The sequence below is a fragment of the Gelidimonas diazotrophica genome (assembly GCF_055694025.1).
In genome coordinates, this window is the sequence record NZ_CM146349.1 from 631,067 (window position 1) to 861,752 (window position 230,686).

Genomic DNA, 230,686 nt, shown 5'->3' on the forward strand with positions numbered 1-230,686 from the left:
ATGCGGGTACGTGGATTCACACAGGACGATGGCCATATTTTTTGTACAGAAGACCAGATTTTGGACGAGTGTGTTGCTTATACTGCTCTTTTGCAAAAGGTATACGCCGACTTCGGATTTGGTGAAATAATTTATAAAGTTGCGACAAGACCCGAAAAACGTGTTGGTTCTGATGAGTTGTGGGATAAGTCTGAGCGTGCGTTGATTGAATCTCTTGATCGATCAGGATGTCATTATGAAATATCTCCTGGGGAGGGTGCTTTTTACGGCCCGAAAATAGAATACACATTGAAAGACGCAATCGGTAGGGCTTGGCAATGTGGGACGATGCAAGTCGATTTTTCCATGCCAGTTCGCTTAGGGGCTGAGTATGTGGCAGAGGACAATACCCGTAAAATACCTGTGATGTTGCATCGGGCTATCCTGGGCTCTCTAGAACGCTTCATAGGTATGTTGCTAGAAAACCATGCTGGTGCCTTGCCATTGTGGTTGGCTCCTGAGCAGCTGGTTGTACTTAATATTTCTGAGGCACAAGCAGAATATGCACAAAGTGTCGCACAAGAGCTGAAAAAACAAGGGTTTAGAGTGCGCACTGATTTGCGTAATGAGAAGATTACCTATAAAATACGCGAGCATTCCGTTCAGAAAGTGCCGTATATAGTTGTGGTGGGTGACAAAGAGCGTGAAGGCAATACGGTGGCTGTGCGTGCGCGTGGCAACCTCGATCAAGGTGTAATGTCCATCAGTGAGTTGGTAAATCGGTTGAATAATGCGATCGGTTCCAAAGCCTGAGTTATCACTTTGCAGCGTACTTGAAGGCTGGATTAATTGATATTTAAAGGAAACTGCAATAGCTACTGATAAGTCGCATCGCATAAATGGCGAAATTACCGCACTTGAAGTGCGTTTAAGTGGAGTTGAAAACGAACCCATTGGTATCGTTACTTTGACTGAGGCTTTTCGTATGGCTGAGGAGGCAAATGTGGATTTGGTGGAGATCGCACCTACTGCTCAGCCTCCTGTCTGCCGCCTAATGGACTATGGCAAGTTCAAATATCAGGAGCAGAAGAAAGCCCATGAGGCAAAGCAAAAACAAAAAGTTATTCTGATCAAAGAGGTAAAGTTTCGACCAGGCACAGATGATGGTGACTACAACATCAAGCTAAAAAATCTTATTAAGTTTCTTGATGATGGCGATAAGACAAAGATTACTTTGCGTTTTCGAGGTCGTGAGATGGCGCATCAAGACATCGGTTTTCGTATGTTGGAGCGATTAAAGGCTGACTTGGAACCGTATGGTCAGGTCGAACAGTTTCCTAAGATGGAAGGGCGCCAGATGATTATGGTGCTGGCACCAAAGAAGAAAAAATAAGTTTCTATCAGGCGCTTTTTAAGAGCGTTTGGAGCAGAGGCTGTGAATCATAGTTCACAGCAAAACAAGTGTGAGCAGGCATCCAAGCGTAACGAAATTGTTGCCACCTGCAATCATGTTAAAAATGGAGCTGTCCAAAGGACAGATGTAGCTATGCCTAAAATGAAAACGAAGAGTGCCGCGAAAAAGCGCTTTCGTGTACGTCCAGGTGGAACGATTAAATGCGGTCACGCATTCAAGCGTCATATTTTGACCAAAAAAACCACAAAAATTAAACGCCATTTGCGCGGTGTTACAAATGTTCATGCTCATGACGTAGTTTCCGTTATGCGCATGCTGCCGAACGCTTAACCTCACACTTAATTTAAGGAGTTACTATGCCTAGAGTAAAACGTGGGGTCACAGCGCGAGCCCGTCATAAGAAAGTCCTCGATCAAGCTAAAGGCTATCGTGGTCGTCGCAGCAAAGTCTATCGTGTAGCCAAGCAAGCTGTCATGAAAGCGGGGCAATATGCCTACCGCGATCGTCGCAACAAGAAACGTGTTTTCCGTGCTCTATGGATCGCACGTATCAATGCGGCCTCCCGTGAGCATGGTGTAACGTATAGCGTATTCATGAACGGACTGAAGAAAGCATCGATTGAGTTGGATCGTAAAGTGCTGGCTGATATGGCTGTAATGGATAAGGCAGCGTTTGCTGCTATCGTGAATCAAGTGAAGGCCAACCTCGCCGCATAACTGTTGTGAGGCGCAGACATCACTTAATGGTGATGCTGCAATAATTAGCGGGGCAGAGGTATGTTACCTGTGCCCCGTTTCATTTTCAGCTTCTTTTTTTTGGAGCGGGAAAACCGCATGAATTCCATAGAGCAACTTGTAGGTCAGGCGCAGGCAGATTTTTCTAACGCAGCAGACGCTGCGGCCCTGGAAAACGCAAAAGCGAGATATCTCGGTAAAGCGGGGCAAATTACTGAGCTGATGAAGGGCTTGGGCAAGCTTGTGCCGGACGAACGTAAGATGCAAGGCGCTGTCATTAATGCTGCCAAAACACGAATAGAAAAAGAACTCAATGCACGGCGCGATGCCCTTGCCGATGCGCAGATGCAGGAACGGTTAAATGCCGAGGCAATCGATGTGTCTTTGCCAGGTCGCGGGCGTGGGATGGGTGGAATTCATCCCATTATGCGTTCCTGGGAGCGGGTAGAGGAAATTTTTCGCTCGATTGGTTTCGACGTTGCTGATGGGCCGGAAATAGAGACCGACTGGACCAATTTCACAGCACTGAATAGTCCTGAAAATCATCCTGCTCGTTCGATGCAGGATACATTCTATATCGAGGGCAATGACACGCAAGGCAAGTCGCTGCTGTTGCGTACGCATACGAGCCCAATGCAAGTGCGTTACGCACGCATGCACACGCCGCCGATTAAGGTTATTGCCCCCGGCCGCACCTACCGCGTTGATAGCGACGCGACGCATTCGCCTATGTTTCATCAGGTCGAGGGGTTATGGATTGCAGAAGACATCAGCTTTGCCGACCTGAAAGGTGTGTATCTGAACTTTGTCAAAGCTTTTTTCGAAACCGATGATTTGCAGGTGCGTTTTCGTCCGTCTTACTTTCCATTTACTGAACCTTCGGCTGAAATCGATATAGCCTTCGGTAGCGGCCCATTAAAGGGCCGTTGGCTAGAGGTTTCGGGCTCGGGCCAAGTACATCCGACTGTAGTGCGAAATATGGGACTTGACCCTGAAAAATTCATTGGTTTTGCGTTTGGCTCCGGTTTGGAGCGGCTAACCATGTTGCGTTACGGCATAAACGATTTACGCCTGTTTTATGAAGGCGACTTACGTTTTCTTAAGCAATTTAATTAAATACGTGGGACGAATTAGGTTCCGATTTTTCTATGGAATCGTCCTTGTATCGTACATTTCACGGTCGAACTATGCAATTCTCCGAAAGCTGGCTCCGCACAATGGTAAATCCGAATATGACTTCGGATGAATTGGCGCATTTACTTACGATGTCTGGTCTAGAAGTGGAAGAGGTTGAAGCTGTCGCCCCTCCATTTTCACACGTAGTTGTCGGAGAAGTCCTCGATATTGTCAAACATCCGAATGCAGATCGACTGAATGTTTGTCAAGTTGATGTTGGAACTGGAACGATTCTAAATATCGTGTGTGGAGCGCCGAATGTGTATGTAGGACTGAAGGTGCCCTGCGCAATGGCAGGAGCCATACTACCTCCAGGCGTTGATGGCAAACCGTTCGAAATTAAAATCGGTCAATTGCGCGGAATTGAATCGCAGGGCATGTTGTGCTCTGCGCGTGAACTGAAACTTTCTGAAGATCATGGCGGGCTGCTGGAATTGCCGCAAAATGCACCTGTCGGGCAGAATTTCCGTGATTATTACGATCTTAATGATCTTAAATTCACGATTAAATTGACGCCGAACAAGGCCGATTGCTTGTCTGTCCTAGGCGTGGCGCGTGAAGTTTCGGCATTAACGGGTACTCCGCTCAAGATGCCGGTTTTCCATCCTGTGGCGGTAACCATGCAGGACACGCTGCCAGTGGCGGTGTCTGCTCCGGATTTGTGCGGCAGGTTCACCGGTCGTATCATTCGCGGCTTGAATGCCAGGGCGCAGACACCGGACTGGATGAAGCAACGTCTGGAGCGTAGCGGCCAGCGATCGATTTCAGCACTAGTCGATATTTCAAATTACGTGATGCTCGAACTTGGGAGTCCTACACATGTATTTGATCTTGATAAGATTCACGGCGGTTTGCATGTGCGCTGGGGCCATCCAGGAGAATCGCTCAAACTCTTGAATGGCAATACGGTTGCCGTCGATGAGTGGATTGGCGTGATTGCCGATGATGTGGAAATTGAATCATTAGCGGGCATTATGGGCGGCGACTCTACGGCAGTTTCTCTGGATACCAGAGATATCTATCTGGAGGCCGCATTCTGGTGGCCACAGGCGATACAGGGTAGGGCACGTCGTTACAATTTTTCGACGGATGCTGCGCATCGCTTTGAGCGCGGCGTAGATTTTGCAACTACGGCTGCGCACATTGAGCGTATTACTGCCTTAATCGTCGAAATATGTGGAGAGAAGGATCAAACCGGAATTGGTCCGATTGATGATCACGTCATTAATTTGCCGTTACGTCAGCCGGTACGCTTGCGTGTAGCCCGCGCTGCGAAGGTCATCGGTATTGCGATTTCGGAAGATCAGATTGCAGATATCTTCGCACGTTTGAATTTTGCTTTTACGTGTGAGTCGAGTGCTGACGGTACAGTTTTTCTCGTGACACCACCATCCTACCGCTTTGATATTGAAATTGAAGAGGATTTGATCGAGGAAGTCGTGCGAGTGTATGGCTATGAAAATATACCCGCCATGCCTCCGGTTGCGTCAAATTCGATGCTGATTGCGCCTGAAATTACACGCTCCCTGTTTACCATACGCAGACAATTGGCTGATCTGGATTATCAGGAGGTAGTCAATTTCAGTTTCGTTGAAGAGAGCTGGGAGTCTGATTTTTCAGATAATACGACGCCAATTAGACTCCAGAATCCAATTGCAAACCAGTTGAGTGTGATGCGCTCTTCACTTATTCCCAGCTTGATTGCAAACGTACGATATAACCTGAACCGTAAAATGGATCGGATACGCGTATTTGAAATCAGTGCGGTGTATTTGCGTAATCCGGCCGTACAAGATGGAGGTTTGAGCGTGGCTGGTTATGAGCAACCCAAGCGGGTAGCAGCTTTGGCCTATGGCCCAGTGGTAGACGAGCAATGGGGACAGGCATCACGTAATGTCGATTATTTCGATCTCAAGTCGGATTTGGAGGCCATGCTATCGCCGCGGGTAGCGTGTTTTGTGAAGGCCGAACATCCGGCGCTGCATCCCGGGCGTAGCGCACGGATTGAACTCGATGGCATAGTCGTCGGCTATCTTGGCGAATTGCATCCGCGTTGGCAACAAAAGTATGAACTGCCGTTGGCACCTGTCGTCTTTGAGCTTGATGCCGATGCCTTACAGTTACAAAAATTGCCTATATATTCTGAAACCTCAAAGTTTCCAGCAGTTACCCGAGATCTGGCACTAGTGGTAAAAAACGACGTTCCAGTACAGGATATTCTGGATGTTTTCAATGCGAAAATAACTACAGACAGTATCTGCAGTATTGTGCAAGCCATTGTTTTATTTGATGAATATCGTGGCAAGGGATTGGAAAACAACGAAAAAAGTCTTGCCTTCCGTTTTACCTTGCAAGATACTCAATCTACTCTAAAAGATGACCGTATTGATGCCGCAATGACGGCTTTTGTGGCGGAAGCCAAAGAAAAGCATGATGCAAAATTGCGCGCGTGAGTCTAGGTGGGAAGATCCGAAATGAATGATGTGAATCATGTCGAACTTGAGTCCGTTTTGGATGCGGATCTTAATCGGGCGAAGCTCGAAGCAAGGGCACGTTCTCAAGCTGAGAAAGTTCTGCCAACTCTGACCAAGTCAGAGTTGGCAGAACTTCTTTTTGAGCAGGTCGGTCTAAATAAGCGTGAAGCAAAAGATATGGTAGAGACTTTTTTTGACGAAATACGTAATGCTCTTGAGCGTGGCGAGGCAGTCAAATTGTCCGGGTTTGGTAATTTTCAGCTAAGAGATAAACCACAAAGACCAGGGCGCAACCCGAAAACAGGTGAAGAGATCCCGATTACCGCGCGGCGCGTGGTTACTTTTCATGCAAGCCAAAAACTCAAGGACATGGTTGATGATGTCAGCGCCAAGTCTTCAATTCGTGCCGCCTGAGATTTACTGATGAATGATCGAATCAATAAGCAAGAACTGGTCGTTTTACCTCCAATCCCGGCAAAACGATATTTCACTATCGGTGAAGTCAGTGATTTGTGTGGTGTTAAACCGCATGTTTTGCGCTACTGGGAGCAGGAATTTACCCAATTGAAGCCTGTCAAGCGTCGGGGTAACAGGCGTTATTATCAGCACCACGAAGTTTTGCTGATCCGGCATATTCGCGAGTTATTGTACGAGCAGGGATTCACCATCAATGGCGCTCGCAACAAACTGGATGGCAGAATGGTTGAGGCAACAGCAGACGATGTTGCTAATCAGGATAGGGTCAAAGCTAATTTGAATTTGATGGTGAATGAGAAATTGACTGGTATTCGCTCCGAATTGAAGGAAATACTGCTTCTTTTGCAGGGGTAAATGCTGGTGAGTGCTGATATTCAAGGGATTAATATTTCCCGCGCAACTGCACCATAAATTAGATGTTTTCAATTGTCGCCTCATGCAGCGCGATAGTGATTCATTCAAGAGCAATAATCTTTGCCAGATTGTTCTTGTATTACAGGAGTAGCCAGATAAGGCGTCAAAAATTGACGCGTTTGGCCCGATTTTTCAGGCATTAAGTATTAATAATGCCATCAGCTTTACGCCTTTCAGGCCATCACCATGTCTACCACCATCGATACACCAATCACTGAAGCCATTGATAACGCCGTACCTGTAATCCGGGAAGTGTCCAGCGGACAGATCGCACGTGAAGTAATGCGTCGCCGCACCTTTGGCATCATTTCACATCCAGATGCCGGCAAGACCACGCTGACTGAAAAATTATTATTGTTTTCTGGTGCGATTCAACTGGCAGGTACGGTGAAAGCCAGAAAAAGCGGTCGCCACGCGACTTCGGATTGGATGGAAATCGAAAAACAGCGCGGCATATCAGTCGCCAGTTCTGTGATGCAGTTCGAGTATCGCGATCATGTGGTGAATCTTCTGGATACTCCGGGCCATCAGGATTTCTCTGAAGATACTTATCGTGTGTTGACTGCGGTCGATTCAGCTTTGATGGTCATTGATGCTGTCAAGGGCGTTGAGGCGCAGACCATCAAGTTGCTCAACGTTTGCCGGATGCGCAATACACCGATTCTGACTTTCATGAACAAGATGGACCGCGAGACCCGAGATCCTCTGGAGTTGCTCGATGAGGTTGAGTCTGTACTGAAAATCCAGTGCGCACCAATCACCTGGCCGATAGGCATGGGTAAAACTTTCCGGGGCGTGTATCACTTGATTAGCGACGAGATCAAGCTGTTCGCTGCGGGTTCAGAACGTGCCGACCAGGAATTCGAGGTCATCAAGGGTATAGATAACCCTCGCCTGAAAGAAATGTTCCCGCGGGAGATCGAACAACTCAAGATGGAAGTCGAACTTGTCCATGGCGCGTCCCATCCGTTCGATCTTGAGGCATATCTGGCAGGTACGCAAACGCCAGTATTTTTTGGTTCTGCAGTAAATAATTTTGGTGTGCGTGAAATTCTCGATGTGCTGTTGGAATGGGCGCCAGCGCCGCTGGACAGGGATGCCAGCGTGCGATCGGTGGCGCCAACCGGAGTCGCTTTTTCCGGCTTTGTCTTCAAGATTCAGGCCAATATGGATCCGGCGCACCGGGATAGAATTGCCTTTTTACGCGTGTGTTCCGGTCGTTTTGAGCGTGGCATGAAGATCAAGCATCTGCGCCTGAATCGAGAGATTCGAGTCTCGAATGTGGTCACATTCATGGCTTCCAGTCGGGAGCAGGTGGAAGAGGCGTACGCTGGCGATATCATCGGTTTGCCGAATCACGGCAATATGCAGATCGGGGATAGTTTTTCCGAAGGTGAATTGCTGCAGTTCACAGGAATTCCCTATTTTGCACCGGATTTTTTTCGTAGCGTACGGATACTGAACCCACTCAAGATCAAGCAGTTGCACAAAGGGTTGCAGCAACTGGGAGAGGAGGGTGCGGTCCAAGTCTTCAAGCCGACCCTTGGCGGTAATTTAATACTGGGTGCAGTCGGCGTGCTGCAATTTGAAGTGGTCGCTAGTCGCCTGAAAAATGAATATGGGGTCGATGCGGTATTCGAGGGCACCAGTATCAGCAGTGCGCGTTGGGTGACAGCGGAAGACAAGCGCATGCTGTCGGATTTCGAGAAATCATCTGCCGGCCATAATCTTGCTCATGACGCTGCCGGAAATCTAGCTTATCTGGCTTCGTCTGGTATTAATCTCAAGCTAACCCAGGAACGCTGGCCGCAATTGACTTTCCATGCGACGCGGGAGCATGCAGTAAAACTGACTTAATGCAGAATTGACTATTCTGAACAGAAATATCCGACATCAAAAATCTTGAGAAGACACATATATTGCATTGCGATATTATGATTCTGTCTCCTCCAACTCTTTAAAAAGTTTGGATTTAGCCCGCGCCGAAAGGTTCGCGGGCTTTTTTTTGTCATCTTGCTGCTTTCCTTGCGATGCAAGATTGGCCGCCTAAATTGTTACCGTTTGTTTCAGTCCTTACGCATTATGCATAGCTTCTTTTGCGGGTTCGATGTTTAATATTACAGCGTTCCACCCACAGGAGAAATCATGAAAACAAACTATACGGTTGCAGCGACTTTTATTATGGCAACAGTAATCTTGAGCGGCTGTGCCAGCCCTTATAATCCAATGCCAGTTTCGCAGCCTTATCCTGCCAGCACACAATATCCGCAGCCCCAATACAGTGAGTACGGTGTCATTGATTCAATTCAAATGGTGCAAGCCAATGCCAATGCCAATGGTGGTGTGGGTGCCGGCGCCGTGGTTGGCGGTGTAGTGGGCGGTCTGCTCGGTAATCAGGTCGGCGGCGGCACCGGCAGGACGGTCGCGACTATAGCCGGCGTGGTGGGTGGTGCGATGGCCGGTAATCAGATCGAGCAAAATAATCGGACCCAGACGCGCGACATGTATCAGATCACGGTAAGGCTGAATAACGGTGGTTACCAAACCATAAATCAGGATGGCATTGCCGACTTGCGTATTGGCAATCGTGTGCGTATCGAGGGCAACCGCGTCTATCGTTACTGATTCCATTTCTAAATCAACCATGCACTTTGTCGGCTTCGCTTGTCGTACCTGCGACTGTCTGCGCTTCGCGTTCACGATTGATGTAGGAAAGAAATGAGATTGCTTGACGGCCAGGGGCGATCCCGATTGAAATTGCAGCGATCACGGTATCGTGCATAAACCGATCTGGGTAGCGTTGACGTGCTGCGCACGCCAAACGTACATCTACCGGAAGCTGTCGTAAGGAGATCTGCGCGATCTCAATGCCGTTTCAGATGGTGATGCTAGAGTCAGAGCGGTAGCATATTTGCGTGGGGGATATATGTTTGAAATGCGAAAGAATATCGGTGCTTTAGTCTGTGATCATCAGGCCCCTACACCCGAACCGGCAGAAGAGCCCGAGTTGCCGGATCGCCTTCCAGAGCCTATGGATGAACCACCAGTGCCGGATCATAATCCAAGCCGCACTCAGTTTAAAGTAGAGATTACACGTTCAACCGGCGTCGCTTCGACGTTTTTAGCCTCTGTATTCTGACGGCCAAGGAGTGAAAGATGACTCTGCTTAGTTATACAAAAAGCAATTCAAGGGCTGAAGTTGATGTGATCATTTTGGGCCATGATCGATTTCAAGGTACCGTGCTGCTGAAGAGCCAGACCAAAGCCGGGCATACTGAAGTGCGACATAATGTCGCAACAATTTCCACCTCTTCGAATGAAGCGCTGGATGAGGCCAAGGCCTTGGCGCATCGTCTACTTGCCGCCATATCGATATAAACCGGTATAAACGATTCAACTCGGTCTGATGCATTCTTGCGCTGGCGCCGGTTACAATGCCCGATTCCAATTCATTCGATCCTTACCATGACAGAATCCGTTCGCTTGGCCAAACGTGTCGCCGAGGTCGTCCCCTGTTCGCGGCGTGAAGCCGAGCAATATATCGAGGGTGGCTGGATTTTGGTAGATGGGCAGGTGATCGAGGAATCCGGCTTCAGGGTGTTGCCGCAACAGATTGTGGAGCGCCTGCCGCGCGCCACTCTGGTCCCTGCATTGCCAGTCACAATCCTGCTGCATAAGCCGGTCGGGGTGGCAATCCAGGTGGAAGATCAGCGGCCGCCGGCCTGTATTAACATTGAAAATCGCATCGCTGATGATCGCTCTGGCATCCGCTTTTTGAAACGGCATCTGACTGATCTGAGCATGACGAACACTCTGGATGCGTCATCCAGCGGATTGATGGTATTCACCCAGGACTGGCGGATCAAGCGCAAATTGATTGACGATGCATCCAGAATCGAGCAGGAATTCATCGTCGATGTCAGTGGTGAACTGGTGTCGGACGGGCTCGCCTTGCTTAATCATGGCCTGCACTTCAACGGCCGGCCGCTGGCGCCGATCAAGGTCAGCTGGCAAAGTGAAACCCGCTTGCGCTTCGCAATCAAAGGAGCGCAAGACGGCCAGATCACCCACATGTGCAAGGCAGTTGGTCTGACCGTGGAAGCCATGCGGCGCATCCGTATCGGGCGCATGCCGCTGGCCGGTTTGCCGGTCGGCCAATGGCGCTATCTGCTGGGGTATGAACGGTTTTAACGCCCGCTTTTGCCCTGCAGAGGTTTACAACAGTTTGGTGCACAAGCGCAGATCCGGGTCCTCCGGGTAAGGTTTGACAGTGAAACCGAGACTGTGCATCAGCTTCAGCATCGCCGCATTTTTGCTTAGCACCAAACCTTCGATTTGCGACAAGCCCTTGTTGCGAGCGAAATCCATGATCGACAACATCATGCGCGAACCCAAACCCTGGCCGCCGAATGCATCGGCAATCGCCAATGAAAATTCACAACTACGCAAATCCGGATTGGTGATGTAGCGTGAAACGCCGATCATCTGCTCGGTTTCCTTGATGCCGCCCGCCGGGTCGGCGGTGCGCACATGATGTACCGCTATCAGTGCCATTTCGCGGTCGTAATCAATCAGCGTGTAGCGTGCCAGCATCCGCGAGGGCAGTTCGCGCATCGAAGAAATGAAGCGCATGTAGCGGCTGTTGGGCGACAATTCGCGCACGAAAGTCTGAATCATCTCGGCATCGTCGGGGCGGATCGGGCGCACGGTATATCTGCCGCCGCTGCGCATCGGCCACTCTTGCTCGTAATCGGACGGGTATGGCAGAATCGCCAGGTGACCATATTTGTGCGCCCTGGGCGAATCCTGATCGATGACGATGCGGGCATCTACCACCAGCGCACCGTCGGCATCGACAATCACCGGATTGATATCCATTTCGCGCAATTGCGGCAGCGCGCAGACCATTTCCGATACCCGCAGCAGGATCTGCTCCAGCGACTCCCGGTTGGCGGGCGGCAAGCCGCGCCAAGCGCCCAGCATCTCAGCCGAACGCACCCGGTCGATCAGATGTTGGGCCAGAAACTGGTTCAGCGGCGGCAGTTCCACCGCGCGGTCGGCGATCAATTCGATCATGGTGCCGCCGGCGCCAAAAGAGATCACCGGGCCGAACGGTACATCGGTGGTCACGCCGATATACAGTTCACGGCCTTCCGGTTTGCCCGACATGTTCTGAATCGTCACACCGTTGATGTGGGCATCCGGCCGCAAGCGGGCGACGGTTGCCATCATGTCCTGCCAGATATCGCGCACGGATGCGGCATTGGATACATTCAGCGCCACACCGTGCACGTCAGACTTGTGCGAAATGTCGGGCGAGTCGATTTTCAGCGCAACCGGGTAGCCCAGTTGGTTGGCAATCAGGATCGCTTCTGTGGCCGAACGGGCCAGAATGGTCTTGGTCAGCGGAATATGGAAGGCCGCCAGCAATGCCTTCGATTCCATTTCGGTGAGGACGTTGCGGCGCTCGGCCAGCACGCTTTCAATCAGGATGCGGGCGCCTTCGACATCGGGTTGCGCCAGATGCGTTAGCGGCGGCGGCGTTTGCAGCAGCAATTGCTGGTTGCGGTAGAACGAGGCGATGTTGTTGAAGGCATCTACCGCTGCTTCCGGGGTGCGGAAGGTCGGAATGCCGGCGTCGCTCAGGATGCCGCGCGCTTCGGCCACTTGCGCATCGCCCATCCAGCAGGTGATCAGCGGCTTGCAGATGCCTGGTTGTAATTCGGCCAGGGTTTGCGCGATAGCATTCACATCGAGTTCCGGCTTGGGCGACAGAATCACCAGCATGCCGTCGATAGTCCCATCGGCCGCGCAGGCGTTAAGCGCCGCCCGATAGTGGCTGGCGTCGGCTTCTTCCGTCAGGTCGACCAAGCCTTGCAGGGTGGCTAGCGCCGGCAACTGTGATTGCAATGCACTGCCGGCGTCGGCCGAGAGTGCACTCAGCGTCAGGCCCAGATCGCTGGCCCAGTCGGCCGCCAGCACGCCCGGGCCGCCGCCATTGGTGATGACGGCCAGCCGCCGGCCAACCGGTTGGTAGCGCGAGGCCAGACATTTGGCAGCGGAAAACAGCTGGGCGAAGGTGCGTACCCGTACTGCGCCGGCGCGCCGCAAGGCGGCATCGAACACTTCGTCGCTGCCAACGATGGCGCCGGAATGGGTCAAGGCCGCCCGGGAGCCGGCCGGCTGGCGGCCCGACTTCATCACGATCACCGGTTTGGCCGTGGCAGCGGCCCGTAGCGCGCTCATGAAGCGCCGCGCATCGCGGATGCCTTCCATGTACACCACGATGCTCAGGGTTTCGCGGTCGGTCGCCAGGTAATTCAGCACTTGGGCGATATCGACCGCGGTGTTGGCGCCGAGCGAAACCACGGAGGCGAAGCCGATGCCGTTCTTATCTGCCCAGTCCAGCACCGATGCGGTTAGCGCACCCGATTGCGACACCAACGACAGCGACCCAGACTTGGCCATCGCCCCCAGTACGCTGGCGTTGATGCCGGATTTAGGGCGCTGGAAACCCAGACAGTTCGGGCCCAGCAAGTGTATGGCGTGCAAGCGCGCGATTGCGTGCAACTCGGCCGCCAGGATTGCATCAACCCCGCTGGAGACGATCAGCGCCGCCTTGCACTGGATTCGGCCGGCCACTTCCAGCGCCGCTGCCAACTGTGCGCTGGGCAGCGCGATGATTGCCAGATCCGCCCGTGCCTGGGCCAGATCGGCCAGCGTGCCGCGCATGTTGATGTCGAGAAAAGTCAGCGGACCCGCATAGCCGCCCTTCTTTAATTGCCGTATCAGCAGTCTGGCATGCGTAGTCTGGGTATCGGGAGCCTCAGTATCGCCTGCGAATACCACAATCGATTGGGGGGAAAACAGCGGTGTCAGGTGATACATATCCATATTTTTTGCGTTCTTTAGAGAAAATTAATCGGCGCCAATCAGCACCCGGACGTGGGCGGCGACGCTGCGCGCCAGCGGCGACAGCACGTAGCCGCCTTCCAGGCAGGAAACGATGCGGCCCTGGGCGTGGCGCTTGGCAACGCCGACCAGTTGCTGCGTGACCCAGGCGTAATCGGCCTCCACCAGACCGATGTTGCCCATGTCATCTTCGCGGTGGCCGTCGAATCCGGCCGAAATAAATAACATCTGCGGCTGGAATGCATCCAGCGCCGGAATCCAGTGGGTTTCGACCGCGTCGCGAAAGGCTTGTCCGCCGGAGCGGGCCGCCAGGCCGACGTTGATCATGTTCGGCCCGCGCGGCACTGCGCCTGAAAACGGGTAGAGACCAATCTCGTAGGTGGAGCACATCAGTGTGCGCGGATCGTCATGCAGGATGTCTTCGCTGCCGTTGCCGTGGTGTACGTCAAAATCCACCAGCGCCACCCGCTGCAAGCCGTGCACATTGAGCGCGTGACGCATGCCCACCACCACGTTGTTGAAGAAGCAGAAACCGTTGGCCGCAGCGCGTTCGGCATGATGTCCGGGCGGGCGTATGTTGCAGAATGCTACCGGCGCCTCGCCCTTGACGACCAGGTCGGTGGCCAGCACTGCGGCCCCGGCGGCGCGCAATGCGGCCTGATACGTGTACGGATTCATGCAGGTATCGGGATCGACCCGGTAAAACCCGCTCTCTGGCACATGCGCCGCCAGTTCGTGAATATAGAGTGTCGAATGGGCTTGCGCCAGCTGATGCTCGGTCGCCAGCGGCGCTTGGTACGGCATCATGTAGTCGAGCAAGCCCTTGATCAATAAATGATCGCTGATTGCGCCTATGCGTTCAGGGCATTCGGGATTTTGATCGCCCATGTCATGCTTGATGCAATCTGGGTGGGAAATATAAGCCGGCAGCAAGCGTGTCTCCTGTCTGGTGATCGAATATGTTGTTTTTTCTATTCTAGAGATTGTATCTGAGGCCCGGCTTAACATGGCGTAAGTCGCGGGTACCCTTCAGCGCTGCTGCGTCGCGTAATATAGCGCTGCCGGATGCTGTCACCCGGCCGCCGACAGATTTTTCATTGAAAATATACCCTAATATGTATTTTTAAAATCGCATTAAATTAATGCGGAAATACATGGTTTTTATCTTATACTCCCTATAAAATTGATTGCGCGATGCACTCATGGCGCAAGATTCCAGAGCGGCTACACTAGCGTCTTGTCCGCCAGCCAACCCGGTTGCGCTCGCGCCATAATCCACTCCTGCCCACTCCTGATTAGAAAACAGCATGACTACCACTTCCTCGCTTGATCTTGAAAACATTAACATTTCATCCTTTGATGCGATGCCTACGCCGGAAGAGTTGCATGCGCGCCTGCCGCTGACCGAAAAGGCGGCCGCCAGCGTGATGCGCGGCAGGGAAGCGCTGCGCAACATTCTCGATCGCAGCGATCCGCGATTGTTCGTGGTGGTCGGCCCCTGTTCGATTCACGATCCGGTGGCCGGACTGGATTACGCGCGCCGCTTGAAAGTCTTGCAAGACGAGGTGGCCGACACGCTGTTGCTGGTGATGCGGGTGTATTTCGAAAAACCGCGCACCACCACCGGCTGGAAAGGTTATATCAATGACCCCGATATGGATGATTCCTTCCACGTCGATCAGGGCATGGAGAAAGCGCGTCAGTTCCTGCTCGACGTGTGCGAACTCGGCCTGCCGACCGGCACCGAAGCGCTGGACCCAATTTCGCCGCAATATCTGGGCGACCTGATCGCCTGGACCGCCATCGGCGCACGCACCACGGAATCGCAAACCCATCGCGAAATGTCATCCGGCCTGTCGACGCCGGTCGGCTTCAAGAACGGCACCGATGGCGATATCAGTATCGCCATCAACGCCATTCTGTCGGCGTCGCGGTCGCATTCTTTTCTCGGGATCAACGGCCAGGGCCGGGTTGCCATCGTGCGCACCCACGGCAATCGCTATGGCCACGTAGTGCTGCGCGGCGGCGATGGCCGGCCCAATTACGATACCGTCTCGGTGGCGATGGCCGAGCAGGCGCTGAACAAGGCGGGCTTGCCGGCCAATATCGTGGTCGATTGTTCGCACGCCAACAGCTACAAGAAACCGGCGCTGCAACCGCTGGTGATGACCGATGTCATGCATCAGGTGCGCAACGGCAGCAAGTCGCTGGTCGGCGTGATGATCGAATCGAATATCGTGGCCGGCAACCAGCCGATTCCCGACGATCTGTCGCAGATCACATACGGCTGCTCGGTGACCGACGCCTGCATCGACTGGGAAACCACCGAAAAAATGATTCGCGACGCCGCCGCGTTGCTGCGCCAGCGAAAATGAGCATGCCCGCCGCCGTCCAGCGCTGCGCCTGGGCCAACCTGGCCAATCCGCGCTACCTCGCCTATCACGACCACGAATGGGGCGTGCCTTGCCACGATGAAGTGCGCTTGTTCGAGATGATCAACCTGGAAGGCGCGCAAGCCGGGCTGAGTTGGGAAACCATTCTCAACAAGCGCGACAACTACCGCGCCGCATTCGATGGCTGGGACGCCGACAAGATCGCCCGCTACGACGCGGTCAAGGTCGCCGCGCTGCTGGCGGACGCCGGCATCGTGCGCAACCGCCTCAAAATCGCCGCCACCATTTCCAATGCGCAAGCATATTTGCGGCTGCGCGAAGAGGTCGGCGGCCTCGATCCTTACCTGTGGGCTTTTGTCGATGGCAAGCCGATCAAGAATGCCTGGGCCGACCAACGGCAAACTCCAGCCAAAACGCCATTGTCGGATCGACTTTCCAAGGATCTGGCTAAACGCGGTTTTAAATTCGTCGGTTCGACCATCATCTACGCCTACATGCAGGCCATCGGCATGGTCAATGATCATAGTGTCGATTGCCATTACCACCAATCTTGATAACGGATAACGCGCTGGATTGGATCAAACTTCCGTTTTCATGAAGCTATGTTCAAGTTAACTTCTGTTTTTAGGGAGGATTAAACCCACTATAATTGCCCCCGGTATGCGACTTTGATAACACCCGGTAGCGCCGTTCGGCGTACCGGATATAACTTTAGGAGTTGTTCACATGAAAAAAATCTTGCTTGCCCTTGTCATGGTAGCCAGTACTCTGGCGCTGGCGATTCCACAGGCGGAAGCCCGGCGCATGGGCGGCGGCAGTAGTTCGTTCGGCAAACAATCCAGCAACGTTTCGCGTCAGGCGCCGGCCCGCCAAAGCCAGGCGAGCAACGCGGCCGCGGCTCCCGGCGCTGCTGCTGCAGCCAAACCGGCCAGCCCATGGAAAGGTATCCTGGGCGGAGCTTTGCTGGGTCTCGGTTTGGGTGCGTTGTTGTCGCACTTCGGCATGGGCGGCGCACTGGCCAGCATGATCAGCACCCTGTTGATGGTGGCGCTGTTTGCGATGGCGGCGATGTTCATTTACCGAATGTGGATGCGGTACAAGAACGGTAATGCGGGCACGCAGCAAGCATATGCCGGCGCTTACAATGCCGGCAACAATACGCCCATTATTGGCTCGCGCATTGATGCGCAGTCGCAACCTGCTGCGCTGCAATCGGCACCGTTCGCATCGGGTTCCAATGCTGCCGAGCAAGCGACCTGGAGCATTCCGTCCGACTTCGATGTGCCAGGATTTTTGCGCACCACCAAAACTTACTACATCCGCCTGCAAGCGGCCTGGGATCGCGCTGATATCAACGACATCCGCGAATTCACTACGCCGGAAATGTTTGGCGAACTGCGCTTGCAATTGCAGGAACGTGGCGCAGCGGCCAATGTCACCGACGTCGTTACGCTGGATGCCGAATTGCTGGGGATCGAAACCACCGGCAATGAATATCTGGCCAGCGTCAAGTTCAGCGGCATGATCAAGGAGTCCGAGCACGCCCCGGTGGAAGCTTTTGCCGAGGTCTGGAATCTGTCGAAACCTCTGGACGGTCAGGGCGGCTGGATTCTGGCAGGGATTCAGCAATTGTCCTGAACCGGTGCGCGGCATCAGCCGCGCATGTTTCCATAAAAAACCTCTGGTGTACCGGCACGAGACTAATTGCGGTCACTGGGTGGCGACTGCCGATTGAAATTTGGATACTGAATTCTATCCACGCGCCAGAGTATTTTCCAAGAGCGCGAGTCTCATGCGTAGTAACTCGCCACATAGTCCTCAAACCGCCCCTGCGGTAGCGATTCCAATCGCTGCTGCTCGGCCAAGGAGGCTTGAACGCTTTCCTCGAACTTTGCCAAGGTAGCCGCGCCCAGCGGCTGGGCCAGCAAACTCTCGTGGTGTTGCAGGGACTGCTTCATGGCGTATTTGAAGAAGCCTTTATCTTCCCTCGCAGCAGCCAGCACCTGGGCCGACGGTGTGGTCTCCGGGTGATCAATTCGCGTGCGTAGGCTGGCCAGCGTCGTGGCGTAATTATTGCCACCGTAGGCCACATCCAGCATCTGGGCAAAAGGCTGCATGTCGTCAAACAGGGCATGTGCAAGGGGGCGGAACGGTTGTTCGCGGTTGTGCACTAGCAGATTCAGGTCAGGCTGTCGGCCGTGGTTGACGATACGGGCCTTGTTTTCATCGTTCTCACCCTGCTCACGGGCCGTAATGGGCGGACTCTGACGAAAAAGGCACATCAGCAACAGGATGTCGGCAAAGGTGCTTTGCTCGGGAAGAATACCGATGTCCACGAACGGGTTCAGGTCAAACAGGCGTACCTCCAGGTATTCGACACCGTATTTCGCTAAGGCCAGCGCCGGACGCTCGCCCGCCTTGCCAATGCGCTTGGGCCGAATGCCGGCATAAAATTCATTTTCAATTTGCAGCAGGTTCGCGTTGAGTTGCTTCCAGTGGTCGCCTTCGCGCACGCCCAACTCTTCGTAGAACGGGTCAGGGGTGCGAATCGCCGTTTCCAGTGCCTGGGTGTACCCGGCCAATGAATTGAAACTGACGTGCAATTGATCCTGCGCCCGGTTCTGATAGCCCAGATCGCTCATGCGCAGGCTGGTCGCGTAGGGGCGGAACAGGGTGCCTGGCACTAGTTCCTGGAGGTCTGAACTGCGGCCTTGCAAGAATGATTGACAGATCGTGGGCGAGGCGCCAAACAGGTAGGGAATCAACCAGCCAAAGCGCAGAAAATTGCGAATCAATCCGAAATAGCGCTCACTGACAAAGTCCTGCATGCTGCCTGTTACGGAGCAGCAGCCTTTCAAAATCACCCAGAATTCGTCAGGCAGCGACCAGTTGTAGTGGGCTCCGGCAATTGTTTGCATGTGGCGCCCATAGCGAAGGCCCAGACCTTCGCGATAGACAGCCTTCATCATCGCGGAGTTGGAAGTACCGTAGTTGGCAATGGCGATGTCTTTGTCGTCACCCAAGACGCAAGGCATGGAGCCAGCCCAGATGATTTCTTCCCGCATTTGCCGGGCCGCGAAGCGGTGAATGTCGCGCAGGAAGTCCAGCGGGAACGCCGGGTCTTGTGACGGCGGGGTGATGAACTCCAGCAGCGCTTCGGCGTAATCGGTGGTAATCCAGGGGTGGGTGAGTTTGGAGCCCAGCGTCAAGGGGTGAGGGGTCTGGGCTAGATGGCCGCTGGCGTCCACGCGCAAGCATTCGCGCTCGTAGCCTCGCGTGATACCGCGCAAAACCTGCGTTTGGCCTGACAAGAAAAACTGACGAAACGCATCGCAACATGTGAACTTCAACATAAGCCGTGTCTTTTTCCGTGAATTGAAACGCAGTATGGCAGTATCAATGGGTTTCAGCCATCGGCTACGATTCGACAATCTATGGTAGGCACACCATGCGGCGAACCAAAGCGACATTGATCTACAGGCAGACAAAGAATCTACGTGCCGTCCAGCTTTTGCTTGGTCGCACGAAACTGGAAAGCACAGTGCGTTACCTGGGCATTAAAGTAGACGACGCTCTGGAAATTTCAGAACAGATCGAGATCTGGCAAACGCTGTCTATGCCGGTCATACGGCCGTCGTTTCGCGCGAAGCCGTATGGCCGCTTTCTGCCATGATGCTGAATGCGTGCTATCGGCCACGAGCTGCCGTTGGGGATTGTGGCGCGAACGGCGGTTCAAGACTGGAAGGAGTCATTCGGAATTTGCGCACAATAGACAGCCACCGATCCTATGCGGTCACAGGCACCTACAGTAAGCGGACTGTCAGCGCCTCAATAAACGGCGGTTGGAACGAAGCGAAGCGCAGTGTAAGCCGTCCGGCGCCGAAGGCGCGCAGGTTATTGATTTGTTATGCTTGACTCAGAAGCGTTCGCCAATCTACAAAATCTACCGTGCTGTCAAAAAGTTCTCTGTCAAGAACTCGCTTCGTCAGTCGAACCTCGCAATGTTCTACTGCGCTCTTGATTACCCCTGTCAACTCTGAATTTGAAGCTTCAATTGAGAAATGCGCGTTGCAGTAGCTGTCCGATGTTTTGATGAATCGCTTTTTACGAGTACGAACCTTTTTCTTCGCGTCAGTCTCCCAATATTCGCACCGTATTTGGTTGGCTCCATACCGATAAAATTTTAAGAATCCAACAATTTCGTTGTACCGCCAATCACCGCCGTAATCCGCTCTCAGATAGTTTTCGTCTAACTTGCATTGCTTATCAACATTAATCTTGGTGATATGCGCCGACAATTGGTCATAATAATCTGACTCTCCAAGCCTATAAACGGAAATCTCAAATAGGCTGTTACAAGTTAACACTATTATTCCCCTTAATCGTTATCGTATTTTCCAACTTCGACTTGGCGCATTAACTTATCTAGCACAATAAGACGAAAATCTACCACGAGCTCTTGCTGGTCGATCATTGCAAGACATGCTGCATCCATTAGTGTCTTAGCCCCATTAGGCCCATCTATTAAAGGATGCTCAAATAGGTGAGCACCCTTGTATTCAGACTCTGGGATACCACTTTCCTTCGCAAACCTTCGTGCTTTTTCATTCCCCATAGATGCTCCATCTAATTCGGCGAGGATAAAATTGAACATATAGCCTGTTTTACTCAATTGGCGCATTAATCCGCCAACCACCCCAGTAGTGACCTGATCCAGTCCTTTACTTTCAATTTCCATTGCCAAATGCGACTTTGGCTTATTCTTTTTGAATAATCCGAACATATATTTCTCTATCTCTCTGAGATCTTGGTGGTGATGGGGCTGCATAACTTTGTTATCGTGCGCAGTTTTGCTGTGTATCGGTCTCGGCTGCGCCATAACGCCGAGGCATGAATTCGCTTAACGACAGCTGTAGTATAAGTTTACGGCTTATGCATGACACGGTCACAGTACTAAATATTCGCGAAAACAGCAATTGATGAATTGTCGAAAAAGTGTAAATCAGAAGTTGCACCTGTAGCTGGTGTGACCGCTTTCAGGCAAACGCGTCAACGCCACCATGGCCGATAGTGTCTAGTCGCTGACCCAATATCAACGACCGCAACCGCTGCACTGCTGTCATTGCCATGAAAAACCTGAACGGCTCTTTTGGGTCGGGTTCGGCCTCCCAATGTTTAGAAACCGGCCATTCAAAAATAACGCCAAAGCATTTTAGTTTTAATTCGGCGAGCGGCAGCTATGGGAAGTAGAGCCGCCGCTCGGAATTACATCTGAGAAAGGCCAATACCGTCGGCGTCAATAACCGCGTAATACAAAACCAATGACCGCAACCGCTGCACTGCTGACGGTCATGGCGCACACTGAACAGCGACAACCTCACCGCCACGAACATAGGCGACACTGCAAGCCTGGAAGAAATGCATTGCGGCAGGCCCCAAGAAATTGTCTTCGAAACAAAAATGGCTGCGGATTGCTCCACAGCCATTAGCACTATTACTAACCGTTAGACTTTTTATTCGCCTATGAATTACGCATTTACACTCAGATTAGTAGCGTTTTTATGCCACATAACCATGGCACCAGAGGTTTTTTTATAGACTGAAACCAGCCTGTTCATCAATTAAAAAACAGGGAGTATGCTTAAAAGCGATAGCATCTCCGCATATATTTATTGCGTAACATAAAAATACACATGTCTGTATATATAACGGCCGTATTCCGGCAACTAAATCAACTAAGCCGATTGCAACTCCTGATAAAGCGCCAGAAATTCCAGGCTCAATTTATGGCGTGCATCGAGATGGATCATCGGCAGGCATTGTTCGTGCGATTCACGAATCCGAATCGAACTGGATAATTTGCTGTCGAGCACCGGCAAACCCTCGGCCTTCAATTCGTTGACCATCCGTTGCGGCAGGCTGGCGCGGGGCTGGAACTGATTGACGACGATGCCCTCAATCGTCAATTCCGGGTTGTGGTCAGCTTTGATTTCTTGCACATTGTTCATCAGCGTATACAACGCCTGGCGCGAGAAATCGTCGCAATCGAACGGAATCAGACAACAATCGGAAGCGATCAGCGCCGACTGCGTGAAAAAATTGTAGGCGGGCGGCGTATCGATGATGATTTCGTCGTATTCCTGCTCCAACTCCTGCAATGCATCGCGCAGTTTGTAAATCTTGTGGCGCGATTCCAGCTTCGACTGCATCTCACCGATTTCCGGGTGCGATGGAATCAGCGCCAGATTCTCGAAGCGGGTTTGGTGTACGTAGTTGCTGGCTGGCTTGGGGAAAATAATGAAATTCAGGGATTGTTCAAAATATCCGGCCAGCGTGGGGCTGACTTCCCGGGCGGCGTCACCCAGCAGATAGCGGCTGGAATTGCACTGCGGATCGATGTCGATCAGCAGCGTTCTTTTGCCCTGATGCGCGGCAATCGCAGCCAGATTAACTGCGATGGTCGATTTGCCGACCCCGCCTTTTTGATTGAAGATGACACGTTTCATGCTGCGCCCCGTTCATGTTATTGATTGTGATTGATCTGGCAAGGATTTTAGCAGGCGCTGCTGCGTTGCTGCCCTGCCTTGCCGTGCGCCAGCACCGATTATTCCGCAAGTCGCAAGCGGGCAGCTTGCGCCCGCTCTTAAACCGCCGAAATAAACCGCACCTTGAACTGCCGGCCCTTGATGTTGCAGGTGGATAGCTTGGCCGCCGCCTTGCCGGCAATCTGTCGCTCCAGCGCCACATAGGTCATGAATTCAAACACATTGATCTTGCCGACCTGGTCCTTGCTCAGGCCGACGTCGCCGGTCAGTGCGCCCAGCAGATCGCCGGGTCGCAGCTTGTCTTTCTTGCCGCCCATGATGCACAGCGTCACCATCGGCGCTTGCAAGACATCACCTGCTGCCGGCTCCAATTCAGCCAGGTTAAACCAGCTGACCGGTCCATTCTGGTATTGCTCGATCAGCTTGACCCACTTCTTTTCGTTCGGCGCGCACAAGCTCAACGCCAAGCCGGATTCATGACCGCGGCCGGTGCGGCCGATGCGGTGGATATGGACTTCGGTATCTTTCGAAACATCGACATTGATCACCGCGCCCAATGTCTGGATATCCAGGCCGCGCGCGGCGACGTCGGTAGCCACCAGCACCGAACAACTGCGGTTGGCAAACTGCAGCAAAATTTCATCGCGTTCGCGTTGTTCCAGTTCGCCGTACAAAGCCAATGCGGAGAAACCCTGTGCGCGCAATTCGGCCGCCAGTTCGCGGCAGTGGATTTTGGTATTGCAAAAAGCCAGCGTCGACACCGGCCGGTAATGGTGCAGCAGACGCGCCACGGCGGCATTGCGGTCGTCGTAGGCGACTTCAAAAAAACGTTGCTCGATCTGGCTGTCGGCATGTTGCGCCTCGACCTTGACTTCGGCCGGCTGGCGCAGGAATTCGGCGCTGGCTTTGCGGATATCGTCCGGATAGGTGGCGGAAAACAGCAGCGTCTGACGGCGTGTCGGGCAGGCGCTGACGATGCCGGAAATTTCTTCGTAAAAGCCCATGTCGGTCATGCGGTCGGCTTCGTCCAGCACCAGCGTTTGCACGGTGTTCAGATTGATGCTGCCACGTGAAATATGGTCGCGGATGCGTCCCGGCGTGCCGACCACGATATGTGCGCCATGCTCCAGCGAGGCCATTTGCGGGCGCATCGGCGCGCCGCCGCACAGCGTCAACACCTTGATGTTGTCGGCAAAGCGCGCCAGGCGGCGCAGTTCATTGGCGACCTGGTCGGCCAGTTCGCGCGTCGGGCACAGCACCAGCGCCTGGATCGCGAAATAGCTCGGATTCAATTTCGCCAGGATGCCGATGCCAAACGCTGCGGTTTTGCCGCTGCCGGTCTTGGCCTGCGCAATCAGGTCGCGCTGTTCCAGAATCAGCGGCAGGCTATGGGCCTGAATCGTCGTCATCGTGTGATAACCGAGGCTGTCGAGGTTGGAGAGCATTGCCGGCGACAGGGCCAAACTGGAAAAAGAGGTGGGTTCCATCATGAGTGTGCTCGCCGGCGTAGAGGGGATAAGGGGGAGGGCAGTCTAACAGATGGGGCGTTTTAAGCGCAGAGCGGATGCAGCGACCGTGCGGCAGTGGTATGGCGTCAAGCGGATTTTTGCAGCAGGTCAACCCGGATCGGCGCGAGAAATCTTGCGCCGTCCGCAGTCATGTGGACGTTGAATTTGCTGCGGACTTCTGCCTGGAGCGCTGCCGTCAATTGGTGCTGCGTGTGGGTTACCTTGATTACCTTCTCTTCAAACTGCGCAAAGTCGCGATAGCGCACCTTTGATAAAAAGAATTTCTGTTTAATCAGATCGAACAGCCCAGCAGCAACCGCGCGTTCGACGGCGGCGAATGCCGCTTGCCGCACGATGCTTTCATCATGAAACAATCGGAGTATTTCGTTGTATTCGCCGGCAAATATCGGCTCTGAAATGTATGCCAACCCGCCCGGTTTCAGGACCCGGTGGATTTCCGCCAAGGCTAAATCGAGTTTTTCCAGTGGCACATGGTGCAGGGATTTGAACATCATCACGATGTCGAAGCTGGCGTTTGCGGCGGGAATGGCTTCTGCGCCGCCTAACGCAAACTGTACTTTGGGTAGATCGGCGTAAGTCAGATTGATCGCATGCTGGATTTCGTCGGTTTCAAGTGCCAGCAGGTAAGCGACCTTGTCCTCTTTGGCGATGGCGCGAGTTTTCTCCGCCTTGCCGCAGCCCAGTTCAAGAATACGCGCCTGCTCCGGCAGCAGGTTTGCATACAGCAGGTGCTCTTCGCATACCTGGTTGATGTCGGGAATCGTGATGTGCATGGCGGGTATCCTGATTGAAAATCCTGCATCCGGCACTTGTGCAATACCAAGTCGTCGGATGCGGCTGGCCGTGCTGGCCGTTACTTCGCCGTTACTTATATCCCAGTGCCGTAGATTCCTTGTTGACGGCACTGATCAGGTCTTTTCCTATGCGTCCTTCCATTTCTTTTTGCACGGGCAACAGCGCTTTGCGCCACTCCGATTTTTCTTTCGCATTCAGCGCATAAATGGTGGTTTTGCCGGATTTTTGGATATTGTCCAGCGCCTTGTCGTTTTCCTGCTGCGCGATGGCGTTGGTGTACTTGGTTGCTTCTTTCATCGCACCTTCGAGGGCGGTACGAATGTCAGCTGGCAGGCTGTCCCAGAACTTCTTGTTGACGATCACCGCATAACCGATATAGCCATGATCGGAGACTGTCAGATACTTTTGCACTTCATGTGTTTTTTGCGTGTAGATATTGGACGGCGTGTTTTCCGTGCCATCCACCACGCCGGTCTGCAAGGCTTGATAGACCTCGGAAAACGCCATCACTTGCGGGTTGGCGCCGAGTGCGCGCATCTGCGCGTCGAGTACCTTGGACGACTGGATGCGCATTTTCAACCCTTTGAGATCGCCCGGATTGTGCATCGGTTTATTCGACGTCATCTGCTTGAAACCGTTGTCCCAATAAGCCAGCCCAACGATATTTTTCGATTCAAGTTTCTTGAACAAATTCTTGCCGATCGGACCCTCCGTTACCCGATTCAGCACATCCTTGCCGGGGAAAATATAGGGCAGATCGAATAATTCGAATTCTTTGACGCCCAGCGGTGCGAACTTCGACAAGGATGGCGCCAGCATTTGCACTGCGCCGAGCTGCAGCGCTTCCAGTTCTTCCTTGTCCTTGTAGAGCGTGCTGTTCGGATAAAGCTCAACCTTGATGCGGCCGCTGGTGGCCTTCTCGGCCAGTTCCTTGAAGCGCTCGGCGCCCTGGCCTTTTGGCGTATCGTTGGCGACCACATGACTGAATTTGATGACGATCGGCTGTTGCGCCAGTGCGCCGGTGCAGAGCGTGAGTGCGAACAGGCCGGCCAGGATCGGATGGGTTTTATGCATGGTTGTCTCCTTAGTTTTTATGGGTGTCGTGCGACAGATTCTTAGTCTTGCAACATGACGTTTTACTGCAAATTCGGGTTGGTCAGGATTGACTTTTCCTATCCCATTCTGTGTGCTGTCTCGTCGATGATGCCCTGCGCCTTGCGCATCACCGGCAGGTCCACCATCTTGCCGTCGACCGCAACGGCAGCGCCCTGGGCGGCGGTTGCCGCTGCCAGGATGCGCCGCGCCCATGCAACTTCTTCCGTGCTGGGACAAAAGCAGCGATTGACCGGATCGATCTGGCTGGGATGGATGCAAAGCTTGCCGCCGAAGCCGAGGCGACGGGCGTACAAAGTATCGGCACGGAGCCGTTCTGAATCGTTGATTGCAGTGGTCACGCTATCCACCGGGGCTTGAATTCCGGCCAGGCGCGACAACAGCACCAGCTGCGAGCGGAAATACAGCAATGCATCGGTATCGCCGTCAATGCCGAGATCGAGCTGGAAATCGATCGCGCCAAACATCAACCGCTGCACGCAACGATGCCGGGCGATCTGGTCGGCATTCGCAAACCCCCGGGCAGTTTCTATCAGCGGCAAAATCACGATATCAGGCCGTACCGCCGCGATGGCGTCGAGCTGATCTAGCTGTTCGGCTTTCGGCAGCACGATGCCGCTGACGCCGGCAAGCGCGCCCAGCGCGAGGTCGTCCGGAAACCATGCACTGTCTGCACTGTTGATGCGCACCAGCACCGGTTGCGCGGGCGACAGCCATGCCAGAAGCGCGCTGCGTGCAGCAATCTTTTCGGATGGAGGAACCGCGTCTTCCAGATCGACAATCACGGCGTCAGCCCCGGCCGCGCAGGCTTTGGCAAAACGCTCCGGGCGGTTGGCCGGGACGAACAGGTAGGAACGGGCAATTGCGGCTGGCATGCTCATCACGCGAAGAACCGTTCGATTTTGTCGATATGCGCAAGATTCCAGATGCGCTGGAACGCGGCGTTCATCTCTGCCTCTGTTGCGGCACCGCTGAACTCTGCCAGTCGCAACGCCTTTTGTTCCAGTTCGGCGCGGGTCAGCGTGTTGCCTGGATCGCCCTTCGGTTCATCGATGCGGCTCTGCAATATCCGGCCATCGTCGGTTTCCAGCGTGATCTTGCCGATCCAGCGCGCTGGATAGGCTTGATCGACTTCGGGATCGAGCACCATGGCGACCTTGTTTCGGAAGCTTACGATGCGCGGATCGTTGAACATGGTTTCGAACTCATTTACACCGGCGCGCCGGAACTGCGCGATCAGCCCAAGCACTGTGCCCATCGAGAACTTCGCCTGATGGACAGTGTGCGGGTTCTGCACCGGCCCCAATACGTCGATCGCACCCTGATGGACATGCGCGGTGACGCGCGCGATCTGCTCTGGTAGCAAGTTGTGTTCGACCACGATTTTCAGTAGTGCATCAGCCGCCGGGTGGGTATGGCGGCAAGATGCGTGGAATTTGAATGAGGTTTCGGCCAGTGCCCAGCGTACGCCCAGCCGATCGGTGAGCCGGCCCGGATCGGCATCGGTCGACATGCCGGCAGCCATGCCTTGTGCGCCTTCGAGAATCCGTTTGGCGCCAGTGAAGCCCTGGCTTGCGAGGTAGGCGGCCGTCAAGCCATCCGCTGCAGCCTTGGCGGTATGCAGTTGTTTCGAATCGGCCGCATCGCGTAAAAATTCCCACAGGCCTGCGGCCTGAGTGCCGGCCGAGCCGAAAGCATCCAGCATCCGTTCCGGCGTCAGCTGCAACAGGCGGCCCACCGCCGCGGCGGCAGCGACGGTGCCTGCGGTGCCGGTGGTGTGAAAGATTTTGTAATGCGAGCGGCCGAGGAATTCACCCACACGTATCCCGACTTCATAGCCAGCCACTGCCGCAGTGAGCAAATCGCGCCCGGAACTGCCGATCGACTGCGCCACCGCCAGCACTGCCGGGAACACCACGGCGGCCGGATGAAACACCGAACCGTTGTGGACATCGTCCTGTTCCGCAAAATGCGACGATGCGGCGTTGACCATGGCGGCAAACAGCGGCGTGGTCTGGCGGCGCGAGATCAGGATTTCGGAGCTGCCGGTGGCTGACCCCATTTGCCGGGCAAACCAGTTGATGGTTTCTACCGGACGTGCGCCTTTGCCGGCCAAGGCGGAACCCATCCAGTCGAGGAAAAGGTCTTCCGCGCGCCGCACCACGGATTCCGGAATGTCGTTGAATTGAAGATTGGCCGCAAAAGTGGCTAGTGTCTGACTTGGGTGATCGCTCATTTCGCTCATTTCATATCCTGCTTAGTTAAGTCGCTTTAAATCGCTTTAGATCGCGTGCTGGTTGCGCAGCGCGTTGATGGCTTCGCTGTCGTAACCGAGTTGGCCCAGGATCGCATCGGTATGCTGACCCAGAGCAGGCACCGCATCCATGCGCGCACTGTAGGTATTGGGCACGCCGGGCGGCAGCAAGGCCGGAATTTTCCCCGCCGGGGTATCGATTTCCACCCAGCGCTCCCGCGCTTTCAGTTGCGCGTGTTGCCACAAGTCGTGCATGTCGTTCATCCGGGCGTTGGCGATCTGGGCGGCGTCCAGCCGTTCGATCACCTGTTCGGCGCTGAGTGTGGAAAATGCATCAATGATGATGGTGCGCAATTCCTGGCGCGCCGCGGTGCGTTGCGAATTGGATGAAAAGCGCGGGTCATCGGTCAGCGTCGGCTGCAGCAATACCTTGTCGCAAAAGAGTCGCCATTCACGCTCGTTTTGCAGCCCCAGCATGACGATCTTGCCATCGCCGGCCGTGAATGGGCCGTAAGGATAAATCGTCGCGTGGGCGGCACCGGCACGCGGCGGCGGCGCGGCATCATCGAATGCGTAGTACAGCGGATAACTCATCCACTCGACCATGCTTTCCAGCATTGATACGTCGATATTGCAACCCTGGCCGGTTTTGCCGCGCTGAATCAGTGCGGCAAGAATATTGGTGTACGCATACATGCCGGCGGCGATGTCGGCAATCGAGCAGCCGGCCTTGGCCGGCTCGTCCGGTGAGCCGGTAATCGACAGGAAACCAGATTCGCTCTGGATCAATAAGTCGTACGCCTTCTTGTCGCGATAAGGACCGTTGGCGCCATAGCCGGAAATGTCACAGACGATCAGTCGCGGGAATCTTTCGTGTAGCGCTTCGTATGACAAACCGAGACGGGCAGCAGCGCCGGGCGCGAGGTTTTGCACCAGTACGTCGGCGCTTTCCAGCAACTGCACCAGAATGCTGCCGGCTTCTGCATGCTTGACATCGAGTGTCAGGCTTTCCTTGGAACGGTTGGTCCAGACGAAGTGCGAAGCCAGTCCGCGTACCCGTTCATCGTAAGCGCGGGCAAAATCGCCGACGCCGGGGCGCTCGACCTTGATCACGCGCGCGCCGAGATCGGCCAGTTGGCGGGTGCAGAACGGCGCCGCAATCGCGTGTTCGAGGGTGATGACGGTAATGCCGTCCAGTGGTCGCATGATGTTGTCTCTCAAGTAGGAGTGCGTTCAGAATGAGCGCGGCAGGCCGAGCACATGCTCGGAGACATACGACAGGATCAGGTTGGTCGAGATCGGCGCGACCTGATACAGCCGGGTTTCGCGGAATTTGCGCTCGACGTCGTATTCATGCGCAAAGCCGAAGCCGCCGTGGAATTGCAGGCAGGCGTTGGCGGCTTCCCACGATGCGTCGGCTGCCAACAGTTTCGCCATGTTGGCCTGGGTGCCGCACGGTTGATGCGCATCGAACAATTCGCACGCCTTGTAGCGCATCAGGTTGGCGGCTTCGAGGTTGATGTAGGCTCTCGCGATCGGGAACTGCACGCCCTGGTTCTGGCCGATCGGCCGCCCGAAGACGATGCGTTCGTTGACGTATTTGGTCACCTTGTCGATGAACCAGTAGCCGTCGCCGATGCATTCGGCGGCGATCAGCGTGCGTTCCGCATTCAGGCCGTCGAGGATGTACTTGAATCCCTTGCCTTCTTCGCCGATCAGATTTTCTGCCGGGATTTCCAGGTTTTCAAAGAACAGCTCATTGGTCTCATGGTTCACCATGTTCAGGATCCGTTGCACCGTGAGGCCGTTGCCGATGGCTGCGCGCAGATCGACCAGGAAAATCGACATGCCCTCGGATTTTTTCTTTACCTCTGCCAGCGGCGTGGTGCGCGCCAGCAAAATCATCAGGTCGGAATGCTGTACCCGTGAAATCCAGACCTTTTGACCGTTGATCACATAACGGTCGCCTTTTTTGACGGCGGTGGTCTTGATTTTCGTGGTATCTGTGCCGGTGGAAGGCTCGGTCACGGCCATGGTCTGCAGCCGCAATTCTCCGCTGGCAATTTTGGGCAGATATTCGTTTTTCTGCCGCTCGGAACCGTGCCGCAACAGCGTGCCCATGTTGTACATCTGGCCGTGGCAAGCGCCCGAATTGCCGCCTGAACGGTTGATCTCTTCCATGATCACCGAGGCTTCGGTCAGGCCCAGGCCGGAGCCGCCGTATTCCGGCGGGATCAGCGCGGCCAGCCAGCCGGCCTTGGTCAGCGCATCGACGAACTGCTCCGGATAACCGCGCTCCTGGTCGATACGGCGAAAATACTCGGGTGGAAATTCTGCGCACAATGCGCGCACCGCATCGCGTATCTCTTGAAATTTATCTGCTGGCGTCAACATCTTATGGCTCCTGAATTATGGGTTAAATTATTGCTTACTGAGCGGACCGGCAAGTTTTGCCTCGGCCTGCATCGCAAGTTCGCCGCGCGTATTCTGCGCCCACAGTTGCACGCTGCGGCCGTCTGCGGCGGGTTGTCCGCACAAGGTAAACGGCTCGATGTCGAACAAAGGGCCGACTGCGCGGAAATTGAATTCGGTCAGGCGTGCATCCGGCAGATGCCGGCGTACCAGATCAGCCAGCAGCGTCGCAATCAGCGGGCCGTGGACGATCAGGCCGGGATAGCCTTCAACCCCGGTCACGTAGCTGCGGTCGTAATGGATGCGATGGCCATTGAAGGTCAGGGCAGAGTAGCGGAACAGCAAAACCGGATCGGGGGTCACAGTGCGCCGCCATAGTGCTTCGGTCGGGGCCGGTTTTGACGCCGCTGCAATTGCACCGGGTTGCGGCAGGGATTGCGACATATTGCGGTACACGATGTCGTGTTCTTCGGTGATGGCGATGACGCCGTCGGCGGCAATTTCATGCTGTACCGTAACGAACGCCAACTGGCCGCTTTGGCCGTTTTTGCCGGTGATACTCTTGATTTTCGAGACGCGTGTGGCGGCGGCCCCAATCGGCAGTGGTACCGGAAAGGTCAGGCGTCCTCCAGCCCACATCCGGCGCGGCAACGGGATTGGCGGCAAGAATCCACCCCGCTGCGGGTGGCCGTCAGCGCCGATTTCGGATTCCCGGCAGTGGGTCCAGAAATAGATCCAGTGCCACAATGGCGGCAATGCGGAGCCCGGTTGTGGAGCGGTAGTATGATCCAGCGTCGCAGCAAGCGCGGCCGCAAGCGCGGCATCGATCAGATCGGCGCGCACTTCCTGGCGTCCGACCCACTGTTGCATCAATTCCAAGTCAAATGACACAGATTCCATCGTATATCGGGCGCAGTGCCGGGTTGGTTAATCAATGATGGCTAGTCTGTGCCACGTCAGCGGCGATGACAATCTGCATTTTTGGAAGGGTGCCTTTGGCTGCGGTGAATTCTGCTTTACTGTTATTAGACGTATATTTAAGCAAACAAGGAGCGCCTGAGCATGCTTTTCGATCTGACCGACCTGCGCCTGCTGATTACTATCGGTGAACTTCACAGCCTGACGCGCAGCGCCGAGCGCATGCATCTGTCGCTGGCGGCCACCAGTAATCGGATCAAGGAACTGGAAGCGCGTTTTGGCATGAAGCTGCTCTATCGCGAGAGTCGCGGGGTGCAATTAACGGCTGCCGGCATGACCTTGTTGCATCATGCGCAACTGTTGATGCAGCAGGTCGAGCGCTGCAAGAGCGACATGCAGCAGTTCAACAACGGCATCAAGGGGCATATCCGCATCTTCGCCAATACCACTGCGGTGACGGAGTTCATGCCGGAAGTGCTGCGCTCGTTCCTTGCCACCCATCCGCATGTCAACGTCGCGCTTGAGGAGCGGCTCAATCAGGAAATCGTGCGCGGGATTCGGGATGGAACCGCTGATATCGGCATCGTGGCCGGCCCGATCCAGGGTGATGGACTGGAGATACTGAATTTTTCCACCGATAAACTGGTGCTGGCGACCGCACTGGAGCACCCGTTGGCGGGCAAGGAGCGCATCGCGTTTGCAGAAACGCTTGAATACGAGCATATCGGCTTGCACGAGGGCAGTACCTTGCACCATTTCTTGAGCCGGATAGTGTCCGAAAGCGGCCAGCACCTGAAATTGCGGATTCAGGTGCGCAGCTTTGAAGCGATGTGCCGGATGATCGAAACCAATATTGGGATCGGCATCCTGCCGCAGTCAGCCGCATTGCGTCACAGCCGCTCGATGCAACTGGCATTGGTTGACCTGACTGAACCTTGGGCGGTTCGGGAGCGTAGCGTCGTGGTGCAAAAACTCGATGCATTACCGCTGTATGCGCGTGAACTGGTGGATTTTATCTGTAAGCCGGCAGCGCCTAGCCAGCAGCGCGTCGAGCAAAACCGCAAAATTATGGATGAAAAATAAAACCAGCCGAGCCGGGCAGCCTTACTCTTTTGCCTGGGCCAAAATGCTCCCGCCTGGCTTGATTTGCTGCTGCCGGGCAAATTTCAGCACAGCGTTGCGGATTGTCGTGAGCACCGTTTGCGGATTGAATGGCTTGACGATGAAGCCCTGCACCCCGCGCTGCAAGGCGCTCTGTATCGTCGCCGAATCGATCTTGCCGGAGACCAGGAAAACCAGCGCCTTAGGCAATTCACTGCGTATCGAATCGAGCAGCGTCAAGCCGTCGCTATTGGCTTCGCCGATATCGATGCAGACGATCTGCGGCCGCAGCTTGATCATCTTGGCCAGCCCGGCGGGACTGGTATTGCTGTCACCCACCACATGGTGACCGCCATTGGTCAAAACGGTATTCAATAGATCCCGCGAGATGGCATTGCCGTCCAGAATGACCACTTTTAGCATAGTTAACTCTTAAAATGACAGATGCGGATTGTCGGCTGTAGTGTATGAGCCGGTGCCATCGCATCATAAATAAAATTGTCGTTTCGCGCCACCCGCCAGGCTAATGCATGCAGGTCTGCCGGCACCAATCTCGATTTCCACGTATTTCGACTTTGGAGGAGCGAGGAATAGGGCAAAATACGCACCGGGCTTTACCCGTAACCGATGGAGTTGAAGAATGGGAGTTGACGAATGACTTATGAAGAATATCTGGACGAAGTAACCACGCTGATGACGGAAATGTACGATCTGAGCGACGCCGCTGCGATCAAATACGTGATGCGCGCGCAAGCCGGAAACTTCTTTTCGCTGCATGACGACGACGAAACCTTGCGCACTCAGGAACACGCAGTTCAGGATGCAAAAACGGTATACGAGCAGCGCAACAAGCCAAACCCAGAATCGTTTCGCAAATAATCCTGGAAATCACCGGCTGCTTCCCGCAATGCGTCCAGCGCGACTGTGGCTATGCCGAAGTGCTGGAACGGTAGCCGACGCGGAATCCGCCCCAGTGTTTTCCTGCAACATAAATCGGCACCGATAAATCGTGCATGACTTCGCCGGTGTCGCGTTTGTAGGTCTGCAGCAAAAATGGTTTGGTATTGGCGCCGCAACGGCTGCCGGTGCGGTCATTGAAGATGCGCTTGGTGCGGTTGTTGACCAGATCGGTTTCATAGTCCCCGGTCAGCGGCCTGGAAAACTTCTTGTTGTGGGTAGGAAAATAGCCATTGTTGTCGACTGCGCCGGCGTAGGCAAGTTGCGGCATGTCGGCCAATATCTTTTCCTGTAGTTCGGGCAGCACGCGGTCGGTAAATGCGTCGAATTTGGTCGAGTGCTTGGGCGGATTGGTATTCTGGATCGGCGTGTAGCTGCGGTCGAACAAGGCCCCCTCGCTGATGCGCCCGCTGGCAATCGCTTCGGTAAACAGCTGGCTGACTGCTTTTGCGCCAGCTGCAGCCGCCGCATGGTTGGCGTCGTGAGAGGTGGTCGCATTGAATTCGGTGATGGCGCTGAACATGGCTTCGGCCCGTTCCATGAGCGCCATCGCAGCGCTTGCGGCCAGTGGCAACTCTGCTTCGGTGGCCAGCAGGCCGTCGCGTATGATCACAATGGCATCTGCAATCGACTGGGAAGTCTGGACATGGTCGCGCGAGGCGGTGGCAATCTGCTGGATTTCGGTCTGGGATTCTCCGGAGGCGCGTTCAATCTCGCTCAAAAATGTGTGCACCCGCTCCACATTGTGGGCAGCCTCGGTCACCTTGGTGGTCAGCGCCTGCATGCCGGTGGCGGCGTGTTCGGCTTGATCATTAATCTCGCGCACCATCACCCCGATATCGTCGGTGGCTTCTTTGGTACGTTGCGCCAATTGCCGGACTTCGCCTGCCACCACGGCAAAGCCGCGGCCGTGTTCGCCGGCGCGGGCCGCTTCAATCGCCGCATTGAGCGCCAGCAGGTTGGTGCGGGCCGCGATTTCGTTGATGACTTCGGTGATGCCGTGAATCCGGCGTGATTTTTCCTGCAGTGCCGTCATGGTGCTCAGTGCAGCCTGCGCATCCAGTCGGGCATTGTTAATCTGAACCAAGCCCTGATCGACTTCGGCCCGCCCGGCCATGCTCTGACTGCGCACATCGGAGGCGACTTTCGATGCCTGCTCTGCATTGGCCGCGATTTGCTTGGTCATGCTGGCATTGTGTGCGGAACTGATGGCAATATCTTCGGTGGTGCGCACATCCAGATCGATTTTTTTCTTTACCGAATCGACAAAGTAGGAAGTCTCGGCCGAACCGATCATGATGAAATCGAGTTCATGACTGATCAGGTCGGCGAGCCGGGCTTCGTTGGCATTGTTGGGTTTGCCCAGCAGCAAAACCAGCAAGCCGCCGGCTGTTGCCAGTGCGGTCAATAGTACTGGGCTAATCGCAGCGCCAATCAGCCAGTTGCCCAAAGCCGCCAGCGCGGCGCTTGCTGCTACTACGAGAATACCCAGGAATAGGGGGCGAAGTAACTTGTTTTGCAAAACCTTGTCTCCTTGTCCAAATATTTTGGTCGCTTTGCGTATTAATATTGCTGGCAAAAGCACCGTGCCGATGCAATATTTATGCCTGATGGCAACGCTTTTTTGATCAATGGATCGTGCGCCGGTCAGATTACATCAAGCTTACATAGTCAAAGAGTAGACACTGGCTTGGCCGGATTCAGCATTGCACTGAATCCTGTTCGCATGCCGCGAACAATTGCCAATCCAGTACTCAGCGCATACTCAGCGCACCACACGGCTGCACTTGGCACGGCCGGATAGATTTATTCCGGCAACGCGATTTTGTTGTCAACGCTGTACTGGTAGTCGAGGAAAATGTGTTCCGCGCTGAGTCCCAGGTAACTACCATCTTCCAGACGGCGCGTGGTGTCTTTCAGGCGATAGGTATATTGCCCGCAAGTCCAGCAGTTGTAATTGCGCATGTGGGTGCACAGGCAGGTCTTGTCCATTACCGAGATGGCCTTGTCGTTCGGATGCGCTTCCACTTCCCGGTTGTAGGCGGTGATGTAGGCGCAGTTGCCGTTACCGTCCAGCAGATAGCCATAGGATTCGCAATTCGGGCGGATGCCGGAACCAATCGCCGGCGTGTTCTTGAGCATGCGCATCGGATAGCCGGTCGGCGAGATCGTGTTGACGATAATGTCTTCCTCGCTGGCCTTGAAATATTCCTGCTTGTCTTTGGCTGGCAGGCCGCATTCATTGGCTACCGTAAAGCGGGTTGCTACTTGCACCCCTACTGCGCCATTTTCGAGGAAGGAAACGGCGTCGCTGCCGGTAAAAATACCGCCGGCGGCGATCAGCGGGATATCCAGTTGTTCCGTTTTGAGAAATTGCGCAATCTCGGCCATGATCGTGGCCAGATCGTACTGCGCCCAATCCATGCCGAAACCGAGATGTCCGCCCGCCAATGGGCCTTCGACCACCACGTAATCCGGCAAGCGATTCAGCTTGGCATTCTTGCGCAGGAAAATCTGCAGCGCACGCACCGATGACACGATGATGCCCAGCCTGGCATCGCGAAAGCGCGGATGATCTGCGATCAGCCCGAATGAGCCCAGGTGCAGGCCGGCGCTCAGGGTGATGCCGTCAATTCCTGCATCCAGTGCTGACACCAGACGCACCCGCAGCGTTTCGCGCGGCGCATTCATGGTGAGCTTTTCCATGCAATTGACCCAGATTTCACCGTCGCCGCGCTTGGCTTGCATCGCATTGCCGACATGCAGTTTGGTAGCCTCGGCCAGATGGCCGAGGTCAAAATGGATGTCGGTCTTGTCCGAATTGTTGATGTTGTACTTGTACAGCCGGGTTTTATCCTTGACGAAGCTGGTGTCAAAGCGCCGATCTGAAACCTCATTGACCATCGCGTCCGAAATGTGGCCGACGCCGCCCAGGCGCGCTGCTTCCAGCGCCAACGATGCGGTCGAAATATCCACGCCCATGCCGCCGATAATGAGTGGCACCAACTCTTTTTTGCCGAATTTCAGTCGGAAATCATCAACACGTTTCATCATAATCCTTGGGCTACTTGATTGTTCACAGGCTTGCATTCTTATGTACTGCATGTACTGCACTTGGCGATTTTTGCCTAAAAATGCGGCAGCCGATAGTCTATCAGCGACGGCCAATGACAGACAACTTAAGCCGCGCCGTGTCGCTTACGGCGATTCCATCGGCGTGAAATTGCCGCTGTTCATTTGCTGAACAGCAATTCTTTCGGAGCAGTCTGATGACATGTGGCGTCGGGCTTGATGCCGGGTTTAGCGCGGAGGGCTATTTCAGGCCCAGCTTGACGCGCGTGGCATCGATTAGCGCGGTATCGTACGGATACAGGTTTTCGATAAAAAACAGTTCGGTGCCGGCCGGATCTTCCAGACACATCGTCAGCATCAGCGGGCCATCGTCTTCCACGCCCAGAAAATCCTTGCCCCAGCGATTTTGCCGATGCGTGCGCAACACTTCCCACCCCAGTTTTGCCAGAGGCGCGGCTACACCGGCCGCCAGGGCTTCGTGTTGCCATTCATCCCAAAAGAATTTTTTTGCTGCTTGATCGTCCATCGGTAAGTGTTCCTCGGTGAATAGTTAGGCCGCCATTTTACTCTTGAAACCGTTCGGTAATTACTTCCCGTCGCGCAGGCGCTGCAACAGCGTTTCAACGCTGTCGCTGATCGGCGCGCCTTGCTGGCGCAGCAGTTGGATGTGCAGCACCAGATTTTCCAGCACCAGTTTGGCGGCCACCGCCAACAGGGCCAGATGACGGTCTTCGTGGCTAAAACTATCCATTGCCGCCGTCATCTCGCACAAATGGTTGGCAACCAGCGCACGCAGCGCCGTCTCTTCAAACGGCAGGTCGGCGAAGTCGATCGGATCTTCCAGTTCGACTTCCTGGATCAGCGCTTCCAGTTGCTGCGGAGTAATCGGCATGGCTGGCATGATCGGGCTCCTGTTGAGAAGATAACCATATTTTAGATCAGGACCGACTTATAGCCATGCATCGGCAGTAACCGGATAATCTCGCGCTTCAGCTTGCGCATTAAAAAACAGGGGGTATAGGATTAAACAGGCATGTTTGCGCGTATTTCTATTGCGCATATTAAAAATACATAATGATGTATGTGCAGAATTGAAATGCTGTACAAGCGCATCTGCGCCGCTTGCGTAAACAAACTTGATGAAGTTATCAAGAATGCCTGATTCAGGCGTTCAACTTCAGGCGTTCAACAATACTACCAGTGCTCCCGAGCCGCCATCCGATGCCTTGGCCTGGCAAAAGGCGATGACTTCTTCCTTTTGCACCAGCCAGTTGCGCACTTTTTGTTTCAGCACCGGTTCCTTGTTTACAGAGCCGAGTCCCTTGCCATGAATGATGCGCACGCAGCGCAGGCCGCTGCGGCTGGCGTGGCGCAAGAATGCGCCCAGCGCGTCGCGCGCTTCGTCGCGTCGCAAGCCGTGCAGATCGAGCTGATCCTGGATGGTCCAATGGCCCTTGCGTAATTTGCGCACCACATCGGCGCTGACGCCGCTACGGGTATAGCTCAAGCTATCGTCGGTATCGAGCAGTGTTTCGGCGTCGAAATCATCCGATAGCGACTCTTGCAACGCGGCTTTCTCGTCCGCCAGGTGATGACGGGCAATCGGTTGCGGCCGTACCGGCGTGGTAGCTACTCTGTCTGGCACCGCCAGCGGCGCGACCTTACCGATACTGCGGCGAAACAGGTCGGCTTCCAACTGCGCCGCTTGTTCGCGCCGTAGTTGCTCGGCATCTGCCACGGCGCGCGCCTCTTGTTGCACTTTCAGGCGGGCGCGCAACTTACCAAGGTCGGCGAAGTTCTTGAGTGAGGCTGGCATGGCGCTGTGGGTAAATAAATGTGACGGGAAATGTTGATTGCGCAGGGTACAAATTGCGCACCCTGCGCATGCACGGAGTTAGTTTTCCAAATAACGCTGCGCATCGAGTGCGGCCATGCAGCCGGTACCGGCGCTGGTGATTGCCTGACGGTAAATGCTGTCTTGGACGTCGCCGGCGGCGAATACGCCCGGCACGCTGGTTGCCGTAGCCATTCCCTGCAATCCGGTTCTGGTCTGGATATAACCGCTTTTCATGTCGAGCTGACCTTCGAAAATGGCGGTATTCGGTTTGTGGCCGATCGCAATGAAAACGCCGTGCAGCGTGATGGGCGTAATGCTGCCATCGATCATCGATTTGAGGTTCATGCCGGTAACGCCCGATGCATCGCCGGTCACTTCATCGAGGGTATGGTTGTACTTGAGCTCGATCTTGCCTTCGGCCACTTTCGCCATCAGGTGATCGATCAGGATCGCTTCGGCGCGGAACTTGTCGCGGCGGTGCACCAGCGTGACCTTGCTGGCGATGTTGGACAGGTAGATCGCTTCTTCGACTGCGGTATTGCCGCCGCCGATGACGGCGACTTCCTTGCCCCGGTAAAAGAAGCCGTCGCAGGTGGCGCAGGCGGATACGCCTTTGCCCATGAACGTTTCTTCCGATGGCAAGCCGAGGTATTGCGCCGAGGCGCCGGTGGCAATGATCAGCGCGTCGCAGGTGTATTCGCCCTGGTCGCCGATCAAACGAATCGGTTTTTCACTCAACTTTGTGGTGTGAATATGGTCAAAAATAATTTCGGTGTTAAAACGTTCGGCATGTTGCTGGAAGCGCTGCATCAGTTCCGGCCCCTGCACGCCCAACGGGTCCGCTGGCCAGTTATCGACCTCGGTGGTGGTCATCAATTGGCCGCCTTGCTCGATGCCGGTGATCAGCACTGGGTTCAGATTGGCGCGGGCGGCATACACCGCAGCCGAATAACCGGCGGGGCCGGAGCCGAGAATCAGTACATGTGCGTGTTTGGGTGTGGACATGAGATCTTTACCTAAAAGAGAGGGGCAAGGGGGCGTGGCGCGTAGGATGTTTACAATTATATTATGCTGCCGTGCAGCATAATATCAAGGGCGGGATGAGTAGGAAACGAGTAGGAAGTTAGTGCTGCGCCCGAAAACTGGTTAAGATTATAGACCAAGCACCAAACCACCCTGTTTCGCGGATGCGCATCCATCTTGCTACTTACCTGTTACTTATTTGCTACTCATTTGCTAATTCTTTGCTATTTACTTGCTTTTTAGAACGATGCTGATACCTGCACTATGACCAGAACAAGCCAAACCTATACCCGTACTCCCAAGCCGCCAGTAGCGCCTTTGCCGAGCCGTCTGGCACGCCTGCTGTTCGAAGCGCGCTGGATTGCTTTTTGCGTATTAACCGTTTACATGATCCTGATACTGGCCAGCTACTCTCAGGTTGATCCCGGCTGGTCGCATGCCAATGCGGTGCCGGCCTTGCATAATCTGGGCGGCAGCACCGGCGCCTGGATCGCCGATCTGCTGCTGTTTATCTTTGGATTTTCGGCCTGGTGGTGGTGTGTCTTGATGTTGTGCGAAGTCTGGCGCGGCTATCGGCGCTTGACGCACAAGTTTTTGCTGCCGGTCGCGATCCAGCCCGAACCGGTGCACCGCTACGAGGGATGGATACGCGCCGCCGGCTTTGCGCTGATGCTTGCGGGTAGCGTCGGGCTGGAGCATGCGCGTTTGTATACTCTGCCGGTGCAACTGCCGCGCACACCTGGCGGGGTGCTGGGCGACCTGATCGGCACTACCGCGCACAGCGCATTGGGATTTACCGGCGCCACCTTGCTGCTATTGCTGTTGTTCGGACTCGGTTTCAGCCTGTTTTTCCGGGTCTCCTGGCTGGCTGTTGCGGAGCGGGTCGGCGCGACGCTTGAAAGCGCTTTCAAATGGACGAAATACGCCTACTGGGCGCGGCAAGACCGCAAGCTGGGGCTGGTGGCTGCAGTCAAGCGCGAAGAAATCGTAGTCCACGAGCGCGCCAAGATCGTCGAAGCGCCGCCCATTAGAATCGAACCGCAAATAACGGCGGTGCCCAAATCGGAGCGGGCCGAAAAAGAGCGGCAGGTGACGCTGTTTAACGATCTGCAGGATGGTAGTTTGCCGCCGCTGTCGCTGCTGGATGAAGCGCCGCCGGCGAAGGAAACCGTCAGCGTCGAGACGCTGGAATTCACCAGCCGCCTGATTGAGAAAAAACTGTCGGATTTCGGCGTGATCGCTAAGGTGGTGGCCGCCTATCCGGGCCCGGTTGTCACCCGTTACGAGATCGAACCCGCCACCGGCGTCAAGGGCAGCCAGGTGGTCGGATTGGCGCGCGATATCGCCCGTTCATTGTCGCTGACCTCGATTCGGGTGGTCGAAACCATCCCCGGCAAGACTTACATGGCGCTGGAACTGCCGAACCCGAAACGCCAGATCGTGCGCCTGACCGAGATCCTGAGTTCCAATGTCTATAACGACAGCGTTTCCAGCCTGACCATTGCGCTGGGCAAGGATATCGCCGGCCTGCCAGTGGTTGCCGACCTGGCCAAAATGCCGCATCTGCTGGTGGCCGGCACCACCGGTTCCGGCAAATCGGTCGGGATCAACGCCACCATTTTGTCGCTGCTGTACAAATCCGATCCGAACGACGTGCGGATGATCTTGATCGACCCGAAAATGCTCGAACTGTCGATCTACGAAGGCATCCCGCATCTATTGGCCCCGGTGGTGACAGATATGCGCCAGGCCGCGCACGCGTTGAACTGGGCGGTGGCCGAAATGGAGCGCCGCTACAAACTGATGTCCAAGCTCGGCGTGCGTAACCTGGCCGGCTACAACGTCAAGATTGCCGAAGCCGCCAAGCGCGAAGAGCACATCCCGAATCCCTTCAGCCTGACGCCCGACGCTCCCGAACCGCTGGAAAAGCTGCCCACCATCGTCATCATCATCGACGAGCTGGCCGATTTGCTGATGGTGGTCGGCAAGAAGGTCGAGGAATTGATCGCCCGCATCGCCCAGAAAGCGCGCGCCGCCGGCTTGCATCTGATCCTGGCGACGCAGCGGCCCTCGGTGGATGTGATTACCGGCCTGATCAAGGCCAACATCCCGACCCGCATTGCATTCCAGGTCAGCAGCAAGATCGACTCGCGCACGATTCTGGATCAGATGGGCGCGGAAGCGCTGCTCGGCATGGGCGACATGCTGTACATGCCGCCCGGCACCGGGTTGCCGGTGCGGGTGCATGGCGCCTTCGTCTCCGACGAGGAAGTGCACCGCGTGGTCGAGCACCTGAAAGCCCTGGGGGAACCTAATTACATCGAAGGCATCCTGGAAGGCGGCGTGCTGGAGGAGGGCGCTGATGGCGCGTTCGGCGAAGCGGGTGCCGGCGGCACTGAATCCGATGTGTTGTACGACCAAGCGGTCGCCATCGTGCTGAAGAATCGCCGTGCCTCGATCTCGCTGGTGCAACGACATTTACGCATTGGTTACAATCGCGCCGCCCGTTTACTGGAACAAATGGAGCAAACTGGCATCGTATCTACCATGCAATCCAACGGTAACCGCGAAATTCTGGTGCCGGCAGGAAACAATGCAGAATAAGGAAAAAAATGACAACGCAAACCATGCATCAATATAGCAATCCCACTCCATATACGCATCAACAAGCCACCCAAAAAGGGTGTCGGTCACGTACATTTGCCAGGCTGTTGGCCATCACCATGCTGGCGTTTGCGCCAATAATTGCCGACGCCGCCGCGCTGGACCAGTTCAGATCCTTTGTCGCCAGCACCAAAGCCGCCAAAGGCGAGTTCACCCAGCGCCAGGTCAAGATGACGGACGGCACCGCCAAGGTATCGAACGTCTCCAGCGGCAGTTTCAGCTTCGCCCGCCCTGGCAAGTTCATCTGGACCTACCAGAAACCGTACGAGCAATTGCTGCAAGCCGATGGCGACAAGCTCTACATTTTCGATAAAGACCTGAATCAGGTCACCGTCAAAAAACTCGGCGACGCGCTCGCCTCCAGTCCCGCCGCCATCCTGTTCGGCAGCAACGACCTGGAAAAGAATTTCAAGCTGAAAGATGCCGGCACCAAAGACGGCATGGAATGGCTGGACGCCACGCCCAAATCCAAGGACAGCACTTTCGAGCACATCGGCATCGGCCTGCGCAACGGCGTGCCGCAAGCAATGGAACTGCGCGACGCCTTCGGCCAAGTGTCGTTGCTGACATTCAAGAATTTCGAGAAAAATCCGGTGCTTCCCGCCAACGGCTTCAAATTCGTGGTGCCGAAGGGTGCGGACGTTTTCAATAATTAGTCGATAGGAGCGAATCGGATTGAGCCTGGATTTTCCGGTTGATCGCTTATTTCATTCGATAACTGCATGATCATATTGACGTTTTTTTCTATTAATACGTTTGTCTTTTGGATGTCCGTGCTGCAGGTGGGAGCGATACGCCGGGCGCGCATTGTGTTTCCGTCACCCTGATTTAAGCGGAAATGGTCTTCCGGTCTATTTGTGTTGCCGTTGGGATAAAGAGTATATTGCCTCGAATAATTAATATCCCAACAAAAACACATGAATTTCAATACCTTGCGCGAACATCCTTATTCGCCGGGGCGCAGCCTGACGGTGCTGATAAGCATCATGCTGACAGTGACCGTACTTTCTTTCATTCTGTGGAAAAACGATCCGCTGATAGCGGAAGAGAATCACGCCATTGAATTGGCGGAGTCCACCTTTCTATTGCTTGCTTGTTTCATGCATGGCGAACGGGCGTTCCATTTGAAAATGTCTGCGCTGAATTTCCCTATCCATGCAGGGCTTGCCTTGCTGATGTATTCCTTTGCATTACGGGAACTCGATATTGATCAATTCGGCAGTGCAGAAATATGGCCGCTGGTCGAGCGTATTTTCAGACTAGCAGGCGTGGCGTTGTGGGTAGTTTTTCTGATTATTCTGATGCCGCGCATCAAACAAATTTTTTCTCGCCGGTCAGCGATTCTAGTGCTGCCCGTCATGCTTCTGACACTATGGGGCGGCTTGTTCTACATCGCGTCCTGGCCTTTCGATAAAGAAATATTTTCTGCGCTGCCGCATGATTATTCGAGATTTATTGAAGAAGTGCTGGAGCTCAATGCTGGCGTCATCCTTTTCGCAGCATCGCTCGCCGATTCCTCGCTTCAAAGTCCGGTGAGCAATGTCTGAACCGCAAGCCCAGAGAGATTCTTCAGAAAGTCATGCACGCAAACCGACTCTTGGGCTTCAGAGAAAATGGGGCGTCATATTGTCGCTTACTGCAATAATTTGTTGGGAGTATGCCGATAAATTGCGCATATTCCGCAGTATTTAATTGCGTATTAAAAAAATACAGCACACAGTACATTGCCCTGTAATGCGCCGATTATGCGCCAGTTATGCCGCGGCGGGAGAACGCGAAATATCCACTTATCTATCCACTTAGCTGCTGCTTGATACCGCTCTGTGTGAACTATTTGCCCTTATGCGCCACCAACTCCGGGTGGACATAAGCAATCAATAAGCAATACGGGGAGAGAAAAGAGAAATGGATGTGGTAATTCAAAAAGGTGCCGACAGACACGACCAATTAACAGCGCGCGCTCCAAAGGGCGCAGCTGCGAGGGAAATCTTGTGGGACTATGCGCGCGGCATCGGAATCTTGCTGGTTGTGTATGGTCACGTTTTAAGAGGGCTGAATTCCGCCGGAATGGTGCCCGATGATCACTGGATAATGGCATCCGACTATGTCATTTATACCTTTCATATGCCGCTATTCTTCCTGCTGGCCGGGATGAACGCTGGCAAAGGACTGGCCCGGGGCGGCTTCTTGCACAGCAAGCTGATGACGATCCTCTATCCCTATTTCTTGTGGTCCCTGATACAAGGATTGGTTCAGGTAATCATGTCGGGCAGCACTAATATTCCGTTCCACCTTTCAGACCTGGCGGCAGCCATTGTTTGGAAACCGCTCGGGCAGTTCTGGTTTCTGTACGCGCTATTCCTGTGCCATATCTTCGTTTTCTGCACTACTGCCAACCGCCTGCGGCTAACCCTGTTTGCGCTGGCGGCGTATGTAGTGGGCATCAACTTCCAGTGGGGCATTCTGTCGCAGTCGCTGCAATTTTTCCTCTTCTACGCAGTCGGACTATTGGCGGCGCAACATCTGAAGGCAATCGTTGATCGGCTGGCGAATCCTGCCGGCATCGCCGCCACTTTCATGGGCATGGGGGTCTGTATCTATGCGGCCAGGCAGGTCGGTGCTTATTCCGATCCATGGGCATTGCCGGCGGCCTTCCTCGGCATGCTTCTGGTGCTCCAGGTATCTGCAGTCTTGGCGCGTTCGAACAGGATGCGGATGATCGAACTGCTCGGCCTGGCGTCGATGCCGATCTATCTGATGCATATCCTGGCTGCCAGTGGCGCACGTATCGTGCTGTCGAAGTTCGGGATTACCGACATGTATCTGCATCTTGGGATCGGCTTTTCACTGGGGGTCTTGTTCCCGCTGGCGTTCTATTACTGCATCACCTTGCTCAAAAAAGAGAAATTCGCCGGCTTTACCCGAGGGGCCGCCGCCTTCAATAAATTCCGGCAAGCTTAAGTGCGCTTGCCTCCAACGAGTGCAATGCATTGCTAACCGACCTCTTTTTCAGCTATTTGCTGGTCCAGCATCGCTACCAAATCTCCGGATTCATCTGCGAACTTTCTGGCAAATAGCATTTCGCCCGCACCATAGGTATCGTCCGGCGCGAACGACGATGTGGCCTGAAACATAGCCAGATGCTGCTCCGTGATACATGCGGGACTTGCCCCGCCGGCACCCCAGTCGGTATAGGTCAGGTTACGGACAATGCTTGATTTGAAATGGGAATTGCCGAGGATGGTTTGAAACAACGTTTCATCAGGGCAGATTGTGTTCCTGAAAAAGTCCACTGCTTGCGTCTGCCGTGTCACAAAGGCCAGAATATAGTCACAGGCTTGGCGCGAAAGCGCCCACCAGGTGGAACCTGCGTACGGAGCAAGATCGCCAAGATAGGCCTTGTAGTCGCGCGTATGCGGTACCACGCCGGCCATCATCAGCACTTTTCGTATTGCCCTGCTTATCAGCGGGTCTCCGGGGCGCAGCTTATAGGTGGTCAGCCGGGACAGTGATTTCCCCGCCGCTGCGGAGGGCATGGCAACCAGATTCATGAATTCCTGGTGCGGATGATTCTCAAAGAATCGCTCTATGGACGCCGCCGGGCGCAGCGGATAATCGGCGCCGCTGAGAAGCACGAAACGGTCAAAGCGGCATCGATCCGCGACAGCGCTTCGAAGCAGAACGAGCATGGCCTCGACTTGTGAGAAATCGCCCCAGAAGACAGGCACCCGCTCTTGCATCAAGTGGATGTTCTGCCCCTTTATGCGCAGAAAAGGATCGATCTTGGATTTCTGGTCGATGTGTATGAAGAAACTGGAAGAGCTCGTGGACAACGCTGTTATCAGTCGTCGGAGATGCTCTGGATTATTGTGCGCGAGTACGAGATAGGCGATCTTCATGGAGTTATACGTTTGCCGGATAACGTGGGAAGTCACTGGCAATTCTGGTTGTGACAATTGTACAAACCTTAACATGGTTTTTTTCGGAGCTGCGGGTGCTTCAAGCCATGCCAGCCGACAGCGCACCCCGTCAAGATAGATTTTCTTGGTGCCCAAGCTATACTAAAAGCAGAGCATCCGCTCTCGATAGGAGACAAATCATGGTCAAAGTCGCGTTATTCGTGCGTCTGGAAGCAAAGCCCGGCAAGGAGCAGGAGGTAGAGAATTTACTTCTGAGCGGACTTCCTCTGGTACAGGCCGAAGCGGCCACTACTGCCTGGTTTGGAATCCGTCTGGGGCCTTCCACGTTTGGAATCTTTGATGCCTTCCCGGACGAAGCGGGGCGGCAGGCGCATCTTTCGGGCCAGCTCGCCGCGGCCCTGATGGCAAAGGCGTCCGAGCTTTTCGCCAGCCCTCCGTCGATCGAAAAGGTGGACATCCTTGCAGCAAAGTTACCCGCTTAAGCAGGTTCATAAGCAGGTCCATAAGCAAGTCCATAAGCAAGCCCGGCGTTCCAGTCGACCTCTGTGCCTTCGCAACCCGGCAGAGTTGCGCTTAGGCGTTCGGCGTTTTCAATCTGCATCCTGAAAATCTATCGAAAAGGCGCTCCTGATATGACAACCAAAACCACCAAACTACACGACCAAACCCGCGACCAAGCACGCGACCAAACCGACGACGAAGCCCAGATTCGGCAACTCATCGCAGACCAGGCAAGCGCCATCTGCGCCAAAGACCTCGACCGCCTCATGGCCCACTACGCCACAGAAACCATCGTCTTCGATGTGAAGCCGCCGTTCCAAACCAGAGGGGCGGATGCCTGGCGTCGTGTTTGGGAGGCGTGCCTGCCTTACTTCCCGGCCTCCTTTGGCACAGAAACGCGGGACCTCAGCATTATCGTCAGCGGCGACTTGGCGTTAGCCCACTGGCTCTGGCGCTTCAAAGGGAAAAAGGACCATCCGGCGCTGCAGACCTGGATGCGCAACACCGCTGGCTACCAGCGGATTCAGGGCAGATGGCAGATCGTGCATGAGCATTGCTCGGTTCCTTTCAATCCGGAAACGTCGAAAGCCGTATTCGCTCTCGAACCTTAGCCAGCGTTGAAACGCCCAGTGCCGCAACACGGGTTTAGTGAAAAAAATTTGCAGCGGACACGGCAGGCAAAATCGGGCGTTATGCGCCTGCAAAGGAAGCCAAAAATGAAACCACGCATTACCGTTATTACAATCGGTGTTGATGACCTGGAACAGTCGCTGCGGTTTTACCGCGATGGTCTTGGATTCCCGACGCAGGGCATTATCGGCACAGAGTTTGAGCACGGCGCGGTGGCATTCTTCGATTTGCAAGCGGGTTTGAAACTGGCGATTTGGCCCCGAAAAAGTATTGCACACGACGCCGGCATTCCTTTAGGTCTTCCAAGTCAGAGCGAATTCACCGTTGGGCACAATGTATCGTCGAAAGAAGAAGTCGATGCAGTGATGGAACAAGCCAGGAACGCCGGGGCAACTATCGTGAAACAAGCTCACGCTACTTTTTGGGGCGGTTACGCCGGCTATTTCGAAGACCCCGACCGTCATTTGTGGGAGATCGTGTGGAACCCACAGTTCGAGATTCCCGATTGAGGCACAACAAATCATTCCAGCGGACCAGAAAAAGGCAGTATTTTTTGCCGTCCGCTTATCTCCAACGTGCGTGCCGGGCATGGCACACACTATGCCGGGCAAGTCCGGCAACCATATGGCGGCCTGAGAAGAACTCTGTGTGATGTTAAATACGGTGGGTATGCCAATAAACATGGCATTTCCCGCACAGTTCCATTGCGTATTAAAAAATACAGTTTGCAGTATATTTTTAGAAAGTACGCGCTGCATTCCGCGTTGTAGGGTGCGCCATGCGCACCTTTTAACCGACTCCAAAATTAAATCCTCAACATTGGTGTCGACGTTCTGGTGCGCACGGCGCACCCTACGGCGTTGCATTCCTCGGCGAGCGAGCGCCAAAACATGCGTTTAATCCTGGCGGCCCTGCCCGCAACTCACGACCAGCAACGGATCTCGCGCAGTGCTACGGGGCGCAGCGCGGCGTCCAGGGTTGCCGCCAACTGCAGATCGGCGCCTTGCCGACACGCTGGCGTTGCGTGTTCTTTGCGTTTTCACAAACTGACTGCTGCTGCATGGCTTAAGGTTATTTTTGCGTGACGTATTACTAACAAAAATGACTTTGATGCAGGATGAGCAAAAAACTGTCACACATTCAACACAAGCCGAACACGCTGATTTAAACATCAAGGAGAATGAAAATGTCACTACGAATCAATGATGAAGCGCCAAATTTTACGGCCACCACAACGCACGGCGTACTTGATTTTCATGAATGGATTGGTGACGGCTGGGCGATACTGTTTTCCCACCCCAAAGACTTTACGCCGGTATGCACCACGGAACTGGGCTATATGGCGAAACTGGAGCCTGAGTTCAAGAAACGCAACTGCAAAATCATCGGCTTAAGCGTAGACCCGGTGGATGACCATGCCAGATGGGCAAAAGATATTGAAGAAACACAAGGTCATGCGGTCAACTATCCGATGATTGGCGATAGCGACCTGGCGATAGCAAAGCTATACAACATGTTGCCTGCCGATGAAGCTGGCACCTCACAGGGCCGAACCGCGGCCACCAACGCCACCGTGCGTTCTGTGTTCATCATTGGTCCGGACAAAAAAATCAAGCTGATGCTGACTTACCCAATGACGACCGGGCGCAACTTCGACGAAATTCTGCGGGTACTGGATTCAATGCAGTTGACTGCCAAACATAAGGTCGCTACCCCGGTGAATTGGAAAAGTGGCGAGGACGTCATTATCGTGCCGTCGGTATCCGACGCCGAGGCAAAAGGAATGTTCTCGGACGGTTGGAAAACTGTGAAGCCGTATCTGCGTTTGGTCAAGCAACCGCACTAAAAGATTCCCAAACGTGCAGCCGAGTGGGGCGCGTCATAAGCGGCGCGTCCTGTACCTTGAACGTTAAAGGCGCCGCCGTGATCTTCCGACAGTTGTTCGAGCCCTTATCCAGTACCTATACCTATTTGCTGGGCTGCGAGGAAACCGGGCAAGCGGTCCTGATCGATCCGGTCATCGTGTCGGTCGAGCGCGATCTGGCCGAACTCAGCCGGCTTGGATTGACGCTGGCCTACAGTCTGGACACTCATATTCATGCGGACCACATTACCGCCGCGCTTGAGTTGAAGGAAAAAGCAGGCAGCAAGATTGCCGCGCCGGCGTTCGACCGGCTTCCTTGTGCCGACCTCGGCATCGAGGAAGGACAACCCTTTCAACTGGGCAGCATTCGGTTGCAACCGCTGCATACGCCGGGCCACACCGACGGACATTTCGCGTATTTGTTCGGTGATCGCGTATTCAGCGGCGACGCACTGTTGATAGACGGTTGTGGCCGCACCGATTTTCAAAATGGCGATGCGGATGCCTTGTACCAGAGCGTGCACCAGAAACTATTCGTGTTGCCGGAGGAATGTCTGGTGTATCCGGCGCACGACTACCAGCACCGACACGTCTCGTCGATTGCGCAGGAAAAGAAGCGTAATCCTCGCCTCGGCGAAGGGCGCACGCTGGCGCAATTCAAGGACATCATGGCGAATCTGAATTTGCCTTATCCGACGTTCATTGATTTCGCCGTACCGGGAAACAAGCTGTGCGGCGTTTGCCCGGATCATCTCCCCGGCGATCTTGAGAAATATTGTCGTCACATGACCGATAGTCCGCAGGGATAACGGGCGCCGAATTGAAAGGACGTACGGTGAACCATCCACCAGCCATACGAGCATCAGAGAGGGGACAGAGCACGGTTTTCGATCTCAGAAAACCGTGGTCTGTCCCCTATTAATTTTGCTATTAATTTCTCCATTTTCAGGGTAATTTTTCTTGAAACTTTTTGTTTGTTTTAGCTTGCTCAATTGCATGATTAATTGTCGAGTTCAAAATGGACGGTGCATGAGCGTTCTCTTCAACTGGCAAATAAAATGACCCAAAAAAATCAGGTCCAGAATCGCTGAAGATCCAGACGCATGCGCTAATTTCAACATGTCCAAAGTTTCTTTTTGAAGAAGAAAAGCCAAAGTCAACCACGCAAGGAACCCCAAGAATTACCAACTTAGCCTCTTCATGGGCCGTTGATTCTTTGGACTCTTTAACAAAAGACGCCTTGGCTTTGCACTGCAAATAGAGCCGAGACGCCGTAGCATCGTCAATTTTCATAATCATTGTTTAATTGCTTACCACGCATCCTGTATAGGAAAATTTAGCTTTCGGAATGGTGGTTAAAATATTAATCGTCGGTACTTTTAACTGATATCCATGGATAATTCAGGTGTTTTTCAGTAATTTTACAGTAACTATATGTTCGTTATGGAACTTTTTAGTTCTGTAAAGTTACTTTGTAAGTTGGTAGCGTTGCGACACATGGACGCCACAAACGAAACGATCAGACAACAATTCAGCGAACGACTGAAGAAAGAATTCATTCGTGCCGGATTGCCTGTCTCAAGCCCCACTCAGATTGCGAACGAGTTCAATCGCCAGTACCCCATACACAAAGTGACGGCCCAAACGATGCGTAAGTGGTTGTTGGCGGATGCTATCCCTACGCAGGCGAAGCTTTTGGCGCTTGCTGACTGGCTTGGCGTGTCGCCTCAATGGTTACGATTTGGCATGGGAGCGCGGAAGCCGTCGAAATCAAGTGAAATCACGTCTGATGAGACTGCAGTCCAATCAGAAATCATCGTCGTTGGTCAGCAGCAGGCCGTGCTCGTTCCTGTGGTCGAACTCTTGACTCGCCTGTCTCCTTCAAATGTGCGTTTGGTAGAAAATATCGTTCGGTGTGTACTTGCCGAGCAGGACATCAATGCATGATTGACTGTTCAAGGCCGTAAGCCGCACACCGTAGGGCGTCAATAAGCGCAGCGCTTGCAGGGCGCATATCCGCTTGCAAGCGGATACCGTTTCGCAGGCGTGGGGCAATGCCCCGCGAAACCCCTGCTGCACCATTGCGCCGCATGGTTTCAGTCTCGGTAAGGCAACCCATCAGCGCAGATGCTACCTGCGTTTTTTAAGAAAACGATAGTGGAAATCAAAGATGCAGGCATCGCGAGGTGTCCTCTATCCCGATTCCTCATCATGGAGCGAGCGATGCCTGGCACAACATGGACCGAATCCGAAAAGAAGATCGCGCGTCGCGCGTTCGAAGCGGCTCTGCAACGCGAACTTGCCGATGTCATGGCAGAGTTAAAGGCGCGGGCAGCACGTGCGAAAACACCTGACGACATGTGGGCTGTGCAGGAGTACCTCGCACGCATGCAGCGGGAAATCGATTCCAAGTACGACTATCGCTATTCGCAGCTGCTTATCGTCTTCGGCAGGCTGCTGCGCGAGAAGCGTATCGAAGACGACGAACTCAAAGGTTTGGCCGAAGAGAAGCTTGCCACCATACGGCGTGTTGCTTCTTTATGAACGAGCAAGGTGCGGCACCCTGCGGCCTGAACAAGGCCGTAAGCCGCACATCGTAGGGCGTCAATAAGCGCAGCCCTTGCAGGGCGCGTATCTGCTTGCAAGCGGATACCGTTTCGCAGGCGTGGGGCAATGCCCCACGAAACCCCTGCTACACCATTGCACCGCATGGTTTCAGTCTCGGTAAGGCAATCCATCAACGCAGATGCTACCTGCGTTTTTTAAGAAAACGATAGTAATGTCGGTTGGGTTGACGCTTTATCAGCCCAACATTCTGCGAACAAATGTTGGGCTAAAAAATCTAGCCCAATCTATGAACTACATCCCGCGCCGGGCGAGTGCCAAAGCATCTGTTTAATCCTGGCCTTGGCCGCTAATGCGTTCTCGATGGCTGCCGCCATCACGTGGCACCAAACGGAAAGAGGCACACTAGAAACCATCCGACATTTCGGTGCAGCGGCGTCACTATCCTTGGATATCCCCGCTTTGGAGAAGATTGAATTGCCGGGCAACGGCAGTGCCGATTGATTCCATCCCGGCACATTGACATAATATTTTGTCGCTTTTCCTACCCCGCGTGAAATCAACCCGCCTTTTTGCAACAAATCGGTCAAATCCCGGGTGGATGAGCCGTATTTTGACTATATACGGCTCAGTGCACAGTCTAAGCCCTATGCGGGCTACATCTTGAATGTGGGTTCTTCATCTTCAGTGGGCTCGTCTGTCAAATGACTCGCCATGGCAGAAAAGAGTCCATTCACGGTCTTGACCAGATAGCTGAGAAATTGCGGATTGTCGAGTGTCTTGCCGATCGTATCGGAATCGATAAAGCGCAGCATTTGGTCCTTGAAGGGTTTGCTGGCCACGATCTCGGGTAGACGGGCAATCGCGCTTTGAAGCAGAGCTGGATAATCCTCAATTTTGTAGTCTGCAATTTTCAGTTCGACCAGGGCGGGATTTAACGCGGCGCCCTGCTGAACGAGCCAGGCCAGATCCCAGATATCTCGAAATCGGATGGTTTTGGTCGAGGCGGGAAACGCAATCATCTTGTCTGCCATGACTTCATCCAAGGACTCTGTATTCACCAGCACAGTGTCATAGCCCAGCAGAAAATCGTAATTTGATCGAAGTGGCACCAACTCGCGTGTGTAGGCCGGGATATTGACGATTTCAATTTTGATTTTTTGTGGTGGCAAATCGCGCTGCTGTGGCGCCGTCTCGACGCTGATCTGCCATTTATCCACCTTGACGCCTTGGTACTCTGGCGCGAGCGCCATTTCTTTGGGTTCCTTGACCTCCACATTCAAGCCGTACCGTGCGCCGATGTGCTGCTCGATGCAGGATTTGATCTGCTGCATTTTTGCGGACGTAAAGTCCTTGCCGCCGGCGAAATCCAGATCTTCACTCAAGCGGCTGGAACCGCGGCACAGCCGTAGTGAAGTGCCGCCCTGAAAGACAAGGTTTTTGAGCAGGCCTGTTTTGTCCAGTGCATGAAAAATATCGTAATGGAGAATCTCTTTTTCCACTACCGGTTTCATTGCAACGCGGCCCGGTTGTTCCATGGCAAGGGTGACTAGCTCGTTAAAATCCTGCTTGTCCATTACGCGATCTCCTCTTTGATCATCATGTCAGTGTTGCGTCCTGCGCGGACCAAATCCTGTATCGCAGCTTCCCTGGAAGCGATCCGTAGCGGACGATTTTTCAGGTGGATTGTTCGCCTGATGATTTCTGCTGGCCGGCGTTTAGTGTGTGTGAATTCGATGGTGCCGTAAGGGGTGTCATAGACACCCTTGGCACCCGTGGTCATGATGGTGATGCGCCGGATCGGAACCTGAGAAATAACACCATATTCAGACAAGATGGATTCCATGCTGATGTAGGAAAAACAAGCGCGGCGCAGCACTACTGCAATATCTTCCACGACATTGCTTTTTTTCGACTTGGCCATCGCATTGAGATAGACACCTTTGGTGACCCGTTCCAAAATGCCATCTGCAACCAGGCGCTGCAGAGATTTTTCGAACGCCTTTTCTTTCTCTTCGGGGAAGAGTTTTTCAAGGTCACCTTTACTCAGCACATAAATTCCACGTCGATCCAAGTCTTGCAATGCTCTGAGAGCGTCCATTTTTTTCATGTTGCCGCCATTGCTTGTTCCCTAGTGGTTAGGGTCAATTGCTAATAATTATGTGACCTACGGCTTTAATCTGTCAATAAGTGGTTAATAACCCTACTTTTAATTAGGGTTTGCTATCACTAAAATGTGTCAATGGTTACTTGAGCTCGTTAAATTTTCATGTGCAGCTGCTTCGGCTGGGTTGCAAATTAAAGCTGAACAACATGAGTGATTTCGGACCGCTGGCAGGTTACCCGTGTGATGTTAAATTGTTGGGGTATGCCAATAAACAGGCATCTGCCGCAATGTTTCAAAGTGAACTAAAAAATACAGTTTGCAGTATGTCTTTTCAGCCGGGCGCGCTATATCCCGCAGCGGGCGCGCCCAAACGTCCATTTGAGCCGGAACCTGGCGCACCGCAAGCGGCGCATTCGTTAGTGCCACATTGCAATATCCATATTATCCGCATCAAAATATTGCTACTATGCAAAATAACAGGCATGACGTCCTGCGCGCCTATCGGCTCCTTGCAACGTGCGGTCGACGGCCCGAAAGCCAGGCTGCCAGGCGGGTATATCCATTAAAGGTTGAATAAAAACAATGAAATCAATTTCTCTGTTGCTGCTGGTCGTGGCGATTGCGGCAGTCGTTCTGGCTTTCCTTAAAGCAAAGTCGCAAGGCGATTCCGGCAATGAAGCGTGGCCTTTTTACGCAAAAAAACCGCTGTCGCAGCCGGAGCAGGTCCTTTATTTTCGCCTGATCGACGCGCTGCCTGGACACATCGTCCTGGCGCAGGTGCAGCTATCGCGCTTGCTAGGCGTCAAAAAAGGCAACAACCACCAATCCTGGCTTAACCGCATCAACCGCATGAGCGCCGATTTTGTCGTGTGCAATAAAGATTCTTCCGTCGTCGCTGTGATTGAGCTTGATGATGCATCGCATCAAAAGCCCGACCGCCAGGCAGCCGACGCGAAGAAAGACAAAGCTTTGGCCGCAGCCGGAATCAGGATGATCCGCTGGCAGGTCAAGGCGATTCCCAACCAGTCGGCGATCCAGGCGGCATTGCTGCCCAGCCCGTCAATCACGCAGGACGCGCTGAAGCGTGCGTCTTGATTCAGCCGCCCGGACACTTCCGATGCGCTTCGACGTAAGGCAGCAGTAATGCATAAACACGCCCTCATCCTGTGCCTGCTATGTGCCAGCTCGGCGGTCTTTGCAGCCGACATCAATAAATGCGTTGTCAACGGCAAGACGATTTATTCCGACCAGAGTTGCCCAAAAACCGCAGTGTCCAGGCCGCTGGAGTTGAATCATGCCGCCGGCATCATCTCGCCTGATCGGGCGACTGTTACAGACACCATTAACAGAATGTATGACGAGCGGTGGGTTAACGCGGTACCCGGCAGGACCATTACCCGCACCACCACCCGCAATGGGAACACCGTGACCAATACTATCGACAACCCGCTGCCGGTGCAGCGCGCCAGAGCCCAGCCGAACAAGGCCACCATCTGTGCCGACAATGCCAGCTACATCAAGCAACTCGACGGCATGGCGCGCCAGCCGCAATCGGGAGCAACGCAGGACTGGATCAAGGCGGAAAAGGCTAGGACGCAATCGGGCATGTTCGCGGCCGGGTGCTGACAGGACATGATGTGTGCAATGACGGATGTGCAACTTTAGCTGCATGGAGGAAGCACTGGTCCTGCTGTAATTATTTATAAGAAATAGTAGGGTATAAGTGAAAGCATGCATGTTCCAGCAGGTATTTAATGAGGATTGAAAAATACAGTTGGATGTATATGTGGCTGGCGAGGATCGCGTAGTTGGCGCTGAGCTTGCGAAGCCCAATATTCGTTAGCAAAATCTGCGAGCGCCTGATGTTGGGCTTTGTAGACCAACTTACGTTCTGAGTTAAAAAAAATACAAATAGAGGGCACTAATGGAACACATAAATGTTGTTAGAGAAACCAGAGAATTAAAAAGTCAGTTGTCATATTCAAAGAATATTGGTTTTTTCATGGGTGCGGGAACATCGTGTGCGTTGGGCTTGCCAAACATTGCTAAACTAACAATTGATATAGAAGCGTCTTTACTTGAAAAATCTTTGGTGCCATTCAAGATCGTTAAAGATGATCTTGAATCGAAATTGAGTGATCAAAAAATTAGCATTGAAGATATTTTGAATCAAATTCGAAGAATCAGAGAAATAACGAATGAAAGAGAAGATCGGAACTATCTCAATATAAATGGAGTTTGTGCTAAAAATTTAGATATCGAAATTTGCAAAAAAATTTATAACTTAATAAGTAAAAAAGAGTTGGTGGCTGAACTTAATGTTCCTAAGAAATTTTTTGCATGGCTTAATATGCAGAACAGAGATTTTTCTAAAGAAATATTCACTACAAATTACGATTTAATAATTGAAAAATCACTGGAAGAGATTCGCGCACCATATTTTGATGGATTTGTTGGCTCCTATGAGCCTTTTTTCTGGCAAGAAAGTGTTGAAAGAATTGTTCGTAAAAATGATTTAACACAAAATTGGATTAGGCTTTGGAAAATTCACGGCTCTCTAAGCTGGTTTTGGAAAGAAAGCTCAAATTTAAAATCAAATAAAGTTATTCGGCTAGGAAAAATAGAAAACATTGAGGAAGAAAAAAATGAAATCGTCATATATCCATCTAAGGAAAAATATGATTCATCAAGAAGACAACCATTTTTAGTTTATTTTGATCGTTTGAAAAATTATCTTCTCAGCGGAGAATTGTTGTTTATTTTTAGCGGGTATTCATTTATTGATCAACATATAAATGAAATAATATTTAATTGTTTGCGTCAAAACAATAGATTAAGTGTGATTGTTTTTTTCTATAGCGATGACGAAGTAAAAAATTTACAAGTATTATCAGCTGGATATTTGAATTTAACTGTCTTTGGTCCGACGACTGCTATCGTAAATGGTATTTATGGTGCTTGGAAGTTTGATGAGTCAGATTTGAAGTCAAAGGAGAAGTATGAGACTTTTTGGAATGCGGAGGAAAGCAAATTTTTATTAGGTGACTTTAATTATCTCGTTGAATTTCTCGTTAGCAATTCTGGTCGTCGCGATGAGATAGAGATTGCTGTAAATGAAAACTGATTCGACTTACTTGGGGTTAGTTATTCGTGTTGATTCCAGCACTGTTGAGGTTGAGCTCTCAGATGACATTCCTTCTGCAGCGCCGATAATTAATGGTCGATTATATAAGATTGGTCAAATCGGAACCTTCGTCAAGATGCCAATGGGGAATATAACCATTTATGGAATCGTGTCTGCGGTGAGCAATCGGCCGTTTAAGGACGATGACGACGGTAATAACATTTCTGGATCAAAATTTCTTTCTGTTCAATTAATTGGCGAAAAAATTGGTGATGATGAGTTTGAAAAGGGAATTGGAACGTATCCGACTATAAATGACGAAGTGCACTTGGTTATCGAAAAAGATTTATTTGAAATTTATGGAGAAAAAGACGCTGGCTCAATAGAAATTGGAAAACATTCGTCGTCAGATAATTTAAGCGTGTATGTGGATTCCCATAATTTAATATTGCGTCATTGCGGAATTCTTGGCTCAACAGGAAGTGGAAAATCAAATACCACCGTAAGCATCTTAAAAGCCATTTTAGATGGCTATGCCGGATCAAGAATAGTGTTAGTCGACCCACACGGTGAGTATGCATCGGCATTCCCTGATTCAAAAATATTGAAAATTGGAGATCCAGATACACCATTATTTATTCCTTTTTGGTTAATGACATTTGACGAGTTGGCATTTTTTTTAGTTGGTGCAGATCAGAAAGATGATCAAAAAATTGACTATAGAATGTTGCGAGATTTAGTGACCAGCATGAAAAAGGAAAATTTCAAGTTGAAATCTGGGATTGTCAATAAAGATCTCATTACTGCAGATTCCCCTATTCCATTTAGCGCCAGAAAATTGTGGCACGATATGAATTGGAGTCTCAATGCCACTTTTTCTACTGCAACAAAAGATACGCAAAATAAATCGACGGTAATGGGCTTAACTGAGGGGGATGCTGAGCAGTTGATCCCAGCTACATTTACGCCATATACGATGAATAATCAGGCTCCGTATATGTCGAAACACAATGATTTTTATTCTTATGAGAAAAAAATTCTTTCGCGACTAAAGGATTCTCGTTACGATTTTCTCTTCAATCCAGGAGAATATAAAACTTCTGACTCTACCAAGGATCTTCATCACTTACTAACGGATTGGATCGGTAGTGATAAAAAATTGGCTATTTTAGATTTAAGTGGAGTGCCTTTTGAAGTCTTGGATATAACAATAGGATTGATTACAAGATTTATCTATGACAGTATGTTTTGGGGGCGAAATGAATCATATACAGGCAAGAAGCGACCACTCTTGTTGGCTTATGAGGAGGCACATACATACCTCGGCAAGAATGATAAAAGTAGCTATTCAAAGAGTGCTGTTGAAAAAGTGTTCAAGGAAGGTCGGAAATTTGGCGTTGGCGCACTCGTCATTTCACAGCGCCCGTCTGAGTTATCAGAAACGATATTGGCTCAAATCGGTACGTTTATTGCATTGCGATTAACAAACTCTGGTGATCAAGCTATTGTCAAATCATCTGCGCCAGATAACTTAAATAGTTTGATGGATTTATTGCCGTCGCTGCGAATTGGTGAAGCGGTTATTACCGGTGAGGCGATCAAGATTCCTTCTCGAGTACGCTTAAAGTTGAATAATCCACGTCCAACGAGCGAAGATCCAAAATTAGTGGAATGTTGGAGCAAGGAGCACAAACAAAATGATGAAAATTATAAGACGGTAGTAACAAAAATACGTGAACAAAAATTGTGATTTACAAAGGGAGTTTATAAAATGGATCGAAGAAATATTGAATCAACCATGATTCGGAGTATTGGGCATGACTCGACAACATCAACACTTGAAATCGAATTTAATTCAGGAGTAATTTGGCAATACTATGATTTTTCTGAGTCTGCTTGGCATGAATTTGATGGAGCAGAATCACACGGAAAATATTTTCACGCGTCGATAAAAGGCCAATTTAATGAGACTCGTGTGGGGTAATAAATTTTCTTGGTGAAACTTTTCTTGGTTTCCCTTCGGTCGGCCTTTTGTGTATTGGTCTGCGGTCAGGCCGCCCAGAAAATTGTCATCACCCGCATCCAATAGTTTTTGCAGCGTTTTGCGCTGGCGTGAGTTATGAGCCGTATTTTTCTTATATACGGCTCAAGGCCGTAAGCAGTACACCGTAGATACTCTGTTCAAAATCAAGTGATTTTTAGTTTGAAACAGGATTAATTTTGCTTGGTGTTGCATAGAAGCGTGTGTTGTCGAAAGGCTGGTTATTGGAGATCATCCCGTGCAAGGCATGAAGCAATTTGCGCATCATCGCTGCAACTGCCTTGGCATCCGGCATCGTGCCAGGAGCTGCCTTTTCGTATCCTTTGGGGATCATCAGCATCATGAATCGCATGTCATTTCTCCTTGTGCTGTCAGATGGGTTGGCGCTGATTGGATATTGATCCACCCTGCATGATCTAAATTCCGGACTGTTCAGGACTCCCTTTCTGCATCGCCTGTTGCATTTCTTCCGGACTCACATCGCGAACGTGGGTGGCGATCGACCAATAATGACCAAACGGGTCTTCGAGCATGCCATAACGATCGCCCCAGAACATGTCATCGAGCGCCATCTTGACCGTAGCGCCGGCGTCGACCGCACGCTTGAATGCAGCGTCGACATCCTTGACATACAGATGGATGGTGACCGGCGTACCTTTCAGCGACTTCGGTCCGAACGAGCCCCACTCGGGAAATTCGTCGACCAGCATGACGGCCGAATCGCCGATACGGATTTGGGCATGCATCAGTTTGCCCTGAGGTCCTGCGAGTCGTCCGACTTCGACTGCATTGAACGCCTTCTTGTAAAAAGCAATGGCATCGGCCGCGCCGGCACAAACCAAGTGCGGCGTTACTGTGCGCATCCCATCTGGAATAGGTTTTACTTGCGGCATGGTAATTTCCCTTCTGGATTCGGGTTAAGGAACCGGCTTCCGGACGAAGTCGGCCAGCTAGACTTGCGCTTTGATGGTGCGACGAACGACGCTGGGCAAAATCGACATGACAAACGAATTTTTTGGAATTTTAGCGCGATCTGACGTGCTTACATTGATCAATGTCAGACCACAAGCGCAGCCGGTAAAGGTGGACCTTTCCGGTGCTGGCTATACTCAAAACAGTCAATCCGATCCTGCGGTTCCAATTCAATCAGGAGAAATTCAAATGGAAACGCCAAAATTCCAGTCCACAGCCCGCAACGCTGAGCGCATCAAAGGCGCGGTTGCCGTCATCAACGTCCAGGATGTCGAATCGACGCTGCTCTGGTATCAGAATCAACTGGGTTTGCAGATAGAATTTGCCGACGGCGACCCTGTGGTTCACGGTTCGGTGCGGGCCGGGAACACGTCAATTCACTTTCACCAAGCCGATCCCACGCATCCCGCCACGGTCTGCATGATGCTCTACGTTGACAAACTGGATAATTTCTTTTCTGACATTCAAGGAGCAGCGGTGGACATCGTATCCGAACCGGCACTCATGCCGTGGGGTGTGCGGGGCTTCTATGTCAACGATTGCAACGGCCTTCTGGTTGCGTTTGTTGAACCGTCAGCAGGGCCGTAAGCCGCATGCCGCAGGGCGTCCTGCGGCCTGTTCCTGAACTCGCAGCCGGACGGTGGCCTGAACATGCCCCATATTTGATATTAAACATGGGGTATGCCTATAAACATGGTATTTGCCGCATATTTTCATTGCGGGTGTTAAAAATACATAAAGCAGTATATTTTTTGCGGTCACGCGCTGCATTGCGCAGCTGGCGACCGCCAAAACCTCGATTTAATCCAGCCTCCTTTTGTAGTAAGCCGCTACAAACACCGGATCTCGCGCAGCGCCACGGTCAGCATCGCGGCGTCCAGCGTGCCTGCCAACTGCAGGTCGGCCAGCAGCTTGCGGTAGCGCGCCAGTGCGCTGTGATCGTTGCCGGCCCAGGCCTGCAGGATGGTCTCCGTGTTCTGTTCGTCGGGACTCAGTGCGAGTGCGGTTGCGGTGAGCGTGCGGTGCGCGCCCGCCAGGTCGTCGAGCAGCGCGGCACGGGCCAGCGTCTGCCATTGACTGTCAGCCGGCAACAGCCCGATCTGGTGGTGCAGCCAGTTGATGCCGAGGTCGCCGCCGAAGCCGAAATACACCGCAGCCACCAGGTCTGCCGGCCGCTTGCTCGCAGCCGCGACTTCGGTGATGTCGAGCGCGCAATACAGCGCGTCGCATTTGGCGATCCGCAGCGCCAGGTCGACCGGCACCCCGGCGGCGCTGAAGCTGGTGGTGCTGGCTTCCAGTTGAGCCCGGTCGGGGCCGATCAACAGCGTGCCCAGGTGTTCCGCCAGTGTCGCCACGCCGGGCCGGAAGCGTTCGATCACCGCCGTCATATTCTCCATGTCCTGCTGCTGGCGGTGCTGCAGGAACCACAGCGTGCCGCGCTCGGCCAGTCGTTCGGCCTCGACGCTCAGCGCGATCTGGGTCGCGTAGCCGATGTTGCTGTCGAGTCCGCCGATCGCCTGCCACAGGCTGACCAGGCCGAACACCTCGCGCGCCAGCAGGTAGGCGCGCACGATTTCGGCCGGCCTGGCCCCGGTTTCCTCCTGCATCCGGTGCACGAATACGCTGCCGACCCGGTTGATCATGCTGTTGGTCACATGGGTGGCGATGATTTCGCGTTTCAGCGGGTGCTGCTGCATGCTGGCGCGGTAGCGTTCGCGCAGCGGCAGCGGGAAATAGCGCTCCAGCGCGGTGGCGACATATGGGTCATCCGGCAAGTCGGAGGCGACCAGTTCCTCGCACAGCACGATCTTGCTGTACGCCAGCAGCACCGCCAGTTCCGGCGCGGTCAGGCCGGCACCGGGATCGCTGGCTGCCAGTTTGCGCGTGTGCAACTCTTGTTCGGTCGGCAGAAATTCCAGTTCGCGCTTGAGTTTGCCGGCCTGCTCCAGCGCCTTGATGTAGCGCGTCTGCGCATCCAGCAGTGCGCTGCCGCGGGCGCGCGTGATGGACAGGCTCTGGGTCTGGAAATGGTTGTCGCGCAGCACCAGTTGCGCGATTTCGTCGGTCATGTCGGCCAGCAGTTTGCTGCGCTGCTTGGCGGTCAGTTCGCCGTCGGCCACCACCGCATTCAGCAGGATCTTGATGTTGACTTCGTGGTCGGAGCAGTCGACGCCACCCGAGTTGTCGATCGCGTCGGTGTAGATGCGACCGCCGCCGAGCGCGTACTCGATCCGTGCCAGTTGGGTGAATCCCAGGTTGCCGCCTTCGCCCACCACCTTGCAGCGCAGTTCGCTGCCATCCACCCGCACTGCATCGTTGGCGCGGTCGCCGACTTGCTGGTTACTTTGCTGGCTGGATTTGACGTAGGTGCCGATGCCGCCGTTGTATAGCAGATCGACCGGCGCTTTCAGGATGGCCCGGATCAGGTCGGTCGGCGTCAGCGCTTCGGCCTCGATGCCCAGCACCCGCCGCACCTCGGGCGACAGCGGCAGCGACTTGGCGCTGCGCGGGAACACGCCGCCGCCGGCCGAGATCAGGCCGGGGGCGTAGTCGGCCCAGGACGAGCGCTCTAGCGCGAACAGGCGCTCGCGCTCGATAAAGCTGGCCTCAGCCTGCGGCTCCGGGTCGAGGAAGATGTGGCGGTGGTCGAACGCCGCAACCAGTTTGATGTGGCGCGACAGCAGCATGCCGTTGCCGAACACGTCGCCGGACATGTCGCCGATGCCGGCCACGGTGAAGTCTTGATTGCGGATGTCATGTCCCAGTTCGTGGAAATGGCGCTGCACCGATTCCCATGCGCCGCGCGCGGTGATCGCCATTTTCTTGTGATCGTAGCCGACCGAGCCGCCCGACGCGAACGCATCGCCGAGCCAGTAGCCATACTCCTGCGCGATGCCGTTGGCGATGTCGGAAAAGGTGGCAGTGCCCTTGTCGGCCGCCACCACCAAGTACGGGTCGTCGGCGTCGTGCCGCACCACATTCGGCGGCGGCACCAGCTTGCCGCCCACCAGGTTATCAGTCAGGTCCAGCATGCCGCGCAGGAAAGTCTGGTAGCAGGCCACGCCTTCTTTTTGTAGCGCATCGCGGTCGCCGACCGGTGCCTGCTTGAGCACGAAACCGCCTTTCGAACCGACCGGCACGATCACCGCGTTTTTCACCATCTGCGCCTTGACCAGCCCCAGCACTTCGGTACGGAAATCTTCCATCCGGTCGGACCAGCGCAGTCCGCCGCGCGCCACCTTGCCGCCGCGCAGATGCACGCCCTCGACCCGCGGCGAATAGACGAAGATCTCGAACATCGGTTTCGGCTGCGGCAGGCCGGGTACCAACTGCGGATTGAACTTGAACGACAAATATGACTTAGGTGCGGGCTTAGGTGCGGACTTAGATGCGGACTGCGGCGCAGCGGCGGCGTCGACCTGGAAGTAATTGGTGCGGGTGGTGGCTAGTATCAGCGCCAGGTACTGGCGCAAGATGCGGTCCTCGTCCAGATTCGCGACCTGCTCCAGCGCGGTCTCGATCGCAGCCGTCGGCGGCAGAGTAGGGCCGCGCTGTTCGCGTGCTTCGAGTACTTGCGCCGGATCGAAGCGGGCCAGAAACAGTTCCAGCAACTGGCGCGCGATCTGCGGATAATGGGTCAGTGTCTGGCGGATGTAGGGCAGGCTGAAGGTGAAGCCGGCCTGCTGCAGGTACTTGCTGTAAGCCCGCAGGATCACCACCTCGCGCCAGGTGAAGCGCGCGCTCAGCACCAGTCGGTTGAAATCATCGTTCTCCGCCGCACCGCGCCAGACTTGGGCGAAGGTGTCCTCGAACAGGCCCTTGACCTGGTCCATCGCCAGTTCCGCGCCGGCCGCAAAGGTCATCGAGAAATCGTGAATCCAGACCGGCGCCGATTCCAGCGGCACGATCTGGTACGGATGGTCGTCTTGCACCAGCACCCCCATGTGCTCCAGCATCGGCAGGCTGTCCGACAATGGCACCGGCCCGCCGGCATGAAACAGTTTGAAATGCAATTGCTCGGGCTGCGCTTCGAGCCGCCGGTACAGCGCCAGGCCCAAGTTTTGACTCGGCCCTGAACCTGAACCTGAATCCGAACCCAAACCCAAACTTTGCTGCGCCAGCTGCTCCATCATCTCGATGTCGTGCACCGCCAGCCGGGCCGAATAATCTTCCCGGTAGCCGGCCGGAAATGCGCTGGCATAGCGGCGGTAGAGCCGGGTCGCGCGCTCCTCGCCGCAGCGTTCCAGCAGCGCCGCGTACACCTCGTCCTGCCAGCGCCGCCCGGCCTGCGCCAGCCGTGCTTCGAGCGCGGCCACGTCGAACTCGGGGATGCCGCTGCCGGGCCGGGTGCGCACGGTGAAATGGATGCGCGCCAGCGGCGACTCGGACAGTTGCACATTGAATTCCGCGCTGACGCCGTTGAACGCCTCCAGCAGAATCTGTTGCATGCGCAAGCGCAACTCGGTGTTATAGGTGTCGCGCGGCACGAATACCAGACAGGACAGGAAACGGCCGTAAGGGTCGCGCCGCAGGAACAGGCGGGTGCGCTGGCGCTCGTTGAGGCGCACGATTCCCATCGCGTGCTGCAACAGGTCATCCTCCTCGACCTGGAACAGTTCGTCGCGCGGGTAGGTTTCCAGCACCATCCGCAAATCCTTGGCGGCGTGGCTGCCGGGCAGCAAGCCGGCGCTGCGGATCACGTGTTCCACCTTGCGCCGCAACAGCGGGATCTGGGTCGGATTGGCGGTGTAGGCGTTGTGGGTGTAGAGGCCGAGGAAACGGTGCTCGCCGTCCACCTGGCCCTGGGCGTCGAAGCGCTTGATGCCGATGTAGTCGAGATAGCCGGGACGGTGCACGGTGGCGCGCGAATTGGCCTTGGTCAGCATCAGCAACTGCGGCACCCGCGCCAGCCGGCGCGAATCCGGCGGCAGCACCGCGAAGCTGGCCGAGCGTTGCTGCTGGCTCTGGCGCAGGATGCCCAGCCCCGAATCCGGCACGATGCGCAGCACGTCTTCGCCGCCTTCGGTCACCAGGTCGTAGTCGCGATAACCGAGGAAGGTAAAGTGGCGTTGCCCGGCCCAGTCCAGGAACGCCTTGATCTCGGCCGCCTGCTCGCGGTCAATGGGCGCGGCATCGATCTCGGCGCTGACTTCGCGCAAGCGCGCCAGCATCTGCGGCCAGTCCTCCACCGCCTTGCGCACGTCCTGCAGCACGCGCTCGATGCCGGTCCGCAACTGCTCCAGTTGCGGACCGGTCTGGCGGTCGACCTCCATGTGGATGATCGATTGCAAAACCCCATCGGCGGCTTCGGTGTCCAGCAATGCGATCAATTCGCCGGCGGCGTCGCGCTTGATGCGCAGCACCGGGTGGATCAGCAGATGCAGGGTGAGGCCCTGGCGGTTGGCTTCCATCGTCACCGAATCGACCAGGAACGGCATGTCATCGTTGACGATTTCGACCACCGTGTGGCCGCATTGCCAGCCATGTTCTTCGAGGCGCGGATTATAAACGTGCAGCTTGGCCGCGCCCGGGCTGAAACGGCGCAGCAAATTCCAGTGCGACAGCGCCGCCCCGTACAGATCCTGCACGTTGCGCTCGCGCAAGTCATCGGGATCGACCTGCGCAAAGTATTCCTGCGCAAAGCGCACCAGTGGCGCAGTGTCCTGCCCCGCGCAACGCTCTTCGATCAGTGCGCTGATCTTGCCGATCAACTCCGCTTTGGTTTCTTCGCTGTTGGCCACGATTCACCCTCTTGTTTTACGGTTAGTCGGGCGACTGCTGACGCCCGGCGCAAACGGGTTGCCCGGAACCAGTCCGGTTTGTTTCAGCTTAGACGACGCAACGGAGAAACCAAAGCTGAAGTAGGACGAAATGCATTGTTTTTGCGATAACCAGAATGGGATAGACGCCAGCTCTGGAGCGCTAGAGTTGCATCCGGGCAGCGAAGGGCGTAACCGTGTTCGATAACAGGTGCGGCAGAGCTTTTTCTCTAACCGCTATTTGATGATAAACAGGGCGGGTATATCTATAAACATGGCATTTTCCGCATAATTTTATTGCGGATGTAAAAAATACATTGGATAGTATGTTTTATTTTCCAAAAGGTCCGGCTGGACAAAAAATCGTGGGGCGCAATCCCCGGCCGCGGCGCGGACCGCGGGATCACAGTCCCGCATCGGCTGGACTACAATCTTCTTTCCCGACTTTATGCTTGCCCACCAATGACTTTGATCCCTTTAGCCGAACGCCTCCGCCCCAAAACGCTGGACGACGTGATCGGTCAGCAACACTTGCTTGGCGCGGGCAAACCGTTGCGCGTCGCGTTCGAATCGGGCGAGCCGCATTCGATGATCCTGTGGGGGCCGCCGGGCGTCGGCAAGACCACGCTGGCGCGCCTGATGGCCGACAGTTTCAATGCGGAATTTATCGCGCTGCCGGCGGTGCTGTCGGGAGTCAAGGATATCCGCGAGGCGGTCGAGCGGGCGCAGGTGATTCGCGCCAATTCCGGTCGCCGCACCATTTTGTTTGTCGATGAAGTGCATCGCTTCAACAAGAGTCAGCAGGATGCATTTTTGCCGCACGTCGAGAGCGGTTTGTTTACCTTCATCGGCGCGACCACCGAGAATCCGTCGTTCGAAGTCAATGGCGCGCTGTTGTCGCGTGCGGCGACTTATGTATTGAAGTCGCTCACTGACGATGACTTGCGCATGCTGGCCGATCGCGCCTGCGCTGCTGAACTGGATGGTTTGCAATTTGCGCCAGATGCCAAACTGACGCTGATCGCGAGCGCCGACGGCGATGGCCGCAAGCTATTGAATACGCTGGAAATCATCGCCCGTGCGGCACAAGCCAAAGATGTGAAAGAAGTCGATGCGGCGCTGCTGGTGGAGTGTCTGGGCGACACGCTGCGCCGTTTCGACAAGGGCGGCGACGCGTTTTACGACCAGATTTCAGCGTTGCACAAATCGGTGCGCGGCTCCAATCCGGATGCGGCGCTGTACTGGTTGTGCCGGATGCTCGATGGCGGCGTCGATGCGCGCTACCTGTCGCGCCGCATTGTGCGGATGTCTTGGGAAGACATCGGGCTGGCCGATCCGCGTGCGATGCAGATTGCCAACGATGCCGCCGCCACCTATGAGCGTCTGGGCTCGCCGGAAGGTGAATTGGCGCTGGCGCAAGCGGTGATCTATCTGTCGATTGCGGCCAAGAGCAATGCCGGTTACATGGCTTACAACCAGGTCAGAGCCTTCGTTAAGCAGGACAAGTCGCGCCCGGTGCCGGAGCATTTGCGCAACGCCCCGACCAAGCTGATGAAAGAATTAGGTTACGGCAAGTTGTACCGCTACGCGCACGACGAACCGGAAGCTTACGCCGCCGGCGAAACCTATTTGCCCGACGGCGTCGGCAACCAGCATTGGTACACCCCAACCCCGCGTGGACTGGAAGGCAAGATCGGCGAGAAAATGGCGCATTTGCGGGAATTGGATAAAAAGGCGAAAAACTAGATACGTGATGGGGTGCACCCATCGCGGGGAATAATACGCGGCTTGCTACAATGTTGGTTTCGTCACCAGAGTCCGACAAACCCCCATGATCGACATCCAATTACTGCGCAAAGACATCGACAGCGCCGCCATCCGCCTGTCTGCGCGCAAGTTCCAGCTTAATGTAACCACTTTCAATGCGCTCGAAGCCGAACGCAAAGTCATCCAGACCCGCACCGAAGATCTGCAAGCCAAGCGCAACGCGCTGTCCAAGCAGATCGGCATGCTCAAAGGCAAAGGCCAGGACACCTCGGCCGTGATGGCGGAAGTCGCCGGTTTGGGCGATGAACTGAAAAATAACGAAGGCGCGCTCGCCACCGTGCAGGACCGCATCAGCGAATTCATGCTGGCGATTCCGAATCTGCCGCACGAATCCGTGCCAGTGGGCGTGGACGAAGCCGGCAACGTCGAGTTGCGCAAGGTCGGCACGCCGCGCATCTTCGATTTCGAGGTCAGGGATCACGTCGATGTCGGCGCCGCGCTGGGTTTGGATTTCGAAGTGGCGACCAAGATTACCGGTTCGCGCTTCTCGGTGATGAAGGGCGGCATCGCCCGATTGCACCGTGCGCTGGCGCAGTTCATGCTCGATACCCATACCGAACAGCACGGCTACACCGAATGCTATACGCCGTACATGGTCAATGCCGACAGCTTGCGCGGCACCGGCCAGTTGCCGAAATTTGAAGCGGATTTGTTTTCAGTAAAAAAAGGCGGCGTGGAAGGCGAGGGCGAGACTTTTTACCTGATCCCGACCGCTGAAGTGCCGCTGACCAACATCGTGCGCGGCGAAATTGTGGCGCTTGACGCGCTGCCGATCAAGATGACTGCGCATTCGCCATGCTTTCGCTCGGAAGCCGGCAGCTATGGCCGCGACACAAGGGGCATGATCCGCCAGCATCAGTTCGACAAGGTCGAGATGGTGCAAATCGTCCATCCGGAAAAATCCTACGAAGCGCTGGAACAGATGGTCGGCCATGCCGAAGCCATCCTGCAAAAGCTCGGTTTGCCGTATCGCGTCGTGAGTTTGTGCACCGGCGACATGGGTTTTGGCGCAACCAAGACCTTTGACCTGGAAGTCTGGCTGCCGGCGCAAAATACCTACCGCGAGATTTCATCGGTCTCCAATTGCGAAGCCTTCCAGGCGCGCCGCATGCAGACCCGTTTTCGTAACGCACAAGGCAAACCGGAGCTGGTGCATACGCTGAACGGCTCCGGCCTGGCGGTCGGGCGTACCTTGGTTGCACTATTGGAGAATTACCAGCAGGCCGATGGCAGCGTCGAGATTCCGGCAGTGCTGCATCCGTACATGGGCGGCTTGACGCGGCTGGTTCCGTAATTCAATGTCTACCTCAGCCGCGACACTTTGTCGGCTTCGCGTTTACGATTGATTTGGAAAAGGAATAAGGTATTCGGATGCCTACAGGCTGATACAGCCTGTAGGGGATACTCAGGCAGCTTCCAGCACCAGATATAATTTTTGACCGACGCGTGCGGCCAGTTTGATCAGCATGTCGAGCCTGAACTTGTCGCATTTGCCGCGCACCAGATCCGACACGCGTGACTGGCTAATGCCCAGATGGCTCGATGCTTGTTGTTGGGTCCAGCCGTGTTGGGTAATTATGCGCCGCAGTTTTGCCATCAGGTCGGCGCGCATGTCCAGCACTGCCGCATCTTCGGGGGCGATGCCGGGGGCGGCAAAGGCCACTGCTTGGGGTGATCTGAACAACTCTTTCATGATTTCTCCTGTTTCTCCTTGCATTGCTATTGGCGGATTAATAGCCACCGGCCGACGCTAACGAGCGGGCAGTTTGCACGGGAAGCGGGATTTTGTACTTGTCCTATCTTAAGTTTTGGCAGACGTTTCTGCAGAAAATGCGAAACAGCGGCGGCGCTCCGTATCAGTTTGTGATGGGCGGAAGTTGCGTTTCACTGGCTTGCTGCGCCACGCATTCCTGGCGCAAAATCCACTCCTGCACCGGACCGGCGCTAGCCAGGCCGGAGATTTTTTTGGATACCGACAGGTTGATCGACAGCAGGATCGGGATATTGCGGAACGGGATTTCGGCAAAATAATTCAGGAAGGTGGAAACGAAGGAGGCCGAGTTCAGCACCAGCAACACTTGCTTGCTGCTCATGTATTGCAGGATGCTGGTGATGCTGTGTCCGCCGCCCAGCGTGCGGTAAATGAAGCGGTTGAATTCGCAGTCGATCATCTTGAAATCCAGTTCTTCCTCGACCATGATTTTGGATAAATAGTACAGGCCCAATGTGACGCGGAAATAGCCCGTCGATTGCGCCCGGTTATTGCCGAACATCATGATGGTCAAGATTTTTTCCTTGACTGCATCGTCGAGCAAGAGGTGGGAATAATAGGATTTTTTCTTCATGATCGTTATTTGTTTAACGTGAAAGTCGCGTAGCGACTCACTTTGCTCCCCTCTCCCGCTCGCGGGAGAGGGGTTGGGGGAGAGGGCGGCCATGGCGCTTTCTATTTTGGGTGGCATTTTTGCCATGGCCGTTAGGGCGACAATTGTTGATGCTATCGGTCAAGGGCGGGTTTTCTTGACGTTCGGTTGATTGAAAATTGCGCCCATTCAAGGTAGCCTGATACTCGAGAATTCCATCGTAAACTTCATACTCAAAACTCACGGAAAGTAAATATGCCAGTTATCGTTATTGCAAACCCCAAAGGCGGGGTGGGAAAAAGCACCTTTGCCACCAACCTGGCAGGATATTACGCCGCCCAAGGCAAGCATGTGATGCTGGGTGATATCGACTTGCAGCAATCGTCGCGTGGGTGGCTCGGATTGCGCCCCGCAAACCTGGCCCCTATCAGCGCCTGGGAGTTGAAGGATTGCCAGGTGGTCAAGCCGCCCAAGGGCAGCAGCCATATCGTGCTCGATACTCCGGCCGGGCTGGAAGGCAGGCAACTTGCCGCAGTGCTCAAGATTGCCGACAAAGTCATCGTGCCGCTGCAGCCTTCGATGTTCGATATTTTCGCGACCCAGAAATTCCTGCAACTGCTGGCCAAGCGCAAGCACAAGTTCGACATCGGCGTGCTCGGCATGCGCGTCAATGCCCGCAGCCATTCGGCCGAGCAGCTCGCCGCTTATGTCGGTCAACTGGATTTGCCGGTGATCGGGATGCTGCGCGATACGCAGAATTACGTGCAGATGGCAGCCCAGGGCGCCACCTTATGGGATCTGGCGCCGACGCGGGTAGCCAAGGATCTGGCGCAATGGCGCGAGGTGCTGAGCTGGATAAACAAGTAATTCCCGATACTGCTCAGGCGCATTTGGGCTTATTTGAACTTATTCGGCACTGCTTACTTGCAAAGCAGCAATGCGGCGCTCGCGTTCATCCTGGATTACTTGCATTGCGGTGCCCTCCGCAATACCCAGCGTTTGCAGCACGAAGGAGGAGAGCTGCAAGCCGGATTCCAGGGTTTCCGGGATGACGATGGTGGCGCCGGCTTTCTTGAGCATGCGTGCATGCTTTTCATCCCGCGAGCGCGCAAAAACCGGTAGCTGCGGATATTCGCGCCGGATGGCCTTGACCGCGTGCAGCGCCGAAGCTGGATGATCCATCGTCAACACAATCGCAGCGGCCTGATCGGCGTGTACCTTTTGCAGCAGTTCGGCGCGTGCGGCGTCGCCGAAATAGATTGGCACGCCTTGCGGGCGCAGTTCGGCCACCAGCCGCGCATTGTTTTCCAGCGCTATGAAATGGATTCCCTGTGTCTCCAGAATATGTCCCAGCAGTTGGCCAACGCGGCCAAAGCCGGCAATGATCACCAGTCCGGCGGTCGGCTCCGGCACGTTGCCATTCAGGCTGTCTACCGGCTCCCGGTAATGTGCTTCCCACCAATCGCCGAATAGTCGCCCGGCCCTGGCTGCCAGCGGTGTGGCAAACAGGCTCAGGCCGACCAGCAGCAACACGAACTGGCCCAGCGCCGGCGCGATCAGCTTGGTCGTCATCGCATAACCGACCACGATAAAGGCAAATTCGCCGCCTTGCCCGAGCAGCAGGCCGCCCTCCAGCGCGCGGCCCCACTGGAAGCCGCCGATCTTCAGCAATACGGCCAGTACCAGCGACTTGACGGCAAACAAGCCGAGCAGCGACAGCGGTAGCCAGAGCGGCGCCTGGGCGATTTCCCGCAGATCGATGCCAAGCCCGACCGACATGAAAAACAAGCCCATCAGCAAACCCTTGAAAGGCTCGATCGTCACCTCGACCTCGTGCTTGAACTCAGTCTCGGCCAGCAGCAAGCCGGCCAGAAACGCGCCCAGCGCCATGGATAATCCGGCGATGGCTGTCAGGCCGGCAATTCCCAACGTGCTCAACAGAGTGAGCGCCATGAACACGTCGGGCCGGCCCTGCTTGGCGAAAGAGCTGAACAAGGGCCGGATTACGCGCCGGCCCAGTAAATAAATCAGCACAATCACGCCGACTGATTTCAGCAGCGTCAGACCAGCCAGTACAAACAGGCCGTCGGTCTGGCCTTTGGCCAGGATGCCGACCAGGATCAGCAGCGGAACCACGAACAGATCCTGCATCATCAGAATGGAAAAAACCGATTGCCCCAATGGTGTGCCCAGCGTGCGCTGTTCGGTCATCAATTGCATTACCACCGCGGTAGACGACAGGGCCAGCACCAGGCCCAGCACCGCTGCAGTGTCGATCCGGTTGCCGAACAGATAGATGACGCCGCCAAGTGCCAGCGCGCTGATGCAGACTTGTGCGGTGCCGGCGCCAAAGACCCAGCGCCGCAATTCCCACAGACGCGCGGCCGACAGTTCGAGTCCGATCATGAACATCAGGAACAGTACCCCCAGTTCGGCTAGCACCGCCACTCCTTCCAGGCGCGGAAAGGTGAAATACGCCAGCCAGGGCACTGCAGTGGCCCAGAGTCCGAGGCCAAACGGGCCGACCAATGCGCCGACGGCCAGAAAACCCAGAATCTGATTGACGCGCCAGCGTTGCAGCAGCGGGATCAGAATCCCGGCCAGAGCTAGAAACAGCAGTGTCTCGCGCAGAAAAGGTAAAGCGTGTTGTTCTTCCATGTGATCTTGTTGAACGGAGGTTGAGACGGGGTTCCATTTTATGTTGCAACCCGACCACAGCAGCAGTTTCAGATCAATCTTGATCCAAAATCGCCTAAAGCATTTTTTTGATTTATGAATTTAAGTGGAGTATATGCATAAAAATGCAATTTACCGCAATTAAATAAAGTGGAATTAAAAATACATACGCATGTATATATTTCAGAAATACACGCTACAGAACTGTAGTCAGGTAAATATTTTTGAAATATTGATATAGGTCAACTAGAGGCTGTATTGGGGCATGTTTATACTGATACACCTACAAATTTTAAGGGTATTAACGTGAAAAAGACATCATCTCTAATCTTCGCATTGGTTGCTCTCGGCGCTGTCGCAGGGCCTGTCATGGCGCAACAAAGTCCTTGGCTGGTGCGTGCGCGTGTGGTTCAAATCGACACTGCAAATAAATTTGATACGGCCGGTAATGGGCTGTTAAAAGATAGTGTTCATGTCAGCGACAAGACCATTCCTGAAGTCGATATCTCTTACTTCATCACGCCGAACTGGGCTGCGGAACTGATCCTGACTTACCCGCAAAAACATGATGTGTCTTTGAATGGCGCCAATATCGGTACTCTCAAACACCTGCCGCCGACTCTGTCGCTGCAATACCACTTCACACCAGCTGCGCAGTTCAGCCCGTATGTTGGCGTCGGCGTCAATTACACCCGCGTCTCGCAGGTCAATCTGTTGAAAGGCGCCGCAACTCTGGAAAAGAATAGCTATGGTCTGGCGCTGCAAGCGGGCGTGGACTACAAACTGGATAAAAACTGGTCGCTGAATCTGGACGTGAAAAAAGTCCAAATCCGCAGCGATCTGAGCCTCGCCAATGGCACCCAGCTTGGTACCGTGAAAATCGATCCTTGGCTGATCGGCGTTGGCGTCGGTTACCGTTTCTAATGCGATTGTCGCATCGCATGTGAATCTAGCGGCCGGCTCTCGCCGGCCGCAGTAACGCCGGCGCGTCTGCGCCGGATTCTTTCTTCAAATTCAAATAATCTCCAGCAGGGCAGCGCGCAACGCATCGGCGCGGCGTTTGCCATCGCGGGTTTGAATAATGGCGTCGATCCAGTGGTCGAATTGCGCGCGCATTTCTGCGTGCGATTGCGCTGCATTCACTTTCTCGACCAGGCTGAGCGTCGCATACGGGCCGGTAAAACTTTTTAGTGTGTTCATCATGAAATTGCGCGCCAGTTCCAGCACTTTGGTGCCTGACGTCGGCGGCAGTTCGCGAAACACGGTGCCGAGTGGCGCCGGTATTTTTTCGGCGGGCGCAATTGATACGATCGGCTCAGACCCGATGCAGAGATCCTCAGTCATTTCGACTGCCGCAATATAGCCCTGCTGCTGCAGCGCCTGTAGCGTGTTCTCCAGATCGTCGGCAGGCAACATTTTGCGCAATGCATCGATGTCGCGTTTGCCGTCAACAAAAATCAGCACCTGTCGCACGCGCTGGGTCAGGCCGCCGGTGCGTGTTTTGATCTCTTCCTGTCCTTGTCCGGTTTTGGAAAACACCTGGCTCATGACTTGTCTCTTTCTTTTAAGTAATATTTTTTTCCTATTCTAACCTGTTGCATCAATCGCACAGCAGGCGGCATCCCGAGTGAATCCAGGATGACAACGCCAACTTCAAGATTGGGATCTACTTCTGCTGCAATAGCGGATGCGGGACGGCGCCTGCGTTATCAATTGCATCTATTGCATCTGTGGCGCTGCCGGAATCAGCGCCAAGATAGCGTTCCACTAGCACGAAAAAGCGTTGATAGAACTCGCCGGTGGGGATTGTCAAGCTTGCGACCTTGACCAGCGAGTCGTCGCTGGAAGAGAACGGCAGCGAAATCGAGCCGAGAGCACCTACTCCCAGACTGGCTGAGTTATTGCTCTTCTTTAATGCGTAGCGGTCTTCCAGTGCGCTGACAAAGGCGGTTGATCCTTTGCCGCTAGCGTCAGCTACGCAGACGATGCGAAACACGATCTGGACGTGATTATCACTGCTCGGCTGGAAGTTCTTGCGTCCATCCACCAGTTCGTTATTGGCCTGATTGATCAGGTAGCCCTGACTGAGCAGCGCGCGCCGCGCCGCTTCGCAAGTTTCATCGGCTGACACCGCAAAGCTGCGCGAATAGGTCGAAGTCGAATCGAATCCCTCATGCAGATACACCACCGATTTAGATGGCGTCCCGCAAGCCGATAAGACGCCGGCAATCAATACAGCGAGTATTGCCGGCAACCGGCGAAACGACTGGCGCATGCGTAAGTTCTCCCTCAAATAAATGCGGTTATGGATGCTTTTCAAAACACTATCGATAGTAGTTGAATAGGCTTAAAAATCGCCCATATAGTCTTTTTTACCGATTTCGATGCCGTTGTGACGCAAAATCACGTAAGCGGTGGTGACGTGAAAAAAGAATTGCGGCAGTCCGTAATGGAGCAGATACGATTGACCAGACAATTTTTTCTCTTTCGGAGTTCCCGGCCGCAACACGATTTCACGCGTTTGGCTGCCATCAAATTGCGCGGCGTTCAGATTATCGAGAAAAGCCAGCGTTTTGCCGATCAGTGCCTGCAGCTCGGCAAAAGTTTTTTCAGTCTCTTCGTAGGCCGGCACCGCAGCACCTGCCAGACGCGCCGACACGCCGCGCGCAAAATCGGCGGCGATCTGCACCTGGCGCAACAGCGGGAACATGTCGGGGAACAGGCGCGCCTGTAGCAAGGCGTCCGGCGTGATGTTCCTGGCCGTTGCATGCGCTTCGGCCTTGGTCAGCACGTCGTGCAGGCTGTTCAGCATTTGTTTGAAGACGGGAATCGATGCGGAATACATGGAAAGTGTCATGGCGTTACCTCGGGTGAATGTGGCGTGATTATAGGGTTTAGTCAGTCAACCCGTATTGGTCTGCGCAAGGATTATCAGACTTGCCACGCGCCGTTGCAGTACACCACATCGTCGTCCAGCGTGACCGATTGCGTGATGGCAAAGACGTCAACGTGATGCTTGCCGTCGCCGCGCTTGAAGTTGGGTTTGCCGTAGCTGCCGTGCTTGGCGCCGAGCGACAGGTGGACGCCGCACATGCGCTCGAAGGTGCCGATATCGCTTACCGTCCGGTCTTTTGAAAAAGCGCGATTCATGCCAAAGCCCAGTTCGCGCACCCAGACTACGCCCTCATCGGCGCGGATATTGGCCAACACTTGATCAAAATCAGGCGTGGAATCGATCACGTCCGTCACCTGTCCGCTAGTGACCACTAGTGTGATCGGCGTTTTTGGCTGGTTGACTCTGAACGCGGTGTCGCCAAACACAAAAATGCGCACCCGACCGTTGACCGCCTCCAGATTCTGCGCCTCCGTGAATACTTCGCCGATCGGGAACTGGCCACCGACGTTTTTCATCTGGCTGTAATCGCCCACATTCAGTTTTGCCGATTCAAACCGGGAAGCGAACACCAGGCGCGCGCCGCCACTCTCGACCACCCCGCCTTGCGCGCGATCAATGCGCGCCTTCAGCGCATTGCCGACGCCGCGAAAATACGCGGGATCATAGGCTAGCGAGTCGATGTAGTAGAGCACTTCCGGCCCAAGCATGCGGGCCAGATGCGGATGCTCGATCACCTTCAAGCCACGCTTGAATAGTTCGACCCGAATCCGGAACGCTTCCAGCCGAAAATTAGTCGATTGAATCAGCACCACCAAGTCGGACGGTGCCAGCGGTGCGAATGCCGCCAGCACCGCTGGCGGCGAAACCGCGTCGAAGTCGATGAAGGTCGCGCTCGGAAGGCAGCGCCGGTAAGCCGCTGTCAGTGCCAGCGCCAGATCGCAGCGCGTATCGAATACCACCACCGCCGAATGCGGGTGCGCGTGGTCGAATGCAAGCGACAAAATGTCGCGCAGATGCTGTTCGGCTGCATCCACCGCCGCGTCGGCGATCGTCCTGAAAAGCGTACCGTCGGCGTTATTGGCGCACATTGGGTTGCCTGCTCAATTCTTGTTGCCGACGGCAAAGCGCTGCTGCAAATAGCTAATGATTGCACCGGACTGGTATAGCCATTGCGCTTTACCGTGTTCATCGGTAATTTTCAGGCAAGGTACTTTGCTGCTGCCGCCTTGCGCCAACAGGGCTTGACGATTTTCTGCCGAATGCTGCGCATCGCGCAATTCGACTGTCAATGCATGACGGCGCAATTCCTGACGCACCTTGATGCAGAACGGGCAGGTGTTGAATTGATACAAGGCCAATTGCCGGCAAGCGGCATCGACGCCGGCTTGTTCAGTTGCAGAGCGCACTACGCCTTGCGGCCTGGTCAGCCGCTCGTTGAGCAGCATGAAGGGGCCAAGAATGACGCGTATCAATCTGAAAAAATATTTCATCGGTTCTTTCGGTGGGATGTTATCTGCTTCAAGCAAGCTAGGCAGGCATTGTAAGCGACAAGGCGACAGCCGCCGCCAGTGCTGAAAAAGTTGTGTCAGAGCAGTCGGAACGGTAACTCAGGTTAATTCCTTATTTCATAAAAATAGGGGGTATGCATTAAAAACAGCTATTTTCCGCACATTTTTAATGCGCATTTAAAAATACGTAGTTAGGTATATTGAATGGTCAAATGCGAAAAATACGGGAATTGTGCATCGGATCATTGGTGTTAGCAGCAAGAAGTAAATGTAGGAAATAAGCAATGGCCTGAACAACAATTATTGCGATGCTTGTATTTTCTCCAATGCCCTTAATAACAATGCCGGATCATTTGTCGCCAGCTTTTCCGAGTCGGAAAGCAATTGCCGAAACCCGCGTGCACCAGGCATGCCAGCCATCAAGCCAAGCATATGACGTGTAATGCTGTTGAGCCGCAATCCGCCTCCGGCATTCTGACTGTTACGCTCAAGCTGATTTTGAGTATACAAAACCATCGCTTCCAGCACCTCGGCCCGAGATCTGATCTGAGCTTCATCGCCGTAATAACGTGCGTCAAAAGCAGCCATTGCGTAAGGATTGTGGTACGCCTCGCGCCCCAGCATTACGCCATCAATATACTTAAGGTGACAGTCGATCTCGTCCGATGTTTTGACGCCACCATTGAGGATGATCTCCAGTTGCGGAAAATCGCGCTTCAATTGGTAGACGAAATCGTACTTTAACGGCGGAATCTCACGATTCTGCTTTGGACTCAATCCTTTCAGGATTGCGTTGCGGGCATGGACGATGAATGTAACGCAACCTGCCTGCGCCACAGTCCCGACAAAATCTCGCACAAAATCATAAGACTGTATTTGGTCAACGCCGACGCGATGCTTGACCGTAATGTCAATGGACGCGGCATCGCGCATCGCCTTTACGCAATCCGCTACCAAATCGGCCTCTGCCATCAGGCATGCGCCGAAAGCGCCTTTTTGCACGCGCTCGGACGGGCAACCGCAATTCAGATTAATTTCATCGTAGCCCCATGATTCGCCCAATTTCGCACTTTTGGCCAAATCGCCCGGATCGCTTCCGCCTAGTTGCAATGCAACCGGATGTTCTTCCTGGCTAAAATCCAGATGCCGCGCAACGTCGCCGTACAAGAGCGCTCCCGTAGTCACCATTTCTGTATATAACCAGGTATGGCGCGTAATTTTTCTATGGAATGATCGGCAATGCCTATCCGTCCAATCCATCATGGGCGCGACGGATATTCTGCGTCCTTTATAGATAGACCTGTTTTCAGGATTTTCCCTGCGCGATATCATTTTTTCAGTCACATCAAGATTCATTTTGATTCATATTTTTAATCGTATTTTCACTTACAGTTGCTTCAGATTTGCCACCAATGCCCGATATTATCGCTCCAGGCGCGTTCCTGGCTTGGAAATGCAGGTTTCGTTCAGGTGTATGCCTTGGATAGGGCTTGTTATATTAGACAAGTCTGTTTTTTGATATAATTCGCAAATTCCAGTTATAATTTCCAAAATTTAAGCCAGCGTCTTTTAGTTGACAGGCGCATCGTAGCGTAAAGTCAGAGGCAAAATAAGTTTGATGGCAGTATCAGCAAAGCCATAACGTTTAGCCGCGCAACCCTTTCAAATCGTCACTCATTGCAGATTCAGTAATCTGAGTGTTGAAACTAGTATCAACGAGATATCTAGTTGGTCGCTATTTTGAAAGATCGTCGTCGCATATAATCTCGCAATAGTCGCTTAAGTTCTGTGCATGAATACTCCTGAGGCTAAAAAAGTCCTTGAAACCGCCTTGTTGTGCGCCTACCAACCTTTGTCAGTTCATGATATGAGGAAATTATTCAGTGGGCCTGAGGATGCATTGGGTGTTGAAGATATTAATGCGATTCTCGAAGAGTTACGCGCAGACTGGCTCGGCAAGGGTATAGAAATGGTTTTTTTATCGTCCGGTTGGCGTGTTCAAAGCAAGCCGGAGATGAAAGTATACCTGGATCGCTTGAATCCTGAGAAGCCGCAACGATATTCCAGAGCGACCATGGAAACCCTGGCCATCATTGCTTATCGTCAACCTGTGACCCGGGGCGACATAGAGGAAATACGTGGCGTTGCCGTCAACTCGCAAACGATAAAGTTGATCGAGGAGCGGGGATGGATTGATGTTGTGGGGCATCGTGATGTTCCGGGGCGCCCAGCCTTGCTTGCCACCACCAAGCAATTTTTGAGCGATCTCGGCTTGGCTTCTCTGGATAAGCTGCCGCAATTACAACAGGAATCGAAGATCGAAATGCAGGCTGAGGCTTTGCTGCAACTGCAATCGCTGGAAGCCGATCTTCAACTTGTCGTGAATCCGGCAGAAGCCAGTGATGGTTCTGCTGGTATAGAGTCAGCCAGCGAGTTAGCCAGCAGTATCGGCGATGTCATCCCATATTCTGCACAAGGCCAGGAGCCCGATGTGCACATTCGCGCTTCACAAATTGAAGCCGTTTCTTCAGGTAATACGCCTGAATCAAAGTTTGATGCGAATGCGAACAGTAATATCACGAAGTAAATAATGAACCCGTCCAATCCAGATAATATTTCGCCAAAAAGCCCCGATATACTTGCACCAAGTGATGAGGTGGCTATTGCAAAAAGCAGCCGTGTGCGTACGCGGAAAAAAACTACTGATGCAAAGCCAGTTGACACAGCGGTCGAATTGCAGTCGGCCCCACCTGCTGTACGCGCCCCGCGCGCGCCACGAAAGGCAAAACCGGCTTCACTTTCATCGCAGCCGGGCGACGAGCAGGCTATCGCGGCACCCGCTGCGCAAGAAAATACTGTTGTCGAGCCACTGGCCGCTAAAGAAAGTGCAACAGCGGTAAGCGCAACAACACCGGGCCCGCGGCATGCTCGGGGTGGTCGTGGTGACGGTAACCGGCAACAAAAACAGAGTCAGCCCGGGCGCGTTGCATCGAAATCCTTTAACGGCAAGGAAAATGGCAGGCCACAACAAGCGCGTACAAAACCGGCGGATGCTGATGCGCTGTTTTCGTTTGTCATTTCCGAAGAGTTCGATCATAGTCAGATTGACGGTCCTGATACCAACTCGCGTCAGGCTAATCGCGCATCACCGCAAAAAAACGTCAGGCGTGATCTGACCGCGGACGATGACGCACCCAAGCTGCACAAAGTATTGGCAGAGGCTGGCCTCGGCTCGCGTCGCGACATGGAGGATTTGATCATATCGGGACGTGTCTCGGTGAATGGCGAGCCTGCACATATCGGGCAGCGAATTTTGCCTACGGATATTGTGCGAATCAACGGCAAGCAAATCCAGCGAAAAGTCAGCACGCATCCTCCCCGGGTGCTGATTTATCACAAGCCGGCAGGCGAAATTGTCAGCAATAACGATCCGGACGGAAGGCCGTCAGTGTTTGATCATTTGCCTAGCATGAAGGCAGGAAAATGGCTGGCGGTTGGTCGCCTGGATTTCAACACGGAAGGGTTGCTGTTGTTTACGACGTCGGGCGATCTCGCCAACCGCTTAATGCATCCTCGTTATGGCATTGATCGTGAATATGCTGTGCGCACTTTGGGTGAGTTGGAGGAAGGCATGCGCCAGAAACTGCTGAGCGGCGTGGAATTGGGAGATGGCCTGGCGCAATTTTCCAAAATTGCGGATGGCGGCGGCGAGGGTATTAATAAATGGTATCGCGTCATCATTGGCGAGGGCAGAAATCGGGAAGTACGGCGCATGTTCGAAGCAATTGGGTTGACCGTATCGCGTCTGATACGCACCCGGTATGGTTCCATGACCCTCCCGCGCGGTTTGAAGCGTGGACGCTGGGAGGAGATGGAAGAAAATGCGGTCCGCGATTTATTAAATTTGTGTGGGTTGGATAAAATTGCTGCCAAAAGCCGTGGAAATGAATCCGTGGGCTACAGTGGAAATCGAGAGCGCAAAGACGTTGGTGACAGCAAAAAAAATATGAATTATAAAAAGCAGGGCCAAAGCTTTGAGCCAGGGAAAACTCAGCCGCCCCGAAATCGTCAGCCTGACCCGCTTCAAACCACGTTTGGTTATGCCGGCATGGGACAGCCACGGCGCAATTCCAGCCGACAGCCTTACGGAGCGAATAGTCAACAAGTTGCACCACGCCGCCGCAATAAGGGGTAATTCCCAAGTTCAACTGGATCAGGGCAATTTAAAACAGGCGGTTTTTTTGCACAGTACCCTGTATTTTTATTGAACAACGTATATTGTTCGCTCGATCGCAGGGCATTTTTACATTGCTGCCTATGGCGCATATCGTATATAATGCGCTGACTTAAAAAGTCACTCTGAATCCATTGTGGGCGAACAGCTTGGCTTGGTATGTAAATAAAAGATGGGCAGAGGCCCATTTTTTTTTTGCTGAATGGTTTTAGAATCCAATGCTCACTGTTGTGGCGTGGCAGGGTTGGCTTATGTACGGAGAATGCTTTGCGTTTACTGGATTTAATTGAAAAAACAGTTATCGGTATGGGTTACGAGCTTGTCGATTTCGAACAAGCAGAACGTGGCCTATTGCGCGTGTATATTGATTTCATGCCTGAAGATGCTGAAAAAGGTTTAATTACTGTCGAAGACTGTGCAAAAGTGAGTCACCAATTGACGCACGTATTGACGGTCGAAAATGTCGATTATTCGCGGCTTGAAATTTCATCGCCAGGTCTGGATCGGCCGTTGAGGAAGCTTTCTGATTATGTGCGCTTCGCAGGGCAGGAGGTGGTAATCAAGTTGCGCTTGCCAATGGCGGGAACGTCGAATCGTAAAACGTTTCAAGGTATTCTTCATGAGCCCTTGGGCGAAGCGTTGAGGCTGGAGTTTGAGGGAAATGATGGGATGGCGACGTTGGATTTTGCGCTCGCTGACGTAGATAAGGCACGATTGGTGCCAACAGTGGATTTTAGGAGCCGCAAAGCATGAGTCGAGAAGTTTTATTATTGGTTGATGCGTTAGCGCGTGAAAAAAATGTCGATAAAGATGTAGTCTTTGGCGCACTTGAGCATGCGCTGGCACAGGCAACAAAGAAGCGATATGAGGGGGATGTCGACATCCGTGTCTCCATTAATCGTGAGGCGGGTCAATTCGAATCCTTCCGCCGCTGGCATGTCGTGCCGGACGAGGCTGGTTTGCAATTGCCGGATCAGGAAGTGCTGCATTTTGAGGCCAAGGAACAAATCGCCGACATCGAAGTTGATGATTACATAGAGGAGCCAATTGAATCAGTCGATTTTGGCCGTCGTTTTGCGCAAGACACAAAGCAAGTCGTATTGCAGCGTATTCGGGACGCGGAGCGTGAGCAAATTCTGATGGATTTTCTTGAAAGAGGCGATTCACTTGTAACCGGCACCATCAAGCGTATGGAGCGCGGGGACGCAATTGTCGAGTCTGGTAAGATTGAGGCCCGCTTGCCGCGGGATCAAATGATTCCCAAGGAAAATCTGCGTATTGGTGATCGTGTGCGTGCCTATATCTTGAGAATAGATCGCAATGTTCGTGGGCCACAGGTAATTCTTTCCCGTACAGCTCCAGAATTCATAATGAAACTGTTTGAGCTTGAGGTGCCAGAGATAGAGCAAGGTAGTCTTGAGGTGAAGTCTGCCGCTCGCGATGTGGGTGTGCGGGCAAAAATTGCCGTGTATACAAATGATAAACGCATCGATCCTATCGGCACCTGTGTGGGCATGCGCGGCTCGCGCGTGCAGGCGGTGACTGCGGAGTTGGGTGGCGAGCGCGTGGATATTGTGCTGTGGTCGGAAGACCCGGCGCAATTCGTGATTGGCGCGCTGGCGCCGGCGAATGTTTTTTCCATTGTGGTGGATGAAGATAAACATGCAATGGATGTCGTCGTTGATGAGGAAAACTTGGCTATTGCAATTGGTCGCAGTGGGCAAAATGTGCGTCTGGCCTCGGAGTTGACAGGTTGGAAAATCAATATCATGACAGCCGAAGAGTCAGCTGACAAATCAGAATTGGAAACCGCTGCAATACGCCTGCTTTTCATGGATAAGCTGGACGTTGACAAAGAGGTTGCCGACATTTTGGTCGATGAAGGTTTCACCAGCCTTGAAGAAGTTGCTTACGTGCCGATTGGCGAAATGCTTGAAATCGAATCTTTCGATCAGGAAACGGTGAATGAATTGCGTAACCGTGCCCGAGACGCACTAGTGTCAGAAGCTATTGCTTCGGAGGAGGGTCTTGAGGGCATGGATGATGGCCTTGTAAGTCTTGATGGCATGGATCGCATCACCGCTGGCAAATTGGGTCTGGTTGATATCAAGACGATCAAAGCATTTGCTGATTTAGCCTACGATGAATTCGGTGCAATTCTGGCATTGCCGGCGGAACGTGCGCGGCAACTGATTGAAAATGAATTTGAAGATGTGACGGATGATGAAATGAAACTCATCGATGCCAAGTACGATGAGCGTGCCAAGACACTACAAGCCAAGGCCTGGAGCCTGGTTGAGGTTAAGTGATTTGAACGTTTCATTATTATCTGTCAAGCAACATAGAAAAGAGGATTGAATGGCGAGTAACAATGTAGCCCAATTTGCCACCGAGCTGAATATGTCAGCGGATTTGCTGCTTACGCAGTTGCACGCCTCCGGCGTACAAAAAAGCTCGGCGTCCGATCCGTTGTCAAAAGATGACAAGGATAGACTTTTGGATCATCTGCGTCGCGCACATGGCGCCGCGCAGGATGGTGACAAGAAAAAATTCACGTTGACACGTAAAGAAACGACGGAGATTAAGCAGGCTGATGCCACAGGCAAATCGCGCACAATTCAGGTGGAAGTGCGCAAGAAGCGTACCTTCGTCAAACGCGAAGATGCTCCGGTAGAAAGCCCTGATGCTATTCCTGCTATCGCAACTTTGCCGGCGGTTGATTCGGATGAAATCGCTCGGCGCGAAGAAGAGGTGCGACGTCAAGCTGAGTTGATTGTTCGTCAAGAGGCAGAGCTGCACGAAAAGCAAGAACGTTTGGCAAAACTTGAAGCTGAAAAAGCAGCACAGGCCGAAGCGCAAGAAAAGGCGCTGCAAAAAGCCAAGGTGGAGACAGAAAAAATCGCTGCTCAGGCTGCACTTGCCGCTGCTACAACGGGCGGCGTTGCTGCAGAAGAAAAAAAGCGCGTTACCGCTGAAGATGCCAAGAAAAAATCTGACCTCCTTGTCAAGGAATCTGCTGAGAAAACCGCCGCTACTGAACGTGCACGTAAAGCCGTAGCGGACGAGGTCGCGCAAATCAAGGCCATGCTGAGTGCTCCACGCAGAGTAATCAAGGCGCCAGAGCCGGCTCCAGTGCCGGTGGTGGCAAAGGCACCTGAAGGGACACTGCATAAGCCTGCGGACAAGAAACCAAGCGAGAAAAAACCGGTAGTTGTCGATAAAAAATCTATTAAGTCGGCCAATGTCTCTTCGACTTGGCAGGATGACGCAGCCAAAAAACGTGGGGTCAGCACAATCAAACCACGTGGCAACACAGGTTCCGGCCGTGATGCATGGCGTAGTGGTGCGCGCGGTGGGCGCAGAAATTCCCATAATGATGACCACAGCACCAATTTTCAGGCACCTACAGAAGCTGTAGTTAAAGATGTCTACGTGGCAGAAACAATTACTGTTGCGGAGTTGGCGCATAAGATGTCTGTCAAGGCTTCTGAAGTCATCAAATATTTGATGACATTGGGTCAGATGGTGACGATTAATCAGGTTCTGGACCAGGAAACAGCAATGATTCTGGTTGAGGAAATGGGGCATAAAGCATTCGCTGCCAAGCTTGATGATCCGGAAGCCCTGCTCGAATCCAATGCAGTACATGCAGATGTTGAAATGCTGTCACGCGCTCCAGTAGTGACTGTCATGGGTCACGTCGATCATGGTAAAACTTCGCTGCTCGATTATATTCGTCGCGCCAAGGTAGCTTCCAGTGAGGCAGGCGGAATCACTCAGCATATTGGTGCTTATCACGTTGAAACGCCGCGCGGCATGATCACTTTCCTTGATACGCCAGGCCACGAAGCGTTTACTGCAATGCGCGCACGCGGTGCAAAGGCAACGGATATCGTTATTCTGGTTGTCGCTGCAGATGACGGCGTCATGCCGCAAACCAAAGAGGCGATCGCTCATGCGAAAGCGGCTGGCGTACCATTGGTTGTTGCCATTAACAAGATTGATAAGCCAGGCGCCAATCTTGACCGCGTCAAACAGGAATTGATCGCCGAACAGGTCGTGCCGGAAGAATATGGCGGCGATGCACCATTCATATCGGTTTCTGCAAAAACCGGTGAGGGCATTGAAAATTTGCTGGAGAGCGTTCTTCTGCAAGCCGAAGTCATGGAGTTGAAAGCGCAGCGGGATGCACCTGCTCGCGGTTTGGTTGTAGAAGCACGACTTGACAAGGGGCGCGGCCCGGTTGCGACGATACTTGTGCAGTCGGGAACCTTGAAACGCGGCGATGTCGTTTTGGCCGGTTCCTCCTACGGTCGCGTTCGTGCAATGCTGGATGAAAACGGCAAGAGCATTACGGAAGCAGGTCCATCGATACCAGTTGAAATCCAAGGTTTGACAGAAGTTCCGGTGGCTGGTGAAGATGTGATGGTCATGACTGATGAGCGCAAGGCGCGTGAAATCGGCTTGTTCCGCCAAGGTAAGTTCCGTGATGTGAAGCTTGCGAAACAGCAGGCAGCCAAACTCGAGAATATGTTTGAGCAGATGGGCGAGGGTGAGGTTCAGAACTTGCCATTGATTATCAAGACAGATGTTCAGGGTTCACAAGAGGCTTTGGTTCAATCCCTGCAAAAACTATCAACGACTGAAGTGCGTGTACAAGTGGTGCATGCAGGCGTTGGCGGTATTAGCGAATCGGATGTCAATCTTGCTGTAGCGTCCAAGGCCGTCATTATCGGTTTCAATGCTCGCGCAGATGCTTCCGCACGCAAGCTGGCAGAAGCTAATGGCGTTGATATCCGCTACTACAGCATTATTTACGATGCGATTGATGAGGTTAGAGCTGCGCTGTCTGGCATGCTGGCTCCTGAGAGACGTGAGCAAGCGTTGGGCTTGGTTGAGATTCGTCAGGTTATTCTGGTGAGCAAAGTTGGTGCTATTGCCGGTTGTTACGTGCTTGATGGCCTCGTCAAACGTGGTGCTTCGGTGCGGCTGTTGCGAGATAACGTTGTTGTCTGGACCGGTGAACTTGACTCCCTGAAGCGCTTTAAGGATGATGCCAAAGAGGTGAGAGCTGGTTTTGAGTGCGGCTTGACACTGAAAAACTTCAATGAAATAAAAGAAGGGGATCATCTGGAAGTATTTGAAGTTCAAGAGATTGCACGTACGCTGTAATACTTCGCTGCCATATTTGTTTACCAGCGTTATTTATCAGCGTCGTTATTCGCTTATGGATGCCCCGGCAGCACGCATAACGTGCGGCCGGGGTATTTTACGTATGGCGGCTTATTTTTACGATATTGATGATTACAGGCAGTTAATTACACATGGCTAAACATAGCAAATCCATACCTGGACGCGGCCTGCGGGTTGCGGATCAGATCCAGCGCGATTTATCAGAAATTATTGCTTTCGAGTTGAAAGACCCGCGTGTGGGCATGATCACCATCACCGAGGTGCAAGTCACGCCCGATTATGCGCACGCAAAGGTTTTTTTCACTACGCTCAACGATAGTGCAGAGGCATTGCAGAACACTCTGGAAGGGTTGAACAAGGCATCAGGTTTCATTCGCGGACAACTAGGCCGCAGATTGTCAATACACACACTTCCTGCATTGCATTTTCTGTATGATTCTTCGATTTCACGCGGTGCAGATTTGTCCCAGTTGATACAGCAGGCTAACGCTTCGCGGGCACTGGATGACGATGAAAACTGATACTTTCGCTAGCGCAGTTAATGCAAAGTTATTTTTCGTAAAATACTTTGATCAGGCTGCAGCAAAGGCATTAGATACCACATATAAGCATGGCTAAAAACCAAGTCAGGATTTTGCGCAAAGCGATTGATGGTGTGTTATTGCTTGATAAACCTGTCGGCTTATCCAGTAATGATGCGTTAATCAAGGTCAAGCGGCTCTTGAATGCGAAAAAAGCCGGACATACCGGCACACTTGATCCGTTTGCGACCGGATTATTGCCTCTGTGCTTTGGCGAAGCGACAAAATTTGCGCAGGATTTGCTCGATGCTGACAAATCCTACGAAGCAGTCGTGCATCTGGGTATCAAGACGACGACCGGTGATACCGAAGGTGACGTGCTGGAAACGCACGCTGTCGAAGTGACACAAAGCCAGATCGATGTGGCTTTGCAGCAATTCGTTGGAGAAATTGACCAAATTCCTCCCATGTATTCTGCGCTTAAACGTGATGGCAAACCTTTATACGAGTATGCACGTGCCGGCATTACGCTCGATCGTGCAGCGCGGCGGGTGCTTATTCACATATTGGAATGTGTTCAATACAATGCTCCTTACCTCACATTGCGCGTAACTTGCAGCAAGGGCACTTACATCCGCGTGTTGGGTGAGGATATCGGCGCTGTGCTGGGTTGCGGTGCACATTTGCAGGCTTTGCGCCGTACTCAGGTTGGAGATTTGTTGCTGACAGGTGCATTGACGCTGGATGCGATAACCGAGATGCCAGAATCGCTTCGTAATCAATCCCTGGCACCAGTCGATGCCTTGCTCTCATCTTTTCCGGCAGTATTTTTGTCAGATCCATTATCGGTAAGGTATCTACACGGCCAGCGTTTATCGCTTGGCAAAGAGGGAGTTGCCTTACCTGCTGAACAAGGACGAATACGGGTTTACCGGCAGAGCGACGGACGGCTGCTTGGCACCGGATTAATGGTGGAATTTGGCGTGCTTGCCCCTGAGCGCTTAATTTCCACGCATCTCCCTTGTTAGGTTTTTCACTCAGAAATGGCCGGGAGGTCTTCTCGGCGATGAGTAAGCTCTTGAAATATTAAGACAATTTAATTCTGTGCATTGCAGCATGTTATAATCCTCGGCTAACCGAATCACACCATCACGACTATGTCAAACACTAAACGCGCAATTCGCAACATCGCCATCATCGCTCACGTTGATCACGGCAAGACAACACTCGTCGACAAACTGCTCCGACAGTCTGGAACGTTCCGCGACAACCAGCAGGTTGATGCTCGCGTGATGGATTCCAATGACCTCGAAAAAGAGCGCGGCATCACGATTCTGTCGAAAAATTGCGCTGTTGAGTACGAAGGTACGCATATCAATATCGTCGATACCCCGGGCCATGCCGACTTCGGCGGCGAGGTCGAGCGCGTGCTGTCGATGGTTGACTCCGTCCTGCTGCTAGTCGATGCACAAGAAGGTCCGATGCCGCAAACCCGTTTCGTCACGCGCAAAGCGCTGGCCCTCGGTCTCAAGCCTATCGTCGTCATCAATAAAATCGACCGTCCGGGCGCACGTCCGGATTGGGCGATCAACGCTACCTTCGAACTGTTCGACAAACTCGGCGCGACCGAAGAGCAACTCGATTTCCCGGTTGTGTTTGCATCCGCGCTGAACGGTTACGCCAGCCTTGACTCTGCAGTGCGCGAAGGCGACATGAAGCCGTTGTTCGAAGCCATCTTGCAATACGTGCCGGCACGTGAAGACGACCAGGACGGTCCACTGCAGTTCCAAATTACCTCGCTCGACTATTCTTCCTACGTGGGTAAGATCGGTATCGGCCGCATTACCCGTGGCCGCGTCAAGGCTTTGCAAGACGTGATCGTCATGAATGGCCCGGATTCAACTCCGGTCAAGGCGCGCATCAACCAGGTCTTAGGCTTCAAGGGTCTTGATCGCGTCCTGGTGAACGAAGCGGTCGCCGGCGATATTGTGCTCATCAACGGTATCGACGAAATTGGTATCGGCAGCACGATCTGTGCCCCGGATACCCCGGATGCCATGCCGATGTTGACGGTTGATGAGCCGACCCTGACAATGAATTTCATGGTTAACAACTCGCCGCTGGCCGGACGCGAAGGCAAGTTTGTCACTAGCCGTCAATTGCGCGAACGACTTGATCGCGAATTAAAGGCGAACGTCGCACTGCGGGTTATGCCGACCGACGATGACACGATTTTCGAAGTGTCCGGCCGTGGCGAATTGCACCTGACGATTTTGATCGAAAACATGCGTCGTGAAGGCTTTGAACTGGCTGTTTCACGTCCGCGCGTGGTCTACAAGATGGTCGACGGCGTGCGCCACGAACCGTTTGAATTGTTGTCGGTCGATGTGGAAGAAGTGAATCAGGGCGGCGTAATGGAAGAGTTGGGTCGTCGTCGTGGTGACCTGCAGAACATGGAATCGGATGCCAAAGGGCGTGTGCGTCTGGAATACCGCATTCCTGCGCGCGGCCTGATTGGCTTCCAGGGCGAATTCATGACACTTACCCGCGGCACTGGTTTGATGAGTCACATCTTCGATGAATACGCGCCGGTAGATGCCAGCAGGGGTGAAATGACTGGCCGTCGCAATGGCGTGCTGGTTTCTCAGGATGACGGCGCGGCAGTTGCTTACGCGCTGTGGAAGCTGCAGGATCGTGGCCGCATGTTCGTCAGCCACAATGACCCGGTGTATGAGGGCATGATCATCGGTATCCACGCGCGCGACAATGATCTGGTGGTTAATCCGATCAAAGGCAAACAATTGACCAATGTGCGTTCATCCGGCACCGATGAGGCAGTGCGCCTGGTGCCGCCGATCCTGATGTCGCTGGAATACGCAGTTGAGTTTATCGCCGACGATGAACTGGTGGAAATTACACCGAAAAGCATTCGTTTGCGCAAGCGCTACCTGAAAGAAAATGAGCGCAAGAAATCATCGCGCACAGCTTAATAGCGTAATTAGAGTAATAATCTAGCTGCGATCTGGCCCTCCTTGGCACGTAAAGTGCTCGGGAGGGCCATTTTGTTTTTAAAGCCGGGTTTGAATAGATTCTCGGAAGATGGTCAGGCTGCTTTGACCTGGATGCGCACATCGCCCAGGCTTACCACCTGGCCAGCGCGGATTTTACAGGTTTTGCGTAACTCGATCTGGCCATCGACCGATACATTGCCTTGGGCCACCAGAACCTTGCCGGCGCCGCCGCTATCGCAAATGCCGCTGAGTTTCAACAGTTGATTCAATTCGACGTATTCGCCATCCAGCGTGAATGATAGTTTTTGCATGGGATTCCTGGTTGCGTGTTCAGGCAGCGAGTATAAATCCACGCATGCAGTTGATGCCACTTTTTGTGCGGTCAATTTCTGCAGGCGATGTGCGTAAGCTGGCTCGTCGCCACTCCCCCGGCGATAGGCCGGAATGTCTTATTGATGGAGTGCGACAGTAGACAGTAAGAACCGGCATCAAACCGGCCAGCAGAACACACAATAAGCAACAGACATAGAGTTTTCCCCGGCAATGTTTGTATTCTGCCTAAGGTGCGGCATCACCTGTCAGGAGGTTAAACTGCCCGCTGGAATTGCCCGGGAGGGGATTTTGCTGTGTGTGCGTGTCAGAAGCGGGTTTCGCGTGCAGTGCGCAGGAAACTGTCTAGTATGACGGTGCAATCGAGCAGTTCGGCGCTGCCGGCGCGATGGAATTCCGGGTGCCATTGCAGGCCCACCACGAAGTTCGACTTGCTGTAACGGATGGCCTCGATGACCTGATCATCGGTCGAGGTTGCCTCAACGATGATGTCGCGCCCCAGCGTATTGACTGCCTGGTGATGGATCGAATTGACCAGCGCCACCGGCTTGGAGTCAAATAGTCCGGCCAGCAACCCGCCTTCGGTCAGACGGATGGAGTGAGTATTGCCGTCGTATTTTTCACTCACGTGCGCAATCGCGTGCGGCACATCGGAAGCGATATCCTGATACAGCGTGCCGCCGAAGGCGACATTGATCAATTGGCAGCCACGGCAGATGCCGAGCACCGGTTTGCCAGCCTCGATGAACTCGTGCAACAGTTCCAGTTCGTACATGTCGCGCGCACGGTCGCCATTCCATTCCGGCCGTGTGGCAGCCTTGGCGTAACTCATCGGCGCGACATCGGCGCCGCCTTGCAGCACCAGCCCATCCAGTTGCTTGGCGTAGTCGCGCAGCCGGATGCTGCTGTTGTGCAGCAGGCTGTTATTGTTGACGGACGGTATCATCAATACCATCACGTCGCGCGACATCACCCATTGCGCAATCGTTTCTTCCAGATATTGCAGGGTTCTGCTGCTCAGACCTATTGCGCCGGGCTCAGGATGGAAAATCCGCGCCGAAACGCCGATGATCAGGGTGCGCTGGTTGATGCGCTTGGCGGCCTTGTGAGATAGCGCCTTGAGTCTGGCCGACAGGATGCTCCAGGTTTGCGACCAGGGCGATGGCCCCGGGTTCTGTATGGAATCCTGTTTGCCGGGTGGGGGAGTTGTATTCAAATTGTCAGTATCGCTCATGTGAAAAGTTGTCTATTGCCATATCGTCCCGTCGATTTTACTGCGATGCAGTTGCAGGCGCTTGGTTGGTGCCGAGGCTGGCTGCTTGCGATAATGCAGTCAATCTCTGCTCAATCAGACTGTAGCTACACACAGAAGTATCCCGGCTCTTTCGAAAAATTATCCAGTATTTTAATAAAGTGCTGGGTATGTTAAAAATTCCTATGTTTGCCGCATTAAAATAAATCGACTTTAAAAATACAGCATACTGTATATATAATATTCTGCGGCTTGCGGTTGTTAGCGGTTGCCGAGGTTGAGCGAAGTTCAGAGTTGTTGCGCCTCGAAAGTGTTGCAGTTGTTCAACTGGCCGCTGTCGATGCCGCGTTTGAACCAGCGTACCCGCTGTGCCGACGTCCCGTGGGTGAAGGAATCCGGCACTACATGGCCTTGCGCCTGACGCTGCAGCGTGTCGTCGCCGATCGCGGTCGCTGCCTTCAATGCGCTTTCCACATCGCCCGCTTCCAGGATGCTGCGCGCCTGGTTGGCATGGAAAGCCCATACGCCGGCAAAGCAGTCGGCCTGCAATTCCACCTTGACCGAGATTGCGTTGGCTTGTTTTTCCGAGCCGCTGCGGCGCGCTTTATCAACCTTGTCCATGATGCCGGAGATGTGTTGCACATGGTGGCCGACTTCGTGTGCAATCACGTAAGCTTGCGCAAAATCGCTCGAAACCTGGAAGCGCTCGCGCATGGTCTGGAAAAATGCCAGGTCGATATACACTTTCTGGTCGCCCGGGCAATAAAACGGGCCGGATGCGGTGTCGCCGGTGCCGCAGGCGGTTGGAGTCGAGCCGGAAAACAGCACCAGTTTCGGCTGTACATAGTCGGAGCCGCTCTGGCGAAAAATTGGTCCCCAGGTATCTTCGGTGTCGGCCAGCACAGTGGCGACGAATTTCACCATCGGATCATTGGCTGCGGCCTGACCCTGACGCGCCGGCGCTGATTGCGACGTGTCGATCTGCCCCGAACCGCCGGAGAGCAGGCTGATCACGGTCATCGGGTTTACGCCAAAGAAATACGAGGCGACCAGCGCGATCACGATGGTGCCGAGCCCGATCGAACGCCCGCCGAAGCCGCCGCCACCGCCACTATCACGGCGATCCTCAACATTGTCGCTTTCGCGATTGCCGTCCCATTTCATGTCGCCACTCCCGCAAGTCCTATGTAGACGAGAGTGTAACGGAAGCGCTGCTTTACAGCAGGCGCGATATCAATGCCTTGTCAAAGCGCGCATCGAGCGGAATGCGCACCCGGTGCGGGCTGCCCGGCGCTACGCTGATTTCGCTGCCGTCGACGGCCAGCATGCGTTCCAGCGTCATGGTCTGGTTGCCGGATGGATGGATGACCTCGATCCGGTCGCCGACCGCGAAGCGGTTCTTGGCTTCCACCAGCGCCCAGCCGTCCGCCACCGACAAGACGTCGCCGACGTATTTGCTGCGATGCGTTTTGGACACGCCTTCCATGTAGTTCTGGTGATCCTCGGTATGGTGGCGCTGGTAGAAACCGTCGGTGTAGCCGCGGTTGGCCAGCCCTTGCAGTTCGCTCAACAAATTGATGTCGAACGGACGGCCCGCGACTGCGTCGTCGATTGCGCGCCGATACACTTGCGCGGTGCGCGCCACGTAATACAGCGACTTGGTGCGGCCTTCGATTTTCAGGGAATTGACGCCGATTTTCACCAGCCGCTCGATATGCTCGACCGCGCGCAAATCCTTGGAGTTCATGATGTAAGTGCCGTGCTCGTCTTCCAGAATCGGCATCAGCTCGCCTGGGCGGCCGGCTTCTTCGATCAGGTAAGGCTGGTTTGCCAGCGGGTGGCGCTGCATGTTGCCCATTTCGGAAAACGCCTGATTCGCTTCTTCCATCGCTTGCTGATAGTTCAGCTTGATGGTTTCAACCGGAATGCGGGCCAGATCGCCGGTGGCGTCCTCGGCGGCATTTTCGACCTTGTAATCCCAGCGGCAGGAATTGGTGCAGGCACCCTGATTCGGGTCGCGATGGTTGAAGTAGCCGGACAACAGGCAACGGCCGGAATAGGCGATGCACAGCGCGCCATGGACGAACACTTCGAGTTCCATCTCGGGGCAGCGCTGGCGGATTTCTTCGACCTCGTCGAGCGACAGTTCGCGCGACAGGATCACCCGCGTCAAGCCCATCTTGTGCCAGAACTTGACGTCGGCCCAGTTCACCGCATTCGCTTGCACCGACAGATGCACCGGCACCTCCGGCCATTTTTCGCGCACCATCATGATCAGGCCGGGGTCGGCCATGATCAGCGCATCCGGCTTCATGGCGATCACCGGCGCCATGTCATTGAGATAAGTCTTCAGCTTGGCGTTGTGCGCAAAGATGTTGCTGGCGACAAAGAACAGTTTGCCGCGCGCATGGGCGCCGCTGATGCCGGCCTGCAACGCTTCCAGCGTCGAGAATTCGTTATTGCGGGCGCGCAGACTGTAGCGCGGCTGGCCCGCATAGACGGCATCGGCGCCATAGTCGAAAGCGGTATGCATCTTGGCAAGCGAGCCGGCTGGCAGCAGGAGTTCAGGGGCGTGGGACATGGCGGTGGTGGCGTTCTGAATGAAAAAGCAGGGGCACGATTATAGTGGGCGAGCGGTAAAAATCGCATGATATGCATCAAGCCAGCCGCAACGGGCGCTCTGAAGCATCTGCATGACTGGTTTATAAGCGGGAGTATATTAAGAAAACCATTGCTTTCCGCATGATTAGATTGCCTCTCAAAAAATACACGCTACTGTATTTTTAAGCATCAGAAACGGGGTTAAAAACATCCAGTCTGGATAAAGCGGCGCAGGGTGGTATTAACGCGCATGAAAAAAACCAGCCGGCAGGCTGGTTTTGTGGTTTTACGCCGATTCCTGTTGCCGAAAAACCGGTGTCGGGCTGGCCGTATCCGGTGCCTCGGCTGGCGTTGATACCGGAGTGGGACTGAGCAGTTCCTGGTGCAGCGTTTCCAGATCCAGTTCGTTTTCCCATTTCGATACCACGATGGTTGCGACGCCATTGCCGATGAAGTTGGTCAGTGCGCGGCATTCGCTCATGAAGCGGTCGACGCCGAGAATCAGCGCCATGCCGGCCACCGGAATGGTCGGCACCACAGCCAGCGTCGCAGCCAGGGTGATGAAGCCGGCGCCGGTGACGCCGGATGCGCCCTTGGAGGCCAGCATCGCAACGCCGAGAATGGTCAATTCCTGGGTCAACGTCAGATCGGTGTTGGTAGCTTGCGCCACGAACAGCGCCGCCATGGTCATGTAGATATTGGTGCCGTCGAGATTGAACGAGTAACCGGTCGGCACCACCAGGCCGACCACGGATTTGGCGCAGCCGAGCTTTTGCAGTTTTTGCATCAAGAACGGCAGCGCGCTTTCCGATGAACTGGTGCCCAGCACGATCAGCAATTCTTCCTTGATGTATTTGAGAAAGCGCCAGATCGAGAAGCCTGTCATGCGGGCGATCGAGCCCAGCACGATGAAGACGAACAAGCCGCAGGTCAGGTAGAACGCGCCCATCAGTTTGGCCAGCGGCAATAATGACCCGATGCCGTATTTCCCGATCGTGAAGGCGATGGCGCCGAATGCGCCGATGGGCGCGGCTTTCATGATGATCGCGACCACGCCAAACACCGCAGTCGAGATTTCTTCTATCAGATTCGTGACGCCCCGGCCTTTTTCGCCCAGCATCGAGAGCGAGAAACCGAACAGCAGGGCAATTAGCAGCACCTGCAGGATGTCACCCTTGGCAAAGGCATCGACGAAGGTGTTCGGGATGATGTTGGACAAGAATTCCACCGTGCTATGGGCTTGGGCTTTCGCAGTATATTGGGCAATCGCGCTGGAATCGAGGGTGGCAGGATCGACATTGAAGCCCGCGCCGGGGCGCAAAATATTGGCCACTAACAAGCCGAGCGCCAGCGCAAAAGTGGAAACCACCTCGAAATACAGCAGCGCCTTGCCGCCGACGCGGCCGACTTTCTTCATGTCCTGCATGCTGGCGATGCCGGTTACGACGGTGCAGAAAATCACCGGCGCGATGATCATCTTGATCAGTTTCACGAAACCGTCGCCCAGAGGCTTCATATCGATCCCGAGCGTAGGCTCGAACACGCCTAGCAACACGCCGCACACGATGGCGAATATCACTTGAACGTAAAGTATTTTGTAAATTGGTTTTTTCATCAGGTATCCATAGAAGCGATGTCTGTTGTGCATTGTCCATAAACCGGGACCTCACTTCAATTGTGGAAATCCACACGATGAAAAGCTGTTTTGCGATGCGCGCCCGTAACTGGCGCAGGATAATTTGGTTCCGACAGGCTGCGCAGCCTGCCGGAAAGAGCCGATTTGTCGTTGCGAAAAACCTCGATGGCCGCTTGGCCGCTTGGCCGTTTTTAATGCGCTGCCTGTGTGATGGCGACGATGCGTTCCAACAGAACGGCGGTTTTGGTATAGCCGGAACTGATCAGATGCAGCGTTTCGTCATGCTCCAGCACCAAGGCCGGAAAGCCCTGGATGCCCCAGCGCTGGGTTTGCGCGAAATCCTGTTTGGTTTCCGAGATGGTCGAGGCGGCGCTCAGCGTACTCAGGAAATCGGCGCTGTCGATAGTCGCCATTGGCGGCCCGGCCAAACTGTTCTGGCCGCCAGCATCCGCCAGCGCAGTCGCGCCAACTTCTGCCAGCACCTGCAGATTGGTGACATCCCGGCCTTCAGCGTAAAAAGCGTGCTGGATCGCATGCAACACATCCAGAATCTTGCGCGACGGCAAATCTTCGCCCAGGATGCGGGCTGCGACCACCGCCCGGCAAGCCGGTTCGGTGTCATAGATGAAGCCCGGGCGCATCATGCCCGAGGCCGAAAACGGCAGTCCGCTGGCTTCTTCCACATGTTTCCAGTGCGTCAGAATGGTGGCTTTCCTGGCCTCGTCCATAACCTCGGTGTTGTAGGCGCGTAGCCCGCCCGTGACGATGTCGAGTCGTGCCTCAGGCAGCGCATCGAGCAGCGCATTGAGCTGCGGACCGAATCCATAACACCATGAACACATGGGATCGGCGATATAAATCAGGTGAAGCATAGGGTTCCTTGGAGGTTTCTGGTGACGATGACCAATGGTACCAATTTAACGTGAAAGTCGCGTAGCGGCTCACTTTGCTCCCCTCGCCCGCTTGCGGGAGAGGGGTTGGGGGAGACGGCCATGGCGCTTTCATTCATTGTGGTGGCATTTTCGCCATGCCGTTAGAGCGGGCAGCGTTGCCGCCCAATATCTATGCCACAATTTCAACCGGCATATCAGATTGACCAACAGATCGACCAACAACAACAAAGGGCTAAAAATGGTAAAAGCGGCATTTATTGGATTAGGCGTGATGGGCTTTCCGATGGCTGGGCATCTGGCAGCACACGGTCACGCGGTGACGGTATTCAATCGCACCCCGGCCCGTGCGCAGTTATGGCTGGAAACGCATGCGGGGCGCAGTGCGGATACGCCGGCAGCGGCAGCTGAAGATGCAGAATTCGTGTTTACCTGCGTCGGCAACGACGACGATCTGTACCAGGTGACGCTGGGCCCGGACGGTGTTTTGTCACGCATGCGCCCGGGCAGCGTCCTGATTGACAACACCACATGTTCCGCCGCTGCGGCGCGCAAGCTATATCAGGAGGCCGGCAAGCTGGGCATACACTTTCTGGATGCGCCGGTATCGGGCGGCCAGGCCGGTGCCGAAAATGGCAAGCTCACCGTGATGGTGGGCGGCGATGCCGAGGTATTCGCGCGGGCCGAGACTATCATCGCATCCTATGCGCGCGCGGTGATGTACATGGGCATTGCGGGGTCAGGGCAGCTGACCAAGATGGTGAACCAGATTTGCATTGCCGGATTGGTGCAGGCGCTGGCCGAAGGCGTGGCATTCGCTAAAAGCGTCGGGCTGGACGGCGAGCGCGTGATCGATGCACTCTCCAAAGGCGCGGCGCAATCGTGGCAGATGGAAAACCGCGGAAAAACCATGCTGGCATCGAAATTCGACTTTGGCTTCGCGGTCGATCTGATGCGCAAGGATTTGGGCATCTGCCTGGAAGAGGCGCAACGCAACGGCAGCCAGTTGCCTGTCACCCAGTTGGTCGATCAGTATTATGCGGAAATACAAAAACGCGGCGGCGGCAAACTCGATACCTCCAGTCTGATGCTGCTGGTGGATCGTGGCTGATCTCCTCGGTTTCCGGAAAAAAGCACTTGCAGCAAAGCAAGTGCTTTTTTTTTGAGGGTGGATTTTGGCGATGCTTTGCACTTGGCCATGGCGCGAAAGAAAACGGATTGAAGACGTTTGACAAGGCGTTCGCGAAAGCTGCCAGAAAGTTGGAAGCGCATCCAGCAGTCATGCTTCCTTAATATTGCTTTGTCTGCCAATGCGCTGAAATCGTCAAAAGCATCGTTCCGATGCGGGTTTTGGCTCAGCGGCCTATGTCATAACGCGAATACTGAGCAAACCTCGAAAAACCGAGATTCCGTTAGGTCAGAAAGCCGTGGCCTGTCCCTTATTGTCATGCAGCAGGTGGAGTATCAGTTAAAACAGGCATGTTCACGCAAGTATCAATTGCAGTATTTAAAAATACACTTGTAGGTATGTGCAGGAACATGCGGCGCAAAGGACGTTGGGGTCAGGTCTGGTTTGGAAGCTAGGGACAGGTAGCCGTGGTGCGTGTTTCCGGGCGATCTTACGCGATTATGAAGGGATTCTTACGCCTAGCCAGCACGGCACATTGGCAGTAGTCACACCGCCGGGAAAGCGAACAGATAACGGTTGCATGTAACGCTATCGTGTACTACATTGGTTGCATGTAACGAATGAAAAGGAGATTTCGCGATGGCTATTTCTGTTTCTGTACGCGTTCAAAAGCGGCGTGATGCGCTGCGCATGGCTGGGCTTCGCCCGGTTCAAATTTGGGTGCCGGATACGCGGCTGCCAGGCTTTGCGGCAGAGTGCCGGCGCCAATCCAAACTGGTTGCTGAGTCTGACAGGGCAGACACGGAAATGATGGAATTCATGGATGACGCTTTGTCCGATGTGGATGGCTGGACAGCATGAATCGGGGCGACTTCGTGACCATCGCCATGCAAGGCGATTTTGGTAAACCCAGACCCGCGCTGGTGATTCAGTCCGACCAATTCAACCAGCACGCGACCGTCACAGTTTTGCTGGTGTCGAGCACGTTGGTTGATGCGCCGTTGCTTCGCGTGACGATTCAACCGGGCGCAGGAAACGGCTTGCAACAGCCGTCGCAGGTGATGGTTGACAAGGCGATGACCGTGAAGCGGGAGAAGCTCGGAGAGGCGTTTGGTTCGGCCAGTGATGCGGCAATGCTTGAAGTCGGGCGTTGTTTGGCAGTGTTTCTTGGCATCGCCCGATAGGAGGCGGTGATTTGGGCGTGGTTCAAACAGACGTAAGGTGTATGCGTAGGGTGTCAACAGCGAAGCGTATTGCGCCGCATGTGTCGGAATATAGACCGCAAACAGCAAATAGACCGGACACGAGGACTTTGCATTCCGCAAACAAAAACGCCAACCGGTGAAGGTTGGCGTTCTGATATCTACAGCTTGGTGATCATCAGTGTTCCGAATTTTATTCCAGAACACATTCAAAAAGTTCTGATCTTTATTCCTGTGTTCCGAACTTCATTCCGAACAAACAGCAAAAACCCTTACGCGAAATTCTTTGCGACGAAATCCCAGTTGGCCAGATTCCAGAAGCTTTCAACGTATTTCGGACGGGCGTTGCGGTAGTCGATGTAGTAAGCGTGTTCCCAGACGTCGCAGGTCAGCAGTGGCTTGTCGGTGCCGGTCAATGGCGTTGCGGCATTGGAAGTGTTGACGAGGTCGACCGAACCGTCGGCTTTTTTCACCAGCCAGGTCCAGCCGGAGCCGAAGTTACCGAGTGCGGATTTGGTGAATTCTGCCTTGAACTGGTCGAACGTACCCCATTTGGCGTTGATCGCGTCAGCCAGTGCGCCGCTTGGTGCGCCGCTGGCGTTCGGTGTCAGGCAATTCCAGTAAAAAGAGTGGTTCCAGACTTGGGCTGCGTTGTTGAACAGGCCGCCGGATGCTTTGCGGATGATGTCTTCCAGCGTGGCGTTTTCAAACTCAGTGCCCTTGATCAAATTGTTCAAGTTGGTGACGTAAGTCTGATGATGCTTGCCGTAGTGGTACTCCAGGGTTTCTTTGGAGATGTGGGGTTGCAATGCGTCCATTGCGTACGGCAGGGCTGGCAGGGTATGTTCCATGGTGCGTCCTTTTAGTTGTTCGTTGAGGTAAAAATCTGTTTTGCAGGATCGCCAATTGTATGACGGATGCGCATCGCTTGCAGGCGGCGCTTATTCGGATGCATCCAATGAATTTAATGACTCCAGCGATTCCAGGGCCGGTTGCACGCTGGCGATGCCGATCCGGGCGCTGCCGCTGGCCAGGCGCAGCGTGACAGTGTCGCGCGGGTGCAATGCCTTGGTGCTGCGGATGACCTGGCCTTTGGCATTGGTGACGATCGCGTAGCCGCGTTCCAGCGTGCGTTGCGGGCTTAACAGCTCCAGTTGGGCGGTCAGCGCCGCCAGCGCTTGCCGGCGTTGCGCGGCTGCGCTCGCCAGTCGCGCATCAAGACGGCGCGCCTGTTCCTGCAGCATGCTGCGCTGGACCGCGCTATCGGGCCGCCGTGCGCCGAGCCGGGTGCTGAATTGCGCCAAGGCAAAGCGGGCTGCATTTTGCGGGGTGCGGGTGGCCAGATTCAGGCGATTGCCGAGCGCTTGCAATTGCATCCGTTCGCGGGCGATGGTGGCTTTTGGACTCTGCAGCCGGCGCGACAACCAATCCAGCGTTTGCCCTTGGTCGGACAGTTGCCGCCGCATCGCGCGCAGCAGCACGTCGGCCTGCGTCATTACGGTTGCCAGCCAGTCGGCGCGCGGCGCGACCGCCAACTCGGCAGCGGCGGTCGGGGTCGGCGCGCGCAGGTCGGCGGCGAAGTCGGCGATGGTGAAATCGGTTTCATGGCCGACGCCGGCAATCACCGGCATGTTGCAATCAACGATGGCGCGCGCCACCGCTTCGTCATTGAACGACCATAAATCTTCGATGCTGCCGCCGCCCCGGCAGACCAGCAATACATCACAGTCGCCGCGGTTGGAGGCGATCCGGATCGCGTGGGCGATCCTGGCAGCAGCGCCTTCGCCTTGCACCGGAGTCGGGTAGAGGATTATTTCGACATGCGGGGCGCGGCGTTGCAGCGTGGTCAGGATGTCGCGCAGCGCGGCGGCTTGCGGGCTGGTGACGATGCCGATGGTTCTGGCGAATACCGGCAAGCGCCGTTTGCGCGCCGGGTCGAACAAGCCCTCAAGCTCCAGTTTTTCTTTCAGCCGCAAAAACGCTTCGAACAGGTTGCCCAGGCCGGCGCGTCGGATCGCTTCCACATTCAGCTGGTAATCGCCGCGCGGCGCATACAGCGTCACCAAAGTGCGCAGTTCGACCTGGTCGCCGTCCTTGGGAATGAAGTCGGCGTATTGGGCGCGGCCGCGAAACATCACGGCGCGCACCTGGGCTGCGCTGTCTTTGAGCGTGAAGTACCAGTGGCCGGAAGCGGCGCGGGTGAAGTTGGAGATTTCACCCGCAACCCAAGTCAGTGGAAAGCTGCGTTCCAGCATCCTGGCTACGGCCTGATTGAGTGCCGAGACGCTCAGGATGGGCGCAGCAGTAAGTGGATTTTCCAGGGAATTGTTTGGGCTCATGCTGTTCAAATGATAAAAAGGCGCTGCACGCTTTATGAGCGGCAATAAAAAATCCTTACGGATCAAGCACTTCGGCATTGATCGTAGTACTTACGCACAAAGTTATCCACAGAAACTGTGCAGAACCGGCGCTGCTGGCGATTGTCCCATGCAATGCTGCCGGTATACATTGTTTATGCTGTGCCACAGGTCTGCGGTGGCGCAGTTTGCAAGAAAATCATCGGGATTGGGATCAGGAAACTTCCTGTGCATTTATTTTAATCAATGAATTAAAGCATTTAATAATCAATGACTTATGGTTTATCCATGGGTTTACCCACAAAGTTATCCACACAATATGTGCACAACATCGCTGTCGATGGCGGCTGCTGGATGGTGCTGTACAAAAGTTTTGCCACATTTTAGGTCATGCGTTTTAAAGCGATAAAAATCAAACACTTAATCCGCTTGCAGCGACTTGTGCACAAAGTTATCCACATAATCTGTGCAGAACTTCCCGAGTGTGAATGATCCCGCTTCAAATGGGCCGGCTAGTATCCTAGAAACCTCAGTTGACCGCTAATCAGCTCCGATAAATAATTGATTAAATTGAGAATTGTGACATTTATGTCGTTCTCCATTTGGGTGAGAGCGCTACAGGGCCGATTGCACACTTTTTCGACTCCCTGGCGTCGTTGCTCTTCCTAGTAACATGAAGGTTGCTTCGGTGAAGCTGGGGTTTCGTGGGGCATTGCCCCGCGCCTGCGTAACGGTTCGTCCTTGCAAGGACAAACTCCTACCCTATAGGGTTACGGGCGTCGCGCCTAGCCAGAGAGTCGGAAAAATGCACACTTGACCCTGTCCAACTGAGGTTTCTAGGATGATTCGTACTTGCCGTGACGGGTCCAACACGTTACATTGCGGCTTCGTGATATTCAAGCCATCGTCAACCGCAGTATCAATATCATTGTCAATCTCAGTATCAATATCTATAGGGAGTTTCTTTTGTTCGCCATTATTCAAGCAGCTGGGTGGCCAATCTGGCTGTTGCTCATATCTTCGGTCATTGCGCTGGCACTGATTATTGAACGCAGCCTATATTTACGGCATAGCCTGGTGCTGCCGCCGACTTTGCTCGACGAAGTGATCCACGTTTATCGCAGCGGCCAGGTGAGCGCTGAAGTGATCGACAAGCTGGAACAGAATTCGCCATTAGGCCGGGTGCTGGCCGCCGGTTTGCGCAGCGTGGACGCGCCGCGCGAGATCATGAAGGAATCGATCGAGGAAGCCGGCAGCGGTGTGGCGCATGAACTCGAGCGTTTTCTGACCACGCTGGGAACGATCGCTTCGCTGGCGCCGCTGATGGGCCTGTTCGGCACCGTGGTTGGAATGATCGAAATTTTCGGTTCGCAGACCGCCGCCGGCGCCAATCCGACGCAATTGGCGCATGGTATTTCGGTGGCGCTCTACAACACCGGTTTTGGTTTGCTGATTGCGATGCCGGCGATGGTTTTTTACCGGCATTTTCGTGCGCTGGTGAATAGTTTCGTCGTCGATATGGAACAAAAAGCCGTGAGATTCGTTGACGTCGTGCACGGTGCACGCAAGTCATAAACGGAAGGCGCGGCATGAAATTTCATAAAAATCGCAGACATGAAGACCCTGAAATCAATCTGATTCCATTCATCGATGTGCTGCTGGTGATCCTGATTTTCCTGATGGTCACGACCACGTACAGCAAGTTTTCCGAACTGCAAATTACGCTGCCGAGCGCGGACGCCGAAAAGGTGCAGCAGCGGCCGTTCGAGATCAATGTCGGCGTCAGTACCGACAACAGCCGTTATGTGATCAACAATACTACGGTGGCCTACCATGATGTGCAGGAACTGGCCGAAAGCCTGAAAGCCGCAGCGATGCTCAATGGTGTGGCGCAAAAAGACCCGGTCGTGATCATCAGCGCCGACGGCACCGCAACCCATCAAAGCGTGATCAACGTACTGGAAGCGGCGCGTCTGGCGCAATTCGCCAAGGTGACTTTCGCGACCCAGGTCAGCACCAAGAAGTGATCTTGCAGTATCCCGGAAATATTATAAATAGTGGCAGTATGCCAAAAAACATGGCATTTCCCGCATAATTATCTTGGCGTTTTAAAAATGCTACTGTATGTATGTAGCACTTAAAGAATTGCTACGATCATCGGAAAACAGCGCCTTGGCTTCAGCCGCATCCACCCTCGAATCCATTTTAAGCCGCGCCTGGCTGCGCCGCGGGTTGCTGGCGTGCGCGTTGTGGCCGCTGTCCCGACTGTTCGGCGGCTTGCTGGCGCTGCGACGGGCGCTATACCGGCGCGGCTGGCTGGCATCGGTGCGGTTGCCGGTGCCGGTCATCATCGTCGGCAATGTCTTCGTCGGCGGCACCGGCAAGACGCCGCTGACGATCTGGCTAGTCGATGCGTTGCGCGGTGCCGGCCGTGCGCCCGGCGTGATTTCACGCGGCTATGGGGCGCGGGGAAATCCAGACGCGGCACCGCGCTTGGTGTGGCCGGATGCGACGCCGCAGCAGGTCGGCGACGAACCGCTGCTGATTGCCCGCCGTGCGCAATGCCCGGTGATGGTCGGGCGCGATCGGGTGGCAGCGGCGAAAGCCTTGTTGGCAGCGCATCCGGAACTCGATTGCATCGTGTGCGACGATGGACTGCAACATTACCGGTTGGCGCGCGATGTCGAAATCGTCCTGTTCGATGGCCGCGGTGCGGGCAATGGCTGGTTGCTGCCGGCCGGCCCCTTGCGCGAACCGGCCGCGCGCCGGCGCGATTTTACGGTGGTCAATTTGACGGCGGGCGCGGATCTGCCTGACGGCATGCCGACGGACGCTTACCGGATGGTTTTGGCAGGCGCGGTGGCGCAACGCCTGTGCGACCCGACGCAACAGTTGCCGCTGCAGGAATTGACGGGGCAAAAGTTGACGGGGCAAAAGCTGAATATGTTGCCGGTAAAAATCGTGGCGGCAGCCGGCATCGGCAATCCGGCACGGTTTTTTGCCACTTTGCGCCAGGCCGGGCTGGATTTTGAGGAGTTGCCGTTGCCGGATCATTACGATTTTGCCGTCAATCCCTTTGGCGATATTGCCGCCGACATCATCCTGATTACAGAGAAGGATGCAGTAAAATGTGCGCTCGTGACTGAACTGAAAAACGACCCGCGCTTGTGGGTGGTTCCCGTGACAGCGTGCCTGGATGGCGCGCTGGCCCAACGAATTCTGGAGAAATGTCGTGGACAATCGACTACTTGATATCCTGGTATGCCCGCTGTGCAAAGGCCCGCTGGTACATGACAAAAAAGCGCAGGAACTGATCTGCCGCGCCGACAAACTGGCCTATCCGATCCGCGACGGCATTCCCATCATGTGGGCCGATCAGGCCCGTGCGTTGAATGCTCCGTTGCAGATCCAGGACAATACGTAAAGCGCCCGATGGAGTTTACCGTCATCATTCCGGCCCGCCTGGCATCGACCCGGCTGCCCAATAAACCGCTCGCTGATCTGGGCGGCAAGCCGATGGTGGTAAGAGTGGCCGAACGCGCCATGTTGTCCGGCGCCAGCCAGGTCATCGTCGCCACCGATCACGCCGATATTCTGGCCGCCTGCGCCGCTCACGGGGTGCGCGCCAGCCTGACCCGCAGCGACCATCCGAGCGGCACCGACCGGATCGCCGAAGTTGCCGCTGCCATCGGCCTGGCTGCCGATGCGGTAGTGGTCAATGTGCAAGGCGACGAACCGCTGATCGATCCAGCCTTGATTGCTGCGACCGCAGCGCAGATCAGCGCCGAGGTATCGATGGCCACCGCCGCGCATCCGATCAGTGACGCGCGCGATGCCTTCAATCCGAACGTGGTGAAAGTCGTGCTCGACAAGTTCGGCCGGGCGCTGTACTTCTCGCGCGCGACTATACCGTGGCATCGCGATGCTTTTGCAGAGTCCCAATCGGTCTTGCCGCAAGGCGCTGTTCCCCTGCGCCATATCGGCTTGTATGCGTATCGCAATGTATTCCTGCAAGCCTATCCGGCGCTGGCGGTGTCGCCGCTGGAACAGATTGAGGCGCTAGAGCAATTGCGCGCGCTGTGGCACGGTTTCCCAATTGCCGTATATGTCACCGATACGACGCCGGCCTGCGGAATCGATACCCAGGATGACCTGATTCGGGTGCGGCAATACTTCCTGTAAACGTTTGTTTTGTGTCAATTTTTTGATGTGAATTCGCACTCAAAGCAACGACTTCGTGTGGTTTTGTGGTAAGTTTCGTGAAAACTTAATGTGATAAAACATATTACTGCAATGCAGCATATCGCTCTAACCCGGCGCCTATCGGCTGCAATTGCGGACATAATTCAAACTCTTAGGAAATTAACATGCGTCTCATCCTGTTAGGAGCACCAGGTGCCGGCAAAGGTACACAGGCAACATTCATCAAGGAAAAATACAATATTCCGCAAATCTCCACTGGCGACATGCTGCGTGCAGCAGTCAAGGCAGGAACGCCGCTGGGTCTGGAAGCAAAAAAAGTGATGGATGCCGGTGGTTTGGTGTCGGACGACATCATCATCGGTCTGGTCAAGGATCGTCTGAAAAATGCCGATTGCGCCAATGGTTATTTGTTCGACGGTTTTCCGCGCACCATTCCGCAGGCCGATGCGATGAAGGATGCGGGCGTTGCCATCGATTACGTACTGGAAATCGATGTTCCGGACGAAGCTATCATCGACCGCATGAGCGGCCGCCGCGTTCATGCGGCGTCGGGTCGCACCTACCATGTCGAATATAATCCGCCGAAAGTTGCCGGCCAGGATGACGAAACCGGTGACGCGTTGATGCAGCGTGATGACGACAAGGAAGAAACCGTCAGGAAGCGCCTCGCGGTGTATCACGAACAAACCGAAGTGCTGGTCAAGTATTACGGCAACTGGGCGCAGGCCGGTTTGCCGGGCGCGCCCAAGTATCGCAAGATAGTCGGCGTCGGCCAGGTCGAGGAAATTCGCGATCGGGCTTTTGCTGCACTGGCAGAGTAAATAAAGAAGCGGACCTTGTGTCCGCTTTTTTGTTGGCGCGCACAGTCAAGCATGCAGTCACCGCTGACGCATGTTCAGCACGGCGGAAACAATACCCACAAAAAACACGAACGGCACGAAAAAAGGTCGTGGACAGCGCCGGAGTTGGTGCTTACGCTGAAGCGGCGATTCGATGCAGCTTCAGAATTAATGCGAGTATATTTAATAACCGCAATGAATATATGCGGTAAATGCCATGAAAACAGTGATACTCCATATTTTTCAAGAAATGCATTGTGTTGCGGGGCCGGTTCGTGCTTTGCGCGTCACTCGTGAACTCTGCGTCTGAGCTTAAGTAAAAGAATCATGGATTTTTGTAAAAAACAGGCAGCGAGCGCTGGAATAGGGATATCCAGCACCACTACCAGAGATGTTGTTTTAACCACTTCGTTAATAACAGGGGAGGCAATATGGCAGCAGTTTTATGGTTTGCGGTGCTGAGTGGCTTGGTTGCAGTTATTTATGGACTTAATTCACGGCGCTGGATTCTCAAGCAAGACCCCGGCAACCCCCGGATGCAGGAAATCGCAGCTGCCATTCAGCAGGGCGCTGCCGCCTATCTGGCGCGACAGTACCGCACCATCGCACTGGTCGGCGTCATCCTTTTCATTATCATTGCCGTGTTGCCAGGAGTCGGGCTGACCACCGCGGTCGGCTTCCTGATCGGCGCGCTATTGTCTGGCGCTTGCGGCTTCATCGGCATGAATGTCTCGGTGCGCGCCAACGTACGCACTGCACAAGCCGCCACCAAGGGCATGAGCCAGGCGCTCGATGTCGCATTCAAGGGCGGCGCGATCACCGGCATGCTGGTGGTCGGACTCGGCTTGCTGGGAGTAACGCTGTTTTACTGGGTACTCACGGTGTCGGCGCCGCACGGATTGGGTCATACGGTGTCGTTGCATGACGTCATCAAGCCGCTGATTGGATTGGCTTTCGGCGCTTCCCTGATCTCTATTTTTGCCCGACTCGGCGGCGGCATCTTCACCAAAGGCGCCGATGTCGGTGCCGATCTGGTTGGCAAGGTGGAAGCCGGCATTCCGGAAGACGATCCGCGCAATCCGGCCGTCATCGCCGACAACGTCGGCGACAATGTCGGCGATTGCGCCGGCATGGCGGCCGATTTGTTCGAAACCTATGTGGTGACGCTGATTGCCACCATGCTGTTGGGCAGCCTGCTGGTCAAGGGCGCGGAGTCGCAAGCGGTGCTGTATCCGCTGGCGCTGGGCGGCGCATCCATTTTTGCTTCCATCATCGGCTGCAGCATGGTCAAGGCCAAGCCAGGCAAGAAAATCATGTCTGCGCTGTATACCGGCTTGTGGTGGGCGGCCGGTTTGTCGCTGATCGGTTTCGCAATCGTGACCTGGCTGATCATGCCGCCGCAAATGCGCTTGCCGATGATGGGCTCGGCCCTGGTCGGCATCGTGCTGACCGGCCTGATGGTGTATATCACCGAGTATTACACCGGCACCGATTTCAAGCCGGTCAAGCATATCGCCCAGGCATCGACTACCGGTCACGGCACCAACATCATCGCCGGCCTGGGCGTATCGATGCGGTCGACCGCCTATCCGGTGCTGGCAGTGTGCGCCGCCATCCTGACTTCTTACTGGCTCGGCGGCCTGTACGGGATCGCGATTGCCGCCACTTCGATGCTGTCGATGGCCGGCATCATCGTGGCGCTCGACGCTTACGGACCGATCACCGATAACGCCGGCGGCATTGCCGAAATGTCCGGCATGCCGGATTCGGTGCGCGCGATCACCGACCCGCTGGATGCGGTCGGCAACACCACCAAGGCCGTCACCAAAGGTTACGCAATTGGCTCTGCCGGCCTGGCGGCGCTGGTGCTGTTCGCCGATTACACCCACGCGCTGAATGCAGTCGGAATCAGCACTTCTTTCGATTTGTCGAATCCGATGGTGATCGTCGGTCTGTTCATCGGCGGCTTGATTCCGTACCTGTTCGGTGCAATGGCGATGGAAGCAGTGGGGCGCGCAGCCGGCGCAGTGGTGGTCGAGGTGCGGCGTCAATTCCGCGACATCAAGGGCATCATGGACGGCAGCGGCAAGCCGGAGTATGACAAGGCAGTCGATATGCTGACCGCCTCCGCGATCAAGGAAATGATCATTCCATCGCTGTTGCCGGTGGTGGTGCCGGTGCTGGTCGGCTTGATACTCGGGCCAGCAGCGTTGGGCGGCTTGTTGATGGGCACCATTGTCACCGGCCTGTTTGTCGCGATTTCGATGACGACTGGCGGCGGCGCCTGGGATAACGCCAAGAAATATATCGAAGATGGAAATTTTGGCGGCAAGGGTTCGGACGCGCACAAGGCGGCGGTCACCGGCGACACGGTGGGCGATCCTTACAAGGATACCGCCGGACCGGCGGTCAATCCGCTGATCAAGATCATCAATATTGTGGCCCTGCTGATCGTGCCTTTGCTGCCTGGAACCGGGATGCAGAGCGCCGCCATGCCAGCACCGGTTGCGTTGGCGGCGCCATCGACCGGCGCCGGCGGCGTAACTCCGGCCGTGGTAGCAACCAAGGTGAGCGTGATTACAGCGCCGATTGCAACAGGAGCCAAACTGCGCTGATGCCAAATGCAAACCAAAAAAGCGGCAGTTGCCGCTTTTTTTACGTTGCAGTGCAAAAATTGGCTACAATCCGAAACGATTGATGCTTACGCTTACGTAAACGTCAGCGTAATTTTTACAAATTTTAGTCTGTAACAAAAGCGGTAATCGAAACCCATCTCATCAAGGAAGCAAACCATGCAAATCAAAGATAGCGTATTCATTATTACCGGCGGTGCCTCTGGCCTGGGCGCGGCAACTGCACGCATGATCGTTGAAGGCGGCGGTAAAGTCGTGCTGGCGGACGTGCAGGTGGAAGCCGGTGAAAAACTGGCGGCAGAGCTGGGTGGCAAATTCGTCAAATGTGATGTCGCTTCCGAAGCGGACGGGCTGGCAGTGGTCGCCGCCGCAACCGCAATCGGCACTCTGCGTGGCCTGGTCAACTGCGCCGGCGTCGCGCCTGCGGTGAAAACGGTCGGTAAAGACGGCCCGCATCCGCTGGAAATCTTCCAGCGCGTTATCAACATCAACCTGGTCGGCACCTTCAACATGTCGCGCCTGGCTGCCGACGCAATGGCGAAAACCGACGCTACCGAACAGGGCGAACGCGGCATCATCATCAATACTGCCTCGGTAGCCGCTTACGACGGCCAGATCGGCCAAGCCGCTTATGGTTCATCCAAGGCTGGCGTGGTCGGCCTAACGCTGCCGATGGCGCGCGATCTGTCGCGCAGCGGCATTCGCGTAATGACTATTGCACCGGGGATTTTCGAGACTCCGATGCTGCTCGGCTTCCCGCAGGAAGTGCAGGATGCACTGGGCGCGATGGTGCCGTTCCCACCGCGCCTGGGCAAGCCAGCCGAATATGCGCATCTGGCAAAAGCCATCATTGAAAACGTGATGCTCAACGGTGAAACTATCCGGCTGGACGGCGCGATTCGGATGCAGCCGAAATAATCGGCTGATGTGCCGGATTGTCGTTCCCGCATTATGGCAATGACGATCAGTGACGATACTGGTTAATCCGGCTACACTAAAAAAAGGCAAGCTTCGCTTGCCTTTTTTCTTTGGGAGACCGTCATGATTGCAATCAGAGCCTGCGTTATTGCCTGTGCCGCTGCCGTTTTGCTGGGTGCTTGTGCCAGCAGTCCAAGTTTCCATTACGAAGTGCCAGTTGCCGGCATGAATGCGCCGGAAGCCGCCAGCGGCTACACCGAAAAATCCGGCACAACCTCTAAAAAATTCATGGTGGCTGCGGCCAATCCGTTAGCGACCGATGCCGGCTACCAAGTGCTGAAGGCTGGCGGATCGGCGGTTGATGCGGCGATTGCGACCCAGATGGTGCTTAATCTGGTCGAGCCGCAATCTTCCGGCATTGGCGGCGGCGCGTTCCTGATGCATTTCGACGGCAGCATCGTGAAGGCTTTTGACGGCCGTGAAACCGCTCCGGCCAAGGCTACCGAAAAGTTGTTTCAGGATGCGAATGGAAAAGCGCTGCCGTTTTATGAGGGCGTAGTCGGTGGCCGTTCGGTCGGTGCGCCCGGCGTGCTGCGCATGTTGGAATTAGCGCACCGGCAATACGGCAAGTTGCCTTGGGCCGATCTGTTTTCGCCGGCAATCCGATTGGCCGAGCAAGGTTTCGCGGTCAGTCCACGCTTGCATATTCTGTTGGGCACAGAACCGCATCTGAAGAAGGATGCAGTCGCCGCCGCGTATTTTTATGATCCGCAAGGCGCGCCGTGGCCGGTCGGCCATCTACTGAAAAATCCGCTGTTGGCGCAAGTCTTCAAGGAGATTGCAGCAGGCGGCGCGGATAGTTTTTACAAGGGGCGCATCGCCCAGGATATCGCCGCCAAAGTCGGCCGCCATCCGGTCAATCCCGGCCTGTTGAGCGCGGCTGATATTGCCGGCTACCAGGCCAAGGTGCGCGAGCCGGTATGCAGCGACTACAAGGCCTGGACCGTATGCGGGATGCCGCCGCCATCCTCCGGCGGCATCGCCATCGCGCAAATGCTCGGCATGCTGGAAGCGCGGGATATTCGCCCGTTTGCACCGAAAGACGGCGTCCTGAATGCCGATGCGGTGCATCTGTTTTCGGAGGTGGGACGGCTGGCCTATGCGGACCGTGGCCTGTATGTAGCCGATACCGATTTCGTGCAGTTGCCGGGAAACAGCTTCAAGCCTTTGCTGGATAAGCAGTATCTGGCACAACGCGCAGCACTGATTGGCGACAAGTCGATGGGCCCGGCCAAACCCGGCACGCCGCCTGCGATGACTCTGGCCTGGGGCCAGGATACGTCGCCGGAGCTGCCTGGCACTTCGCATATCTCGATAGTCGATGGTTACGGCAACGCGGTTTCGATGACGACCACGATTGAAGATGCGTTCGGCTCGCGTCAGATGGTGGACGGCTTTTTGCTGAACAATCAGCTGACGGATTTCTCCTTCGATTCCGCCGATGCCAATGGCCCGATCGCCAATCGCGTGCAGGGCGGCAAGCGTCCGCGCAGCTCGATGGCGCCGACTCTGGTATTTGAAAAAGGCAGCAAAAAACTGGTGCTCACCACCGGCTCGCCGGGCGGCTCCGCCATCATCAACTACGTCGGCAAAGTGCTGGTCGGCACCATGGACTGGGGCTTGAACGTGCAGCAGGCGATCAGCCTGCCGAACTTCGGCAGCCGCAACGGCCCGACCGAACTGGAGCAGGGCAGGGTCTCGGACGCGCTGGTGGATGCGTTGAAAGCGAAGGGTCATAACGTGCGCGTGATGGAACAGACTTCCGGCCTGCAAGGCATCATGCGCATCAACATCCACGGCGAAGAGATGTGGTTCGGTGGCGCCGATCCGCGCCGGGAGGGCCTCGTCAAAGGCGATTAACGTTGGCGGATCGGCGGCTTGCGTGTTGGCGGACGGGCCCGATCCGAACGCTCTTGGGCAGCATCGGCGCGAACCAGATCCGAGGCGCTGCGTTCCCCTCTATTATTTCAGTCCAGCTATAGCCGTGAACTGATTGATCTGGGGGCGCGGGATATTTTTTCGCAGTGTGAACGTGCTGGATCTTTTTTGCGCCTGCATTGCCGGTTGCAGCCCGGGCCCGCCAAGACCCTCATAAATTATTAAAATATGCGGAGTATATGCATATAATGCCAATTTACCGCATATATTTATTACGATATTAAAATATACATATAGTAGTATATATTTATGTCCGGGACTGTCTGCTACGTCGCAACTATCACCTGGAATGCTATCGCGTTGACATGCGCTCAGGCCGGATGTTTTTTATCTGCCGGCTTGAATAATTGCTGCTTTGCCGCATATTCAGGCTACTGCCTTGTGATTCGGGTTGATTCGTTTTCTACAACACGTTACCCTATGAGGATTCGGGTTTGTGGCGCTCGCCAATGGACGCATTAAATCGACGGAAAATGATTTTGAACTTCAAATCACTGCGCAATACCCTTTTTTTCCTTGCTGCGATCCTGTTTTCTGCGGGCGTGTCGGCAACCGATGCCGCGGCGCTGGCTGCGGTGCATGTATCCGCTTTGCCCGTACAGGCGCAACAAGTGCTGGTGCAAATCAGGCAGGGCGGCCCTTTTGCTTACGCCAAAGACGGTGTGACTTTTGGCAATTATGAACAAATTCTGCCCAGGCAAAAGCGTGGGTATTACCATGAATACACCGTCAAAACGCCGGGTGCGCGTAATCGTGGCGCACGCCGCATTGTGGCCGGCGGCATCCCGCCGGCATCCGGCGAATACTATTACACCGAAGATCACTATGCCAGTTTCCGACGCATCACAGAATGACGGACATGAAAACCAGCACCCCATTTTTGTACCGGCCGAGGGTTCAATGAGTTTGCTAAAAACCGTGCTGCCAAATGCGGTGCAATCCATCCGCGCCTTTCGGGTCGCCGATCTGCAGCTGGAGGCCGCCAATCTTGGGCAACATTTTCTGTACGCCTATTGCGGCGACGCTACCACCAAGCAGCAGGTGCTTACCACCATTGCGGAAGCATTTTATTTTCCGAAGCACTTTGGCAAGAATTTTGATGCACTGTCGGATTGCCTGACCGACCTGGTGCACCAGGCGGGGCGTCAGCCAGGCTTTGTAGTCGTGCTGGAACAGATTCCGAATACGCCGAAATTCGACAAGGAAGCGCGCGAAAACTTGCTCGATGTGTTTCGCGATGCGGCCGATTTCTGGGCTGAAAAGAAAGTCGCATTCAGGGTGTTTTACTCCTTCGAATAAGGCAGAAAAAAGCTAATCTGGAGCATGCCGACCGCGTTGTCGGCTTTTTTGTTCGGCTTTTTGTTTTTCTATCTGAATCCAACAAAAGGTACAATGCGCGCCATGAAAAACATCGTTATCCTGATTTCCGGGCGCGGCAGCAATATGGAAGCCATCGTTCGCGCGGTAGAGTCCGAACGCTGGCCGGCCAGAATCGCCGCCATCATCAGCAACCGCACTGACGCCCCCGGCCTGCAATTCGCCGCCGCGCGCGCGATCCCGACGGCGGTAGTAGCCAACCAGGATTACCCGTCCCGCGCAGAGTTCGATGTAGCGCTGCAATCGTCCATAGACGGTTTTGCGCCTGACCTGGTGGTGCTGGCCGGATTCATGCGGATACTGACGGCGCCGTTTGTGGCGCATTACGCCGGCCGGATTTTGAATATCCATCCATCCCTGCTGCCGAATTTTCCCGGTCTTGCCACCCATCGGCAGGCGCTTGCAGCGGGCGTCACCGAGCATGGCGCGACGGTACATTTCGTCACCGCCGAACTCGATCACGGCCCGGTCGTGCTGCAGGCAAAAATTCCTGTTTTGCCGGGCGACACCGAACAGTCGCTGGCAGCGCGCGTGCTGGTGCAGGAACACATCATTTATCCGCGTGCGGTAGGCATGTTTATTGAGGGCAGCCTGGCGTTACAGCAAGAACAGTTACGCACCAATGCCGGCGAAAGTCGGTCAGATCATATAAAGAAGGATTTCGCATGAGATTGCCACCAGCGGTCATACACCAAACTGAAGAAGTATTACGCGAAATATTGCGTTTTACCGGCCCCGCCGACGGCACGCTGTCACGCTATTTTCGCGACCATCCGCGTTTGGGTTCGCGCGAGCGCGGCGTCATCGCCGAAGGCATTTACGGCCTGTTGCGCAACAAATCGGTATATTCCAGCTTTGCAGAATCGGGTGGCGGGGGTGGCGGCGCGACCATGCGCAAGCTGACCTTGCTCGGTTTGGCAGATGCCGCGGGCGTGGATGCGCTCGGCGGTCTGACCGAGGAAGAGGGCGAATGGCTGGCGCGTGTGATGCAAATCGACCGCACCCTGCTGCAGCCTTCATTGCGTTCGAATCTGCCGCAATGGCTGTTTGAGAAGCTGGTTGCACGCGATGGCGAAGAGCAAACATTGAAGCTGGCTGACGCCTTGAACCAGCCGGCGCCGCTGGATTTGCGTGTCAACTCGATCAAGGCGGTACGCGCCGACGTCATGGACAAACTGGCCGAAGCACCGATTTTGTGCGAGCCGACACCCTATTCGCCTTTGGGCCTGCGCGTGATCAAAAAGCCGGCATTGCAAAACATGCCCTTGTTCAAGGAGGGCGCGATTGAAGTCCAGGACGAGGGCAGCCAGTTGCTGTCCCAGGTGGTGGGTGCCAAGCGCGGGGAAATGGTGGTCGATTTCTGCGCCGGCGCAGGCGGCAAAACCTTGTCGCTGGGTGCGGCGATGCGTAACACCGGTCGTCTGTACGCTTTCGATGTTTCCGAAAAACGTCTGGCCAAACTCAAGCCGCGCCTGGCCCGCAGCGGTTTGTCGAACGTGCATCCGGTATTGATCGCGCATGAACGCGATGCCAAGATCAAACGCCTGGCCGGCAAGATCGATCGCGTATTGGTCGATGCACCATGCAGCGGACTGGGCACCTTGCGCCGCAATCCGGACGTCAAATGGCGTCAGACGCCGGACTCGATTGTGGAGCTGAATGCCAAGCAGAGCGCGATTCTGGATAGCGCAGCAAGGCTGGTCAAGGCGGGCGGGCGTCTGGTGTATGCAACCTGCAGCTTGCTGAACGAGGAAAACGAAGATATCGTCAGCCAGTTTTTATCCAACCATCCGGATTTCACGCTGCTGCCGATGAAAGAAGTATTGGCAGAGCAGAAAATTGCACTCGACATGCAGGATTATTTGAAACTGGCGCCACATTTGCATCACACCGACGGCTTCTTTGCTGCCGCGATGGTACGCAAGGTGCTGCCATTGGTGGCGGCGCCTGAAATTGAGCCGGCTCCGGTTGACTGAATTTTTTGATGTGCGGCGGATTTTCAGGGCTTGCATTGTCCTGATTGGCGTCAGCGCGCTGCTGGGCACACCGGCGGTGCGCGCATTCGATGCATCTTCATCAGACCCAATAGTTGCGCAGGGAACCTTGCAAGCGGCTTTTTCGCCTTGGGATGATATTGAGGCGCTGATTATTAGCGCGATTGACGGCGCGAAAAAACAGGTATTGGTGCAAGCCTATCTGCTGACCAGTAAAAAAATTGCACAGGCATTGATTGCTGCGCAGCAGCGCGGGGTTGGCGTGATGGTGTTGGTCGATGCCGCGCAGTCCGCCAAAGTTCCATCTTCCAAAGCACAAGATTTATCGCTGGCCGGCATTCCTGTTTGGCTCGAAACCCGGTATCAGAATGCGCACAACAAGGTCATCGTCATAGATGCCGGTTTGGCAAGTGCTACGGTGATTACCGGAAGCTATAACTTCACCTGGTCGGCGCAGCACAAAAATGCCGAAAATATCCTGATCGCCCGCAAAAATCCGGTGCTGGCAGCACGCTACGCGCTGAACTGGGAGCGGCACCGACAGGCTGCAACGCCTTACAAATAATGGTATTTTCTGTGCGATTTCGGTTTATAGCCAAGTCTTGTTACACGGCACAGCAAAAATTGCATTTCAAGGTGTTGCGGCCGCACGTCCTGTGGCGGCCTCAATCGGATCTAGTCAAATGGCGTACAATGCCAAAATTTCGGAAGCACGAATTCTGTTCAATATATCGGGAATAATCGCGTAGATGCGATTAACTCTGGAGAAGTAATGATTTTAAATAGCATTTTTGAGGCGTCGCTGGATTTTCTTTCCAATGGCGTTACCAGGGCAAGCGGATGGCAAGTATTCATTTTTACCATGATCGCAACGCACATCACGATTGTTTGCGTGACGATTTTTCTGCACCGCTGCCAAGCGCACCGTGCCCTCGAACTGCATGCAATTCCAAGCCATTTTTTCCGTTTCTGGCTGTGGCTGACCACCGGCCAGGTGACCAAGGAATGGGCTGCGATTCATCGCAAGCATCACGCCAAATGCGAAACCGAAGAAGACCCGCATAGCCCGGTTACGCGTGGCATCAAGAAAGTGCTGTTCGAAGGTGCCGAGTTGTACCGCGCCGAATCGAAAAATCGGGAAACCATCGAAAAATACGGTCACGGAACGCCCGATGACTGGCTAGAGCGCCATGTTTACACCAAATACAGCATGCAGGGCGTGGTGCTGATGCTGTTTATCGATGTGTTGCTGTTCGGGGTGATTGGCATCACCGTCTGGGCGGTACAAATGATGTGGATTCCGATTACTGCCGCCGGCATTATCAATGGGATTGGGCATTATTGGGGTTATCGAAATTACGATTGCGCCGATGCATCCACCAACATCGTGCCTTGGGGTATTCTGATCGGCGGCGAAGAACTGCATAACAATCACCACACTTTTGGCACCTCTGCAAAACTTTCGTCGAAATGGTATGAATTCGATATCGGCTGGATGTATATCCGCATGATGGAAATCGTCGGCTTGGCAAATGTCAAGAAAATCGCGCCGGAACCAAAATTCGATCAGCAGAAGCAAATTGCAGATCTCGATACGCTGCAGTCGGTGATCGCCAACCGCTATGACGTGATGGCCAAATACGCCAAATCTCTAAAGCGTGCGTGGCATGACGAACTGGTGCAGCTAAAAGAAAAAAACCAGTTGAAGTCGGGTTTCCTCCGTTCATCAAAAAAACTCTTGCAACGTGAGCCGGGTAAGCTGGAAGCTACCCATCAGCAGCAACTTTCGGAACTGTTCGCGCACAGCAAGGCGCTCAAGACCATGCACGAAATGCGCGTCGAACTGGGTGCAATCTGGGAGCGCTCACACGCCACTCGCGATCAGTTGCTGCAGCAGTTGCAGGATTGGTGCGCCCGGGCCGAAGCTTCCGGCATCAAGGCCTTGCAGGATTTTTCATTGCGTTTGCGAACCTACGCTTAAAATAAGCCGATATCTGCCGGCCTGAGTGTCGGCAAGATTATCGGCAAAAAACCAGCTTTTGATATGAAACGGCCCGGATCATCCGGGCCGTTTTTTTATAACGATCGCGGCTGGGTAATGCCGCAGAAAATAAAAAGCCCCGCAAGACGTAATCTTGCGGGGCTTTTTATGGTCAAAAATCGATTACCTGATTTTCGTTTCCTTGTATGCAACATGCTTGCGCGCCTTGGGATCAAACTTCATGATCTCCATTTTTTCAGGCGTGGTGCGCTTGTTTTTGGTAGTGGTGTAGAAGTGACCTGTACCTGCGGTCGATTCCAGCTTGATTTTGTCGCGGCCAGATTTTGCCATGATGGTTTCCTTTATCCCGTTGCGCTAATTAAACTTTTTCGCCGCGGGCACGCATGTCGACCAGTACGACATCAATGCCGAGTTTGTCGATGATACGCAGACCGGCATTCGACAAACGCAGGGAAACCCAGCGATTTTCCGATTCGACGAAAATGCGGCGATTTTGCAGATTAGGCAAAAAACGACGCTTGGTTTTGTTGTTTGCATGGGAAACATTGTTGCCGACCATCGGCTTTTTCCCGGTAACTTGGCAGACACGTGCCATGCTTTACTCCTCAATGGTTTCCGAATTCGGAAAAAATGAGAGTATAGACAAAAAACCGTGTTTTATCAATGACTTGTGAAAATTAATTGTGTCATTAAATATTATAATATTTAACAAATTGGAGCGGTGGCGCTTGCATGTGCATATTTAAGCAAAATTAATATTTTTTTAAAATATATATACTGAAGTATGTATACTTTAAAGCCGCATATATGTATGCGGAAAATGGTGCGTTATTGCATATACTCCACTGTTTTTGAAACGAGCGAGATGGAATGGCTACAGTTGGCCATGTTCTGCGAATGAGTGAATTTGTCGCCCCGCGACGATGAAGTGATCCAGCACCTGCACATCAACCAGTTCCAGCGTCTGCTTGAGCGTGCGCGTGAGCAAGTGATCGGCTGCGCTGGGGTCGGGCGAGCCGGATGGATGGTTATGGGCCAGGATGATGGCAGCAGCATTGTGCGCCAGCGCAACTTTGACTACCTCGCGCGGATAGACGCTGGCATGTGTGAGTGTGCCGCGGAACAGTTCTTCTGACGCAATCAGACGATTTTTGACGTCCAGGAAAAGTACGGCGAACGACTCGTATTGCTTGTTGCCCAACAGCAGTTGCAGATAGTGGCGTACCGCTTGCGGCGAACTCAGTGTGACGCCGGCTTCCAGTTCTTCGGCCAGAGCACGCCTGGCCAGTTCCAGAACCGCTTGCAACTGTGCAAATTTAGCGGGGCCAAGGCCGTTGATGGCTGAGAATTCCTTGATCCGGGCAGAAAACAAGCCGTTCAATGAGCCAAAATGGCCAATCATTTCGCGCCCCAGATCTACTGCACTTTTGCCCGTGACGCCGGTGCGCAAAAAAACGGCCAGCAATTCGGCATCCGAGAGTTTTTGCGGCCCGTGTTTGATCAACCGCTCACGCGGGCGCTGATCTTCGGGCCAATCCGTAATCGCCATGCCGGGCTTCCTTCATTAGTCGGGTTTGCCTGCGCAGCCGCTGACAGTCATAAAGCTGGCTTACAATACCAGCTTATCCTCAATCACCATGAGTTTTACATGTCCAGCACACCTACTCCAGTCGTCACCGACACAGCTTATCTGACGTTGAATTATCGTTTGGCATCCATGGATGGCAAAGATATTGTCACTACTTTCCAGGACAAACCTGCGACTCTGCAACTGGGTAATGGGCAACTTGCGCCTTTCCTCGAATCCTGCCTGATCGGTTTGCAGGAGGGTGCGCATCAAACCTTTGAATTGTCGCCGGAGCAAGCATTCGGCCCCCGCAACCCGGACTTGGTTCAGCGCGTGTCGAAATCGACCCTGCAGGAAAATTCCCCTGCGGATGCGCAATATGCGATTGGCGACCTGGTGGATTTTGCTGCGCCGGGCGGTGGCCGCTTTGCCGGCGTTTTGCGATCGATGGATGATACCGGCGCGGTGTTCGACTTCAATCACCCGTTAGCGGGTCAAGCACTAAAATTCGAAGTCAGAATCATTGGAATCATGTGATGGAAGAGAAAGAAATTTTACTTGCGCAACCACGCGGTTTTTGTGCCGGTGTCGATCGCGCAATTGAAATCGTGGAGCGGGCATTGCTTCAGTTTGGTGCGCCAGTCTATGTGCGCCATGAAATCGTGCATAACGCTTACGTAGTGGAAGATTTGCGCAGTAAAGGGGCGATCTTCATCGAGGAACTCGATGATGTACCGGCCGGTAATATTGTGATTTTTTCCGCGCATGGTGTTTCCAGAGCCGTGCGTGACGCCGCAACTGCACGCGGCTTGACGGTATTTGATGCAACCTGTCCGTTGGTGACCAAGGTGCATATGGAAGTGGCGAAAATGCGACGGGAAGGGCGTGAAATCGTCATGATCGGCCATCAGGGCCATCCTGAAGTGGAAGGCACAATGGGGCAAGCGGAACAGGGGATGCATCTGGTGGAGACCGTTGCCGATGTCGAGGCCCTGACTGTGCTGCGGCCCGAGATGCTGGCCTATGTCTCGCAAACCACGCTTTCCGTTGATGATACCGCCGATATTATTGCCGCATTGCGAAGCCGCTTTCCGCTTATCGTCGAACCGAAAAAAGGTGATATTTGCTACGCCACCACCAATCGCCAGGAGGCAGTCAAATTCATGGCGCCACAGGTAGATGTGGTCATTGTCGTAGGTAGCCCAAACAGTTCCAACTCGAATCGCCTGCGTGAAGTCGCCGAGAAAAAGGGAACCGTAGCGCATATGGTTGACAATGCTGCCCAAATCGATCCCAACTGGCTAGCTGGCAAGAGACGAATTGGTGTAACTGCGGGCGCATCTGCTCCTGAAGTATTGGTGCAAGCTGTAATCGACCGCCTGACAATGCTAGGCGCCAAGAACGTCAGGCACCTTGAAGGGGTTAAGGAGCACGTTACCTTCCCCATGCCAAAAGGTCTGGGCCACTCGTGATAGGCGAGCGCTGTTCGCGTATTTGGAAGCAGCGCGTTTGTGCAACCTTTTTGCTCAAAAAACGTGGTTTCTGATTCGATGCGGCGCACGAGATTGGTGCATATCGATGCATAGGTGTGCGCCACATATTTGGCAGATACGCGCTAGGAAAGCGTAACCATGGTGTTTGTCCACATTGGAATAGTGGATAAATGCAGTTCCCGCGCAGTAACTTTTCCTGTAAATACAAAAAATACAGGTGCATTTTTTGTATGCAAGTTATTACCATGGCAAAAATTGTTATCTGTGTCTCTATACGCATTGATTGCGTGGTGCTGAACTATGTTCAGGATAAACTGGAATTTTCCATATATTGTTTATCGAATTCCTCATTATCATATCTACCGCACGAAAGCTGCGGTTTTTAGCCGTACGCAATAAAAATTGTTTAATGTATAAGTATTGAAGTAGCATGAATCTGTGCAAAATCTGCACTGAAGTGGCCAAGTTATTATTTGGATTCTGTACAATCCCGGCCTAATTTGGATGTGCCCCAATAGAGGGCGCACACATATTAAAAAATCGTTTAAATAAAACGCAAGATAAGGAGACAATATGTATATCGGACACGCCCTCAATGCTCCCATAGTAGTGAAAAGTTTGATCGCATAAGCGGTAAAAAGCCTCACGGCACCCAAGAGTTTTACGACGGGTGCCGTTTTCATTACTAGGAACGGTTTTTGCTGCAGTCGCACATGATGCGATCGTAGGTGAGCCGCAGAATAACTAAATTACGGTCCTCTAAGGGAGCTTGAACTTATGGATATTTTTATCCAACAAATCATTAACGGCCTGGTCCTTGGCAGTATGTATGCGTTGATTGCTCTTGGCTACACAATGGTATACGGCGTTCTTAGTCTTATTAATTTCGCCCACGGTGAGGTATTAATGATCGGCGCAATGGTCGGACTGACCGTTCTCAAGATTATCCAAACCTCGGCACCCGACATGCCGGGTATCTTCAAGCTGGCGATCGCAATTGCAGCTGCAATACCGGTATGTGTGATCGTCAATGTATTTATTGAGCGTGTGGCCTACCGACGGCTGCGCAATGCGCCACGTTTGGCCCCGCTGATTACTGCTATCGGCATCGGCATTCTGCTACAGACTTTTGCCATGATGATTTGGGGACGCAGTCCATTGCCTTTCCCGCAGGTCATGTCGAGTGAGCCGATTCATATCGGCGGCGCACTGATTTCCCAGACCCAGGTCATGTTGTTGGTACTGGCGACCATTTCGATGGTGGGCTTGGTAATCCTTATTGAAAAAACCAAGATGGGTCGCGCCATGCGCGCCACCTCCGAGAATCCGCGCGTGGCTGGCTTGATGGGAGTCGATGCGAATAAAGTGATCGTGGCGACATTTGCCATCGGTGCCGCTCTGGCGGCGGTAGCCGGTGTAATGTGGGGCGCCAATTATTCTTCGGCACAGTTTGCAATGGGATTTTTGCCAGGTTTGAAGGCATTTTCTGCTGCGGTGCTGGGTGGCATCGGCAATATATATGGTGCGATGTTGGGCGGCATTCTGCTGGGGGTGATTGAAAGCCTGGGCGCTGGCTATATTGGCGATCTGACCGGCGGCTTTCTGGGTAGTCACTATCAGGATATTTTTGCTTTTGTCGTGCTAATTATAGTATTGACACTGCGCCCGTCCGGAATCATGGGTGAGCGTGTGGCTGATCGCGCTTAAAGGAAAACTTCATGGCACTTAACTTTGACATCAAAAAGAATCCGACCACTGCTTATTCCAGCTTTGCCATTCTGGCAATCGTCGCGATTGCATTCCCTTTTTTCGCCGCCAATTTTGGTAACTCCTGGGTGCGCATTATTGATTTTGCACTGCTCTATATCATGCTCGCGCTGGGCTTGAATATTGTTGTGGGTTTTGCCGGTTTGCTCGATTTAGGCTACATCGCTTTTTATGCTGTCGGTGCTTACACTACGGCCTTACTTGCGTCGCCGCAGTTTGCGGTAGTGCTGGAGTCCTTTGTGAACCAGTATCCGCCCATCGGTAATTTTCTATTATGGGTATTTGGCCCTGAAATTGCGCAAAACGGGATTCATCTTTCGGTCTGGCTGATCGTGCCGATTGCAGGAGGCGTGGCGGCATTGTTTGGGGCTTTACTGGGTGCACCGACGCTGAAACTGCGTGGCGATTATCTGGCGATTGTGACGCTCGGGTTTGGCGAAATCATACGCATTTTCCTGAATAACCTGAATGGGCCGGTGAATATCACCAACGGGCCGCAGGGCATCAATATGGTCGAGCCGATTCGGATCTTCGGCGTTTCTTTGGCCGGCGAATCAGGCTCGATGGCGACGGTTGAAATTGGCAGTTTTTCTATGCCATCGGTAAATGCATACTATTTTCTGTTTCTGGCCTTGTGCATTGTCATCGTTCTGATTACTTCCCGCCTGCAGCATTCGCGTCTTGGCCGGGCCTGGGTTGCCATTCGTGAAGATGAGATTGCTGCGAAAGCAATGGGCATCAATACCCGGAACATCAAATTGTTGGCGTTCTCGATGGGAGCGTCTTTTGGTGGTATCTCCGGAGCGATGTTTGCGTCTTTCCAGGGCTTTGTTTCCCCGGAATCCTTTACCTTAATGGAATCCATCATCATTCTGTCCATGGTGGTGTTGGGCGGGATGGGGCACATTCCCGGTGTGATACTTGGCAGTATTATTCTTGCAGCCTTGCCTGAGGTACTGCGTCATGTAGTTGAGCCGGTCCAGAAGTTACTATTCGGTCACGTGATCATAGATGCTGAGATTCTGCGCCAATTGCTGTACGGTCTGGCCATGGTTCTGATCATGCTCAACCGCCCTGCAGGATTGTGGCCAGCCCCCAAGCACGAGGATAGACCTGATGCAGATATCGATAAGCCGGAGCGCGTAACCGGTGTAGTCGCTGCCCAAGGAGAGCATTGATGAGCGAACAAATCATTCTGAAAATTGCCGGCGTCAACAAGCGTTTTGGCGGCTTGCAGGCATTATCGAATGTCAATCTCCAGATTGTCAAAGGACAGATATATGGTTTGATCGGTCCCAATGGCGCTGGCAAGACAACTTTTTTCAATGTTATAACCGGTTTATATCAACCTGATACCGGCTCGTTTGAGCTGGCAGGCAAGCCTTACTCGCCTTCAGCTCCGCATGAGGTCGCCAAGGCAGGAATTGCACGCACGTTCCAGAATATCCGTCTATTCAGCGAAATGACGGCGCTTGAAAATGTCATGGTGGGGCGCCACGTGCGCACCCACCAAGGTGTTCTGGGCGCGATTCTGCGCTATAAAGCCGCACGTAAAGAAGAGCAGGAAATTCGCACACGTGCAATGGAGCTTCTGGATTTCGTCGGTATAGCAAAATTTGCGAATCGGACTTCGCGCCATCTGTCGTATGGCGATCAACGCCGTCTGGAAATTGCGCGCGCGCTCGCCACCGATCCGCAACTGCTGGCTCTGGACGAGCCAGCAGCCGGCATGAATGCAACCGAGAAGCTGGGCTTGCGCGAATTGCTGGTGAAAATCAAATCCGAAGGCAAGACTATTCTGCTTATCGAGCATGATGTAAAACTGGTGATGGGTCTTTGTGATCGTCTCACTGTTCTGGATTATGGCAAGCCAATCGCGGAAGGGTTACCGTCCGAAATCCAGAAGAACCCGGCTGTTATCGAGGCGTATTTGGGAGGTGCTCATTAATGGTTGCAAATGTACTCAAAATTACCGGTCTGAAAGTTTCCTACGGCGGCATTCAGGCTGTCAAAGGTATCGATCTCGAGGTAAATAAAGGCGAATTGATTACGCTTATTGGTGCTAACGGCGCCGGTAAGACAACTACTCTTAAGGCGATTACGGGCACCTTGCCGATCTGTAGGGTGGATGGCGATATGCAATATATGGGCAAATCGATTAAGGGCCAGGAGTCGTTTAAGCTTGTCAAGAATAATCTTGCCATGGTGCCGGAAGGTAGAGGCGTTTTTACCCGCATGAGCATCAAAGAAAATTTGATGATGGGAGCTTTTACGCGGGACGATAAGGCTGGTATCGAAGCAGATATCGATAAATGGTTTGGTGTATTTCCCCGTTTGAAAGAGCGTGCATCACAGATGGCGGGAACCCTGTCGGGTGGCGAGCAACAAATGCTCGCCATGGCGCGCGCATTGATGTCGCATCCCAATTTATTGCTGCTTGATGAACCCTCCATGGGCCTGTCGCCAATCATGGTTGAGAAAATCTTTGAAGTTGTGCGCAACGTATCGGCCGAAGGCGTGACCATTTTGCTTGTTGAACAAAATGCGAAGCTTGCCTTGCAGGCGGCCCATCGTGGTTATGTGATGGATTCTGGCTACATCACCATGAGCGGAGATGCAAAAGATATGCTGAACGATCCGAAAGTCAAAGAGGCTTATCTGGGTGAAGGCTGATTATTGAGCGCATCACCTGTTATCTGTGTTTGACGAATAAAAATGCCTTGCATGAATCATTTGCAAGGCATTTTTTATGGTCAATATTAATACCAGCGGCGTGCACTTACTCGGCTTTTCCGGAAGGATATTTGCGCCGGTTTTCAGCTGCTCGCCTGATATGCGGAGGTACTTTCTTGAGCAGAAAAGGTAATCCCAGCGCAAGCAGTGTCGCATCATCAAGCCAACCCAACACCGGGATCAGGTCAGGGAGCGCATCCAGTGGGCTGATAATGTATAGCGCTAGCAAGATCGCCCCGACCTTGATGTAGGCTGGTGTTTCGGGCTGGCGTAATGCGTACCACAACAGCGACGCATCGCGACCGCCTGCTTTTAGCAAAAAAAGAATACGGGTTAGCACGGGGACCTCCTGTTCCAATATTTGAAAATGCATTGCCTGGATGCGATGCAAGGCTTAAGCAATGGCAGGTTGCTAGAGTCATAGCTATCAGTTTATTCCATATTCCGCGAACGAACATGACCCGGCTTGGTGAGTGCCGCCGGTGCTTCAGTATTGTTTTACAAATAAAAAAAGCCCCGTAATTACGGGGCATTTGGAATGTGCGACTAGCGCCAATTCAGCTGTTACAGCATCCGCAAATCCGAAGAACGGAGTGTGGTTGCTAAACTTGTGTAATTATTTCTTTGCAGCGCCGCTTACCTTGCTTGTTGCATCAGTAAATTTGTTCGCAGCGGTATTCATGTTGGTTTCCAGCGTTTCAACTGCTTGCTTTGTAGTTTTGGTTAGCTGATCATAACCGGCGTTGGCGTTACCAATCGCTGTTTTAAGCATTGCAACAACATTTTCAGAACCAGCTGGCGCGTTTTTTGTGACTTCTTCAATCAGTGACAGCACTTTACGGTTGGTTTCAGCAATTTGTGTTTCAGCAACCTTAGTAAACTCTGCTTGAGCGTTTGATGCGATATTTGCCAGGTGACGGCTATATGCTAGTGCTTTCTCGGCAGTTGGCTTGGCTTGAGTTGTTGTCAAGGAAAAAAATTCTTGGGAGTCTTTGGCAGAAAGTAATTGCCTAACTGCAACCGTAGATTCTTCCAGTGAGGCTTTGGCTGCATTCAGGTTCAAGTCAATAACTTTTTCAACGCTTTCAAATGCTTTATTTGTCAGTGACGTGATCATGGCGATTTGTGCTTCAAAATTTGCTTTGGTAGCGCTGGAAAATTGTTCTGGGACTGAAAACATGGAAATCTCCTAGGATTATCGGGTGGTTGAGTAATATTTTGAAATTAAATTGTGCATCGCAACAATTCTTATTTTAGTGGTTAAATAATATTAGTCAAGCATTTATTTGTGCAAGGCACAAATAAATGTCAGGTTATGCACATGTGACTTTGATCGGCATTTTTCGCGCTTAATACATGAGTATGCGTAGTTAGTCGCGTGCAATCGCTCATGCGCTTGCCCCCAATTGCTAACTGCTGTAAACGGTAAATTTTCGCTGTGCTGCGTCGCTGTGCTACATATTTATCGGGCTGCTTGGTTGATGCTCGATTACCAATGGCAGAAGTATTTCCGATCCTTCGCTACCCCGGAACGCAATCTTGCCAACATGCTACACTTTCAAACCCCCCAAATATTGATTTCCTTTCCGCCTTGAACGCCTATTACAGCGACCACTTCGTTTTGCCTTTGCCCGTTGGGCATCGCTTCCCGATGGAGAAATACAAACTTGTTCGTGAGGCTGCACTCACGGCTGTTCCAGCCCTTCAGTTACAGGAAGCGCCATATACACCAGATGGTGTTCTGGCTCTGGCGCATGATCCAGCGTATATCCGGCGTGTTGCAGCAGGAGAGTTAACCACTCAAGAGCAAAAAATCATCGGCTTCCCCTGGTCGCCTCAGATGGTCGAGCGGTCCCGCCGTTCTGTCGGGGCGACCATCGAAGCCTGCCGCGCGGCATTGCACTCTGGTGTAGCGCTCAATCTTGCGGGTGGCACTCACCATGCTTATGCCGGCCATGGTGCGGGGTTTTGTGTCTTCAATGATGCTGCAATCGCAGCTCGCCGAATGCAATCTGAGCAAAGGTTGCAGTCTGTGGCGATCGTTGACCTGGATGTTCATCAAGGCAATGGGACTGCATCAATTCTGGCAAAAGATGATTCGATATTCACTTTGTCGATACACGGAGCCGATAATTATCCATTCCAAAAAGAACAAAGCGATCTGGATGTCGGATTGCCCGACGGCACCGGTGACGCCGCGTATCTGACAGCTTTGCGGGATTCGCTCGGAGCATTATTTGCGCATTTTTCGCCGCAATTGATCCTGTTTCTCGCAGGAGCCGATCCGCATGAAGGTGATCGCCTGGGGCATTTGAAGCTGACTTTTTCAGGGCTTGCTGCACGTGACAGAATGGTGCTCGATGCTGCCTATAGCAGAAAAATACCGGTTGCAATAGCGATGGCAGGCGGCTATGGCAATGATATCCGTGACACAGTTACGGTACACTTGCAGACGATCGCAATTGCAGCAGAATATGCACTGCGATGGCAGGATCATTACCGCAGTGCGGTATAACGCACTGCAACATTTTTAATTCACTTATGACTCGTGCCATAAACTCCCTAGCGATCAGCAAAACAATGACCGGCGCACCGCAGAATCGGTGGCTAGTTGCCACTCCCTTTATTTTTGTTTTAATCTGGAGTACGGGTTTTATTGTGGCCAAGTTTGGCTTGCCTTACGCCCCTCCATTGACTTTTTTATTGCTCCGTTTCACTGGCGTATTGATGGTATTGGTACCGCTGGTGCTGCTGATGCAAGCTCCTTGGCCAGTGGGCCAGATACGGCATATTGCCGTGGCGGGTATTTTTGTGCAGGCAGGTTATCTGGCCGGTGTCTGGTGCGCCATCAAGCTCGGCATGCCTGCAGGTTTGTCGGCGCTGATTGTCGGCATGCAGCCGATTCTGACGGCATTTGCGGCGCCTTTGATCGGCGAATCGGTAAAAAGGCGCCAATGGCTAGGTTTGCTATTAGGGCTGTTCGGCGTGGGATTGGTCGTTTCCAATAAAATTACCGTCATTGGCTTATCTTGGCAAAGCATTGCCTTGTGTCTGGGGGCGTTATTGTCGATTACGATTGGCACTCTGTATCAAAAACGATATTGCGCACATTTCGATCTGCGTACTGGCACTACCATTCAGTTTGCCGCATCATTCATAGTTATATTGCCAATGGCAATAGTGTTTGAGCATGTGACGCCGGCTTTGGCCGCCGTACAATGGACGCCGCAGTTTATTGGCGCATTGCTATGGTCAGTCTTTGCCTTGTCGATTGGCGCCATTTTTCTTTTATTTTCGCTCATCCGCAAGAGCGCCGCCACCAGCGTCGCCAGCCTTTTATATTTAACGCCGCCTACCACCGCAGTAATGGCATGGATGATGTTCGGTGAAAGCTTCAGCATTGCAGGTATTGTCGGTATGCTGGTGGCAGTGATTGGTGTGGTTTTCGTTATGAGGAAATAATGCGGATAAAAGCGAACCAGCGCAGTGAATACAAGTATTTTCAAGAAATTACGACACGCTGGATGGACAACGATGCTTACGGGCATGTCAATAATGTGATTTATTACAGCTGGTTCGACACGGTTGTAAACCAATTTCTGATAGAGCAGGGTGCGCTGGACGTTGATCATGGCCGGGTCATTGGACTGGTGATCGAAACCCAGTGCAACTATTTCGCATCAGTGGCTTTCCCGGATCGGGTGTATGCAGGATTGCGTGTCAGTAAACTGGGAAACTCCAGCGTGCGCTATGAGGTGGGAATTTTCCGCGGCGACGCCGATGTTGCAGCTGCTCAAGGGCATTTCATCCATGTATATGTCGACAGGGCGACGCGTCGCCCTGCTGCAATTGCCGACAATATGCGAGAGCTTCTCCAATCCATTCAAATCGAGTAACAGAAAGACATACATCATGATTGAGACAGCAGAACAGAAAATTGTGGACGCAGCGATCGTTTCCCGCCGCTCCATCCGCGCCTTCTTGCCCCAGGCGGTGGCGCGTGAAGACATCGAAAAAATTCTGGAGGTTGCCGCACGCGCTCCCTCCGGCACCAATACACAACCCTGGAAAGTGTATGTGCTGACCGGCGCCATCAAAGATCGGTTGTCTTCGGAAATTGCGCAAGCCTTTACCGACGTTACTGCCGCTCAGGAGCACGTGGAAGAATATAGCTATTACCCGCGCCAATGGGTGTCGCCTTACGTTGATCGTCGTCGCAAGGTGGGCTGGGATCTGTATGCGTTGCTCGGATTGACGCGTGATAACAAGGCGGGAATGCAGGAGCAGCATGGCCGAAATTATGCATTTTTTGATGCGCCAGTCGGTTTGATGTTCACTATCGACCGTATCATGGAGCAGGGGTCATGGCTGGATTACGGCATGTTTCTACAGAACATCATGATCGCTGCACGTGGCCGCGGCCTCGATACCTGCCCGCAGGCGGCATTCACCCAGTATCATAAAATTATTCGCAATGTGCTGGAGTTGCCGGACAATGAGATGGTTGTCTGCGGCATGTCGCTGGGTTATGCGGATATGGGCAAGGTTGAGAATACCTTGCAGACCGAGCGTGATCCTGTAACAGGCTTCGTTAAGTTCCTGGAATGATCATCCGGGAACCTGTCGAGGCTGGCATACTAACAGTCCGTTTGTATTTTAATTTGTGGCTTATCAATAATATGAAGAACTTTGTTCAAGACTCTGCGCTAACACCCTAATTTACTTGCGAATTTTATCGGTTTTGCTAAACTAAAAAAGTATAAAAATTTGCATCAAATAGGGAGGTTCCAGATGCCTAAGTCGGCGTTAGTTTTATTTTTTTCAATACTGTGCGTTACTATTTCTGCGCCCGCAGCGCTGGCTAAAGAAGTCACCCCGCATGCAGTGCAGCGCAAGAAAAGCAGCGTGCAGCCAGCGGTCACAAAAAGCAAATCTAAAGTCATTGCCAGCCAGGGCAGAGCAAAAAAAGTCATTGTCGGCCATAAAAAAAATGCAAAGGTTGTCGCATCCAGTCACAAGCGCAAAATTGCATATAAGCGCGTATTGACAGCGCCGCTTGTGGTGGTAATACCGGCCAAGCCAACGTTTGGCGACATGGCCGGGCTGAGTCACACGCGTGACTCGCTTGCTCTTGAATCCAATGTCGCATTTGTCATGGATCAGGCGACTTCTGAAGTGTTGTTTGAAAAAAATTCAAGGGTGCCGTTGCCGATGGCGTCCATCACCAAATTGATGACAGCGCTGGTCGTGCTTGATTCCGCACAAGATATGAACGAGATACTGGAAGTGACTAGCGAGGATATCGATTATGAAAAGAATAGCCACTCCCGCCTGAGAGTGGGGGCTCAGTTGTCGCGCACCGATATGCTGCATATCGCACTGATGAGTTCGGAAAACCGTGCCGCTTCGGCGCTAGGACGTAGCTACCCAGGCGGTTTGAAGAATTTTGTCAAGCGCATGAATGAAAAGGCGCGAACGATCGGCATGACTAATTCCATGTATGTCGATTCTACCGGGCTATCGAGCCGGAATGTGGCCAGCGCGCGTGATCTGGCCAAACTGGTCAGTGCTGCCTACAATTACCCGATAGTGCGCCAATATTCGACCGACACCAGTTATATAGTGGAGCCGGGAGGGCGCGCTTTGCAATACTCAACATCCAATCGATTGGTCAAAAATCCGGAATGGGATATCGGCTTACAAAAAACAGGTTATATCTCTGAAGCCGGGCGATGCCTGGTGATGCAGGCAAAGATCGACGGGCGACCGGTTGTGATGGTTTTCCTCGACTCTAAAGGCAAGCTATCACGTCTGGGGGATGCCGCACGGATACGCAAATGGCTTCAGGCGTCGCCGCCAACATTCTCCGGGACGCATGCGCTCGCCGAGCAAAGTTGATTGCTTGGCGACAGGATAAAAAAAGGCGAACCTTGGTTCGCCTTTTTTTATCCTGTCGATTTTCAAAAATTGCTGTCTAGAATGCTGTCATTTCATATATATTTTAGGGGAGTATTTTTTCTGCCGCGCTATATTATTGCGGAAACACAGTGAAAAATAATTATACTCATTCATGTTTGTCGATCATGGGTTTTGCGCAACGTAACCCAATGTGGCTGAAATCTGGTTCGCGGTCTGGACCAGGTCTTCCACCCAGTCATCCTGCAGGCGATCTGCCGGAGCGGAGATCGACAAGCCGGCAATCAGTTTTCCGCTATCGTCCCGAATGCCGGCGGCCATGCAGCGTACCCCGAGTTCGAGCTCTTCGTTGTCGCGCGCATAGCCGCGTGCGCGGATCAGGCTCAATTCACGCTCCAGTTGGCCTAGATCGGTAATCGAATTCTTGTTATGGCCGGTCAGGCCAGTGCGGGTGGCGTAGGCGCGCACTGTTTTCGGTTCGTCTACCGACAGGAAGAGCTTGCCGGTCGATGTCAGGTGCAGCGGGCCGCGTCCGCCGATGGCGCGCACCACCTGCATGCCGGAACGTTCGGAAAATGCCCGATCGATATAGACGATTTCATCGCCCTGTCGCACCGACAGGTTGATGGTTTGTTGCGTCTTTCGATGCAGGGTGCGCATGAAATCCAGCGCTGCCTCGCGCACACTCAAGCGGCTCTTGACGATATTGCCCAGTTCCAGCAGGCGCATGCCCAGACGGTAAGAGCCGGGGTCAGCCCGGTCGACAAAGCGGGTCACTACCATATCGCCGAGGATGCGATGTGCGGTTGACGGATGCAATCCGGTCATTCTGGAAAGTTCCTTGAGGCTGACCGGGTCCGGGTAGAGCGCCAGCGCATCGAGCAGCGAGATCATGCGTGCGATTACCTGAATCGAGGTGGTACTTTTAGTTGGTGTTAATTCGCTTTTCATTATTCAGTGGACACATCAGAATGCTTCTTTATACCACAATGTGAAAAAATATTGCGGGAAGCGAAAATATTCCCGCGAAATAGCATAAATTATTTCATCAATGGGAGCGGCGGCGTTTCCAGTTTCACGCGTCATAATAAGGTTTGTCTAAAATTAAACGGGAGCAGTCGATGCGTATCGGATTATTTGTAACCTGTCTGGTCGATATGGTCCGTCCGGAAATCGGCTTTTCCACACTGAAGCTGCTGGAGTCCAATGGCTGCGAGGTGGTGGTGTCGAATTTGCAGACCTGTTGCGGCCAGCCCGGTTATAACTCCGGTGACCGTCAATCGGCGCGTGCGCTGGCCGAGAAATTCCTGAATGAATTCGAAGGTTTCGACTACGTCGTGATTCCATCCGGCTCCTGCGGCGGCATGGTCAAGACGCATTATTCGGACCTGTTTTCCGACGATCCCGATCTGCGCACGCGCATGCGCAAGCTGGAGCCGCGGGTTTTCGAGCTGACTGATTTTCTGGTCAGCGTGCTGAAAATAACATCCCTGCCTTCCGGCTTCAAAGGTCATATCACCTATCACGATTCCTGTTGCGGCCTGCGCGAACTGGGCGTGCAGGCGCAGCCGCGCGCGCTGCTCGGCCAGTTGCCCGATGTGCAGCTCACCGAGATGAAAGATAGCACTGCCTGCTGCGGTTTCGGCGGCACTTTTGCAATCAAATACGGCAATATCTCCAGCGCCATCGTGGATGAGAAGTGCACCAACATTCATGACTGCGGCGCTGATGCGGTGGTGCTGGGCGACTTGGGTTGCATGCTCAATATCGAAGGACGGTTGCGTCGCACCGGCGATGACAAGACCCGTGTTTTGCACGTGGCGCAAGTGCTGGCCGGCGATTGCTAACAAGAAAAACAAAGAGACAACATCATGCAAATCCAATCGATGCATTTCAAGGCCCGCGCCGGGCAACGTCTGGCTGACGTGCGGCTGCAAAACAACCTGAAAAAACTGTCGACCAAGTTCGTTACAGGCCGCGCCTCGGCGATCATGGAACTGGATGACTTCGAAGGTACGCGCGACGCCGCAGTCGAGATGCGCATGCGCGCAATCGAAAACCTCGATGTCTGGCTGGAGACTTTCGAGAAGGAAGCGACTCGTCGCGGCGCTATCGTACTGTATGCGGAAAGTGCCGCAGATGCGTCGCGCCTGGTGGTCGAAATCGCCCGCAAGCACGAGATAAAAAAAGCCATCAAGTCAAAATCGATGGTGTCGGAAGAAATGGCGCTGAATCAAGCGCTGGAAACTGCCGGCGTGCAGGTGGTCGAAACGGATCTCGGTGAATACATCCTGCAGATCAACGGCAACGAAGCGCCGTCGCACATCATCGCGCCGGTGGTGCACAAGGACAAGGAAGAGATTTCCGACCTGTTCGCCCGGGTTCACAAACGGCCGCGTCTGACCGACATTCCAGCCATGACGCGAGAGGCGCGCGAAATTCTGCGGCCGCAGTTTTTGTCCGCCGACATGGGCATTACCGGCGGCAATTTCATCATTGCCGAAACCGGATCGGTCGCGATCGTCACCAATGAGGGCAACGAAGGCATGTGCACCATCCTGCCGCCCAAGGTGCACGTGGTGGTGACTGGCATTGAAAAAGTATTGCCGACGCTGGAAGACCTGGCCACTGTGATGCGCTTGCTGCCGCGTTCGGCCACCGGCCAGTCAATCTCGAATTATTTTTCCCTGCTCACCGGCCCGCGTGCGGAAGGCGAACAGGACGGCCCGGAACACATGTATTTCGTGCTGATCGATGGCGGGCGCACCGGATTGATCGGTGGCGAATTTCAGGACATGCTGCGCTGCATTCGCTGCGGCGCTTGCATGAACCATTGCCCGGTGTATCAGAAAATCGGCGGTCACAGCTACGGTTGGGTCTATCCGGGGCCAATGGGCAGCGTACTTACGCCGGCCTATGTCGGGATCGAAAACGCGCTCGACTTGCCGCAGGCATCAACCTTATGCGGCGAGTGCGAGGTGGTTTGCCCGGTGAAAATCCCGCTACCGGACCTGATGCGCAAACTGCGCGAGGAACAGTTTGCAAAGCAATTGCGGCCACCAATGGAACGCCTCGGTTTGCGGGCATGGGCTTATTTCGCCAAACGTCCTGCCTTGTATCACTTGGCGACCAAGGTCGGTGTGCGTGTGATGCGCATCATGGGCGGCAGTAAAAAATCGATTTCCAGGTTGCCGTTCGCGGGCGGCTGGACCGACTACCGGGATATACCTGCGCCCTCCGGCAAGACTTTCCGCGAACTGTACAAAGAGCGCAAGTGATCGGCTACGGCTGCAATGCCATAGCATTCACCCATGTTTGCGATTAATATCGTAGATAAATAAATGAGGGGGTATCCCAAATAATGGTGCATTTACCGCATATATCAATTGCGGCAACATAAAATACCGCAACAAGTATATTTATATGACCTGCAACATTATTTTGCCGACATGCGTACTCGATTCCATCAGACTATGCGCCTGCGCCGCTTGGGCCAGCGGGAAAGTCTGGAAGATGACAGGTTTGATGGCGCCGGATTCAAGCAGCGGCCAGACCCGCTGCAGCAGGTTTTTCGCAATCGCTGCCTTGAAGGCAACCGGACGCGGTCGCAGCGTCGAGCCGGAAATCGTCAGGCGGCGCAGCAGAATTTGCCCCAGGTTGATGTTGGCTTTGGCGCCACCCTGTAAGGCAATCAGGCCGATGCGGCCATCGTCGGCCAGACAGCTGATTTCACGCGCCACATAATCACCGCCGATCATGTCGAGGATCACATCGACGCCTTTGCCATCGGTCAATTGCTTGACGACAGCGGCGAAATCTTCCGTTTTGTAATTGATGCCGCGCTCGGCTCCCAGCGCTTCGCAGGCGCGACACTTGTCGTCGCTGCCGGCAGTGGCGAAGACCCGATGCCCGAGCGCGCTGGCGATCTGCAACGCGGTCACGCCGATGCCGGAAGTGCCGCCCTGTACCAGCAGGGTTTCCCCATCGGCCAGGCGGGCCCGGTCAAACACATTGCTCCACACGGTAAAGAAAGTTTCCGGCAGGGCGGCAGCTTGCAGCGCGCTCAAGCCCTTCGGTATCGGCAGGCATTGTTCTATCGGCGCCACGCAATACTCGGCGTACCCGCCGCCTTGCACCAGTGCGCACACCATGTCGCCGCGTTGCAGGGTGCTGCCGCTCAAATCGCCGCCGACAATTTCGCCCGCCACTTCCAGGCCCGGCAGGTCGGATGCGCCGGCCGGAACCGGGTAGTTGCCGGTTCTTTGCAGGACATCCGGCCGGTTCACGCCGGCAGCATGGACTTTGATCAATAGTTCGCCGGCTTTCGGAATCGGCGTCGGACGTTGGCAAATTTGCAGCACATCGGGCGCGCCGTATTGGGTGATTTCAATCGCATTCATGCGGTTTCCTTGGTCTGAAATTCATTATCCTAGCAGCCATCGCAGCTGCAGTGCTTTCAGCCAAACGGTTAGCTGTCGTTTTTAGGATTAGAGGGGGCGACTCGATGTTGCAGAGAACCTTACCGGCACTGCGGCGGCGGCTAACGTGGGCTGGTTGCTGTTGCTGTATGGCATAGGCAAAAAAAAGCCCGCTGATTAAAGCGGGCTTAAGTCCATATCTGGGAGGAGATATAGAGGAGACAGGGGCATTATGCTGCACTGCGAGATAGCATGCTAATTTTATATATTCATATCAATTATTGTTGTCGGTAATATCTCATGCAAATTTGTTGGTGCATCAGGTGCGTCGCCACACCAGCAGTTGGTTGTTGGCCGGCATCTTGTAATCTTCCTGCAGCACCAGGCCTTGCGCACCGGCCAGCGCATTCACCGCTTCGAAGTCGCGAATCCCCATGTGGGGCGCTTGTGCGCGCAGCATTGCATCGAATTGCGCATTGCTTGGACTGCTGAACCGGCCGCAGTAGTTGAACGGGCCGTAAATGCAGACCAGGCCGCCGGACGGCAGGAGGCGGCCGATGCCGGCAAACATCGCTTCGATTTCCTGCCACGCCATGATGTGGCAAGTATTGGCGCTGAAGACCGCATCGAACGGCCCGCTCGGCCAATCCGGCTGGCTGACTGAGAGCGTTAGGGGTGCCACGACATTGGGCAACTGCGCTTGTTGCTGCCAGGCGATGATGCTGGGATGATTGTGCGGCAAGTCGCTGCTGTGCCAGACCAGATGCGGCATGGCGGCGCCGAAATACACCGCATGCTGGCCGGTGCCGCTACCGATTTCAAGCACCTGCGCGCTGTTTTTTAGAATTTGTTGCAGAAGGGCGCAGATAGGTGCGCTGTTGCGTTCGCAGGCGGTGGAAAATTGCTTGGGCATGGCGGCTGACGTATAAAGTGCGGCCGATCAGTGTAACTGTGAAGTGCGAGGGTGTCGCAAAGTGGCCGGAAATGAAAAAAGAGCTGTCAAAGACAGCTCTTTTTTAAACTTGGTCGGAGTACAAGGATTCGAACCTTGGACCCCCTGGTCCCAAACCAGGTGCGCTACCGGACTGCGCCACACTCCGAAGAGATCGAATCATACCTAGCTATTCGCAGCAGGTCAATCACCGAATTGCTGCGTAGCGCAAATATTCTGGAATAAGGCATCATTTCCCGCCGTCCGGATGGAAGATGGCGGCGGCCGTTGGGTAGAGCGAGATCAGCAAGTCTGCCGCGCAAATGGCGAGCAGGGCCTCGATCTGTTGTGTGATGCGGTCGATGTCATCGGTTGATTTGCCGAGCCCCCAAATGGCATGAATCTCGGTGCGATGGGTGCTGACGATATCGGCTACGGCTTTTTGCCAGAAGATCGGGTGTTCGCTTTGCGCAAAATCGCCGCGCCCACGGCCGAAATGCGCCACCGCCAAATAGCGCAGCAGGGCAGAGCGCACCAAGCCTTCATAAAACTCGGCGGACCAGCGGATCGACGGCGTTTTTCCTTTGACCAGGTTGTAACCATGCGCCAGACCGCTGGCGCCTAATGCGCCGGTGATGCTGCCGGCGACCATGCCGCCGCCGAAAGTCAGGCCGCCGGCGGCGATATCGGCAGCCAGGCCGCCCAATGCCCCGGACAGCAAGCCGCCGAAGATTGCTGCGGCGTTGGTATTGAACGGCATATTGGCGCTGTAATCGTCCTGCAGGCGACGCAATACCTCTTGTGTTGCATGGCCCTGCAGTCCGTGTCGCTGGATCAGCCGGTCTGTGGTGTGGTGGATATCGGCATCGAGTCGCTCTGCCATCCTTTGCATCGCTGCATCCTTGTCCGATGGGGCGTTATGGCCGAAGGATTTGATGAGTCCGCCAATCTTGCTGGCCCAGGTCGGATTGCTAACGGTTTCGCGGTCGCACGCGGTGCGCGCCAGCTGCGCGGCGAGGATCGCCATTGCGTCATGAAAACTGGATAGGTTTTGCGCGCGCCAGACGCTGCGCAGCGTGTTGAAAACGCTTTGTTTGTTAGCCGGCAGCAGGCTGACCACGGTGTCCAGCAAAACCCCTTCCTGCACCCAGCAGCGGGCGAAGGCGTCCAGCGTCAGCACTGCGCGCAGAATCGGAAAGCGCTGCAGATGGACGCGCCATTTTTGTTCTTCCTGCGCTTCCAGGTCGCCTCTCTGTGGCGGGCCGATCTGGTTAAGTAGCAGCACTACCGGCTTGCCGATCCAGCTCAGGATTTGCATCTCCATATCGACATACGCAGCGTCTTGCGGGTCTTCGCAGGCATTGACCAGATACAGGATCACGTCAGCCTGTTCGCGCGCGTTGCGCATCGCTTGCTGACTGCACCACAGCGGACGGTCGGCAAACCGGTCCCATACCTGGGTCATGATCCAGCCAATCGGATTGCCGGACATTTTCAGCCGGTGCAGCAGGCGCGCGGTATCGCCAAAGCCGGGCGTATCCCACAGCATCAAGGCGTCGCCCTGTTTGGTGCTCAGCATCGGATAGGCCTGGGCCAGATCAGTGACATGGGCGGCGTCGCGCACTTCGCCGACGTCGCGTCCCAGCAGCGTGCGCGCCAGCGTGGTTTTGCCGGCATTGGTGTGCGAGATCAGGCTGAGGTTGATGGGGCTGCGCGTGTCGTTTAGAGGTCCGTCGGTCATGCTGTCATCCCTATTCCTGAACCATGTTTTGTAATTGCAGCTGCGCGTTGCTGCACTCACTATCTTCGCAGCCGAGGTCGAGCGCCAGCATTTTTACTTGATGTTGCTGCAGAATATGTTGCCAGCCGCGGCGTCGCTCGGCGAGCCGTTCTGCCGCGCCGGCCTGGCCCGTCAATCGTTGCCGATAAGCCGATTCATCCAGTATCGCCAGCAATGGGCAATGCTCTTTACGCTGCGCCAGCTTGCGTTGAATTTGTTCCATCAATGTGCCCTGAATTTCATGTTCCGGCGTGGCTGCAGCGCTAAACAGCACGATATTCAGGCTGGCCGGGTTTTTTGCCTCGTCTGCGGTATCGCCCAGCCGGTCGAGATACTCTTGCTCGCTGCCGTATGGCACGGTCGGTGCAAATTCGATCCGGCTGGCCGGGCCCAGCGCATTGCGCAACATATTAAGCAAGCGCTGCCGGGCCGCTGCAGTGGGGTGGTAACTGTAGGGCGTTATGTTTACCCGCCTTTTGTTATCGTCCGGACTGGCCAGCAGGCGGCGCAGGTACGATTCGCCCGGATCGGCCAGCGGGAAGCGCTGTTGCAGCCGGTTGGCGCGGCTGGCGGCATAAGCGGCCAGCAACAGGCGCGGCAGGATGATGAAGAGGACGACGGTGGCGGCGTACAGATGAATCCAGCGCGCGGCATTTTCGCCTGCTTGCAAACCGTTCCATTCGATCGCGGCGAGTTGCGCGGCGCTGGCGACCGGAATCCCGGTCAGTTGCGATGCCGGGCCGAGTATCAGGTGCAGCAAGCTTTCCAGCATGCCGGCATTGAGGAACGTGCTTTGCCAGCCCGCCAGATATTCCAGCCCGAGGCCGCGCACATACATGCCGGCCAAGGTGCCGGCAGCCAGCAGTGCGGCACTCAGATGCAGAATGCAAGCGGCGCGCTGCGCCATCTGCGGGCCGCAGAAAGCTAGCCAGTCGCGGCCAAAGCGCGCCAGGCTGGCATTCAGCGGCGACCCTTTCGGCAACTGCGTTTGGTCTGATGCGGTAAAACTTACTGTGCGCGCCAGGCGGAGCAACAGTTGCGCCAGCGTGGCCGACCTGGTGCGCATGCCGAGCAAGTTACCCAGCGTACCCAGCATCAGCAGCAGATACACCAGTCCATTCCAGGCCAGCATCGTCAGCAACGGAAGCGACAGGATATTGATGCGTTGGCCGGCAGTCATTTCATTGGCTAGCGCACCGAGCAGGAATGCCCCCAGCGGCAGCGCCCATAGCAGCCAACGCGGCCAGCGCGGCCAGCGCGCCAGCAGATCGAACGGGCGCAATTCCACCTGATTGTTGCTCAGCCGGGCGCGCAACAGCTCGGCGCGCCTGGCAAGGAAATCTTGCTGGGCAAGGCTGGGAGCCTGCCTGTGGAAATCCTGATTTTCACCCGGCGGGGCGGCGGGATTTGCGCGCGCGGTCGCGCTGGCCCATTGCCGATCCTCGCGCGGCAGAATGGCGCCGCCGGTGTCGCTCAGTTCGATGGCGCGCACCAGTAATACATTGCGTGCCTGGGCTTCTTTCAACGGTGCATTCCTTTGATCTCGGTTCAAATCAGGGCCGGGTGTGCATGTTTCCGGCGCTCGGGCTAGTCGCGCCGCTCTGCAGCGTCATCTTCTATAATTGCTCTCGGGTCCATCTGCAGTACCACCGGCGAGCTGCTACTCATCACCACATAGTCTGCTTTGGCGGACGCTGGCACTGCAGGAAAAAGCTTAATGCGGTGAGATATGAAAATGGCGAACAAGCCCAGCACCAGGGCAAAAAACAGCATCAGACTTGCAGCGCCAAAGGCATCCATTAAAGCACCCGCGAGAGTAGGGCCAATCGCCGAGCCAACGCCGTGCACCAGCAATAAACCGCTGGTGACTTCAAGCAATATGGAGGAGTCGATCAAGTCGTTGACATACGCCACGTTGAGTCCGTAAAGTGTAAAAACCAGGCCGCCATATAAAGCGCCAAGTCCAATCAGAGAATTTTCCGATGCTCTGGAAAGCAAAAAACCCACGCTCGCCAAGACTGCACTGCCGATGCAGATCCATAGCATGACGAGTCTGCGATCATGACGATCGGAAAAATTCCCCACCGGCCACTGGAATATGGCCCCGCCTAAAATTGTCACCGCCATGAAGGTGGCAACGCCAGCCGTCGTGAAACCCACGCCCTGCGCGTAGGCAGCGCCCATTCCGTAAAACGCACCATTCAGCAAGCCGGAACACACCGCGCCAGCAACGCCTAACGGCGAGATTTTATACAGTTCGCGCAGTCCCATCCGTGGCGTATCTACCGGCTTGGGCTCTGCTATGCGAATCAGCGTTATAGGCAGCAAGGCAAAAGAGAACAGCACGGACACCATGGCAAAGGAAAAAAAACCTAGCCTGTCGCCGACTAAAATCAACCATTGTCCCAAGGCCAATGCCACAAAACACACCGACATGTAGATGGCAAACACTTTGCCGCGTTGATGGTTGGGCGCCAATACATTGAGCCAACTCTCAATTACGATATACAGCCCTACCAGACACACCCCCGTGAGCAAACGCAGCAATCCCCAGAACCAGGGATCAACCCAGAGCGCGTGCAGGATGGGCATGGTCGAAGCAATCGATGCCATCGCAGCAAATGCCCGAATGTGGCCCACCCGTCGAATGACCGCAGGACAAATGAAAGTACCCAGCACAAAACCGGCAAAATACGCCGACATGATCAAACCGGTGACCACGCCGGAAAAATCGGCTAATCCTGAACGTAAACCTAATATCGAAAAAAGTAGACCAACGCCCACGATCAGCATGCTTACCCCGCTGAGCAACGAGGCTAGCGGGATCAGTAATCCTTGCATTTATTGGTCTCTTTTGATGAAATCAGCTTGAACATTTAATCGGTTTTAATTTCGGCTTTGTTGATTGACTTGCCACGGTTTATTGCGTCGCATTGGCGCAATGGATCTATCCCGATAGCCTGCAAAACATTGAAGTATATAGTGGATTGCGATCGCTACCAGCGCTGCTCTTGCTTCGTTATGGCGCCTGCGCAGGTGCGGTAAAGCGGTGCTTGTATAATCAGGAACTTTAATGCATGACGATCTGCAGGAGCCGACCCTGTCCGTGCAAAATGAATCTCCGAATATCCCAATATCACAATCTCCCACGCTCCTTTACGCGCTTGAAACCATGACAAATACAACCCATTTCGGTTTTCAGACCGTCGACGAAGAAGAAAAGGCCCACAAGGTTGCCGAAGTTTTTCATTCAGTCGCCGCCAAGTACGACGTGATGAACGACGTCATGTCGGTCGGCCTGCATCGGCTCTGGAAAATGTTCACTATCGCGCAGGCTGGCGTGCGGCCCGGTTTCAAGGTGCTCGATATTGCCGGCGGCACCGGCGATCTGGCCAAGGCGTTCGCCCGCCAGGCCGGGGCTAGCGGCGAAGTCTGGCTCACCGACATCAATGAATCGATGCTGCGTGTCGGCCGCGATCGGCTGCTCAACCAGGGCTTGAATACGCCGACCCTGTTGTGCGACGCTGAAAAACTGCCTTTCCCGGATAATTATTTCGACCGCGTCAGTGTCGCCTTCGGACTGCGCAACATGACGCACAAGGATGTGGCGCTAGCCGAAATGCAGCGCGTGCTGAAGCCGGGCGGCAAACTGCTGGTGCTGGAGTTTTCCAAAGTCTGGCAGCCATTGCAAAAGCCGTACGATCTGTATTCGTTCAAAATCCTGCCATGGATGGGGCAAAAAATCGCCAACGATGCCGAAAGCTACCGCTACCTGGCCGAGTCGATCCGCATGCATCCGGATCAGGAAACTCTGAAAACCATGCTGGAGGAAGCCGGTCTGGAGCGCGTCAATTACTTCAACCTGAGCGCCGGCGTGGCAGCGCTGCATACCGGCGTTAAGCTTTAAGCACGGTTTTCTCCTCCCTTTTAATGATGAGTCCGGATGTTTTGCTCCTCCCCTTTCAAGGGGGAGGCCGGGTGGGGGATGGGTTTTTTGTACTGCGAAAACCCTCCCTCTCCCCAACCCTCTCCCTGAAGGAGAGGGAGCTAAAGTGGCCAACCGTCCCCTTGAAAGGGAGGAAATTTCTCCTTCTATTCGTACAATGATCCCTTCCGCAATGTTTCCAACCATTTTTCCAACCATCCTGCCCGCAGCCATCAATCACTTGCTGGCCCAGGAACCTTGGGCGCGTGACAAGCTCGCTGCGCATGCCGGCAAGATTGCCTGCTTCGACGCCGGCCCGCTTTGCATCCGGCTCAAGGTCGCGCCCGGCGGCATGCTGGAGTCTGCCGCGCCCGAAATGCCCGCTACCGTCACCATCCGCGCCCAAGCTGCGGATTTGCCGCTGATGTTGCAAAACCGCGAACGCGCATTTTCGTATGTGCAGATCGAAGGCGATGCCGATTTCGCCAATACGATCTCGCAACTCAGCCAGACATTGCGCTGGGAAGCGGAACACGACCTCAGCAAACTGGTAGGCGATATCGCCGCTGTTCGCATCGTCGGCGGCGTCAGGTCGGCAGCGCGAAGCGCGCAGTCAGCCACGCAATCGCTGGCGGAAAATGTCGCCGAATATTTTCTGGAAGAAAATCCGACTCTGCTAAGACCGCAAGCGGTAAGCGATTTCGGACGGGAAGTCGCACGCATGCGCGATGATGTCGAGCGCCTCGCCAAGCGCATTGAAAAACTACAAAGGCGCAAGTAAATGATTCTGATCCGGAAGTTTTTACGTTTGTTCAAGATCGCACGCGTGGCAATCCGCTACGGATTGGACGAGATCGCGATTTCCGGTCTGGCCGTGCCGCGCACTGCAAAGCTGATCGATACGCTGATTTTCTGGCGCGATATTTCCGCCCCGCGCGGCGAACGCCTGCGCCGGGCGCTGGAAGATCTGGGCCCGATCTTTGTCAAATTCGGTCAGGTATTGTCGACCCGGCGCGACCTGATGCCGCCCGATATTGCCGATGAACTGGCTCGGCTGCAGGATCGGGTGCCGCCATTCAGCAGCGCACTGGCGATTGCGCAAATCGAAAAATCGCTCGGCGCTCACCCCGATACGCTGTTTGCTAGTTTCGAGCGGACGCCTGTAGCTTCCGCCTCAATCGCTCAGGTGCATTTCGCCACGCTCAAAGACGGCACGGAAGTCGCGGTCAAGGTGCTGCGCCCTGGCATGAAAAAATCGATCGACGAAGATGTCGCTTTGATGCACATCGCTGCCGATCTGGTCGAGCGGCTATGGGCCGACGGCAAGCGCCTGAAGCCAAGGGAAGTGGTCGGCGAGTTCGATAAATACCTGCACGACGAACTCGATCTGATGCGCGAAGCCGCCAATGGCAGCCAGTTGCGCCGTAATTTTGCCGATTCTAAACTGCTGGTGGTGCCCGAGATGTACTGGGACTATTGCTCGTCCGCAGTGATCGTGATGGAGCGCATGAATGGCATCCCGATTTCACAGCTGGACCGGCTGCAAGCGGCCGGCGTCGATCTGAAAAAATTGTCGCGCGATGGGGTGGAAATTTTCTTCACCCAGGTTTTTCGCGACGGGTTCTTTCATGCCGACATGCACCCCGGCAATATTCTGGTATCGATGGACCCGGCCACCTTTGGCCGCTATATCGCGCTCGATTTCGGCATCGTCGGCACCCTCAACGATTATGACAAGGATTACCTGTCGCAAAATTTCCTGGCTTTCTTCCGGCGCGATTACAAGCGGGTCGCCGAAGCGCACATCGAATCCGGCTGGGCCCCGAAGGAAACCCGGGTCGACGAGCTGGAGTCAGCGGTGCGGGCCTGCTGCGAGCCGATCTTCGACCGGCCGTTGAAGGACATTTCGTTCGGGCAAATCCTGTTGCGGCTGTTCCAGACTTCGCGCCGCTTCAATGTCGAGGTGCAGCCGCAACTGGTGTTGTTGCAAAAGACCTTGCTCAATATCGAAGGACTGGGCCGACAACTCGACCCTGAACTCGATTTGTGGAAGACCGCCAAACCGTATCTGGAACGCTGGATGAGCGACCAGATCGGCTGGCGCGGCTTGATTGACCGGCTCAAGGCAGAGGCACCGCGCTATAGCCAGTTGATGCCGCAGTTGCCGCGCCTGGTGCATCAGGCGTTGACGGTCGCCGGCCAGCCGCAGCCGCAAAACACCGATCTGCTGAAACATTTGCTGGTCGAGCAAAAACGCACCAATCGCCTGTTGAGCACCGTCATCTATTTCGGTAGCGGTCTGGTGGCCGGCATCATTCTGATCCAAGTGCTGATGCGGATTTATTATTACTAGGAATCGTAATTGTTCATTCGGTAAGCCACTGTCTTGCTCCCCTCTCCCACTCGTGGGAGAGGGGCTGGGGGAGAGGGTGTTAGCAGATATCCCGGCCATCATATTATGTGGCAAGGCCATCAAGTTTTTACCTTGTTTTGGTCTACCTTGGTCATTGCACGCACCCTCTCCCCAACCCTCTCCCGCAAGCGGGAGAGGGAGCTTTTCATAGGGGAGCGAGCAGCCGCAATATATTTAATTTATATGGAGTATGCTTATAAAGCACACTTTCTCCGCATATAAACAAAGCGGATCGTTAAAATACGTCCAGTAGTATAAAAAATAGAAGCGCGTTTCACTTCTGCCCTGAATCCCATCCTCCCCAAAAAGACCACTCCATGACGACCTTCGAGACCCGCGATCCGACCGACCAGGCGTTCTGGAATGAGCGCTTCGACCGCAATTTCATGCCGTGGGACAAGGGCGGCGTGCCGGCCGCTTTGCGGGATTTTGTTGCGGAAGCGGCGCAAGTGTCACCTAATGCGGCGGTGCTGATTCCAGGCTGTGGCAGCGCTTACGAAGTTGCTTATTTGTCCGAGGCCGGCTGGGACGTGACTGCCATCGATTTTTCTGCGGCTGCGGTTGACGCTGCGCGCGCGCTGTTAGGTCAGTGGGCGGCGCGGGTGGAGCAGGCGGATTTCTTTACCTTCACACCCCAAAAACCGCCTGACATTATTTACGAACGGGCATTTCTGTGCGCGCTGCCGCCGCGTATGCGTGCCGCAATCGCAGCGCGCTGGGCCGCTTTGCTGCCGCCCGGTGGATTGCTGGCCGGCTTTTTCTACTTCGACGACACTCCCAAAGGCCCGCCATTCGGCATCGCCGCTGCACAGCTGGATGCCTTGCTCAAGCCTTATTTCGAGCGCATCGACGATAGGCCGGTGATCGATTCGATTGCAGCCTTCGCCGGCCGTGAACGCTGGCAGGTATGGCAGCGACTGGCGTGACATTTGCCGGCTTCGGGATACGTTACACTCGGCACACGATTTTTTGGAACCTGATCCCATGTTGAGAATGACAAAAAACAAATCCATTCTGTCGTTGCGCGGCTTGCTTGGAATTGTCATGGCGTGCTGCTGCGCGTTGGCTGCTGCGGCAGATTTGCAATTGGAACCGGTGCGGGTCGCTCCCGGCGTGTATGTCGTGTATGGCGACCTCAAACCGGCCAGTTACGGCAACGATGCGCTGACGGTCAACCTCGGCTTTGTCGCCACTTCGGCCGGGGTGGTCGTCATCGACAGCGGCCCCTCTTATCGCGTGGCCCAGATGCTGCATCGGGCAATCGAGAAAGTCAGCAGCTACCCGATCAGATACGTTATCAACACAGGTTCCGACCCGGCGCGCTGGCTCGGCAACAGCTACTTCAAAAAACTCGGTGTGCCCCTGATTGCCCATGAGGAAGCCCGCAAACTGATGGAGATGCGCGGTGCCGATCAACTCAAGGCGATGCAGGCGTTGCTCCAGGAAAAGGCTTACGGTACCGAAATCGCCCTGCCACGCGGTTTTTCTGGCGACATGGAAGAGGTCCGCTTCAGCGACAGCCTGCTGCAATTATCGTATTTCGGTCCATCTCAAAGTTCCGGCAACATCGCGGTCTGGCTGCCACGGCAGGAAATCGCGTTCGCTGGCGCCATCATGCAATCCGACGTCTTGCTCACGCTCACTCCCGACAGCCGCATCGCCAGCTGGATCGCTGCTTACGATAGTCTTGCCGGCTTGCGTCCGCGCCAGATTGTTCCCGGCCGCGGCACACTCGTTGAACTGGCGCGGCTGGACGCTGACACCCGCGCCTATCTCATAACATTGCAAGCCGAAATCGGCCAGGCGGTGCAGCGTGGCGCAACCAAAGCCGAGATTATTTCTCAGGCTGAAAAATCGAAAAAACTTACTGCGTTCAAGCGTCTGGCAGGCTACGCCGCGTTGGCCCCAGCAAACGTTTTGCAGGCTTTACGTGAGAAGGATGCGTCGCATTGACACCAACCAATGTGGCCTTCCTGATCTGAAAATCATGCTTTTCAATCACCGCCGGTTTGCCGACTGCCTTTGCCGGCGCTCCCAAGTGCTTCCAGGCAATTTTGTTGAAGCCCTGCCAGCGCGATGATAGTGCCAGCGAAAACCTTTATAATGCCGGGTTTTGGATGATTTTTCCGGGATTACCATGCCAATCTATGCTTACCGCTGCGAAGTCTGTGGCTTTGCCAAAGATGTGCTGCAAAAGATGTCTGATGCGCAGTTGACTGAATGCCCTTCTTGCGGCAAATCCAGCTTTAAAAAGCAAGTCACTGCTGCCGCTTTTCAGTTGAAGGGGTCGGGTTGGTATGCGACCGATTTTCGCGGCGGTTCTGGCGGCGCTAATACTGGCGCTAGCGCCAACGCCAACGGGGGCGGTGAAACTTCGACTGCCGGCGCGTCGTCTGACAGCAGCGCTGCAACAACGACAGCAACTGCAGCTGCAACGCCAGCGCCAGCGGCGCCGTCCGGCGTCTCTGCCGGCAGCAAAGCAAGTGCTTCTGCCGAGAAATAATCGCCATCTATAGATCCGGAATGAATAATATTGGAACTGGGTTCCCTCACTTGCAGTGCGCGTCTCCGCTTGCAAGCGGAGACCGTTACGCAGGCGGATGGCATGCCATCCGAAACACCTGCTTCACCCCCCAGCCCCTCTCCCGCTCGCGGGAGAGGGGAGCGAAGTGAGTCGCTACGCGACTTTCGCGTTTAACTGAACTACCTGCTGTCAGCCCTGACGGTTGGCAATAAAGAAAGCCATGCGCAAATATTTCATCACGGGTTTGTTGGTTCTGGTGCCGCTGGTCATTACCTTGTGGGTGTTGAGCCTGATTATCGGCACCATGGATCAATCCTTGCTGCTGTTGCCGGAGCGCTGGCAACCGAAGACGCTGTTTGGTTTCAACTTGCCTGGGCTGGGAACGATTCTCACATTGCTGTCGATCTTCCTGGTCGGCTTGCTGGCGCAGAACTTCATTGGCAACTATGTGGTGGTCGCCTGGGAGGGTGTGCTCAGGCGCATTCCGGTGGTCAATTCGATTTATTCCGGCGTCAAACAGGTTTCCGATACGCTCTTTTCGCCGAACGGCAATGCCTTTCGCAAGGCCTTGCTGGTGCAATATCCGCGTGAAGGCTCGTGGACTATCGCCTTCATGACGGGTACCCCGGGCGGCGATGTCAAAAACCATTTGCTGGGCGATTACGTCAGCGTCTACGTACCGACCACGCCAAATCCGACTTCAGGCTTTTTTCTGATGATGCCCAGGGCAGATGTGATCGAGCTGAACATGAGCGTCGATGCAGCGCTGCGTTATATTGTCTCGATGGGCGTGGTGGCGCCGGAAAATACCGCTGCGCCACGCCCCAAAAAAACTGCGCCATAACGATTTGCTAAATAACCGAACAACCGAACACTGAATTTTGATATAGACAGGGTAAGACAATGTCCTCCATGCGAACCAACTACTGCGGCCTCACCACCGAGGCACTGCTCGGCCAAACCGTTAGCCTGTGCGGCTGGGTGCATCGTCGCCGCGATCACGGCGGCGTCATTTTCATCGACTTGCGCGACCGTGAGGGCTTGGTGCAGATCGTCTGCAATCCGGAGCAAGCCGAGGTATTCAAGGCGGCCGAGCAAGTGCGCAACGAATTCTGCCTGCGCGCCATCGGCACCGTGCGCCACCGCCCGGACGGCACCGTTAACAACAACCTGAAATCCGGCAAGATCGAAGTAGTGTGCGAGACCTTGGAAGTGCTCAATCCATCGGTTACGCCGCCGTTCCAGCTCGATGACGATAATCTGTCGGAAACCACGCGCCTGACGCACCGGGTGCTGGATTTGCGCCGCCCGCAAATGCAAAACAATTTGCGGCTGCGCTACAAGGTGACGATGGAAGTGCGCAAGTTCCTCGATGAACTCGGCTTCATCGATATCGAAACCCCGATGCTGACCAAATCCACGCCCGAAGGCGCGCGCGATTATCTGGTGCCGTCACGCGTGAATGCCGGCGCATTCTTCGCGCTGCCGCAATCGCCGCAATTGTTCAAGCAATTGCTGATGGTCGCCAACTTCGACCGTTATTATCAGATTACCAAATGCTTCCGCGATGAAGACTTGCGCGCCGACCGCCAGCCTGAATTCACCCAGATCGATTGCGAAACTTCATTTTTGAACGAGCAGGAAATCCGCGACATGTTCGAAGACATGATCCGCCTGGTGTTCAAGAACTGTCTGAGCGTCGAACTGCCCAACCCGTTCCCGGTGATGGATTACGCCACCGCGATGGGCGTGTACGGCTCCGACAAACCGGACATGCGCGTCAAACTGGAATTCACCGACCTGACCGAGGTCATGAAAGATGTCGATTTCAAGGTATTCAGTGGCGCAGCCAACATGGAAGGCGGTCGTGTGGTCGGCTTGCGGGTGCCGGGCGGTGCGGCGATGCCGCGCTCCGAGATCGACGCCTACACCCAGTTCGTCGCGATCTACGGCGCCAAGGGTCTGGCCTACATCAAGGTCAATGAAATCGCCTTGGGCCGCGAAGGCTTGCAATCGCCGATCGTCAAGAACCTGCACGATGCTGCGCTGGCGCAAATCGTGCTGCAAACCGGCGCACAAGACGGCGATCTGATTTTCTTCGGCGCCGACAAGACCAAGGTCGTCAATGATGCGATCGGCGCCTTGCGCGTGAAGATCGGTCATTCCGACTTCGGCAAGAGCCACGATTTGTTCGACGATGCATGGCGTCCGCTGTGGGTGGTGGATTTCCCGATGTTCGAATTCGATGAAGATGGTCAGCGCTGGAACGCTTGCCACCATCCGTTCACTGCGCCGAAAGACGGCCACGAAGATTATCTCGAAACCGATCCCGGCAAGTGCATTGCCAAGGCGTACGACATGGTCTTGAACGGCTGGGAACTGGGCGGCGGTTCGATCCGTATCCACCGCGCCGAAGTGCAGAGCAAAGTGTTCCGCGCGTTGAATATCGATGCCGAGGAAGCCCAGCTCAAATTCGGCTTCCTGCTTGATGCGCTGCAATACGGCGCGCCGCCGCACGGCGGCCTGGCGTTCGGCCTGGATCGCCTGGTGACGATGATGACCGGTTCCGACTCGATTCGCGACGTTATCGCCTTCCCTAAAACCCAGCGCGCCCAGTGCCTGTTGACACAGGCACCGTCGGCAGTGGACGAGAAGCAATTGCAGGAATTGCATATCCGCTTGCGCAATGTGGAACCAGTGGCGAAGGCTTGATGTCAGACGGTTTCAAGGCATAAGTTGCAAGCATAATCATAATAAAAAAGGGCGCGGATTTCCGCGCTTTTTTTTCGACATAACATTGCATTGATATAACGATGACTCCTAAAATCCCCGAATCCGTGCTGGTCGTGATCCATGCCGCCAATCTCGATGTGCTGCTGATAGAGCGCGCCGATCATCCGGGCTATTGGCAGTCGGTGACCGGTTCGAAGGATTTTCCGGAGGAGCCGTTGGCGCGCACTGCAGCGCGCGAAGTGGCGGAAGAGACTGGAATTCTGGTGGCGGATTGCGCACAGCCGGGCGGGTCTGCGGTGCCGCTGCATCATCTGCGTGACTGGCAGCTATCGAATATCTATGAAATCTATCCGATCTGGCGCCATCGTTATGCGCCCGAGGTGACGCAGAATACCGAACATGTGTTTGGGCTTCTGGTGCCGCGCGAGATCCCGATTGTGCTGGCTCCGCGTGAGCATGTCCGGTATCGCTGGCTGCCTTACCGCGAAGCGGCGGATCAGTGTTTTTCGCCTTCGAATGCGGAAGCGATTTTGCAGTTGCCGGCACATCTGGAATAACTCTGTCCCTCTTGAAAAGGGGGGGGGCGTAGGTTGGGTTAGCGGCTTCATCGCGTAACCCGACATTTGCGGCTGGGAATGTCGGGTTACGCTATCGCTTACCCAACCTACTACGGGGCTGATTGCATTTAACCAGCGCGGTTTTCGATAAAGCAGCATACATGATAAATGTATTTTTTATACCGCACTGTTTTATTGCGGAAAAGGCATAGTTATTAACCATACTCCCATGTTTATTGTTATTTATGGGGGCTGCGCAGTGCGTAGGTCGGGTTAGCGGCTTCATCGCGTAACCCGACATTTGCGGCTGGGAATGTCGGGTTACGCTATCGCTTACCCAACCTACTACGGGGCTGATTGCGTTTAACCAGCACGGTTTTCGATAAGCAGCATACTGATAAATGTATTTTTTATACCGCACTGTTTTATTGCGGAAAAGGCATGGTTATTAATCATACTCCCATGTTTATTGTTATTCATGGGGGCTGCGCAGTAAGAATACAGTGGTTGTAATCTGATCAGCAGACGGTAGAATATTCACATGAAACTAAGCATCGCAACTTATAACATCCACAAGGGCATGTCTTCCTTTGGCAGCCATCCGCGCATTCTGGCGATGAAGAAGGCTATCGATGCACTCGATGCAGATTTGGTGTTTCTGCAGGAAGTGCAGGGACGGCATGATTTGCATGCGGCGCGCTATCCGCTGTGGCCAAGTCAGGCGCAGGCGGCCTTTCTGGCTGGCGCCTCACGCCATTCGGCATATGGGATGAATGCGGTGTATAGCCACGGCCATCACGGCAATGCGCTGCTGAGTCAGTTCGAGATTGCTTCTTCGAGCAATCGGGATATCTCTGACCATGCATTCGAGCAACGCGGAATTCTGCATTGCGTGGTGCGCACGCCAGCCGTCGAGGTGCATTGCTATGTGATACATCTGGGGTTGTTTGCGGCTGGGCGGCGACGCCAGACCGAGGGCTTGATCGAAACTATCGAGGCCTCCGCAACGCCGGGCGCGCCGATTATCATTGCCGGCGATTTCAACGACTGGGGCAATCGCCTGAGCGCGGCGCTGCAGTCGCGCCTGGGCGTGACGGAAGTATTCGACGATGGAATGCCCAAGCTGCGCCTGCGCGATTATTTGCACCGCAAGAGCCGCCGTGTGCCGACGGCAATGCCGGCGCGCACCTTTCCCGCCGGTTTGCCGCTGTTGCGGCTGGACCGGATTTATGTGCGCGGTTTTACGATCGAGTCGGCCGAGGTGCTGCACGGCGCGCTGTGGGCCGGGCTGTCGGATCATGCACCGATTATCGCGACGCTGCGTCTTTGCTAGTCGCGGCCCATGCGACAAGTCAACTTCACTTCTCAAAACACCGTCACGTTGCTGTATTGCGGCACCGAATTTTTCCCGGCCCTGATTGCGGCGATGGATTCGGCGGCGTCCGAGGTGTACCTGGAAACCTATATTTTTGCCGACGACATCACCGGCCAGGCCGTCAGGGCGGCGCTCAAGCGGGCGGCGGCGCGCGGCGTGGCGGTCAATGTGATCAGCGATTGGCACGGCACCGGGCGCGTTCCGGTTGGCCTGCTCGACGCCGAACTGCAGGCAGCCGGCGTGCATCATCGCATCTTCAATCCCTGGTTTCGTCGCGGCGTGGCGCGTTTGCACCGCAAGATCTGCGTGGTGGACCGGAAATGCGCGTTCGTCGGCGGCCTGAATATCAATAACGACTTGCAGGATGACAGCAATGCATCGGTGCTGCTGCCTGCGCCGCGCTGGGATTTTGCGGTGCAGGTGCACGGCCCGCTGGTCGACGTGATTTATGACGAGGCGCGGGCGCAGTGGGCGCGCTTGGGCAAGATGCCGCTGATAGCGCGGCTGGAACTGTTCCAGGAATTGCGCACCAAGCGGCCGACGCGATCGAACCAGCCGGCGCTGGCCGGGCTGGTGGTGCGCGACAATCTGCGCAATCGCCGCACCATCCAGCGCGCTTACCTGCAGGCGCTGGGCGGTGCGCGCAAGAGCGCATTGCTGGCCAATCCCTATTTTGCCCCGGGCCACAAGTTTCGCCGGGCGCTGGCGGCTGCCGCAGCGCGCGGGGTGGAGGTGACGTTGCTGATCGGGGTCGGCCAGTTCCGATTGCAGGATTCAGTGGCGCATGCGTTTTATCCGAAGCTGCTGAAAAGCGGCGTCAAGGTGGTCGAATACCGCAAGACCCAGTTGCACGGCAAGGTTGCGGTGGTGGATGACGATTGGGCCACGGTCGGCTCCAGCAATTGCGATGGCCTGAGCCTGTTCATCAATCAGGAGGCGAATGTAGTGGTGAAGGATGCCGCATTTGCCGGCACGCTGCGGCGTCATATCGAGGATGGCATTGCCGCTGGCGTGATGATCCAGCTGGAGGATTTCGCCAATATTCCGTGGTACAAGCGGGTCTGGTATGGCTTCACGTATCTGGTTTATCGGGGTGTGATGCGCATCGTTACCCTGGGTAGTTATTCCTAAGCCTCAAAATAGTCACTATAGCCACCGTATCAGAGACCCAAATCGCGGCGCTGACTTTGTCAAAATTGTTGCTGGCTGTACACTTGCCAAAGATAAATAAGTAGATTGGCCGCCATCGCTGCGGCCATGTATATTTTCAGGGGGGAATGATGAACCAGCCAAATTTTCTTGCGCGTGTTTTTCTGCTTTTTTTCGGGCTGGCATGCAGTTCGGCCCAAGTTTGCGCCACCGAGGTCGCCTCGGCACCCACCTACACCTATTTCGGCGTACTGAATCAGCGCTCCATCACAATGACCGCAGAATTGTGGAATCCGATTTTGCGCTATGTCAGCGCCAGAAGCGGCGTGCCATTACGCTTGAAGATGGGCAAGACTGCTCAGGAAACCACGCAGATGACGCTGCGCGGCGAGTTTGACTTTGTGTATACCAACCATCTCTTCACGCCCGAGCGCGACCAGCTCGGTTATCAGGTCATCGCTCGCTTCAATACGCCGGGGATTCGTGGTCAGATCGTGGTGCCGGACCATTCCCCGATGAAGACACTGAGCGATTTGCAGGGCAAGGAAGTCGCTTTTCCCTCGCTTGGCGCGTTTGCCGGTTACTCGCTGCCAATGGATGGCTTGCTGCGGGCCGGCGTGCGGGTCAAGCCCTTGTTTACCGGCAATCAGGAGTCGGGTATGGCGCGTCTGGAGCTGGGCACGGTGGCCGCTGCCGGGGTGAATAGTCAGGTGATGGAGAATTATGCGCAGCGCGAGGGATTCAAGTATCGCGTGCTGTACAGTTCCGAGCCGTATCTCGATCTGCCGGTGCTGGCGCATCCTCGTGTTGCCTTGGATAAAGTTGCGCGGGTACAGAAAGCGTTGCTGGGAATGGGAGCAGATACCGAGGGACGGCAGGTTCTGCAGGCGGCCGCCGATCTTCTCCAGAGTCGGCAATTGCGGGAATTCATCGTCGCAGACAAAGCGGACTATGAAAATTATCGGCGGTTTTACCGCACTACCAAGGTAGGAAACTAGTGCGGTATCTGATTGAAAAAATAATGCAGGTATGGCGCAATACCGGGCTGTATGCGCGTTTGTCACTGCCAATTCTCTTGCTGATCCTATTGGTGAATGTGGTCCAGGGATACTGGCTGCTGTCGGATGCAAAATCCGATGCGCAGATAAGCTACCGGGAAGAATTGCACGAAATACAACGTTATCTGGCGCCGACATTGGCCGAGCAAGTAGTGACTTGGGACCTCGGCGCGATCAGGCAATTGCTGCAATTGCAAGTCAGGGAGCGCGCTGATCTTGAATGGGTTCAGTGGCAGTACCAATTGAATCTGCTACAAGTGATGGATATGGATGACAGCGCCGCGCTGGTTGCGCCGGCCTGGTTTGTGCGCCTGCTTTCGATCCCTGCATTAGAAATTGCGGGGCCGGTCATGCTCGGCGGCGAGCACTACGGTGTCCTACGCTTGCGGATCACGCCGGTCCCGGTCATCAACAAGATTTGGTACCGATTTCTGGATTGGGGCAAGCTTTTCAGCGCATTTATTCTGGCGATATTCGTACTGGTCAATCTGATCCTGCGCAGCAATCTTGCTGCACTTGGGCAACTCTCAGTTGCGGTCAAGCGCTTCAAGTCGGGCAATTACAGCGTGCGCGTGCCGACCAGTGGCGGCACCGAGACCCGCGCGGTGGCCAGCGCGTTCAATGACATGGCAGCCGAACTGGAAGCCTTGTTGCAGTCGTTGAAAGAAAGTCACGGCATGCAAAGCCAGCAACTGCATTTCAACCAGCAGTTGCTGGCGGCGTTGCCGATCCCTATCTATTTTAAGGATGCCGATGGGCTGTGCCTCGGTGTAAATGCAGCCTGGGAAAAATTGTATGGATTCTCTGCGGCCGAAGTTATCGACCGTACTGTGCAGGATGTATTTTCCAGTGTGCCGGAGATTGTTTCATATCACTTGAAAATGGATGCCGAGCTATTCCAACACCCGGGTTGGCAAAACTACGAAATCACCATCCTGGCCCAAGGCGTCTTGCGGGATGTCATTTATTGCAAGGCCACCTACACCAATGTTGACGGCAGCGTGGCCGGTTTGATCGGTGCGATTGTCGACATTACCGAGCGCAAACAGGCGCAAATCGCACTGCAAGCGGAAAAAGAGTGGGTTGAAGTGACGCTTGCGTCGATTGGCGACGCGGTGATTACCATCGACCTGGCGGGCCGGGTAGAGACGCTTAACGGCGTGGCGCAGCAGCTGACCGGGTGTACTTTCGATGCGGTGCAAGGGCATTCGCTGGAGGCGGTTTTCAAGGTGTTGGATGAAACGACCAGGCAGCCTGCCAAGGATTTCATCTCGTCCGTCACCTCGGGAGAACCCGGTACGGCGCTTACCAACTTGATATTGCTGGGCAAGGAGGGCAAAGAGTGTTCGATCGAATGTTCGGTAGCGCCCATCCGCAATCCTGAAGGCACGCTATTCGGCTGCGTGCTGGTGTTTCGCGATGTCAGCGAGAAGCGCCATCTGCTCAACCAGATCACCTGGCAGGCCAATCATGACGCGTTGACCAGGCTGCCCAATCGGGTCTTGCTGGCAGATCGCTTCAAGCAGGCCATCGCCGGCGCGCAGCGCCACCAGCAGTTGCTGGTGGTTTGCCTGCTTGATTTGGATGGTTTCAAGCCGGTCAACGATTATTACGGCCATGAACTGGGCGATCGTTTGCTCATAGAGTTGGCCGGCCGCTTGTCATGCGCGCTCCGAGGCGAGGATACCGTGGCCCGTCTGGGCGGAGATGAGTTCGTCCTGCTGCTCAGTGGCTTGAACGATACCAATGAAATTGGGCGGGCGATGAGCCGGATTCTGGCGAAAGTGGCCGAGCCTTATCTGCTCGATGGCCAGCCGGTCCAGGTTACTGCCAGCATCGGCGTGGCGGTGTATTCGCAGGACGATGTCGATCCGGATACCCTGCTGCGGCATGCCGATCAGGCCATGTATCAAGCCAAGCAGGCCGGGCGCAGTCGCTATCATCTGTTTGACACCAATCAGGATCATCAGGCGCAAAGCCAGCAGCATCAGCTGAATCGTATTCGCCGGGCGTTATTGCAGGGCGAGTTGCGTTTGTACTATCAGCCCAAGGTCGATATGCGGCGCGGGCAGGTGGTCGGGATGGAAGCGCTGTTGCGCTGGCACCATCCTGAAAGAGGCGTGATCGGGCCGCTGGATTTCCTGCCCCTGGTCGAGCAGACCGACCTGATCGTCGATATCGGCGAGTGGGTGCTGCACGAAGCCCTGCGGCAAATGGCGTTGTGGGCGGAGTTGGGGGCGAGCTGGGTTGTCAGCGTCAATATTGCCGCACGTCACTGTGAACGTCCTGATTTCCTGGCGCGACTCAAAGAGATCCTGGCCGCCCATCCTGCAGTATCGCCGCGCCTGCTGGAGCTGGAAATCCTGGAGTCGGCCGCGCTGGGCGATATCATTTACGTGCGCAATCTGATTACAGCCTGCCATGCGCTGGGCGTGACTTTCGCACTGGATGATTTTGGCACCGGCTATTCATCGTTGACCTACCTCAAACGCTTGCCCGCCGATGTGTTGAAAATCGATCAAAGCTTTGTGCGGGACATGCTCGATGATCAAGCGGATTTGGCACTGGTCAAGGCGGTCATCAGCCTGGCAGCGGTATTTAATCGCACCGTCATTGCGGAAGGGGTGGAAACTGCCGAGCATGGGATGTTGCTGATGCAGCTGGGATGCGATCTCGCGCAAGGTTACGGCATTGCCCGCCCGATGCCGGCAGCGCAGGTGGTGGCCTGGTCACGGCAATACCGTCCTGCACCACTGTGGGCTGAATGGGCCGATACCAAATTGGATGACAATGATTTTCCGCTGCTGGTGGCGCAATATGATCTTCGGAAGTGGGTCAGGCAAGTGATGGATTCGAGCGATGGCCAAAGTGCATTGAATTTTTCGCAGCCCAATGACCATCATTGCTGTCGTTTCGGCCTATGGTATGACGGCCATGGCAGTACGCATTATGGCCATTTGCCGGAATTTTCCGCGCTGGAAGCGCTGCATGTCAGGGTGCATGATATCGGGCCGGAAATTGTGAGTTTGAATAACGCCGGTCAATTTGCCGCCGCCAAGGCATTGGAGCCGGGCTTGCTGCTGATGCAGGAAGAGATGCTGCTGCAATTGGCAAGCTTGCAGCAGGCAGTGGCCAAGCAGCGCTCTGGAATGCACAATGGGAGTGATGATGTCTGACCATGTTCGTATCGATAAATGGCTGTGGGCCGCGCGCTTTTTCAAGACGCGTTCGCTTGCCACGGATGCGGTCGATAACGGCAAGGTGCGCTGCAACGATGAGCGCGTAAAACCGGCGCGCAACCTCAAGCTCGGCGACATGCTAACCATCAACAATGGCGCGACCGAATGGGAAGTCGAGGTGGTCGGCTTGTCGGACCTGCGCGGTTCCGCCCCGCAAGCGCAACTGCTGTATGCAGAAACCCCTAAAAGCAGTTCGAAACGCCAGAACGAGACCGAACAACGGCGTCTGTTCCATGAACCTACCAGCGAGATCAAGGGCCGCCCAACCAAGCGCGACCGGCGGCTGCTGGATAAATCAAATACATAAGACGCACGCAATTGTGTAGGTTGGATGAGCGGCTTCATCGCGTAATCCGACATTCTCAACCGCAAATGTCGGGTTACGCACTCGCTAACCCAACGCAATTCTTCAATAATCCCCCGCACCACCAAATAGAACGTCAGCTCTAAACTTCCGGTTTGACATTTGTAGCGTGCAGCATAAAATAGAACGGCCGTTCCTATTTGATTTGTGCCAGACTTCTGCAAATCGATTAAACACCATTTGGATACCCTTGAACATTATTAATACGCCATTAAAATCCATGAGAAAAGGCGAGCTTACCCGCGCCGCCATTCTCGATGTGGCCCTGAATCTTGCTAGCCGGAACGGCTTGGAAGGTCTGACGATTGGTTTGCTTGCAGAAAAGATGCACATGAGTAAATCCGGCGTGTTTGCGCATTTCGGCTCACGCGAAGATTTGCAAATCGAAGTGCTGAAGTTGTATCACAGCCATTTCGAGCAGGAAGTGTTTTATCCAAGTACAAAGGCGCCGCGTGGATTGCCGCGGCTGGAAGAGATGTTTGCGCGCTGGGTCAAGCGCGTGACGGTTGAGATCGCTTCCGGCTGCATCTACATCAGCGGTGCTGCCGAATACGATGACCGACCGGGCCAGATTCGCGATGCCTTAGTCGGCATGGTGCGCACTTGGCAGGAAGCCTTGCTGCGTTGCGCACAGCAAGCGGTCGAAATGGGCCATTTACGCACTGAGACCAATCCGCAGCAAATGGTCTTCGAGATTTACGGGCTGATTCTTGCCTTGCATCATGATGCCCGGTTCTTGCAGGTGCCTGGCAGTGTGGAGCGGGCACAAATCGGTTTTGAACGCTTGATTAAAAGCTATCGCATGCCGGCACCAGATGCGAATGGCCGAAATAGTAAATCCACCACCACATAAGTTTTTTAATTTGAATGTTATCAGGAGAAAATAATGGGTCAATACGTCGCTCCCTTGCGTGATATGCAATTCGTACTGCATGAATTGCTGCATGTTGAAGATGCACTGAAGCAATTGCCGAAACATGCGGATATCGATGCCGATATCATCAATCAGGTACTGGAAGAGGGCGGCAAATTCACCTCGGAAGTATTGTTCCCGTTAAACCACTCCGGTGACCGCGAAGGCTGTCATCACGACAAGGCCGCGCACAGCGTGACCACGCCAAAGGGCTACAAGGAAGCGTACCAGCAATATGTCGATGCCGGCTGGCCGGCATTATCGTGCGACCCGGAATACGGCGGCCAGGGTTTGCCGCTGGTGCTCAACAATTCGTTCTACGAGATGATGAATTCGGCCAACCAGGCCTGGACCATGTACCCCGGCCTGTCGCACGGCGCGTATGAATGTCTGCACGAACACGGCACGCCGGAGCAAAAAGCGCTGTACCTGCCAAAGCTGATCTCCGGCGAATGGACCGGCACCATGTGCCTGACCGAGTCACATTGCGGCACCGATCTGGGCCTGCTGCGCTCGAAGGCAGAGCCACAGGCGGACGGCTCCTACAAGATCAGCGGCAGCAAAATTTTCATCTCGGCCGGCGAACACGACGTGGCGCCGAACATCCTGCATCTGGTGCTGGCACGTCTGCCAGGCGCACCGGAAGGCTCGAAAGGCATTTCGCTGTTCCTGGTACCGAAGTTCCTGCCGAACGCCGACGGCACGCTGGGCGCGCGCAACCCGATTACCTGCGGTGCGATCGAAGAAAAAATGGGTATCCACGGCAACTCGACTTGTCAGATGAACCTGGACGGCGCCACCGGTTGGCTGATCGGCGAACCGCACAAAGGCTTGAATGCGATGTTCGTGTTCATGAATGCGGCGCGTCTGGGCGTGGGCATGCAAGGCCTGGGCCTGACCGAAGTGGCTTACCAGAATGCCGTGGTATACGCCAAAGACCGAATCCAGATGCGCAGCCTGTCAGGCGTGAAAGCACCGGACAAGCCAGCCGACCCGATCATCGTGCATGCCGACGTGCGGCGCATGCTGCTGACCGCCAAAGCCTATGCGGAAGGTGGCCGCGCTTTCTGCTCGTACGTCGCGCTGCAGATCGACCGCGAACTGAATCATCCGGATGCAGATGTGCGCAAGGAAGCCGCCGATCAGGTCGCGTTGCTGACGCCAGTCGTGAAAGCCTTCATCACCGACAACGCCTGGATCGCGACTTCCGAGTGCATGCAGGTGTACGGCGGCCACGGTTTCATCGCCGAGTGGGGCATGGAGCAGTATGTGCGCGACGCCCGCATCAACATGATTTACGAAGGCACCAACACGATCCAGTCGCTGGATTTGCTGGGCCGCAAGATCCTGATGGACAACGGCGCCAAATTGCGCAAATTCGGCGCGCAGATTCAAGCCTTCGTGGAAGCAAACGGCACCAACGAAGCGCTGTCCGAATTCATCACTCCGCTGGCCGATATCGGCGCCAAAGTGACCAAGCTGACGATGGAAATCGGCATGAAGGCGCTGCAGAATCCAGACGAGGTCGGGGCTGCCGCGGTACCGTATCTGCGCGTGGTCGGGCACCTGGTGTATGCGTATTTCTTTGCGCAAATGGCCAAGGTCGCACTGGAAAAACAGGACTCCGGCGATACTTTCTACACTGCCAAACTGGCCACCGCGCGCTTCTATTTCGCCCGCCTGCTGCCGGAAACCGCGATGCTGATCCGTCAGGTGCGCTCCGGTTCGTCCAGTCTGATGGCGCTCGACGCAGATTTGTTCTGAAAATATACAGGCTAGTGTATTTTTAAAGTCGTAATGAATGTATGCGGTAATTGCATGTATTTATTGCATACTCCATAGTAATGTATTGCAATTCGTAGGGTGCGCGATGCGCACCACAACCTGTCGGAACCGAATTGTTGAATGGTGCGCATCGCGCACCCACCCCACAAAGGATTAAATGATGTCAAATTTCATCGTCAAAAAAGTTGCGGTACTCGGTGCCGGCGTCATGGGGGCGCAAATCGCCGCCCATTGCATCAATGCCAAAGTACAGGTCGTATTGTTCGATCTGCCTGCCAAGGAGGGGCCGAAAAACGGCATCGTCCTGCGCGCCATCGAGAACCTGAAAAAACTCAACCCGGCGCCGTTCGGCAACAAGGATGACGCCGCTTACATCGAAGTCGCCAATTACGAAGACAACCTGGAGCTGCTCAAGGGCTGCGACCTGATCATCGAAGCGATTGCCGAACGGATGGACTGGAAGCACGACCTGTATCAGAAGGTCGCCCCATTCATCGCGCCGAACGCGATTTTCGCTTCCAACACGTCCGGCCTGTCGATCACCGGATTGTCCGAAGGCTTCAGTGCGGAACTGAAAGAACGCTTCTGCGGCGTGCATTTCTTCAATCCGCCGCGCTATATGCATCTGGTGGAACTGATCCCGACCGTTGCGACCCGTCCCGAAATCATCGACCAGCTCGAAGGCTTCCTGACCACTACGCTGGGCAAAGGCGTGGTGCGCGCCAAGGATACGCCGAACTTCATCGCCAACCGCGTGGGCGTATTCGGCATGATGGCAACCATGTTTGAGGCGGAAAAATTCGGCTTGACGGTAGACGTGGTTGATGACCTGACCGGCAAGAAACTGGGTCGCGCCTCTTCCGGCACGTTCCGCACTGCCGACGTGGTCGGGCTCGACACCATGGGTCACGTCATCAAGACCATGCAGGACAATCTGGCCGATGACCCGTTCTTTGCGATCTACAAGACGCCGGATGTGCTGGCGACGCTGGTGGCTGCCGGCGCACTCGGTCAGAAGAGCGGCGCCGGTTTCTACAAGAAAGTCGGCAAGGAAATCCAGCGTCTGGATTTTGCCACGGGCAGCTATGTTGCCGGCGGCGCCAAGGCGGCCGATATCGTGGCCCGCATCCTGAAAGAAAAAGATCCGGTCAAGCGCATGCAAGCGCTGCGCGAATCGAGCAACCCGCAAGCGCAATTCCTGTGGGCGATTTTCCGCGATGTGTTCCATTACATCGCGATCCATCTGGATACCGTGGCCGACAATGCACGCGATATCGATTTCGCGATGCGCTGGGGTTTCGGCTGGAACGTCGGCCCGTTTGAAACCTGGCAAGCATCCGGCTGGCAGCAAGTTGCCAGCTGGGTCAAGCAAGACATCGACGCCGGCCAAGCGCTGTGCAATGCGCCGCTGCCGGCCTGGGTGTTCGACGGCCAGGTTGCTGATAATTCGGGGGTGCATAGCGCTGACGGTTCGTATTCTGTCATCAGCAACAGTTATGTACCGCGTTCCACTTTGCCGGTTTATGCGCGCCAGATATTCCGCGCGCCGGTCTTTGGCGACGGCGCGGCCGATGGCCGCACTGCCGGCGTAACCGTGCATGAAGACGATTCGGTACGGATCTGGCATCAGAACGACGATGTGCTGATCCTGTCGTTCAAGACCAAGATGCACGTGATTGGCGACGGCGTGGTCAACGGCATGAAAATGGCGCTGGCGGAAGCTGAAAAGAATTTCAAGGGTCTGGTGATCTGGCAGGCCGATGCAGCCGAAGGCGGCGCTTTCTCCGCTGGCGCCGATTTGCAATCGATGCTGCCGCTGTTCATGTCCGGTGGCGTCAAAGCGATCGAGCCGGAAGTCTTCAAGCTGCAAAACGTCCATCAGGCGCTGAAATATGCAAATGTGCCGGTAGTTGCCGCAGTCGCCGGCCTGGCGCTGGGCGGCGGTTGCGAAATTATGCTGCACGCGGCCAAGCGGGTGGCCTCGATTGAGTCCTACATTGGCCTGGTGGAAGTCGGCGTCGGCCTGATCCCTGCCGGCGGCGGCTTGAAAGAAGCTGCCGTGCGCGCCGCGGCCAGCGCCAAAGGCAACGACTTGCTGCAATTTCTGAAAGTCTCTTTCACCAATGCCGCCACGGCGAATGTGTCGAAATCGGCATTGGAAGCGCAGAAAATGGGTTACCTGTCGGCTGACGACGTGATCGTATTCAACACTTATGAGTTGCTGCATGTAGCCAAAGTCGAAGCGCGCGCGATGTTCGACGCCGGTTATCGCGCTCCGCTGCCGGTGCAAGTGCCGGTGGCTGGCCGCTATGGCATGGCAACCATCATGGCGCAACTGGTCAATATGCGCGACGGCGGCTTCATCTCGGCCCATGACTACAAGTTGGGCGCGATGATCGCCGAAATCGTCTCCGGCGGTGAAGTCGAACAGGGCAGCATCGTGAATGAGCAATGGCTGCTCGATCTGGAACGCAAAGCCTTCATGGAACTGCTGAATCATCCCAAAACGCAAGAACGGATCATGGGCATGATGCAGACCGGCAAACCGGTTCGCAACTAATAATTAATAACTAATATCATCACTCCGATTCAATCAGGAGTGACCGATTTTGCTCCCTGCGCCTGAAGCGCAGGGAGTTAAAACAAGGAGCACCACAATGACCAAACAACTTCAAGAAGCCTACATCGTTGCTGCAACCCGTGCCCCGATCGGCAAGGCGCCGCGCGGCATGTTCAAAAACACCCGTCCGGACGACCTGCTGGTGCGCGTGCTGCAAAGCGTGCTGCTGCAGGTGCCGAACCTCGACCCGGCGCTGATCGAAGACGCGATCGTCGGCTGTTCTTTTCCGGAAGCGGAGCAGGGCGGCAACATGGCGCGCATGGCGATATTGCTGGCCGGATTGCCCAATACCATCGGCGGCGTCACCGTCAACCGTTTCTGCGCCTCCAGCATCACCACGATTGCGATGGCGGCAGACCGCATCCGGGTCGGTGAGTCCGATGTGATGATTGCCGCCGGTGCCGAATCGATGTCGATGGTGCCGATGATGGGCCACCATCCGTCGATGAACATGAATCTCTTCAAGGATGAAAATATCGGCATGGCCTACGGCATGGGCCTGACTGCCGAAAAAGTCGCGCAGCAATGGAAAATCTCGCGTGAAGCGCAAGATCAGTTCGCAGTCGATTCGCACCGCAAGGCGATTGCCGCCCAGCAGGCCGGTTACTTCAACGATGAAATGACTTCGGTCGACATCATCGAACGGGTACCGAACCTGGCCAGCGGCCAAATCGACATCAAGACCCGTACCGTCAGCCAGGATGAGGGCGCACGCGCCGACTCGACGCTGGAATCGCTGGGCCGGCTCAAGCCGGTGTTCAATCCCAGGGGCACGGTGACTGCGGCCAACAGCTCGCAAATGTCGGATGGCGCCGGTGCGCTGATCCTGGTCAGCGAGAAAATCCTGAAGCAGTTCAACCTGACCCCGCTGGCACGTTTCGCCTCGTTTGCAGTCAGAGGTGTGCCGCCGGAAATCATGGGAATAGGTCCGAAGTTTGCGATTCCTGCCGCCTGCAAGGCCGCCGGCATCACGCAAGACCAGATCGACTGGTTCGAGCTGAATGAAGCGTTTGCTGCGCAATCGCTGGCAGTGATTCAGGACCTCGGCCTCGATCCCTCCAAAGTCAACCCGATGGGCGGCGCGATTGCGCTGGGCCATCCGCTGGGTGCAACCGGCGCGATCCGCTCCGCCACCACCATCCACGCATTGCGCCGCAACAACCTGAAATACGGTATGGTGACCATGTGCGTCGGTACCGGCATGGGTGCGGCAGGGATTTTCGAACGCATGTAATTGCTGGCCTGGATGGTGACGTAGGGGCGGGTTCCAAACCCGCCCTTTGTTCATCCATCAAGGGCGGGTTTGGAACCCGCCCCTACAAGGGGAAAGAGCGTCCATGACGGGCTGAATAAATACATTTTTGGGAGAGACAATGGATATTTTGACTAGCAAGAACGCAGGCATCCTGACGATAGAATTCAATCGTCCAGACAAGAAAAATGCGATCACCGCCGCGATGTATCAAAGCATGGCCGATGCCTTGCGGGAGGCAGAAACAGACGGCGCGGTACGTGCCATCCTGTTCGTCGGCAAGCCGGAAATTTTTACCGCCGGCAACGACCTGGCAGATTTCATGGGAAATCCGCCCAGCACTGAAACCAGCCCGGTATTCCAGTTCCTGCAGCAGATCAGTCATGCCAGCAAACCGATTGTGGCCGCGGTATCCGGCGCAGCGGTCGGCATCGGCACCACCATGCTGATGCATTGCGACCTGGTGTATGCGGCCGATAATGCCCGCTTCTCGATGCCGTTCGCGCAACTCGGCCTGTGCCCGGAAGCTGCGTCGAGCCTGCTGTTTCCGCAGATTGTCGGTTATCAGCGCGCAGCGGAGAAGTTGCTGTTGGGTGAAGCATTTTTCGCCCAGGAAGCTTTCGACATGGGTTTGGTGAACCGGGTTTTGCCAGCCGATCAACTGCTGGAGTTTGCGCGCCAGCAGACCGCTAAATTGGTGGCTTTGCCAGCTTCTTCGATTCGCACCACCAAGCGTTTGATGAAGAGCAGTCAGCGGGCAGCGATTGAAGCCAAAATCGCGGAAGAGGGGCAACATTTCCGCGCAATGCTGTCTGCGGCGGAAGCGAAAGAAGCTATCAGCGCATTTTTGGAGAAACGCAAACCGGATTTCACGCAGTTTTCCTGATCAATTGACGCTGCCAAAAGATGCCGGTGGTTCGCCGGCGTCAGCAGGGAAGTCCGAGAACCCCATCACCTGGCGCACCTCGATGATTTCATTGTCCGAAGCGGGGCAGCGGGAGGCCCATTCGAGCGCCTCTCGCTTCGACTTCACCTGAATCATCCAGTAGCCGCCGAGCGTCTCCTTCGCCTCAGAGAAGGGGCTGTCGGCCACCATCGGCTTACCCCCGGAAAACGTGACGCGCGCGCCCATCGAGGGTGGGTGCAGGCCAGCGAGCGCGAGCAGCACGCCGGCCTTCTGCAGGGATTCGTTGTACTGCATCATCGCTTCAACCGCCTTGGGGTCCGGCATGGTGCCCGGCGCTGCATTTTCATACCCTTTGGGGATCATCAGCATCATGAATAGCATTGCGGTAACTCCTTCTGGTTGGCGTTGGAGCGTTGGGGGCAGGGCTTCCGGACCGGCTCAGGGCGCGACGATGACCATCCAGCTGACGCCGAAACGGTCGGCAACCATGCCGAAGCGCGAGGAATAGAAAGTCTTGGCCAATGGCATCTGCACCTGCCCGCCATCGGCCAGAGCCGCGAACCGCCTTTCGGCCTCGGCATCGTCAGGCACTGTGAGCGAGAGCGCAAAGCCCTGGAAGTTCGGCTGCCCCAGGCAGCGGCCATCTGAAGCCATCACCGTTGTATCGCCGATGCGCAAGCTCGCATGCATCACCTTGTTCTCCGAACCGGGCGGACACATCCCAGGCTCATGCGGCTCCGGGCTGTCCTGGAAGCGCATCAGCATCATCACTTCGGCGCCGAGCGCGCTGCGGTAGAACTCGATGGCCTCTTCGCAACGGCCATCAAAGAACAGATAGGGTTGGACTTGCATAGGAATCCTTTCGGGTTGGGTTAACAGCCGGGCTTGCGGACGGACCCGGCCGGTTGGTGAATACGCGCTTTAACTCTACGACGAACGAGGCTGCGCACAGTCGACTTTGCACAAACTTTTTTCATCCGGATCGTAGCCCTCCCGACGCCCGGAGCACGTCACTTCCTTGGCGAACCCGCAACTACCAAGCCAGGGTTCGCCCGGGATTCCTTAGCGCGGTGGCGGCACAATCACGATGGTTTCGCCGTTTGTGGTTCTTGTGCCCGGGTTTCCTCTTGCGCCAGTCCTGCCGGTGGCGCCGGTGCCTCCGGTTGCACCGGTGTATCCAGTCGCGCCGGTATCCCCAGTTGCACCGGTGTATCCAGTCGCGCCGGTTTCCCCAGTCGCACCAGTGTATCCGGTGGCGCCAGTTTCCCCGGTGGCGCCGGCGCCGCCAGCCCTGCCGGTTGCACCGGTATATCCAGTCGCGCCGGTGTCACCGGTTGCCCCTGTGTATCCAGGCTCTCCTTGCGGTCCGGCCGGACCTGCAGGAAGCGAAATACATCCACCCAGCGCCAGAGCAGCCAATATTGCAACAAACAGTTTTGAGTATTTCATGATGATTTCCTTTATTTGGCAAACGAGAACTACGCACGTTATTGTGAGCAGCCACCCGGATTCGATCAGTTTCCGACGACAAGGTTCAGTGCCGGCAGATCAGACCATCGCTACTGCAAGGTCGCATCCGCAGCCGACACGCACCGATAACCCCGGCGCATATCCTGTCGATGCGTTGCGATTGTTGATGATGCTACGCGAACTGCCCGGCTGATTCTGTACGCTAGCGCGCATAGTAAAATTTGTCTGCAGGGTCCATCCGCGTGCTCGTGCAACAGAGATTGGCGAACAAGTGCAACGACCGCGTGCGCCTTAAATTACCAACAGGAATACGATGCCCTTATTTATCATTAACAAATTTGCCAGATTGGCCGCCGGGAGTTGCTTGCTGGTATGGGCAGCGGCTGGCTGGGCTCAGACGCTGCCGCCCACAGTGGATGACGCTCTGCAGCGTGCCGGTATTTCCATGGCCGGGGTCGGGATTTATGTACAGGAGGTGTCGGCTGGCGCGGCGCTGCTGGAGGTCAATGCAGCGGCCGCGTTCAATCCGGCATCGGTGATGAAGCTGGTGACTACCGATGCGGCGCTGGAACTGCTGGGTCCCACTTACGCCTGGAAAACCCGGGCTTATGGCGCCGGGCCGCAGCGCGGCGATGTGCTGCAAGGCGATTTGATCATCCAGGGCAGCGGCGATCCGAAACTGGTGCTGGAAAATTTCTGGCTGTTCCTGCGCCGGATTCGGGCCCAGGGAATCCGTGAAATCAGCGGCAATCTGGTGCTCGACCGCAGCGCGTTCGAGGACAACCCGCACGATGCGGCCGCCTTCGATGACGAGCCCGGCAAGCCTTACAACGTCGGGCCGGACGCCTTGCTGCTGAACTACAAGACGATAGGCGTGCGCTTCTTGCCGGATGCGGCTGGTGCTGCCGTGCAGGTCTCGGTGGATTTGCCGTTTGCCGGCTTCAAGGTTGCCGCGCCGCTGCTCTCAAACGGCGATTGCGGTAATTGGCAGGATAAGCTGGGTGCTGAATTTACCGCCGACGGCCTCGTTTTTAACGGCGCGTTTCCGGTCGCATGCGGCGACAAGACTTGGTATATGAACCCTTACCGAATCAGCCATGTGGAGTTTTTCGGCAAGATGTTTCGCCAGATGTGGCTGGATCTGGGCGGGACTTTCAATGGCGCTGTCATCGACGGCCACCTGCCGAACGACGCCAGCCTGATTGCCGAATGGTCATCCCAGGCGCTGCCGGAAATCATTCGCGATATCAACAAATACAGCAACAATGTGATGGCGCGTCAGGTCTTTCTGAGCCTGTCACCCGCAATCCCGCTGCTGCCGGCCAGCACCCGGCGCGGCGCCGATGCGGTCAAGTTCTGGCTGGCGGGCAAGGGTATCGATGCGCCGGAACTGGTGATCGAAAACGGTTCCGGTTTGTCGCGCACCGAGCGTATTTCACCCGGCACTCTGGGGCGCATGCTGGTGGCGGCATTCCATGCGCCGACCATGCCGGAATTCATCGGGTCGCTGCCGCTGGTGGGGCTGGATGGCACGATGCGCAAGCGGCTGCGGGATGACGATATCGCCGGTCATGCCCATATCAAGACCGGTTCGCTGGACCAGGTGCGTTCGATTGCCGGCTTTGTACTGGCCGCGTCCGGCCGGCGCTATGTGGTGGTGTGCCTGATTAACGATCGCAACGCCGCATCGGGACGTGCGGCGCAAGATGCGCTGCTGCAGTGGATTTATCAGTGGGGATAAGTAACTGTTAAGCAGGCATGCCAATCAAGAGCGAAGTGGTGTGGTTCCTGTAGGAGCGGACTTGGCCGCGACAGACGGCGGCAGTCTGGCGACTGCTTTCGCGCCCGGGTGCGCTCCTACAAAAATTTGCTTCGATTTGGAAGTTTCTCATAGCAGACAAAATAATTACATTTTAATAATTATACGGGAGTATGTCAGTTTTCCGCATATACATAATGCGTAAAACGATGTCACCTATTGGAGTATATTGCTCACGCAGAGCATTGCATCACAGCAGCACTGGCCGGTTGTCGAGTTGATTGCTGCTCGCGCCCTGTGCCGGGTAATGCTTCTGCAACAGTGCATTGATTTTTTGCAGCGCCGTAACGACGCTATGGTGAAACTCGCCGCGGGCAAAGCCGTGCGTCATGGCGTGACAAATTGCTTGCCAGTCGCTGCTGTCAACCTGTCGGCCTACGCCCCGGTCGGTCACGATTTCGACCTTGCGGTCGGCCAGATTGACGTAAACCAGTACCCCGCAATTCTCTTCGGTATCCCAGATGCGATGCAGTGCGAACAATTCGCGCGCGCGGTCGCGGGCCGAAACCTGCTGCAGCACTTCGGTTAGGGTCAGCGATGACTCGATGATCAGGCAAACTTCGGCCCGGTGCAGCACTTCGCCTGCGGCGATGGTGGCTTCAATCGCTTTCAGGGTGGCGGGTGGAAAAGCGCGGCGGCCGGTGCCGGAAGTCGTCAGCAGATGCCGTTTCAGGCGTGAAAATAAATCCATCATTACCAATCTCCCGACGCGCCACCGCCATCAAAACCACCACCGCCACCACCAAAACCACCGCCGCCACCGCCACCGCCACCAAAACCACCACCACGGGATGAGCCACCGGAATGTCTGCCGAATTCGCCGCCTAGTAAGCCGCCCAGTCCGGCGCTGCCCAGAATCACGCCGGCGTTGCGGCCCTTGGCTCCGTATTTGAAGGAACTGCGCGAGCGCTGATAGATGATGGCGATGAACATGAATAGCAGAAACAGGATCGGCAGCCAGCCTGAGAGCCCATCGTCCGTCGCCTGTTGTTTACTCTTGCCGCTGGGCGCTGGCAGATGCTCCTGATCCATCAGTGTGGTCAGTGCGGTGATGGCGGCCGCCAGCCCGCCGTGATAATCGTTCTGACGGAAATACGGCGCGATCACGTCTTGCAGGATGCGTTTCGATTGGGCATCGGTGACGGTGCCCTGAATTCCGCGCCCGGCCTCGATGCGCAAGCGGCGCAAGGCTTTATCGTTGTCTTTTGCGACCACCAGGATGACGCCGTCATCGACGCCTTTGCGCCCCAGCTTCCAGGCGTCCGCGACCCGGATGCTGTATTGCTCGATGGCTTCCGGCGCGGTGCTATTGACCAGTAAAATCGCAATCTGGCTGCCGCTGCGGGTTTCATATTCCTTCAGCACCTGGTCCAGATTGCTGCGCTGCTTGGGGTCCAGCATGCCGGCCTGATCGATCACGTGGGCCGACAGCGGCGGCACCGCTACAAGACCTTGTACCTGCGCTTGCGCGCCAGTCATCGACAGCCATAGCGCCAGGGTGCAGGCGAGCAGAATACGGAAGGTGTGCATGCTTGTGTATGAAAATTATTTGCCGAAATTCACTGTGGGTGCGTTCGAGATTGCTTTTTCATTCTCAACCGTAAACGAGGGCTTGACCTTGTAGCTGAAGACCATCGCGGTCAGATTGGTCGGGAAGCTGCGTGCCAGCACGTTGTATTCTTGCACTGCAACAATGTAACGCTGACGCGCCACCGTGATTCGGTTTTCGGTGCCTTCCAGTTGCGATTGCAAGTCGCGGAAGCTGGTGTCGGCTTTCAGGTTCGGATAATTCTCCGACACCGCCATCAGGCGCGACAGCGCGCCGGACAATTCGCCCTGTACTTGCTGGAACTTGTTGAAGGCTTCCGGATTGTTCAATACTTCCGGCGTGATCTGGAAACTGGTGGCGGCAGAGCGTGCCTTGATCACTGCTTCCAGCGTCGCACTCTCGTGCGAGGCATAACCCTTGACCGTATTGACCAGGTTCGGAATCAGATCGGCGCGGCGCTGGTATTGGTTGACCACTTCGCCCCAAGCCCCTTTGATGCCCTCGTCCTTGGCCTGGAAATCGTTATAGCCGCAGGCCGACAGGGTGACGCTCAGTACCGCGATTGCAATCAGTTTCAGCCATTTGTTCATTCTGGTTCTTTCGAAGATATTTGATAGGCAATGCAGCAAGCACCATGTTACCGCTCAAAGCGTTATTTTGGGGGCTGCGCCGGGATTTCAATTGCCTGCCGCCCACGGCCATGGAGAAAATGCCATGGCCGCCCTCTCCCCCAACCCCTCTCCCGCTCGCGGGAGAGGGGCGCGTAGTGAGTCGCTACGCGACTTCCATGTTAAACAGCATGATCGGTGGAGTTACAATGCACGGGTTTGCCTCATTCAAGATATGTCATGACATTCATCGAAAAGTTATCCGCCGCCTGGGCCGCGCACGATTCTCTGTTGTGCGTCGGACTGGACCCCGACATCAGCAAATTCCCGCCCCATCTGCAAGGGCAACCGGACGCGATCTTCACTTTCTGCAAGGCGATTATCGATGCGACTGCCGATACCGCGTGTGCGTTCAAGCCGCAAATCGCCTATTTTGCTGCGATGCGGGCCGAAGATCAGCTGGAAGCGCTATGCAGTTACATGCGCGTCAATTATCCACAACTGCCAGTGATTCTGGACGCCAAGCGCGGCGATATCGGCGCCACCGCCACACAATATGCGCGCGAAGCGTTCGAGCGCTACGGTGCCGATGCGGTGACGGTGAACCCATACATGGGCTCCGATTCGGTCGCCCCGTATCTGGAATGGCAGGATCGCGGCACCATCGTGCTGTGCCGCACCTCGAACCCGGGCGGCTCCGACCTGCAATTCCTGAACGCCAACGGCCGTCCGGTGTACCAGCATGTGGCGCAACTGGTGGCCGAGAAATGGAACACCAACGGCCAGTGCGCGCTGGTGGTCGGCGCCACCTTTCCCAACGAACTGGCGCAAGTGCGTGCGATTGTGGGCGAGATGCCGCTGCTGGTGCCCGGCATCGGCGCTCAGGGCGGCGACGTTGCCGCCACCGTGGCGGCCGGCAAGACCACCGATGGCTGCGGGATGATGATCAATTCATCCCGCGCGATCTTATATGCGGGGCAGGGCGAAGATTTTGCCGCTGCCGCACGGACGGTTGCACTGGCGACGCGGGATGCGATTAATCGCTGCCGCAGATAGGTTCGGCAAATAGTAACTATTCAGACTCGCTAAGCGAGGACAGTTTGATCCCCCTCCCCCTTGCGGGAGAGGGTTAGGGAGAGGGCCTTAGCAAGCATTCCGGCAGCATTATGTGGCAATGCAATTAAGGTTGAGCCTTGTTTTGACCACCTTGGCCATTGCGCGCTCCCTCTCCCCGGCCCTCTCCCGCAAGCGGGAGAGGGGGCAATCCATAGCGGACTGAATAGAACGGCAAATAAGCCAATTTCGCACTTCAAGAGAAATAAGCAAAAAATGATTTCGAAAGACTCCCATTCCCTCGACCCGGATGACTGGCAAGCGCTGCGTGCGCAAGGTCACCTGATGCTGGACGACATCATCGATTACATGGCAAACCTGCGCCAGCGTCCAGTCTGGCAACCGATTCCGCAGCACAAGCGTGACATCTTCACCGAACCCTTGCCGGCCGCGCCGACTGATCTGGCGACGGTGCATGACAGCTTCATGCAGGACATTCTGCCGTATGCAGCCGGGAATACGCATCCCGGCTTCATGGGTTGGGTGCAGGGCGGCGGCAATCCGGTCGGCATGCTGGCTGAGATGCTGGCGGCTGGTTTGAATGCCAATCTCGGCGCGCGCGATCAGATGCCGCTGGAAGTGGAACGGCAAGTGCTGCGCTGGGTGCGCGAACTGTTCGGCTTTCCGGATACGGCCACTGGCTTGTTCGTCACTGGCAGTTCGATGGCGAACCTGATGAGCGTGCTGGTGGCGCGCACTGCGGCGCTCGGGCTGGAAGTGCGGCAGCAAGGGCTGGCCGCTGACGGCCGCCGGCTGACCGCCTACACTTCGGCCGGTGCGCACGGATGCATTGCACAAGCGGTCGATTTGTCGGGGCTGGGTTTTGACGCGTTGCGGGTGATTCCAATGAATGCGCAACATCAGATGGATCTGGCGGCGCTGCAGCGCGCGATTGCTGCCGATCGAGAGCAGGGTTTCACGCCATTTTTCATTGCCGGCTCGGCCGGTACCGTCAACCACGGCGCGATTGATGACTTGACCGCGCTGGCCGACATCGCGGCCAGCGAACGGCTGTGGTTTCATATCGATGGCGCTTACGGGGCGCTGGGGATGTTGTCGACCGAGATCGCCCCGCGTCTGAAAGGCATCGAGCGCGCTGATAGCATCGCCTTCGATTTCCACAAATGGATGCAGGTGCCTTACGACGCGGGCTTTTTTCTGGTGCGGGACGGCAGCTTGCATCACGACGTTTTTGCTTCGCCGGCGGCCTATCTGCGGCGCGAGACCCGCGGCCTGGCGGCTAGTTCGCCCTGGCCTTGCGATTTCGGCCCCGACCTGTCGCGCGGTTTCCGGGCCTTGAAAACCTGGTTTACGATTAAAGTCTACGGCACTGAAAAGCTCGGCCAGGTGATTGCCGGCACCTGTGCACTGGCGCAATACCTGCAGCAAAAAATCGAGGCCGAACCGAAGCTGGAACTGCTGTCACCGGCCTCGCTCAATATCGTTTGTTTTCGCTATCGCAGCACCGAGTGTGATCGCGTCAATGCCGAACTGATAGCCGATCTGCACGAATCCGGCATCGCCGCGCCATCCGCCACCACGGTCAACGGCTGCCTGGCGATACGGGTGGCGATCGTCAACCATCGCACCGAGAAGCGCGATATCGACGCCCTGTTCGACGCAGTGATCAAGCTGGGCGATGCAGCGGGCAAGTAAAAAAGATGCGATAGATATTGAGACAGCTTGATAGCCAGCATGACGCGGACTTCATTCATGGCGGCTGGCTGGGCAATATCTCCGGGACGGAATTGCTGGTTGTATTGGGATTATGCTGAAAACAGCATGAAAGCAGGATAAGTAGAATAAGCAGGCAGCCACAACAGAAAACACCGGGACACTCAGTGTCCCGTGTGGCTGGGTTTATGCTAAGTCGCACCGTAGAGGTATCAGAAGCTGGTTTACCTCTATCGTATAAGCAGCGACAAATATTATGGTTTTTTCATCATTTCATCATTCTTCATCATGCACTCTTTCATCATCATTTCATCTTTCTCCATTTTGCAGTCCTTCATCATCATGTCGTGCTGCATCTTCATGTCCTGCTTATCCATCATGCGGTCTTTATGCATCTTGTCGGGTCCAGGTTGCGCGCATCCTGCCAGTACACCCAAGGATATGCTCAGCACTGCAATAAGCTTATTCATATTGTTTTTCCTCAAATATAAGTTGCATAAGTCGCGCGATATTGCGCAATTTAGTTTAATTAAATTTAGTGATTACTTTGTTGTCGCGGCTCAAAAAGGTGCTAATTGAAGTGGTCAAAGCCATGCAAATCCGTTGCTGGGAATGGTTTGGCATACTCGTAACCGGACCGGTTGCCAGAACCAGGCACGTATGCGGGTGAGCATGTGGCGTGCCAGTTGGTTCATGCCCTGCAATAGGGTGAGGTTGAGATGGAATCGGAAAATTGCCGTTTTTAGGATGCAGCAGGCGTTTTCAGGAAGCGCAATATCCCGTTCAAGCTATGTACCACGGTCTGTTCACGCACCGCGTGCCGGTCGCCGACGAACACTTTGCGTTCGGTTGTGATCCGCCCGCCCATGGCCCAGCTGAAGCAGACGGTGCCGACTGGCTTGCCCGGCACTGCGCCGGTGGGGCCGGCAATTCCTGTGGTGGCGATGGCGATGTGCGCATTGCTGTTGGCCAGTGCGCCTTGCGCCATTGCAGCGGCGATTTCTTCGCTGACCGCGCCGTGTTGCGCAATCAGCACTGCCGATACACCCAGCATTTCAGTCTTCGAGTCGTTTGAATAGGGGATGTAGCCGCAGTCGAACCATTCCGAGGAACCGGCAATTTCAGTGATCGCTTGCGCCACCCCGCCGCCGGTGCAGGATTCTGCGGTGGCTAGCAGCAAGTCTTTTTGTTGCAGTGCTTGGCCGACTTCTGCGGCTAATTTGATGATGTCTTCCATTTCAGTCCCCTCTGGTTTGTCACTGTTGTAAATCTAAACTTAGTCCTAAATCTTTATATTGCGCGCCACAACGCGAACACCAGCAAGGTGTAAAACGCTGCCATGATGTCGTCCCACATTACGCCAAAGCCTCCCTTGAGGTGTTGGTCGAAATAGCGAATTGGTGGCGGCTTAACCATATCAAAAAAACGGAACCAGACAAAGGCCCAGAATTGGGTCGCGAGATCGGCCGGTGTAATGAAGAGCAGCACCAGCCAGAACGCGATGATTTCATCCCATACCATGCTGCCGTGGTCAGGCGCACCCAGATTGCGGCCGGTGATGGCGCAGACCCAGACCCCGAGCGCGAAGCCGAGCACTATGATGATGGCCCAGTTGGCCGGGGTGAAGAGTTCCGGCCAGCGCAAGCTCAAAACTGCAAACGACAGCCAAGCGTACAACGTGCCAGAGGTGCCTGGCATGATCGGCGACAAGCCGCTGCCGAAGCCCTGGGCGATCAGATGCGCCGGATGGGCCAGCATGAAGCGGGCAGTGGCTTTGATCGGGTGGGCGCTACGGCTGGGTTCAGGTGTATTCATGGGGACGTGAAGTGGTCGAAGGAAGAGTACTGCAGGTCGAGCGTCGCGCCGCTGGCGTCAACCAAACGCAGGCCGGTGGCCGGCTCGATGCTGCCGATGCGCGTGACGGCGGTGCCGGCAGCGTGCGCCGCAGCCAGAACTGCGGCCCGTTGCGCGGTGGCGGCGGTGAAGCAGAGTTCGTAATCGTCGCCGCCGGCTAGTGCAAATTGGCGCTGTAGCGCTTGCGGCTGTCGCGTTAGTACCGGGCCCAGCGGCAGTGCATCGAGGTTGATCCGCGCGCCACAACCGGAGCGCTGCAAGATATGTCCGAGGTCGCCGCTCAGACCGTCCGAGATATCGATGGCGGCATGGGCGACGCCGCGCAAGGCCAATCCGAGCGCCACACGCGGGGTCGGCGCATCCAGTCGCAGTGCGGCAGCGGCTTGGCTTGCTTGGTCGAGCGCGACTTCCTGCCGCAAGCCGGCCAGCGCCAGGCGCGCGTCGCCCAGCGTGCCGGAGACCCAGATATCGTCGCCTGCCTGCGCGGCGTCGCGCCGTAGCGCTTGCCCGGGCGGGATTTCGCCGAAGATGGTGATGCAAATATTCAACGGCCCGCGGGTGGTGTCGCCGCCGATCAGTGCGCAATCGTGGGCATCGGCCAGCGCGAACAAGCCGTCGGCAAATCCGGTCAGCCACGCGCAATCGGACTGCGGCAAGGAAAACGCCAGCGTAAAGCCGAGCGGTCGAGCGCCCATTGCTGCCAGGTCGGACAGGTTTACGGCCAGGCATTTATGGCCGAGTTTTTTCGGGTCGGCAGCGGGCAAGAAGTGCCGCCCCTCGACCAGCATGTCGCTTGAGACCGCCATTTCCATGCCTGGCGTCGGACGCAGCAGTGCGCAATCGTCGCCGATTCCCAAGGTAATTTGGGAACGGCTCCGATTGGGACGGGTGAAGAAGCGAGCAATCAGGTCAAATTCGGAAATTGTGCTTTTGTGGATTGTTGATGCCATATTTTTTCAGTCATGGTTCTTTTTAAAGAGCGCAGTAGGATGGGTGCAACCCATCACATATCGCACTTACAAGATGGGTTGCACCTATCCTACGGCACTATCGGGTGGTAGGGGCGGGTTTGGAACCCGCCCCTACGTGCACTCCGACTTAAAAGCCCAGCCGCGCACCTGCGCCAAACAAAGTGGCAGCGCCCAGAATGGCGAAGATTGCCGCTGCAATTCTGTGCACCAGGAGCACCGGCATTTTTTCGGCAATCCGGTTTCCCAGGAAAACCGCCGGCACGTTGGCGATCATCATGCCCAGCGTGGTGCCGGCTACGACGGTAAACAGCGCCTGATACTGTGCCGCCAGCGCAATCGTGGCGACCTGTGTCTTGTCGCCCATTTCTGCCAGAAAAAAGGCTACTAGCGTAGTGCCGAACACGCCGAAGCGGGCGAATTTTGCATCGCCTTCATCAAATTTGTCTGGAATCAGGGTCCAGATTGCCATGCCGATAAACGAGATGCCGAGCACCCAGCGCAGGGTTTGCGGCCCCATCAGCGTGGTAATCCAGGCTCCGAGCGCGCCGGCGAAGCCGTGATTGGCAAGGGTGGCTACCAATATGCCGAGCACGATGGGAACCGGTTTTTTGTATTTTGCGGCGAGGATAAAGGCGAGAATTTGTGTTTTGTCGCCGACTTCGGCCAGGGCTACGATCCCGGTCGAGATGAGAAATGCTTCCAATTGATGCTCCCAGGCCGGATATAGAACCAATGACTATGCCGCTCCCCGGCCAGTCCAGGGCAGCATAGTCATAGGTCTTGCCAAGCGTCAGGAGCCTGCCGGACTTGGGAGGAATCGGTTTGATTTCCCGATCTCCCAAGTCCGGCAGGCTCCTGGCACCGCTTGCACCATGGCCGAAAGGCCAAGCATGTTGACGCAAGCCCCGGCAATCCAGATTCTGTAACAACTGGATTGTCGGGCGGCTACTCCCCCGTGACTGCGCGCATTTTATGACATTAACGGGCGCGCGGGGGCGGTTTTATGCGCAGCGCTGCGCAATATACGCCAGTGCTTCTTCGACCTGATCGATCAGAATCAGACATAAGTCGCCGGCTGCAAGGCTGGCCAGTGCGGTATCGATGGCCAGGAATTCGCCATGCACTTCCTTTACCGACTTAGTGCGCTTTGCTTGTTTCAGGCCATCGCGCAGCAGTGCCATGACTTCGCCGTCGGCACGGCCGCGCTGGCACTGGTCTTCATACAGGATGGCTGCGTCGAAGGCGTCTCCGAGGATCTCGGTTTGGCGGCGAATGTCGTGGTCGCGCCGGTCGCCGGCAGCACTGATGACGACCGAGCGGCGCTGCGCCGGCATGTTCTCGATTGCGGCCACCAGCGCCGCAATCGCATCCGGATTGTGGCCGTAGTCGGCAATGATGGTGGCATCGTTAAAGGAGAACAGGTTGAATCTTCCCGGCGCCGTGTGGGCGTCGTTGATGAAGGTATTCAAGCCGGCATGAATGGTTTCCCAGCCGAGGCCCAAACCCCATGCGGCGCCAATCGCCGCCATCGCGTTTTCAACCTGAAAGCCGATAGCGCCGTTGCGGGTCAGCGGGATCTGTGCCAGCTCAATCCGATGCGTGTTCCGGCCTTGTGCGGCGACAATTGCGCCCTGTTCCAGATACACCACGCGTAGTCCTTGAGCGCGGTGAGTCGCAATCACCGGATGGCGGTGATTCATGGCGAAATAGGTAACCGAGCCGGGACAGCCGATTGCCATCTCGGCCACCAGCGGGTCGGCTGCGTTGAGCACCGCTACCCCGTTGGCTGCCACGTTTTCGACTATCACCCGCTTGACTACAGCGAGGTCTTCCACGGTACTGATGAAGCTCAAGCCGAGGTGGTCGCCGACACCGATATTGGTCACCACGGCGACGTTGCAGCGATCGAACCCGAGCCCTTCGCGCAAGATTCCGCCGCGTGCGGTTTCGAAAACCGCGGCGTCCACATCAGGGTGCATCAATACGTTGCGCGCACTGCGCGGACCGCTGCAATCGCCGCTGTCGATGCGCTTGTCTTCGATATAAATACCATCGGTGCTGGTCAGGCCAACCCGGTATTTGTTGGTTTTCAAGATGTGCGCAATCAATCTCGCAGTGGTGGTTTTGCCATTGGTGCCAGCCACGGCGACTACCGGGATACGGCCATCGTCGCCCTCGCGATACATGGTGGCAATGATCGCTTCGCCGACCGGACGGCCTTTGCCGTATGAAGGGTGCAGATGCATGCGCAAACCGGGTGCTGCATTGACTTCGACAATCCCGCCGCCTTGCTCTTGCAATGGCTTGCGCACGGTTTCGCACACCACGTCGACGCCGCAAATGTCGAGTCCGATCATCTGTGCTGCTTCCACCGCGCACGCTGCCAGCTCCGGATGCACGTTGTTGGTGACGTCGGTCGCGGTGCCGCCGGTGGAGAGGTTGGCATTGTTGCGCAGCGCCACCGGCTCGCCTTTGGGAGGAATGCTCTGGATCGTGTAGCCGTGCTTGGCTAAGGTTGTCAGGGTAATGCTGTCGACTCTGATTTTGGTCAGGGAGGTAGCGTGGCCGTCGCTGCGCAGCGGGTCAAGGTTGATGTTTTCGATCAGTTCGCCGATGCTGTGAATGCCGTCGCCGATGACTTGCGGCGGGGCGCGGCGGGCTGCGGCGATGAGTTGATTGCCGATCACCAGCAAGCGGAAATCATGACCGGGCAGATAGCGTTCAACGATCACGTCAGAGCTGATTGCCGACGCTACAGCGAAGGCCTCCAATACTTCTTCGCGGGTCTTGATGTTGACCGCGACGCCTTTGCCTTGGTTGCCGTCACGCGGCTTGAGCACCACCGGGCCGCCAATTTCAATGGCAGCTTTCCAGGCATCTTCCGGATTCGATACCGATCGGCCTTGCGGTACCGGCACCCCTGCTGCGTGCAGCAATATTTTGGTCAGTTCCTTGTCTTGCGCAATCGCTTCGCCAATGGCGCTGGTGCGGCCGGTTTCTGCGGCTTGAATGCGGTGCTGCCGGCTGCCCCAGCCGAATTGCACCATGCTGCCTTCGGTCAGGCGTCGGTACGGAATGCCACGCACGGCTGCCGCATGCACAATGGCACCGGTGCTAGGCCCGAGCCGCACGTCTTCATCGAGTTCGCGCAGGCTGGCCAGCGCTTGCGCCAGATCGAACGGCGTGTCTGCCACTGCGGCGCGGCACAGATTTTGCGCCAACTCGAAGGCAAGCCGGCCGACTGCTTCTTCGCTGTACTCGACTACCACCTGATAGGTTCCTAGGTCGATTGTTTGCACTGAGCGGCTGAAAGTGACCGGGCATCCGGCCTGTGCCTGCAGGCCGAGCGCCGCGGCTTCCAGCGCGTGCGCCATGGAGCAGGGGGCTTTGTGGCGCACCTGATCGAGAAATTTTATTTCAGGAAAGCGTGCGCGCAGTCTGGCTTCGAAGCCAGGGATGTCGGTAATTGAACGTTCTGTGTCGAGGCAAGACACGATCGCTTCGATCGAGGTATGACGGCTCCAGAGGTTGGGGCCGCGCAATGCTCGAATACGTGATATTTCCATGAATATTTCCTTGTGTGCATTCAGCACGCTGAACGTGCATTGATGCAGCGAATAGTCTTAATGTGCGACGTTCTTATTATCAAAATCGAAGGTTTGAATGCCGGCGCGGATCAGATCGTCGGCAATACCCAGCGCCCAGGCCGCAGCCACGGCGGCCTGAATGTTTTGTGTAATCAAGGGCCGCTGGGCGGGGTCCGGAAAGGATATGGTGCCGAGATCGAGGACGGCGGTCTGGTTCATGCCGGTGGCCAGCACGACGTGGCCATTGTCCACAAATACGCAGCGCCCGCCCTTGGCGCGGTGCTTGGCTACGGCAGGGATTTCCCAGGAGGTGCTAAAGAAAATCACGCTGCCATCGCACAAGGCCGCCATCTCGGCCACCAGCGGATCGGCCGCATTGAGTACCGCCACCCCTTCCGGCAGCACCAGGTCGACCTGAGTGCGTGCAACATTGACCATTTGTTCGGCGTTATTGATATGCAGTTCCGGCAAGCACTCCTGGGGATCGATGTTGGTCACGACGCCGACCTGGCAGCGGTCATAAGCCAGTCCCTCGCTCAGAATGGTGCGCCAGCTATTTTCAAAAACGGCGGCCTCTACCGACCGGTTCAGCAGAACCCGGTGCGCCGCCTGCCAATCGGCGCAGTCGCTTGATTCGACGGGCTTTTCCCGTAAATACAAACCGTCGCTGCAGGCCAGCCCGACATACGCACCGTGCAGGTGTAGCAGTCGGGCGATCAGGCGCGCCACCATGGTTTTGCCCGCGCTGCCGGTCACGCCAACAATCGGAATCCGGCCGCAGCCGTTGCTGTTCTGTGTAGCCGGGAACAGGTGATCGACGATCGCTTGCCCAATCGGACGGGCCGGGCCATCGGCCGGTTTCAGGTGCATCAGCAATCCGGGGCCGGCGTTGACTTCGACAATCGCGCCGCCTTGCTCTTCCAGCGGACGGGAAATGTCAGCAGCGACCAGATCGACCCCGGCGATATCTAGTCCGATGATGCGCGCCGCCAGCGCGGCGGCAGCCGCCACTTCCGGATGGACCAGATCGGTGACGTCAAAGGCGACATTGCCATTGCGCTGGATCAGTACCGTGGCGCCGGCCGGCGGCACCGCATCAGGGCTAAAGCCCTGGCGCGACAACTCCAGCAGTACCGCAGGGTCTTCATCGATCAAGACCAGATTGAGCGGGTGATCTTCGGTGGTGCCGCGGCGCGGGTCGGTATTGATTTGATCGTCTATCAGTTGCGTGATGCTGGCTTTGCCATCGCCGATGACCGATGCGGTTTCGCCGCGTGCGGCTGCCACCACCCGGCCGCCGACAACCAGCAGCCGGTGTTCGTTGCCGGCCACGAAGCGCTCGACTATGACTGCGCTGCCTTCCTGGGCTGCCAGTTCGAAAGCCGCTTCGATATCGCTGCGCGTTTTCAGGTCGGTGGAGACGCCGCGGCCGTGGTTGCCGTCCGAAGGCTTGAGCACTACCGGAAGGCCGATATCTTGCGCGGCTTCCCACGCATCTTCGAAGTTTTCGACAATCCGTCCTTCGGGAATCGGCACGCCGCAGGATTGCAGCAGATTTTTGGTCAAGTCCTTGTCGCGCGATATGCTTTCGGCAATTGCGCTGGTGGCATCGGTTTCTGCAGTCCAGATGCGCCGTTGTCGGGCGCCATATCCCAGTTGCACCAGATTGCCTTCGCTGAGTCGTATCGAAGGGATGCGCCGTTCGTTTGCGGCATCGACGATGCAGGCGGTGCTGGGGCCCATAGCTACTGAATCGCGTATTGCATGCAGCTCTGCAACGGTCGCTGCAACATCGAACGGTTGATCTTCGATTGCCGCCATGACCAGATCGCGTGCCGCTACCAGCGCCGCCCGACTGACCTGCTCGTGTCTGGCGCGCACTGCGATCTTGTAGACGCCGCGCTGCTGGGTCTGGCGGGCTTTGCCGAAACCGCTTTGCATGCCGGCCAGGTTTTGCAACTCGATCATCACGTGTTCCATGATGTGCGCCGGCCAGGTGCCGTCGCGCAGGCGTTCCAAAAAGCCGCCGCGCTCGCCGATCCCGCAGCGATGCTCAATGAGTCCCGGCAGCCATGCTGTCAGGCGCTCGTAAAAGCCGGGAATGGTATTGGAGGGTGCATCTTCCAGGTCATTGATATCGACCCAGGCTTCCAGGACCGGGCGATAAGTCCAGATGTTCGGCCCGCGCAAAGACAACACATTGATGATGTCGATAGTTTTTTTATTCATATGAATAGTGAGGCGGTTAGATGAAAAGCAAAAAATGTATACACAAAGTAACTTTAGAGCGCCTGGCGAGATTTGGTTTGGATTAGCGGAGGGAAATTTTGTGCGGATGTGAAATACTAGCAAACAACTGCAATGCCTTTGGATATACTTGGCGCAAAATAGCGATTAAACCTAAGTTAAAAGATAATTTCAAGCGTAGTTTACGCTCATAAACCCACTTACCGCACGCCCCCTGCCGCTTTAATGAAAACTGTCTCGCCAATATTGTTATCGAAAAAGTATGAAATGCCTGCCGCCTGGCATCACGACTTACATTCTCAACTGGTCAAAAATGAAACTGTGCTGGCGCATTGCGAGATTGATCTCGATGCGCAGTTGCACTTTGTGCCGGGTATCGTGGTTGTCAGCAATTTCAGGCTGCTTTTCAAAACCCGTGATGATGCCATCTGGCAGCAGTGGTCGTATCGACCGGATCTGACCCTGGTGCATCAGGATCATGCCGGCGTAGGCAGCCTCGAACTGCACGATGCCAGCGCCCGCCTGGCTTGCTGGCGCTATACACTAAGCCATAACCCGGATGCGTTGCGTCTGATGGTCCAGTTCGAGCAGCAATGCCATGCTGCCGTATCGGGCCAGCCGGTGGCCGAACCCGAACAGGCCGTGTGCCCGAGCTGCAACGCGATTCTGGAGCCTGGGCAGGAAGAATGCCCGACCTGTACTCCGGACGCCGCCACTGCGCCGTCGACCTGGACGCTGTTTCGGCTGTGGCGCTTTGCCCGGCCCTACAACGGCCAATTGCTGCTGGGATTCATCCTGACCCTGGCCGCCACCGCAGCGACCTTGGTGCCGCCTTACCTGACCATGCCGCTGATGGACAATGTGCTGATTCCATATCAGAACGGAGCGCCGATTGACGTTAGTCTGGTCACGCTGTATCTGGGCGGCCTGTTCGGCTCGGCCTTGCTGGCCTGGCTGTTGAGCTGGGCTCGCACGTACATTCTGGCCCTGGTGAGCGAACGCATCGGCGCCGACTTGCGCACCAGCACCTATGAACATTTGCTGCGGCTGTCGCTCGAATATTTCGGCGGCAAGCGCACCGGCGACCTGATGACGCGCATCGGCTCCGAGACCGACCGCATCTGCGTGTTCCTGTCGCTGCATCTGCTGGATTTCGCCACCGATGTGCTGATGATCGTGATGACGGCGGCAATTCTGATCTCGATCAATCCCTGGCTGGCGTTGGTGACGCTGGTGCCTTTGCCGTTCATTGCCTGGATGATCCATGTGGTGCGCAATAAATTGCGCTTCGGCTTTGAAAAAATCGATCGCATCTGGTCGCAAGTCACCAATGTGCTGGCAGATACCATCCCCGGCATCCGCGTAGTGAAAGCGTTCGCTCAGGAAAAACGCGAAGCGGCGCGTTTTCGCGAAGCCAACAACCACAATCTTGCAATCAATGATCGGGTCAACAAAATCTGGTCGCTGTTTTCGCCAACCGTGGGATTTTTGACCGAAATCGGCTTGCTGATAGTGTGGGCGGTCGGCATCTGGCAAGTCTCGCACGGCATGATCACGGTCGGTGTGCTGACCGCGTTTCTGGCTTATATCAGCCGTTTTTACACCCGGCTCGACTCGATGAGCCGGATCGTCTCGGTGACGCAGAAAGCCGCCGCCGGCGCCAAACGCATCTTCGATATTCTGGACCACGTGTCGAGCGTGCCGGAAGCCGCCAATCCGGTCCATCTGGCGCAGATCGAAGGCCGTATCGAGATCAGGAATATCGGCTTTCGCTACGGCAACCGGGCGGTAATCCGCGACCTCGATCTGACTATCCAGCCGGGCGAGATGATCGGCCTGGTCGGCCATAGCGGCTCCGGAAAAAGTACGCTGGTCAACCTGATCTGTCGCTTTTACGATGTTTCCGCAGGTGCGATTTTGATCGATGGCGTCGATATCCGTTCGCTGCCGATTTCGGAATACCGCAGCAATATCGGCCTGGTGCTGCAGGAACCGTTCCTGTTCTTTGGCACCATTGCCGAAAACGTCGCCTACGGCAAGCCGGATGCCAGCCGCGAGCAGATCATTGCCGCCGCCCGCGCCGCCAATGCGCATGAATTCATCCTGCGCCTGCCGCATGGCTACGATTCAATGGTGGGCGAGCGCGGCCAGACCCTGTCTGGCGGCGAGCGGCAGCGGATCTCGATTGCGCGCGCGCTGCTGATCGATCCGCATATCCTGATCATGGATGAAGCCACCTCGTCGGTCGACACCACCACCGAGCGCGAGATTCAAAAGGCGCTGGATAACCTGGTGCGCGGCCGCACCACAATCGCGATTGCGCATCGGCTTTCTACGCTGCGCCAAGCCGACCGGTTGGTGGTGATGGATCGGGGCCAGATCGTCGAAGTGGGCAAACACGATGAATTGCTGGCGCGCGAAGGCGCTTACTATCGGCTGTATCAAGCCCAGGCGCGTCAGGCCGAGCAGGATAGGTTGGAACAAGGCGTGGAGCACAGCGCAGAACTTGACGAAACTGAAAGTGTTGCATGAGTGATTTGAACGATTTTAAGGTAGAGCGCAATGCTTTCGGCAAACTGGTATTTAGCGCCGCCGGGGAGTCTGAGAGTCACGTCGGCGTAGTGCCGGTACGCGCATTTCCCATCGCAGCGCCAGACAGTGGAATCGCCATCGTCAGCGCCGAGGGAAGCGAACTGGCCTGGATCGAGCGCTTATCCGATCTGCCTGATGGCGTGCGGATATTGCTGGAACAGGAACTGGCCAGTCGCGAATTTTTACCGCAGATTTTGCAAATTTTGCGGGTGTCGGCATTCGCCACGCCCAGCACCTGGCAGGTCGATACCGACCGCGGCGACACCAGCTTTGTGCTCAAGGGAGAAGAAGACATTCGCCGCGTCGGGCCAGAGGGACTCATTATTGCCGACAGCCACGGCGTCCAGTATCTGGTGCGCGACATGCAAACGCTGAACCAGGCCAGCCGCAAGTTGCTGGACCGGTTTTTGTAGTAGTGCAGGCCTCCGTGCCTGCATCTGGTTGCGTCTGCCGTAACTATTCAGCCCGCACCAAGAAACTTCCAAACCGAAGTGTTTTTTGTAGGAGCGCACCCGGGCGCGAAAGCAGTCGCCAGACTGCAGCCGTTGATCGCGCCCGGGTGCGCTCCTACAACATCGTGCCATTTCTCTCTTAATTGTCTTGCCGGCTGAATAGTTACCACACGCACTATTTTATAGGGAGTATGGCTAAATATAGGCATATTTCCGCATATATTTAAACGATAATTAAATAATACACAGTCATGTATGTTAATGCTGGAATTTGTGAGCGGGTTGCATCAAGCCGCCGCCAGCAATTTATCCAGCTGGTCCCAACTCTGCGTTAAAGCCCCAAAGCCGCTGCTGCCGGCCTGGCTTTCGAATATTACGGTGTACGTTAATTCCTCGGGCGACAGCGGCTGTTGGACGCTTGTGAGTTTTTCCAGCACTGCGAGGTTGGCGTCCGAAGGATCGGTACCAAGCGCGCTGCGGTGCAGGATGCGGCTGCGCAGAGTCGCTGCCTCGGCCTGCGCGGAGGCGATTGCGAACGGAATCGCCATCTGCTGCGCCAACTGCCGGAACATTGCCCGCTCCTCTTGCCGCAGAAAGGCGGCATCGACAATTACCGTGTAACCGGCTTCGATCAACTGTCGTGCCGTTTGCTGCAGCCGGTTATAGGTCTGCCGGGTTGCTGCAGCGCTATAGATGTCCTGATCGGTGTTGCCGTGGTCGAGGGCTTTGATGCCGAACAGGCGCTTGCGCTCGACGTCGGAGCGCAGCCGGATCGCATGCTGACGTTCCAGCGCTTCCAGCGCGAGCGTACTTTTTCCGGAACCGGGCAAGCCGTGGGTGATGATCAGCGCCGGTTGGCGGTTGCGCAGCAGCGTGCTGGCCAGATTCAGATAGCTGCGTCCGCTAGCCAGCGCTTCTGCTGCGTCAGCCTGTGATATTCCGGGCTGGCTGATGCGGATCGCGCTTATTTTGGCGCGCACCGTGGCCCGGCCAGCAAGGTAAAAGCGCAGCAACGCCACGCCGGCGTAGTCGCCGCTGATTTCCAGATAAGCATTGAGCAGGCGAAAGGCGAGTCCGCTGTGCTGATGGTGCATCAAGTCCATCATCGGGAAAGCGAGTTCGTTGATGACGTCGATCCAGCGCAATCCGGGATCGAATTCGAGACAATCGAACGGCACCGGTTGATCGTCGATCAACACGATATTGCTCAAATGCAGATCGCCGTGGCATTCGCGCACGAAACCGTCGCAGCGGCGTTGTTCGAAGATCGGCTTGCAGGCAGCAAATTCCGCTTCCGTAGCGTGCCGTAAATCTTGCAAATTTTGGTGGTCTTCAGCGTTATTCAACAGCGCATCGAGTTGTTTGAAATTCTGCTGGCTGACAGCATGAATAGCTGCAGCAGTGCCGAACGTGCTGGCCGGATTGACCGGGTTGGCCGGCTGCAAATCGGCGTGAAAGCGCGCCAGGATGGCGGCCAGGCGGTCGATATGCGCGGCGCGCAACTGGCCGGCTGCCAGCACCGTGTCCATTTGTTTGGAACCATCGAAACGGCGCATCCTGACCGCATATTCAATCGCCGGCAAATGGCCCAGCAGCGGTGCCTCGAAACTGCCGCCGATGGGAATCACATCGCGATAAATATCCGGCGCCAGCCGCCGGTTGAGCCGGATTTCTTCTGCGCAATAGAATTCCCGTCCGGCCAGCGTGCTGAAGTCGAGAAAGCCCAGATCGAGCGCCTTCTTGATCTTGTAGGCAGTGTCTGCGCTCAGCAAAACCCATGAAATATGGGTTTCGATCAGCGCCATGTGCTGCCCTTGCAGCGCGTGGATCAGTTGTAATTGCTGTTGCACAGTGGTTGACGGATTATTCGGCATCGCTTATTTCCAGTAGTGCAGGCCTCCGTGCCTGCATGCAGGCTTATCAATGTTTCATGCCGGCCATACTATTGAGCGGTCGTGCTGGCACTTGCAGTTCGATGGTTTGGCGTTTTTTGTCCTTGCCTTCGACTACCAGCGTCACCGGCACCATGTCGCCATCCTTGATTTGCTGTTTCAAGTTGATCAGCATGATGTGATAGCCGCCCGGTTTCAGATCGACGGCTTTGCCGGCCGGCAAATCCACGCCGGGCACCGCGCGCATTTTCATGATGTTGTTTTCCATCGACATTTCATGGACTTCAACCACGCTGGCTGCCGGCGAGCGCACTTCGACTAAGCGGGCATCCTGTTTGGCGGTCAGTTGCATGAAAGCGCCGGTGGTTTTTTGCTGCTGGACAGTGGCGCGCACCCAAGGGTCTTTAACTTCGACCTGGGCTAAAGCGGCAGTGGCGGAGAGTGCGAGCAGAGAGGCAAGAATTACATTTTTCACGGATTTCCTTTAATTTTTAATCGGGCGTAGACGTGTACGCAGACGCAGACGCGCAGTGCAACCGGTGCTGGTTATTGGGCGCGCAGCGCCACGTTCAGATGATCGATGATCTCGGCCCAATCGGCGTCTTCCAGAATTTCTTCGCGTAAAAACGCGGCCTGGGCCGGAGTCCAGAACGGCGCATCGGCCAGTGCAACATCGGCCGCCAGCGGCGTATGGGTGGCGATGAAGCGGTCGATTGCCTCGATTTCTGCAGGCAAGCCCAATTGCTTGAACAGTTCTGCGAGCATATGTACGGGTTGTTCCATGACGGTCTCCTGGTGATGTGTTTCAGATGCGTTTCAATGTGTGCTGCGGCGCTTGAGTTGGGTTTTCAGTGCGGCGATTTCATCCAGCAGATCCAGCGCCAGCGCGACTCCGGCCGGATTGATTTCAAGGTCGCGGGTGAGCCGCACAGCCAGTCGTGCGCGCTGCAGTGCGGCACCGCTAAAGCGCCACTCCTGAGGTTGCGGCTGCGGACCGTATGGTTCCAGCATGCCTTCCAGCACCCAGATCGTGATCTGTTCCTGTGGCGCACCGCACGCCTGGCACAGCTCAATCAAGGTCAGTTCGATTTCTTCCTCGACCACCTGGCCTTGAAGATAGCTTGTAATTGTTTGGTTCATCAGATGTTCTCCGAATTATCCCAGCAGATGGGCGCGCGGGTTGAAATCGAAAGCTTGCGCCATCGCACGGTAGGCTTCCTTGGCGCGCTCGTCGTTGGCGGGCGGCAGCGCGATCACCAGCACCGCGTACAGATTGCCGGCCGGGTTGCCTGGAATGCCCTGGCCTTTCAGGCGCAGCTTGCGCCCGGCGCTGGAGCCGGGCGGGATGGTCAGATGCACCGAGCCTTCGGGCGTTGGTGCGGTGACGCTGCCGCCGAGCGCGGCTTCCCACGGTGCCAGCGGCAAATCGAAATAGACATCGCGCCCATCGACCCGATAATGCGGGTGCGGGCGGAATACGATTTCCAGATACAAATCGCCGGCCGGCCCTTGGCCCAATCCTGGCCCACCTTGGCCGCTAAGGCGCAAATGCTGACCCTCGCGAATCCCTTTCGGAATAGTGATGTCGAGCGTGCGGTCCTGGGTGCTGACGTGACCTTGGGCGTCCATGGTCGGCAGGCGCAGCGAGATGCTGCGCTGCGCCCCGTGGTAAGCATCTTGCAGATCGATTTGCACCTTGGCATGATGATCCTGGCCCTGCGCTTGCCTGGCTTGACGCGGTGCATGACCGGCTCCTGCTGCGGCTCCAGCCCTGCGGCCGAACAGTGATTCGAAAAAATCGCTGTAATCGGCACCGTCGCTGCCAGCATTGGCATCGCCTCCCTTGAATTCGAAACCGGCATCCCAGTTCGGCGGCGGTTGGAATTCCTGCCCGTTCTGATGCTGGCTGCCGACCTGGTCGTAGGTGGCACGCGTTTCCGGGTCCTTGAGCACTTTGTACGCTTCGCCCATTTCCTTGAAGCGTGTTTCCGCGTTCGGTTCCTTGCTGACATCGGGATGGTATTTGCGCGCCAGTTTGCGATAAGCGCCCTTGATTTCATCCTGGGTTGCCGTGCGCGGCACGCCAAGGCTTTCGTAATAATCTTTGAATTTCATGGATCGATGCTTCCGCGTGCGGGGTTAGGAAAACGCAATAAGTCGTATTGAATCGTATTGAAATTAGTGCATGTTGCATTCGTACCGTTTGTGCTAAATCAACTCCATCAACTACATCACCGCACCAAACAATTTGCCGGCGCCGGCCGTGGCCGCCATCGCCAGCGCGCCCCAAAAAGTCACGCGCAGCGCCGCCTGGAATACCGGCGCGCCACCAGTGTAAGCGCCCAGCGCGCCTAGTGCGCTCAGGCACACCAGCGACGTGCCGGCTACCAGCGGCACCAGTTGCGGCAGCGGAGCCAGCAGGGTCGTCAATAGCGGCAAGGCGGCACCTGCGGCGAAGGTGACGGCCGAGGTCAGCGCGGCTTGCACCGGCCGCGCGCTGGCGGATTCGGAAATGCCGAGTTCGTCGCGTGCATGGGCACCCAGCGCGTCATGCTGCATCAATTGGCGCGCCACTTGCGCCGCCAGTTCATGCGTCAGCCCGCGATGCATGTAGATGGCGGTCAACTCTTGCTGTTCGTGCTCCGGTTGCTCGGCCAGTTCGATTCGTTCGCGCTCCAGGTCGGCTTGCTCGGTGTCGGATTGCGAGCTGACAGAGACGTATTCGCCGGCCGCCATCGACATCGCTCCCGCCACCAGTCCCGCCACGCCGGCCACCAGCAGTTCGCTGCGCCCGCCACTGGCTGCAGCAATGCCCACCATCAAGCTGGCGGTGGAGACGATGCCGTCATTTGCTCCCAGCACGGCGGCGCGCAGCCAGCCAATACGTTCGGTACGGTGCAGTTCTGGGTGTCTTGGACGGGCCATGTTGATCTTTCTTATTCTTAAGGTGCGGGGAGAGCGGATATCAGTATCGCTAACCGCAGCTGCAATTAATGAGAATGGGAATGGCTATGCGGCAAATTCAGCTCAGTCGGGCCATCGCACGACGGCATCAGGGACGCCGTTGCGACTTGCAGCGTGGCATGGTCGATGTCGAAGCGCTCGTGCAGCCCGCTGCTGGCCTGGCACAGAAAAGCGTCGCCCGGATGCCCGGCAGACATGATCAGGTGCGCAGTAAGCGCCACCTGCGAGGTGCCCATCGCCCACACATGCAGGTCATGCACGCGGCTCACGCCGGGCAACGATTCCAAGTAGGCGCGCACCTCGGGCAAATCAATTGCTTCCGGCACGCCATCGAACAACAGGTGCAGCGATTGTCGGAACAGGCTCCAGGTACTGACCACAATCACGGCGGCAATCAGCAGACTGGCCACCGGGTCCAGCCAGTTCCAGCCGAACCACAGCGCCAGCGCGCCGGCACACACTACGCCGGCCGAGACCAGCGTGTCGGCCGCCATGTGCAGGAATGCGCCGTGGATATTCAAGTCATTCTTGCTGCCGTGCATGAACAGCAGCGCAGTGGCGCCATTGACTACAATGCCGATTCCCGCCACCAGCATGATGGCCACTCCCTGCACCGGCCCCGGCGCACCGAGCCGTCCGATGGCCTCCCACGCCAGTGAACCCATCGCCACCAGCAGCAATAATGCATTGGCAAAGGCCGCCAGAATGGAGGCGCGTTTCCAGCCATAGGTATGGCGCGCGTCCGGCCGCAGCCTGCCGGCCAGCGCGCCGCCCCAGGCCAGCACCAGTCCGGCCACGTCGGATAAATTGTGGCCGGCGTCGGCCAGCAGCGCCAGCGAGTTGACCTGCCAGCCGTAAAAGGCTTCGAGTGCGACAAAAACGGTATTAAGCGCGATGCCAATCCCAAACGCCCGGTTGAAGCTGGCAGGCGCGTGATCGTGATTGTGTCCGGCACTCATGTGCGCGCCTCATCGATCAATCTGAAAGCCTGATGCAAACTTGTCATGAACAATATTCCGCCTGTTTTTAATTTTAAAGAGTCGAGGTGAATTCCCACGGCCCCGGCCGCGCTTGCTGCGGTTTGCGCTTGCTGGCGGTGCCGATATTGATGAAGCATACCGGATGCTCGCCGGCGGCCAGCGCAAATAATTGTTGCATGTGCACCGAGCACATCGCCTGTCCGCTGGTCAGACCGGCACCGAAACCCATTGCATTCGCCAATAGCAGCATGTTCTGCAGCGCGCAGCCAAACGAGACCATGCGTTCCAGCGCCGGAATATCCGGCTCGGCCGGCCCCAGTTGGGCCACCGCCAGGAGCAGCAGCGGCGCACGCTGCGCTTTTTCGCGTGCGCTGGCAATCTGTTCGGGCGTGGCGTCGGCATCGCGCTCGATTAACGCTTGCGCGAACACTTCGCCCAGCAGCGCACGCTTGTCCTGCGGGATGATGACGAAGCGCCACGGATGCAATTGACCGTGGTCCGGCGCTGCCGCGGCTGCGCCCAGCAATTGTTCGAGTTGGGCCGGTGTCGGGCCGGGTGCGGCCAGCCGTTTGGGTGAAATGTTCTGGCGCGAGTGAATCAGTGCCTGCGCGACCTCGCATAACTCTTCTGCCGACCCCGCTGCCGGCGCGGCTGCGCTGTGTGTCTGTGGCGCTATCGGTAATTCCGACATGGATGATCCTTTCCCGGTAATCCGGCAAATCTGAAGCCCAGATTTTGCATTATCGCCCCGGCCCGCGCAATGTCTGCAGCGCACGGATACACGATAGGTAGAGGTTTCGCCGGCAGGCATTGCAATGCATGGTAAATTATTGCTTGCAAGAATGTTATCAACCATTTCAGGAGAACTTACTGTGACTATTGTGCGCTGCCAGACTCATCTTGTTGCACAGAGCGACTGCGTTTGCGCGTTGCGGGGCATCCGATGAAGCTGCCTCCGATGAAGTTGCCACCAATACGGCGCTTGCTCGCGTTGCTGTTGCTGGGCGGCGTGCTGCATTCCGGGCCGATGGCGCATGCAGCTGCAGCCGAAAATATTACCGACGATGCAGCGCCGCCGGTATTACTGGCGCAAAATTTTAATGAGGCCATCGACCCCGGCGCTTACCTGGTGAGCGAAAAACTCGACGGCGTGCGGGCATTGTGGGATGGCAAAACGCTGCACTTTCGCAGCGGCAGAATAATCCATGCGCCGGACTGGTTTATTGCCGGTTTTCCGGCGCATCCGCTGGATGGCGAATTGTGGATGGGGCGGCGCAAATTCGACCTGTTGTCGGCAGCGGTGCGGCGCGACAGCCCGAGCGATGCCGAGTGGCGTCAAATCAGCTATCAGGTATTCGAGTGGCCGCAAGCACCCGGCACTTTCAGCGAACGGGTAGCGGCGTTGCAGGTCAGTGTGGCGCACGCCAATCTGCGCTGGCTGCAGTTGGTGCCGCAAGTGCGCATCGCCAATCGTCAGGCGCTGCAAGCCAGATTGCAGCAAGTGGTGCGCGGCGGCGGCGAGGGTTTGATGCTGCACCGCGCCGATGCGCTCTGGCAAACCGGACGCACCGATGCGCTGCTGAAACTGAAGCCACAGCATGACGCCGAGGCCAAAGTCATCGCCCACCTGCCGGGAAAAGGAAAATATCAGGGCATGTGCGGCGCTTTGCTGGTGGAAAGTCCCGATGGGCAGCGCTTCCGCCTGGGCAGCGGCATCAGCGATGCACAGCGCCGTGCGCCGCCGCCGGTAGGCAGCATCGTGACCTACCGCTACCGCGAACGCACGCCGAACGGCTTGCCGCGCTTCGCCAGTTTCATGCGGGTGCGCGCACCGGAATAATTGCTGCGCCTTTGGAATGGCAATAAAAAAACCAGCATTCAGCTGGTTTTTTTGCGCTCGGAAATCGGCAGGCCCGATGCCGCTGTCATTCGACGGTCACAATTTCGCGGTACATTTCGCATGCTGCGTTGCACAAGGGCAATTTTTGCCCGCACCCGCAATCCGCATTGCGACGGCGTCAAAAGCACCGTTGCTTATTCTTATACAGCGCATTTTTGTACCCATTATGGAGTTTCCAACATGCACAATATTACTGGCAGCTTATGAACCTGCACAATTTCAGTATCAGTACCCGCTTGAGCGCCGGCTTTGCCGCTGTGCTGATCTTGATGCTGGCGATTGCCGGACTGGGTATCGCCAGATTGCAGGCAGTTGGCGAAGTGGTCCACACGATGTCATCTGAAACCATGGCAATCGAGCGGCTCGGCGCCGAATGGTTTACCGAGATCAGCGTCAATAGTGCGCGCACCGTAGCGGTTGCCAGAACCGATGAGCCGGAATCCCAGGAATATTTCAAAGAGCAAATCAGAATCACCGCCAACAGAATCAGCACGATTCAAAAAAGCCTGGAGCCGATGATAGCCTCGGCCGCAGGCAAAGCGCTGCTGCTGCATATCGCTGAAAAACGTAAATTGTATGCAACTGTCGGCGACGCCGTTCTCGAACTCAAAAGGACCGGCAGGAATGCGGTTGCCGACCAGATGATCGACGAAAAATTCCTGCCGGCAGTCGACGCTTATCTGCGCAGCGCCCGCCAGCTGATTGTCTACCAGCAAAATCTGTCGCTGGCACTGGCTAGCCAGGCTGACCATCATTTTCAGAACGGCCGCATCCTGATGGTGTCGCTGAGTGTGGCAGCACTGTTGCTCGGGCTGGCGTGCGCATGGCTAATCAGCCGCTCCATTTCAGGGCCGTTACATGCAGCGGTGCGGATTGCGCAGCGCGTTGCTGCCGGCGATTTATCGGCGCAGATCGTGGTTACCGGCAAGGATGAAACCGGCCAGTTGCTCACCGCGCTACGCGACATGAATACCGCGCTGCATCAAGTGATCGGCAACGTCCGCTCTGGGGTTGACACCATCGCGCTGGCTTCCGGTGAAATCGCCACCGGCAACGCCGACCTGTCGTCGCGCACCGAACAACAGGCCAGTGCGCTGGAAGAAACCGCCAGTTCGATGGAAGAACTGACCGGTGCTGTGCGCCGCAATGCCGACAATGCACACCAGGCCAATCAGTTGGCGGTGTCGGCCTCCAGCGTGGCGGTAAAGGGCGGCCAAGTGGTGTCGCAGGTGGTTGACACCATGGGCTCGATCAAGGCCAGTTCGAGCAAGATTGCCGACATCATCAGCGTCATCGACGGCATCGCTTTCCAGACCAATATCCTGGCGCTGAATGCAGCAGTCGAAGCGGCGCACGCTGGCGCACAAGGGCGCGGCTTTGCAGTAGTCGCAGCCGAAGTGCGCAATCTGGCGCAACGCAGCGCTTCTGCCGCGAAGGAAATCAAGGCGCTGATCGACGATTCAGTACGACAAGTCGATCAGGGCAGTAAGTTGGTGGATGACGCCGGCCAGACCATGATTGAGATCGTCAGCTCGGTCCAGCGGGTAGCCGACATCATGCGCGAGATCACCGCCGCCAGCCAGGAGCAAAGCGCCGGCATCGAACAGGTCAATCAAGCCATCGGCCAAATGGATGAAATGACGCAACAGAATGCAGCGCTGGTGGAACAAGCCGCTGTTGCCGCCGAAAGTCTGCAGGATCAGGCGGTTTCGCTGACGCAAGCGGTGAGTGTGTTTAAGTTAGGCCGCGAAATTGAAGCGGCACCCATAGTCGCAGCCTTTATGTCGCAACGACCACAACGCGCTACGCTGCAAATGGGTGGCCGCAGGCTGGCGATTGACTACTCTGGCAATGGATCGGAAAATCGATTTTCAGCAGCCCTGTGCAATTGAATATACCTAAGCATGTATATTTACAATCCGCAATGAAACAATGCGGAAATATGGGTGTTTTTACCTATACTCCCACGATAAAAGTTAAGGCGTAGGGCGTCAATAAGCGTAGCGCATTGCGCCGTTAGTGGCGTGCAACCAAGTGCGGCCAACAGCTACAGTGTTGCGACTCTGTCGCGCCGCTTCGCAGCAATAGCGGTCTGTCACCGTATCTGCCTGACCGGCAGAATCCGGCCAGGAGCGGTCGGTCGAGTTCCGTCTCCGAAGCCGACATTCGCACAAATCAAATTTACTTATTTAGCGAATATTACGACGAGAAAAAAAATTGATATTATGGAAATAAATAGCAGTGATGCTTTTCACAGAATATTTAATACCGTATGAATGTACGGTATATCGCTTGAGAGTCAAGCCGCACAAGGGTTTCACGGGATTTTCCGAGAAACGTTATACGACAACAGTCCGTTTATGCGACGTACGCGTTCGGACATATCTAGTTAGCCACTTACCACTATGAGCGCAGGATTCGTTTACATCATGATCAACCCGGCAATGCGAGGGTTAGTGAAGATTGGGCTGACTGAGCGTACCCCCAAAGAGCGAGCCAAAGACTTGCGAGGCACAGGGGTTCCGGACGACTTCATCATCGTCTATGACGAACTTGTAACGGACTGCAAGTTCGTTGAAAAGCGCCTCCATGCACGTTTTGATGATTACCGTTATCAGCCGAATCGAGAGTTCTTTCAAATTCCGATCCGAGAAGCGGTTCGCGGTTTGATGGAAGAATCCGTTGGATTCCTAGTTCCTCGTATCGGGGCCAATAGCGGTGTGGAAATTCTTCCCGATCTAAAGAAGAAATATCCGGGCTACCTTATGTCGGACTTCCATTCGATCAAGATCACACACAGTGATGGAATCGTGTATCTCGAGTCAGTGCGTTACCGTCACTCAGGCTTAAGAGACGAAATAATCGAGCGAACTGATCTTGGTTTTATTACTGACCGAACAGGCGAGATGTTTTTGGCATCGAGAAATCCGGAAGACAATGCTCGTCTATTCGTGCACCAGCTTGACGAGTATTCAATGATTCACTGCACCGATTTATTTACTCACGAGGCGTGTGTAGAAATTGATCGAAGGCACGAATGTGGCTAACCCATCATTCCACCGGACCTGCGCGAAAAGCCGCGCAGGCCGATGAGTTCAGACGTTGAGCGTCCGCTTCCGCTAATTGCGACTGACGGCAAGGGGTCGGGAGCCGCCCTTCACCTGAAAAACTTGAATGACTGGAATTACTCGTCATCCGTCCCTCAAAACCACTCATCTGAAACAGCACGCTCTTTGTCTTAACAGGGCATTCAGACAGAATGGTTTGAACGCATGGATATCTATCCGTTAAACACTTAGCCGCGCTCGTACCAAGTTTTGGAGTTGTTGACGACCTTGACCACCAGCAGCATCACCGGCACTTCGATCAGCACGCCGACCACGGTGGCCAACGCCGCGCCAGATTCGAAGCCGAACAAGCTGATCGCTGCCGCCACCGCCAGTTCGAAGAAGTTGGAAGCGCCGATCAGCGCCGACGGGCCGGCTACCGAATGCTTTTCGCCGACCTTCTTGTTAAGCCAGTAAGCCAATCCCGCATTGAAGAAAACCTGGATCAGAATCGGCACCGCCAGCAGCGCAATCACCAGCGGTTGCCGCAGGATGGCGTCGCCCTGGAATGCGAACAGCAATACCAGCGTGGCCAATAAAGCGGCAATCGACCACGGCTGAATTTTGTGCAGCACCGCATCGAACCTGGCCGTGCCTTTGGCCAGCAGCGCGCGCCGGATTATCTGGGCGATGATTACCGGCAGCACGATATACAACACTACCGAAGTCAGCAGCGTGTCCCACGGCACGATGATGCTCGATACCCCCAGCAGCAAAGCGACCAGCGGCGCGAACGCAAACACCATGATCAAGTCATTGATCGCCACCTGCGACAGCGTGAAATACGGGTCGCCGCCGGTCAGCCGGCTCCAGACAAACACCATCGCGGTGCAGGGCGCGGCTGCCAGCAGGATCAGGCCGGCGATGTAGGAATCGATCTGCGCGCTGGGCAAATACGGTGCAAACCAGACCCGGATGAAGAGCCAGGCCAGGAACGCCATCGAAAACGGTTTCACCGCCCAGTTGACGAATAGCGTGACAGCGATGCCTTTGCTGTGCTGCCTGACTTGATGCAGCGCGCCGAAATCGATTTTCAGCAGCATCGGGATGATCATCACCCAGATCAGCAAGCCGACCGGCAGGTTGACCTTGGCGATTTCCATCGCGCCAATCGCCTTGAACATATTCGGCAAGCCCTGGCCGAGCGTGATTCCGACCACGATGCAGATCGCAACCCACGCGGTCAGGTAGCGTTCAAAAAAACTCAGCGGAGCGCCAGCCGCTTTTTTGGCGGTAACTTCACATTGTGCAGACATAACAATTCCAGTAGGGATGCAGGGATAACTTAGGCGCTCTGGCTTTGGCCGATTTCGCGCAAATGCTTTTGGAGCGACAGGCGATCAAGCTTGTCGATCGGCAGGCTCAGGAGCAGCCGGATGCGGTTGGTGATTTCCATGTGGGTGTGTGCAAAAGCCCTGCGTTTGATTGCGTCGTCGCCTTCCACATGCGACGGGTCAGCGAAGCCCCAATGTGCGGTGACCGGTTGTCCCGGCCAAAACGGGCAGGCTTCGCCGGCCGCCTGATCGCAGACGGTGAAAACGAAATCCATCTGCGGCGCGTCGGGCTCGGCAAACTCGTCCCAGCTTTTGCTGCGCAGCGTGCTGACGTCATAACTGTGGCTTTGCAACAAATCCAGTGTCAACGGATGCACTGCGCCGCGCGGGTGACTGCCTGCGCTGTAGGCATGAAAGCGTCCTGCGCCAAGCTGATTCAGGATGGACTCGGCAATGATGCTGCGCGCCGAGTTGCCGGTGCAGAGGAACAGCACGTTGTAGATTTTGTCGCTCATAGCGAACTCCGTTTGGCAATGGTTGGTGATGCTTGAAGAGGTGTATCCGTAAGCGCCAATAAGCGCGCCACACCGACCGGTTCCTCGGTCAGCAGCGGCACTACTGCATAACGCTGCGCATGTTGCGTTGCTACCAAGTCGATCTGCGCCAGCTCATTGGCGGCGCGCTGGCGCAGAAGGCGGGACTGCGGTTGGGCCGCCACCAGACTGTTGTTGACGATCCAGGCCCACGGTTCGATGCCGGCGCGGCGCAGATCGGCTTGTAAATTTGCCGCCTCCAGCACCGGCGTAGTTTCGGCCAGCGTCACCAGCAGCACCTTGGTTTGGGCCGGGTCTTGCAACTGCATCATTGGCGTAGTGAAATGCAGATGGGGATCGGTCAATTGGCGCGCCACTTCGCGGTGATAAGCGCCGGTGGCGTCCAGCAACAGCAGCGTGTGGCCGGTCGGCGCGGTATCCATCACCACGAACTTTTTGCCGGCCTCGCGGATGGCGCGTGAAAACGCCTGAAACACCGCGATTTCTTCGGTGCAGGGCGAACGCAAATCTTCTTCCAGCAGCGCACGGCCAGCCGCATCCAGATTCTTGCCCTTGGTGTCGAGCACGTTTTGTCGATAGCGCGCAGTTTCCGCCTGCGGATCGATACGGCTCACGGTCAGATGTTCCAGCGTGCGGTCTGATGTTGCAGCGAGCGTTTCCGCTAAATGCGCGGCCGGGTCAGAAGTGGTCAGATGTACCGGAAAGCCGCGCCCGGCCAAAGCCACCGCGACCGCAGCGGCCAGCGTGGTCTTGCCGACGCCGCCTTTGCCCATCAGCATGATCAGCCCGTGACCGTCGGCCGCGATGTCGTCGATCAGCGTACCCATGTTCAACGCAGGCGCAACCAGGATTGGCACTGGTGCAGAGTCGGTGCCGGATGCCGGTTCGTCTGCCGTCAGCAATCGGCGCAGTGCATCCAGCCCGACCAGATTGAATGACTTCAGCGCTACCTGGTCCGTCGGCAGCGCTTGCAAGGCCGCCGGCATGTCGGCCAGCGCCTGCTGTTCGCGCTTGAATACCGCCGCAGCCAAAGGATCATGCGCAGCTTCGCGCTGCGGCAGGATGCCGTTGATCACCAGATATTGCTGCTTGAGGCCAATCGCCGCCAGTTCTTCATGGGTGCGCGCCGCTTCGCGCAGCGTTGCACGCTGGGCCCGCGCGACTAAAACCAGGCGGGTGCGCGCCGGATCGGACAGCGCCTCGACGGCCGCGTGATACTGATCGCGCTGCTTTTCCAGCCCGGACAGCGGTCCCAGACAAGATGCATCGCCCTTGGCATCTTGCAAAAAAGTATCCCACGCGCCGGGCAATTGCAGCAGGCGGATGGTGTGGCCGGTGGGCGCAGTGTCGAACACGATATGGTCATAACCCTGCACCAGCGCCGGATCGGTCAGCAGCGCGGTGAACTCGTCAAAGGCGGCGATCTCAGTAGTGCAAGCGCCGGATAATTGTTCCTCGATGCTCTTGACTACCGCATCCGGCAACACGCCGCGCACCGGGCCGACGATTTTGTCGCGGTACATTTGGGCCGCCGCTTGCGGATCGATTTCCAGCGCCGACAGCCCCGGCACCGCATCCACCACCGTGACGTGATTGCCGATGCTGATGCCGAATACTTGGCCGACGTTGGATGCCGGATCGGTGGAAACCAGCAACACGCGCTTGCCCTGATCGACCAAAGACACCGCATGGGCGCAGGCTAGTGAAGTCTTGCCGACGCCGCCTTTGCCGGTGAAAAACAGGAAGGGTGGCGGATTATTGAGAAATTGCAAATTCATGATCGGCGTTCCCATCAGCAGCAACGGTTGCCGCTGCAGCAGCTACCCGCCGTTTTTTCTTCAGTCGCCGTAGTGATCGTGATACCGGCCCAGCGCGCCAACTCGGCGCGCAGTGGATAACGCCCGGCCAGCGCGACTTCGCCATCGACCAGAATCAGCGGCAAAGCTTCGGCCCCGGAGCGCTGCAAAAAGCCTTTGACCACTGCATTTTCGGCAAACGCCAGCGGTTGTTGCGCCAGATTGAAGCGCTCGACCTGCGCGCCATTTTTCATCGCCCAGTCGATGTCGGATGAAAAATTCACCAGCGCCTGATCGATGTCAGTGCCGCATACGCCGCTGCTGCAGCATAGGGCGGGATCAAAAATTTGAATTGTGGTCATGGAAAGCCTCTTTTGAAAAACAGGGAGCAGGACTTGCGTACAAAAAATTCAGTCCATGAAAAACACGAAAGACACGAACAAACCTCTTTGTAACCTCCGAAAGGAGGTTTGATGCTTCCTTTCGTGCTTTTCGTGTCTTTCGTGGACAATGCTTTTCATGTCTTACATGTGCGGTGCGTATCATCGGTTACGTAATCGGGTTTGATGCAGCCGGAACCGCGTCACACTCGGCGCACAGCGGCGTATCGCACCCGACCGCGCACTGTTCCGGATGTCCGGCGCAGCATTCCTCGGTCAGATAAGTGATCAGTTCCTGCATCAGCGGCATATTTGCGCGGTAGCGCTGGAAGCGGCCTTCCTGGGTCGAACTCAGTAAATTGGCCTGCGTCAGCGCCTTCAGGTGAAACGACAAATTGGTCGGCGCAATATCCAGCGCGCTGGCGATTTCGCCGGCGACCAGACCCGCCGGGCCGACGCGCACCAGCAGCCGGTACACATCGAGCCGGATGCCGGAAGCCAGAGATTCGAAGACGGTGGTTGCAGTGTTTTTATCCATGCGGCGATTATACGACGACTATTCAACAATAGTTGAAGTATAAAAACAATGGGTCGGATTGCGGCCAGGGCAGGGCCCGTCGGCGGTTAGATGCGCCGTCAGTTTGGTACAATTTAACTGGGAGTATCAGTAAAAAATAATGCTTTACCGCATTGTTTAATTGGTCTTTTAAAAATACAGTTGGTTGTATATTTTTTAGTGTGGCAGACGGCTGCCAGCAGTTGTTGAGCGGTTCGACAAGGCCAAAATCATGCAGCCGAGTGTGATGCAGCTGATTCGCCATGCATCACGGCGGGTGGGACGTGCAGTGGCCGGGGTTTGATCAGGCTAGGTGATTGACTGCAATCGACCCAATGCTGCCGGTCATGTTTTTCCAAAGCGGCCGATAATGCAGAACAAAAGCAAACATAGCGTTACTTATTCCACCATTCTTTGTGAGCTTTAGGACCTTTTGAGTTAGCGACTCTTTTTCTCTTAGTCCAATGCGGTTTAGGTTTATATACATCTAAAATATTTTTGGTCCGAGTTAACTTTGTACATCCAGTTTCAATTAGCCTTATAAAGTCTCGAGCGTCAGAAAAGTAATTTTTAAATGCCAGGCGGACTTCGGTACTCGATTCTGCGCGTACTAGTACGATATCCCAATCAGGGTGTTCGTTCTCAAGCATAAAGAGCTCTCGCAAGGCATCTGGCGCGTCGCGGAAGGACTTAAGTTCTAAAGGCTCGCCATCTTTGAAAATTAGGATTGTATTCTTATTCTTAGTTTCAGCCTCGTTTTCCGGATTGAGCCCACGAAGCATCCTTAACAGTCCGATATCCTTTTCAGCTGTAAGAAATTTTTCGACCAATATGCGGTCGTCAAGATTTGGAAGATATCCTTTCGAAGCCTCATGCGCTCTAGCCAAGATTTCACTGGCAAGCGTCATTGCGGTTGTTATTCTTTCGTCGCCTCTTTGAAATTTTGGCTGACTCTCTGTAATAAATCCTAACACCTCATTTGCAGTCGCCCATGCATGCTGGACGAGTGTTCGGTATTGGATTTCGACATAGAGGCCTGTTAATCGCTTCCCAACATCGGAATTGACGTCGTATTCATAGACGTCATGGATTCCGCGATATCCAGTCGACTTCGGCGATTTTATATAGTCATATTTATCAGCGTCATTGCGACGTTTATGTCTAAAACGGGCTTTGTGAACGTCTTCTCGAAATTCGTAAAGCTCTCGAGTGTTCTTGAAAATTAGGCGGCAACCAGCTACATCATCCATTCGCGACAAGTTCATTCTTGGTTGCCGCATTAACTTATCGAATACGGTCTTTTTTCGCTTATGTCTCTGCGCGACTGTAATGTTTTTATTTCGAGCACGTTGGTGAAGAATCGCCTGAAAGGTATTTAGGACGGCACGATGTGCCGCGCGCCATTCTTCAATAACGAGGAGATCATCTTCAGTGGCGATGTTGGCGCGGACGTTTTTGCCGGCTTTGTTCACTCGAGACTTTGAGCCTCCCGGAAAATCTGGGAGTTCTTTAATTATCTGTGGATTTTGCATTCCGAGGTCCGAAAATTTATGTGCTGATAGCGCCCTTATGGTCCATTTTTATGCCTTGACGTGCAGTATAGTGATACTGCACGAAAGTAACAAATTAACAACCATTCATATACATTCGCTAATATATGCTCAGCGATCAATCTAGCGCATGCTGTCACGAAAAAACTATCAAAGCAATATTGTTTTCACGGGAATGCCGAATGGCCGCTTCTGGCCGAGGCTGTGTCAAAACGCATGAAATATTATTAAAAATACTCCGATTGCAGCGTCCTACGTGTAAACAAAACCAGTCTTCAAACGTTATATGAATATCGCATTCAACGTTGGGGTATCTACATGGGGCGTTTTGTTCAAGGTGAAGATCGAACCCAGGGCACACTCCTGCCCGAGCTACTGGATGATTACGTCACAGAGAATAATGCGGTGCGCGTGATTGACGTCTTCGTTGATCAACTTGATCTCGGCAAGCTTGGTTTCGGCGGGGTTGAACCAGAGGTCACAGGCCGACCTTCTTATCATCCATCCACGCTCCTCAAAATCTATATTTACGGCTACCTTAATCGCATTCAATCAACGCGACGCCTTGAGTTGGAAACACAACGCAATGTCGAGTTGATGTGGTTGATCTCCCGGTTGATGCCGGACTTCAAAACGATTGCCCGATTTCGCAAGGACAATGGCAAAGCGATTCGCAGCGTGTGCCGTCAGTTTGTTGACCTGTGCCGCCAGCTCGATTTGTTCTCACAGGCGACCGTCGCCATCGACGGCAGCAAGTTCAAAGCGGTCAACAATCGAGATAAGAACTTTACCTCTGCAAAGATGGAACGTCGTATGCAGCAGATCGAGGACAGCATCAATCGCTACCTCGCTGTGCTCGACACCGCAGACCGGGAAGAACCTGCGCTCGTCCTTGCCAAGACAGTCCGGTTGAACGAGAAGATTGCTGCACTGAAGGAAAAAATGCAGCAACTCAAAGAACTCGAAATGCAGATGAATGCGGCGCCGGACAAACAAATCTCGCTGACTGATCCCGATGCGCGATCAATGAAGACCAGAGGCACCGGCATTGTCGGTTACAACGTTCAGACAGCGGTTGACACCGAACACCATCTTATCGTCGCACACGAAGTGACCAATGTTGGCAGCGACCGCAGCCAACTGTCAACGATGGCCAAGCAAGCGCGTATAGCGATGGGCACCAAAGAACTCACCGCCCTGGCAGACCGCGGTTACTACAAAGGCGAAGAAATTCTGGCCTGTCATGAGGCCGGCATTACGGCACTCGTTCCCAAATCGCTCACTTCCAACAATAAAGCGAAAGGGCTATTCGACAAGAAAGAATTCATTTATCTGGCCGACAAGGATGAATATCGGTGCCCTGCGGGACAGCAGTTAATCCACCGTTATGCGTCTATCGAACAAGGCAGGAAACTCAACACGTACTGGAGTTCAGGATGCCAAACATGTCCATTGAAAGCGAAGTGCACACCAAGCACGGAACGGCGCGTCAAGCGCTGGGAGCATGAAGCGGTACTCGATGCCATGCAAGTGCGCCTGGAAAATGCGCCCGACACGATGGTGGTGCGTAAGCAAACCGTCGAGCATACGTTTGGTACGCTCAAAGCTTGGATGGGGGCGACGCATTTCCTGACAAAGACACTGGAGCACGTCAGTACCGAGATGAGTTTGCATGTGCTAGCGTACAACATGAAGCGCATGATGAAAATCGTGGGTATTGGCCCATTGATGCAGGCGATGCGGGCCTGAAGGCCTTTTTTACTTCACAAACCCCGTTCAATTGAACGAATGGCAGCCATTCTTTGCTTGAATTTCGAAAAACCATTTCCAACGATATTTGCCAAATTGATTACCAGGCGTGGCTGTTGTGGCGTTGGTCAAGATACAAATGCATTCTGCGCAGCCTTTTGCGCGTATCTTGCGTTTTGACACAGCCTCGGCCGGTAACAGCCATTCATCACAAATCCAATAACAAGTTGATCAACACGTCTGCATGAGTTGCACTTGCGTGCTGTGCCAGATTTCGATGCCCGGCAGCCGATCAGCCGGTCGTCGTTGCAAGAGCCGCGACGTAGGGGCTTATCGCGCAGCCGGAACGGCTCCTGGAGCAATTAACCGTCTTGGAAATTCATGCAATTTAAGATGGAGTATCGTTAATAAAAACCACTCTACCGCATATTTTAATTGGTATTTAAAAAATACAATGGTGGAGTATGTTTTAATCCTGGTAGCGTGCCGGAGCGGGCAGGGTTGCCGCCAATAGCATATGCCAGCATTTCAGGACTGCGCTTGCCGGTGGACGCAATCAAGCTTCGGCCTTCCTCGCTTTGCGCTGTCTTTTTACAGGCGCACTATGATTAAAAGCAGTTTCCTGAATGGCAGGCTGGCGCAATGGTCACCGCAACATTCCGCTTCTATCAAGAATTGAACGACTTCCTGGCTCCCGAGCGGCGCCGGCAGACATTCGATTGTCCGTGTGCGCAGTCGGCAACGGTCAAGCACATGATCGAAGCACTCGGCGTCCCGCACACCGAAGTCGAGCTGGTGCTGGTCAACGGCGAGTCGGTCGGTTTTGAGCGGATGCTGGAGGAGGGCGACCGGGTGGCGGTTTATCCCAAGTTCGAGACGTTCGACGTCAGCCCTTTGCTGCGGGTGCGCGACACTCCGCTGCGCATCATGCGCTTCGTCGCCGATGCCCATCTGGGCGGGCTGGCGCGTCTGCTGCGGATGGCCGGTTTCGACACGCTCTATGACAACAGCTTTGACGACAGCGAAATTGAAACCATCGCCGCCCGGGAAGGCCGCATCGTGCTCAGCCGCGATCGCGATCTGCTCAAGCGCCGCTCGATCACGCACGGCTGCTACCTGCATACGCTAAAGCCGGTGCAGCAATTGCGCGAACTGTTCGAACGCCTGGACCTGGGGCGCAGCGCGCGGCCGTTCACGCTATGCCTGCATTGCAACACGCGATTGCATGCGATCGACAAGGCGCTGGTGCTGCAGCGGATTCCGCCGAACACGCGCGCATTTTATGACCATTTCAGCACCTGCGATGCTTGCCAGCGCATATTTTGGCAAGGTTCGCACTGGCAGCGCATGCACGCGTTGCTGGATGACATCGCGCTGCCACGCTGATCAAGGCGTCCTGCGGAACTCCTCAACTCCTCATGCAGGCAGCTATTCAAATCATGGTCTCAAGTGCAGTGGTATGCAGGATATTGAACGGAGTGTTTCCATGCAGCAGCCTTTACATCCGCGACGCCGCGACGCCGCGACAGGCGATATTCACCCGGCCGATCCGCCCCTGCGGCGAAGTCTTGCCGGTGATCGGACTGGGAAGCTGGATCACTTTCAATGTGGGCAACGACGAAAATCACTCGTTCTTCACGCTGCAAGCGGTCGAATGCAATATTGCGCGTGATCCGGAACAGCCAGGTCTTGAACAGCGCATCGGGACGCCAGCGCGCCAGATTTTGATAAGCCCGCAAAAAAGTGTCCTGTGCCAAATCCAACGCAGCATCCGGCGCGCACGTCAGGCGCACCAGAAAGCGATAAATACGATCCTGATAATGCGCAACAAGCTCCGAAAACGCCTTGCCATCCCCATTGTCGGCCAGTGTCACGTATTGATGATTGTTGATGTTAGAAAAAATTCGTCCAATCATGGGCTGGGGAACTCGATATTGCAGACTGAGTATCGAAGCGGTTTCGGTTTTGATGCAAGCCGTGACCATGGAGAGCATCCCTATTGTTTTGCATCGGCGAAGAATCCGAGTAGTTTTTCTTTTGCCATCGGCTCTTGAAACCAGTCAGCGAGATGCCAACTACTACGCTACAATACAAGTTCTGTATTGGGGGCGACCTGGTTTCGACAGGGGTTGCAAAGCAGCGCAGGGCATACCGAGGACTGGTTACCTCGTAAATACATCCAGAAAAAACACAACTGCAAACGATAACTCGTACGCACTAGCCGCTTAATAACCGGTTAGCTCTACACCACCTCTTCCTTGGGGTGGGCTGGCAACAGCAGTAGAGTCATTCACAAGGAATCGCAATCGGCCGGGTCGCTTGGCCAGTTGCTAAATAATAGGCGACTCGTCTTTACGCAGCGTGTGCGTCCGCGGCGTACGGATTAAATCAAATGGCAGCACTAAGTATGTAGAACTGTCTGTAGAGTACTTCTGGACGCGGGTTCGATTCCCGCCGCCTCCACCAAATATTCGTTTCAAGAAGTCCATAGAAATCCAAAAGCCCGCATTTCTCTCCAGAGAATGTGGGCTTTTTATTGGTCAACTACCTGTCATGTCCAGGTTGTCGCCCGTCTGGGCTATTTTGCTGTTTTCTTGTGCCTGCTGTTTTGAATATAGTAAAGCTGATGGCAAGTAAGGACCTCGCGTCTACAAAAAATGGGACGAGGACAAAGCAACAGGTCCGGCGGCGTCATCTTTGCAGGTTTAAAAATCATGAAAAAACTGACCAAGCTCACTAGCTAATAATTGAGCCAATAGTTGTTTGCGGTATTTTTTTATTGCCTATTTGCCTCATCATGGTCATGCGCCTTTTACCCAAAATGGGACATTACTGCTTAACGCAAACAAACCCAATAAAAATTGGGTGCATCTTAATTAACGCCTGTTATAATCTAAGGCTTGCTTTGATTCTGATGGTAATATCAAAAACAAGCGGCAATTCCCTGATAGCTCAGTTGGTAGAGCGACGGACTGTTAATCCGCAGGTCCCAGGTTCGAGTCCTGGTCGGGGAGCCAGAATAAACAAAGGGTCGGGCTATGATGCTCGGCCCTTATCAGTTTACAGTTTTGCACCATTGGGTTTCCAACCAGTAGGCTGCAATTTCACAAATCCGCAAGCGCGGTTCATTCCAATATCAAGCACAATTTTCAGACTCCAAGGTTATGCGTGGCTCACGACACCATGCATTGAACGCTTCGCCTATTAGTCCGTAGGTTTCTTGCAGAGCAAGTAGTTGTTCTTCAGCACGCCAGTCCCGGGACGCTTGTCTTTGACCACCATTACGCTGCGCCTGCCGATCGATTATTTCAAAATGGCGCACTCACTGCCATTCACGTGGATCAACGCAGTAATACTCTCTGAGCGCAGCAAACAGGGCCGGGTGCTCTTGGCCCAGCGCCACGGATTTTTCAAAAAAAGCCTCGGTCGCCACCGCAAAAAATTCTGCCGGATTGGTCGCGCCATAGTGATCGATGACGCTCGCTGAATGATGCTGCGCAGACTTTTGCAACAGAGCAAACTCTTGCAAAAAAATCGTTGACCAGCGCGCATAACGCGCCTTGCTGACCAAATACGGCGCGCCATTCGTGCTGCCGGATTCGCTGTCGAGTTGATGCGCGAACTCATGCAGCACCACATCGTGGCCCGGCTCACGTTCAGCGTTACTGCGCTGGATGTGATCCCATGCCAGGATCACGCGATCATCGCTCCAGGATTCGCCCAGCAAGGTTTGATTGCGATGCGTGACCAGTCCGCCGGCAGCGAGCTCGGCATGCTGCACCACGAAAGCCGATGGATACACCAGCACAAAAGAGAGCGCGGGATACAGCAGCGTGGGGCGATTGAGCAGCAGCAGACATGCCTTGCCGGCAATCGTGAGTTTGATTTCGTTGGTGATGGTCAAGCCATCGCATCCGACAAACTTTTTCTGGTGCAAAAATTGTTGTATCAGGCGCTTTAACTGTAACTGCAGATCGGCCGGCATGCGGTTATAGACTGGTATATTCTCGCGCAGAATTTTTGCGTAACGACGCGGAAAAGGGCGCGCAAGTGCAAGTTGCAAGCGATATTTCGGCAGCCAGAACAGCAGCCCGATCCCGACTATCAACAGCACCATCAGCAGAATGAACGCCATTACACGGCCCGATTTTCTGTGTCGTTTATTGTCGTATTCATGGATTTCCTCTTGATCTGCTGAACCAATGATAGATGGGACAGGCAAAGCGAAAAGCAAGAGTCGGCGCGAAGCTGCATTTTCAATGAGGCGATTCTGTTTTAATCTATTAAAAATAGGGGGGTATAACTTAAAATATGTATATTTCCGCATATAAATAAAGCACATACTAAAAATACACGTTTATGTATATGTTAAAACGTTGCACTTTGCGGGCAATAATGTACGTACGGTCCAACGTGCATATCGACGATGTAGTCGAACTGTATTTGCTGGCGCTCCAGAAAGCGCCGGCCGGATCGTTCTATTACGTTGAAAACGGCCAGGCTTCGTATGCCGAGATCACTGCCGAGAAAATTTATTCGCGAAAAAAATACAGCCCAGCACACAGACCGACGCCAATCAGATACAGCAGCCAAGTCTGCGATACCGCATATGGATAAAGCATCAGGCCGATTCCGATCCATTTCGGAGTGCTGTTATAAGTTTTTTTGCCATAGCGATAGGCGGCAATGCCGATGATGCCAAAGACGATTGCGCCCAGCAGGTATGCCGGGCTGGGCAGTGTCAGCCCAAGAGATCCAAGAGTATTCAAGTCATCCATGGTGTGTGTGCAATCCAGTGGTAATGGTGAATGCTGTGGACTTTTATCGATCCCCTGAAATGGCAGCATTGGACTGCATATTGCACGATATCAAGCCTCAGGCGTCAATCCCAGCACTATATCAAAGCGTGCGGCAAGTTCGCCCGGATGTGCCGGGTTGGGTAAAAACGGTACCAGCACTGCAGCGCGTTGTTTGGAGTCGCGGATGGTGCGCAATACGCCGTCGCGCTCGTTTAAAGTGTGGCCTTGCACATATAACTGGGTGGTCAGCAATTCGCGGCCGCCCCTGTGCAACTTGACGTGGATATGCGGCGTGCGCCCCGGATACGGCACCGGCTTGATGGTGCGGAAGCGGTATTCGCCGCTGCGGCCGGTCTCAAAGCGGCCAAAACCCTGGAAGTTGGCATCGTTTCTGGCGCTGGCGTCGGCCGAATGGATGTAATGACCGTTGTGGTCGACCTGCCAGATTTCAATCATCACCCCGCGCAGGGGATTGCCTTGCAGATCCAGAATGCGCCCGGTCAATTCGGTAATCTCGCCCTTAGCCGGCGTCTTGCGCCCTGCAATGATGGTCAAGTCGTTATCCTGATCGAGCGGCAGCCGGTCGGGATAAAACGGTCCTTCCGTCTGCGCCGGTGTCATGCTCAGGCCTTGTGCCCATGACTGCGGCGCACTGCAAGCCAGCGCGCCGAGCAACAAACGGTGCAACATGATGCGGCGTTTATTCTTGCCCGCATCACCATCGCGCGGCAGGCCTGGTTCGGATCGTGCGGTTTCGGCGTCGGGCATCGCAGCTTCTCCTTGATTGTTCACGCAATGTGTGGGAGTCGGAAAGGCCATTGAAGTTGCAGCCATGTCGAGACACTGGATGCCAGGGCCACTATTCACTAATAACAAGGGAAACTGCAATGAACAAACTGTTCGCGCGCCGGGTTTCCTGCTGAAAGCATCAACCCGGCGCTAGCTGCAACCTGCTCACAAGGATTTCAGATACTGCGCCAGATCGGATGCTTCAGCCGGTGTCAGGCCCAGCGCTTTTTTCGTGTCGTAGGTCTGGACCACCGCCTCCAGCGTTGCGGCAGTGCCATTGTGGAAATACGGGGCATGCTGCCACACCCCACGCAACGGTGCGGTGCGGTACTGTTTGGTTGCGCTGCGTGAAGCGTAGCTCGGCGCACCGTTTGGTTCCGGCTCACTCACCACATCGCTAATAGGATGGAGCCGGAAATTGGCATCGGTGAACTCGGTCCCACGATGGCAAGTCGCGCATTTCCCAGCCGCGTTGAAGACAAGCTTGCCGCGGGCTGCAGCAGTCGCATCAAAACTGTTGGCCGGTGCCGGCGGCGCAGTCAATGTCAGCTGATACGCCTGCAATGCGGGCAACTTCGAACTGATCAGATCGTCGCTGCCATTGGTTACATTGACGCCTTTGACGCCAATGCGCGCATCGGAGAATGTGCCGTGTCCACCCATTTGCGTGACGCCTACATAACGGTTCCAATAGGCCAAATCTTCGCCATCGCCGGTGGATGTGATGCGATGAATGCCTTTTAATCCATATGCGGGAGGAATCACCTGCGGGCCATTAAAGCCATCCTGATTGAAGCGCGGATCGTACTTGCCCTTGCCCCAGGAGAGATAGACTGCTTTCTTGGCGATATCGAGCGCCGGTGACGAGGCAATAATGGCGCCTGGATCGAGATCCCGATTGGGCCATCCATCCAGCCGTTTTCCGATACCGGGCGCGAACGAATTGTCGACGGTTGAATGGCATAGCGCGCAGGTGACGCCTACCCGGGTCAGCGTGTCCTTGCCATTGATGGTTTCGACCTTGCCCTGGACTCCAACCACTGCGTTCAGCTTCAGCAAAGCAACCGTGGTGGCCGGGCTATTCAGGTCAACAGTACCGTTCTGTATTCCCCGTACCAGGGTTGGCGGCAAGACCTCCGAATCCACTTTCAAGCCAAATACGGTCAGCGCAGTCACGGGACTGACCGCTGTGCGGATCACTTCATGCAGGCGCAGCGTATCGGTCCATTGCGTTTCGTCGCCAAAGGTGTCGAAGCGGAAGATGGTCTTGCCCTGTGCCACCACCGCAGGATCTGGTGTCGTACTCGTACTCTCGGCTCTGTCGTGGTCACCGCCACAGCCGCTTAGCACGGCAGAAGCGAGGCTGGCGGCACCGATCAGCAGCAGTTTGTACTGACGATCTGCGGGAACTAAGCGTTTGATGCGACTCACTCTGGATCTGCTGGAATATTCCATAACCATTCTCCTGATTGGCGATCTGGTGCAAACCGGCTGCAACTGACAGATCCGCTTGCACGATGATGCATCACCACACCATTTTTAGCGGAACGCGGTTGCTCTTGGACATTGACCCCCCGCTCGAACCATCCATGCAAAGCCGGATGGTTGTCTGCGTCTCCAGTATCCCAGCGCCAGATGATGAAACGCGACGACACGCACGTCGCTTTTGCAGTGGCTGGCACACTAGCGGCCTTTTAAATAAAGCAGGGGGCTGTTTTCCAGAATAGTTGACACAAATGGTTTTGTATAGGTTGATTGTGTATTAGGCATGTTTGCCGGAAAGGGAGGCATTTTCATTTCCGGCAGATGCGAGATCGCACCGACCTTGCGGCCCAGCGATTGCAGGCCGCCGAGCGCGTCCATTGCGATGCGCAAGTAATGCGCCGGGCAACCGGCCGGGCAGCAAAATGCACAAGATGCGATGCTGTTGTTTTGTAACTGTTCACCCCGCTATGAATACCCCCTCGCCCGCTTGCGGGAGAGGGTTGGGGAGAGGGTGATTGCAAAGTCGACGACTTAATTAATCGCTGTACTCTTCGTGGATGCTTTGTCGGGGGTAGCCCGACAGCTACTCACTTTTCTTTGCTTCGCCAAAGAAAAGTAAGCAAAAGAAAGGCGACCGCAGACTTGCCCTTCGGGTACCCGTTTGTGTGCTGCAGAAAATGGGAAATGAAGGAACTCGCTACGCTCAAACAGCCTTCATTTCTGATCCATTTTCTGCAGCACACAAACGGCTGCGTCCCAAGCGGCCTAACATCAAAAACAGTGGGTATAAGCTAAAACAGCTAGTTTTACGCACGTTTTTGTTGCGTCTTTAAAAATACACTTTGATGTATGTATAAGAACATGGGGGCGCAATACGCTGCGCTATTGACGCCTTACGGTCTTACCTGACCGCAAAACAATACAGCAAGCCCGCGCCGCCGGTGCTGCGCAGCGCATCGAGGCTGCAGCCGCCCCTGGACGGGTGGGATGCGTTCCACGATTTGGAGGCATCGTCGTCCTTCAGGCCGATGCGGTCATGATGGCCGAGCATGGCCACGCCTTCGCCGCCGCTCTTGGTCCAGTTGCCGCAGGTCATGTCTGCATCGCCCGCAAAAGCCTGTCCGTCGGGCTGGGACCCGGTCAGGATGTCGTGCATGTTGGGCGTATCGCCCCGGCCATTGATCACCTCGCCTGTTTCAGTCAGAGCCGTCTGCTTGTTAATTTTATTGTTGCTGTGCAGCGCATCAACGCTGCCGGCAATCACCACACCCTTGGCGTTTTGCCACGGCCCGGTGCCGATGCGGTCGCGCGCATTGACTGCGGGCGCAGCGGCAGTGGCGCTGGTGCTGAGGTAGGCATGCCAGCTATGGCTGCCGGCACCTGCTGCTTTGGCCAGCGTCTGGCAATGCCGATCGGCACCCGCCAGGCCGCCCAGATCGGCACCGTTGCCGGGGTTGCTGCTGCTGACGAAGAACGTCATCGGGCTTTGGTCCGGGCCTCTTGCCGAGCTTTGCATCTGCGAGCAAGCTGTTAAAAGGCCGACAGCGAGGCCGGCAGCGGCGCAGGCAAGTAGCGATAATCTGATTGGAGTGCGCATGGTTGGTCTCCTGTTATTTTTCGGGATTATGCTGTGCCGGCAGCGCCTGCACAGGTTTTCAGTCTAGGCGATGTGGTTTTAATTGCAAGCCGAAAGCCAGCGACGCGCGCCTTGGAGTGCTGGCGCAAGCGTCGGGTCTTGCAGCTTTCTGTCGGGCTACGAATTGCGCCTTCCAGCCCTGATCCCTGCGTCGCACATTATTTGATGCCAAGCGCCCATTGAATGATGTATTTGGCTACAAATCCCACCATCCCAAACGCCAGGCCGAGGAATAGCACAAAAGCACCAAAGCGTCCGGCCTTGGCTTGCCATGCAAGCTGGCCGATGATGAACAGCATGTAGAGCATAAAAGCGCCCACGCCAAAGGTCAGGCCAAAATTGGCGATCTGGGCTTCCGTGAAGCCGAATACTGTACCGGTCAAGAGTGCTCTCCATTGTTGATATCAGGGGCGGCAGCTTGCACCAGGTCGCGATAAGCATGCCAACTGGCGTGGCCGAGCAGGGGAATGAGCAGAATCAGGCCCAGCAGCAGCGATGCCAGTCCGAGCAAGGTAAAACCCATGATCAGCCCGGCCCATAACGCCATCGGCGCCGGGTTGGCCAGAATCACTCTCCAGCTGGTCAGAACCGCATCCATCACGCTGATTTTCCGGTCCAGCAGCAATGGCATGGTCACCACGCTGGAGGCGAAAACCGGCGCCGCCATGACGCCGCCAAGTAGCAGCCATAATTCAAATAAATAATTGTCGGGCGCCAGCACCACCAAATGCACAAAATCCATCGGGCTGGCGATGGGCTGCGGCGCAAACGAAATCACCAATGCCGCCGAAGTCATGACCCAGCCGGTTCCCGCCAGCGCCAGCAACAAACCGAAACGCACCAGCCGGGTATCGCGCACACCCTCGCGCGCACCGTCAGGCGTGCGCCATTGCAGCCAAATACGCAGCACACACTGGGCATTGGCCGGTGCGCCGCGCTCCAGCGCACGACTCAGCGCATACAGCCCGGTCGCCAGCACCGGCGCCACCAGCAAAAAACCGGAAAAGGCACCGGCCAGCAACCAGAAGCGGTCGTGTGCAATTGCCGTCAACAGCGCACCGAACAGCGCAACTGCCAAGCCATGCGTGATGCTCAACAGCGGGCAACGCGCAATATCGCGCCAGGCCAGGATCAGCCATTGCAAAGGCCGCAACAGCGGTATGGTGCGCACGGCAGGAGCTTGGGTCGGGAAGGTGATTGGCATGATGGTTTTGTGTTTTAGAGGGAAGTAGGCATGTACAGAACACTTGATCCAAGGCAAGTCGCCTATGGTATACGGATTGATAGCGATACTGATAGCGCGCCGTGTCTGCGATCCTGATTCGTTATCCAAGGATGCATCAATTTTACTTTGCCAGCCGGAAATTCAAACATTGCACTGCCACTTTATGAAGGCAGATTGGTGTAAAGCGAAAACAGCGAATATAGGTAAAATCATGACTTATTGATCACCTCAGTGAAAAGTCATGACCTTGAAAAATATCTGGATACTGATTAAAGCCGCCGCCTCGTCCTGGGTCGACGACTATGCGCAAAGCATGGGAGCGGCCCTGGCTTACTACACCATGTTCTCGATCGCACCGTTATTGCTGATTGTGATTTCGATTGCCGGACTTATCTTCGGCGTCGAAGCCGCGCGCGGCGAAATTGTCGGGCAGTTGCAGGGCCTGATGGGACAGCAGGGCGCGCAGGCAGTGCAGGGTTTGCTTGAAAGCGTGAACAAGCCGGCAGAAAGCGTCGTTGCCACTCTGGCTGGGGGAATTCTGCTGTTGATCGGTGCCACAACGGTGTTCGGTGAACTGCAGGATGCGCTGGATCGGATATGGCGCGCGCCCAAAAGAAACAAAGGCGGAATCTGGAGCTTGCTTCGCGCGCGCCTGCTGTCTTTCGGCATGATCATGGGCATCGGCTTCTTATTGATGGTGTCATTAGTGGCCAGTGCGGCGCTGGCCGCACTGGGAAAATTGTGGGGACCACTGTTCACAGACTGGGAAATTCTTGCGAACGTGATTAATTTCCTGGTCAGCTTCGCATTCACCACCACAGTATTTGCCATGATCTACAAAATCATGCCGCGCGCGCGAGTTGACTGGATGGACGTATGGATCGGCGCCGCCGTGACCGCTCTGCTGTTTTCGATCGGCAAATTCCTGATCGGGCTCTACATCGGCAAAAGCGGCATCACTTCGGGATTTGGCGCCGCCGGTTCGCTGGTCGTGGTGCTGGTGTGGGTCTACTACTCGGCCCAAATATTTCTGATGGGCGCGGAATTTACCTGGGCTTATGCGCTGACATTTGGATCGCGCAAGAAGCAGCCGGTGCCCGCCGCTGCGCCCGAAGTTCCCAGCCAGGCGACAAAAAACCAGCCTGATGAAAACATGATCGAGGCCAAGCAAGCGGCGATACAGGAGGACCGTATTAAGAAAAATGAAAGCGGCGCGCCGTAAGTTAAAAATTAAAGCTTAACGACCGTTTGTCGTCACGCTGATTTGTTCTTCTGCTCTCTTGCACCGCGGCACAGCTTTCGCACTTATCCCACCGGGCTATTGGCTAACGCGCGGGGCTGGCCAAATTTGCATAGGATTGAAGCGTTATTCTTGCAATTTCTCGCCGCTTCGGCTGTCATATAGGCGGGTGCTGCAAAAGCAGCGCCCTTTTCTCTCAACACCAAGGAGCTATCATGATCAAGAAAGCATGGGCGGTCTGGAAGGGCGGCATCAAGGAGGGCGGCGGGACAATTTCCACCGAAACCGGGGTTCTCAACGAAGCGCCTTATGGTTTCAAGTCGCGGTTTGAAAACGGCAAGGGTACTAATCCGGAGGAGTTGATCGGGGCTGCGCATGCCGGTTGTTTTTCGATGGCGCTGTCCTTAATGCTCGGAGAGGCCGGCTTAACGCCGGAAAAGATCGAAACGCATGCTGATGTGACTCTCGAAAAGGTAGGAGATGGCTTTGAAATCACTGCCAGCCATCTTACTGTGGTGGCAAAAATCCCCGGCGCCGATCAGGCCAAGTTCGAGGAAATTGCAAACAAGGCCAAGACCGGTTGTCCTGTATCCAAGCTGTTGAAGGCAAACATTACGATGGATGCACGATTGGAGCCTTGAACAAACCGCGTGCGTCGGGCTATCGGGCAATCGGTAGATTGGCGCTGCGCTTGCGAAGCCCAACATGGTTAGCGATATCTGCATGTTCCAAATGTGGGCTTTACAGCCAACCTACCGTGCCGGGACGATAAATAAGGAATAATAGAGGGCAGCGCACAATGTAGTGCTGAAAACCTGATCTGTCCCTATCATTCGTGCCTGCATCAATAACCCAACCAACAACACCGAAAGAGAAAAAATGACTACATTAAAAGCCATCATGGAAACCAGCAAGGGCACCATCAACATCACCCTTTTTGCCGATCAGGCACCGGTTACGGTTGCCAACTTCGTCAACCTCATTGGCCGCGGATACTACGACGGACTCAAGTTTCATCGCGTCATCGACAATTTCATGATCCAGGGCGGTTGCCCGCAAGGAAGCGGCATGGGCGGCCCCGGCTATGATTTTGAAGATGAATTTTCCAAGGACCTGCGTCATGACAAAGCCGGAATATTGTCGATGGCAAACTCCGGCCCAGCCTCCAACGGCAGCCAGTTCTTCATCACCCACGGCCCGACACCGCATCTGGACGGCAAACATACCGTGTTCGGCGTCGTGGTCGGCAGCGAAGACCAGAAAGTGGTCAACAGCATCGCCAAGGATGACATCATCAAAAAAGTCACCATCGAAGGCGATGCTTCCGCGTTGCTGAAACAGGTTGAAGAGAAGCTGACAAAGTGGAATCAAGTCATCGACAAAAGATTCCCCAGCCTCAAAGCCAGCGCTGCTTAAGGTGTCAAAAGCGTGTCAATAAGGCGTTAATAACGCGTCAATAACGAGGGCAAATCATTGCCTTCGTGTAGCGTAGCGTGGGCACACTTCTGTGCCCACGCAGCAGGTAATACGTCGGCACATGCCTGACTTGCGCGACTTACCTGATGCAAGCCACTATCCTCAAGCGAACGGCGTCACTCCCGGAACCTGCGGTGCAATATGCGTCGCTATCGCCACATGAAGTGCGCGTTGCCGCTTTGATTTTAAAAAATAGGGTGTATAGGTAAAAATAAGCATTTTTACGCATGTATTCATTGCGTATATTAAAAATACATACCAGATGTATAAATACAGAAGGCGTAAATCGTAGGGCGCAATAAGCGCAGCGCATTGCGCCGCATGCTGACGGCGTGCGGCATACAAATTGCGCCGTCCCATCTTCAGGATTCTATAAAAAATGTGGAGTATCAGTTAAAACAGGCATGTTCCCGCAGGTATCATTTGCGGTATTAAAAAATACACTTGTGGGTATGTGTAGGTACATGCGGCGCAATGGTGTAGCAGGGGTTTCGTGGGGCATTGCCCCACGCCTGCGAAACGGTATCCGCTTGCAAGCGGATATGCGCCCTGCAAGGGCTACGCTTATTGCGCCCTACGCATTGCGGTTTACGGGCTTGCTCCTATGCATATCGATTCAACGCAAGGCCCCGAAAACCTTGCTGATGATCTTGCTGCCACTGCCGATTGGGTCTTGGCGAATCGCTTTTTCTTCTTCTCCGATCATCGTATACAGGCCATCCAGCGCGCGTTGCGTTACATAGCTTTCAACGGTGGCTTGCTGTTGCCCCAGGCCCAGCTTCGATACCTGACCCATCACGCCGTTGTACTGGGCAGACAGGCCGGAGCGGTCGGTGATCTTCTTCACCACAGGCAAAAACGTGACACTGAGCTGGTCGGCAGTCTTTTCACGAAAAAATTGGGTGACCGAAGTGTCGCCGCCAGTCAGAATATTTTTTGCATCGGTCACCGACATCGACTTCACTGCCTTGAGCAGCAGCGGTTTAGCCATCGGCACCGCCGCCTCGGCCGCGCGATTCATCGACACCACCAAGTCATCGAGTTGCTGGCCGCGGCCGGTCATCTTCAACAACGGCCGCGCCTGTTCCAGTATTCCCGGCAACTGGATCTTCACCTTGTCGTTATTCAGAAAGCCATTTTCGACCCCGAGTTTGGCAACCGCCGCAACTGAACCCTTTTCCAAGGCTGCCTTCAGGCCGCTGCTGGCATCCTGATTCGACAGATCCGCCAGCGAAAGCGCCAGCGCGCCCGAGGCAACCAGACACAGCGGCAACAACAGTGATTTTGCGAAAAGACGGTTTGACATGGCGGACTCCAGTGGGTTGGCATGGCACGGTATGCGCGCTGAATAACATTGGAAAATATACCCGATGCCCGCGGATCGCGTGCGGCTTACGCATTGCGCCGGCCGGCCTTCATAGTTTTATAAAACAGGAGGAGTATCAGTTAAAACATGCATTTTTCCGCATGTATCAATGCGGTATTTTGAAATACAGTTATAGGTATGTGTGGAAACATGCGGCGCTACGAATTGCGCCTACGGCATTGGCACCGGGATAGTCCGCTTGCAGTTGCCTGACAGGCGGGCTGGAGCAGTGGCCGATTAATTGTAATCGCGCTGGTCGTGCTTGCTGGAAATCAGCTCGTTTCTGGACAGCGACATCATCAGGACGGCGATCAGTTCGTGCATGATGATCGTATGGTGGTTGCCGCTCTGCTGAAAATGATTGCGCAACTCCTCGCGCACCTTCGCCACGCCGGTCACATCGATCAGGATGTCGACGCCGTTGCCTAGCCGCGCAATTTCCATAAAGTCAGTGGTGGTCACGATGCCGTACTCGCGCGCCAGCTTGATACCCGGCATTTCCTGGTTCAGGTCAGCCACGCCGACCACTTCGACAAAGCTGGAATCGAGCAGTTGCTTCAAGAGCGGGGTGCCGGTTTCGCCGGCGCCGATTACGCCAATACGGATTTTTTTCATGGTATTTCGCCTTTGCTTTGCAATGTAAAAAATCGAGTTTTGTTTCGCTGACATTATAGTCCGGCAACAGATGACAAAATGCAACTAAATGAAGCTGCCGCAAACTCGTCGTCCACCCGCTCCAGAAGTTCCGATTTCTTATTTTTTGCACAGCTGTGGATTATGGTTCCAGGCAGGCGCGCTATGCGCAATATGCCAATCGAATCTACCGACTCCGGTACGCATTACGGTTTTCTATTCTGGCGCGGACCGCACGCAGTTGCGCCCCGACTGCTTGGCGTGGTACATCGCGGTGTCGGCTAGTCGCAGCAGATCCTCGGGGACCTGCTGCTGTGAAGGCAGCAGGCTGGCCACGCCCATGCTGAAGCTGACGATGCCTGTCGGTATTTCCGCATGGGGCAGGGCCAGCGACCCGACTTCCTGCTGGATGCGACTGGCGGCTTCCAGCGCATCTATTCCGTTTGTATCCGGCAACAGCACGGTGAATTCCTCGCCACCGTAGCGTGCCACCAGCTCGCCCGCGCGGTGTCCCGCCTTCACCATCGCCTGGGTCAGCGCCCGCAGACAGTCGTCGCCGGCCAAGTGTCCATAGAAGTCGTTGTAATGTTTGAAGTTGTCAACGTCGAGCATGATCAGCGACAGCGGCGTACCGGCGCGTTGCGCGCGCGTCCATTCCTTCGCAAGCATGTGGTCGAAGCTGCGGCGGTTGGCGATGCCGGTCAGGCCGTCCGTATCGCTCAACATTTGCAGCTGGTTATTCGCGTCTTCCAGTTCGCGGGTGCGCACCTCGATCAGAGCCTCGAGATCGTTGTTGCGTATCAGCAAGCTCTTGATCGGATAGACCTCGCCCTCATGAATCGTGCTATAGGGGATCGAGATGCCACTGTGCACAATCTTCCAGTCCTCGCCCTCCAAGCGGAACACCAGCCCCAGCCGCGCCGCCTTGCTCGACAGGATGCACTCGGGGATTGGCAGGTGAATGTGGAACAGCGCGGTGACGGCCACGACCGTGTCGCTCAGGTCTTGTATCGACAGGTCCAGCATCTCGATGCGGATACGGCCGCTCACCTGCGCGAAATCCTGTCTGGTGATCGCCACCCACTTGCCCCTGTCCTTGACCAGAAAATCGCCGCCGCCGGTGTAACCGCTGAAATTTTCGCTGAAGTGCGTAGTCAGGCGATCATCGCGCGCGGCGTACATCTCGATGTACTCCTCGAACAGTGAACGGATCAGGTGCTGGCGTTCTGCTTGCATGGTGCTGGCGATCATGGCGAGTTAGAGAAGTGGTTTTTGGAAAAAATATTGCAAAGAAATGCCGGCTTGCCGACGCGATTTTGTTGCCGATACAGATGTAACTTTACCATCGGATGTTGCTATTCGGTACCTTTTATGGCCTTGAATAATTGCGTCTTTTAATCTTCATGGATTTATGAAAATTAGGTGGGTATCAGCTAAAACAGGTATTTTTACGCACGTATCGCCTATGCTTTTGAAAATACACTCGCGCGTATGTTTAGGAGCATGCGGCGCTATGAATTGCGGCTTACAGCCTTGAATAACATTGGAAAATATACCCGATGCCCGCGGGGCGCGGTGTAATCGCTTACGCCTTCGATGTAGACGCCTTTTCAATTAAAACAATGTCAGTAGGGCGTAATAAGCGCAGCGCATTACGCCGCATGCTGACGGAGTGCGGCTATAGAGAATAGGGCGTAATGGCATGCCAATCGAAACCCCTGCTACACCATTACGCCGCATGCCTACTCCGTATAACCCGATTCCTCCTCATCGCCGCCAGCCCAATCTGCAGGATAAACACCGTGACCTACCAGCAGGTGAAACGTCGAATACGGCCAATCAATCACCTTGCGAATCAAACCATGCTTGAGCGGATTGATATGGACGTAATCCATGTGCGCAGCAAAATCACGGTCATCGCGAATCAAATGTTCCCAATAACGCCGCTGCCAAATACCCCGTTCGCCGCGACGCACACGGATCGCGGGGCGCCATTCCGTTTTCGGAAGTGATTTGGAAAAGCGGATTTTAATCAAGCGCCAACGTACCGCAAAATCCGCATCGCCAATCGGAAGTTCGATCACGCAATGCAAATGATCCGGCAACACGACCCAGGCGTGGATGGTGAAAGGATGTGTAACCCGAACCACCCGCACAGCGTCGCGCAGAAGATCAATATGCCGCACCAGCAGATCGTTGCCGAATCGCTGCAGCAGATTCACAGTAAAGAAATAAGTGCCGCCCGGATGCCAGGCGCGTCGGTAATTGGGCATTGTTGGAATTTAGCATATGCAACATGCGCGAAGCGCGCCAAGACGTAACGTCCAACCGTTGCCCAACCGTAGGGCAACAGTAGGGCGCAATAAGCGCAGCGCATTGCGCCGCATGCTGACGGCGCATGGATGATGGGTTGCGCAGTCCAGCCTTCTTGGTTTTATGAAACAGGTGGAGTATCAGTTAAAACAGGCACATTACCGCCCGTATCAATTGTGGTATTTAAAAATACACTTGTAGGTATGCGCAGGAACATACGGCGCAATGCGCTTCGCTTATTGACGCCCTACGAATTGCGCCTTACGGCCTTACGCATTGCGGCTTGCGGCCTTATATTTATTTCCTAACTTTCGTAGATTCCATAACTAATTTAGACCATTGGGAAGTTCTATCGAGACGGCGTTCACCTGGAGTGGCTTTATCGGAACCGTATTTTTTGTTTAATGCCTGCATTGATGGATGTTCGCCACGGTAAACCGTTCCGCCGAATTTTGAATTATCAATAGCAAGTTGCGCGTTATCTCCGAGAGCAATAACATTTTCAGCATTTGCTAGAACATTATTGATTCTTTGTATATTTTTTGGATCTTTGATTTCGGTATCATTACCTTGGGTTCGATTGTTTTTTTTCATATAATAAACTTCTTCAGTCGCGTTTACTATAGTGTAATCGGCTAGTTTTGTAGATGGAAATTTAACTGGGTCGTGCAAATGGAAATACTTAATCATGGTCTCTAGCGTGTTTCCTGTTTCTCCCGCTGCTGGTCTTCCTGCTTTTTCTTCACATTGGCCTGGCGCAGATAATAATATTACGGTTTTTATGTCCGATCGATCACCAACACGAAATGCAGGAGTAGTTTTTTGAGTATCGGAAATTAATCCTATTTTTTTCGTAAAATGAATTTTATTTGGTAACTGCCCATGAGACTTGTTATTCTCTATCTGCGAAATTGGAGTGTTTTTTAGATACGTCTTTTGTACTTCGATTTTTGCATGCTTGATCATAACTAATCGCTGCTGTTCTGTAATACCAATCTGCTTGAGATCAGATTTTTTCTGTATTTTTTCTTTTTCGATACGTTTGGTCACAATTAATCGTTGTCGTTCCATAGTTGCAGCTTGTGTGATGTCGTTTAGGCGCTTACGTTCTTCGTTTGCTGCTTGCTTGGTGACGTATTGCTGTTGACGATTTTCGTATTCCGCTTGCTTAATTGCTCGTTGCCGTTGACGCTCTTCGTAATCCGCTTGCTTAATTGCCTGTTGCCGTTGACGCTCTTCGTAATCCGCTTGATTTATGGCTTTAATTTTTTTTCGTACCTCATATTCAAGTTTTTTTATTATGGATTGCCTTTTTCTCTCTTCCCATTCTGCTTTTTTTGTTGCATTTTTCCTCTGGCGATCATTGTATTCAGATTGCGTTTCTTTCTCTTGCCATGAAGTCGGTAAGCTATTAGAAATTTTTTTTGACGATAGATATAAGCTGATATAAATGATGAAATTATTTCTGAATAATTCATTATGTGTAGACCGTAAAAAATAATTTAAAAATTAAAACAATCATTTAAAAGATAAAATAATAAGGGGTCAGACCACGATTTTATTTATGTTCATGTCTTTGTTCCGCTGGAAACTATAAGTGATCTGGTTGTAACTGGGGTAATTATTTTTAAAAAAGCAATCCTCTTACCCAATCCCCACCAAACTCCTCCCTCCCGCCGTCTTCTGCACCAATATCCTGGTCGCAATCCGTTCCGTCATTTCCTGCACATGCGAGATCACGCCGACCTTGCGGCCCATCGATTGCAGGCCGTCTAGCGCGTCCATTGCGACGCGCAAGGTGTCTGCATCCAAACTGCCGAAACCTTCATCAATGAACAGCGATTCGACGCGCACCCGGTTGCTTGACAGCGATGCGAGGCCGAGCGCTAACGCTAGCGAAACCAGGAAAGATTCGCCGCCGGATAGCGAGTGGACTGAGCGCAATTCATCCCCCATGTCCTGATCCACCACCATCAGCGCCAGCGTGTCGCTGATGCGTTGCAGCCGGTAGCGGCGCGAGAGTTCGTTCAGGTGGCGGTTGGCGTAGCCGAGCAGTACGTCGAGCGTGGTTTGCTGCGCGTAATTGCGGAATTTTTTGCCGTCGGCGGCACCGATCAGGTCATTGAGTTTCGCCCACAGCCGGTAGGTGGTTTCCTGCTTGGCGATGGTGGTGAGCATGTCGGCCGCATGCACACGGCGCGCTTGGTCTTGGGCTAATGACAGTTGCAATCCGGTGGCTTGGGCGTGGGCGCTCTGGCGCTCGGCGGCCAAGGTGTGCAGCGCTTGCTGCAGCGTGTCTATCGGGTTGGCACTGATGTCGGTTGCAAGCTCGGGCGCAATCGCGTTGGCTTCTGTTTCGTTCAGCGTGTTTTCTATAGGTGCTGTGTCTGTTTCGGCTGGATTGGCAGCTTGCGGTGGGCGCTGTTGCTGGTGCGCTTGCCGTTGGCTGGTGCGCTCTTGCAATACGGTGGTGGCTTGTTGGGCTGCGGCGTCGATTGCGTGTAATTGCTTGCGCTCAAAGGCGATCCAGTCGGCGGGGTGGGCTAGCAGCGCGTGCAGTTGGGCGGTGTCGAATGTGGCCGGTTCGTTGTCGGCACAATTATTTGCAACATTATTTGCAACATTATTTTCAACAGTAAAGCGGCTGATCCAGTCGGCCACTTGCTCGGCGGCGGTTTGGGCTTCGCTGTTGTGGCTGGCGAGGCGCGCTTTGGCTTGTTCCAGCGCTTCGATAAAACGGGTTTGGGCTTGCTTGCTGTCGTTGCTGGCTTGGGTGCGTTGGAGCAACAGGGTTTTGGCGGCGACAATCGCGTTGGCAAATTGCGATTCGATTCTCTGTACCGGCTGGCCGTTGAATAGCGCGTGGCGTAGGGCTTGCATGGCTTTCAATGCGGCGTCGCTGGCGGCGAAGGCGCTGTTGGCGCGCAATTGATCGGTAGTTGCCTTGCTGTGCGCATCGAACAATCCGCTGTGTTCCAGCGTCAGGGTGGCGTTGCGTTGCAGGCCTTGGTCGCGGGCGTTGCGCTGGGTTTGCCATTGTTCTGCGTTGTGCTTGGATTGATTGTAGAAGGCATCCGGTTCTTGTTGCCAGTCGATTCTCCAGCTGAATTTTCCATCGATTTTCCAATTTTCAGCATCAAGTGGATCGCTGAAGGCGGCGTCGAGTTGGTCCAGACATTGGGTTAAGCGTTGCTGGCTTTGGTGCTTTTGTTCGGCGCTGGCGTGTTGTCTGGATTGGGTCTCAAACAGCGCGATTTGCATCGCGCTGGCGGCTTCTTTCTTTGCGTTGTGTTCTGTCGCGGCGCGCTCGAATGCAGCTTGGGCGGTGTCTTTGGCTTGGGCGGCGTTGCGCCAATCGGTTTCTAGCTGGTTGATGCTGCGCAGTCGCGTTTGCACGGTGGCGCGCTGGCTGGCGAACCAGTCGGCTTGTTGTGCGGTATCAATCTCGCTTAATTCGATGGCAATCGGGTGCGCTTGCCAGTCTTGGCGGTGGCGCTCTAGCGCGGTGTGCAATTGCTGCTGCTCTTTTTCGATGGTGGCCAGTTGGCGGCGGTGGCTGGCGGCGTCCGCGCTGTGGGTGGCGTGCTGTTGGTGCGCGTGCTGAGATTGCTGGCGGCAGTGTGCAACTTCGGTTTGCAGGCTGGCCAGCATCGCGTGCAGTTGCGGATTGTCTACAGAATACGGATGCGCGGTCGCGCCGCAGACCGGGCAGGGCGCGTCCGGTTCCAGCGCGGCGCGCAAGGTTTCGACGTTTTCACCGCAGGCGGCTTCGGCGCTTTTCAGCGAGCGTTCGGCTTGCGCCAATGCAGCGGTGTACGCAGGGATCTGTGCGCTGACTTGGGCCAATGCAGTATCGGCTTGGGTTGTGGCTTGCTGGCTGTTTTGGCTTTGCGTGTGCAGCGCTTGTTGGCGGGTTTGGTGTTCAGCCAGTGCGCGCCAGATTTGCTCGGCGCTGCCGAGTTGGTCGCGGTGGATTTCTGCGTTGTGCTTGCGTGCTTGTAGCGCGGCGATGTCGATGCTGGCGTGTCGCAGTGCGGCGTGCTGGCGCTGCTGGTCGGCCTGATTCAGTGCGACGCCGGCGGCAGTGAGTGCTGCAGTCGTTGTTTTAAGCAGTGCGTCCTGCTTTTCTATGTTCCGTAAAAATGTTGCCAGTATACCTTCAATTTGCACTGTTTCATTGCGGTAAGTGCATGCCTGCTTCAGGAGTATGTCCCAGCGCGGCCAGTTTTCCGCCAGCGTTTGCAGCGGCGCGTGTTGCGCCAGCCAATGTTCGGTGGCTTGCTGCTTTTGTTGCGCGGCGTTGATTTCTGTTTGCTTGGTGTGCAGGTTTTTCTGGGCCAGCGCGGCGGTTTGGTCGGCGTCGATTTGCGCTTGCTGCGCTTGACGATGCGCGGGCAGCGATGTGTCGATGCGGGCGTCGAGCGCCTTGGCCTGATCCAGCGTGGGGGCGGCGTTGCTTTGCGCTTGCTCGGCGTCCGTCAGCGTGCGTTGCGCGATTTCCAGCGCGGCGTCGGCTTGCTGGCGGGTTTGCTCGGTGTTGGTCAGCTTGGTCTGGCAATCGGCAATTGCGCTGTGATCCTGGGCGATGGTGCGCGTCAGTCGGTCTACTTCGGCCACTAGCGGGCGGGCGGCTTGAACCGATTCGACACGGTGCAGATCGGTGCGACGTTCGGCGGCGGCTTCTTGTTGCGCTTGCCTTTGCTGCAATTGCGCCTGCGCTAGTTGTTCGTTCTGGTGGAATTTGTCGTCGTCCTGATGCCAGCGCAGCTGGGTGTCGAGTTCGGTTTTGTGCAGATCGAGCGCGGTGACGGCGGCGTTGGCGGCGCTGCTGTCTTGTTCCAGTTGGCTGCGGGTGTCGTCGGGGAGCGGTCGCTGATCGGCCAGTTGGTCATTGATGCGCTGCAATTTAAGCTGTTCTTCCTTGGCGCGGGCATAGGCGCGCTGCGACAGCGCGCTGTAGATGGCGCTGCCGGTCAGGGTTTCGAGCAATTCGCCGCGCTCGTTGTCGTCGGCTTTCAGGAAGGCGGAAAACTCGTTTTGCGCCAACAACACTGCGCGGGTGAATTGGTCGAACGAGAGGCCGATGCGTTGCACGATCTCATGCAGGACTTCTTTATTGGTGCCGCCGATGGGATGCAAGTCGGGCAATTGTTTCAGGCTCATGTCGGTTTTTTGCAAGCCGCCGCCCGCTTTGCCACGCGCCCGCCGCACGCTCCAGCGGGCGCGGTAGGCAAGCCCGTCGTTGCCGACGAAATCGACTTCGGCATAGCCTTCTGCAGTGCCGCGCCGCAACAGGTTGCGGGCGTCTTGCTGGCTGATGGTGTTGTCGCCGACGTCGGGCAAACCGATGCCGCCGGCTTTCAACAAGCGCGGCGTTTTTTCATACAGCGCCATGCACAGCGCATCCAGCAGCGTGCTTTTGCCGGCGCCGGTCGGGCCGGAAATGGCGAACAGGCCGGCTGATTTCAGCGGTTCCTGTTCGAAATCGACTTCAAATTCGCCCGCCAGCGAAGCCAGGTTTTTGCCACGGATTGCGAGGATTTTCATATCTTATTTATTTACTTTTCATTTCGCTCCCGTCTCCCGCAAGCGGGAGAAGGGTCGGGGATGAGGGTGGTCGTCGGAGCCGTATTGCGGATATTTACCGACGCCGCAGCTTGCAATACCTGATAAATCGACTCCAAGACACCTTCCGTTTCCGTCAGCATCTGGTTATTCCAGAAGCGCATTATTTGGATGCCTTGCCCGTGCAACCATTGATCCCGTACTTGATCGTACGCCGCCGCCTCGCCATGCTGCCCGCCATCAAGCTCAATGCCGAGCTTACGTTCATCGCAGTAAAAATCCAGAATGTAGCGTCCGACTGGATGCTGTCGTCTGAATTTTGCACCAGCGAGGCGGCGATTGCGCAATAGCTTCCACAGCAATGCTTCGGCGTCGGTCATGCTGCTCCGCATTTCTCTGGCCCAAGTGCGGATATCGTCGGGGAGTCTGGCAGGGTGGTGGGGTGAATGGATTTCCATTGAGCAGGTTTATTGGGTTGTTTTCAGGGGAGTGATTGTGCGGAGTCCCTCCCTTGCAGGGCATAGGTATCTACACATCTAGTAATCCACTGTTTGCCCCTCTCTCCCGCTCGCGGGAGAGAGGGGGCCCGCAAACATTCCGGCCGCATCAATATGGCAATGCAATCCAGGTTGCGCCTTGTTTTGACACTTGACATATTGCGACCTCCCTCATCCCCGGCCCTTCTCCCGCAAGCGGGAGAAGGGAGTAAATGCAGGATTGCAGGATTTCAATGGATATCTTCGGCTGGCGTCAGCATCAATTCGGCAAAAGCGGCGCGCAGTTCGAGCGGCGCGTCGGTTTTATATTTAGTGCTGTAGAGCCGGTTGAAGATGTCGTCCGGTTGCAGCCGTTCCAGCTGATCCAGCGATGCGGCGGCCTCATTCGCGCCGGCCGCGATTTTGGGCGTGAAGCTGGTTTCGATCTTGGCGAGGCGCACTTGTTTGCCTTCCAGCGCGGTTTCAATTTGGGCGCGCAGGCCGGGTTCGGGCGCGTCGAGACGGATGCGCACTTCCAGATACGGCTGTCGTTGTAAATCTGCATGGTCAGGTAATACAAGCGCTGCCAGCGCAGTGAGTACTTCTTCCAGTGGCGCAGGCTGTTTCGGTACGCGCAATAATTCGACTGCACGCGGCACCGGCAGGGCGGTAATATCCGCCACCGTTTCGCCGTTCAGATCGACGCGCAGCACTTGATGCGGATAGTTTACTTCGGCAAACGACATCGGCAGCGGGCTGCCGCAATAACGCAGGTGCGCTTGCTTGCCGACGCTTTGCGCCAGGTGCAAATGGCCCAGCGCGGCATAGGCGATTGCCGGGTCGAAGATACCAGCAGGCAACGCTTCGGTGCCGCCGATGACGATGCGACGCTCGGAGTCTTGTGAGATTTCGCCGCCCACCATGTGGCAATGGCCCAGCGCGATAATTGCCTGGCCGGGCTGGCGCAAGGTCAGCGCATATTCCAGCGCCTGACGGTACAGCAGCGCGATGCCTTCCATGTAAGGATCGTTCGTGGTTTCTGTGTTTGTCTCCACCCCTTTTTCAACACGCGGCACGTCTCCGGGGCGCAGGAAGGGGATCACCAAGCACCAGGCGGCGATGTCGCCCAGTCGATTTTTGAGCGGCACCACCAGCCGCGCAAGGTCGATTGTGCCGTCCGGCAAGCGTGGAACAAAACCGATCACAGTTGCGTCCAATGTTTCCAGCAGCGGTCCCGGTGCTTCCAGCCGGCCCGGCGAATCATGGTTGCCGGCGATGATGACGATGTTCAGATGCGGCACCCGCGTTTTGGCTTGCTGCAAAAAGCGGTATAGCTGCTTTTGCGAAACGGCGGACGGGTTTGCATTGTCGAAGATGTCGCCGGAGATCAGTAAGCCTTCCGCCTGTTCGGCGACGAGCGTATCGAGTAGCCAGTCCAGAAAGTGTTGATGTTCGAAGCTGCGTTCGAAAGTGTGCAAGGTCTGGCCCAGATGCCAGTCCGAGGTATGGATGAAGCGCACGATGATGTCCTTTGGTCCGCGTTTGGATGACGGGAGGTAGTGATATATTGGCCGTTAATATAACTGATAGCACTTGAATAATTATGCTTTTCAGCAGGTAGGATGGGTGAAACCCATCATGTGCTGTGGTAATTACAGTGATGGGTTTCACCCATCCTACAAAACTGTTCAAGCCAAAGGAATAACCATGTTGCCAAAAAAGCCGGACAGCGCCAAGCTGGACAAGATCGTCGCCGATGCGCGCCGTAACGCAGATCAGCGCGAGGTGGGATACCGCGAACGGGCGCTGAAAATCTACCCGTGGATTTGCGGCCGCTGCATGCGGGAATTTACCCTCACCAATCTGTCGCAACTGACCGTACATCACCGCAACCATAATCACAGCGACAATCCGCCCGACGGCAGCAACTGGGAATTGCTCTGCTTGTATTGCCACGATAACGAACACTCGCGCTATCTGGAAGCCGATCAACAAGGCACCTCCGCGCAGGGTAGCGGCGGGGTGCAAGCGGCAACCCATAATCCTTTTGCCGCCTTGTCTTCGCTGATCAAGAAGAAGTCTTGATGCATACAATCAAGCAACAACATCAAAGGTGCAATCGCTTTGTGGCCTGAGATAATGCAGCTCTTAATATTAGTCAGAAAGAATGCGCCGTGTTCGACAAACCGATTGTGATGCTGGATTTTGAGACGACCGGCTTGTCCCCGGATAGGGGCGACCGTATTACCGAGGTTGCGGCGCTGCGGATTGTGGATGGCAAAATTACGGATCGTTACGTGTCGCTGGTGAATTGCGGCGTGCGGATTCCCTCTTTTATTACCGGCCTGACCGGCATCTCGCAAGCGATGGTGAATGCCGCGCCACGCGCTTCTGTGGTGGTGCCGGAGTTGCTGGATTTTATCGGTAGTGATGCGTTGTCGGCGCATAACGCCAGCTTCGATTTGCGGTTTTTATTGGCTGAAAGTGGAATGCAAGGCTTGCGTCCGGCGCATCAGGGTTTGATCTGCTCGCTCAAATTGTCGCGGCGGGTGTTTCCCGGCATGGCCAGTTACAAGCTGGCGGCACTGGCGTCGGCGTTGCGCATCCGCTTCAACAGCGCAGCACACAGGGCCGAAGCCGATGCCGAAGTGTCGGCCAAGTTGCTGCTGCATATCGGCGATCATCTGGGATGCCATTACGGCCTGCGCAAGATTGATCCGCTGTGGCTGGAATCGGTCAACCGCCAAAGCGCGGCCAAGGTGCCGGACTTCCTCAAAAAACGCTGTGCAATGCAGGCGTAGCAGTGGTGCATTGGGATTTTGCGGTTTTAGTCTGGAAGCAGCAGCTGATCGCTGAGGGTTTGGTTTGCTGATGCTTCAGTCACCCATGCAAGAGTAATAAGAGTCATGTAGCTTCCTGAATAACTAGATGGCTCAACATTGTTATAAAACAAGGCAATATTGCTGAGAGTTATCTGTTTCTCTATTGAATAGTGGAAACCTCTTCATATAATGATCTGTAGCAATTAGTGCAGCAACGAGTTGCAGTAATAAGCTGCAGTAATAAGTTGCAGCAAATAAGCGAGGACGCGATGGAAAATGTATTGCAAAAGACCATTGAAATTCCACCAGAGCAGAAAAAAATTGGCTTCAATTTTAATAAATTTCAAGCAATCGTTTGCATGGCAGCGTCGGCAGTCGTCAGCATTGGCTTGATTGTCTGGGCGGTTAAGGCGATTTTCTAAAATTGCATATGTGATTATTTAGGCCAGCGCCTTTGTCATCATCCCGGCGGCAACTATCACGCATATCAGGGCGAATCCTTTTTGAAGCTGCGGCCCGGCCAGACGCGACGCAATGATGCGCCCGGCAATCACTCCAGCAAGCGCGCCCCCGGAAAAAGGGATGGCGATAGCGAAGTTCAGATGACCCGCCGAAGCGCTGGTTGCGACGCCAGTAAGAGATATCAGAGCAATCACCGCCAACGAGGTTGCTACGACAGACTGCATCGTCAGGTCTGTATAGCGTTGCAATGCCGGCACCATGACAAATCCACCACCTACGCCCAGTAGACCTGACAACAGCCCGGCAATAGTGCCGGACAGCGCCAAAGCACGGGCGCATCGTGTCGTCCAGATGAACCGGCCGCTCGCGGCGTCCCGAATGCATGGCAAGTCTATGGTTGGGATTTGGTCCTGGCCCCGCATTCCCATTTGCGCCTGGCGATATGTTCTGAATGCGACGAACAGCAGGATGAGACCAAACAGGATACCCAACGAACGGTTATCCAGCCGCTGGGCTAGCCAGAAGCCCGCTGGCGACAACAGCATGCCTGCGCTCGCAATCAGTAGCGCAGCGCGGTAACGCAGTGTTCCTGCTTTCAAGCCAAAACCGGCACCCAGAGCCGCCGCCAACCCAACGGCTAGCAAGCCAATTGGCCCAGCCTGCGCAACATCCAGATGGGCGCCGAACACCAGCAGCGGGACGGCGAGTATTCCACCGCCGGCACCAGTCAAAGCCATGATGGTGCCGACCAAGAGCCCCAATCCGATACTAGTTATCATGCAGACCTTTTCCCGTAATGCGTTAAATTTTAATTTAAACAGAAGAGTATATTTGCAATCTTGCACATGCTATTCATCACCGATTTGAACAAGGATTGTTAATGATATTGCGCCAAATGTTTGAGCCGGGTAAGCGTCAAATAAATGGCAGAATTACATAATTGCCACAACAGAAGACAACAAGGGGACGCATCAATGAATCCACAAAACGCGATTATCAATTGCTGCGCGTATAGAAACGGTAAAAAGCTAAAAGACATCACGATTGAAGCCATCAGTGACGTGTTACAGGAAAAC

Annotated in this window: 216 protein-coding genes, 2 tRNA genes, 1 other RNA gene, 3 pseudogenes and 1 riboswitch (2 of these 223 cut by a window edge); of the genes and pseudogenes, 118 read left to right on the forward strand and 104 right to left on the reverse strand. The window is 55.0% G+C overall.

The features are described 5' to 3' along the window. From thrS to KGFNPO_RS03005, 12 genes are all read left to right on the forward strand, one after another. Positions 1-792: the final stretch of a threonine--tRNA ligase gene (gene thrS, locus KGFNPO_RS02950; protein WP_472633018.1), read on the forward strand. 1,116 nt of this gene lie to the left of the window's left edge; the window shows 792 of its 1,908 coding nt (coding positions 1,117-1,908); its start codon lies beyond the left edge, outside the window; the stop codon is at positions 790-792. Positions 793-850: 58 nt separating this feature from the next. Continuing rightward, positions 851-1,372, forward strand: a complete 522-nt coding sequence (gene infC, locus KGFNPO_RS02955; protein WP_472615773.1) for a translation initiation factor IF-3 — start codon at positions 851-853, stop codon at positions 1,370-1,372. 153 nt (positions 1,373-1,525) lie between these two features. Beyond that, the gene (gene rpmI, locus KGFNPO_RS02960; protein WP_472614676.1) at positions 1,526-1,723 is read left to right on the forward strand and encodes a 50S ribosomal protein L35; all 198 of its coding nucleotides are present in this window, start codon (positions 1,526-1,528) and stop codon (positions 1,721-1,723) included. A gap of 26 nt (positions 1,724-1,749) precedes the next feature. After that, positions 1,750-2,109 carry a 50S ribosomal protein L20 gene (gene rplT, locus KGFNPO_RS02965; RefSeq protein ID WP_472633019.1) on the forward strand — a complete coding sequence of 120 codons (360 nt, stop codon included), beginning with the start codon at positions 1,750-1,752 and terminating at the stop codon, positions 2,107-2,109. Positions 2,110-2,226: 117 nt separating this feature from the next. Then, positions 2,227-3,243, forward strand: a complete 1,017-nt coding sequence (gene pheS, locus KGFNPO_RS02970) for a phenylalanine--tRNA ligase subunit alpha (RefSeq protein WP_472633020.1) — start codon at positions 2,227-2,229, stop codon at positions 3,241-3,243. A 71-nt stretch (positions 3,244-3,314) separates the two neighbouring features. Then, a complete protein-coding gene (gene pheT, locus KGFNPO_RS02975) occupies positions 3,315-5,756 on the forward strand; it encodes a phenylalanine--tRNA ligase subunit beta (RefSeq protein WP_472633021.1) in 2,442 nt (813 codons plus the stop codon). Positions 5,757-5,777: 21 nt separating this feature from the next. Continuing rightward, positions 5,778-6,191: an integration host factor subunit alpha gene (locus tag KGFNPO_RS02980; RefSeq protein WP_472633022.1), complete on the forward strand. Its 414-nt coding sequence runs from the start codon at positions 5,778-5,780 to the stop codon at positions 6,189-6,191. Between the two features lie 9 nt (positions 6,192-6,200). Beyond that, the gene (locus tag KGFNPO_RS02985; RefSeq protein ID WP_472633023.1) at positions 6,201-6,608 is read left to right on the forward strand and encodes a MerR family transcriptional regulator; all 408 of its coding nucleotides are present in this window, start codon (positions 6,201-6,203) and stop codon (positions 6,606-6,608) included. Between the two features lie 246 nt (positions 6,609-6,854). After that, the gene (locus KGFNPO_RS02990) at positions 6,855-8,525 is read left to right on the forward strand and encodes a peptide chain release factor 3 (protein WP_472633024.1); all 1,671 of its coding nucleotides are present in this window, start codon (positions 6,855-6,857) and stop codon (positions 8,523-8,525) included. A 453-nt stretch (positions 8,526-8,978) separates the two neighbouring features. Next, entirely contained in the window at positions 8,979-9,293 is a 315-nt protein-coding gene (locus KGFNPO_RS02995) for an outer membrane lipoprotein (RefSeq protein WP_472634373.1), read from the forward strand. 531 nt (positions 9,294-9,824) lie between these two features. Beyond that, entirely contained in the window at positions 9,825-10,046 is a 222-nt protein-coding gene (locus KGFNPO_RS03000) for a hypothetical protein (RefSeq protein WP_472633025.1), read from the forward strand. 87 nt (positions 10,047-10,133) lie between these two features. Next, the gene (locus tag KGFNPO_RS03005) at positions 10,134-10,859 is read left to right on the forward strand and encodes an rRNA pseudouridine synthase (RefSeq protein WP_472633026.1); all 726 of its coding nucleotides are present in this window, start codon (positions 10,134-10,136) and stop codon (positions 10,857-10,859) included. Between the two features lie 24 nt (positions 10,860-10,883). Here KGFNPO_RS03005 and KGFNPO_RS03010 read toward each other — a convergent pair whose 3' ends face one another. Then, entirely contained in the window at positions 10,884-13,562 is a 2,679-nt protein-coding gene (locus KGFNPO_RS03010; RefSeq protein WP_472633027.1) for a bifunctional acetate--CoA ligase family protein/GNAT family N-acetyltransferase, read from the reverse strand. 24 nt (positions 13,563-13,586) lie between these two features. After that, the gene (locus tag KGFNPO_RS03015) at positions 13,587-14,513 is read right to left on the reverse strand and encodes a histone deacetylase family protein (RefSeq protein ID WP_472633028.1); all 927 of its coding nucleotides are present in this window, start codon (positions 14,511-14,513) and stop codon (positions 13,587-13,589) included. 374 nt (positions 14,514-14,887) lie between these two features. On the opposite strand from KGFNPO_RS03015, the gene KGFNPO_RS03020 reads away from it, so the two are divergent. The 3 genes from KGFNPO_RS03020 (at position 14,888) to KGFNPO_RS03030 (ending at position 17,611) form a co-directional block, all read left to right on the forward strand. Next, entirely contained in the window at positions 14,888-15,955 is a 1,068-nt protein-coding gene (locus KGFNPO_RS03020) for a 3-deoxy-7-phosphoheptulonate synthase (RefSeq protein WP_472633029.1), read from the forward strand. A gap of 2 nt (positions 15,956-15,957) precedes the next feature. Next, on the forward strand, positions 15,958-16,527 hold the full coding sequence (locus tag KGFNPO_RS03025; RefSeq protein WP_472633030.1) for a DNA-3-methyladenine glycosylase I: 570 nt from the start codon (positions 15,958-15,960) through the stop codon (positions 16,525-16,527). Between the two features lie 172 nt (positions 16,528-16,699). Continuing rightward, the gene (locus tag KGFNPO_RS03030) at positions 16,700-17,611 is read left to right on the forward strand and encodes a Tim44 domain-containing protein (protein WP_472633031.1); all 912 of its coding nucleotides are present in this window, start codon (positions 16,700-16,702) and stop codon (positions 17,609-17,611) included. A 152-nt stretch (positions 17,612-17,763) separates the two neighbouring features. On the opposite strand, the gene gshA is transcribed toward KGFNPO_RS03030, so the two are convergent. Continuing rightward, positions 17,764-19,326 (reverse strand): glutamate--cysteine ligase, encoded by a 1,563-nt coding sequence (gene gshA, locus KGFNPO_RS03035; RefSeq protein WP_472633032.1) that lies wholly within the window; start codon positions 19,324-19,326, stop codon positions 17,764-17,766. Positions 19,327-19,367: 41 nt separating this feature from the next. On the opposite strand from gshA, the pseudogene KGFNPO_RS03040 reads away from it, so the two are divergent. Then, positions 19,368-19,574: pseudogene (locus KGFNPO_RS03040) on the forward strand (site-specific integrase); the annotation flags it as partial. Between the two features lie 777 nt (positions 19,575-20,351). Here the strand turns inward: KGFNPO_RS03040 and KGFNPO_RS03045 are convergent. The 10 genes from KGFNPO_RS03045 to KGFNPO_RS03090 form a co-directional block, all read right to left on the reverse strand. Beyond that, positions 20,352-20,756, reverse strand: a complete 405-nt coding sequence (locus KGFNPO_RS03045) for a hypothetical protein (protein ID WP_472633033.1) — start codon at positions 20,754-20,756, stop codon at positions 20,352-20,354. 952 nt (positions 20,757-21,708) lie between these two features. Further along, the gene (locus tag KGFNPO_RS03050) at positions 21,709-22,479 is read right to left on the reverse strand and encodes a ParA family protein (RefSeq protein ID WP_472614710.1); all 771 of its coding nucleotides are present in this window, start codon (positions 22,477-22,479) and stop codon (positions 21,709-21,711) included. Positions 22,480-22,616: 137 nt separating this feature from the next. After that, the gene (gene dbpA / locus KGFNPO_RS03055) at positions 22,617-24,005 is read right to left on the reverse strand and encodes an ATP-dependent RNA helicase DbpA (RefSeq protein WP_472634374.1); all 1,389 of its coding nucleotides are present in this window, start codon (positions 24,003-24,005) and stop codon (positions 22,617-22,619) included. A 107-nt stretch (positions 24,006-24,112) separates the two neighbouring features. Continuing rightward, positions 24,113-24,820 carry a class I SAM-dependent methyltransferase gene (locus KGFNPO_RS03060; protein ID WP_472633034.1) on the reverse strand — a complete coding sequence of 236 codons (708 nt, stop codon included), beginning with the start codon at positions 24,818-24,820 and terminating at the stop codon, positions 24,113-24,115. 91 nt (positions 24,821-24,911) lie between these two features. Continuing rightward, complete coding sequence (locus KGFNPO_RS03065) at positions 24,912-25,916, reverse strand: TRAP transporter substrate-binding protein (RefSeq protein WP_472633035.1); 1,005 nt, start codon at positions 25,914-25,916, stop codon at positions 24,912-24,914. A 98-nt stretch (positions 25,917-26,014) separates the two neighbouring features. Further along, the gene (locus KGFNPO_RS03070) at positions 26,015-26,836 is read right to left on the reverse strand and encodes an HpcH/HpaI aldolase/citrate lyase family protein (RefSeq protein ID WP_472633036.1); all 822 of its coding nucleotides are present in this window, start codon (positions 26,834-26,836) and stop codon (positions 26,015-26,017) included. Further along, complete coding sequence (locus tag KGFNPO_RS03075; protein WP_472633037.1) at positions 26,836-28,200, reverse strand: MmgE/PrpD family protein; 1,365 nt, start codon at positions 28,198-28,200, stop codon at positions 26,836-26,838. Before KGFNPO_RS03075 ends, KGFNPO_RS03070 begins: the two co-directional genes overlap by 1 nt. Positions 28,201-28,236: 36 nt before the next feature. Beyond that, positions 28,237-29,415, reverse strand: a complete 1,179-nt coding sequence (locus KGFNPO_RS03080) for a CaiB/BaiF CoA transferase family protein (RefSeq protein ID WP_472633038.1) — start codon at positions 29,413-29,415, stop codon at positions 28,237-28,239. A gap of 27 nt (positions 29,416-29,442) precedes the next feature. Next, the gene (locus tag KGFNPO_RS03085; RefSeq protein ID WP_472633039.1) at positions 29,443-30,603 is read right to left on the reverse strand and encodes an acyl-CoA dehydrogenase family protein; all 1,161 of its coding nucleotides are present in this window, start codon (positions 30,601-30,603) and stop codon (positions 29,443-29,445) included. A 27-nt stretch (positions 30,604-30,630) separates the two neighbouring features. Continuing rightward, positions 30,631-31,521, reverse strand: coding sequence for an HTD2 family dehydratase (locus tag KGFNPO_RS03090; protein WP_472633040.1), 891 nt, complete (start codon positions 31,519-31,521; stop codon positions 30,631-30,633). Positions 31,522-31,683: 162 nt separating this feature from the next. Here KGFNPO_RS03090 and KGFNPO_RS03095 point away from each other — a divergent pair, with 162 nt between their 5' ends. Then, positions 31,684-32,622, forward strand: coding sequence for a LysR family transcriptional regulator (locus KGFNPO_RS03095; RefSeq protein WP_472633041.1), 939 nt, complete (start codon positions 31,684-31,686; stop codon positions 32,620-32,622). A gap of 21 nt (positions 32,623-32,643) precedes the next feature. Here the strand turns inward: KGFNPO_RS03095 and KGFNPO_RS03100 are convergent, their stop codons facing one another. Then, positions 32,644-33,063, reverse strand: a complete 420-nt coding sequence (locus tag KGFNPO_RS03100; RefSeq protein ID WP_472633042.1) for an ANTAR domain-containing response regulator — start codon at positions 33,061-33,063, stop codon at positions 32,644-32,646. A 231-nt stretch (positions 33,064-33,294) separates the two neighbouring features. Here KGFNPO_RS03100 and KGFNPO_RS03105 point away from each other — a divergent pair, with 231 nt between their 5' ends. After that, a complete protein-coding gene (locus tag KGFNPO_RS03105; RefSeq protein WP_472633043.1) occupies positions 33,295-33,519 on the forward strand; it encodes a hypothetical protein in 225 nt (74 codons plus the stop codon). A gap of 49 nt (positions 33,520-33,568) precedes the next feature. Here KGFNPO_RS03105 and KGFNPO_RS03110 read toward each other — a convergent pair whose 3' ends face one another. The 6 genes from KGFNPO_RS03110 to trxB form a co-directional block, all read right to left on the reverse strand. Next, entirely contained in the window at positions 33,569-35,119 is a 1,551-nt protein-coding gene (locus KGFNPO_RS03110) for a methyl-accepting chemotaxis protein (protein WP_472633044.1), read from the reverse strand. A 284-nt stretch (positions 35,120-35,403) separates the two neighbouring features. Next, complete coding sequence (locus KGFNPO_RS03115; protein ID WP_472633045.1) at positions 35,404-36,648, reverse strand: nitronate monooxygenase; 1,245 nt, start codon at positions 36,646-36,648, stop codon at positions 35,404-35,406. 262 nt (positions 36,649-36,910) lie between these two features. Next, positions 36,911-37,195, reverse strand: a complete 285-nt coding sequence (locus tag KGFNPO_RS03120; RefSeq protein ID WP_472633046.1) for a hypothetical protein — start codon at positions 37,193-37,195, stop codon at positions 36,911-36,913. A 60-nt stretch (positions 37,196-37,255) separates the two neighbouring features. Further along, entirely contained in the window at positions 37,256-37,561 is a 306-nt protein-coding gene (locus KGFNPO_RS03125; protein ID WP_472634375.1) for a hypothetical protein, read from the reverse strand. A gap of 285 nt (positions 37,562-37,846) precedes the next feature. Beyond that, positions 37,847-38,485 (reverse strand): Smr/MutS family protein, encoded by a 639-nt coding sequence (locus KGFNPO_RS03130; protein WP_472633047.1) that lies wholly within the window; start codon positions 38,483-38,485, stop codon positions 37,847-37,849. Between the two features lie 78 nt (positions 38,486-38,563). After that, positions 38,564-39,511, reverse strand: a complete 948-nt coding sequence (trxB, locus tag KGFNPO_RS03135) for a thioredoxin-disulfide reductase (protein WP_472633048.1) — start codon at positions 39,509-39,511, stop codon at positions 38,564-38,566. Between the two features lie 282 nt (positions 39,512-39,793). Here trxB and KGFNPO_RS03140 point away from each other — a divergent pair, with 282 nt between their 5' ends. The 4 genes from KGFNPO_RS03140 (at position 39,794) to KGFNPO_RS03155 (ending at position 45,154) form a co-directional block, all read left to right on the forward strand. Next, positions 39,794-42,133 (forward strand): DNA translocase FtsK, encoded by a 2,340-nt coding sequence (locus KGFNPO_RS03140; RefSeq protein WP_472633049.1) that lies wholly within the window; start codon positions 39,794-39,796, stop codon positions 42,131-42,133. 8 nt (positions 42,134-42,141) lie between these two features. Further along, positions 42,142-42,849, forward strand: coding sequence for an outer membrane lipoprotein chaperone LolA (gene lolA / locus KGFNPO_RS03145; RefSeq protein ID WP_472633050.1), 708 nt, complete (start codon positions 42,142-42,144; stop codon positions 42,847-42,849). A 261-nt stretch (positions 42,850-43,110) separates the two neighbouring features. Further along, positions 43,111-43,740 carry a hypothetical protein gene (locus KGFNPO_RS03150; protein WP_472633051.1) on the forward strand — a complete coding sequence of 210 codons (630 nt, stop codon included), beginning with the start codon at positions 43,111-43,113 and terminating at the stop codon, positions 43,738-43,740. 358 nt (positions 43,741-44,098) lie between these two features. Continuing rightward, complete coding sequence (locus KGFNPO_RS03155) at positions 44,099-45,154, forward strand: acyltransferase family protein (RefSeq protein WP_472633053.1); 1,056 nt, start codon at positions 44,099-44,101, stop codon at positions 45,152-45,154. A gap of 32 nt (positions 45,155-45,186) precedes the next feature. On the opposite strand, the gene KGFNPO_RS03160 is transcribed toward KGFNPO_RS03155, so the two are convergent. After that, entirely contained in the window at positions 45,187-46,092 is a 906-nt protein-coding gene (locus KGFNPO_RS03160; RefSeq protein WP_472633055.1) for a beta-1,6-N-acetylglucosaminyltransferase, read from the reverse strand. Between the two features lie 200 nt (positions 46,093-46,292). Between KGFNPO_RS03160 and KGFNPO_RS03165 the strand changes: the two genes are divergently transcribed. The 5 genes from KGFNPO_RS03165 (at position 46,293) to KGFNPO_RS03185 (ending at position 49,917) form a co-directional block, all read left to right on the forward strand. Beyond that, a complete protein-coding gene (locus KGFNPO_RS03165) occupies positions 46,293-46,595 on the forward strand; it encodes a putative quinol monooxygenase (RefSeq protein WP_472633056.1) in 303 nt (100 codons plus the stop codon). A gap of 150 nt (positions 46,596-46,745) precedes the next feature. Further along, a complete protein-coding gene (locus KGFNPO_RS03170; protein ID WP_472633057.1) occupies positions 46,746-47,225 on the forward strand; it encodes a YybH family protein in 480 nt (159 codons plus the stop codon). 105 nt (positions 47,226-47,330) lie between these two features. After that, a complete protein-coding gene (locus tag KGFNPO_RS03175; RefSeq protein WP_472633058.1) occupies positions 47,331-47,753 on the forward strand; it encodes a VOC family protein in 423 nt (140 codons plus the stop codon). 677 nt (positions 47,754-48,430) lie between these two features. Next, a complete protein-coding gene (locus tag KGFNPO_RS03180) occupies positions 48,431-49,090 on the forward strand; it encodes a peroxiredoxin (RefSeq protein WP_472633059.1) in 660 nt (219 codons plus the stop codon). Between the two features lie 77 nt (positions 49,091-49,167). Then, a complete protein-coding gene (locus tag KGFNPO_RS03185) occupies positions 49,168-49,917 on the forward strand; it encodes an MBL fold metallo-hydrolase (RefSeq protein ID WP_472633060.1) in 750 nt (249 codons plus the stop codon). A gap of 136 nt (positions 49,918-50,053) precedes the next feature. On the opposite strand, the gene KGFNPO_RS03190 is transcribed toward KGFNPO_RS03185, so the two are convergent. Further along, positions 50,054-50,401 (reverse strand): hypothetical protein, encoded by a 348-nt coding sequence (locus tag KGFNPO_RS03190; protein WP_472633061.1) that lies wholly within the window; start codon positions 50,399-50,401, stop codon positions 50,054-50,056. Between the two features lie 204 nt (positions 50,402-50,605). Between KGFNPO_RS03190 and KGFNPO_RS03195 the strand changes: the two genes are divergently transcribed. Together KGFNPO_RS03195 and KGFNPO_RS03200 are read left to right on the forward strand one after the other, a co-directional pair. Further along, a complete protein-coding gene (locus KGFNPO_RS03195) occupies positions 50,606-51,055 on the forward strand; it encodes a hypothetical protein (RefSeq protein WP_472633062.1) in 450 nt (149 codons plus the stop codon). Positions 51,056-51,265: 210 nt separating this feature from the next. Beyond that, positions 51,266-51,652, forward strand: coding sequence for a hypothetical protein (locus KGFNPO_RS03200; RefSeq protein WP_472633063.1), 387 nt, complete (start codon positions 51,266-51,268; stop codon positions 51,650-51,652). Between the two features lie 308 nt (positions 51,653-51,960). Here KGFNPO_RS03200 and KGFNPO_RS03205 read toward each other — a convergent pair whose 3' ends face one another. The 3 genes from KGFNPO_RS03205 to abiEi form a co-directional block, all read right to left on the reverse strand. Then, positions 51,961-52,263: a hypothetical protein gene (locus KGFNPO_RS03205; RefSeq protein WP_472633064.1), complete on the reverse strand. Its 303-nt coding sequence runs from the start codon at positions 52,261-52,263 to the stop codon at positions 51,961-51,963. Positions 52,264-52,329: 66 nt separating this feature from the next. Next, entirely contained in the window at positions 52,330-53,250 is a 921-nt protein-coding gene (locus KGFNPO_RS03210) for a nucleotidyl transferase AbiEii/AbiGii toxin family protein (RefSeq protein WP_472633065.1), read from the reverse strand. Then, positions 53,250-53,783 carry a type IV toxin-antitoxin system AbiEi family antitoxin gene (gene abiEi / locus KGFNPO_RS03215; RefSeq protein ID WP_472633066.1) on the reverse strand — a complete coding sequence of 178 codons (534 nt, stop codon included), beginning with the start codon at positions 53,781-53,783 and terminating at the stop codon, positions 53,250-53,252. Before abiEi ends, KGFNPO_RS03210 begins: the two co-directional genes overlap by 1 nt. A 579-nt stretch (positions 53,784-54,362) precedes the next feature. Here abiEi and KGFNPO_RS03220 point away from each other — a divergent pair. The 5 genes from KGFNPO_RS03220 to KGFNPO_RS03240 all read left to right on the forward strand — a co-directional run bounded on the left by KGFNPO_RS03220 (position 54,363) and on the right by KGFNPO_RS03240 (position 58,888). Next, the gene (locus KGFNPO_RS03220; protein ID WP_472633067.1) at positions 54,363-54,875 is read left to right on the forward strand and encodes a DUF2726 domain-containing protein; all 513 of its coding nucleotides are present in this window, start codon (positions 54,363-54,365) and stop codon (positions 54,873-54,875) included. A gap of 48 nt (positions 54,876-54,923) precedes the next feature. Next, positions 54,924-55,406 carry a DUF4124 domain-containing protein gene (locus KGFNPO_RS03225; RefSeq protein WP_472633068.1) on the forward strand — a complete coding sequence of 161 codons (483 nt, stop codon included), beginning with the start codon at positions 54,924-54,926 and terminating at the stop codon, positions 55,404-55,406. A 298-nt stretch (positions 55,407-55,704) separates the two neighbouring features. Next, positions 55,705-56,904 carry an SIR2 family protein gene (locus KGFNPO_RS03230; protein ID WP_472633069.1) on the forward strand — a complete coding sequence of 400 codons (1,200 nt, stop codon included), beginning with the start codon at positions 55,705-55,707 and terminating at the stop codon, positions 56,902-56,904. Continuing rightward, positions 56,894-58,654 (forward strand): ATP-binding protein, encoded by a 1,761-nt coding sequence (locus KGFNPO_RS03235; RefSeq protein ID WP_472633070.1) that lies wholly within the window; start codon positions 56,894-56,896, stop codon positions 58,652-58,654. The genes KGFNPO_RS03230 and KGFNPO_RS03235 overlap by 11 nt, the downstream gene beginning before the upstream one ends. Before the next feature lie 48 nt (positions 58,655-58,702). Next, a complete protein-coding gene (locus tag KGFNPO_RS03240; RefSeq protein ID WP_472634376.1) occupies positions 58,703-58,888 on the forward strand; it encodes a KTSC domain-containing protein in 186 nt (61 codons plus the stop codon). A 319-nt stretch (positions 58,889-59,207) separates the two neighbouring features. Here the strand turns inward: KGFNPO_RS03240 and KGFNPO_RS03245 are convergent. Both KGFNPO_RS03245 and KGFNPO_RS03250 read right to left on the reverse strand, forming a co-directional pair. Next, a pseudogene (locus tag KGFNPO_RS03245) lies at positions 59,208-59,297 on the reverse strand (YciI family protein); the annotation flags it as partial. 64 nt (positions 59,298-59,361) lie between these two features. Further along, a complete protein-coding gene (locus KGFNPO_RS03250) occupies positions 59,362-59,838 on the reverse strand; it encodes a VOC family protein (RefSeq protein ID WP_472633071.1) in 477 nt (158 codons plus the stop codon). A 106-nt stretch (positions 59,839-59,944) separates the two neighbouring features. On the opposite strand from KGFNPO_RS03250, the gene KGFNPO_RS03255 reads away from it, so the two are divergent. After that, a complete protein-coding gene (locus tag KGFNPO_RS03255; RefSeq protein ID WP_472633072.1) occupies positions 59,945-60,505 on the forward strand; it encodes a VOC family protein in 561 nt (186 codons plus the stop codon). 242 nt (positions 60,506-60,747) lie between these two features. Here KGFNPO_RS03255 and KGFNPO_RS03260 read toward each other — a convergent pair whose 3' ends face one another. Continuing rightward, complete coding sequence (locus tag KGFNPO_RS03260; RefSeq protein ID WP_472634377.1) at positions 60,748-65,661, reverse strand: NAD-glutamate dehydrogenase; 4,914 nt, start codon at positions 65,659-65,661, stop codon at positions 60,748-60,750. A 477-nt stretch (positions 65,662-66,138) separates the two neighbouring features. On the opposite strand from KGFNPO_RS03260, the gene KGFNPO_RS03265 reads away from it, so the two are divergent. Together KGFNPO_RS03265 and serS are read left to right on the forward strand one after the other, a co-directional pair. Then, positions 66,139-67,422, forward strand: coding sequence for a replication-associated recombination protein A (locus KGFNPO_RS03265; RefSeq protein WP_472633073.1), 1,284 nt, complete (start codon positions 66,139-66,141; stop codon positions 67,420-67,422). An 85-nt stretch (positions 67,423-67,507) separates the two neighbouring features. Further along, positions 67,508-68,797: a serine--tRNA ligase gene (gene serS / locus KGFNPO_RS03270; RefSeq protein WP_472633074.1), complete on the forward strand. Its 1,290-nt coding sequence runs from the start codon at positions 67,508-67,510 to the stop codon at positions 68,795-68,797. 111 nt (positions 68,798-68,908) lie between these two features. On the opposite strand, the gene KGFNPO_RS03275 is transcribed toward serS, so the two are convergent. After that, the gene (locus tag KGFNPO_RS03275; protein ID WP_472633075.1) at positions 68,909-69,196 is read right to left on the reverse strand and encodes a helix-turn-helix domain-containing protein; all 288 of its coding nucleotides are present in this window, start codon (positions 69,194-69,196) and stop codon (positions 68,909-68,911) included. Positions 69,197-69,359: 163 nt separating this feature from the next. Continuing rightward, positions 69,360-69,848 (reverse strand): hypothetical protein, encoded by a 489-nt coding sequence (locus KGFNPO_RS03280; RefSeq protein ID WP_472633076.1) that lies wholly within the window; start codon positions 69,846-69,848, stop codon positions 69,360-69,362. 273 nt (positions 69,849-70,121) lie between these two features. On the opposite strand from KGFNPO_RS03280, the gene KGFNPO_RS03285 reads away from it, so the two are divergent. Then, positions 70,122-70,733 carry a nucleotide-binding protein gene (locus KGFNPO_RS03285; protein WP_472633077.1) on the forward strand — a complete coding sequence of 204 codons (612 nt, stop codon included), beginning with the start codon at positions 70,122-70,124 and terminating at the stop codon, positions 70,731-70,733. 39 nt (positions 70,734-70,772) lie between these two features. On the opposite strand, the gene KGFNPO_RS03290 is transcribed toward KGFNPO_RS03285, so the two are convergent. Next, complete coding sequence (locus KGFNPO_RS03290; RefSeq protein ID WP_472633078.1) at positions 70,773-72,524, reverse strand: cation:proton antiporter domain-containing protein; 1,752 nt, start codon at positions 72,522-72,524, stop codon at positions 70,773-70,775. A gap of 324 nt (positions 72,525-72,848) precedes the next feature. Here KGFNPO_RS03290 and KGFNPO_RS03295 point away from each other — a divergent pair, with 324 nt between their 5' ends. Then, positions 72,849-73,466, forward strand: coding sequence for an OmpW/AlkL family protein (locus tag KGFNPO_RS03295; protein WP_472633079.1), 618 nt, complete (start codon positions 72,849-72,851; stop codon positions 73,464-73,466). 90 nt (positions 73,467-73,556) lie between these two features. Here KGFNPO_RS03295 and KGFNPO_RS03300 read toward each other — a convergent pair whose 3' ends face one another. The 6 genes from KGFNPO_RS03300 to dusA form a co-directional block, all read right to left on the reverse strand. Continuing rightward, positions 73,557-74,090, reverse strand: a complete 534-nt coding sequence (locus KGFNPO_RS03300) for a hypothetical protein (RefSeq protein ID WP_472633080.1) — start codon at positions 74,088-74,090, stop codon at positions 73,557-73,559. Positions 74,091-74,208: 118 nt separating this feature from the next. Next, a complete protein-coding gene (locus tag KGFNPO_RS03305; RefSeq protein ID WP_472633081.1) occupies positions 74,209-74,817 on the reverse strand; it encodes a DUF2242 domain-containing protein in 609 nt (202 codons plus the stop codon). A 72-nt stretch (positions 74,818-74,889) separates the two neighbouring features. Then, positions 74,890-75,399, reverse strand: coding sequence for a DUF1993 domain-containing protein (locus tag KGFNPO_RS03310; protein WP_472633082.1), 510 nt, complete (start codon positions 75,397-75,399; stop codon positions 74,890-74,892). A 74-nt stretch (positions 75,400-75,473) separates the two neighbouring features. Next, entirely contained in the window at positions 75,474-76,526 is a 1,053-nt protein-coding gene (locus KGFNPO_RS03315; protein ID WP_472633083.1) for a M29 family metallopeptidase, read from the reverse strand. A gap of 12 nt (positions 76,527-76,538) precedes the next feature. Then, positions 76,539-76,928 carry a glutaredoxin family protein gene (locus KGFNPO_RS03320; RefSeq protein ID WP_472633084.1) on the reverse strand — a complete coding sequence of 130 codons (390 nt, stop codon included), beginning with the start codon at positions 76,926-76,928 and terminating at the stop codon, positions 76,539-76,541. A gap of 318 nt (positions 76,929-77,246) precedes the next feature. Then, positions 77,247-78,278, reverse strand: a complete 1,032-nt coding sequence (gene dusA / locus KGFNPO_RS03325; RefSeq protein WP_472634378.1) for a tRNA dihydrouridine(20/20a) synthase DusA — start codon at positions 78,276-78,278, stop codon at positions 77,247-77,249. 460 nt (positions 78,279-78,738) lie between these two features. On the opposite strand from dusA, the gene scpB reads away from it, so the two are divergent. The 8 genes from scpB (at position 78,739) to typA (ending at position 89,884) form a co-directional block, all read left to right on the forward strand. Then, on the forward strand, positions 78,739-79,533 hold the full coding sequence (gene scpB, locus KGFNPO_RS03330) for an SMC-Scp complex subunit ScpB (protein WP_472633085.1): 795 nt from the start codon (positions 78,739-78,741) through the stop codon (positions 79,531-79,533). Positions 79,534-79,536: 3 nt separating this feature from the next. Beyond that, on the forward strand, positions 79,537-81,141 hold the full coding sequence (locus KGFNPO_RS03335; RefSeq protein ID WP_472633086.1) for a pseudouridine synthase: 1,605 nt from the start codon (positions 79,537-79,539) through the stop codon (positions 81,139-81,141). A 306-nt stretch (positions 81,142-81,447) separates the two neighbouring features. Further along, positions 81,448-81,933 carry a ribosome maturation factor RimP gene (gene rimP, locus KGFNPO_RS03340; RefSeq protein WP_472633087.1) on the forward strand — a complete coding sequence of 162 codons (486 nt, stop codon included), beginning with the start codon at positions 81,448-81,450 and terminating at the stop codon, positions 81,931-81,933. After that, a complete protein-coding gene (nusA, locus tag KGFNPO_RS03345; RefSeq protein WP_472633088.1) occupies positions 81,930-83,489 on the forward strand; it encodes a transcription termination factor NusA in 1,560 nt (519 codons plus the stop codon). Before rimP ends, nusA begins: the two co-directional genes overlap by 4 nt. Positions 83,490-83,538: 49 nt before the next feature. Then, positions 83,539-86,352, forward strand: coding sequence for a translation initiation factor IF-2 (infB, locus tag KGFNPO_RS03350; RefSeq protein ID WP_472633089.1), 2,814 nt, complete (start codon positions 83,539-83,541; stop codon positions 86,350-86,352). A 152-nt stretch (positions 86,353-86,504) separates the two neighbouring features. After that, positions 86,505-86,894, forward strand: a complete 390-nt coding sequence (gene rbfA / locus KGFNPO_RS03355; protein WP_472633090.1) for a 30S ribosome-binding factor RbfA — start codon at positions 86,505-86,507, stop codon at positions 86,892-86,894. Between the two features lie 89 nt (positions 86,895-86,983). Continuing rightward, a complete protein-coding gene (truB, locus tag KGFNPO_RS03360; protein WP_472633091.1) occupies positions 86,984-87,922 on the forward strand; it encodes a tRNA pseudouridine(55) synthase TruB in 939 nt (312 codons plus the stop codon). Positions 87,923-88,051: 129 nt separating this feature from the next. Next, complete coding sequence (typA, locus tag KGFNPO_RS03365) at positions 88,052-89,884, forward strand: translational GTPase TypA (protein WP_472633092.1); 1,833 nt, start codon at positions 88,052-88,054, stop codon at positions 89,882-89,884. Positions 89,885-89,997: 113 nt separating this feature from the next. On the opposite strand, the gene KGFNPO_RS03370 is transcribed toward typA, so the two are convergent. The 6 genes from KGFNPO_RS03370 to KGFNPO_RS03395 all read right to left on the reverse strand — a co-directional run bounded on the left by KGFNPO_RS03370 (position 89,998) and on the right by KGFNPO_RS03395 (position 96,596). After that, the gene (locus tag KGFNPO_RS03370) at positions 89,998-90,216 is read right to left on the reverse strand and encodes an RNA-binding S4 domain-containing protein (RefSeq protein WP_472633093.1); all 219 of its coding nucleotides are present in this window, start codon (positions 90,214-90,216) and stop codon (positions 89,998-90,000) included. 326 nt (positions 90,217-90,542) lie between these two features. Then, complete coding sequence (locus tag KGFNPO_RS03375; protein ID WP_472633094.1) at positions 90,543-91,469, reverse strand: gamma-glutamyl-gamma-aminobutyrate hydrolase family protein; 927 nt, start codon at positions 91,467-91,469, stop codon at positions 90,543-90,545. Positions 91,470-91,775: 306 nt separating this feature from the next. Then, the gene (gene ypfJ, locus KGFNPO_RS03380; RefSeq protein WP_472633095.1) at positions 91,776-92,651 is read right to left on the reverse strand and encodes a KPN_02809 family neutral zinc metallopeptidase; all 876 of its coding nucleotides are present in this window, start codon (positions 92,649-92,651) and stop codon (positions 91,776-91,778) included. Positions 92,652-92,703: 52 nt separating this feature from the next. Beyond that, positions 92,704-94,068, reverse strand: coding sequence for a prephenate-dependent tRNA uridine(34) hydroxylase TrhP (gene trhP / locus KGFNPO_RS03385; protein ID WP_472633096.1), 1,365 nt, complete (start codon positions 94,066-94,068; stop codon positions 92,704-92,706). Between the two features lie 306 nt (positions 94,069-94,374). Continuing rightward, positions 94,375-95,703, reverse strand: a complete 1,329-nt coding sequence (locus KGFNPO_RS03390; RefSeq protein ID WP_472633097.1) for a dicarboxylate/amino acid:cation symporter — start codon at positions 95,701-95,703, stop codon at positions 94,375-94,377. Positions 95,704-95,915: 212 nt separating this feature from the next. Continuing rightward, positions 95,916-96,596, reverse strand: a complete 681-nt coding sequence (locus KGFNPO_RS03395; protein ID WP_472633098.1) for a DsbA family protein — start codon at positions 96,594-96,596, stop codon at positions 95,916-95,918. A 259-nt stretch (positions 96,597-96,855) separates the two neighbouring features. Between KGFNPO_RS03395 and KGFNPO_RS03400 the strand changes: the two genes are divergently transcribed. From KGFNPO_RS03400 to KGFNPO_RS03410, 3 genes are all read left to right on the forward strand, one after another. Further along, positions 96,856-97,725 carry an NAD(P)-dependent oxidoreductase gene (locus KGFNPO_RS03400; protein WP_472633099.1) on the forward strand — a complete coding sequence of 290 codons (870 nt, stop codon included), beginning with the start codon at positions 96,856-96,858 and terminating at the stop codon, positions 97,723-97,725. 657 nt (positions 97,726-98,382) lie between these two features. Next, positions 98,383-98,604 carry an antitoxin MazE family protein gene (locus KGFNPO_RS03405; RefSeq protein WP_472633100.1) on the forward strand — a complete coding sequence of 74 codons (222 nt, stop codon included), beginning with the start codon at positions 98,383-98,385 and terminating at the stop codon, positions 98,602-98,604. After that, complete coding sequence (locus KGFNPO_RS03410; RefSeq protein ID WP_472633101.1) at positions 98,601-98,927, forward strand: type II toxin-antitoxin system PemK/MazF family toxin; 327 nt, start codon at positions 98,601-98,603, stop codon at positions 98,925-98,927. The genes KGFNPO_RS03405 and KGFNPO_RS03410 overlap by 4 nt, the downstream gene beginning before the upstream one ends. Before the next feature lie 290 nt (positions 98,928-99,217). On the opposite strand, the gene KGFNPO_RS03415 is transcribed toward KGFNPO_RS03410, so the two are convergent. Next, positions 99,218-99,796, reverse strand: coding sequence for a superoxide dismutase (locus KGFNPO_RS03415; protein ID WP_472633102.1), 579 nt, complete (start codon positions 99,794-99,796; stop codon positions 99,218-99,220). Positions 99,797-99,886: 90 nt separating this feature from the next. After that, positions 99,887-101,284, reverse strand: coding sequence for an exodeoxyribonuclease VII large subunit (gene xseA / locus KGFNPO_RS03420; protein ID WP_472633103.1), 1,398 nt, complete (start codon positions 101,282-101,284; stop codon positions 99,887-99,889). A 984-nt stretch (positions 101,285-102,268) separates the two neighbouring features. Between xseA and KGFNPO_RS03425 the strand changes: the two genes are divergently transcribed. The 15 genes from KGFNPO_RS03425 (at position 102,269) to KGFNPO_RS03495 (ending at position 117,245) form a co-directional block, all read left to right on the forward strand. After that, complete coding sequence (locus KGFNPO_RS03425; RefSeq protein WP_472633104.1) at positions 102,269-102,877, forward strand: MotA/TolQ/ExbB proton channel family protein; 609 nt, start codon at positions 102,269-102,271, stop codon at positions 102,875-102,877. A 14-nt stretch (positions 102,878-102,891) separates the two neighbouring features. Then, on the forward strand, positions 102,892-103,329 hold the full coding sequence (locus KGFNPO_RS03430) for an ExbD/TolR family protein (RefSeq protein ID WP_472633106.1): 438 nt from the start codon (positions 102,892-102,894) through the stop codon (positions 103,327-103,329). A gap of 97 nt (positions 103,330-103,426) precedes the next feature. Continuing rightward, entirely contained in the window at positions 103,427-104,554 is a 1,128-nt protein-coding gene (gene lpxK / locus KGFNPO_RS03435; protein WP_472633107.1) for a tetraacyldisaccharide 4'-kinase, read from the forward strand. Continuing rightward, complete coding sequence (locus tag KGFNPO_RS03440; RefSeq protein ID WP_472633108.1) at positions 104,535-104,726, forward strand: Trm112 family protein; 192 nt, start codon at positions 104,535-104,537, stop codon at positions 104,724-104,726. Before lpxK ends, KGFNPO_RS03440 begins: the two co-directional genes overlap by 20 nt. An 8-nt stretch (positions 104,727-104,734) precedes the next feature. Next, positions 104,735-105,484 (forward strand): 3-deoxy-manno-octulosonate cytidylyltransferase, encoded by a 750-nt coding sequence (gene kdsB, locus KGFNPO_RS03445; RefSeq protein WP_472633109.1) that lies wholly within the window; start codon positions 104,735-104,737, stop codon positions 105,482-105,484. Between the two features lie 185 nt (positions 105,485-105,669). Continuing rightward, positions 105,670-106,326: an adenylate kinase gene (gene adk, locus KGFNPO_RS03450; RefSeq protein ID WP_472633110.1), complete on the forward strand. Its 657-nt coding sequence runs from the start codon at positions 105,670-105,672 to the stop codon at positions 106,324-106,326. A 449-nt stretch (positions 106,327-106,775) separates the two neighbouring features. Next, positions 106,776-108,959 (forward strand): sodium-translocating pyrophosphatase, encoded by a 2,184-nt coding sequence (locus KGFNPO_RS03455; protein WP_472633111.1) that lies wholly within the window; start codon positions 106,776-106,778, stop codon positions 108,957-108,959. A gap of 177 nt (positions 108,960-109,136) precedes the next feature. Continuing rightward, positions 109,137-109,895: a 3-hydroxyacyl-CoA dehydrogenase gene (locus KGFNPO_RS03460; RefSeq protein WP_472633112.1), complete on the forward strand. Its 759-nt coding sequence runs from the start codon at positions 109,137-109,139 to the stop codon at positions 109,893-109,895. Between the two features lie 123 nt (positions 109,896-110,018). Further along, the gene (gene ggt / locus KGFNPO_RS03465; protein ID WP_472633113.1) at positions 110,019-111,815 is read left to right on the forward strand and encodes a gamma-glutamyltransferase; all 1,797 of its coding nucleotides are present in this window, start codon (positions 110,019-110,021) and stop codon (positions 111,813-111,815) included. Between the two features lie 551 nt (positions 111,816-112,366). Next, positions 112,367-112,747: a ribonuclease gene (locus KGFNPO_RS03470; RefSeq protein WP_472634379.1), complete on the forward strand. Its 381-nt coding sequence runs from the start codon at positions 112,367-112,369 to the stop codon at positions 112,745-112,747. Beyond that, complete coding sequence (locus tag KGFNPO_RS03475) at positions 112,719-113,192, forward strand: barstar family protein (RefSeq protein WP_472633114.1); 474 nt, start codon at positions 112,719-112,721, stop codon at positions 113,190-113,192. The genes KGFNPO_RS03470 and KGFNPO_RS03475 overlap by 29 nt, the downstream gene beginning before the upstream one ends. Positions 113,193-113,294: 102 nt before the next feature. After that, a complete protein-coding gene (gene purN, locus KGFNPO_RS03480; protein WP_472633115.1) occupies positions 113,295-113,939 on the forward strand; it encodes a phosphoribosylglycinamide formyltransferase in 645 nt (214 codons plus the stop codon). Beyond that, on the forward strand, positions 113,936-115,246 hold the full coding sequence (locus KGFNPO_RS03485) for an RsmB/NOP family class I SAM-dependent RNA methyltransferase (RefSeq protein WP_472633116.1): 1,311 nt from the start codon (positions 113,936-113,938) through the stop codon (positions 115,244-115,246). The genes purN and KGFNPO_RS03485 overlap by 4 nt, the downstream gene beginning before the upstream one ends. Continuing rightward, positions 115,239-115,829, forward strand: a complete 591-nt coding sequence (locus KGFNPO_RS03490) for a phospholipase D family nuclease (protein ID WP_472633117.1) — start codon at positions 115,239-115,241, stop codon at positions 115,827-115,829. The genes KGFNPO_RS03485 and KGFNPO_RS03490 overlap by 8 nt, the downstream gene beginning before the upstream one ends. A gap of 207 nt (positions 115,830-116,036) precedes the next feature. Continuing rightward, positions 116,037-117,245: a DesA family fatty acid desaturase gene (locus tag KGFNPO_RS03495; RefSeq protein ID WP_472633118.1), complete on the forward strand. Its 1,209-nt coding sequence runs from the start codon at positions 116,037-116,039 to the stop codon at positions 117,243-117,245. Between the two features lie 183 nt (positions 117,246-117,428). Here KGFNPO_RS03495 and rpmG read toward each other — a convergent pair whose 3' ends face one another. The 3 genes from rpmG to radC all read right to left on the reverse strand — a co-directional run bounded on the left by rpmG (position 117,429) and on the right by radC (position 118,815). Then, positions 117,429-117,596 carry a 50S ribosomal protein L33 gene (gene rpmG / locus KGFNPO_RS03500; protein WP_472614788.1) on the reverse strand — a complete coding sequence of 56 codons (168 nt, stop codon included), beginning with the start codon at positions 117,594-117,596 and terminating at the stop codon, positions 117,429-117,431. 28 nt (positions 117,597-117,624) lie between these two features. Further along, entirely contained in the window at positions 117,625-117,861 is a 237-nt protein-coding gene (rpmB, locus tag KGFNPO_RS03505; RefSeq protein WP_472614789.1) for a 50S ribosomal protein L28, read from the reverse strand. 279 nt (positions 117,862-118,140) lie between these two features. Next, entirely contained in the window at positions 118,141-118,815 is a 675-nt protein-coding gene (radC, locus tag KGFNPO_RS03510) for a RadC family protein (protein WP_472614790.1), read from the reverse strand. A 99-nt stretch (positions 118,816-118,914) separates the two neighbouring features. Here radC and KGFNPO_RS03515 point away from each other — a divergent pair, with 99 nt between their 5' ends. From KGFNPO_RS03515 to KGFNPO_RS03540, 6 genes are all read left to right on the forward strand, one after another. Further along, on the forward strand, positions 118,915-119,370 hold the full coding sequence (locus tag KGFNPO_RS03515; protein WP_472633119.1) for an FKBP-type peptidyl-prolyl cis-trans isomerase: 456 nt from the start codon (positions 118,915-118,917) through the stop codon (positions 119,368-119,370). Beyond that, positions 119,370-120,305 (forward strand): 4-hydroxy-3-methylbut-2-enyl diphosphate reductase, encoded by a 936-nt coding sequence (gene ispH / locus KGFNPO_RS03520; RefSeq protein WP_472633120.1) that lies wholly within the window; start codon positions 119,370-119,372, stop codon positions 120,303-120,305. The genes KGFNPO_RS03515 and ispH overlap by 1 nt, the downstream gene beginning before the upstream one ends. A gap of 798 nt (positions 120,306-121,103) precedes the next feature. Continuing rightward, positions 121,104-122,033 carry a branched-chain amino acid ABC transporter permease gene (locus KGFNPO_RS03525; protein WP_472614793.1) on the forward strand — a complete coding sequence of 310 codons (930 nt, stop codon included), beginning with the start codon at positions 121,104-121,106 and terminating at the stop codon, positions 122,031-122,033. An 11-nt stretch (positions 122,034-122,044) separates the two neighbouring features. Then, positions 122,045-123,271 carry an ABC transporter permease subunit gene (locus KGFNPO_RS03530; protein ID WP_472633121.1) on the forward strand — a complete coding sequence of 409 codons (1,227 nt, stop codon included), beginning with the start codon at positions 122,045-122,047 and terminating at the stop codon, positions 123,269-123,271. Then, positions 123,271-124,041 carry an ABC transporter ATP-binding protein gene (locus KGFNPO_RS03535; protein ID WP_472633122.1) on the forward strand — a complete coding sequence of 257 codons (771 nt, stop codon included), beginning with the start codon at positions 123,271-123,273 and terminating at the stop codon, positions 124,039-124,041. The genes KGFNPO_RS03530 and KGFNPO_RS03535 overlap by 1 nt, the downstream gene beginning before the upstream one ends. After that, the gene (locus tag KGFNPO_RS03540; protein WP_472614796.1) at positions 124,041-124,766 is read left to right on the forward strand and encodes an ABC transporter ATP-binding protein; all 726 of its coding nucleotides are present in this window, start codon (positions 124,041-124,043) and stop codon (positions 124,764-124,766) included. Before KGFNPO_RS03535 ends, KGFNPO_RS03540 begins: the two co-directional genes overlap by 1 nt. Before the next feature lie 106 nt (positions 124,767-124,872). Here the strand turns inward: KGFNPO_RS03540 and KGFNPO_RS03545 are convergent, their stop codons facing one another. Together KGFNPO_RS03545 and KGFNPO_RS03550 are read right to left on the reverse strand one after the other, a co-directional pair. Then, positions 124,873-125,166 carry a YkvA family protein gene (locus KGFNPO_RS03545; protein WP_472633123.1) on the reverse strand — a complete coding sequence of 98 codons (294 nt, stop codon included), beginning with the start codon at positions 125,164-125,166 and terminating at the stop codon, positions 124,873-124,875. Positions 125,167-125,442: 276 nt separating this feature from the next. Continuing rightward, positions 125,443-126,006 (reverse strand): phasin family protein, encoded by a 564-nt coding sequence (locus KGFNPO_RS03550; protein ID WP_472633124.1) that lies wholly within the window; start codon positions 126,004-126,006, stop codon positions 125,443-125,445. A gap of 411 nt (positions 126,007-126,417) precedes the next feature. On the opposite strand from KGFNPO_RS03550, the gene KGFNPO_RS03555 reads away from it, so the two are divergent. The 5 genes from KGFNPO_RS03555 to KGFNPO_RS03575 all read left to right on the forward strand — a co-directional run bounded on the left by KGFNPO_RS03555 (position 126,418) and on the right by KGFNPO_RS03575 (position 130,724). Then, positions 126,418-127,341 carry a histone deacetylase family protein gene (locus KGFNPO_RS03555; RefSeq protein ID WP_472634380.1) on the forward strand — a complete coding sequence of 308 codons (924 nt, stop codon included), beginning with the start codon at positions 126,418-126,420 and terminating at the stop codon, positions 127,339-127,341. A gap of 65 nt (positions 127,342-127,406) precedes the next feature. Then, complete coding sequence (locus tag KGFNPO_RS03560) at positions 127,407-128,288, forward strand: DMT family transporter (RefSeq protein ID WP_472634381.1); 882 nt, start codon at positions 127,407-127,409, stop codon at positions 128,286-128,288. Beyond that, the gene (locus tag KGFNPO_RS03565) at positions 128,288-128,722 is read left to right on the forward strand and encodes an acyl-CoA thioesterase (RefSeq protein ID WP_472633125.1); all 435 of its coding nucleotides are present in this window, start codon (positions 128,288-128,290) and stop codon (positions 128,720-128,722) included. The genes KGFNPO_RS03560 and KGFNPO_RS03565 overlap by 1 nt, the downstream gene beginning before the upstream one ends. A gap of 16 nt (positions 128,723-128,738) precedes the next feature. After that, positions 128,739-129,434 carry a nitroreductase gene (locus KGFNPO_RS03570; protein WP_472633126.1) on the forward strand — a complete coding sequence of 232 codons (696 nt, stop codon included), beginning with the start codon at positions 128,739-128,741 and terminating at the stop codon, positions 129,432-129,434. 183 nt (positions 129,435-129,617) lie between these two features. Beyond that, positions 129,618-130,724 carry a serine hydrolase gene (locus KGFNPO_RS03575; RefSeq protein ID WP_472633127.1) on the forward strand — a complete coding sequence of 369 codons (1,107 nt, stop codon included), beginning with the start codon at positions 129,618-129,620 and terminating at the stop codon, positions 130,722-130,724. A 183-nt stretch (positions 130,725-130,907) separates the two neighbouring features. Here the strand turns inward: KGFNPO_RS03575 and KGFNPO_RS03580 are convergent, their stop codons facing one another. Beyond that, on the reverse strand, positions 130,908-131,693 hold the full coding sequence (locus tag KGFNPO_RS03580; protein ID WP_472633128.1) for an IclR family transcriptional regulator: 786 nt from the start codon (positions 131,691-131,693) through the stop codon (positions 130,908-130,910). Between the two features lie 170 nt (positions 131,694-131,863). Here KGFNPO_RS03580 and KGFNPO_RS03585 point away from each other — a divergent pair, with 170 nt between their 5' ends. After that, entirely contained in the window at positions 131,864-132,589 is a 726-nt protein-coding gene (locus tag KGFNPO_RS03585; protein ID WP_472633129.1) for a (Fe-S)-binding protein, read from the forward strand. 24 nt (positions 132,590-132,613) lie between these two features. After that, entirely contained in the window at positions 132,614-134,020 is a 1,407-nt protein-coding gene (locus KGFNPO_RS03590; RefSeq protein WP_472633130.1) for a LutB/LldF family L-lactate oxidation iron-sulfur protein, read from the forward strand. Between the two features lie 141 nt (positions 134,021-134,161). On the opposite strand, the gene KGFNPO_RS03595 is transcribed toward KGFNPO_RS03590, so the two are convergent. The 6 genes from KGFNPO_RS03595 to KGFNPO_RS03620 form a co-directional block, all read right to left on the reverse strand. After that, a complete protein-coding gene (locus tag KGFNPO_RS03595) occupies positions 134,162-135,142 on the reverse strand; it encodes an NAD(P)H-quinone oxidoreductase (RefSeq protein WP_472633131.1) in 981 nt (326 codons plus the stop codon). Between the two features lie 337 nt (positions 135,143-135,479). Continuing rightward, the gene (locus tag KGFNPO_RS03600; protein ID WP_472633132.1) at positions 135,480-136,073 is read right to left on the reverse strand and encodes a DUF938 domain-containing protein; all 594 of its coding nucleotides are present in this window, start codon (positions 136,071-136,073) and stop codon (positions 135,480-135,482) included. A gap of 110 nt (positions 136,074-136,183) precedes the next feature. Continuing rightward, positions 136,184-136,260, reverse strand: a tRNA-Pro gene (locus tag KGFNPO_RS03605). Positions 136,261-136,341: 81 nt separating this feature from the next. Continuing rightward, positions 136,342-137,832, reverse strand: a complete 1,491-nt coding sequence (locus KGFNPO_RS03610) for a DUF3482 domain-containing protein (protein WP_472633133.1) — start codon at positions 137,830-137,832, stop codon at positions 136,342-136,344. A 10-nt stretch (positions 137,833-137,842) separates the two neighbouring features. Next, the gene (locus tag KGFNPO_RS03615) at positions 137,843-139,396 is read right to left on the reverse strand and encodes a hypothetical protein (protein WP_472633134.1); all 1,554 of its coding nucleotides are present in this window, start codon (positions 139,394-139,396) and stop codon (positions 137,843-137,845) included. A gap of 62 nt (positions 139,397-139,458) precedes the next feature. Then, positions 139,459-140,712: an MFS transporter gene (locus tag KGFNPO_RS03620; protein ID WP_472633135.1), complete on the reverse strand. Its 1,254-nt coding sequence runs from the start codon at positions 140,710-140,712 to the stop codon at positions 139,459-139,461. Positions 140,713-141,043: 331 nt separating this feature from the next. Here KGFNPO_RS03620 and ubiE point away from each other — a divergent pair, with 331 nt between their 5' ends. The 19 genes from ubiE to KGFNPO_RS03715 all read left to right on the forward strand — a co-directional run bounded on the left by ubiE (position 141,044) and on the right by KGFNPO_RS03715 (position 164,664). Beyond that, positions 141,044-141,778: a bifunctional demethylmenaquinone methyltransferase/2-methoxy-6-polyprenyl-1,4-benzoquinol methylase UbiE gene (gene ubiE, locus KGFNPO_RS03625; RefSeq protein WP_472633136.1), complete on the forward strand. Its 735-nt coding sequence runs from the start codon at positions 141,044-141,046 to the stop codon at positions 141,776-141,778. 211 nt (positions 141,779-141,989) lie between these two features. Next, entirely contained in the window at positions 141,990-142,577 is a 588-nt protein-coding gene (locus KGFNPO_RS03630; protein WP_472633137.1) for a ubiquinone biosynthesis accessory factor UbiJ, read from the forward strand. Beyond that, on the forward strand, positions 142,578-144,149 hold the full coding sequence (gene ubiB, locus KGFNPO_RS03635; protein ID WP_472633138.1) for a ubiquinone biosynthesis regulatory protein kinase UbiB: 1,572 nt from the start codon (positions 142,578-142,580) through the stop codon (positions 144,147-144,149). Positions 144,150-144,526: 377 nt separating this feature from the next. Beyond that, the gene (locus KGFNPO_RS03640) at positions 144,527-145,135 is read left to right on the forward strand and encodes a methyltransferase domain-containing protein (protein ID WP_472633139.1); all 609 of its coding nucleotides are present in this window, start codon (positions 144,527-144,529) and stop codon (positions 145,133-145,135) included. Positions 145,136-145,193: 58 nt separating this feature from the next. Further along, entirely contained in the window at positions 145,194-146,162 is a 969-nt protein-coding gene (locus KGFNPO_RS03645; RefSeq protein ID WP_472633140.1) for an MBL fold metallo-hydrolase, read from the forward strand. Between the two features lie 184 nt (positions 146,163-146,346). Next, positions 146,347-146,712, forward strand: coding sequence for an FmdB family zinc ribbon protein (locus KGFNPO_RS03650; RefSeq protein ID WP_472633141.1), 366 nt, complete (start codon positions 146,347-146,349; stop codon positions 146,710-146,712). Positions 146,713-146,953: 241 nt separating this feature from the next. After that, positions 146,954-147,577 carry a DUF502 domain-containing protein gene (locus KGFNPO_RS03655; RefSeq protein ID WP_472614816.1) on the forward strand — a complete coding sequence of 208 codons (624 nt, stop codon included), beginning with the start codon at positions 146,954-146,956 and terminating at the stop codon, positions 147,575-147,577. A 68-nt stretch (positions 147,578-147,645) separates the two neighbouring features. Beyond that, positions 147,646-149,445 (forward strand): aspartate--tRNA ligase, encoded by a 1,800-nt coding sequence (gene aspS, locus KGFNPO_RS03660; protein WP_472634382.1) that lies wholly within the window; start codon positions 147,646-147,648, stop codon positions 149,443-149,445. A 101-nt stretch (positions 149,446-149,546) separates the two neighbouring features. After that, entirely contained in the window at positions 149,547-150,023 is a 477-nt protein-coding gene (gene nudB, locus KGFNPO_RS03665) for a dihydroneopterin triphosphate diphosphatase (protein WP_472633142.1), read from the forward strand. Between the two features lie 541 nt (positions 150,024-150,564). After that, a complete protein-coding gene (locus KGFNPO_RS03670; RefSeq protein WP_472633143.1) occupies positions 150,565-151,356 on the forward strand; it encodes an endonuclease/exonuclease/phosphatase family protein in 792 nt (263 codons plus the stop codon). A 9-nt stretch (positions 151,357-151,365) separates the two neighbouring features. Further along, the gene (clsB, locus tag KGFNPO_RS03675) at positions 151,366-152,529 is read left to right on the forward strand and encodes a cardiolipin synthase ClsB (RefSeq protein WP_472633144.1); all 1,164 of its coding nucleotides are present in this window, start codon (positions 151,366-151,368) and stop codon (positions 152,527-152,529) included. A 149-nt stretch (positions 152,530-152,678) separates the two neighbouring features. After that, the gene (locus KGFNPO_RS03680; protein WP_472633145.1) at positions 152,679-153,545 is read left to right on the forward strand and encodes a phosphate/phosphite/phosphonate ABC transporter substrate-binding protein; all 867 of its coding nucleotides are present in this window, start codon (positions 152,679-152,681) and stop codon (positions 153,543-153,545) included. After that, positions 153,545-156,781 carry an EAL domain-containing protein gene (locus KGFNPO_RS03685; RefSeq protein WP_472633146.1) on the forward strand — a complete coding sequence of 1,079 codons (3,237 nt, stop codon included), beginning with the start codon at positions 153,545-153,547 and terminating at the stop codon, positions 156,779-156,781. The genes KGFNPO_RS03680 and KGFNPO_RS03685 overlap by 1 nt, the downstream gene beginning before the upstream one ends. Further along, the gene (locus tag KGFNPO_RS03690) at positions 156,774-157,151 is read left to right on the forward strand and encodes an RNA-binding S4 domain-containing protein (RefSeq protein WP_472633147.1); all 378 of its coding nucleotides are present in this window, start codon (positions 156,774-156,776) and stop codon (positions 157,149-157,151) included. Before KGFNPO_RS03685 ends, KGFNPO_RS03690 begins: the two co-directional genes overlap by 8 nt. A gap of 277 nt (positions 157,152-157,428) precedes the next feature. Beyond that, a complete protein-coding gene (locus tag KGFNPO_RS03695; protein ID WP_472633148.1) occupies positions 157,429-158,061 on the forward strand; it encodes a TetR/AcrR family transcriptional regulator in 633 nt (210 codons plus the stop codon). Positions 158,062-158,094: 33 nt separating this feature from the next. Then, positions 158,095-159,885: an acyl-CoA dehydrogenase C-terminal domain-containing protein gene (locus KGFNPO_RS03700; protein WP_472633149.1), complete on the forward strand. Its 1,791-nt coding sequence runs from the start codon at positions 158,095-158,097 to the stop codon at positions 159,883-159,885. A gap of 181 nt (positions 159,886-160,066) precedes the next feature. Beyond that, positions 160,067-162,466: a 3-hydroxyacyl-CoA dehydrogenase/enoyl-CoA hydratase family protein gene (locus KGFNPO_RS03705; protein WP_472633150.1), complete on the forward strand. Its 2,400-nt coding sequence runs from the start codon at positions 160,067-160,069 to the stop codon at positions 162,464-162,466. 97 nt (positions 162,467-162,563) lie between these two features. Beyond that, positions 162,564-163,760 (forward strand): acetyl-CoA C-acyltransferase, encoded by a 1,197-nt coding sequence (locus KGFNPO_RS03710; protein ID WP_472633151.1) that lies wholly within the window; start codon positions 162,564-162,566, stop codon positions 163,758-163,760. Between the two features lie 139 nt (positions 163,761-163,899). Beyond that, positions 163,900-164,664: an enoyl-CoA hydratase gene (locus tag KGFNPO_RS03715; protein WP_472633152.1), complete on the forward strand. Its 765-nt coding sequence runs from the start codon at positions 163,900-163,902 to the stop codon at positions 164,662-164,664. Here the strand turns inward: KGFNPO_RS03715 and KGFNPO_RS03720 are convergent, their stop codons facing one another. The 3 genes from KGFNPO_RS03720 to KGFNPO_RS03730 form a co-directional block, all read right to left on the reverse strand. Further along, the gene (locus KGFNPO_RS03720) at positions 164,665-165,066 is read right to left on the reverse strand and encodes a YciI family protein (protein ID WP_472633153.1); all 402 of its coding nucleotides are present in this window, start codon (positions 165,064-165,066) and stop codon (positions 164,665-164,667) included. A gap of 57 nt (positions 165,067-165,123) precedes the next feature. Further along, on the reverse strand, positions 165,124-165,537 hold the full coding sequence (locus tag KGFNPO_RS03725; protein ID WP_472633154.1) for a VOC family protein: 414 nt from the start codon (positions 165,535-165,537) through the stop codon (positions 165,124-165,126). A gap of 230 nt (positions 165,538-165,767) precedes the next feature. Beyond that, complete coding sequence (locus tag KGFNPO_RS03730; RefSeq protein ID WP_472633155.1) at positions 165,768-166,115, reverse strand: hypothetical protein; 348 nt, start codon at positions 166,113-166,115, stop codon at positions 165,768-165,770. Between the two features lie 62 nt (positions 166,116-166,177). Between KGFNPO_RS03730 and KGFNPO_RS03735 the strand changes: the two genes are divergently transcribed. Together KGFNPO_RS03735 and dacB are read left to right on the forward strand one after the other, a co-directional pair. Beyond that, on the forward strand, positions 166,178-166,348 hold the full coding sequence (locus KGFNPO_RS03735; protein WP_472633156.1) for a hypothetical protein: 171 nt from the start codon (positions 166,178-166,180) through the stop codon (positions 166,346-166,348). 120 nt (positions 166,349-166,468) lie between these two features. Continuing rightward, a complete protein-coding gene (gene dacB, locus KGFNPO_RS03740) occupies positions 166,469-167,896 on the forward strand; it encodes a D-alanyl-D-alanine carboxypeptidase/D-alanyl-D-alanine endopeptidase (RefSeq protein ID WP_472633157.1) in 1,428 nt (475 codons plus the stop codon). A 268-nt stretch (positions 167,897-168,164) separates the two neighbouring features. Here the strand turns inward: dacB and KGFNPO_RS03745 are convergent, their stop codons facing one another. From KGFNPO_RS03745 to KGFNPO_RS03755, 3 genes are read right to left on the reverse strand one after another with little or no spacing between them, the layout of a single operon-like run. After that, a complete protein-coding gene (locus KGFNPO_RS03745) occupies positions 168,165-168,668 on the reverse strand; it encodes a TPM domain-containing protein (RefSeq protein WP_472633158.1) in 504 nt (167 codons plus the stop codon). Next, positions 168,668-169,504: a TPM domain-containing protein gene (locus KGFNPO_RS03750; protein ID WP_472633159.1), complete on the reverse strand. Its 837-nt coding sequence runs from the start codon at positions 169,502-169,504 to the stop codon at positions 168,668-168,670. The genes KGFNPO_RS03745 and KGFNPO_RS03750 overlap by 1 nt, the downstream gene beginning before the upstream one ends. 15 nt (positions 169,505-169,519) lie before the next feature. Next, positions 169,520-170,113: a LemA family protein gene (locus KGFNPO_RS03755; protein WP_472614836.1), complete on the reverse strand. Its 594-nt coding sequence runs from the start codon at positions 170,111-170,113 to the stop codon at positions 169,520-169,522. A 258-nt stretch (positions 170,114-170,371) separates the two neighbouring features. Between KGFNPO_RS03755 and pyrF the strand changes: the two genes are divergently transcribed. Together pyrF and KGFNPO_RS03765 are read left to right on the forward strand one after the other, a co-directional pair. Beyond that, positions 170,372-171,187 carry an orotidine-5'-phosphate decarboxylase gene (gene pyrF / locus KGFNPO_RS03760; RefSeq protein ID WP_472633160.1) on the forward strand — a complete coding sequence of 272 codons (816 nt, stop codon included), beginning with the start codon at positions 170,372-170,374 and terminating at the stop codon, positions 171,185-171,187. Positions 171,188-171,460: 273 nt separating this feature from the next. Continuing rightward, positions 171,461-172,900, forward strand: coding sequence for a pyridoxal phosphate-dependent decarboxylase family protein (locus tag KGFNPO_RS03765; RefSeq protein ID WP_472633161.1), 1,440 nt, complete (start codon positions 171,461-171,463; stop codon positions 172,898-172,900). Positions 172,901-173,172: 272 nt separating this feature from the next. Here KGFNPO_RS03765 and KGFNPO_RS03770 read toward each other — a convergent pair whose 3' ends face one another. The 7 genes from KGFNPO_RS03770 to KGFNPO_RS03800 form a co-directional block, all read right to left on the reverse strand. Beyond that, positions 173,173-173,388: a hypothetical protein gene (locus KGFNPO_RS03770; protein ID WP_472633162.1), complete on the reverse strand. Its 216-nt coding sequence runs from the start codon at positions 173,386-173,388 to the stop codon at positions 173,173-173,175. A 272-nt stretch (positions 173,389-173,660) separates the two neighbouring features. Continuing rightward, on the reverse strand, positions 173,661-174,155 hold the full coding sequence (locus KGFNPO_RS03775; RefSeq protein ID WP_472633163.1) for a CinA family protein: 495 nt from the start codon (positions 174,153-174,155) through the stop codon (positions 173,661-173,663). Positions 174,156-174,208: 53 nt separating this feature from the next. Beyond that, positions 174,209-174,733: a phosphatidylglycerophosphatase A family protein gene (locus tag KGFNPO_RS03780; protein ID WP_472633164.1), complete on the reverse strand. Its 525-nt coding sequence runs from the start codon at positions 174,731-174,733 to the stop codon at positions 174,209-174,211. Continuing rightward, positions 174,730-175,722 (reverse strand): thiamine-phosphate kinase, encoded by a 993-nt coding sequence (thiL, locus tag KGFNPO_RS03785; RefSeq protein WP_472633165.1) that lies wholly within the window; start codon positions 175,720-175,722, stop codon positions 174,730-174,732. The genes KGFNPO_RS03780 and thiL overlap by 4 nt, the downstream gene beginning before the upstream one ends. Positions 175,723-175,870: 148 nt before the next feature. Continuing rightward, the gene (locus KGFNPO_RS03790; RefSeq protein WP_472633166.1) at positions 175,871-176,446 is read right to left on the reverse strand and encodes a TMEM165/GDT1 family protein; all 576 of its coding nucleotides are present in this window, start codon (positions 176,444-176,446) and stop codon (positions 175,871-175,873) included. Positions 176,447-176,567: 121 nt separating this feature from the next. Further along, a riboswitch (yybP-ykoY riboswitch) is annotated at positions 176,568-176,709 on the reverse strand. A 35-nt stretch (positions 176,710-176,744) separates the two neighbouring features. Continuing rightward, positions 176,745-179,309: a cyanophycin synthetase gene (gene cphA / locus KGFNPO_RS03795; RefSeq protein ID WP_472633167.1), complete on the reverse strand. Its 2,565-nt coding sequence runs from the start codon at positions 179,307-179,309 to the stop codon at positions 176,745-176,747. Between the two features lie 57 nt (positions 179,310-179,366). Continuing rightward, entirely contained in the window at positions 179,367-181,559 is a 2,193-nt protein-coding gene (locus KGFNPO_RS03800) for a cyanophycin synthetase (RefSeq protein ID WP_472633168.1), read from the reverse strand. Positions 181,560-181,844: 285 nt separating this feature from the next. On the opposite strand from KGFNPO_RS03800, the gene KGFNPO_RS03805 reads away from it, so the two are divergent. Together KGFNPO_RS03805 and KGFNPO_RS03810 are read left to right on the forward strand one after the other, a co-directional pair. Continuing rightward, the gene (locus KGFNPO_RS03805; protein ID WP_472633169.1) at positions 181,845-184,109 is read left to right on the forward strand and encodes a cyanophycin metabolism-associated ABC transporter; all 2,265 of its coding nucleotides are present in this window, start codon (positions 181,845-181,847) and stop codon (positions 184,107-184,109) included. Then, a complete protein-coding gene (locus KGFNPO_RS03810; RefSeq protein WP_472633170.1) occupies positions 184,106-184,582 on the forward strand; it encodes a cyanophycin metabolism-associated DUF1854 family protein in 477 nt (158 codons plus the stop codon). The genes KGFNPO_RS03805 and KGFNPO_RS03810 overlap by 4 nt, the downstream gene beginning before the upstream one ends. Before the next feature lie 326 nt (positions 184,583-184,908). Here the strand turns inward: KGFNPO_RS03810 and KGFNPO_RS03815 are convergent, their stop codons facing one another. The 8 genes from KGFNPO_RS03815 to KGFNPO_RS03850 form a co-directional block, all read right to left on the reverse strand. Then, positions 184,909-186,495 (reverse strand): bifunctional aminoglycoside phosphotransferase/ATP-binding protein, encoded by a 1,587-nt coding sequence (locus KGFNPO_RS03815; protein ID WP_472633171.1) that lies wholly within the window; start codon positions 186,493-186,495, stop codon positions 184,909-184,911. 46 nt (positions 186,496-186,541) lie between these two features. Beyond that, positions 186,542-186,988: a copper chaperone PCu(A)C gene (locus KGFNPO_RS03820; protein ID WP_472633172.1), complete on the reverse strand. Its 447-nt coding sequence runs from the start codon at positions 186,986-186,988 to the stop codon at positions 186,542-186,544. A 71-nt stretch (positions 186,989-187,059) separates the two neighbouring features. Beyond that, positions 187,060-187,296, reverse strand: coding sequence for a DUF2789 family protein (locus KGFNPO_RS03825; RefSeq protein ID WP_472633173.1), 237 nt, complete (start codon positions 187,294-187,296; stop codon positions 187,060-187,062). Between the two features lie 33 nt (positions 187,297-187,329). Beyond that, entirely contained in the window at positions 187,330-187,653 is a 324-nt protein-coding gene (locus tag KGFNPO_RS03830) for a chaperone modulator CbpM (RefSeq protein ID WP_472633174.1), read from the reverse strand. A gap of 15 nt (positions 187,654-187,668) precedes the next feature. Continuing rightward, positions 187,669-188,628 (reverse strand): DnaJ C-terminal domain-containing protein, encoded by a 960-nt coding sequence (locus KGFNPO_RS03835; protein WP_472633175.1) that lies wholly within the window; start codon positions 188,626-188,628, stop codon positions 187,669-187,671. A 111-nt stretch (positions 188,629-188,739) separates the two neighbouring features. Next, positions 188,740-189,438 (reverse strand): VIT1/CCC1 transporter family protein, encoded by a 699-nt coding sequence (locus KGFNPO_RS03840; protein WP_472633176.1) that lies wholly within the window; start codon positions 189,436-189,438, stop codon positions 188,740-188,742. Positions 189,439-189,503: 65 nt separating this feature from the next. Continuing rightward, on the reverse strand, positions 189,504-190,436 hold the full coding sequence (locus KGFNPO_RS03845; protein WP_472633177.1) for a cation diffusion facilitator family transporter: 933 nt from the start codon (positions 190,434-190,436) through the stop codon (positions 189,504-189,506). A 73-nt stretch (positions 190,437-190,509) separates the two neighbouring features. Further along, positions 190,510-191,148, reverse strand: a complete 639-nt coding sequence (locus tag KGFNPO_RS03850) for a nitroreductase family protein (RefSeq protein ID WP_472633178.1) — start codon at positions 191,146-191,148, stop codon at positions 190,510-190,512. 267 nt (positions 191,149-191,415) lie between these two features. Here KGFNPO_RS03850 and KGFNPO_RS03855 point away from each other — a divergent pair, with 267 nt between their 5' ends. The 3 genes from KGFNPO_RS03855 (at position 191,416) to KGFNPO_RS03865 (ending at position 195,404) form a co-directional block, all read left to right on the forward strand. Beyond that, the gene (locus KGFNPO_RS03855) at positions 191,416-192,297 is read left to right on the forward strand and encodes a DNA ligase (protein ID WP_472633179.1); all 882 of its coding nucleotides are present in this window, start codon (positions 191,416-191,418) and stop codon (positions 192,295-192,297) included. Positions 192,298-192,560: 263 nt separating this feature from the next. Further along, positions 192,561-194,249 carry a methyl-accepting chemotaxis protein gene (locus KGFNPO_RS03860; protein WP_472633180.1) on the forward strand — a complete coding sequence of 563 codons (1,689 nt, stop codon included), beginning with the start codon at positions 192,561-192,563 and terminating at the stop codon, positions 194,247-194,249. Between the two features lie 513 nt (positions 194,250-194,762). Continuing rightward, positions 194,763-195,404, forward strand: a complete 642-nt coding sequence (locus tag KGFNPO_RS03865; protein ID WP_472633181.1) for a GIY-YIG nuclease family protein — start codon at positions 194,763-194,765, stop codon at positions 195,402-195,404. A 248-nt stretch (positions 195,405-195,652) separates the two neighbouring features. Here KGFNPO_RS03865 and arsB read toward each other — a convergent pair whose 3' ends face one another. The 6 genes from arsB to KGFNPO_RS03895 form a co-directional block, all read right to left on the reverse strand. Beyond that, positions 195,653-196,720, reverse strand: a complete 1,068-nt coding sequence (gene arsB / locus KGFNPO_RS03870; RefSeq protein ID WP_472633182.1) for an ACR3 family arsenite efflux transporter — start codon at positions 196,718-196,720, stop codon at positions 195,653-195,655. A gap of 29 nt (positions 196,721-196,749) precedes the next feature. Next, complete coding sequence (locus KGFNPO_RS03875) at positions 196,750-197,253, reverse strand: arsenate reductase ArsC (RefSeq protein WP_472633183.1); 504 nt, start codon at positions 197,251-197,253, stop codon at positions 196,750-196,752. After that, entirely contained in the window at positions 197,250-199,070 is a 1,821-nt protein-coding gene (gene arsA, locus KGFNPO_RS03880; protein ID WP_472633184.1) for an arsenical pump-driving ATPase, read from the reverse strand. Before arsA ends, KGFNPO_RS03875 begins: the two co-directional genes overlap by 4 nt. A gap of 14 nt (positions 199,071-199,084) precedes the next feature. After that, positions 199,085-199,450 carry an arsenite efflux transporter metallochaperone ArsD gene (arsD, locus tag KGFNPO_RS03885; protein ID WP_472633185.1) on the reverse strand — a complete coding sequence of 122 codons (366 nt, stop codon included), beginning with the start codon at positions 199,448-199,450 and terminating at the stop codon, positions 199,085-199,087. A 187-nt stretch (positions 199,451-199,637) separates the two neighbouring features. Continuing rightward, positions 199,638-200,006: an ArsR/SmtB family transcription factor gene (locus tag KGFNPO_RS03890; protein ID WP_472633186.1), complete on the reverse strand. Its 369-nt coding sequence runs from the start codon at positions 200,004-200,006 to the stop codon at positions 199,638-199,640. A 413-nt stretch (positions 200,007-200,419) separates the two neighbouring features. Continuing rightward, complete coding sequence (locus KGFNPO_RS03895; protein ID WP_472633187.1) at positions 200,420-201,556, reverse strand: RelA/SpoT domain-containing protein; 1,137 nt, start codon at positions 201,554-201,556, stop codon at positions 200,420-200,422. 336 nt (positions 201,557-201,892) lie between these two features. Here KGFNPO_RS03895 and KGFNPO_RS03900 point away from each other — a divergent pair, with 336 nt between their 5' ends. Next, positions 201,893-203,323, forward strand: a complete 1,431-nt coding sequence (locus KGFNPO_RS03900; protein ID WP_472633188.1) for an IS1182 family transposase — start codon at positions 201,893-201,895, stop codon at positions 203,321-203,323. A gap of 431 nt (positions 203,324-203,754) precedes the next feature. On the opposite strand, the gene KGFNPO_RS03905 is transcribed toward KGFNPO_RS03900, so the two are convergent. Continuing rightward, a complete protein-coding gene (locus tag KGFNPO_RS03905; RefSeq protein ID WP_472633189.1) occupies positions 203,755-203,883 on the reverse strand; it encodes a hypothetical protein in 129 nt (42 codons plus the stop codon). 82 nt (positions 203,884-203,965) lie between these two features. Between KGFNPO_RS03905 and KGFNPO_RS03910 the strand changes: the two genes are divergently transcribed. After that, positions 203,966-204,709 (forward strand): Mut7-C RNAse domain-containing protein, encoded by a 744-nt coding sequence (locus KGFNPO_RS03910; protein ID WP_472633190.1) that lies wholly within the window; start codon positions 203,966-203,968, stop codon positions 204,707-204,709. 59 nt (positions 204,710-204,768) lie between these two features. Here KGFNPO_RS03910 and KGFNPO_RS03915 read toward each other — a convergent pair whose 3' ends face one another. Further along, positions 204,769-205,317: a sigma-70 family RNA polymerase sigma factor gene (locus KGFNPO_RS03915; RefSeq protein WP_472633191.1), complete on the reverse strand. Its 549-nt coding sequence runs from the start codon at positions 205,315-205,317 to the stop codon at positions 204,769-204,771. A gap of 110 nt (positions 205,318-205,427) precedes the next feature. Here KGFNPO_RS03915 and ssrA point away from each other — a divergent pair. Both ssrA and KGFNPO_RS03925 read left to right on the forward strand, forming a co-directional pair. Beyond that, positions 205,428-205,789, forward strand: a transfer-messenger RNA (tmRNA) gene (gene ssrA, locus KGFNPO_RS03920). Between the two features lie 475 nt (positions 205,790-206,264). Then, positions 206,265-206,340: transfer RNA gene (locus KGFNPO_RS03925), tRNA-Asn, on the forward strand. 305 nt (positions 206,341-206,645) lie between these two features. Here KGFNPO_RS03925 and KGFNPO_RS03930 read toward each other — a convergent pair. Further along, a complete protein-coding gene (locus tag KGFNPO_RS03930; protein ID WP_472633192.1) occupies positions 206,646-207,458 on the reverse strand; it encodes a M90 family metallopeptidase in 813 nt (270 codons plus the stop codon). A 272-nt stretch (positions 207,459-207,730) separates the two neighbouring features. On the opposite strand from KGFNPO_RS03930, the pseudogene KGFNPO_RS03935 reads away from it, so the two are divergent. Then, positions 207,731-207,847, forward strand: a pseudogene (locus KGFNPO_RS03935) (NAD-dependent epimerase/dehydratase family protein); the annotation flags it as partial. Positions 207,848-207,855: 8 nt separating this feature from the next. Here the strand turns inward: KGFNPO_RS03935 and KGFNPO_RS03940 are convergent. The 7 genes from KGFNPO_RS03940 to KGFNPO_RS03970 all read right to left on the reverse strand — a co-directional run bounded on the left by KGFNPO_RS03940 (position 207,856) and on the right by KGFNPO_RS03970 (position 213,236). Continuing rightward, a complete protein-coding gene (locus KGFNPO_RS03940) occupies positions 207,856-208,101 on the reverse strand; it encodes a hypothetical protein (protein WP_472633193.1) in 246 nt (81 codons plus the stop codon). 90 nt (positions 208,102-208,191) lie between these two features. Next, the gene (locus KGFNPO_RS03945; RefSeq protein WP_472633194.1) at positions 208,192-208,890 is read right to left on the reverse strand and encodes a dioxygenase family protein; all 699 of its coding nucleotides are present in this window, start codon (positions 208,888-208,890) and stop codon (positions 208,192-208,194) included. Positions 208,891-209,076: 186 nt separating this feature from the next. Further along, positions 209,077-210,366, reverse strand: coding sequence for a c-type cytochrome (locus KGFNPO_RS03950; protein ID WP_472633195.1), 1,290 nt, complete (start codon positions 210,364-210,366; stop codon positions 209,077-209,079). A gap of 228 nt (positions 210,367-210,594) precedes the next feature. Next, positions 210,595-210,786, reverse strand: a complete 192-nt coding sequence (locus tag KGFNPO_RS03955; protein WP_472633196.1) for a hypothetical protein — start codon at positions 210,784-210,786, stop codon at positions 210,595-210,597. Between the two features lie 511 nt (positions 210,787-211,297). Further along, positions 211,298-211,993, reverse strand: a complete 696-nt coding sequence (locus KGFNPO_RS03960; protein WP_472633197.1) for a hypothetical protein — start codon at positions 211,991-211,993, stop codon at positions 211,298-211,300. Between the two features lie 197 nt (positions 211,994-212,190). Then, the gene (locus KGFNPO_RS03965; RefSeq protein ID WP_472614880.1) at positions 212,191-212,415 is read right to left on the reverse strand and encodes a DUF2788 domain-containing protein; all 225 of its coding nucleotides are present in this window, start codon (positions 212,413-212,415) and stop codon (positions 212,191-212,193) included. Further along, on the reverse strand, positions 212,412-213,236 hold the full coding sequence (locus KGFNPO_RS03970) for a DUF2189 domain-containing protein (protein ID WP_472633198.1): 825 nt from the start codon (positions 213,234-213,236) through the stop codon (positions 212,412-212,414). Before KGFNPO_RS03970 ends, KGFNPO_RS03965 begins: the two co-directional genes overlap by 4 nt. Before the next feature lie 262 nt (positions 213,237-213,498). Between KGFNPO_RS03970 and KGFNPO_RS03975 the strand changes: the two genes are divergently transcribed. From KGFNPO_RS03975 to KGFNPO_RS03985, 3 genes are all read left to right on the forward strand, one after another. Next, positions 213,499-214,479, forward strand: a complete 981-nt coding sequence (locus KGFNPO_RS03975; protein ID WP_472633199.1) for a YihY/virulence factor BrkB family protein — start codon at positions 213,499-213,501, stop codon at positions 214,477-214,479. 233 nt (positions 214,480-214,712) lie between these two features. After that, positions 214,713-215,138, forward strand: a complete 426-nt coding sequence (locus tag KGFNPO_RS03980) for an OsmC family protein (RefSeq protein ID WP_472614884.1) — start codon at positions 214,713-214,715, stop codon at positions 215,136-215,138. A gap of 238 nt (positions 215,139-215,376) precedes the next feature. After that, positions 215,377-215,913: a peptidylprolyl isomerase gene (locus KGFNPO_RS03985; RefSeq protein ID WP_472633200.1), complete on the forward strand. Its 537-nt coding sequence runs from the start codon at positions 215,377-215,379 to the stop codon at positions 215,911-215,913. A gap of 676 nt (positions 215,914-216,589) precedes the next feature. On the opposite strand, the gene KGFNPO_RS03990 is transcribed toward KGFNPO_RS03985, so the two are convergent. From KGFNPO_RS03990 to KGFNPO_RS04030, 9 genes are all read right to left on the reverse strand, one after another. After that, the gene (locus KGFNPO_RS03990; RefSeq protein WP_472633201.1) at positions 216,590-217,279 is read right to left on the reverse strand and encodes a DUF4197 domain-containing protein; all 690 of its coding nucleotides are present in this window, start codon (positions 217,277-217,279) and stop codon (positions 216,590-216,592) included. A gap of 297 nt (positions 217,280-217,576) precedes the next feature. After that, a complete protein-coding gene (locus KGFNPO_RS03995) occupies positions 217,577-217,954 on the reverse strand; it encodes an oxidoreductase (RefSeq protein WP_472633202.1) in 378 nt (125 codons plus the stop codon). A 234-nt stretch (positions 217,955-218,188) separates the two neighbouring features. Beyond that, a complete protein-coding gene (locus KGFNPO_RS04000) occupies positions 218,189-219,223 on the reverse strand; it encodes a GGDEF domain-containing protein (protein WP_472633203.1) in 1,035 nt (344 codons plus the stop codon). Positions 219,224-219,714: 491 nt separating this feature from the next. Further along, entirely contained in the window at positions 219,715-220,245 is a 531-nt protein-coding gene (locus KGFNPO_RS04005; RefSeq protein WP_472633204.1) for an REP-associated tyrosine transposase, read from the reverse strand. A 337-nt stretch (positions 220,246-220,582) separates the two neighbouring features. Then, positions 220,583-221,356: a hypothetical protein gene (locus tag KGFNPO_RS04010; RefSeq protein ID WP_472633205.1), complete on the reverse strand. Its 774-nt coding sequence runs from the start codon at positions 221,354-221,356 to the stop codon at positions 220,583-220,585. A gap of 227 nt (positions 221,357-221,583) precedes the next feature. Continuing rightward, complete coding sequence (locus KGFNPO_RS04015; protein ID WP_472633206.1) at positions 221,584-221,763, reverse strand: hypothetical protein; 180 nt, start codon at positions 221,761-221,763, stop codon at positions 221,584-221,586. A 166-nt stretch (positions 221,764-221,929) separates the two neighbouring features. Continuing rightward, positions 221,930-225,832 carry an AAA family ATPase gene (locus KGFNPO_RS04020; RefSeq protein ID WP_472633207.1) on the reverse strand — a complete coding sequence of 1,301 codons (3,903 nt, stop codon included), beginning with the start codon at positions 225,830-225,832 and terminating at the stop codon, positions 221,930-221,932. A gap of 11 nt (positions 225,833-225,843) precedes the next feature. Next, positions 225,844-226,308, reverse strand: coding sequence for an endonuclease domain-containing protein (locus KGFNPO_RS04025; RefSeq protein WP_472633208.1), 465 nt, complete (start codon positions 226,306-226,308; stop codon positions 225,844-225,846). A 269-nt stretch (positions 226,309-226,577) separates the two neighbouring features. Continuing rightward, a complete protein-coding gene (locus tag KGFNPO_RS04030; protein ID WP_472633209.1) occupies positions 226,578-227,846 on the reverse strand; it encodes an exonuclease SbcCD subunit D C-terminal domain-containing protein in 1,269 nt (422 codons plus the stop codon). Positions 227,847-228,033: 187 nt separating this feature from the next. On the opposite strand from KGFNPO_RS04030, the gene KGFNPO_RS04035 reads away from it, so the two are divergent. From KGFNPO_RS04035 to KGFNPO_RS04045, 3 genes are all read left to right on the forward strand, one after another. Beyond that, the gene (locus KGFNPO_RS04035) at positions 228,034-228,411 is read left to right on the forward strand and encodes a YajD family HNH nuclease (RefSeq protein WP_472633210.1); all 378 of its coding nucleotides are present in this window, start codon (positions 228,034-228,036) and stop codon (positions 228,409-228,411) included. 89 nt (positions 228,412-228,500) lie between these two features. Beyond that, positions 228,501-229,127, forward strand: a complete 627-nt coding sequence (locus tag KGFNPO_RS04040; RefSeq protein ID WP_472633211.1) for a 3'-5' exonuclease — start codon at positions 228,501-228,503, stop codon at positions 229,125-229,127. 290 nt (positions 229,128-229,417) lie between these two features. Further along, positions 229,418-229,570, forward strand: a complete 153-nt coding sequence (locus tag KGFNPO_RS04045) for a hypothetical protein (RefSeq protein ID WP_472633212.1) — start codon at positions 229,418-229,420, stop codon at positions 229,568-229,570. Positions 229,571-229,588: 18 nt separating this feature from the next. Here KGFNPO_RS04045 and KGFNPO_RS04050 read toward each other — a convergent pair whose 3' ends face one another. Next, positions 229,589-230,389, reverse strand: coding sequence for a sulfite exporter TauE/SafE family protein (locus KGFNPO_RS04050; RefSeq protein ID WP_472633213.1), 801 nt, complete (start codon positions 230,387-230,389; stop codon positions 229,589-229,591). A gap of 195 nt (positions 230,390-230,584) precedes the next feature. Between KGFNPO_RS04050 and corA the strand changes: the two genes are divergently transcribed. Further along, positions 230,585-230,686, forward strand: partial view of a magnesium/cobalt transporter CorA gene (gene corA, locus KGFNPO_RS04055; RefSeq protein ID WP_472633214.1) — the 5' end (the start) only. It continues 879 nt past the right edge of the window; the window shows 102 of its 981 coding nt (coding positions 1-102); the start codon lies at positions 230,585-230,587; its stop codon lies off the right edge, out of view.

Bases quoted from the DNA above. Each gene is read 5' to 3' on its own strand.
- KGFNPO_RS03725 (WP_472633154.1), bottom strand. From the start codon at position 165,537: ATGCAAGTCCAACCCTATCTGTTCTTTGATGGCCGTTGCGAAGAGGCC.
- KGFNPO_RS03910 (WP_472633190.1), top strand. From the start codon at position 203,966: ATGGTCACCGCAACATTCCGCTTCTATCAAGAATTGAACGACTTCCTG.
- KGFNPO_RS03120 (WP_472633046.1), bottom strand. From the start codon at position 37,195: ATGGACGATCAAGCAGCAAAAAAATTCTTTTGGGATGAATGGCAACAC.
- KGFNPO_RS03560 (WP_472634381.1), top strand. From the start codon at position 127,407: ATGACCGGCGCACCGCAGAATCGGTGGCTAGTTGCCACTCCCTTTATT.
- KGFNPO_RS03515 (WP_472633119.1), top strand. From the start codon at position 118,915: ATGTCCAGCACACCTACTCCAGTCGTCACCGACACAGCTTATCTGACG.
- pheS (WP_472633020.1), top strand. From the start codon at position 2,227: ATGAATTCCATAGAGCAACTTGTAGGTCAGGCGCAGGCAGATTTTTCT.
- KGFNPO_RS03980 (WP_472614884.1), top strand. From the start codon at position 214,713: ATGATCAAGAAAGCATGGGCGGTCTGGAAGGGCGGCATCAAGGAGGGC.
- KGFNPO_RS03575 (WP_472633127.1), top strand. From the start codon at position 129,618: ATGCCTAAGTCGGCGTTAGTTTTATTTTTTTCAATACTGTGCGTTACT.
- KGFNPO_RS03180 (WP_472633059.1), top strand. From the start codon at position 48,431: ATGTCACTACGAATCAATGATGAAGCGCCAAATTTTACGGCCACCACA.
- KGFNPO_RS03985 (WP_472633200.1), top strand. From the start codon at position 215,377: ATGACTACATTAAAAGCCATCATGGAAACCAGCAAGGGCACCATCAAC.
- KGFNPO_RS03165 (WP_472633056.1), top strand. From the start codon at position 46,293: ATGGTCAAAGTCGCGTTATTCGTGCGTCTGGAAGCAAAGCCCGGCAAG.
- KGFNPO_RS03950 (WP_472633195.1), bottom strand. From the start codon at position 210,366: ATGGAATATTCCAGCAGATCCAGAGTGAGTCGCATCAAACGCTTAGTT.
- KGFNPO_RS03410 (WP_472633101.1), top strand. From the start codon at position 98,601: ATGAATCGGGGCGACTTCGTGACCATCGCCATGCAAGGCGATTTTGGT.
- KGFNPO_RS03060 (WP_472633034.1), bottom strand. From the start codon at position 24,820: ATGCACATCACGATTCCCGACATCAACCAGGTATGCGAAGAGCACCTG.
- KGFNPO_RS03175 (WP_472633058.1), top strand. From the start codon at position 47,331: ATGAAACCACGCATTACCGTTATTACAATCGGTGTTGATGACCTGGAA.
- purN (WP_472633115.1), top strand. From the start codon at position 113,295: ATGAAAAACATCGTTATCCTGATTTCCGGGCGCGGCAGCAATATGGAA.
- pyrF (WP_472633160.1), top strand. From the start codon at position 170,372: ATGACATTCATCGAAAAGTTATCCGCCGCCTGGGCCGCGCACGATTCT.
- KGFNPO_RS03710 (WP_472633151.1), top strand. From the start codon at position 162,564: ATGACCAAACAACTTCAAGAAGCCTACATCGTTGCTGCAACCCGTGCC.
- KGFNPO_RS03100 (WP_472633042.1), bottom strand. From the start codon at position 33,063: ATGCTAAAAGTGGTCATTCTGGACGGCAATGCCATCTCGCGGGATCTA.
- nusA (WP_472633088.1), top strand. From the start codon at position 81,930: ATGAGTCGAGAAGTTTTATTATTGGTTGATGCGTTAGCGCGTGAAAAA.
- KGFNPO_RS03865 (WP_472633181.1), top strand. From the start codon at position 194,763: ATGAGCGCAGGATTCGTTTACATCATGATCAACCCGGCAATGCGAGGG.
- KGFNPO_RS03975 (WP_472633199.1), top strand. From the start codon at position 213,499: ATGACCTTGAAAAATATCTGGATACTGATTAAAGCCGCCGCCTCGTCC.
- KGFNPO_RS03840 (WP_472633176.1), bottom strand. From the start codon at position 189,438: ATGGCCCGTCCAAGACACCCAGAACTGCACCGTACCGAACGTATTGGC.
- KGFNPO_RS03020 (WP_472633029.1), top strand. From the start codon at position 14,888: ATGACTACCACTTCCTCGCTTGATCTTGAAAACATTAACATTTCATCC.
- lpxK (WP_472633107.1), top strand. From the start codon at position 103,427: ATGTATGTAGCACTTAAAGAATTGCTACGATCATCGGAAAACAGCGCC.
- KGFNPO_RS03530 (WP_472633121.1), top strand. From the start codon at position 122,045: ATGGCACTTAACTTTGACATCAAAAAGAATCCGACCACTGCTTATTCC.
- KGFNPO_RS03815 (WP_472633171.1), bottom strand. From the start codon at position 186,495: ATGCCGAATAATCCGTCAACCACTGTGCAACAGCAATTACAACTGATC.
- KGFNPO_RS03390 (WP_472633097.1), bottom strand. From the start codon at position 95,703: ATGAAAAAACCAATTTACAAAATACTTTACGTTCAAGTGATATTCGCC.
- KGFNPO_RS03150 (WP_472633051.1), top strand. From the start codon at position 43,111: ATGAATTTCAATACCTTGCGCGAACATCCTTATTCGCCGGGGCGCAGC.
- KGFNPO_RS03990 (WP_472633201.1), bottom strand. From the start codon at position 217,279: ATGTCAAACCGTCTTTTCGCAAAATCACTGTTGTTGCCGCTGTGTCTG.
- KGFNPO_RS03610 (WP_472633133.1), bottom strand. From the start codon at position 137,832: ATGACCGACGGACCTCTAAACGACACGCGCAGCCCCATCAACCTCAGC.
- KGFNPO_RS03835 (WP_472633175.1), bottom strand. From the start codon at position 188,628: ATGAAATTCAAAGATTATTACGAAAGCCTTGGCGTGCCGCGCACGGCA.
- arsA (WP_472633184.1), bottom strand. From the start codon at position 199,070: ATGAATTTGCAATTTCTCAATAATCCGCCACCCTTCCTGTTTTTCACC.
- KGFNPO_RS03620 (WP_472633135.1), bottom strand. From the start codon at position 140,712: ATGCAAGGATTACTGATCCCGCTAGCCTCGTTGCTCAGCGGGGTAAGC.
- KGFNPO_RS03540 (WP_472614796.1), top strand. From the start codon at position 124,041: ATGGTTGCAAATGTACTCAAAATTACCGGTCTGAAAGTTTCCTACGGC.
- KGFNPO_RS04020 (WP_472633207.1), bottom strand. From the start codon at position 225,832: ATGAAAATCCTCGCAATCCGTGGCAAAAACCTGGCTTCGCTGGCGGGC.
- KGFNPO_RS03300 (WP_472633080.1), bottom strand. From the start codon at position 74,090: ATGAGCCAGGTGTTTTCCAAAACCGGACAAGGACAGGAAGAGATCAAA.
- KGFNPO_RS03225 (WP_472633068.1), top strand. From the start codon at position 54,924: ATGCATAAACACGCCCTCATCCTGTGCCTGCTATGTGCCAGCTCGGCG.
- rbfA (WP_472633090.1), top strand. From the start codon at position 86,505: ATGGCTAAACATAGCAAATCCATACCTGGACGCGGCCTGCGGGTTGCG.
- aspS (WP_472634382.1), top strand. From the start codon at position 147,646: ATGCGAACCAACTACTGCGGCCTCACCACCGAGGCACTGCTCGGCCAA.
- xseA (WP_472633103.1), bottom strand. From the start codon at position 101,284: ATGAGCCCAAACAATTCCCTGGAAAATCCACTTACTGCTGCGCCCATC.
- KGFNPO_RS03080 (WP_472633038.1), bottom strand. From the start codon at position 29,415: ATGCGACCACTGGACGGCATTACCGTCATCACCCTCGAACACGCGATT.
- KGFNPO_RS03415 (WP_472633102.1), bottom strand. From the start codon at position 99,796: ATGGAACATACCCTGCCAGCCCTGCCGTACGCAATGGACGCATTGCAA.
- KGFNPO_RS03580 (WP_472633128.1), bottom strand. From the start codon at position 131,693: ATGAAAAGCGAATTAACACCAACTAAAAGTACCACCTCGATTCAGGTA.
- KGFNPO_RS03750 (WP_472633159.1), bottom strand. From the start codon at position 169,504: ATGCACACCTTCCGTATTCTGCTCGCCTGCACCCTGGCGCTATGGCTG.
- KGFNPO_RS03475 (WP_472633114.1), top strand. From the start codon at position 112,719: ATGCCAGTTTCCGACGCATCACAGAATGACGGACATGAAAACCAGCAC.
- dusA (WP_472634378.1), bottom strand. From the start codon at position 78,278: ATGATATCGCGCAGGGAAAATCCTGAAAACAGGTCTATCTATAAAGGA.
- ubiE (WP_472633136.1), top strand. From the start codon at position 141,044: ATGACAAATACAACCCATTTCGGTTTTCAGACCGTCGACGAAGAAGAA.
- KGFNPO_RS03550 (WP_472633124.1), bottom strand. From the start codon at position 126,006: ATGTTTTCAGTCCCAGAACAATTTTCCAGCGCTACCAAAGCAAATTTT.
- KGFNPO_RS03075 (WP_472633037.1), bottom strand. From the start codon at position 28,200: ATGAGCGAAATGAGCGATCACCCAAGTCAGACACTAGCCACTTTTGCG.
- KGFNPO_RS03590 (WP_472633130.1), top strand. From the start codon at position 132,614: ATGCAAATCCAATCGATGCATTTCAAGGCCCGCGCCGGGCAACGTCTG.
- KGFNPO_RS03705 (WP_472633150.1), top strand. From the start codon at position 160,067: ATGTCAAATTTCATCGTCAAAAAAGTTGCGGTACTCGGTGCCGGCGTC.
- typA (WP_472633092.1), top strand. From the start codon at position 88,052: ATGTCAAACACTAAACGCGCAATTCGCAACATCGCCATCATCGCTCAC.
- KGFNPO_RS03670 (WP_472633143.1), top strand. From the start codon at position 150,565: ATGAAACTAAGCATCGCAACTTATAACATCCACAAGGGCATGTCTTCC.
- KGFNPO_RS03285 (WP_472633077.1), top strand. From the start codon at position 70,122: ATGCCAGTTATCGTTATTGCAAACCCCAAAGGCGGGGTGGGAAAAAGC.
- KGFNPO_RS03105 (WP_472633043.1), top strand. From the start codon at position 33,295: ATGACTTATGAAGAATATCTGGACGAAGTAACCACGCTGATGACGGAA.
- KGFNPO_RS03570 (WP_472633126.1), top strand. From the start codon at position 128,739: ATGATTGAGACAGCAGAACAGAAAATTGTGGACGCAGCGATCGTTTCC.
- cphA (WP_472633167.1), bottom strand. From the start codon at position 179,309: ATGGAAATATCACGTATTCGAGCATTGCGCGGCCCCAACCTCTGGAGC.
- KGFNPO_RS03585 (WP_472633129.1), top strand. From the start codon at position 131,864: ATGCGTATCGGATTATTTGTAACCTGTCTGGTCGATATGGTCCGTCCG.
- KGFNPO_RS03235 (WP_472633070.1), top strand. From the start codon at position 56,894: ATGAAAACTGATTCGACTTACTTGGGGTTAGTTATTCGTGTTGATTCC.
- KGFNPO_RS03400 (WP_472633099.1), top strand. From the start codon at position 96,856: ATGGTAAAAGCGGCATTTATTGGATTAGGCGTGATGGGCTTTCCGATG.
- KGFNPO_RS03140 (WP_472633049.1), top strand. From the start codon at position 39,794: ATGACCAGAACAAGCCAAACCTATACCCGTACTCCCAAGCCGCCAGTA.
- ypfJ (WP_472633095.1), bottom strand. From the start codon at position 92,651: ATGAAATGGGACGGCAATCGCGAAAGCGACAATGTTGAGGATCGCCGT.
- KGFNPO_RS03095 (WP_472633041.1), top strand. From the start codon at position 31,684: ATGCTTTTCGATCTGACCGACCTGCGCCTGCTGATTACTATCGGTGAA.
- KGFNPO_RS03305 (WP_472633081.1), bottom strand. From the start codon at position 74,817: ATGCGCCAGTCGTTTCGCCGGTTGCCGGCAATACTCGCTGTATTGATT.
- dacB (WP_472633157.1), top strand. From the start codon at position 166,469: ATGCCCTTATTTATCATTAACAAATTTGCCAGATTGGCCGCCGGGAGT.
- dbpA (WP_472634374.1), bottom strand. From the start codon at position 24,005: ATGGAACCCACCTCTTTTTCCAGTTTGGCCCTGTCGCCGGCAATGCTC.
- KGFNPO_RS03160 (WP_472633055.1), bottom strand. From the start codon at position 46,092: ATGAAGATCGCCTATCTCGTACTCGCGCACAATAATCCAGAGCATCTC.
- KGFNPO_RS03945 (WP_472633194.1), bottom strand. From the start codon at position 208,890: ATGCCCGACGCCGAAACCGCACGATCCGAACCAGGCCTGCCGCGCGAT.
- KGFNPO_RS03155 (WP_472633053.1), top strand. From the start codon at position 44,099: ATGGATGTGGTAATTCAAAAAGGTGCCGACAGACACGACCAATTAACA.
- KGFNPO_RS03470 (WP_472634379.1), top strand. From the start codon at position 112,367: ATGATTTTGAACTTCAAATCACTGCGCAATACCCTTTTTTTCCTTGCT.
- KGFNPO_RS03830 (WP_472633174.1), bottom strand. From the start codon at position 187,653: ATGAACCAAACAATTACAAGCTATCTTCAAGGCCAGGTGGTCGAGGAA.
- KGFNPO_RS03655 (WP_472614816.1), top strand. From the start codon at position 146,954: ATGCGCAAATATTTCATCACGGGTTTGTTGGTTCTGGTGCCGCTGGTC.
- KGFNPO_RS03455 (WP_472633111.1), top strand. From the start codon at position 106,776: ATGGCAGCAGTTTTATGGTTTGCGGTGCTGAGTGGCTTGGTTGCAGTT.
- KGFNPO_RS03600 (WP_472633132.1), bottom strand. From the start codon at position 136,073: ATGCCCAAGCAATTTTCCACCGCCTGCGAACGCAACAGCGCACCTATC.
- clsB (WP_472633144.1), top strand. From the start codon at position 151,366: ATGCGACAAGTCAACTTCACTTCTCAAAACACCGTCACGTTGCTGTAT.
- KGFNPO_RS03825 (WP_472633173.1), bottom strand. From the start codon at position 187,296: ATGGAACAACCCGTACATATGCTCGCAGAACTGTTCAAGCAATTGGGC.
- KGFNPO_RS03115 (WP_472633045.1), bottom strand. From the start codon at position 36,648: ATGAAACGTGTTGATGATTTCCGACTGAAATTCGGCAAAAAAGAGTTG.
- KGFNPO_RS03005 (WP_472633026.1), top strand. From the start codon at position 10,134: ATGACAGAATCCGTTCGCTTGGCCAAACGTGTCGCCGAGGTCGTCCCC.
- trxB (WP_472633048.1), bottom strand. From the start codon at position 39,511: ATGTCCACACCCAAACACGCACATGTACTGATTCTCGGCTCCGGCCCC.
- KGFNPO_RS03805 (WP_472633169.1), top strand. From the start codon at position 181,845: ATGCCTGCCGCCTGGCATCACGACTTACATTCTCAACTGGTCAAAAAT.
- KGFNPO_RS03090 (WP_472633040.1), bottom strand. From the start codon at position 31,521: ATGGAATCTGTGTCATTTGACTTGGAATTGATGCAACAGTGGGTCGGA.
- KGFNPO_RS03315 (WP_472633083.1), bottom strand. From the start codon at position 76,526: ATGTGCGCCAATAACGCCGACGGTACGCTTTTCAGGACGATCGCCGAC.
- KGFNPO_RS03335 (WP_472633086.1), top strand. From the start codon at position 79,537: ATGAACCCGTCCAATCCAGATAATATTTCGCCAAAAAGCCCCGATATA.
- KGFNPO_RS03855 (WP_472633179.1), top strand. From the start codon at position 191,416: ATGAAGTTGCCACCAATACGGCGCTTGCTCGCGTTGCTGTTGCTGGGC.
- KGFNPO_RS03810 (WP_472633170.1), top strand. From the start codon at position 184,106: ATGAGTGATTTGAACGATTTTAAGGTAGAGCGCAATGCTTTCGGCAAA.
- rpmG (WP_472614788.1), bottom strand. From the start codon at position 117,596: ATGGCAAAATCTGGCCGCGACAAAATCAAGCTGGAATCGACCGCAGGT.
- KGFNPO_RS03970 (WP_472633198.1), bottom strand. From the start codon at position 213,236: ATGCCAATCACCTTCCCGACCCAAGCTCCTGCCGTGCGCACCATACCG.
- KGFNPO_RS03190 (WP_472633061.1), bottom strand. From the start codon at position 50,401: ATGAAAATTGACGATGCTACGGCGTCTCGGCTCTATTTGCAGTGCAAA.
- KGFNPO_RS03280 (WP_472633076.1), bottom strand. From the start codon at position 69,848: ATGAAGAAAAAATCCTATTATTCCCACCTCTTGCTCGACGATGCAGTC.
- radC (WP_472614790.1), bottom strand. From the start codon at position 118,815: ATGGCGATTACGGATTGGCCCGAAGATCAGCGCCCGCGTGAGCGGTTG.
- KGFNPO_RS04005 (WP_472633204.1), bottom strand. From the start codon at position 220,245: ATGCCCAATTACCGACGCGCCTGGCATCCGGGCGGCACTTATTTCTTT.
- rplT (WP_472633019.1), top strand. From the start codon at position 1,750: ATGCCTAGAGTAAAACGTGGGGTCACAGCGCGAGCCCGTCATAAGAAA.
- KGFNPO_RS03290 (WP_472633078.1), bottom strand. From the start codon at position 72,524: ATGGAAGAACAACACGCTTTACCTTTTCTGCGCGAGACACTGCTGTTT.
- rpmI (WP_472614676.1), top strand. From the start codon at position 1,526: ATGCCTAAAATGAAAACGAAGAGTGCCGCGAAAAAGCGCTTTCGTGTA.
- KGFNPO_RS04045 (WP_472633212.1), top strand. From the start codon at position 229,418: ATGGAAAATGTATTGCAAAAGACCATTGAAATTCCACCAGAGCAGAAA.
- KGFNPO_RS03755 (WP_472614836.1), bottom strand. From the start codon at position 170,113: ATGAACAAATGGCTGAAACTGATTGCAATCGCGGTACTGAGCGTCACC.
- KGFNPO_RS03125 (WP_472634375.1), bottom strand. From the start codon at position 37,561: ATGCCGATTACTCCGCAGCAACTGGAAGCGCTGATCCAGGAAGTCGAA.
- KGFNPO_RS04000 (WP_472633203.1), bottom strand. From the start codon at position 219,223: ATGATCGCCAGCACCATGCAAGCAGAACGCCAGCACCTGATCCGTTCA.
- KGFNPO_RS04035 (WP_472633210.1), top strand. From the start codon at position 228,034: ATGTTGCCAAAAAAGCCGGACAGCGCCAAGCTGGACAAGATCGTCGCC.
- KGFNPO_RS03375 (WP_472633094.1), bottom strand. From the start codon at position 91,469: ATGAGCGATACTGACAATTTGAATACAACTCCCCCACCCGGCAAACAG.
- KGFNPO_RS04015 (WP_472633206.1), bottom strand. From the start codon at position 221,763: ATGAATTATTCAGAAATAATTTCATCATTTATATCAGCTTATATCTAT.
- gshA (WP_472633032.1), bottom strand. From the start codon at position 19,326: ATGTTGAAGTTCACATGTTGCGATGCGTTTCGTCAGTTTTTCTTGTCA.
- lolA (WP_472633050.1), top strand. From the start codon at position 42,142: ATGACAACGCAAACCATGCATCAATATAGCAATCCCACTCCATATACG.
- KGFNPO_RS02980 (WP_472633022.1), top strand. From the start codon at position 5,778: ATGAATGATGTGAATCATGTCGAACTTGAGTCCGTTTTGGATGCGGAT.
- arsB (WP_472633182.1), bottom strand. From the start codon at position 196,720: ATGTCTGCACAATGTGAAGTTACCGCCAAAAAAGCGGCTGGCGCTCCG.
- KGFNPO_RS03890 (WP_472633186.1), bottom strand. From the start codon at position 200,006: ATGGATAAAAACACTGCAACCACCGTCTTCGAATCTCTGGCTTCCGGC.
- KGFNPO_RS03565 (WP_472633125.1), top strand. From the start codon at position 128,288: ATGCGGATAAAAGCGAACCAGCGCAGTGAATACAAGTATTTTCAAGAA.
- KGFNPO_RS03960 (WP_472633197.1), bottom strand. From the start codon at position 211,993: ATGCGCACTCCAATCAGATTATCGCTACTTGCCTGCGCCGCTGCCGGC.
- KGFNPO_RS03700 (WP_472633149.1), top strand. From the start codon at position 158,095: ATGGGTCAATACGTCGCTCCCTTGCGTGATATGCAATTCGTACTGCAT.
- serS (WP_472633074.1), top strand. From the start codon at position 67,508: ATGATCGACATCCAATTACTGCGCAAAGACATCGACAGCGCCGCCATC.
- infB (WP_472633089.1), top strand. From the start codon at position 83,539: ATGGCGAGTAACAATGTAGCCCAATTTGCCACCGAGCTGAATATGTCA.
- KGFNPO_RS03240 (WP_472634376.1), top strand. From the start codon at position 58,703: ATGATTCGGAGTATTGGGCATGACTCGACAACATCAACACTTGAAATC.
- KGFNPO_RS03000 (WP_472633025.1), top strand. From the start codon at position 9,825: ATGACTCTGCTTAGTTATACAAAAAGCAATTCAAGGGCTGAAGTTGAT.
- KGFNPO_RS03720 (WP_472633153.1), bottom strand. From the start codon at position 165,066: ATGCTATTCATGATGCTGATGATCCCCAAAGGGTATGAAAATGCAGCG.
- KGFNPO_RS03690 (WP_472633147.1), top strand. From the start codon at position 156,774: ATGTCTGACCATGTTCGTATCGATAAATGGCTGTGGGCCGCGCGCTTT.
- KGFNPO_RS03595 (WP_472633131.1), bottom strand. From the start codon at position 135,142: ATGAATGCGATTGAAATCACCCAATACGGCGCGCCCGATGTGCTGCAA.
- KGFNPO_RS04050 (WP_472633213.1), bottom strand. From the start codon at position 230,389: ATGATAACTAGTATCGGATTGGGGCTCTTGGTCGGCACCATCATGGCT.
- KGFNPO_RS03310 (WP_472633082.1), bottom strand. From the start codon at position 75,399: ATGACACTTTCCATGTATTCCGCATCGATTCCCGTCTTCAAACAAATG.
- KGFNPO_RS03405 (WP_472633100.1), top strand. From the start codon at position 98,383: ATGGCTATTTCTGTTTCTGTACGCGTTCAAAAGCGGCGTGATGCGCTG.
- KGFNPO_RS03130 (WP_472633047.1), bottom strand. From the start codon at position 38,485: ATGCCAGCCTCACTCAAGAACTTCGCCGACCTTGGTAAGTTGCGCGCC.
- KGFNPO_RS03940 (WP_472633193.1), bottom strand. From the start codon at position 208,101: ATGGATGACTTGAATACTCTTGGATCTCTTGGGCTGACACTGCCCAGC.
- KGFNPO_RS03630 (WP_472633137.1), top strand. From the start codon at position 141,990: ATGTTTCCAACCATTTTTCCAACCATCCTGCCCGCAGCCATCAATCAC.
- ubiB (WP_472633138.1), top strand. From the start codon at position 142,578: ATGATTCTGATCCGGAAGTTTTTACGTTTGTTCAAGATCGCACGCGTG.
- KGFNPO_RS03320 (WP_472633084.1), bottom strand. From the start codon at position 76,928: ATGAAATATTTTTTCAGATTGATACGCGTCATTCTTGGCCCCTTCATG.
- KGFNPO_RS03050 (WP_472614710.1), bottom strand. From the start codon at position 22,479: ATGAAACGTGTCATCTTCAATCAAAAAGGCGGGGTCGGCAAATCGACC.
- KGFNPO_RS03495 (WP_472633118.1), top strand. From the start codon at position 116,037: ATGATTTTAAATAGCATTTTTGAGGCGTCGCTGGATTTTCTTTCCAAT.
- KGFNPO_RS03915 (WP_472633191.1), bottom strand. From the start codon at position 205,317: ATGCTCTCCATGGTCACGGCTTGCATCAAAACCGAAACCGCTTCGATA.
- KGFNPO_RS03265 (WP_472633073.1), top strand. From the start codon at position 66,139: ATGACTTTGATCCCTTTAGCCGAACGCCTCCGCCCCAAAACGCTGGAC.
- truB (WP_472633091.1), top strand. From the start codon at position 86,984: ATGGCTAAAAACCAAGTCAGGATTTTGCGCAAAGCGATTGATGGTGTG.
- ggt (WP_472633113.1), top strand. From the start codon at position 110,019: ATGATTGCAATCAGAGCCTGCGTTATTGCCTGTGCCGCTGCCGTTTTG.
- thiL (WP_472633165.1), bottom strand. From the start codon at position 175,722: ATGGCATCAACAATCCACAAAAGCACAATTTCCGAATTTGACCTGATT.
- KGFNPO_RS03010 (WP_472633027.1), bottom strand. From the start codon at position 13,562: ATGGATATGTATCACCTGACACCGCTGTTTTCCCCCCAATCGATTGTG.
- KGFNPO_RS03850 (WP_472633178.1), bottom strand. From the start codon at position 191,148: ATGTCGGAATTACCGATAGCGCCACAGACACACAGCGCAGCCGCGCCG.
- KGFNPO_RS04010 (WP_472633205.1), bottom strand. From the start codon at position 221,356: ATGGAACGACAACGATTAATTGTGACCAAACGTATCGAAAAAGAAAAA.
- KGFNPO_RS03995 (WP_472633202.1), bottom strand. From the start codon at position 217,954: ATGAAAAAAATCCGTATTGGCGTAATCGGCGCCGGCGAAACCGGCACC.
- KGFNPO_RS03045 (WP_472633033.1), bottom strand. From the start codon at position 20,756: ATGTTCGGATTATTCAAAAAGAATAAGCCAAAGTCGCATTTGGCAATG.
- KGFNPO_RS03650 (WP_472633141.1), top strand. From the start codon at position 146,347: ATGCCAATCTATGCTTACCGCTGCGAAGTCTGTGGCTTTGCCAAAGAT.
- KGFNPO_RS03765 (WP_472633161.1), top strand. From the start codon at position 171,461: ATGATTTCGAAAGACTCCCATTCCCTCGACCCGGATGACTGGCAAGCG.
- KGFNPO_RS03430 (WP_472633106.1), top strand. From the start codon at position 102,892: ATGAAATTTCATAAAAATCGCAGACATGAAGACCCTGAAATCAATCTG.
- KGFNPO_RS03525 (WP_472614793.1), top strand. From the start codon at position 121,104: ATGGATATTTTTATCCAACAAATCATTAACGGCCTGGTCCTTGGCAGT.
- kdsB (WP_472633109.1), top strand. From the start codon at position 104,735: ATGGAGTTTACCGTCATCATTCCGGCCCGCCTGGCATCGACCCGGCTG.
- KGFNPO_RS03800 (WP_472633168.1), bottom strand. From the start codon at position 181,559: ATGAATAAAAAAACTATCGACATCATCAATGTGTTGTCTTTGCGCGGG.
- rpmB (WP_472614789.1), bottom strand. From the start codon at position 117,861: ATGGCACGTGTCTGCCAAGTTACCGGGAAAAAGCCGATGGTCGGCAAC.
- arsD (WP_472633185.1), bottom strand. From the start codon at position 199,450: ATGACCACAATTCAAATTTTTGATCCCGCCCTATGCTGCAGCAGCGGC.
- adk (WP_472633110.1), top strand. From the start codon at position 105,670: ATGCGTCTCATCCTGTTAGGAGCACCAGGTGCCGGCAAAGGTACACAG.
- KGFNPO_RS03680 (WP_472633145.1), top strand. From the start codon at position 152,679: ATGAACCAGCCAAATTTTCTTGCGCGTGTTTTTCTGCTTTTTTTCGGG.
- KGFNPO_RS03845 (WP_472633177.1), bottom strand. From the start codon at position 190,436: ATGAGTGCCGGACACAATCACGATCACGCGCCTGCCAGCTTCAACCGG.
- KGFNPO_RS03770 (WP_472633162.1), bottom strand. From the start codon at position 173,388: ATGAATAAGCTTATTGCAGTGCTGAGCATATCCTTGGGTGTACTGGCA.
- KGFNPO_RS03220 (WP_472633067.1), top strand. From the start codon at position 54,363: ATGAAATCAATTTCTCTGTTGCTGCTGGTCGTGGCGATTGCGGCAGTC.
- KGFNPO_RS03395 (WP_472633098.1), bottom strand. From the start codon at position 96,596: ATGCTTCACCTGATTTATATCGCCGATCCCATGTGTTCATGGTGTTAT.
- KGFNPO_RS03085 (WP_472633039.1), bottom strand. From the start codon at position 30,603: ATGTTGACGCCAGCAGATAAATTTCAAGAGATACGCGATGCGGTGCGC.
- KGFNPO_RS03745 (WP_472633158.1), bottom strand. From the start codon at position 168,668: ATGATGGATTTATTTTCACGCCTGAAACGGCATCTGCTGACGACTTCC.
- KGFNPO_RS03065 (WP_472633035.1), bottom strand. From the start codon at position 25,916: ATGCATAAAACCCATCCGATCCTGGCCGGCCTGTTCGCACTCACGCTC.
- KGFNPO_RS03210 (WP_472633065.1), bottom strand. From the start codon at position 53,250: ATGGACAAGCAGGATTTTAACGAGCTAGTCACCCTTGCCATGGAACAA.
- KGFNPO_RS03715 (WP_472633152.1), top strand. From the start codon at position 163,900: ATGGATATTTTGACTAGCAAGAACGCAGGCATCCTGACGATAGAATTC.
- KGFNPO_RS03250 (WP_472633071.1), bottom strand. From the start codon at position 59,838: ATGCCGCAAGTAAAACCTATTCCAGATGGGATGCGCACAGTAACGCCG.
- KGFNPO_RS03895 (WP_472633187.1), bottom strand. From the start codon at position 201,556: ATGCAAAATCCACAGATAATTAAAGAACTCCCAGATTTTCCGGGAGGC.
- KGFNPO_RS04025 (WP_472633208.1), bottom strand. From the start codon at position 226,308: ATGGAAATCCATTCACCCCACCACCCTGCCAGACTCCCCGACGATATC.
- KGFNPO_RS03070 (WP_472633036.1), bottom strand. From the start codon at position 26,836: ATGAGCATGCCAGCCGCAATTGCCCGTTCCTACCTGTTCGTCCCGGCC.
- KGFNPO_RS03645 (WP_472633140.1), top strand. From the start codon at position 145,194: ATGTTGAGAATGACAAAAAACAAATCCATTCTGTCGTTGCGCGGCTTG.
- KGFNPO_RS02995 (WP_472634373.1), top strand. From the start codon at position 8,979: ATGGTGCAAGCCAATGCCAATGCCAATGGTGGTGTGGGTGCCGGCGCC.
- KGFNPO_RS02990 (WP_472633024.1), top strand. From the start codon at position 6,855: ATGTCTACCACCATCGATACACCAATCACTGAAGCCATTGATAACGCC.
- KGFNPO_RS03775 (WP_472633163.1), bottom strand. From the start codon at position 174,155: ATGGAAGACATCATCAAATTAGCCGCAGAAGTCGGCCAAGCACTGCAA.
- KGFNPO_RS03170 (WP_472633057.1), top strand. From the start codon at position 46,746: ATGACAACCAAAACCACCAAACTACACGACCAAACCCGCGACCAAGCA.
- ispH (WP_472633120.1), top strand. From the start codon at position 119,370: ATGGAAGAGAAAGAAATTTTACTTGCGCAACCACGCGGTTTTTGTGCC.
- KGFNPO_RS03900 (WP_472633188.1), top strand. From the start codon at position 201,893: ATGGGGCGTTTTGTTCAAGGTGAAGATCGAACCCAGGGCACACTCCTG.
- scpB (WP_472633085.1), top strand. From the start codon at position 78,739: ATGAATACTCCTGAGGCTAAAAAAGTCCTTGAAACCGCCTTGTTGTGC.
- KGFNPO_RS03695 (WP_472633148.1), top strand. From the start codon at position 157,429: ATGAGAAAAGGCGAGCTTACCCGCGCCGCCATTCTCGATGTGGCCCTG.
- KGFNPO_RS03485 (WP_472633116.1), top strand. From the start codon at position 113,936: ATGAGATTGCCACCAGCGGTCATACACCAAACTGAAGAAGTATTACGC.
- KGFNPO_RS03275 (WP_472633075.1), bottom strand. From the start codon at position 69,196: ATGAAAGAGTTGTTCAGATCACCCCAAGCAGTGGCCTTTGCCGCCCCC.
- KGFNPO_RS03025 (WP_472633030.1), top strand. From the start codon at position 15,958: ATGCCCGCCGCCGTCCAGCGCTGCGCCTGGGCCAACCTGGCCAATCCG.
- KGFNPO_RS03195 (WP_472633062.1), top strand. From the start codon at position 50,606: ATGGACGCCACAAACGAAACGATCAGACAACAATTCAGCGAACGACTG.
- KGFNPO_RS03255 (WP_472633072.1), top strand. From the start codon at position 59,945: ATGACAAACGAATTTTTTGGAATTTTAGCGCGATCTGACGTGCTTACA.
- KGFNPO_RS03230 (WP_472633069.1), top strand. From the start codon at position 55,705: ATGGAACACATAAATGTTGTTAGAGAAACCAGAGAATTAAAAAGTCAG.
- KGFNPO_RS03370 (WP_472633093.1), bottom strand. From the start codon at position 90,216: ATGCAAAAACTATCATTCACGCTGGATGGCGAATACGTCGAATTGAAT.
- KGFNPO_RS03875 (WP_472633183.1), bottom strand. From the start codon at position 197,253: ATGAGCGACAAAATCTACAACGTGCTGTTCCTCTGCACCGGCAACTCG.
- pheT (WP_472633021.1), top strand. From the start codon at position 3,315: ATGCAATTCTCCGAAAGCTGGCTCCGCACAATGGTAAATCCGAATATG.
- KGFNPO_RS03860 (WP_472633180.1), top strand. From the start codon at position 192,561: ATGAACCTGCACAATTTCAGTATCAGTACCCGCTTGAGCGCCGGCTTT.
- KGFNPO_RS02985 (WP_472633023.1), top strand. From the start codon at position 6,201: ATGAATGATCGAATCAATAAGCAAGAACTGGTCGTTTTACCTCCAATC.
- KGFNPO_RS03640 (WP_472633139.1), top strand. From the start codon at position 144,527: ATGACGACCTTCGAGACCCGCGATCCGACCGACCAGGCGTTCTGGAAT.
- abiEi (WP_472633066.1), bottom strand. From the start codon at position 53,783: ATGAAAAAAATGGACGCTCTCAGAGCATTGCAAGACTTGGATCGACGT.
- KGFNPO_RS03460 (WP_472633112.1), top strand. From the start codon at position 109,137: ATGCAAATCAAAGATAGCGTATTCATTATTACCGGCGGTGCCTCTGGC.
- KGFNPO_RS03535 (WP_472633122.1), top strand. From the start codon at position 123,271: ATGAGCGAACAAATCATTCTGAAAATTGCCGGCGTCAACAAGCGTTTT.
- trhP (WP_472633096.1), bottom strand. From the start codon at position 94,068: ATGTCCCACGCCCCTGAACTCCTGCTGCCAGCCGGCTCGCTTGCCAAG.
- KGFNPO_RS03030 (WP_472633031.1), top strand. From the start codon at position 16,700: ATGAAAAAAATCTTGCTTGCCCTTGTCATGGTAGCCAGTACTCTGGCG.
- nudB (WP_472633142.1), top strand. From the start codon at position 149,547: ATGACTCCTAAAATCCCCGAATCCGTGCTGGTCGTGATCCATGCCGCC.
- KGFNPO_RS03780 (WP_472633164.1), bottom strand. From the start codon at position 174,733: ATGAATACACCTGAACCCAGCCGTAGCGCCCACCCGATCAAAGCCACT.
- KGFNPO_RS03930 (WP_472633192.1), bottom strand. From the start codon at position 207,458: ATGGCGTTCATTCTGCTGATGGTGCTGTTGATAGTCGGGATCGGGCTG.